171 protein-coding genes, 2 pseudogenes and 2 CRISPR repeat arrays are annotated in these 219,521 nt (G+C 72.2%); of the genes and pseudogenes, 88 read left to right on the top strand and 85 right to left on the bottom strand.

Annotation, left to right across the window (positions count from 1 at the left end):
• Positions 1-129: 129 nt before the first annotated feature.
• Positions 130-321 (bottom strand): antitoxin, encoded by a 192-nt coding sequence (locus ACZ4EF_RS14655; RefSeq protein WP_355339710.1) that lies wholly within the window; start codon positions 319-321, stop codon positions 130-132.
• Between the two features lie 209 nt (positions 322-530).
• On the bottom strand, positions 531-1,529 hold the full coding sequence (locus ACZ4EF_RS14650) for a MerR family transcriptional regulator (RefSeq protein WP_467504689.1): 999 nt from the start codon (positions 1,527-1,529) through the stop codon (positions 531-533).
• Positions 1,530-1,612: 83 nt separating this feature from the next.
• On the opposite strand from ACZ4EF_RS14650, the gene ACZ4EF_RS14645 reads away from it, so the two are divergent.
• Together ACZ4EF_RS14645 and rpmG are read left to right on the top strand one after the other, a co-directional pair.
• Positions 1,613-3,094 (top strand): alpha/beta hydrolase, encoded by a 1,482-nt coding sequence (locus ACZ4EF_RS14645; protein ID WP_467504687.1) that lies wholly within the window; start codon positions 1,613-1,615, stop codon positions 3,092-3,094.
• Between the two features lie 110 nt (positions 3,095-3,204).
• Complete coding sequence (rpmG, locus tag ACZ4EF_RS14640) at positions 3,205-3,369, top strand: 50S ribosomal protein L33 (protein ID WP_355339719.1); 165 nt, start codon at positions 3,205-3,207, stop codon at positions 3,367-3,369.
• Between the two features lie 60 nt (positions 3,370-3,429).
• On the opposite strand, the gene lysA is transcribed toward rpmG, so the two are convergent.
• The 4 genes from lysA to ACZ4EF_RS14620 form a co-directional block, all read right to left on the bottom strand.
• Entirely contained in the window at positions 3,430-4,782 is a 1,353-nt protein-coding gene (gene lysA / locus ACZ4EF_RS14635; RefSeq protein WP_467504685.1) for a diaminopimelate decarboxylase, read from the bottom strand.
• A 33-nt stretch (positions 4,783-4,815) separates the two neighbouring features.
• Complete coding sequence (locus ACZ4EF_RS14630) at positions 4,816-5,199, bottom strand: SAV_915 family protein (RefSeq protein WP_467504683.1); 384 nt, start codon at positions 5,197-5,199, stop codon at positions 4,816-4,818.
• 231 nt (positions 5,200-5,430) lie between these two features.
• On the bottom strand, positions 5,431-7,410 hold the full coding sequence (locus ACZ4EF_RS14625; RefSeq protein WP_355339728.1) for an APC family permease: 1,980 nt from the start codon (positions 7,408-7,410) through the stop codon (positions 5,431-5,433).
• Between the two features lie 335 nt (positions 7,411-7,745).
• The gene (locus tag ACZ4EF_RS14620; RefSeq protein WP_467504681.1) at positions 7,746-9,827 is read right to left on the bottom strand and encodes a glycosyl hydrolase family 28-related protein; all 2,082 of its coding nucleotides are present in this window, start codon (positions 9,825-9,827) and stop codon (positions 7,746-7,748) included.
• Positions 9,828-10,138: 311 nt separating this feature from the next.
• Here ACZ4EF_RS14620 and ACZ4EF_RS14615 point away from each other — a divergent pair, with 311 nt between their 5' ends.
• Positions 10,139-10,465 carry a hypothetical protein gene (locus ACZ4EF_RS14615; protein WP_467504679.1) on the top strand — a complete coding sequence of 109 codons (327 nt, stop codon included), beginning with the start codon at positions 10,139-10,141 and terminating at the stop codon, positions 10,463-10,465.
• A 27-nt stretch (positions 10,466-10,492) separates the two neighbouring features.
• Here the strand turns inward: ACZ4EF_RS14615 and ACZ4EF_RS14610 are convergent, their stop codons facing one another.
• Positions 10,493-11,191, bottom strand: a complete 699-nt coding sequence (locus ACZ4EF_RS14610; protein WP_467504677.1) for a hypothetical protein — start codon at positions 11,189-11,191, stop codon at positions 10,493-10,495.
• A 405-nt stretch (positions 11,192-11,596) separates the two neighbouring features.
• On the opposite strand from ACZ4EF_RS14610, the gene ACZ4EF_RS14605 reads away from it, so the two are divergent.
• Positions 11,597-11,800 carry a cold-shock protein gene (locus ACZ4EF_RS14605; RefSeq protein ID WP_161307368.1) on the top strand — a complete coding sequence of 68 codons (204 nt, stop codon included), beginning with the start codon at positions 11,597-11,599 and terminating at the stop codon, positions 11,798-11,800.
• A gap of 267 nt (positions 11,801-12,067) precedes the next feature.
• Entirely contained in the window at positions 12,068-13,570 is a 1,503-nt protein-coding gene (locus ACZ4EF_RS14600) for a DEAD/DEAH box helicase (RefSeq protein ID WP_391041817.1), read from the top strand.
• Positions 13,571-13,728: 158 nt separating this feature from the next.
• Here the strand turns inward: ACZ4EF_RS14600 and ACZ4EF_RS14595 are convergent, their stop codons facing one another.
• Complete coding sequence (locus tag ACZ4EF_RS14595; RefSeq protein WP_401718494.1) at positions 13,729-14,622, bottom strand: phosphatase PAP2 family protein; 894 nt, start codon at positions 14,620-14,622, stop codon at positions 13,729-13,731.
• Positions 14,623-14,998: 376 nt separating this feature from the next.
• Here ACZ4EF_RS14595 and ACZ4EF_RS14590 point away from each other — a divergent pair, with 376 nt between their 5' ends.
• The 3 genes from ACZ4EF_RS14590 (at position 14,999) to ACZ4EF_RS14580 (ending at position 19,185) form a co-directional block, all read left to right on the top strand.
• A complete protein-coding gene (locus ACZ4EF_RS14590; RefSeq protein WP_355339742.1) occupies positions 14,999-15,508 on the top strand; it encodes a MarR family winged helix-turn-helix transcriptional regulator in 510 nt (169 codons plus the stop codon).
• A 207-nt stretch (positions 15,509-15,715) separates the two neighbouring features.
• On the top strand, positions 15,716-17,023 hold the full coding sequence (locus ACZ4EF_RS14585; RefSeq protein WP_467504675.1) for a PP2C family protein-serine/threonine phosphatase: 1,308 nt from the start codon (positions 15,716-15,718) through the stop codon (positions 17,021-17,023).
• A gap of 227 nt (positions 17,024-17,250) precedes the next feature.
• Positions 17,251-19,185, top strand: a complete 1,935-nt coding sequence (locus ACZ4EF_RS14580; RefSeq protein WP_467504674.1) for a transglycosylase domain-containing protein — start codon at positions 17,251-17,253, stop codon at positions 19,183-19,185.
• 63 nt (positions 19,186-19,248) lie between these two features.
• Here the strand turns inward: ACZ4EF_RS14580 and ACZ4EF_RS14575 are convergent, their stop codons facing one another.
• From ACZ4EF_RS14575 to ACZ4EF_RS14540, 8 genes are all read right to left on the bottom strand, one after another.
• Positions 19,249-20,574 carry a polysaccharide deacetylase family protein gene (locus tag ACZ4EF_RS14575; protein WP_467504672.1) on the bottom strand — a complete coding sequence of 442 codons (1,326 nt, stop codon included), beginning with the start codon at positions 20,572-20,574 and terminating at the stop codon, positions 19,249-19,251.
• A 195-nt stretch (positions 20,575-20,769) separates the two neighbouring features.
• The gene (locus tag ACZ4EF_RS14570; RefSeq protein ID WP_467504670.1) at positions 20,770-22,785 is read right to left on the bottom strand and encodes a S53 family peptidase; all 2,016 of its coding nucleotides are present in this window, start codon (positions 22,783-22,785) and stop codon (positions 20,770-20,772) included.
• Between the two features lie 728 nt (positions 22,786-23,513).
• A complete protein-coding gene (locus ACZ4EF_RS14565) occupies positions 23,514-25,544 on the bottom strand; it encodes a beta-galactosidase (protein WP_467504668.1) in 2,031 nt (676 codons plus the stop codon).
• Positions 25,545-25,552: 8 nt separating this feature from the next.
• The gene (locus ACZ4EF_RS14560; protein ID WP_467504666.1) at positions 25,553-27,586 is read right to left on the bottom strand and encodes a glycoside hydrolase family 31 protein; all 2,034 of its coding nucleotides are present in this window, start codon (positions 27,584-27,586) and stop codon (positions 25,553-25,555) included.
• A gap of 169 nt (positions 27,587-27,755) precedes the next feature.
• The gene (locus ACZ4EF_RS14555) at positions 27,756-28,787 is read right to left on the bottom strand and encodes a LacI family DNA-binding transcriptional regulator (RefSeq protein ID WP_355339763.1); all 1,032 of its coding nucleotides are present in this window, start codon (positions 28,785-28,787) and stop codon (positions 27,756-27,758) included.
• A 128-nt stretch (positions 28,788-28,915) separates the two neighbouring features.
• On the bottom strand, positions 28,916-29,881 hold the full coding sequence (locus tag ACZ4EF_RS14550; RefSeq protein ID WP_355339766.1) for a carbohydrate ABC transporter permease: 966 nt from the start codon (positions 29,879-29,881) through the stop codon (positions 28,916-28,918).
• Complete coding sequence (locus tag ACZ4EF_RS14545) at positions 29,878-30,915, bottom strand: ABC transporter permease (RefSeq protein ID WP_467504663.1); 1,038 nt, start codon at positions 30,913-30,915, stop codon at positions 29,878-29,880. The genes ACZ4EF_RS14550 and ACZ4EF_RS14545 overlap by 4 nt, the downstream gene beginning before the upstream one ends.
• Positions 30,916-30,918: 3 nt before the next feature.
• Positions 30,919-32,598 (bottom strand): ABC transporter substrate-binding protein, encoded by a 1,680-nt coding sequence (locus ACZ4EF_RS14540; RefSeq protein WP_355339772.1) that lies wholly within the window; start codon positions 32,596-32,598, stop codon positions 30,919-30,921.
• Between the two features lie 387 nt (positions 32,599-32,985).
• Between ACZ4EF_RS14540 and ACZ4EF_RS14535 the strand changes: the two genes are divergently transcribed.
• From ACZ4EF_RS14535 to ACZ4EF_RS14525, 3 genes are all read left to right on the top strand, one after another.
• Entirely contained in the window at positions 32,986-35,949 is a 2,964-nt protein-coding gene (locus ACZ4EF_RS14535) for a glycoside hydrolase family 3 C-terminal domain-containing protein (protein WP_467504661.1), read from the top strand.
• 128 nt (positions 35,950-36,077) lie between these two features.
• A complete protein-coding gene (locus tag ACZ4EF_RS14530) occupies positions 36,078-36,941 on the top strand; it encodes an aldo/keto reductase (protein WP_355339778.1) in 864 nt (287 codons plus the stop codon).
• Between the two features lie 48 nt (positions 36,942-36,989).
• Positions 36,990-37,964, top strand: coding sequence for an aldo/keto reductase (locus ACZ4EF_RS14525; protein WP_391041793.1), 975 nt, complete (start codon positions 36,990-36,992; stop codon positions 37,962-37,964).
• A gap of 103 nt (positions 37,965-38,067) precedes the next feature.
• Here ACZ4EF_RS14525 and ACZ4EF_RS14520 read toward each other — a convergent pair whose 3' ends face one another.
• Positions 38,068-38,538 carry a winged helix-turn-helix transcriptional regulator gene (locus ACZ4EF_RS14520; RefSeq protein ID WP_467504659.1) on the bottom strand — a complete coding sequence of 157 codons (471 nt, stop codon included), beginning with the start codon at positions 38,536-38,538 and terminating at the stop codon, positions 38,068-38,070.
• 195 nt (positions 38,539-38,733) lie between these two features.
• Here ACZ4EF_RS14520 and ACZ4EF_RS14515 point away from each other — a divergent pair, with 195 nt between their 5' ends.
• Entirely contained in the window at positions 38,734-39,372 is a 639-nt protein-coding gene (locus ACZ4EF_RS14515; RefSeq protein ID WP_467504657.1) for an NADPH-dependent F420 reductase, read from the top strand.
• Between the two features lie 37 nt (positions 39,373-39,409).
• On the opposite strand, the gene ACZ4EF_RS14510 is transcribed toward ACZ4EF_RS14515, so the two are convergent.
• Entirely contained in the window at positions 39,410-40,552 is a 1,143-nt protein-coding gene (locus ACZ4EF_RS14510) for a mandelate racemase/muconate lactonizing enzyme family protein (RefSeq protein WP_355339789.1), read from the bottom strand.
• 293 nt (positions 40,553-40,845) lie between these two features.
• Here ACZ4EF_RS14510 and ACZ4EF_RS14505 point away from each other — a divergent pair, with 293 nt between their 5' ends.
• The 8 genes from ACZ4EF_RS14505 (at position 40,846) to ACZ4EF_RS14470 (ending at position 51,617) form a co-directional block, all read left to right on the top strand.
• The gene (locus tag ACZ4EF_RS14505; RefSeq protein WP_467504654.1) at positions 40,846-41,853 is read left to right on the top strand and encodes a LacI family DNA-binding transcriptional regulator; all 1,008 of its coding nucleotides are present in this window, start codon (positions 40,846-40,848) and stop codon (positions 41,851-41,853) included.
• A 129-nt stretch (positions 41,854-41,982) separates the two neighbouring features.
• Positions 41,983-43,386 carry an ABC transporter substrate-binding protein gene (locus tag ACZ4EF_RS14500; protein WP_467504652.1) on the top strand — a complete coding sequence of 468 codons (1,404 nt, stop codon included), beginning with the start codon at positions 41,983-41,985 and terminating at the stop codon, positions 43,384-43,386.
• Positions 43,387-43,392: 6 nt separating this feature from the next.
• Positions 43,393-44,343 (top strand): carbohydrate ABC transporter permease, encoded by a 951-nt coding sequence (locus tag ACZ4EF_RS14495; protein WP_401851537.1) that lies wholly within the window; start codon positions 43,393-43,395, stop codon positions 44,341-44,343.
• Positions 44,340-45,230, top strand: a complete 891-nt coding sequence (locus ACZ4EF_RS14490) for a carbohydrate ABC transporter permease (protein WP_391158551.1) — start codon at positions 44,340-44,342, stop codon at positions 45,228-45,230. The genes ACZ4EF_RS14495 and ACZ4EF_RS14490 overlap by 4 nt, the downstream gene beginning before the upstream one ends.
• Positions 45,231-45,294: 64 nt before the next feature.
• A complete protein-coding gene (locus ACZ4EF_RS14485; RefSeq protein ID WP_467504649.1) occupies positions 45,295-47,592 on the top strand; it encodes a hypothetical protein in 2,298 nt (765 codons plus the stop codon).
• A 38-nt stretch (positions 47,593-47,630) separates the two neighbouring features.
• Positions 47,631-49,856, top strand: a complete 2,226-nt coding sequence (locus ACZ4EF_RS14480; RefSeq protein ID WP_467504647.1) for an FAD-dependent oxidoreductase — start codon at positions 47,631-47,633, stop codon at positions 49,854-49,856.
• Positions 49,857-49,867: 11 nt separating this feature from the next.
• Positions 49,868-50,725 (top strand): NAD-dependent epimerase/dehydratase family protein, encoded by an 858-nt coding sequence (locus ACZ4EF_RS14475; protein WP_391121886.1) that lies wholly within the window; start codon positions 49,868-49,870, stop codon positions 50,723-50,725.
• 130 nt (positions 50,726-50,855) lie between these two features.
• On the top strand, positions 50,856-51,617 hold the full coding sequence (locus tag ACZ4EF_RS14470; RefSeq protein ID WP_355339813.1) for a polyamine aminopropyltransferase: 762 nt from the start codon (positions 50,856-50,858) through the stop codon (positions 51,615-51,617).
• Positions 51,618-51,736: 119 nt separating this feature from the next.
• Here ACZ4EF_RS14470 and ACZ4EF_RS14465 read toward each other — a convergent pair whose 3' ends face one another.
• A complete protein-coding gene (locus ACZ4EF_RS14465; protein ID WP_355339816.1) occupies positions 51,737-52,315 on the bottom strand; it encodes a TetR/AcrR family transcriptional regulator in 579 nt (192 codons plus the stop codon).
• 502 nt (positions 52,316-52,817) lie between these two features.
• On the opposite strand from ACZ4EF_RS14465, the gene ACZ4EF_RS14460 reads away from it, so the two are divergent.
• Positions 52,818-55,004: an MMPL family transporter gene (locus ACZ4EF_RS14460; protein ID WP_355339819.1), complete on the top strand. Its 2,187-nt coding sequence runs from the start codon at positions 52,818-52,820 to the stop codon at positions 55,002-55,004.
• A gap of 63 nt (positions 55,005-55,067) precedes the next feature.
• On the opposite strand, the gene ACZ4EF_RS14455 is transcribed toward ACZ4EF_RS14460, so the two are convergent.
• A complete protein-coding gene (locus ACZ4EF_RS14455) occupies positions 55,068-55,634 on the bottom strand; it encodes a Uma2 family endonuclease (RefSeq protein WP_467504646.1) in 567 nt (188 codons plus the stop codon).
• Positions 55,635-55,698: 64 nt separating this feature from the next.
• On the opposite strand from ACZ4EF_RS14455, the gene ACZ4EF_RS14450 reads away from it, so the two are divergent.
• The 3 genes from ACZ4EF_RS14450 to ACZ4EF_RS14440 all read left to right on the top strand — a co-directional run bounded on the left by ACZ4EF_RS14450 (position 55,699) and on the right by ACZ4EF_RS14440 (position 58,863).
• Positions 55,699-56,073 (top strand): hypothetical protein, encoded by a 375-nt coding sequence (locus tag ACZ4EF_RS14450; RefSeq protein ID WP_467504644.1) that lies wholly within the window; start codon positions 55,699-55,701, stop codon positions 56,071-56,073.
• Positions 56,074-56,138: 65 nt separating this feature from the next.
• Positions 56,139-57,998 carry a protein kinase domain-containing protein gene (locus ACZ4EF_RS14445; RefSeq protein WP_467504643.1) on the top strand — a complete coding sequence of 620 codons (1,860 nt, stop codon included), beginning with the start codon at positions 56,139-56,141 and terminating at the stop codon, positions 57,996-57,998.
• Between the two features lie 34 nt (positions 57,999-58,032).
• Positions 58,033-58,863 carry a hypothetical protein gene (locus tag ACZ4EF_RS14440; protein ID WP_467504641.1) on the top strand — a complete coding sequence of 277 codons (831 nt, stop codon included), beginning with the start codon at positions 58,033-58,035 and terminating at the stop codon, positions 58,861-58,863.
• An 18-nt stretch (positions 58,864-58,881) separates the two neighbouring features.
• On the opposite strand, the gene ACZ4EF_RS14435 is transcribed toward ACZ4EF_RS14440, so the two are convergent.
• Positions 58,882-61,953, bottom strand: a complete 3,072-nt coding sequence (locus ACZ4EF_RS14435; protein WP_467504639.1) for a glycosyl hydrolase — start codon at positions 61,951-61,953, stop codon at positions 58,882-58,884.
• Between the two features lie 386 nt (positions 61,954-62,339).
• Between ACZ4EF_RS14435 and ACZ4EF_RS14430 the strand changes: the two genes are divergently transcribed.
• Positions 62,340-63,089 carry a peptidoglycan recognition protein family protein gene (locus tag ACZ4EF_RS14430; protein WP_355339835.1) on the top strand — a complete coding sequence of 250 codons (750 nt, stop codon included), beginning with the start codon at positions 62,340-62,342 and terminating at the stop codon, positions 63,087-63,089.
• A gap of 175 nt (positions 63,090-63,264) precedes the next feature.
• Here the strand turns inward: ACZ4EF_RS14430 and ACZ4EF_RS14425 are convergent, their stop codons facing one another.
• Positions 63,265-64,386: an LLM class flavin-dependent oxidoreductase gene (locus ACZ4EF_RS14425; RefSeq protein WP_467504636.1), complete on the bottom strand. Its 1,122-nt coding sequence runs from the start codon at positions 64,384-64,386 to the stop codon at positions 63,265-63,267.
• Positions 64,387-64,544: 158 nt separating this feature from the next.
• On the opposite strand from ACZ4EF_RS14425, the gene ACZ4EF_RS14420 reads away from it, so the two are divergent.
• Positions 64,545-64,865: an SCO0607 family lipoprotein gene (locus ACZ4EF_RS14420; protein WP_391158514.1), complete on the top strand. Its 321-nt coding sequence runs from the start codon at positions 64,545-64,547 to the stop codon at positions 64,863-64,865.
• Positions 64,866-64,941: 76 nt separating this feature from the next.
• Here the strand turns inward: ACZ4EF_RS14420 and ACZ4EF_RS14415 are convergent, their stop codons facing one another.
• Positions 64,942-68,433, bottom strand: a complete 3,492-nt coding sequence (locus ACZ4EF_RS14415) for a phosphodiester glycosidase family protein (RefSeq protein ID WP_467504633.1) — start codon at positions 68,431-68,433, stop codon at positions 64,942-64,944.
• 339 nt (positions 68,434-68,772) lie between these two features.
• On the opposite strand from ACZ4EF_RS14415, the gene ACZ4EF_RS14410 reads away from it, so the two are divergent.
• Entirely contained in the window at positions 68,773-69,648 is an 876-nt protein-coding gene (locus ACZ4EF_RS14410; RefSeq protein ID WP_467504631.1) for an SCO2400 family protein, read from the top strand.
• Positions 69,649-69,748: 100 nt separating this feature from the next.
• Here ACZ4EF_RS14410 and ACZ4EF_RS14405 read toward each other — a convergent pair whose 3' ends face one another.
• Entirely contained in the window at positions 69,749-70,882 is a 1,134-nt protein-coding gene (locus ACZ4EF_RS14405) for a peptidoglycan recognition protein family protein (RefSeq protein ID WP_355339846.1), read from the bottom strand.
• A 54-nt stretch (positions 70,883-70,936) separates the two neighbouring features.
• On the bottom strand, positions 70,937-71,344 hold the full coding sequence (locus ACZ4EF_RS14400; protein WP_467504764.1) for a hypothetical protein: 408 nt from the start codon (positions 71,342-71,344) through the stop codon (positions 70,937-70,939).
• On the opposite strand from ACZ4EF_RS14400, the gene ACZ4EF_RS14395 reads away from it, so the two are divergent.
• Positions 71,283-73,838 (top strand): lamin tail domain-containing protein, encoded by a 2,556-nt coding sequence (locus tag ACZ4EF_RS14395; RefSeq protein ID WP_467504629.1) that lies wholly within the window; start codon positions 71,283-71,285, stop codon positions 73,836-73,838. The two genes, ACZ4EF_RS14400 and ACZ4EF_RS14395, sit on opposite strands and share 62 nt — an antisense overlap.
• A 195-nt stretch (positions 73,839-74,033) precedes the next feature.
• Positions 74,034-74,308: direct repeats of the CRISPR family, unit length 29 nt; unit sequence CCGCCCCCCGCGCGTGCGGGGATGACCCC.
• 151 nt (positions 74,309-74,459) lie between these two features.
• On the opposite strand, the gene ACZ4EF_RS14390 is transcribed toward ACZ4EF_RS14395, so the two are convergent.
• Positions 74,460-75,125 (bottom strand): peroxiredoxin-like family protein, encoded by a 666-nt coding sequence (locus tag ACZ4EF_RS14390; protein WP_467504627.1) that lies wholly within the window; start codon positions 75,123-75,125, stop codon positions 74,460-74,462.
• 122 nt (positions 75,126-75,247) lie between these two features.
• Here ACZ4EF_RS14390 and ACZ4EF_RS14385 point away from each other — a divergent pair, with 122 nt between their 5' ends.
• Positions 75,248-75,883: a TetR/AcrR family transcriptional regulator gene (locus tag ACZ4EF_RS14385; RefSeq protein ID WP_355339855.1), complete on the top strand. Its 636-nt coding sequence runs from the start codon at positions 75,248-75,250 to the stop codon at positions 75,881-75,883.
• A 277-nt stretch (positions 75,884-76,160) separates the two neighbouring features.
• Positions 76,161-76,490: direct repeats of the CRISPR family, unit length 28 nt; unit sequence CTGCTCCCCGCGCAAGCGGGGATGACCC.
• A gap of 99 nt (positions 76,491-76,589) precedes the next feature.
• Here ACZ4EF_RS14385 and ACZ4EF_RS14380 read toward each other — a convergent pair.
• Positions 76,590-77,258, bottom strand: a complete 669-nt coding sequence (locus ACZ4EF_RS14380) for a formylglycine-generating enzyme family protein (RefSeq protein WP_467504760.1) — start codon at positions 77,256-77,258, stop codon at positions 76,590-76,592.
• Positions 77,259-77,548: 290 nt separating this feature from the next.
• Between ACZ4EF_RS14380 and ACZ4EF_RS14375 the strand changes: the two genes are divergently transcribed.
• A complete protein-coding gene (locus ACZ4EF_RS14375; RefSeq protein ID WP_401717549.1) occupies positions 77,549-77,989 on the top strand; it encodes a VOC family protein in 441 nt (146 codons plus the stop codon).
• A gap of 44 nt (positions 77,990-78,033) precedes the next feature.
• On the top strand, positions 78,034-78,798 hold the full coding sequence (locus tag ACZ4EF_RS14370; protein ID WP_467504624.1) for a cytidylate kinase family protein: 765 nt from the start codon (positions 78,034-78,036) through the stop codon (positions 78,796-78,798).
• A gap of 15 nt (positions 78,799-78,813) precedes the next feature.
• Here the strand turns inward: ACZ4EF_RS14370 and ACZ4EF_RS14365 are convergent, their stop codons facing one another.
• Positions 78,814-79,665, bottom strand: a complete 852-nt coding sequence (locus tag ACZ4EF_RS14365; protein WP_467504621.1) for an SDR family oxidoreductase — start codon at positions 79,663-79,665, stop codon at positions 78,814-78,816.
• A gap of 105 nt (positions 79,666-79,770) precedes the next feature.
• On the opposite strand from ACZ4EF_RS14365, the gene ACZ4EF_RS14360 reads away from it, so the two are divergent.
• The gene (locus ACZ4EF_RS14360; RefSeq protein WP_391158496.1) at positions 79,771-80,181 is read left to right on the top strand and encodes a winged helix-turn-helix transcriptional regulator; all 411 of its coding nucleotides are present in this window, start codon (positions 79,771-79,773) and stop codon (positions 80,179-80,181) included.
• 338 nt (positions 80,182-80,519) lie between these two features.
• Here the strand turns inward: ACZ4EF_RS14360 and ACZ4EF_RS14355 are convergent, their stop codons facing one another.
• Positions 80,520-80,966 carry an anthrone oxygenase family protein gene (locus tag ACZ4EF_RS14355; protein ID WP_467347814.1) on the bottom strand — a complete coding sequence of 149 codons (447 nt, stop codon included), beginning with the start codon at positions 80,964-80,966 and terminating at the stop codon, positions 80,520-80,522.
• A 97-nt stretch (positions 80,967-81,063) separates the two neighbouring features.
• Here ACZ4EF_RS14355 and ACZ4EF_RS14350 point away from each other — a divergent pair, with 97 nt between their 5' ends.
• Complete coding sequence (locus tag ACZ4EF_RS14350; RefSeq protein WP_391041751.1) at positions 81,064-81,642, top strand: TetR/AcrR family transcriptional regulator; 579 nt, start codon at positions 81,064-81,066, stop codon at positions 81,640-81,642.
• 45 nt (positions 81,643-81,687) lie between these two features.
• On the opposite strand, the gene ACZ4EF_RS14345 is transcribed toward ACZ4EF_RS14350, so the two are convergent.
• From ACZ4EF_RS14345 to ACZ4EF_RS14335, 3 genes are read right to left on the bottom strand one after another with little or no spacing between them, the layout of a single operon-like run.
• Positions 81,688-81,909 (bottom strand): DUF397 domain-containing protein, encoded by a 222-nt coding sequence (locus ACZ4EF_RS14345; RefSeq protein ID WP_467504618.1) that lies wholly within the window; start codon positions 81,907-81,909, stop codon positions 81,688-81,690.
• A 20-nt stretch (positions 81,910-81,929) separates the two neighbouring features.
• On the bottom strand, positions 81,930-82,151 hold the full coding sequence (locus ACZ4EF_RS14340; RefSeq protein WP_401717535.1) for a DUF397 domain-containing protein: 222 nt from the start codon (positions 82,149-82,151) through the stop codon (positions 81,930-81,932).
• Between the two features lie 2 nt (positions 82,152-82,153).
• Positions 82,154-82,966 (bottom strand): helix-turn-helix domain-containing protein, encoded by an 813-nt coding sequence (locus tag ACZ4EF_RS14335; protein WP_391121966.1) that lies wholly within the window; start codon positions 82,964-82,966, stop codon positions 82,154-82,156.
• Positions 82,967-83,195: 229 nt separating this feature from the next.
• Between ACZ4EF_RS14335 and ACZ4EF_RS14330 the strand changes: the two genes are divergently transcribed.
• Both ACZ4EF_RS14330 and ACZ4EF_RS14325 read left to right on the top strand, forming a co-directional pair.
• A complete protein-coding gene (locus ACZ4EF_RS14330; RefSeq protein WP_467504615.1) occupies positions 83,196-83,714 on the top strand; it encodes an ATP-binding protein in 519 nt (172 codons plus the stop codon).
• Between the two features lie 785 nt (positions 83,715-84,499).
• The gene (locus ACZ4EF_RS14325; protein WP_391041744.1) at positions 84,500-85,009 is read left to right on the top strand and encodes a GNAT family N-acetyltransferase; all 510 of its coding nucleotides are present in this window, start codon (positions 84,500-84,502) and stop codon (positions 85,007-85,009) included.
• A gap of 961 nt (positions 85,010-85,970) precedes the next feature.
• On the opposite strand, the gene ACZ4EF_RS14320 is transcribed toward ACZ4EF_RS14325, so the two are convergent.
• Both ACZ4EF_RS14320 and ACZ4EF_RS14315 read right to left on the bottom strand, forming a co-directional pair.
• Positions 85,971-86,786: an ABC transporter permease gene (locus tag ACZ4EF_RS14320; RefSeq protein ID WP_355339888.1), complete on the bottom strand. Its 816-nt coding sequence runs from the start codon at positions 86,784-86,786 to the stop codon at positions 85,971-85,973.
• Positions 86,783-87,724 (bottom strand): ABC transporter ATP-binding protein, encoded by a 942-nt coding sequence (locus ACZ4EF_RS14315; protein WP_467504613.1) that lies wholly within the window; start codon positions 87,722-87,724, stop codon positions 86,783-86,785. The genes ACZ4EF_RS14320 and ACZ4EF_RS14315 overlap by 4 nt, the downstream gene beginning before the upstream one ends.
• A 154-nt stretch (positions 87,725-87,878) precedes the next feature.
• Here ACZ4EF_RS14315 and ACZ4EF_RS14310 point away from each other — a divergent pair, with 154 nt between their 5' ends.
• Positions 87,879-89,291 (top strand): sensor histidine kinase, encoded by a 1,413-nt coding sequence (locus tag ACZ4EF_RS14310; RefSeq protein ID WP_467504611.1) that lies wholly within the window; start codon positions 87,879-87,881, stop codon positions 89,289-89,291.
• A complete protein-coding gene (locus ACZ4EF_RS14305) occupies positions 89,288-89,995 on the top strand; it encodes a response regulator (RefSeq protein ID WP_401717513.1) in 708 nt (235 codons plus the stop codon). Before ACZ4EF_RS14310 ends, ACZ4EF_RS14305 begins: the two co-directional genes overlap by 4 nt.
• Positions 89,996-90,068: 73 nt before the next feature.
• On the opposite strand, the gene ACZ4EF_RS14300 is transcribed toward ACZ4EF_RS14305, so the two are convergent.
• From ACZ4EF_RS14300 to ACZ4EF_RS14275, 6 genes are all read right to left on the bottom strand, one after another.
• Positions 90,069-90,881, bottom strand: coding sequence for a maleylpyruvate isomerase family mycothiol-dependent enzyme (locus ACZ4EF_RS14300; RefSeq protein WP_467504608.1), 813 nt, complete (start codon positions 90,879-90,881; stop codon positions 90,069-90,071).
• Between the two features lie 115 nt (positions 90,882-90,996).
• Positions 90,997-92,352 (bottom strand): M1 family metallopeptidase, encoded by a 1,356-nt coding sequence (locus tag ACZ4EF_RS14295; protein ID WP_355339903.1) that lies wholly within the window; start codon positions 92,350-92,352, stop codon positions 90,997-90,999.
• Positions 92,353-92,485: 133 nt separating this feature from the next.
• The gene (locus ACZ4EF_RS14290) at positions 92,486-96,514 is read right to left on the bottom strand and encodes a Pls/PosA family non-ribosomal peptide synthetase (protein WP_467504606.1); all 4,029 of its coding nucleotides are present in this window, start codon (positions 96,512-96,514) and stop codon (positions 92,486-92,488) included.
• A gap of 318 nt (positions 96,515-96,832) precedes the next feature.
• Positions 96,833-97,525 (bottom strand): Fic family protein, encoded by a 693-nt coding sequence (locus tag ACZ4EF_RS14285; RefSeq protein WP_467504604.1) that lies wholly within the window; start codon positions 97,523-97,525, stop codon positions 96,833-96,835.
• Positions 97,522-98,142, bottom strand: a complete 621-nt coding sequence (locus ACZ4EF_RS14280) for a hypothetical protein (protein WP_467504602.1) — start codon at positions 98,140-98,142, stop codon at positions 97,522-97,524. Before ACZ4EF_RS14280 ends, ACZ4EF_RS14285 begins: the two co-directional genes overlap by 4 nt.
• Before the next feature lie 400 nt (positions 98,143-98,542).
• Entirely contained in the window at positions 98,543-99,592 is a 1,050-nt protein-coding gene (locus ACZ4EF_RS14275) for a helix-turn-helix transcriptional regulator (protein WP_467504600.1), read from the bottom strand.
• Between the two features lie 120 nt (positions 99,593-99,712).
• On the opposite strand from ACZ4EF_RS14275, the gene ACZ4EF_RS14270 reads away from it, so the two are divergent.
• The gene (locus ACZ4EF_RS14270) at positions 99,713-100,135 is read left to right on the top strand and encodes a VOC family protein (RefSeq protein WP_401851607.1); all 423 of its coding nucleotides are present in this window, start codon (positions 99,713-99,715) and stop codon (positions 100,133-100,135) included.
• A gap of 9 nt (positions 100,136-100,144) precedes the next feature.
• Complete coding sequence (locus ACZ4EF_RS14265) at positions 100,145-101,263, top strand: winged helix DNA-binding domain-containing protein (protein WP_467504598.1); 1,119 nt, start codon at positions 100,145-100,147, stop codon at positions 101,261-101,263.
• Between the two features lie 24 nt (positions 101,264-101,287).
• Here ACZ4EF_RS14265 and ACZ4EF_RS14260 read toward each other — a convergent pair whose 3' ends face one another.
• From ACZ4EF_RS14260 to ACZ4EF_RS14250, 3 genes are all read right to left on the bottom strand, one after another.
• Positions 101,288-101,878, bottom strand: coding sequence for a 3'-5' exonuclease (locus ACZ4EF_RS14260; protein ID WP_467504596.1), 591 nt, complete (start codon positions 101,876-101,878; stop codon positions 101,288-101,290).
• Positions 101,879-102,163: 285 nt separating this feature from the next.
• Positions 102,164-103,090 (bottom strand): cysteine/serine endopeptidase inhibitor, encoded by a 927-nt coding sequence (locus tag ACZ4EF_RS14255; RefSeq protein ID WP_467504594.1) that lies wholly within the window; start codon positions 103,088-103,090, stop codon positions 102,164-102,166.
• Between the two features lie 184 nt (positions 103,091-103,274).
• Positions 103,275-104,069 (bottom strand): TetR/AcrR family transcriptional regulator, encoded by a 795-nt coding sequence (locus ACZ4EF_RS14250; protein ID WP_401305719.1) that lies wholly within the window; start codon positions 104,067-104,069, stop codon positions 103,275-103,277.
• Positions 104,070-104,348: 279 nt separating this feature from the next.
• Here ACZ4EF_RS14250 and ACZ4EF_RS14245 point away from each other — a divergent pair, with 279 nt between their 5' ends.
• The 3 genes from ACZ4EF_RS14245 to ACZ4EF_RS14235 all read left to right on the top strand — a co-directional run bounded on the left by ACZ4EF_RS14245 (position 104,349) and on the right by ACZ4EF_RS14235 (position 107,889).
• A complete protein-coding gene (locus ACZ4EF_RS14245; RefSeq protein WP_467504591.1) occupies positions 104,349-105,902 on the top strand; it encodes an MFS transporter in 1,554 nt (517 codons plus the stop codon).
• A gap of 244 nt (positions 105,903-106,146) precedes the next feature.
• On the top strand, positions 106,147-107,127 hold the full coding sequence (locus ACZ4EF_RS14240; protein ID WP_467504589.1) for a hypothetical protein: 981 nt from the start codon (positions 106,147-106,149) through the stop codon (positions 107,125-107,127).
• 330 nt (positions 107,128-107,457) lie between these two features.
• The gene (locus tag ACZ4EF_RS14235) at positions 107,458-107,889 is read left to right on the top strand and encodes a VOC family protein (RefSeq protein WP_467504587.1); all 432 of its coding nucleotides are present in this window, start codon (positions 107,458-107,460) and stop codon (positions 107,887-107,889) included.
• 169 nt (positions 107,890-108,058) lie between these two features.
• Here ACZ4EF_RS14235 and ACZ4EF_RS14230 read toward each other — a convergent pair whose 3' ends face one another.
• Positions 108,059-109,024, bottom strand: a complete 966-nt coding sequence (locus ACZ4EF_RS14230; protein WP_467347845.1) for a DUF1152 domain-containing protein — start codon at positions 109,022-109,024, stop codon at positions 108,059-108,061.
• Between the two features lie 223 nt (positions 109,025-109,247).
• Here ACZ4EF_RS14230 and ACZ4EF_RS14225 point away from each other — a divergent pair, with 223 nt between their 5' ends.
• Both ACZ4EF_RS14225 and ACZ4EF_RS14220 read left to right on the top strand, forming a co-directional pair.
• The gene (locus ACZ4EF_RS14225; RefSeq protein WP_467504584.1) at positions 109,248-110,114 is read left to right on the top strand and encodes an alpha/beta fold hydrolase; all 867 of its coding nucleotides are present in this window, start codon (positions 109,248-109,250) and stop codon (positions 110,112-110,114) included.
• Positions 110,111-114,643 carry an AAA family ATPase gene (locus ACZ4EF_RS14220; protein ID WP_467504582.1) on the top strand — a complete coding sequence of 1,511 codons (4,533 nt, stop codon included), beginning with the start codon at positions 110,111-110,113 and terminating at the stop codon, positions 114,641-114,643. Before ACZ4EF_RS14225 ends, ACZ4EF_RS14220 begins: the two co-directional genes overlap by 4 nt.
• A 16-nt stretch (positions 114,644-114,659) precedes the next feature.
• On the opposite strand, the gene ACZ4EF_RS14215 is transcribed toward ACZ4EF_RS14220, so the two are convergent.
• Positions 114,660-115,511, bottom strand: coding sequence for an HD domain-containing protein (locus ACZ4EF_RS14215; RefSeq protein ID WP_467504580.1), 852 nt, complete (start codon positions 115,509-115,511; stop codon positions 114,660-114,662).
• Between the two features lie 150 nt (positions 115,512-115,661).
• On the opposite strand from ACZ4EF_RS14215, the gene ACZ4EF_RS14210 reads away from it, so the two are divergent.
• Genes ACZ4EF_RS14210 through cas6e form a run of 5 tightly spaced genes read left to right on the top strand, consistent with a single transcriptional unit; the run spans position 115,662 to position 120,769 of the window.
• Positions 115,662-117,173 carry a type I-E CRISPR-associated protein Cse1/CasA gene (locus ACZ4EF_RS14210; RefSeq protein ID WP_467504578.1) on the top strand — a complete coding sequence of 504 codons (1,512 nt, stop codon included), beginning with the start codon at positions 115,662-115,664 and terminating at the stop codon, positions 117,171-117,173.
• A complete protein-coding gene (gene casB, locus ACZ4EF_RS14205) occupies positions 117,170-117,781 on the top strand; it encodes a type I-E CRISPR-associated protein Cse2/CasB (RefSeq protein WP_467504576.1) in 612 nt (203 codons plus the stop codon). The genes ACZ4EF_RS14210 and casB overlap by 4 nt, the downstream gene beginning before the upstream one ends.
• Positions 117,778-119,208 carry a type I-E CRISPR-associated protein Cas7/Cse4/CasC gene (locus tag ACZ4EF_RS14200; protein WP_467504574.1) on the top strand — a complete coding sequence of 477 codons (1,431 nt, stop codon included), beginning with the start codon at positions 117,778-117,780 and terminating at the stop codon, positions 119,206-119,208. The genes casB and ACZ4EF_RS14200 overlap by 4 nt, the downstream gene beginning before the upstream one ends.
• Entirely contained in the window at positions 119,205-120,053 is an 849-nt protein-coding gene (gene cas5e, locus ACZ4EF_RS14195) for a type I-E CRISPR-associated protein Cas5/CasD (RefSeq protein WP_467504572.1), read from the top strand. The genes ACZ4EF_RS14200 and cas5e overlap by 4 nt, the downstream gene beginning before the upstream one ends.
• The gene (gene cas6e / locus ACZ4EF_RS14190; RefSeq protein ID WP_402712835.1) at positions 120,050-120,769 is read left to right on the top strand and encodes a type I-E CRISPR-associated protein Cas6/Cse3/CasE; all 720 of its coding nucleotides are present in this window, start codon (positions 120,050-120,052) and stop codon (positions 120,767-120,769) included. Before cas5e ends, cas6e begins: the two co-directional genes overlap by 4 nt.
• A 27-nt stretch (positions 120,770-120,796) precedes the next feature.
• Here the strand turns inward: cas6e and ACZ4EF_RS14185 are convergent, their stop codons facing one another.
• The 8 genes from ACZ4EF_RS14185 to ACZ4EF_RS14150 form a co-directional block, all read right to left on the bottom strand.
• On the bottom strand, positions 120,797-124,918 hold the full coding sequence (locus tag ACZ4EF_RS14185; protein ID WP_467504569.1) for an NACHT and WD repeat domain-containing protein: 4,122 nt from the start codon (positions 124,916-124,918) through the stop codon (positions 120,797-120,799).
• Positions 124,902-125,276 (bottom strand): hypothetical protein, encoded by a 375-nt coding sequence (locus ACZ4EF_RS14180; protein ID WP_467504567.1) that lies wholly within the window; start codon positions 125,274-125,276, stop codon positions 124,902-124,904. The genes ACZ4EF_RS14185 and ACZ4EF_RS14180 overlap by 17 nt, the downstream gene beginning before the upstream one ends.
• Positions 125,277-125,542: 266 nt before the next feature.
• Positions 125,543-127,225, bottom strand: a complete 1,683-nt coding sequence (locus ACZ4EF_RS14175; RefSeq protein ID WP_467504565.1) for an esterase-like activity of phytase family protein — start codon at positions 127,223-127,225, stop codon at positions 125,543-125,545.
• 250 nt (positions 127,226-127,475) lie between these two features.
• Positions 127,476-128,477, bottom strand: a complete 1,002-nt coding sequence (locus ACZ4EF_RS14170; protein WP_467504563.1) for a trypsin-like serine peptidase — start codon at positions 128,475-128,477, stop codon at positions 127,476-127,478.
• A gap of 488 nt (positions 128,478-128,965) precedes the next feature.
• Positions 128,966-129,166 (bottom strand): CsbD family protein, encoded by a 201-nt coding sequence (locus ACZ4EF_RS14165; RefSeq protein ID WP_355339978.1) that lies wholly within the window; start codon positions 129,164-129,166, stop codon positions 128,966-128,968.
• A gap of 79 nt (positions 129,167-129,245) precedes the next feature.
• On the bottom strand, positions 129,246-129,416 hold the full coding sequence (locus ACZ4EF_RS14160; protein WP_355339981.1) for a hydrophobic protein: 171 nt from the start codon (positions 129,414-129,416) through the stop codon (positions 129,246-129,248).
• A 73-nt stretch (positions 129,417-129,489) separates the two neighbouring features.
• A complete protein-coding gene (locus tag ACZ4EF_RS14155) occupies positions 129,490-129,756 on the bottom strand; it encodes a GlsB/YeaQ/YmgE family stress response membrane protein (protein WP_355339983.1) in 267 nt (88 codons plus the stop codon).
• Between the two features lie 68 nt (positions 129,757-129,824).
• Positions 129,825-130,277: a hypothetical protein gene (locus ACZ4EF_RS14150; RefSeq protein ID WP_467504561.1), complete on the bottom strand. Its 453-nt coding sequence runs from the start codon at positions 130,275-130,277 to the stop codon at positions 129,825-129,827.
• 157 nt (positions 130,278-130,434) lie between these two features.
• Between ACZ4EF_RS14150 and ACZ4EF_RS14145 the strand changes: the two genes are divergently transcribed.
• Complete coding sequence (locus tag ACZ4EF_RS14145) at positions 130,435-132,528, top strand: cellulose binding domain-containing protein (protein WP_401305746.1); 2,094 nt, start codon at positions 130,435-130,437, stop codon at positions 132,526-132,528.
• A 49-nt stretch (positions 132,529-132,577) separates the two neighbouring features.
• Here the strand turns inward: ACZ4EF_RS14145 and ACZ4EF_RS14140 are convergent, their stop codons facing one another.
• From ACZ4EF_RS14140 to ACZ4EF_RS14120, 5 genes are all read right to left on the bottom strand, one after another.
• Positions 132,578-133,876, bottom strand: a complete 1,299-nt coding sequence (locus tag ACZ4EF_RS14140; RefSeq protein WP_401717455.1) for an ArsB/NhaD family transporter — start codon at positions 133,874-133,876, stop codon at positions 132,578-132,580.
• Positions 133,877-134,126: 250 nt separating this feature from the next.
• Positions 134,127-134,483: an immunity 51 family protein gene (locus ACZ4EF_RS14135; protein WP_467504558.1), complete on the bottom strand. Its 357-nt coding sequence runs from the start codon at positions 134,481-134,483 to the stop codon at positions 134,127-134,129.
• A gap of 31 nt (positions 134,484-134,514) precedes the next feature.
• On the bottom strand, positions 134,515-135,327 hold the full coding sequence (locus ACZ4EF_RS14130; RefSeq protein ID WP_467504556.1) for an ABC transporter ATP-binding protein: 813 nt from the start codon (positions 135,325-135,327) through the stop codon (positions 134,515-134,517).
• Between the two features lie 6 nt (positions 135,328-135,333).
• Positions 135,334-136,710, bottom strand: a complete 1,377-nt coding sequence (locus ACZ4EF_RS14125; protein WP_467504554.1) for an ABC transporter permease — start codon at positions 136,708-136,710, stop codon at positions 135,334-135,336.
• Positions 136,711-136,814: 104 nt separating this feature from the next.
• Entirely contained in the window at positions 136,815-138,110 is a 1,296-nt protein-coding gene (locus ACZ4EF_RS14120; RefSeq protein WP_467504552.1) for an ABC transporter permease, read from the bottom strand.
• 458 nt (positions 138,111-138,568) lie between these two features.
• Between ACZ4EF_RS14120 and ACZ4EF_RS14115 the strand changes: the two genes are divergently transcribed.
• The 5 genes from ACZ4EF_RS14115 to ACZ4EF_RS14095 all read left to right on the top strand — a co-directional run bounded on the left by ACZ4EF_RS14115 (position 138,569) and on the right by ACZ4EF_RS14095 (position 142,837).
• Entirely contained in the window at positions 138,569-139,231 is a 663-nt protein-coding gene (locus tag ACZ4EF_RS14115) for a response regulator transcription factor (RefSeq protein WP_401851653.1), read from the top strand.
• The gene (locus ACZ4EF_RS14110; RefSeq protein ID WP_467504549.1) at positions 139,222-140,496 is read left to right on the top strand and encodes a sensor histidine kinase; all 1,275 of its coding nucleotides are present in this window, start codon (positions 139,222-139,224) and stop codon (positions 140,494-140,496) included. The genes ACZ4EF_RS14115 and ACZ4EF_RS14110 overlap by 10 nt, the downstream gene beginning before the upstream one ends.
• On the top strand, positions 140,493-140,888 hold the full coding sequence (locus ACZ4EF_RS14105) for a GNAT family N-acetyltransferase (RefSeq protein WP_355340012.1): 396 nt from the start codon (positions 140,493-140,495) through the stop codon (positions 140,886-140,888). The genes ACZ4EF_RS14110 and ACZ4EF_RS14105 overlap by 4 nt, the downstream gene beginning before the upstream one ends.
• A gap of 207 nt (positions 140,889-141,095) precedes the next feature.
• The gene (locus ACZ4EF_RS14100; protein ID WP_467504547.1) at positions 141,096-141,770 is read left to right on the top strand and encodes a hypothetical protein; all 675 of its coding nucleotides are present in this window, start codon (positions 141,096-141,098) and stop codon (positions 141,768-141,770) included.
• Positions 141,767-142,837 (top strand): hypothetical protein, encoded by a 1,071-nt coding sequence (locus ACZ4EF_RS14095; RefSeq protein WP_467504546.1) that lies wholly within the window; start codon positions 141,767-141,769, stop codon positions 142,835-142,837. Before ACZ4EF_RS14100 ends, ACZ4EF_RS14095 begins: the two co-directional genes overlap by 4 nt.
• A 101-nt stretch (positions 142,838-142,938) precedes the next feature.
• On the opposite strand, the gene ACZ4EF_RS14090 is transcribed toward ACZ4EF_RS14095, so the two are convergent.
• The gene (locus ACZ4EF_RS14090; protein ID WP_467504545.1) at positions 142,939-145,002 is read right to left on the bottom strand and encodes a phosphocholine-specific phospholipase C; all 2,064 of its coding nucleotides are present in this window, start codon (positions 145,000-145,002) and stop codon (positions 142,939-142,941) included.
• 442 nt (positions 145,003-145,444) lie between these two features.
• Between ACZ4EF_RS14090 and ACZ4EF_RS14085 the strand changes: the two genes are divergently transcribed.
• From ACZ4EF_RS14085 to ACZ4EF_RS14070, 4 genes are all read left to right on the top strand, one after another.
• Entirely contained in the window at positions 145,445-146,572 is a 1,128-nt protein-coding gene (locus ACZ4EF_RS14085) for a glycoside hydrolase family 43 protein (protein ID WP_467504543.1), read from the top strand.
• Positions 146,573-147,201: 629 nt separating this feature from the next.
• Complete coding sequence (locus ACZ4EF_RS14080) at positions 147,202-148,011, top strand: GAF and ANTAR domain-containing protein (RefSeq protein ID WP_467504541.1); 810 nt, start codon at positions 147,202-147,204, stop codon at positions 148,009-148,011.
• Positions 148,012-148,015: 4 nt separating this feature from the next.
• Complete coding sequence (locus ACZ4EF_RS14075; protein WP_467504539.1) at positions 148,016-148,804, top strand: ANTAR domain-containing protein; 789 nt, start codon at positions 148,016-148,018, stop codon at positions 148,802-148,804.
• Positions 148,804-149,649 (top strand): PIG-L deacetylase family protein, encoded by an 846-nt coding sequence (locus ACZ4EF_RS14070; RefSeq protein ID WP_467504537.1) that lies wholly within the window; start codon positions 148,804-148,806, stop codon positions 149,647-149,649. The genes ACZ4EF_RS14075 and ACZ4EF_RS14070 overlap by 1 nt, the downstream gene beginning before the upstream one ends.
• Positions 149,650-149,724: 75 nt before the next feature.
• Here the strand turns inward: ACZ4EF_RS14070 and ACZ4EF_RS14065 are convergent, their stop codons facing one another.
• The 4 genes from ACZ4EF_RS14065 to ACZ4EF_RS14050 all read right to left on the bottom strand — a co-directional run bounded on the left by ACZ4EF_RS14065 (position 149,725) and on the right by ACZ4EF_RS14050 (position 153,018).
• Positions 149,725-150,483 carry a GAF and ANTAR domain-containing protein gene (locus tag ACZ4EF_RS14065; protein WP_355340038.1) on the bottom strand — a complete coding sequence of 253 codons (759 nt, stop codon included), beginning with the start codon at positions 150,481-150,483 and terminating at the stop codon, positions 149,725-149,727.
• Positions 150,484-150,487: 4 nt separating this feature from the next.
• Positions 150,488-151,297, bottom strand: coding sequence for a GAF and ANTAR domain-containing protein (locus tag ACZ4EF_RS14060; RefSeq protein WP_467504535.1), 810 nt, complete (start codon positions 151,295-151,297; stop codon positions 150,488-150,490).
• On the bottom strand, positions 151,294-151,416 hold the full coding sequence (locus tag ACZ4EF_RS14055) for a hypothetical protein (protein WP_467504533.1): 123 nt from the start codon (positions 151,414-151,416) through the stop codon (positions 151,294-151,296). The genes ACZ4EF_RS14060 and ACZ4EF_RS14055 overlap by 4 nt, the downstream gene beginning before the upstream one ends.
• 255 nt (positions 151,417-151,671) lie before the next feature.
• A complete protein-coding gene (locus ACZ4EF_RS14050) occupies positions 151,672-153,018 on the bottom strand; it encodes a GAF domain-containing SpoIIE family protein phosphatase (RefSeq protein ID WP_467504531.1) in 1,347 nt (448 codons plus the stop codon).
• Between the two features lie 269 nt (positions 153,019-153,287).
• Between ACZ4EF_RS14050 and ACZ4EF_RS14045 the strand changes: the two genes are divergently transcribed.
• The gene (locus ACZ4EF_RS14045) at positions 153,288-153,911 is read left to right on the top strand and encodes a sigma factor (RefSeq protein ID WP_467504530.1); all 624 of its coding nucleotides are present in this window, start codon (positions 153,288-153,290) and stop codon (positions 153,909-153,911) included.
• Positions 153,912-154,028: 117 nt separating this feature from the next.
• Here the strand turns inward: ACZ4EF_RS14045 and ACZ4EF_RS14040 are convergent, their stop codons facing one another.
• The 3 genes from ACZ4EF_RS14040 to ACZ4EF_RS14030 all read right to left on the bottom strand — a co-directional run bounded on the left by ACZ4EF_RS14040 (position 154,029) and on the right by ACZ4EF_RS14030 (position 158,299).
• Positions 154,029-154,910: a SigB/SigF/SigG family RNA polymerase sigma factor gene (locus ACZ4EF_RS14040; protein WP_401851681.1), complete on the bottom strand. Its 882-nt coding sequence runs from the start codon at positions 154,908-154,910 to the stop codon at positions 154,029-154,031.
• 99 nt (positions 154,911-155,009) lie between these two features.
• Positions 155,010-155,441: an STAS domain-containing protein gene (locus ACZ4EF_RS14035; protein WP_467504528.1), complete on the bottom strand. Its 432-nt coding sequence runs from the start codon at positions 155,439-155,441 to the stop codon at positions 155,010-155,012.
• Between the two features lie 83 nt (positions 155,442-155,524).
• Positions 155,525-158,299 (bottom strand): AAA family ATPase, encoded by a 2,775-nt coding sequence (locus ACZ4EF_RS14030; protein WP_467504526.1) that lies wholly within the window; start codon positions 158,297-158,299, stop codon positions 155,525-155,527.
• A gap of 269 nt (positions 158,300-158,568) precedes the next feature.
• On the opposite strand from ACZ4EF_RS14030, the gene ACZ4EF_RS14025 reads away from it, so the two are divergent.
• Positions 158,569-160,797 carry a helix-turn-helix domain-containing protein gene (locus ACZ4EF_RS14025; RefSeq protein ID WP_467504524.1) on the top strand — a complete coding sequence of 743 codons (2,229 nt, stop codon included), beginning with the start codon at positions 158,569-158,571 and terminating at the stop codon, positions 160,795-160,797.
• A gap of 39 nt (positions 160,798-160,836) precedes the next feature.
• Here ACZ4EF_RS14025 and ACZ4EF_RS14020 read toward each other — a convergent pair whose 3' ends face one another.
• Positions 160,837-161,535, bottom strand: coding sequence for an alpha/beta fold hydrolase (locus ACZ4EF_RS14020; protein ID WP_355340061.1), 699 nt, complete (start codon positions 161,533-161,535; stop codon positions 160,837-160,839).
• A gap of 335 nt (positions 161,536-161,870) precedes the next feature.
• Here ACZ4EF_RS14020 and ACZ4EF_RS14015 point away from each other — a divergent pair, with 335 nt between their 5' ends.
• Positions 161,871-163,115 (top strand): acyltransferase family protein, encoded by a 1,245-nt coding sequence (locus tag ACZ4EF_RS14015; protein WP_467504521.1) that lies wholly within the window; start codon positions 161,871-161,873, stop codon positions 163,113-163,115.
• Positions 163,116-163,214: 99 nt separating this feature from the next.
• Positions 163,215-164,051 carry a helix-turn-helix transcriptional regulator gene (locus ACZ4EF_RS14010; RefSeq protein ID WP_467504519.1) on the top strand — a complete coding sequence of 279 codons (837 nt, stop codon included), beginning with the start codon at positions 163,215-163,217 and terminating at the stop codon, positions 164,049-164,051.
• A 22-nt stretch (positions 164,052-164,073) separates the two neighbouring features.
• Here the strand turns inward: ACZ4EF_RS14010 and ACZ4EF_RS14005 are convergent, their stop codons facing one another.
• Positions 164,074-165,294: an MFS transporter gene (locus ACZ4EF_RS14005; RefSeq protein ID WP_355340070.1), complete on the bottom strand. Its 1,221-nt coding sequence runs from the start codon at positions 165,292-165,294 to the stop codon at positions 164,074-164,076.
• A gap of 141 nt (positions 165,295-165,435) precedes the next feature.
• On the bottom strand, positions 165,436-166,842 hold the full coding sequence (locus tag ACZ4EF_RS14000) for an FAD-dependent oxidoreductase (RefSeq protein ID WP_467504517.1): 1,407 nt from the start codon (positions 166,840-166,842) through the stop codon (positions 165,436-165,438).
• A gap of 246 nt (positions 166,843-167,088) precedes the next feature.
• On the opposite strand from ACZ4EF_RS14000, the gene ACZ4EF_RS13995 reads away from it, so the two are divergent.
• Positions 167,089-167,457, top strand: a complete 369-nt coding sequence (locus ACZ4EF_RS13995; RefSeq protein WP_391041647.1) for an ArsR/SmtB family transcription factor — start codon at positions 167,089-167,091, stop codon at positions 167,455-167,457.
• A 38-nt stretch (positions 167,458-167,495) separates the two neighbouring features.
• Here ACZ4EF_RS13995 and ACZ4EF_RS13990 read toward each other — a convergent pair whose 3' ends face one another.
• Genes ACZ4EF_RS13990 through ACZ4EF_RS13980 form a run of 3 tightly spaced genes read right to left on the bottom strand, consistent with a single transcriptional unit; the run spans position 167,496 to position 173,416 of the window.
• Positions 167,496-170,561 (bottom strand): ATP-binding protein, encoded by a 3,066-nt coding sequence (locus ACZ4EF_RS13990; RefSeq protein WP_467504516.1) that lies wholly within the window; start codon positions 170,559-170,561, stop codon positions 167,496-167,498.
• A gap of 3 nt (positions 170,562-170,564) precedes the next feature.
• Complete coding sequence (locus ACZ4EF_RS13985) at positions 170,565-172,013, bottom strand: hypothetical protein (RefSeq protein WP_467504514.1); 1,449 nt, start codon at positions 172,011-172,013, stop codon at positions 170,565-170,567.
• Positions 172,013-173,416, bottom strand: a complete 1,404-nt coding sequence (locus ACZ4EF_RS13980; RefSeq protein WP_467504512.1) for a hypothetical protein — start codon at positions 173,414-173,416, stop codon at positions 172,013-172,015. Before ACZ4EF_RS13980 ends, ACZ4EF_RS13985 begins: the two co-directional genes overlap by 1 nt.
• Positions 173,417-173,614: 198 nt before the next feature.
• Here ACZ4EF_RS13980 and ACZ4EF_RS13975 point away from each other — a divergent pair, with 198 nt between their 5' ends.
• Together ACZ4EF_RS13975 and ACZ4EF_RS13970 are read left to right on the top strand one after the other, a co-directional pair.
• Positions 173,615-174,040: a hypothetical protein gene (locus ACZ4EF_RS13975; protein ID WP_402712807.1), complete on the top strand. Its 426-nt coding sequence runs from the start codon at positions 173,615-173,617 to the stop codon at positions 174,038-174,040.
• A 129-nt stretch (positions 174,041-174,169) separates the two neighbouring features.
• On the top strand, positions 174,170-175,633 hold the full coding sequence (locus ACZ4EF_RS13970) for a hypothetical protein (protein ID WP_467504510.1): 1,464 nt from the start codon (positions 174,170-174,172) through the stop codon (positions 175,631-175,633).
• 72 nt (positions 175,634-175,705) lie between these two features.
• On the opposite strand, the gene ACZ4EF_RS13965 is transcribed toward ACZ4EF_RS13970, so the two are convergent.
• Positions 175,706-176,335 carry a class I SAM-dependent methyltransferase gene (locus ACZ4EF_RS13965; RefSeq protein WP_355340094.1) on the bottom strand — a complete coding sequence of 210 codons (630 nt, stop codon included), beginning with the start codon at positions 176,333-176,335 and terminating at the stop codon, positions 175,706-175,708.
• A 265-nt stretch (positions 176,336-176,600) separates the two neighbouring features.
• On the opposite strand from ACZ4EF_RS13965, the gene ACZ4EF_RS13960 reads away from it, so the two are divergent.
• The 11 genes from ACZ4EF_RS13960 to ACZ4EF_RS13910 all read left to right on the top strand — a co-directional run bounded on the left by ACZ4EF_RS13960 (position 176,601) and on the right by ACZ4EF_RS13910 (position 190,438).
• Positions 176,601-177,758 (top strand): lactonase family protein, encoded by a 1,158-nt coding sequence (locus ACZ4EF_RS13960; protein ID WP_467504508.1) that lies wholly within the window; start codon positions 176,601-176,603, stop codon positions 177,756-177,758.
• 652 nt (positions 177,759-178,410) lie between these two features.
• A complete protein-coding gene (locus tag ACZ4EF_RS13955; RefSeq protein WP_401717380.1) occupies positions 178,411-179,700 on the top strand; it encodes an NtaA/DmoA family FMN-dependent monooxygenase in 1,290 nt (429 codons plus the stop codon).
• Between the two features lie 97 nt (positions 179,701-179,797).
• Positions 179,798-180,913, top strand: a complete 1,116-nt coding sequence (locus ACZ4EF_RS13950) for an LLM class flavin-dependent oxidoreductase (RefSeq protein ID WP_467504506.1) — start codon at positions 179,798-179,800, stop codon at positions 180,911-180,913.
• A gap of 183 nt (positions 180,914-181,096) precedes the next feature.
• Positions 181,097-182,461 (top strand): PLP-dependent cysteine synthase family protein, encoded by a 1,365-nt coding sequence (locus ACZ4EF_RS13945; RefSeq protein WP_467504504.1) that lies wholly within the window; start codon positions 181,097-181,099, stop codon positions 182,459-182,461.
• Positions 182,462-182,681: 220 nt separating this feature from the next.
• Positions 182,682-183,434 (top strand): Crp/Fnr family transcriptional regulator, encoded by a 753-nt coding sequence (locus ACZ4EF_RS13940; protein WP_467504502.1) that lies wholly within the window; start codon positions 182,682-182,684, stop codon positions 183,432-183,434.
• Positions 183,435-183,719: 285 nt separating this feature from the next.
• Entirely contained in the window at positions 183,720-184,346 is a 627-nt protein-coding gene (locus ACZ4EF_RS13935; RefSeq protein WP_467504500.1) for a Crp/Fnr family transcriptional regulator, read from the top strand.
• 80 nt (positions 184,347-184,426) lie between these two features.
• Entirely contained in the window at positions 184,427-185,200 is a 774-nt protein-coding gene (locus ACZ4EF_RS13930) for a hypothetical protein (protein ID WP_467504499.1), read from the top strand.
• A complete protein-coding gene (locus ACZ4EF_RS13925) occupies positions 185,193-187,322 on the top strand; it encodes a hypothetical protein (RefSeq protein ID WP_467504498.1) in 2,130 nt (709 codons plus the stop codon). Before ACZ4EF_RS13930 ends, ACZ4EF_RS13925 begins: the two co-directional genes overlap by 8 nt.
• Positions 187,323-187,460: 138 nt before the next feature.
• Complete coding sequence (locus ACZ4EF_RS13920; protein WP_401851722.1) at positions 187,461-188,522, top strand: hypothetical protein; 1,062 nt, start codon at positions 187,461-187,463, stop codon at positions 188,520-188,522.
• Position 188,523: 1 nt separating this feature from the next.
• Positions 188,524-189,855 carry a DUF4407 domain-containing protein gene (locus ACZ4EF_RS13915; protein ID WP_355340124.1) on the top strand — a complete coding sequence of 444 codons (1,332 nt, stop codon included), beginning with the start codon at positions 188,524-188,526 and terminating at the stop codon, positions 189,853-189,855.
• Positions 189,856-189,928: 73 nt separating this feature from the next.
• The gene (locus ACZ4EF_RS13910) at positions 189,929-190,438 is read left to right on the top strand and encodes a Pycsar system effector family protein (protein WP_467504495.1); all 510 of its coding nucleotides are present in this window, start codon (positions 189,929-189,931) and stop codon (positions 190,436-190,438) included.
• Positions 190,439-190,740: 302 nt separating this feature from the next.
• Here ACZ4EF_RS13910 and ACZ4EF_RS13905 read toward each other — a convergent pair whose 3' ends face one another.
• The 3 genes from ACZ4EF_RS13905 to ACZ4EF_RS13895 all read right to left on the bottom strand — a co-directional run bounded on the left by ACZ4EF_RS13905 (position 190,741) and on the right by ACZ4EF_RS13895 (position 193,363).
• Positions 190,741-192,654 carry a hypothetical protein gene (locus ACZ4EF_RS13905; protein WP_467504493.1) on the bottom strand — a complete coding sequence of 638 codons (1,914 nt, stop codon included), beginning with the start codon at positions 192,652-192,654 and terminating at the stop codon, positions 190,741-190,743.
• A 316-nt stretch (positions 192,655-192,970) separates the two neighbouring features.
• A complete protein-coding gene (locus tag ACZ4EF_RS13900; RefSeq protein WP_467504492.1) occupies positions 192,971-193,117 on the bottom strand; it encodes a hypothetical protein in 147 nt (48 codons plus the stop codon).
• A gap of 99 nt (positions 193,118-193,216) precedes the next feature.
• Entirely contained in the window at positions 193,217-193,363 is a 147-nt protein-coding gene (locus ACZ4EF_RS13895) for a hypothetical protein (protein ID WP_467504490.1), read from the bottom strand.
• A 126-nt stretch (positions 193,364-193,489) separates the two neighbouring features.
• On the opposite strand from ACZ4EF_RS13895, the gene ACZ4EF_RS13890 reads away from it, so the two are divergent.
• Positions 193,490-193,741 (top strand): hypothetical protein, encoded by a 252-nt coding sequence (locus ACZ4EF_RS13890; protein ID WP_467504488.1) that lies wholly within the window; start codon positions 193,490-193,492, stop codon positions 193,739-193,741.
• A 117-nt stretch (positions 193,742-193,858) separates the two neighbouring features.
• Here the strand turns inward: ACZ4EF_RS13890 and ACZ4EF_RS13885 are convergent, their stop codons facing one another.
• Entirely contained in the window at positions 193,859-194,623 is a 765-nt protein-coding gene (locus tag ACZ4EF_RS13885) for an MBL fold metallo-hydrolase (protein WP_467504486.1), read from the bottom strand.
• Positions 194,624-195,289: 666 nt separating this feature from the next.
• Positions 195,290-196,480 carry a spore photoproduct lyase family protein gene (locus ACZ4EF_RS13880; RefSeq protein WP_467504757.1) on the bottom strand — a complete coding sequence of 397 codons (1,191 nt, stop codon included), beginning with the start codon at positions 196,478-196,480 and terminating at the stop codon, positions 195,290-195,292.
• A gap of 592 nt (positions 196,481-197,072) precedes the next feature.
• On the opposite strand from ACZ4EF_RS13880, the gene ACZ4EF_RS13875 reads away from it, so the two are divergent.
• The 4 genes from ACZ4EF_RS13875 (at position 197,073) to ACZ4EF_RS13860 (ending at position 200,717) form a co-directional block, all read left to right on the top strand.
• Positions 197,073-198,587 carry a cryptochrome/photolyase family protein gene (locus ACZ4EF_RS13875; protein WP_467504484.1) on the top strand — a complete coding sequence of 505 codons (1,515 nt, stop codon included), beginning with the start codon at positions 197,073-197,075 and terminating at the stop codon, positions 198,585-198,587.
• Between the two features lie 347 nt (positions 198,588-198,934).
• On the top strand, positions 198,935-199,822 hold the full coding sequence (locus ACZ4EF_RS13870; protein ID WP_401305809.1) for a hypothetical protein: 888 nt from the start codon (positions 198,935-198,937) through the stop codon (positions 199,820-199,822).
• Positions 199,774-200,460: a polymorphic toxin-type HINT domain-containing protein gene (locus tag ACZ4EF_RS13865; protein ID WP_467504755.1), complete on the top strand. Its 687-nt coding sequence runs from the start codon at positions 199,774-199,776 to the stop codon at positions 200,458-200,460. Before ACZ4EF_RS13870 ends, ACZ4EF_RS13865 begins: the two co-directional genes overlap by 49 nt.
• Entirely contained in the window at positions 200,457-200,717 is a 261-nt protein-coding gene (locus tag ACZ4EF_RS13860; RefSeq protein WP_401309746.1) for a DUF7660 family protein, read from the top strand. The genes ACZ4EF_RS13865 and ACZ4EF_RS13860 overlap by 4 nt, the downstream gene beginning before the upstream one ends.
• 108 nt (positions 200,718-200,825) lie before the next feature.
• Here the strand turns inward: ACZ4EF_RS13860 and ACZ4EF_RS13855 are convergent.
• The 4 genes and pseudogenes from ACZ4EF_RS13855 to ACZ4EF_RS13840 all read right to left on the bottom strand — a co-directional run bounded on the left by ACZ4EF_RS13855 (position 200,826) and on the right by ACZ4EF_RS13840 (position 204,009).
• A pseudogene (locus tag ACZ4EF_RS13855) lies at positions 200,826-202,158 on the bottom strand (tyrosine-type recombinase/integrase).
• Positions 202,158-202,343, bottom strand: a complete 186-nt coding sequence (locus ACZ4EF_RS13850) for a helix-turn-helix domain-containing protein (RefSeq protein ID WP_391041612.1) — start codon at positions 202,341-202,343, stop codon at positions 202,158-202,160. The pseudogene ACZ4EF_RS13855 and the gene ACZ4EF_RS13850 overlap by 1 nt, the downstream one beginning before the upstream one ends.
• Positions 202,340-203,779, bottom strand: coding sequence for a replication initiator (locus ACZ4EF_RS13845; RefSeq protein WP_467504481.1), 1,440 nt, complete (start codon positions 203,777-203,779; stop codon positions 202,340-202,342). The genes ACZ4EF_RS13850 and ACZ4EF_RS13845 overlap by 4 nt, the downstream gene beginning before the upstream one ends.
• A complete protein-coding gene (locus ACZ4EF_RS13840) occupies positions 203,776-204,009 on the bottom strand; it encodes a hypothetical protein (protein ID WP_467347925.1) in 234 nt (77 codons plus the stop codon). The genes ACZ4EF_RS13845 and ACZ4EF_RS13840 overlap by 4 nt, the downstream gene beginning before the upstream one ends.
• A 351-nt stretch (positions 204,010-204,360) precedes the next feature.
• Between ACZ4EF_RS13840 and ACZ4EF_RS13835 the strand changes: the two genes are divergently transcribed.
• Together ACZ4EF_RS13835 and ACZ4EF_RS13830 are read left to right on the top strand one after the other, a co-directional pair.
• The gene (locus tag ACZ4EF_RS13835; RefSeq protein WP_391041609.1) at positions 204,361-204,747 is read left to right on the top strand and encodes a winged helix-turn-helix domain-containing protein; all 387 of its coding nucleotides are present in this window, start codon (positions 204,361-204,363) and stop codon (positions 204,745-204,747) included.
• A 1,073-nt stretch (positions 204,748-205,820) separates the two neighbouring features.
• Complete coding sequence (locus tag ACZ4EF_RS13830; RefSeq protein WP_467504478.1) at positions 205,821-206,573, top strand: hypothetical protein; 753 nt, start codon at positions 205,821-205,823, stop codon at positions 206,571-206,573.
• Here the strand turns inward: ACZ4EF_RS13830 and ACZ4EF_RS13825 are convergent.
• On the bottom strand, positions 206,564-206,836 hold the full coding sequence (locus tag ACZ4EF_RS13825) for a hypothetical protein (protein ID WP_401717340.1): 273 nt from the start codon (positions 206,834-206,836) through the stop codon (positions 206,564-206,566). The genes ACZ4EF_RS13830 and ACZ4EF_RS13825 overlap by 10 nt on opposite strands.
• A 588-nt stretch (positions 206,837-207,424) precedes the next feature.
• Here ACZ4EF_RS13825 and ACZ4EF_RS13820 point away from each other — a divergent pair.
• The 4 genes from ACZ4EF_RS13820 to ACZ4EF_RS13805 all read left to right on the top strand — a co-directional run bounded on the left by ACZ4EF_RS13820 (position 207,425) and on the right by ACZ4EF_RS13805 (position 218,282).
• Entirely contained in the window at positions 207,425-212,059 is a 4,635-nt protein-coding gene (locus ACZ4EF_RS13820) for a DUF6531 domain-containing protein (RefSeq protein ID WP_467504476.1), read from the top strand.
• Positions 212,060-212,136: 77 nt separating this feature from the next.
• Positions 212,137-212,544, top strand: a complete 408-nt coding sequence (locus ACZ4EF_RS13815; RefSeq protein ID WP_467504474.1) for a hypothetical protein — start codon at positions 212,137-212,139, stop codon at positions 212,542-212,544.
• Positions 212,545-213,075: 531 nt separating this feature from the next.
• Positions 213,076-217,722 (top strand): ricin-type beta-trefoil lectin domain protein, encoded by a 4,647-nt coding sequence (locus ACZ4EF_RS13810; protein ID WP_467504472.1) that lies wholly within the window; start codon positions 213,076-213,078, stop codon positions 217,720-217,722.
• A 92-nt stretch (positions 217,723-217,814) separates the two neighbouring features.
• A complete protein-coding gene (locus tag ACZ4EF_RS13805; protein WP_467347939.1) occupies positions 217,815-218,282 on the top strand; it encodes a hypothetical protein in 468 nt (155 codons plus the stop codon).
• Between the two features lie 298 nt (positions 218,283-218,580).
• Here the strand turns inward: ACZ4EF_RS13805 and ACZ4EF_RS13800 are convergent, their stop codons facing one another.
• Together ACZ4EF_RS13800 and ACZ4EF_RS13795 are read right to left on the bottom strand one after the other, a co-directional pair.
• Entirely contained in the window at positions 218,581-218,832 is a 252-nt protein-coding gene (locus ACZ4EF_RS13800; RefSeq protein ID WP_467504470.1) for an N-acetyltransferase, read from the bottom strand.
• A gap of 254 nt (positions 218,833-219,086) precedes the next feature.
• Positions 219,087-219,521, bottom strand: a pseudogene (locus tag ACZ4EF_RS13795) (hypothetical protein); the annotation flags it as partial.

Genomic DNA, 219,521 nt, shown 5'->3' with positions numbered 1-219,521 from the left:
ACACCCCTCCCCCCCCCCCCCCCCCCCCCCCCCCCCCCCCCCCCCCCCCCCCCCCCCCCCCCCCCCCCCCCTCCCCCCCTGCCCGTACGTCGACGCGTACGCCGTACGAATGCCGGCCGCGTCGTACGGTTACGGCTGCTCGTTCGACGGACGGGTGCCGCCGCCGAGCTGGTCGTTCAGCTTGTCCTGGACCTGGTCGACCTGGCCGCTGTACTTGTCGCCGGTCTTCTTGTCGACCATGTCACCGGCCTTTTCGACGCCTTGGTGCGCCTGGTCCTCGTGACCCTTCAGCAGGCCCTTGAGCTTGTCGAGCATGGACATGGCTGCCCTCCTTGGGGGAACGCCTTGCTCTCCCCGTTGCCCTCCCAGCATCGGGGCCCCCGAAGGTTTTCGCATTCCGGACAGGTCCGGACGAGTTCGTACGTTCTCCGGGGACGCCTTCCGGAGCGTTTCCGCGGCGTACGGTCCGGTGAACGTATCCGCGTACCGGCGTATTGGCGCATTGGCTTACCGACGTACCGGCGTACGGCTCAGGCGGCCTCGGCGGTCGCGCCGTCCAGCGCGGCCAGCAGCCAGTCGTGCGTGCTGCCCGGGGTCGGCTCCGCCGGGCCGAACAGCTCCCCGGCGAGCTGCCAGTAGCGGTCGATCCGGGGGTCCGCGCCGAGCACCCCGCCGAGGCGGCGGCGGAAGGCCGGGGTGTCACGGGCGCCGCGCGAGCGGGCGTACGCGGCGACGAAGCAGTCCAGCGCCTCGCCCTCGTGCGGACGCCGCCCGGCCCGCAGGTGCGGGGCGGCGAGCCCGTACGCCTCGATGAGGCCGTCGTACAGGACGGCCGGGCGGTAGCCCTCCTCGGGCCGGTGCGCGGCGGGCTGGGTGGGGTCGCGGCCGTCGCCGGGGCTAGCGCCGGAGGCTTTTCCGGAGATCTTTCCCGCACCGTCGCAGCTCCCCGACACCAGCGCGTGCAGGCGCGCGAAGGCCAGGGCCTGCGCCGGGGTCGGCGCCTCGGGGAGCTGCGGAATCGTCCCGTCGAGGATGGCCGAGACCAGCCGGGCGGGCATCCGCGGCGGCAGCCAGCGCCGCCAGAAGCGGGCCATGGCGGCGGTGCTGGGCGGGCTCGGGAGCGCGCCGACCAGCAGCAGCCGCTCGGCGCGCTCCCCGGGGCCGCAGTCCTGGAGCGCCTGGAGCGCGGCCTCGCGCCAGCGCAGGGCGGCCAGGCCCGCGCCGACCTCGCGCAGTTGCCCGGCGATCAGGCCGTCGAGCACGTCGGCCGCCGCGTCGGCCCCGGCCGCGCTCGCGCGGTCGTCCTCGTCGAGGACCCGGTGGACGTCGGGGACCGCGAGGCCGAGGCCGCGCAGCGAGCGGATCGTGCGGAGCCGGTCGAGCGCGGCGGGACCGTACCTGCGGTGGCCCCCGCTGCTGCGGCGCGCCTCGGGGAGCAGGCCGCGGTCGGAGTAGTAGCGGACGGTCTTGACGGTGACGCCCGCGCGCTCGGCGAGTTCCCCGATGGTCCACAAACGGTCAGGCGGCACGGCTTGAACCTCCCTCAGGGGGAGTTCCTACGGTACCCGCGGCCGGGATAGCGGCCGTTCCGCAGGGTGACCGAGGAGATCTCATGACGGCGTACGTACTGGTGGCAGGCGCTCACACCGGCGGCTGGATCTGGCAGGAGACCGCGCGGGCGCTGCGGGAAGCGGGCGCGCGGGCGTATCCGGTGACGCTCACCGGCATGGGCGACGGCGGCCGTCCGGCCGGGCCCGACACGGATCTGGAGACGCACATCCGGGACGTGCTGGAGGTGATCGACGCGGTGGCCGCCGCCGAGGGGCCGGTGGTGCTCGTCGGGCACGACTACGGCATCCACCCGGTGGTCGGCGCCGCCGACCGCCGCCCGGCGCGTACCGCCCGCGTCGTCCATCTGGACACCGGTATCCCGCGGGACGGCGATCCGCCGCTCGCGCTCTACCGCGACCAGGAGCTGCGGGACCGCGCGCAGGACGGTGACGGGCCGGTCCCGCCGCCGTCCGGCCCTGAGGAGTGGGCACGGCACGGCAGTACGGCCGGGGTCCCGGCGGACGCGCTGGCCCGGCTGACCGACCGCGCCGTACCGCAACCGCGCGCCACCCTCACCCGGCCGCTCCGCCTGACGGGCGCGGTCGCGGCGCTGCCGGTGACGGGCGTCTTCTGTACGGCGAACGGTTCGAGCATCGCGCTGGTCGAGACGCTGGTCGGGCTCGGCGACCCCCGGCTCGCCGTGCTCACCGAACCGCGGGTGACCTTCTTCGACCTCGGCACCGGGCACTGGCCGATGCTGTCCGCTCCGCGCGGGCTGGCGGACGTCCTGCTGCGGGCGGTCGCGGGGGAGGGGCGACGGCTCGCGCCCAGGGGTGAACAGGCCCCCCAGCAACGGCCGTTCCCCCTCCCCGTCGCCGAACTCCCCCGCGAGCGGCACGGCCGCGTCGACCTCCACCTCCCCCGTGCCGAACACCCGTCCCCCGCCGTCGTGTTCGTCCACGGCGGCCCCGTATCGCCGGACGTCCGCCCGACTCCGCGCGACTGGCCGGCCTTCCTGGGCTACGCCCAACTCCTGTCCTCCCAGGGCGTGGTGGCCGCCACCGTCGACCACCGCTTCCACGACCTCACCGACTTCGACCGCGCGGCCCACGACGTGGCCGAGGCCGTCGCCCTCGTCCGGGCCGACCCCCGCGTGGACCCCGACCGTGTCGCCCTCTGGTTCTTCTCGGCGGGCGGCCTGCTCTGCGCCGACTGGCTCGCGGCCCCGCCGCCGTGGCTGCGCTGCGTCGCCCTGACCTACCCCGTCCTCGCCCCCCTCCCCAACTGGGGCCTGTCCGCCACCCGCTTCCACCCCGCCCCCGCCGCCCTCCCCACCGTCCTCACCCGCGTGGCCCTCGAGGTCCCCGAAATCGCCGCCACGGTCGACCGGTTCATCGCCTCGGCCGCCTCCTCCGACGCCCCCCTGGAGGTCGTCGAAGCCCCCGAGGCCCACCACGCCTTCGAATCCCGCGACCCCGCCCGCGTCTCCACCCCGCCCCTGCGCGCCGCCGTCTCCGCCGTCCTCGGCCACCTCACGGCGTGAGCGCGGCTCGGAATCCCGGACGCCGGACGCAGGGCATCGCAGTGGCGGTCGCCGGGACGGCCCAGAGTCCGTCTATTGACAACGACAACCGTTTTCGTATAGTGGACGTCATGGCACGCAACGAAGTACGTCCCGTGATCAAGCTCCGGTCCACCGCCGGTACCGGATTCACCTACGTCACCCGCAAGAACCGTCGCAACGACCCCGACCGCATGGTGCTGCGCAAGTACGACCCGGCGGCGGGCCGGCACGTGGAGTTCCGCGAAGAGCGCTGAGCGCCGGGAACCGGGGGTGGAAAGGGGCGGGGACCTGTGATGTCTCCGCCCCTTCGGGGGTTATTCGCCGACGTCTCGCAGCCGCAGGTCGGAGAGGGATTCGCGGCGGACGAGGAGGCGCGCGGCGCCGTTGGCGGCGGCGATGACCGGGGGACGGCCGACGAGGTTGTAGGCGGACGCCATCGAGAGGTGGTAGGCGCCGGAGACGGGGACGGCGAGGAGGTCGCCGGGGCGGAGGTCGTCGGGGAGGGGGACGTCGGCGGCGAGGATGTCGCCCGCCTCGCAGTAGCGGCCGACGACGGTGACCTCGGCGGCGCGGCGGGAGGACGCACGGCCGATCAGCCGGGGCGCGTAGCGGACGCCGTACAGCGCGGGCCGCGGGTTGTCGCTCATGCCGCCGTCGACGGCGACGAGAGTACGGCCGCCGGCGCGCTTGACGGCCAGCACGCGGTAGAGGGCGACGCCCGCGGGGCCGATGATCGCGCGGCCGGGCTCGACCGTGAGGCGCGGCACGGGGAGCGCGGCGCGGGCGCACGCGGCGGTGAGTTCGGCCCTGACGCGGGCGGCGAGCGCGGTGATGTCGAGGGCGGGTTCGCCGGGCCGGTAGGCCACGCCGTGGCCGCCGCCGATGTCGAGTTCCGGCAGCACCACGCCGTGCTGGTCACGGATGCGGGCGAGCAGTCCGACGAGCCGGCGTACGGCGGCGACGTACGGCTTGACCTCGGTCACCTGCGAGCCGATGTGGCAGTGCAGGCCGGTCAGTTCGAGCCCCGGCTGGCCGAGGACGCGGTCGACGGCGTGCTGGGCGGAGCCGTCGGTGATCGACAGGCCGAACTTCTGGTCGTCGGTGCCGGTCCGCACCGCGCGGTGGCCGCCCGCGACGACGCCCGGCACCACGCGCAGCAGGACCTTCTGGCGTTCGGCGGGCAGCGTCATCGTCGCCAGCCGGGCGATCTCCGCGCCGTTGTCGATCACGATCCGTCCGGCGCCGAGCCGCACCGCCGCCCGCAGGTCCTGCGGGCTCTTGGCGTTGCCGTGCACGATGATCCGCTCCGGCGGGAAGCCGGTCGTGACGGCAAGTTCCAGCTCGCCGGCCGAGCACACGTCCAGACCGAGGCCCTCCTCGCGCACCCATCGGGCGACCGCCCCGCACAGGTAGGCCTTCGCCGCGTAGACGACGTCCGCCCCGGGGAAGGCCGCCCGGTACATCCGCGCCCGCGACCGTACTTCGGCCTCGTCCAGGACATAGAGCGGTGTCCCGAAGCGGTCCGCCGCCTCGGCCAGCGACACGCCCCCGACAGTCACATCCCCCTCCGGAGCGGTACGCGCCGAGGCGGGCCAGACGGACAGGTCGTCGTACGGGGCACGCGTACGCCGTCGCGCACCTGGCGGCGGGGTCAGTGAGATCGACATGCGGGGCTCCTTCCTGCGAGTTCCGGGGAGGTCCTACGAGGCCAGCGCGGGGGAGGCGGCCTGCCCGGGCCGCCCGCCGTCCGGGGCGGGGGCAGCGGCATGGACAGGTGCCGGAGCGGTGAGGCGCGGGTCGATCCGCAGCGCGGTGACGCCCAGCGGCGCGGCCAGAGCGCGCAGGGCCGCCTCCGACAGCCGGATCCACGGCTGCCGCGCGCCCAGCGTGCGTACCAGGCGCTCCTCGCTGGTGAAGGCGACCGCCGTGCGGGTGCCGAGGGGGGTACGGAAGAACCTGGTCGTGCGGCAGCACGCGGGGGAGCTGCCGGGTCCCGACCGGACCGGCACGAAGAGCGCTCCGGTCGGGGGACGATCAAGGGGGTCGGGGTCCTCCGACGACTTCCGGGACTTCTGGTACGACATCGCGCGCTCCTTACGTGGCGGCCGGTGGGCCGCGGGCTCGGTCAGGAACGCTATGCCCGCCGGGCGGCCCCTTCGCGGGGCCCTGACGTCGGCTTGACGCCGGGAGCCCGTTCCCCGACGGTCCCCATACGGCGTGGCCGCGAAGGGCCGTAAGCAGCCGCGAGAAACCGTGAAGACGGGGGCGGCCGACCCGGCTTCGCCACCGAAGCCGGGGCAGCCGTCGAAGGCGGGTCAGCCCACGTGGACGCGGGGGCGGCGGGAGCGGTCGGGCTCGGCTTCGCGCAGGACCTCGCGGGTGACCGGGGCGACCTCGCCGTGGCCGAAAAGGAAGAAGCGGAGGAAGTTGGTGAAGGGGCTGCCCTCGGTCCACTCGAAGTAGATGTGCGGCTTGGTGCCGGTGGTGTCGCGGACGTGGAGGAGGAGGGCGGCCAGCGCGTTGGGGACGGACGAGCTCTCCAGGGACAGCACGCGGTAACGGCCGTGCAGGACATGGCCTGTGACGCGCAGGGCGGACTCGAACTCGGAGGCGTCGAGGACGGTGACCTCGACGAAGACGAGGTCGTCCTCGGGCGGGATGTCGTTGTCGGCGCGGATCTGGTGCACCTTGTCGCGGTACTCGGCCGCGTCGCGCAGCCCCGGCTCGTTGGCGATGAAGCGAATGCGGCGGCTGGCGATGTCGCGGACGAACCGCGTGGCCATGTCGTCCAACTCCACGCTGGTGACGCGCAGTTCGAAGGCGCGGGCGAGCCGGGACAGCAGCGAGACGAGGATGATCCCGGCGATGAAGCAGGCGCCGATCTTGACGCCGTCGGGCCGCTCCACGACGTTGACGACCGTCGTGTAGAGGAAGACCACCGAGATCACGGCGAAGACGACCGTCCAGCGCCGCTGCCCGGCCTTGCGGGCGGCGATCGTGACGGCCAGCGCGGCCGAGCTCATCAGGACGAGGACGCCGGTCGCGTACGCGCCGCCCTGCTTGTCGACGCTGGCGTCGAAGATCCAGGTGACGAGGAAGGCGACGAGCGTGAAGACCAGCACCATCGGCCGCACCGCGCGCGCCCAGTGCGGGGCCATGCCGTACCGCGGAAGGTAGCGCGGCATCAGGTTGAGCAGGCCCGCCATCGCGGAGGCGCCCGCGAACCAGAGGATGGCGATGGTGGAGAAGTCGTAGACCGTGCCGAAGACCGACCCCAGGTACTCGTGGGCGAGATACGCCAGCGCGCGGCCGTTGGCCTTGCCGCCGGTCTCGAACTCCTTCTTCGGGATCAGCACGGTGGTGATGAAGCTGGTGCAGATCAGGAAGACGCTCATGATCAGCGCGGCCGTCGTGAGCAGCTTCTTCGTGTCGCGGATCCGGCCGACCGGCCGCTCCTCGGTGTCACCGGGGTCGCCCGCGACGTTCGGCATGACGGCGACGCCGGTCTCGAAGCCGGACATGCCGAGCGCGAGCTTGGGGAAGATCAGCAGGGACACGCCGATCATGACGAAGACGTTTCCGCGCTCGGCGGTCAGCGCGTGCGACCAGTCGGTGACGACGTGCCCGGCGGTCGCGACGTGCCAGAAGCCGGCGATGACGACCACCACGTTGAGCGCCAGATAGAGCCCGACCAGGACGACGGCGATCCCGATGGCCTCCAGGAAGCCCTTGAGGAACACCGCGCCCAGCAGCGCGACCAGGACCAGCGTGATCACCATCTGGTGGCTGTGCAGCGCCGTGGCGAAGTGCGGATTCTCCACCAGGTGGGTGGAGGCGTCGGCGGCCGAAAGGGTGATGGTGATCAGGAAGTCGGTGGCGGCGAAGCCCAGCAGCGTCAGGACGAAGAGCTTGCCCTTCCAGAACGACAGCAGCCGCTCCAGCATCGCGATGGAGCCCGCGCCGTGCGGGCTCTCCTCGGCGACCCGCCGGTAGACGGGCAGCGCGCCCGCCAGCGTGACCAGGACCAGTACGACCGTCGCGATCGGCGACAGCAGCCCGGCCGCGAGCGCCGCGATGCCGGGCTGGTAGCCGAGGGTGGAGAAGTAGTCCACGCCGGTCAGGCACATCACCCGCCACCAGCGCTGGCCCTTGTGGGCGGGCGCGGCTTCCCGCTCCGCCGCCCCGCCGCCGCCCGACTGGTGCTTGCCCATGTCGGAGAGACCTTCGAGCAGCCAGGCCCTGAAGCGGCTGCGCGGGGGCGTCGAGGACCGCTCGGGCGGGACGGTCGTGGTCATCCGGTGGGCTCCTGGGGTGCGGCGGATCGGTCGGGCCATCGCGGATGACGGCCCGGCCAGCGTACGCACCCCTGCCCCGCTGACACATGATCGGCCGCCCGGGGTGTTCCGGGCGGCCGACCAGGCATTTCATCGGGACGGTGGGGGCTTTGCCGGGGTCTGTCCCGGCGCGCCGGCCACCGCGGCCCGCGAGTCTTAACGCTTTCTTAGCGGCCCCGCGCGAAACCTGTACGGATCTCCGTATGGACTTCGCGCGAGGCGCTTGTCACGAGGTGTCGCTCAGCGCGCGCTTCTCACGGCGCGCTCCTCACCGCGCGCTCCTCGAAGGGCAGCCGTCACCACGCCGACGGAGCCGGCGGAGCCACGACCGGCGGGCGGTCGTCGCAGGTGATCGTGTTCGGCAGCTCCCACGACGCGAACCACGGCCCGGTCGTACCGCCGCCGGTGTTGCCGCCGAGGTCGGTCAGGGAGAACTCCGAGCCCGCGGGCGTGAAGTTGAAGGAACCGCAGTTGTTGACGCCGACGGCGCCGACATTGCGCGCTACCACGTTCTCGAAGGACGCGGAGCCCGCCACCCGGCCGCTGACCACCGAGGTACCGGTGCCGTCGACCTTGATGTCCTTGAAGTGGACGTTGGTGACCGAGTACAGGTCCTTCACCGGCCAGTCGGCGACGAGCATGATCGCGTTGTACGTGTTGTCGAGGAAGTTGTCCCCGGTCACCCGGATGTCCGCGTCGATGTTCTTCTCCAGCGCGTAGAACCAGATCGCGCCGAGCCCGATGTTCCAGTTCAGTTCGTACGTGCCCGCCCTGACCGTGGTGTTGTCCGTGATCCACAGGTGGCCGGTGAACGCCTCGGAGCCGAAGCGGGAGCCGACCTGGATGGCGCTGCCCTCGCGGATCGGGTCGGCGATCAGGTTGTTGGAGACGGTGTTGTCCGTGCCGCCGTAGAGCGCGATGCCGTTGGCGAGCACCGGCGTCTGCACGGTGTTGTGGTCGATGGTGTTGCGCGCGTCCTCGGTCTTCTCCGACCACAGCGCGAGCGCGTCGTCACCGGTGTTGCGCAGGAAGTTGTTGGAGACCGTCGAATTCGTCACGCCGGTGTGGAAGTTGATGCCGTCGGCGATCTGGTCGACGATCACGTTGTTGGTGATCCTCAGGTTGCTCATCGGCCCGTCGAACCACATGCCGACCTTGGTGTGCTGGATGTACAGGCCGTCGATGGTCGAGTTGCTCAGCGAGCCGCCGATGCCGTTGACCTGGTCGGTGTCGATGCGCTCCCGGACGTCGCCCTGGATCGCGAAGCCGGACAGGTGGACGTTCGAACTCCCGCCCTTCGAGGCGTCCTTGCCGTAGAAGCCGACACCGGTGTGGACGCTTCCGTCGGGCGCCGGGGTGGCGAGGTCGACCTGGCGGCCCTTGATGATCGTGTACCAGCTACCCGCGCCCTCGATCGTCACGTTGTCGACGACGATGTGCCGGTTCACCTGGTACGTGCCCGGCGGGATGTACACCTTCAGGTGCGTGAGCTTCGCGAAGGCGATGGCCTTGTCGATGGCGTTCGCCGAGTCGCGGCGGCCGGTCGGATCGGCGCCGAAGGCGAGGACGTTGGCCGCGATCAGGTCGATCTTCGGCGGCGCGACGAGCTGCGAGTCCAGCAGGTCGATCGTGGTGGTCGCGGCGGTGGCGCCCGCCGGGACCTGGAGCCGCACCTTGTCGCCCGCGCGGTACGTCTTCCCCAGCGACAGCCGCTGCTCGTCGTAGAAGTGGTTGGGGCGGAACGGCTTGGCGAACACCGGTGCGGGCGTGGTGTCCCGGGGCACGCAGGCGCACTCGGTCACCCAGTAGTCGGGGTGCAGGACGTCGGCGCCCGGGTCGTTCGAGAACGGGTACAGGTTGTAGAGCCACGCGTACTGCGAGGTGAGCGTCAGGGCCTTGCGGTCCTTGCCGTTCACCGTCACGTCGAGCGGCGAGGTGATGCCGCCGCCGGTCGGCGCGTCCGGGATGCTGTACCGCACGTTGATCGCGTTGGCGGCACTCGGAAGGGTGAACTCGACGTACTGGCCCGGCTTCAGCGACACCGCCTTGCGGCCCGACGCCTCGGCGGGCAGCGTGTACGCGTCCCGGCCGGGGCCGATGACCGTGCCGTTCGTCGCGGCGTTCTCCGCCTCCTGCTCCGCGAAGCCGACGTTCGCGCCGCGGCCGGCGACGAGCGAGGGGTCGAGCGCGGCCCGCGTCACCACCGGGGCCGTACCGCCGCCTGTTCCGCCCGATCCCGTACCCGCCAGGGCGGTCGTACCACCGGCCATGATGCTGAACCCGACGGCTACCGCGGTCGCCGTCGCGACCACGACCGCGGCTCTTCGCCGCGGTCTGCCCGACCACTCCACCACAGCACCTGTGCTGCTCCGTGACATCGAAAGCTCGTTTCTGTCGAGACCTGCCGAGAGGGTGAGGTGACATTAGGGCGCGCGCGTCCGGTTCCACAAGGCTCATGCGAAATGATTTCGTAACCCTGCTGTCGAACTACGTCCGTTGGTTGACTTCTTGCAATCACCTGCAACACCTGTTGCAGGCGTCCCCGCCTCCGCGCCGGAGCGATTGCCGGGAAGCGGCCCCGGCGGGGGTGCGAACAGGGGGAGAATCGGGGGGACTTCGGCGCCGCGCGGACGCGGAGGCGCGCGGGCGCGCAGGCACGAAGAGCGGTCCCCGGGGGAGGCGACGAGGCGTGGGGCGGCGACTTGCTCCGCTGATCGCTCCGTACGAGCACGAGCACGAGCACGAGCACGAGGACGCGGGGCTGCGGCAGTTGACCGCGCCGGGGCACGACGCGGAAGCCCCCGTCCTGCTCTACTTCACCGGCCACGGCCTCACGGACGACGCCGGACGGCTGCGCCTGGCGACGGTCGACATCCGCCGCGACCAGAGCCCTGCCGGTGGCGCGTCTCCGTCGGCACCTCGCTCAACGCGTCGCCCGCGGTGGCGTACGGCGCCGGGTACGTCGGCGGTATGCGGTGCCCCGCGCCGGAGGGTGAGAACCGGCGCCGGAAGGTGAGAACCGGCGCCGTCCACGACGGTACGGCTACGCCTCGGCGTCCTCGGTGGCCTTGGCCTTCTTCCCGTCGGCCTTCTCCGTGGCGTCGGCCGTGTCGGTCGTGTCGGTTGTGTCGGTCGTGTCGGCCTCTTCGGCCTCCTCGACCTCTTCCACGTCGTCCGTGGCGTCGGCCGCCTCCGGCTTGTCGTCCTCGAAGTACGTGTCCAGCACCGCGTCCAGTTCGGCCGCCCAGGTCTTGAGCAGCGGCTTGGAGGGCGCCTCGACGTCGGTGTCGAACCAGCGGCGGGTCGAGGTGTAGACGGTGACGGAGAAGCGGCGGCCGAAGCGCGGGGTGTCGATCTCGACGGCGCCGATCTCGTCCCAGCCGAAGTCGGCGGTCTCGCCGTCCAGTTTGAAGGTGATGCCGGTGCGGTCGGCGGTGATCGAGCCGCGGCGGTCGGAGACCGAGAACACCGGGCCGGTGTCCTCCTCCGTCGCGTCCTCGTCGTCCGCCGCGCCCGTGTCCTCGGCGACGGCCTCGACGGCGGCTTGGGGCACGGCCTCGGGCGCCGGTTCCGGCTCGGCCTCGGGCGCGGCCGGGGGCGCGTCCTCCGGGGCGTCGTCGTCCACCACGGGCGCGGGCGCCTCGGCGGCGGACCGCGCGGGGGGCGTCAGGCCGGGTATGTACGCCGGGTCGACTCCGGCGGGCGGTATCGGCGGGGTGTTCGGACCTGTTTTCTGCTCCACGGCGCGAAGTATGGCCGATGAACCTGTGCCCGCGACAGCCGTAACGGCCCCTGGGGCCGGGATACGGGCGCGATCGTGATGCGCGCGCGCCCGGCCGCCCCCTCGCCCGGGCGAGGGGCCGACGACACCCCGACGACACCCCCGTCGGCACCCCGACGACACCCCGTGGGGCGCGCCGGGGCGGGGTGTGACGCGTTTTACCCGGCGAAAATCTGGTTCCGTGGTACCGTTGTTTTCAGTTGCAGTTGTGGTTCCCAAAGACTTACAAGTGCTCCTTCATCGGCATACGTGCCGATAGGTGCACTTTTGTATTTCCGCTGTTCTTTCCTGAACGGGGCAATCATTGCGGCGACACGGGGTCCGTAATCCGCGGGCTTCGATGTACTGCCCCTGAAGGAGATTAATATGGCTTCCGGTACCGTGAAGTGGTTCAACGCTGAAAAGGGCTTCGGCTTCATCGAGCAGGACGGCGGCGGCGCCGACGTCTTCGCCCACTACTCGAACATCGCCGCCCAGGGCTTCCGTGAGCTCCAGGAAGGCCAGAAGGTGACCTTCGACGTCACCCAGGGCCAGAAGGGCCCGCAGGCCGAGAACATCGTTCCCGCCTGACGCGTCTGAATACGCCTGACACGTTCAGCGATATAGCTGGGGCCCGCGCCTTGGGGTGCGGGTCCCGGCTTGTTGCGTTGTACGGATTTCCACCGCGTTCCGCCGTTTTCCACGGCTTTTTCATGGCGCGGAAATGTCGAAGCCACGGGAGGAAATGTCCCGACCGGCTTCGTTTCGCTTTTTATCCGGCTCGTTCTTGCGATTGTCCCCGCCGCCTCACGGCCGCCGGGAAATCCTCGATACGTGTCGCATCGAGGAAGGGTTCCTTTGAACCGCACATCTCGCACGAACGACCGTTTCAGCCGCACCCGAACGGGTGGTTCCTCCCGTACGGGCGGCTCCGGCTCGGGCTCCGGCCGCTCCGGCGGCCAGTCCCGTAGCGGCGGCGGCTCCCGCTCCGGCGGCTACGGACGGCGGCCCTCCGCGCCGCAGGGCGAGTTCGCCCTGCCGGTGACGGTCACCCCGCCGCTGCCCGCCGTCGAGTCCTTCGCCGAACTCGACCTGCCCGACGCCGTGTTGAACGCGCTGACCGTACAGGGCGTCACCGTACCGTTCCCGATCCAGGCCGCCACGCTGCCCAACACCCTCGCGGGACGTGACGTGCTGGGCCGCGGGCGCACCGGCTCGGGCAAGACGCTCGCCTTCGGCCTGGCGATGCTGGCCCGTACCGCGGGGCAGCGCGCCGAGTCCCGGCAGCCGCTCGCGCTGGTCCTGGTCCCGACCAGGGAACTCGCCCAGCAGGTCACTGACGCCCTCACCCCGTACGCCCGCACGCTGCGGCTGCGGCTGGCCACCGTCGTGGGCGGCATGTCCATCGGCCGCCAGGCCAGCGCGCTGCGCGGCGGCGCGGAGATCGTCGTGGCGACGCCCGGACGGCTCAAGGACCTCATCGACCGCGGCGAGTGCCGGCTGGACCGGGTCGCGATCACCGTGCTGGACGAGGCCGACCAGATGGCCGACATGGGCTTCATGCCGCAGGTCACCGAGCTCCTCGACCAGGTGCGGCCCGGCGGCCAGCGGATGCTGTTCTCCGCCACGCTCGACCGGAACATCGACCAGCTCGTGCGGCGCTACCTCTCCGACCCGGTGGTCCACTCCGTCGACCCGTCGGCGGGCACGGTCACCGCGATGGAGCACCACGTGCTGCACGTCCACGACGCCGACAAGTACGCGACCGTCACCGAGATCGCGGCGCGCGACGGCCGGGTGCTGATGTTCCTCGACACCAAGCACGCCGTCGACAAGCTCACCCAGCACCTGCTCAAGAGCGGTGTACGGGCGGCGGCGCTGCACGGCGGCAAGTCGCAGCCGCAGCGCACCCGTACCCTCGCGCAGTTCAAGACCGGGCACGTCACGGTGCTGGTCGCCACGAACGTGGCGGCCCGCGGCATCCACGTCGACAACCTCGACCTCGTCGTGAACGTCGACCCGCCGAGCGACCACAAGGATTACCTGCACCGCGGCGGGCGTACCGCGCGGGCGGGCGAGTCCGGCCGGGTCGTCACGCTCGTGGTGCCCAGCCAGCGCCGTGAGATGACCCGTCTGATGGCCAACGCGGGGATCGCGCCGCAGGTGGCCCAGGTGCGGTCGGGCGAGGCCGAGCTGACCCGGATCACCGGCGCCCAGGCGCCGTCCGGCATCCCGGTCACCATCACCAACCCGGTCGCCGACCGCCCGCAGCGCTCCGGCGCGCCGTCCTCCCGCGCCCGCCGCGGCCGTCCGACGTCGCAGTCCCGCCGCCGCTCGTCCCCGATGCGCGGCGCGGCGTAACCCCTCAGGGCCGCGCGACCGGCGCGACCAGCACGACCGGCACCACACGCACGACGAGGGCCCGAGCCGTTCGACACGGCTCGGGCCCTCGTGCGTCCTGGCCGCGTTCGTCCTCGCGGCCCGCGGTGCGCGCGCGTTCGTCGGCGGCGCGCGGAGGACTACTGCCTGGTGCCTGTGCGGGCGCCCACCGGACCCAGGGGGCCCGGCGGGAGCGGGTCGGGGGCCGGGTAGAGGTAGGCGGGGCGGCCGAGCAGCAGGCGCTGGATGAGGAAGCCCAGGGCCAGGGTGAGGGCGCCCGCCACGGCGTCGGCGAGGAAGTGGTTGCCGGTGGCGAGGATGACGGTGAAGGTGAAGAAGGGGTACAGGAAGCCCAGGACCCTGACCCACGTTCTGCGGGCCAGCGCCGCGACCGTCAGACCGCTCCAGGCCGACCACACGATGTGGACGGACGGCATCGCCGCGTACTGGTTCGACAGCGACGACACGTCGTCGTTGTCCCACGAGCCCCAGGTGTGGTGCGTGACCACCGTGTCGATGAAGCCCTGGCCCTCCATCAGGCGCGGCGGCGCCAGCGCGAAGAAGGTGAAGCCGATCAGGGCCACGAAGGTCGCCGCGTACAGCGCGGTGCGCGCGCTGCGGTAGCTGGCGGGGTGGCGGGCGTAGAGCCAGATCAGGACGCCGAGGGTCACGATGAAGTGCAGCGTGGCGTAGTAGTAGTTCATGCCGACGATCAGCCAGTCGATCTTGTCGATCGCGTGGTTGATCGTCAGCTCGATGTTCACGTGCAGCTTGCGCTCGGCGTTGAGGATGTCCGTGGCGCGGTGCAGCGCGGCCTCGTGGTGCTCGGGCGCGGCGCGGCGGGTCAGCGAGTACGTCTTGTACAGCACCACGCTGAAGACCAGTTCGACCAGCAGGTGCGGGCGGCCGAGGCGGCGCAGCCGGGCGGGCAGGAGCGGGCCGAGGCGGCGGAATCTGCTCCTGGGGGCCTCGGCGGGCGCGGACCCGGACTCGGGTGCGGCCTCGGGCTCCGGGGCCGCGTCCTTGCGGAGCATGCCGGTGCGGGGCTCGTCGCCACGGGGTCCGTCCGCACGGGGTCCGTCCGTCCGCGCGCCGTCCGTACGCGGCGCGTTGCGCGTCGGGGACGTCATCGGCCGCCCTCCGGCGCGGCTGCGGGCAGGACCCGTCCCGGGTGCCGGGCACCTTGTGCGGGACTCGGGGGATACGCCAGCAGCATGAAGGTTTTCACTCTCGCCGTACGGTCCGGCCGTGGCCGGCGGACTCGGACGAGATTACATCGGACACCGAAGTTTCCGTCGTCCGGGTGGCGCCGAAGTGACGAGTCACCGCCCGCCGCGACGGGGTCCCGTCCCGCTCCTGAGAGGCCGCGGACAGGTGGTCCGTGACATGCCAGGGCCTACGCTCAAGGGCATGTCCCCGCACCACCCCGCGGTTTCCCCGCCGCGACCGCTCAGCAAGTCCGCCGACGCCCGGCTGCTCACCGAGGCCGTCACCCGGCTCCGCCGTGCCCTTCGGGTGTCCGTCGGCGGCGACGACCCGTGGGAGGCGCTGCCCATGGCCCAGGTGGAATTGTTGCAGGTCCTGGGCGAGCACTCGCCCGCCCGCATCGGTGATCTGGCCGTCCGGCGACGGCTCGCCGCCAGCACCGTCAGCGGGCTCATCGGGCCCATGATCGCCGCCGGGCTCGTCGCCCGGCAGACCGATCCCGCCGACCGGCGCGCCTCGGTCGTCACGCTCACCGCTGCCGGGCGGGAGCGGCTCGCCGCGTGGACGCTGGCGCACGAGCGGCGGATGGACGCCGCGCTTGAAGCTTTGCCCGATGCTGACCTTCGGGCGGTGCGCGCGGCCCTTCCCGCCCTCTTCCGGCTCGCCGAATTCCTCGACGGCCCCGCCCCCGCCCGGGACGGCTCGCCCCTGTAGGGCCCCGGGCCCGGTCCGTTCACCGTGCGCGGGCGGGCGCTTTTGAGGGCCGCCGGGCTCACCCCCCCCGCCTGGAGCCGACGCACAGGGGGCCCGGCCCCGAAAAGACCGGGGGACGGGCACGTGGGAACGGGGGCAGCGGCGGGGGCCCTGGAAGGATCAGGGGGTGCCCGCCAGGGCGAACGGTGGGAGAGGCGGCGTGGAGTGGTGAGCGGACCGGTCGAGGGGGAGGCGGAGGGCACGGACGGGGGCCGGTTCGGGGTGGCGGAGGGCACGGACGGGGGCCGGTTCGGGGTGGCGGAGGGCACGGACGGGGGCCGGTTCGGGGTGGCGGAGGAGGCGGTCGAGGCCATCGGAAGCACCCTGGACGAGCAGACGACCTGCGCGGAGCTGGTCGGCTTCCTGTGCCGCCGGGTGAGCGACGCGGCGGCCGTGGACCTGCTGCCCGAGGACGTACCGGCGGACCGGCGGCCGGAGGAGCCGGCGCTGACGCGGACGGCGGCGGCGGGCAGGTCGGAGCTGCTGGAGCCGAGGACGCCGCTGAGCGCGCAGTCGCTGTCGGTGCGGGCGCTGGACGAGGGGCATCCGATCACGGCGACGGCGGACGCGGACGGGAGTCTGCCGCGTACGGCGGTGTCGATGCCGCTGCTGGCGCACGGACGGCTGTACGGCGCGCTGTTGGCGGTACGGGCGGGCCGGCGGGGGTTCACGGCGGAGGAGACGGCGGCCGTGCACTACGCGGCGCGCCTGGCGGCCGTGCACCTGAGCCACGCGCGGCAGCACACGGCGGCGCACAGCACGGCGCTGAATCGCCAGCGGGCGCTGCTGGCCGAGCCCCGGCGCCCGCACCCGAACCTGGACATCGCGACCCGCTATCTCCCGGCGGGCGGCGGGAGCCTGGTGGGCGGCGACTGGTTCGAGACGGTACGGCTCAGCTTCGGCCGGACGCTGCTGGTGATCGGTGACGTGATGGGCCACGGCCTGGACGCGGCCGTGGACATGAACGCGTACCGCTCGATGCTGCGGTACGTGGCCTCGGCGGATCTGCCGCCGCACCGCGTGCTGCGCCAGCTCGACGCGGCCGTGGCCGAGGACGGCACCCGCCGCCCCGCGACATGCCTGCTGGTCCGGGTCGACCCGGCGCGGGGCAGCGTGGCACTGGTCAGCGCGGGACACCTGCCGCCGGTGCTGTTCTCGGCGGACGGCGCGGGCAGCCTGCTGCACCTGCCCGTGGGGCCGCCGCTGGGCACGGGCGTCGGCGGCTACGAGCTGACCACCCGTGACATCACCCCCGACCAGACGCTGGTGATGTTCACCGACGGCCTGGTCGAGCGGCGCAAGGAGGACATCGACGTCTCCCTGGCCCGCCTCGCCGATCTGCGGCTCCCGCCGGGCGCCGCGATCCAGACCGTCCTGGACGAAGTCCTCACCCGACTGGACGCCACCCGCGCCGAGGACGACGTCGCCGTGCTCGCCGCCCGCCTCCACCCCCGCGCGCGCCGCCTGCCCTCCTGATCCGGTGGCCCCCGGGCCCCGCCGCTGTTACAGAACTGTGGCGGTCCCGCCCTCGGGCGGTCCACAACCGGCCTTAGCTTCCGGGGGTGTTGGGGAAAAAGTGGCTGAAGTTAAGGCGGTTGGGCCGAGGCGCGGTACGCGCGGTACGCGTGACCCGTGCGAAACGCGTGGCCCGTGTGTTGCGGCCGCGCTATCCACGGCCGGGGCGGCGCGGCATACGGCGGTGGGTGCCGTCGCTGCGCCAGGCGTCGCTGCTGGCGCTGTGGGTGCTGGTGACGCTGACCGCCGTGGTGGGAGTGGCGTACGCGCGGACCCGGATACCCACCGACCTCAATGAATTCGCCACGCAGCAGGACAACGTCTACTACTGGGCCGACGGCACCGAGATGGCGCGGGTGGGCCCGGTGGACCGGCAGGCGATGCCGCTGGACCGGATACCCACGAGCGTGCAGTGGGCGGTGCTGGCCGCCGAGAACGCCTCCTTCTACTCCGACCACGGCGTCTCGCCGAAGGGCATCGGCCGGGCCGTCGCCACCATGGTGACCGGCGGCGACACCCAGGGCGGCTCCACCATCACCCAGCAGTACGTGAAGAACGTCTACCTCAACCAGAACCAGACGCTCTCCCGCAAGATCACCGAGATGTTCATCTCGGTGAAGCTGGACCAGAAGATGAGCAAGAGGCAGATCCTCGACGGCTACCTCAACACCGCCTGGTTCGGGCGCGGTACGTACGGCGTGCAGCGCGCCGCGAAGGCGTACTACGGCAAGGACGTCTCCCAGCTCAACGCCGGCGAGGGGGCCTTCCTGGCCACGCTGCTCAAGGGCGCCGCGCTCTACGACCCCGCGATCAGCCCGGCCAACCACCAACGGGCGGTGGCCCGTTGGAAGTGGGTGCTGGACCGGATGGTGAAGACCGGTCAGCTCTCGCGCGCCGAGCGCGCCGCGTACACCGTCTTCCCCGAGCCCAAGGCGCCGCCGAAACCCGTGGGGCTGAGCGGGCAGACCGGCTATCTCGTCGACACCGCGCGGGCGTACGTGTCCGCGCACAGCGACATCTCCGACGCGCGCTTCGACCTGGGCGGCTACCAGATCTACACGACCTTCGAGCGCCCGCGCGTCGACGCCCTGGCCGAGGCCGTGCGGCACGAGACCGCGGGCCTCGCACCGAAGGCGAGGACCGCCGACCGGAACGTCCGCGTCGGCGCCGCGTCCGTCGCCACCGACGGCCGGATCGTCGCGCTCTACGGCGGCCCCGACTACATCGAGCAGGGCTTCGACGACGCCAACATCACGATCGTGCCGGTCGGTACGGCCTACGCGCCGTTCGTCTACGCGGCCGGACTGCGGGACGGCGCGCTGCTCACCCGCGGCGCGCCGCGTACGCCCGTCACCCCCGACTCGGTCTACGACGGCGACGACAAGGTGCCGATACGGACGCCGGAGGGGCCGTACTGGAGCCGGGACGGCACGATCGTGAAGAGCCGCAACGACGGCGGGAAGTCCTGGGGGCGGATCAGCCTGCGGCAGGCGGTGGCGGACTCCGTCAACGGCCCGATCACCCAACTCGGCATGGACGTCGGCCTGGACCGGGTGCGGAAGGCGTCCGTCGACGCCGGGCTGCTGCCGCGCGGTTTCGGCGAGCAGGTGCCCGCCTTCGCCACCGGCACCGGCGTCACCCCGAGCCCGATCCGGGTGGCGAGCGCGTACGGCACCTTCGCCGCCGCGGGCGCGCACACCGATCCGTACTCCGTGCTCAAGGTCACCCGCGACGGGCAGCGCGTGGACATCGAACAGCCCGCTGTCACGCACCCGTTCACCCCGAAGGTCGCGGGCGAGGTGGACGAGGCGCTCAAGGACGCGGTGACCGGCGGGACCGCGCGCCGCGCGGTGAGGGCAGGCGGCGGGCTCGCGGGCAGGACGGAGCTGGCGGGCAAGACGGGCACGGCGGCCGGGGACCTGTCGGCCTGGTACGTCGGCTACCCGCCGAGGGGGGCGCGGGCCGCCGCGGTGGCGACGTCGGTCGCCGTCTTCCGACTCGACCCGAAGACGCAGGAGTTGCTGCCGCTGACCGGGACCGGCGGGCCGTCGAAGGCCACGAAGGAGTTCGGCAGCACGTATCCCGTCGACATCTGGACGCGGTACGTGGCGGTGGCCGGCTGAGCGGGCCGGGCCCCTCGGCGCGGGGCCCGGCCGCCGGTTCCCTGATCTCTCCGCCAGGCCCGGCTACTTGGCGGGAAACGTCGTCCAGTCCGGCGACTCGCTCGGGTCGAGGCCGCGCAATTCGGCCAGCACCGCCGGGTCCTGGACGTCCAGCCAGTCGGACAGCTCCTTGAACGACACGCAGCGCACCCCGTCCCGGTGGCAGACGTCCTTCACCACGTCCTCGACGGCCTGCATGTAGATGCCGCCGTTCCACGTCTCGAAGTGGTTGCCGATGAACAGCGGCGCCCGGTTGCCGTTGTAGACGCGCTCGAAGCCGTTCAGATAGCCCTGCCGGGTCTCGCGCTCCCAGGCCGGGAACTTCGCCGGGTCGCCCTGGGTCTGCTCGCCGCCCGACTGGTTGTAGAGGAAGTTGAAGTCCATCGACAGGACCTGGAAGTCCTTGCCGGGGTAGGGCATCAGCTCCAGCGGGAAGTTCCACACCCCGCCCGACTTGGCGGGCCAGAGCTGGAAGTCGCCGGGCGAACTGGCGTCGTACCGCCAGCCCAGCGCCTTGGCCGCGGGCAGCAGATTCTTCTGCCCCTCCAGGCACGGCGCGCGCCCGCCGACCAGCTCACGGCCGTAGTCGAAGGGCAGCGGCGGGAGGTCGGTGGAGCCGGTGTTCGTCTTCCAGTGCTCCACGAACGAGTACGCCTGGGCGATCTCCTTGCGCCAGTCCGCGGTGCTCCATGTGCCGCCGCCGCCCGCGTCGGGCGCGCAGAAGTGCCCGTTGAAGTGCGTCCCGATCTCGTCCCCGTCCTGCCAGGCCAGCCGCAGTTGCTCCAGCGTCTCCTTGATGTGCGCGTCGGTCGGGAAGTCGATCGCGGACGTCCCGGCCGCGTGCCGGGGCGGGTGGTAGAGCGACCGCTTCGCGTCCGGGACCAGGTAGATGCCGGACAGGAAGAACGTCATGTTCGCGTTGTTCTCCTTGGCCAACTCCCGGAAGCGCGAGAACAGATGGTCGTCGTTCTCCAGCGCGCCGTCCCAGGAGAACACCACGAACTGCGGCGGTTTCTCGCCCGGCTTGAGCTTCTCCGGCTTCGGCTGGTGCGGCTGCGGGCCGGTGTACGCGGTGGACCCGTCGCCGATCGGACCCTTCGTCTCGGTGACGGTCGGCGTCGGTGTCGGCGTCCCCGTCGATGGCCGTGCCGTCCTCGGGCTCGGCGCGCGGCTGGTCGGCGTCGCCCGCGACCGCGCCGCCGCGTCGTCCGCCTTGCCACCGCCGTCCCCGCCTGCGCCTGCGCCTCCGCCGGTCAGCGTCGCGACCAGCGCGACCGCCACTCCCGCGGCGCCCACCGCCGACGCCCCCGCCACCGCCGCCTTCGGCCGCTGCCCGACCCACGACCGCATCGCCGCTAATTTCACCGTCGCCCCTTGCTCCCCACCGGCACCGCACACGTCCGGCGCCAGTATTGACCGCCTTGCTGTGTATGCAGACGCGCGTTCGGGGCGTCCTGTCACAGCCGATACGGCGGAATCGGCGGCGGCGGGGAATGCCGAAGGGCCCGGCGGAGGGTCGCTCCGCCGGGCCCTTCGGGACATCGGTCAGCGGTGGCCGAAGGAGCGGAGGTAGGACAGGGTCGGGGAGCCGACACCGGTCGCGTTGTCGAAGCCGCGGACCGCGTTGAGCGAGGTGTCCTCGCCGAAGGCGGCGAGGCGCACGGCGAGGGTGCCGTTGACCAGGCCGAAGTCGGCGACGTTGCTCAGCGGGGCCTTGTGGTGGTGGGCGGCGTTCTGGTCCACGACGTCCTTGAACAGCCCGGCGCGGGCGTAGATCGCCGGGTTGGCGAAGCCGATGGCGTGGTGCCTGGCCTGGATGGCGTCGGCCTGGACCGCGGCGAATTCCGGCGCCGAGACGCTGGTGCCGCCGTAGCCGCCCTCGCTGTACGGGGCGCCGTCGGAGATGCCGACGAGGACCGAGGTGTACAGGTCACCGTTCATCGAGACGTCCGGCGTGACGCGCTGGGCCGTACGGCTCTTCGCGCCGGTCATCAGCGTGTGCGACAGCGAGCCGGGCACGACGCCGCGCTGGTACGCGGGCTGTGCGAAGTCCTCGCTGGTGCCGCCGCCGCCGCCGAAGTAGAACGGGGCCGGGGGAGCGGGGGTCCAGCTCTTGCCGTCGGCCGACAGGTTGGAGCGCAGCGTGCCCATGTCGGTCTCGAAGCCGTACGCGCCGCTCTTGTCCTTCAGACCGAGCGCGGTGCCGCCGACCGAGGTCACCCACGGGTCGGAGTCGGGCCAGTTGGCCTGCGCGCGCGAGGTGTCGGGCTGGCAGTTGACGCCGGTCGCAGCGGCCAGCGGGCTGCTGTCGCCGCAGTCGCCCGCGGAGAAGCCGATGGTGATGCCCTCGACGGCGGCCTGCTTGAAGACCTGCTCGTAGGCGGCGATCAGCGACGAGGTGACGTCGGCGTCGTCCGTGGTGTGCATGATCTCGCCCCACGAGTTGGAGACGACATCGGCCAGGTGGTTGTCGACGATGGTGCTGATGGCGCCCAGCAGGTCGTTGTCGTCGCAGGAGTTGGCGCCCACGTAGACGACCTTGGCGTCGGGCGCGAGGCCGTGCGCCATCTCGACGTCCAGCGCCTCTTCCGGCGCCCAGCCCTCGGGGCCGCCGCACAGGTCCTGGTTGGTCCACTGCGACGGGTCGACGACCTCGCTGTACTGGCCGGACCTGAACGCCTTGTCACCGTGCGCGGTCGCGTACTGGTTGGCGTCCGCCAGCATGGTGGAGCTGCCGTACGCGTCCACGATCGCGATCGTCGCGCCCTTGCCGGTCAGTCCCGAGGCGGTGATGCCGTACGCCTTGCGGAGCTGCGAGGGGTAGAACGAGCACTGGTCGAACGGCACGTCGGACGTGGTGTATCCGGCCGGCGCGCCCTTGGCGATCTTCTGGCCCCAGTAGTCGGAGCAGGTCGCGGTGGTCGGCAGTCCGGCGTCGGGCTTGCCGCTCCTTGCCGGGGTCGCGGCGGAGCGGGCCGCGGTGTCGTCGACGCGGTGCGAGTTCGGCTTGGCGACGTTGGCGCCGGGCGTGGTGAAGCCCGTCACGCCGAGGATCGCGGAGGAGACGGACGCGGGGACCACGACGTCACGGGCCGGGGCGTGCCGCAGCGTGCCCGAGACGCGGTACTGGTGGATGCCGGTGCCGAACGCCTTGGTGACCGCCGCGTTGGTGCCCTTGACCGTGATCGCGTGGTCGGAGGTGCTCACGACCTTCAGGCCGGAGTCGGCCGCCCACTTCCGGACCGCGGAGACCTGCGCCTTGGTGGCGCCGAAGCGCGCCTTGTACGCGGCCGGGCTCAGGAACTCGCCGTAGCTCGCGTTGCTCGGGTCGGACACGGCCGTCGCGTACTTCGTCAGGCCCGCGGCGTCCTGGCCCGCCAGGTACACGGTGCCGGTGATCTCGGTGTTCGCCGCGACCGAGCCCTGGTCGGCGGAGGCGGTGGCCCAGTCCGGGTGGCTCTGCGCGATGGTCTTGGCCGCGGGCGCGGGGCCGCTGGCCTGCGAGGGCATGGCGAGGATCAGGGACCCGGACACCATGGCCAGCGAGGCCGCCGCGACCACCGCTGCGCGGGCCCGTGCGACACGGGGTTTTTGTATGTCGTTGATGACGACTCCAACGTGAGGTCAGGAACAGGACAAGGACGAGACCTGGATCGTGGTGCGATAGCTGCGTGTTGCACGCTTTTGGCGGGCGACGGCTGTAGTGTGCACGCCACTTCCGGACGCTGGGAATGCCGAACAGCCGTCCTTAGCTGGACCTTTAACCACCGGGCGGGGATTTCGGCGGGCTTAGGTCATATGCCGGGTCTCGGGCCGCATAAGGGCTGGCGCGATCACGTCGGACGGCCGGGGTATACGCGCGTCCGGCCCGCGGCCCTGCGGGTCCCGGTGCGGCGCGGGTGCGTTCCGCCGTCCCTGTCATCTGTCAGGAGCGGGCCCGCCGGGCCGTGCCTACGGTGGTGGGTGTCCGGCCGGACCGGTCCGCACGGGGGAGCCCCCGCGCCCGAACTCGGCCGTCTCGCCGGGGCCGAGCCGCAGCAGCCTCGGGCGCCGCCCGGCCGGTTCCTCTCCCCACCGTGCGTCGGATTCCTCGGGCAACTGCACAATCACCGTGTCCACGCCCGACCCCCTTCCCACCCCAAGCGTCACACCTGTTGCGCAGGAGGGGACGCCCTTCGGGAAGAGCCGGTTGCGTGACCATCCCAGGATGACCGAGAAGCGTTCACTCGTTCGGGTGATGCCGGGGTCACGTTCCGTGCCCGTCCCCCGAGTCGGCAAGGGCGGTCCCCTCAGCCCTCCTCGCGGACGACCACGGCGCTCGCGGGCGGCAGGACGGCGCCCTCGGAAGGAAAGGCGCGGGACGCCAGGAGATCGTGGCCCCGCACGGGGACGCGGACCTCGGCCGGGGAGTGGTTGAGGAGGAAGAGGTACGCGCGGCCGTCGTCGCTGTGGCGGCGGACCGCCTCGACGCCCGCCGGAAGACCGGGGAGTTCGGGCTCCGCGCCGCAGGCCCGTATCAAGCCGCCGATCAGCGCGGTGTACGAGGCGGGGGACAGCCGGGTGGAGGCGTACCAGGCGGTGCCCCGGCCGTGGGCGTGCCGGGTGACGGCGGCCCGGCCGGTCAACGGCCCTTCCGCGTAACCGATTTCGGCCGTCGCGCCCTCCAGCAGCAGCGCCTCGGTCCAGGTGGTGCCGGCGCCGCCGTCGGTCAGGGGGACGGCGGCGCCGGACGGCAGGGGGCGGAACTCCTCGGCGCGCAGGCCGAGCAGTGGCCGCAACGGGCCCGGCGCCCCGCCGGGCCACGCGCGGTAGTGGGGGTCGACGGCGCCGCTGAAGCACTCGACCAACAGGGTGCCGCCGCCCTCGACGTAGGCGGTGAGCGCGGCGGCGGACTCCTCGGAGACCAGGTGCAGGCTGGGGGCGAGAACGAGCCGGTACGCGGACAGGTCGGCGGACGGGTGCGCGAAGTCGGTGGTGATCCCGGCGTCCCACAGGGCGCGGTGGGCGCGCTTGAGCGCGGGCAGGTACGGGAGTTCCGGCGTGGGCAGGACGGGGGTGTCCAGCGCCCACCACACGTCCGGGTCGTGCAGGACGGCCGCCCGCGCCCGTACGGTCGAGCCGGTCACCTCGGCCAGCGCGGCCACGGCGCGGCCGGTTTCGACGGTCTCGCGGAAGATCCGGGTGTCCGGCCCCGCGTGCGGGACCATCGCGGAGTGCCAGATCTCGGCCCCGGCCGGTGACTGCCGCCACTGGAAGAACAGCACGCCCTCCGAGCCGCGCGCGATGTGGCTCAGCGAGTGCCGCAGGATGTCGCCCGGCTCCTTGGGCAGGACGAGGTCGCCCGCGTAGACGGTGCTGGTGGCCTGCTCGATCAGCAGCCACGGCCTGCCGCCGCCGAAGGAGCGCGCCCGGTCCGCGCCGAAGGCGGTGTCTGCGGCGGCGTCCAGGCCCGGCGCGTCCGGGTAGTGGTCCACGCCCACCAGGTCGACCTCGCGGCCGAACGCCCACAGGTCGAGCACCTGGTAGCCGGGCAGCATCACGTTGGTGGTGACCGGCACCCGGCTGTGCGCCCGGATCGCGTCGCGCTGCTCGCGGTAGGCGGTCAGCGCGAGGTCCGACCAGAAGCGCCGGAAGTCCAGCACCTGGCCGGGGTTGGGCCGCCACTGCGTGGCGCGCGGCGGCTGGATCTGCTCCCACGCGCCGTAGCGCTGGCTCCAAAAGGCGGTGCCCCAGGCCCGGTTGACGGCCTCCAGGGTGCCGTACCGCTCGCGCAGCCAGTGCCGGAAGGCGTCGGCGGCGTGCTCGCAGTGGCAGACGGTCGCGTACTCGTTGTGCACGTGCCACAGCGCGACCGCCGGGTGCTCGCCGTACCGGGCCGCCAGCGCGTCGGCGACGGCGCGGGCGGCCTGCCGGTAGGCGGGCGCGGCCAGGCAGTACGTGTCGCGGCTGCCGTGGGTCAGCCGGGTGCCGTCGGGGGTGACGGGCAGCGCGTCGGGGTGCGCGAGGCCGAACCACGGCGGCGGCTGCGCGGTGGGCGTGGCCAGGTCCACGGCCACGCCCGCGGCGTGCAGCCGCTCCAGCCGGGCGTCCAGCGGCGCGAAGTCGTAGCGCCCCGGCTCCGGTTCGAGCTCCGCCCAGCCGAAGACGTTCAGCGTCACCAGATTCACCCCGGCCCGCCGCATCAGCTCCTCGTCCTCGCGCCGTACGGCCGGGTCGTCGGCGAACTGCTCGGGGTTGTAGTCGCCGCCGAAGGCGGGGCCGCCGAGCCGGGCGGTCAGCCAACCGGCCGGATCGGCGCGGGAGTCGGGGACGGTGTTCATGGAAGGGCTCACCTCGGCTCCGCGATCGGCAGCCGCGCGCCGTCCCGCAGGAACAGCGGAATGCGGTCGAGCGGCGCCGCGGCCGTCACCGTACGGCCGCCGTCGTGCTCCTCGCCCGTCCACGCGTCCGTCCACCGCGCGCCCGCCGGGAGGTAGACCTCCCGCGTGACCGCGCCCGCCTCGGTGACCGGCGCCACCAGCAGGTCGGGCCCGAGCAGGAAGGCGTCGCGGATGCCCCACGCGTCCTGGTCGTCGGGGAACTCCAGCAGCAGCGGCCGCATCGGCGGCACCCCGCTGCGGGCCGTCACCCGCATCTGCTCGGCGATGTACGGCCGCAGCCGCTCGCGCAGCCGCAGATACGACGCCAGGACCGCGTACGCCCGCCCGCCGTAGGACCAGACCTCGTTGGGCAGGCCGGTCATGCCCGGCTCCAGGACCTGTTCCGGGCCGCGGAAGCCGTGCAGGCGGAACAGCGGGCAGAAGGCGCCGTACTGGAACCAGCGGACCAGCACCTCGCGGTAGGCGGGGTCGTCGGGGTCGCCGCCGTGGAAGCCGCCGATGTCGGTGGTCCACCAGGGGATGCCGGAGAGCATCACATTGAGCCCGGCGGTGATCTGGGCGCACAGCGACGCGAAGTCGGTGCCGATGTCGCCCGACCACAGGGCGGCGCCGTAGCGCTGGGCGCCCGCCCACGACGAGCGGTTGAGGGTCAGCACCTCGCTGTGCCCGGCCGCGCGCAGCCCGTCGTGCACCATGCGGGCGTGCTCGCGCGGGTAGAGGTTGGCGACTTCGAGCCCGGGCCCCGCGTGGAAGCGCAGATTGGCGGGGTAGTTGGGCTTCAGCTCCGGTTCGTCGGCGTCCAGCCAGAACACCGAGACGCCGTGCGCCAGGTAGTTGGCGGCCAGCTTCTCCCACACGTACGCGCGGGCCTCGGGGTGCGTGGCGTCGTAGAAGGCGACCTGCGCCGCGTACGCGCCGAGGCCCTTGTCCGGCCAGTCGGCGTGCGCGAGCGGGCCGTACTCGGTGCCGATCAGCAGCCCGCGGTCCCACATCGGCGCGTGGTTCTCGCTGGCCGGGCTGACCGACGGCCACACCGAGACCATCAACTTCACGCCCATGGAGTCGAGTTCGCGGACCATCGCGGCCGGGTCCGGCCACTCCGCCGGGTCGAAGCGCCAGTCGCCCAGGTGCGTCCAGTGGAAGAAGTCGCAGACGATGACGGACAGCGGCAGCTCGCGGCGGCGGTACTCGCGGGCGACCTCCAGCAGCTCCTCCTGTGTGCGGTAGCGCAGCTTGCACTGCCAGAAACCCGTGGCCCAGTCCGGGAGTTCGGGACTGTGGCCGGTGGCGTCGGCGTACCGGCGCAGGATCGCGCCGGGGTCGCCCGCGGTGAACCAGTAGTCGATCTGCCGGGCGCTGTCGGCGACCCAGCGGGTGCCGGTGACGCCCAGCTCGACCCGGCCGACCGCCGGGGAGTTCCACAGCAGGCCGTAGCCGCGGCTGGAGATCAGCAGCGGCACGGTCACCTCGCCGTTGCGCTGCACGAGGTCGAGGACCGCGCCCTTCTGGTCGAAGAGTCCGTGTCCGTGCTGGCCCAGGCCGTAGCAGCGCTCGTCCGCGTAGGCGCGGAAGCGCTGCTCCAGGCGGTGGTAGCCGTTGCCGGTGGCCGTGTAGAGGCGCGGGCCCGGCCACCAGAAGTGCGGCGGCTCCTCGGCCAGCAGCTCTCCGCCGTCGTCGGTGCGCTCAAAGGTCAACCGGCCCGCCGCGGCGGGCAGTTCCGGGGTCAGCCGGCCCTCGGCGCAGGCGTCGATCCGTACGGTCAGCGCGCCGTTGACGAGGGTCGCCGAGTCGCCGTGCACGGTGATCGCGGTGGTGGCGCCGGGCGGCGGCGCGTCCAGCGCGCCGGGCAGATCCTCGACGATCTCCCCGGCGGGCGCGGACCGCACCCGGACCGCGTCCGGGCCCCACGCCTCGACCCGCAACGTCTCACCCCTGGCCCGCCATTCGAGGGCGTGCTCGCGGATGCGGAAGTGCTCTGCCATGCGGTGGCTCTCCTGACGTGTCTGTGCGAGGGCGGAAACGGGCGTGCGGGGGTAGGGAAGCGGCGCCACCGGGGGGAAGCGGCGCTATGGGGGGAAGCGGGGGTAGGGAAGCGGCGCTATTGGGGGGAAGCGCGGGGTCGGGAAGCGGCGCTATGGGGGGAAGCGGGGCTCAGTCGCGGTGCGGGGCCGGGCCTGTGCTCTCGCGTGTGGTCAACAGAGGTGTGAGCAGGGCGACTTCGTCGGCGTCCGCGCCCTCGATCCGCCGCATGACCAGCTCCACCGCGCGCCGCCCCAGATCCTGCGCGGGCCCGGTGACGGCGGTCAGCCGCGGCGAGTACTGGTCGGCCAGCGGCTCGGGGCACAGCGCCACCACCGAGGCGTCCTCGGGCACGATCCGCCCGGCCGCCCGCAGCAGGCTCAGCAGCGGCCCGATCGCGCCCTCGTTCTGCACGACGAAGCCGGTGGTCTCCGGCCGGTCGGCGAGGACGCGGGTGAAGGCGCCCGCCGTGCTCTCGTACGTCCCGTCGCACGGCCGGTGCACGATCCGCAGCCCGCGCTCGGCCGACCTCGTACGGAAGCCGGTCAGCGTCCGCTCCGCGTACCCCGCGTGCCGCCGGTAGACCGCCGGGCTGTAGCCGATGAAGGCCACGTCGCGGTGGCCGAGGTCGGCCAGGTGGTCGGCGCACAGCGCGCCCGCCGCCGCGAAGTCGTGGTCCACGCACGACAGTCCGGTGGCGTCGGCGGGCAGTCCGATCAGCGCGGCGTGCGTGTTCTGCGCCCGCAGGACGGGGATGCGGTCGTCGTCCAGCTCGACGTCCATCAGAATCACGCCGTCGGCCAGGCCGCTGGCCGCGACCCGCCGCACCCCGTCCGGGCCCTCGTCGTTGGTGATCAGCAGCACGTCGTAGCCGAAGCCGCGCGCGGCCATGGTCACCGCGATGGCGATCTCCATCATGATCGGCACGTAGACGTCGGTGTGCAGCGGCACCATCAGCGCGATGATGTGCGACCGCTTGCCCGCCAGCGCCCGCGCGCCCGCGTTGGGGTGGTAGCCCAACTCCCTGATGGCCGCCTCGACCCGGCGCCTGGTCGCCTCGGAGATCGAGCGCTTGCCGCTGATGACATAGCTGACCGTGCTCGACGACACCCCGGCGTGCTTGGCCACTTCGGCGATGGTCACGGCGGAGGTGCTTCCCATCATGCTGTGCTGCTCCTGTCGTGGTGGCGGCCCCGCGGTCCCCTGCGTACGTTCACCCGTGCCCCGACCGCTCATTCCGTGCCCGCTCATTCCGTGACCGCTCATCCCGTGACCGTCCGTCCCCTGACCGCTCATCCCTTGACCGCTCCGGTCAGCACGCCGGTCTTGAAGTGCTTCTGCATGAAGGGGTAGACCATCAGGATCGGTACGAGGGTGAGCACCACGACGGCCATCTGGAGCGACAGCGGCGCGGTCTGCGCGTGCGCGGTGCCGAAGCCGCTGTTCACCGAACCCGGCATGTTCATCCCGTAGTTGACGTACTCCAGCAGCACGTACTGCAACGGCCACTTGGGGCTGTCCGTGGGCATGTAGAGCATGACATTGAAGAAGGAGTTCCAGTATCCGACCGCGTAGAAGAGCGTGACGACGGCGGTCACGGCCCGCGAGGTGGGCAGCACGACCGACCACAGGATGCGCCAGTCGTTCGCGCCGTCCATCCGCGCCGCGTCGATGAGTTCCGCGGAGGTGCCGGAGTAGAAGGCGCGCAGCACGAGGATGTTGAACACGGAGATCGCGCTGGGCAGGATCAGCGCCCAGTACTGGCCGTAGCCGCCGAGGCCGGTGACGACGAGGTACGTCGGGATCAGGCCGCCGCTGACGAACATGGTGACGATCAGCACCATCAGGATCGCCCGGTGGCCGAGCGACCCGGAGCGCGACAGGCCGTACGCGCACAGCACGGAGACCACCATCGAGATCGCGGTGCCGACGCCCGTGACGCCGAGGCTGACCAGCAGGGCGCGGGTGACCGCGCCGTTCTCCAGCATCAACCGGTAGGCGTTGAGCGTCACCCCGTCCGGCCAGATCACCAGGCCGCCCGCGCGGCCGATCGCGCCCGGCGTGGACAGGCTGGTCAGCGCCACGATCCACAGCGGCACCAGGACGGCCGCCACGACCAGGGCCAAGGTGGCGCCCTTGAAGGTCTGCCCGGCGACGCCCGGCGCCTCCTCCCACGACGGGCGCTGCGGGCCCTTGCGCGCACGGGGGTTCCGCGTACGGCCGGCGCGGTCGCCGCCCACGGTCAGTGTGTCGGTCATCTGCGGTACAACCCGTCCTCGCCGAAGGAGTGCGCCAGCCGGTTCGCGCCCCAGATCAGCAGCAGCGAGATGACGCTCTTGAACAGACCGGCGGCGGCGCCGTAGCTGTAGTTGTTGGTGGCGATGCCGTAGTAGAAGGAGAAGGTGTCCAGGACGTCGGCCGCGTCGTGGCCGACCGCGCCGCGCTGGATCAGGAACTGCTCGAAGCCGACGGTCAGCGCGTTGCCGAGCCGCAGCACGAGCATCAGCACGATCACCCCGCGCATGCCGGGCAGCGTGATGTGCCACATCCGGCGCCACCGGCCCGCGCCGTCGACGGCCGCGGCCTCGTACTGGTTCTGGTCGATGGCCGCGAGCGCCGCGAGGAAGACGATGATGCCCCAGCCCGCCTCCTTCCACACCGCCTGCGAGGTGATGAGCAGCGCGAAGGTGTGCGGGTCGGTCATCACGTCCCAGGTGCCGATCGAGTGCCGGCGCAGGAACTGGTTGAGCACGCCCGCGCCGCCGAGCATCTGCTGGAAGACGGTGATCGTCAGCACCCAGGAGAAGAAGTGCGGCAGATAGACGATGGACTGCACGAAATTCCGCAGCCGTTCGCTGATCACGGTGTTGAGCATCAGGGCGAGCGCGATCGGCACCGGGAAGAAGAGGACGATCTGGACGGAGCTGAGGAAGAGCGTGTTGCGCAACGCGCCCCAGAACAGCGGGTCGTGGAAGAGCTGCCGGAACTGCTCCAGGCCCGCGAAGTCGCTGTTGCGGACGCCGACCAGCGGGTCGTAGTACTCGAAGGCGGTGACCAGGCCGAACAGCGGCGCGTAGTTGAAGACCAGCAGCAGCGCGACGGCCGGGAGGGTCATCAGCAGCAGCGACTTGTCGCGGCGCAGCCGCACGCGCCAGGTCAGGCCGCCGTGCGCCGTGCTCTCGGCGTCGCGTGAGCCCTTCTTGCCGTCGCGTGCGCCCTTGCCGGGGTCCCCGTCCGCGGCGTCCGGCTTCCCCGGTGTCCCGTCCGCCTTCCCGGTGATGATCGCGGCCACCGCCTACTGCCCCGAGCCGTACTTGTCGAGCACGTTCGTCTGCATCCACGTCGTCAACCGCGTGCCGCCGCTGCTCTTCCACGAGGAGATCGCGGCCTGCACGTCGGAGACCTTCTTCTTGCCGTGGTAGCAGTCCTTGATGGTGTCCTCGACGGCCTGGCCCGCGTCGGCGGTCGCGAAGCGCTGCGGCACGGTGATGTTCATGTTCCAGAACACCGGCTTGTACGCGGTCGCCGCCGCTGCCGCCTGCCAGGCCGCGTAGTCCTTGGTCACCTGCGGGGCACCCGGATTGCTGATCACCGCGGAGCAGGTGGCCAGGAACGGGTACGTCTGCTGCTGGACGTCCTTCTTGCCCTCGTCGGTGAAGGTGGGCGTGCCGTTGTCCATCGTGTAGTGGACGCCCTCGGCGCCGTAGTTGACCATCGTGTACTCGGCGGAACCGAAGGGCGCGGCCAGGTAGTTGGCGACCGCCAGCAGCTCCTTGATCCGGTCCTTCGACAGCTTGATGTTCAGATAGCTCATCAGGCTGGTGGAGTTGCCGAGGAAGATGCCGGGCTTCGACGTGCCGTCGGCGGCGAAGACCTTGAACGCGCCGCGCCGGTACTTCGGATCGGCCGCCGTGCCCGCCTGCGCGTCGGCGAGGTTCCACGCGCCGGTGCCGTCACCGGTGACGACGACCTTGCCCGCGTAGAACCGGTTCTTGCCGTCGTTGGTGTTGCCCGCGAGCGCGTCCGGGTGCATGTAGCCGGACTTGGCGAGCTTGTAGTGCCAGTCCAGCGCCTCCAGCAGCTCCTGGCCCTCGTACTTGTGGACCAGCTTGCCGTCCTTGACCGTCCACTTGTTGGGCACGCCCCAGAACGGGGAGAGATACGTCCACAGGTCGTCGAAGGCCCACACGCCGCCCTTGGCGTTCGTCAACTCCTTGCCGAGCGCGAGGAGATCGGCGGCCGAGGAGATCTCGTCCGGGTTGATGCCCTTGGCCTGGAGGATGTCGGCCCGGTGGTAGGTGGTGCCCGCGACGACGAAGCCGCTGGAGAAGGACGGGATGCCGTAGAGCTTGTCCTCCCACACCCCGGCCTGCCAGGCGCCGGTCGGGATCGCGGCGAGGTTCGGGTAGTCCTTGACCGCGTCGCCCGCCAGGTACGGCGTGAGGTCGGCCAGTTGGGTGCCGGCCAGCTTGCCGACGTTGAAGTTGGCGTTCCACCAGGTGGGGAGCTGGATCCAGTCCGGCAGCTTCTTGGCCGCCGTCATGGTGGGGATGGCGGTGTCGTAGTGGTTGCCGTCGGCGGGCTTCATCGTCAGCGTCACGCCGAGGGCCTTGCTCATGGCCTGGTAGAAGGAGTTGCCCGGCTCCGGGATGGTGCCCCACAGCGGGGTGACGGCGGTGTAGCTGCCGCCCTTGCCCGGCACGCCGTCGACCGTCTTCACCGGGCTCGCCGGGTAGGTCAGGAAGCCGGGGTCGGTGGCGGTGCCCGCGGCGCCCGGCACCGCCGGGATGTCCGCCGTGACCGAGCGGCTCGCGGTGAACTGCGGCAGCGCCGCCTTCAGTCCGCTCTTGCTGCTGGTGCCACCCTTGCTGCTCGACCCGCTTCCGCAGGCGGTCAGCAGCGGGGACAGCGCCGCGGCTCCGGCTGTCGCCGCCGCCGCGCTCACAAAGGTTCTGCGGTTCAACTGGCTGGTCATGGTGGGTCCTTCGCCGTGTGGGGTGGTCCGATCCGGGGGGACGCCGAGGGTGCGTGCCGTGGGTGCCGTTTTGCCGTGCCGGTGCCGCGTGGAGGGGGCGAGACGCCGGGGAGAGTGTCGAAGAGGACTGTCGAAGCGCTTCGATGTGTCGGCGACAGTAACCACGTGTTTCGGTTCCGACAAGAGTTCTGACGCGACTGTCCGGCGGGCGGATTCCGGCCCCGTACGGTCCTGCGGACATCATCGCCGCCCTGGTCAGGGCGTTCGATGAATTCGACAGCGGTGCGCCGGACGGAGGTTGTGTGCGACCCGTTGACACCCTCGTCGGCGGCGTGTCAGCTTCGGCGAAGCGCTTCACCACGTCACCGGCCCAAGGGGTTTGCCTCAGTGAGTACGACGCCCGTGCACGACCGGCCGCCCTTCCGCGACGCGGAACTGCCGCTGCGCGAACGGGTCGAGGACCTGCTCGGCAGGCTCACCCCCGACGAACGCGTGGCGCTGCTGCACCAGTACGCCCCGGCCGTGCCCCGGCTGGGCATCGCCGCCTTCCGCACCGGCACCGAGGCGCTGCACGGCGTCGCGTGGCTCGGCACCGCCACCACCTTTCCGCAGGCCGTGGGCCTGGGCGCCACCTGGGACGAGGAGCTGACGCACGCGGTCGCGACGGCCGTCTCCGTCGAGCAGCGCGCCTTCCACCACCACAGGGCCGCGCCCATCGGCGCCGGGCCGATCAGCCTCCAGGCGTGGGCGCCGGTGGTGAATCTGCTCCGCGACCCGCGCTGGGGGCGCAACGAGGAGGGCTACGCGGAGGACCCGCTGCTCACCGCGCGCCTGGGCGACGCCTACTGCCGGGGCATGGCGGGCGACGACCCCGAGCACCTGCGCACGGCGCCGATCCTCAAGCACTTCCTCGCCTACAACAACGAGGACGACCGCTGCGTCACCTCCTCGGGGCTGCGCCCGCGCGTGCTGCACGAGTACGACCTCGCCGCCTTCCGCCCGGCCGTCGCCTCGGGCGCCGCGACCGGCGCGATGCTCGCGTACAACCTGGTCAACGGCCGTCCCTGCCACGTCAGTCCGCTGATCGAGTCGGAGCTGCGGCGCTGGGCAGCGCCCACCGGGCACGAGCTGTTCGTGGTCAGCGACGCCGAGGCGCCGAGCAATCTGGTCGACCCCGAGCACTACTTCACCGACCACGCCGAGTCGCACGCGGCGGCGCTGCGCGCCGGGGTCGACAGCTTCACCGACCACGGCGAGGACTCCGCCGTCACCGTCGGCCGCCTCCAGGACGCGCTGCGGCGCGGGCTGATCGACGAGGACGACGTGACGCGCGCGGTACGGCGGCAGCTCGCGATCCGCTTCCGGCTCGGCGAGTTCGACCCGGAGCGCGACCCGTACGCGGCCATCGGCTGGGACGCCGTCGACTCGCCCGCGCACCGCGAACTCGCCCTGCGCGCCGCCACGGAGGCGGTGGTGCTGCTGAAGAACGACGGGACGCTGCCGCTGGAGCCGGTCGCGGGGGCATCGCACAAGGTCGCGGTGATCGGGCCGCTCGCGGACACCCTCTTCGAGGACTGGTACAGCGGCACGATGCCGTACCGGATCACGGCCGCCGACGGGCTGACGGCCGCGCTGGCCGCGCGCGGCGACGAGGTGACCGTCGTGGTCGAGGGCGTCGACCGGATCGCCCTGCACGCCACCTCGTCGGACGGCGCGCTGTCGGTGCCCGCCGCCGACCCGGCGGGCCCGCTGCTGCTCGCGGCCCCGGCGGCCGAAGTCCCGGCCGACGACTTCTGCTTCGACGTCTTCGACTGGGGCGGCGGTGTGCTGACCCTGCGCAGCGCCCGCACCGGCCGCTATCTGACCGCGCGCGACGGAGGTGTTCCCAGCGGCGGCGACGAAAACGCTTCCGGGCAATGGGTGCTGACGGCGGATCAGACGTTGCCCAACGGCTGGGACGTCCAGGAGACCTTCCGCCTTGAGGAGCGGGCGGACGGTACGGAGCTGCTGCGGCATGTGCACAGCGGCCGGTACGCGGCCGTGGACGGGGCGACCGGGCGCGTGACGGTGAGCGCCGACACCCCCGCGGAGGCCGAGAGTTGGCGCCGTACGGTCGTACGCGACGGGATCGCGCAGGCGCGGGCCGCCGCCGCCGCGGCCGACACCGCCGTCGTCGTCCTCGGCAACGACCCGCTGATCAACGGCCGTGAGACGCAGGACCGCCCCGACACCGACCTGCCGCCCGCGCAGGACGCGCTGCTGCGGGCGGTCGCCGCCGCGCAGCCGCGCACCGTCCTGGTCGTGACCAGCAGTTATCCGTACGCGCTCGACTGGGCGCAGGAGCGGGTGCCCGCGGTGCTGTGGACCGCGCACGGCGGGCAGGAGAGCGGCCGGGCGCTGGCGGCGGTGCTGCTCGGCGCGAGCGAGCCGACCGGGCGGCTGCCGCAGACCTGGTACCGCGGCGACGACCCGCTCCCGCCGCCGCTGGACTACGACATCATCACGGCGGGCTGGACGTACCAGTACCACCGCGCGCCCGCGCTCTACGGGTTCGGGCACGGCCTGTCGTACACCACGTTCGGCTACGAGGACCTGCGGCTGTCGGCGGCGCGGATCGCGCCGGGCGAGCCGGTGACGGCGACGGTGACCGTCGTCAATACCGGGGAGCGCGCGGGCACCGAGACCGTGCAGCTCTACACCCGTGCGGTGGACGCCCGTTACGACGCGCCGCTGCTGCGGCTCGCCGCCTTCCGTAAGGTGCGGCTCGCGCCGGGCGAGCGGCGCGAGGTGAGCGTCGAGGTGCCCGCCGACGCGCTCGCGCACTGGGATGTCGGGACCGGCGCCTTCACCGTGGACCCTGGCGCGTACGACGTCCTCGTGGCGCGCGGGGTCCAGGACGTCGCCGCGACCGCCCGGCTGGAGGTCACCGGCCCGACTCCCGCTCCCCGTAATGCGGTTGGAGTGCGCGTGGCGGCCGTGGACTTCGACGCCTGTACGGGGCTGCGGCTGCTGGACGCGGGCCCCGTCTCCGGTGACGCGGTCGGCCCCGCGGCGCCGGGGGAACCGGCCACCGCCGTCTTCCGGGACGTCGGCCTGACCGGGGCGCGTACGGTCGCGGTCGAGGTCAGCCGACCGGCGGCCGAGGGCGGGTCCTGCGCCGTACCGTCCCGGATCGAGCTGTGCTGCGACGGCGCGCCGCTGGCCGCCTTCACCCCGCCGCCGACCGCCGACCGGCACACCTGGACGGAGCTGACCGCGCCGCTGTCCGCCCCGCCCGGCCCCGGCCCGCACACGCTGAGCTGGACACTGACCGGAGACGCGCTGCTGGCCGGGTTCACCTTCGCGGAATGAGCCACGGCGCGCATTGAACGGCCGCGCTTCTTAATTCGTTCGCTTTCTTCTATTGGACGACTGCCCGCCCCACGGGTGAAGCTGGAGGTCCGTTGTCGTCGTAGGTGGAATGAGAGAGGCGCGAAACCATGCAGAGCCGTCGTATCGGTGCCGTCGAGGTCAGCGCGATCGGGCTGGGCGGGATGCCCATGTCGATCGAGGGGCGCCCGGAGGAGGCACGTTCCGTCGCGACGATCCACGCGGCGCTCGACGCCGGGGTGACCCTGATCGACACCGCGGACGCGTACCACTGGCACGCCGACGAGGTCGGGCACAACGAGTCGCTGATCGCGAAGGCGCTGGCCTCGTACGGCGGCGACAGCGACGGCGTGCTGGTCGCGACCAAGGGCGGCCACCTGCGGCCGGGCGACGGTTCGTGGACGCTGGACGGCAGGCCCGAGCACATCAAGGCGGCCTGCGAGGCGTCGCTGCGGCGGCTCGGGGTCGAGGCGATCGGCCTCTACCAGTTCCACCGGCCCGACCCCGCCGTGCCGTACGAGGAGTCGGTCGGCGCGCTCGCCGAGCTGCTGGACGCGGGCAAGATCCGGATGGCGGGCATCTCCAACGCGAGCCCGGACCGTATCCGGCTGTCCCAGGAGATCCTGGGCGGGCGCCTGGTGTCGGTGCAGAACCAGTTCTCGCCCGCGTATCGCTCCAGCGAGCCGGAGTTGACGCTCTGCGACGAGCTGGGCATCGCCTTCCTGCCGTGGAGCCCGCTCGGCGGTATCGCCCACGCCGGTGAACTCGGCTCCTCCTACGGGGAGTTCGCCAAGGTCGCCGCCGCGCACGGCGTCAGCCCGCAGCAGGTCTGCCTGGCCTGGCTGCTCGCGCTGTCCCCGGTCGTCGTCCCGATCCCCGGCTCCAGCCGCCCCGAGACCATCCGCGACTCGGTCGCCGCCGCCGAACTCACCCTGGACGCCGACGAGATCGCCCGGCTCAGCGCCGCCGGCTGACGGTCCGCCCGCGCCTTCGCATTCCGCAACCCCGAGAAGAGGAAGTCTGTGCGTTACCGCGAACTGGGCCGCAGCGGCCTGTCCGTGTCGGAGATCGGCTACGGCGCCTGGGGCATCGGCGAGGGGGCGTGGGTGGGCGCGACCGAGGACGAGTCGGTGCGCGCCCTGCACCGGGCCGTCGACCTCGGCGTGAACCTCATCGACACCGCCCGCGGCTACGGCGAGAGCGAGCGCATCGTCGGCCGGGTCGTCCGCGAGCGGGCGGCGGCCGGTGACGAGATCCTGGTCGCCACCAAGGTCCCGCCGGGCAACGGCACATGGCCCGCGCCCGCCGGGGTGACCGCGGAAGAGGCGTTCTCCGGCGAGCACATCCGCGCCAGCCTGGAGACCAGCCTGCGCGCCAGCGGCCTCGACCACTTCGACGTGCTCCAGTTCCACGTCTGGCGGGACGAGTGGGTCGGCAGGGGCGACTGGCTGGAGACCGTCGCCGACCTCAAGCAGCAGGGCAAGATCCGGCTGTTCGGCGTCTCGATCAACGACCACGAGACGGACAACTCGCTGGCGCTGGTCCGCAGCGGTGTCGTGGACACCGTCCAGGTCATCTACAACATCTTCGAGCAGACGCCCGCCGAGTCGCTGCTGCCCGCCTGCCAGGAGCACGGCGTCGGCGTGATCGTCCGCGTCGCGCTCGACGAGGGCGGTCTGACCGGCGCGGTCACGGCCGGTACGACCTTTCCCGAGGGCGACTTCCGCAACCGCTACTTCCGCGGCGACCGCCCGGCCCAGGTCGAGCAGCGCGTCCGGGCGATCGTGGACGACCTGGGCATCGCCCCCGACGCCATCGCCGAGACCGCCCTGCGCTACGTCCTCAGCGCGCCGGCCGTCTCCACCGTCATCCCCGGCATGCGGTCGGTGCGCAATGTCGAGCGCAACACCGCGGTCAGCGACGGGACGCCGCTGACCGACGAGCAGCTCGCGATCCTCGCCAAGCACCGCTGGCAGCGGAACTTCTACGCGTCGTAGCGGGCTGTCGCCTCACCACCGCGAGGCACGGCGAGGCACGGCGAGCCACCGTGAACCCCGGCGAGCCACCGCGACACACCGCTCATCACCGCTCACCGACTGCTCACCACTCCTCGGCGCCCCGCGCCGCTTCGCGCGCCGCCGTATGCGCCGCTGCATGCGCCGCTGCATGCGCCGCCGTTTGCGCCGCCTCCTGGGCGTCGAGGAGTTCGTCGCCGTGGTCGAGGGCCCAGCGGCCGAGCGCCCGCATCGGGCCGTCGACCAGGCTCTCGCCCAGCGCGGTCAGCCCGTACTCGACGCGCGGCGGCGCCTCCGCGTACGCCCGGCGGCCCACCAGGCCGTTCCCGAGCAGCCGGTGCAGCGTCTCGGTCAGGACCTTGTCGCTGATCCCGCCGATCGCGGCGCGCAGCGCGCGGCGGCGGCGCGGGCCCGTGCGCAGCGCCGCGAGCACGACCGGGTCCCAGGTGTGGGCGAACAGGTCGGTGGCCGCGCGCAGCCGGCAGTCGGCGACCCGTTCGTAGCAGTGCGCGCCGGGGCTCTCGCGCGTCTCGTCGGGGCTCTCGTGAGGGCTCATCGCGCCACCCATCATGGTCCGTCCCTCGCGCACCGGCCGGTGCGTATCGGCTTCCCTACCGTATCCGTCAGACGATCGCCGCTGGTCACGGCGCCGGGCGGGGACTGGTCGCAGCGCGGGTCAAGGCGCTGGTCACGGCACAGGCCACGGGCGCGGCGCGGGCCACGGCACAGGGCACGGGCGAGGGAGCGAAGGATGCGGATCGGGATTCTCGGTACGGGAACGCTGGCGCGGGCGCTGGGCGAGGGCTGGCTGCGCGCCGGGCACGAGGTGGTGGTCGCGGGGCGCTCGACGGCCAAGGCGGCGGCGCTCGCCGAGGCGCTGGGCCGCGGCACGCGGGCCGTCGCGCCGCGGACGGCCGTCAGCGGGCGGGACGCGGTGCTGCTCGCCGTCGCCTGGGACGGCGCGGAGGACATGCTGGGCGCGGCGGGCGCGACCGAGGGACTGCTGGCCGGGACGCCGCTGATCGACCCCACGAACGCGGTGGCGCACGGCGCCGGAGTCCTGCTGACGGGGCCCGCCGAGTCCATGGCCGGGCGCGTCGCCGCCCGCGCCCCCGGCGCCCATGTGGTCAAGGCGTTCCACCTCTTCCCTTCCACCCAGTGGACCGACCCCGTCGGGCCGGCCGTCACCGTCCCGATCTGCGGCGACGACCCGGCCGCGCTGGACGTGGTCGCCCGCCTCGTCCGGGACGTGGCCGCGACCCCGGCCGTCCTCGGCGGACTGGACCGCGCCCGCCAGGTCGAGGAGGTCGCGGGCTTCGTCATCACCCTGGCCTTCGCGGGCCACGACCCCAACGCGGCCGTCCCGGTCGTCCCGTCCCCGGTCGCGTAACGCCCGCCGAATCCGCGTCCGACGTGCCCTGATCCGGCTACCAGTTGGTGAAGGCGCCGTCCGGCGTGCGCAGATGGGGCCGTTCGGTCGTCGTGGCGCGGTGGGCGCGGGCGGCGTCGCGGTCGAGGGTGACGCCGAGGCCCGGCGCGTCGGTCGGCGTGACGCGGCCGGGGGAGATGGCCGGGCGGGTGGGGAAGAGCGCGGCGATGGCGGGCTCGGGGTCCGTCTGGTGCTCTTGGATCGCCACATTCGGGCAGGCCAGGTTGAGTTGGAGCGAGGACGCGGCGGTGACCGGGCCCAGCGGATTGTGGGTGGCGAGCTTGATGTGGTGGGTCTCCGCCATCGCGGCGATCTTCTTCGCCTCGGTCAGCCCGGCCGCCACCCCGATGTCGACGCGCGCGTAGTCGATCAGCTCCTCCTCGATCAGGGTCCTGAACTCCCATTTGGATCCGTACTGTTCGCCCGCCGCCAGCGGTACGCCGGTCCGCGCGCGCAGCATCCGGTAGCTCTCGGGGTTCTCGCTGCGCAGCGGGTCCTCGACGAAGTACGGGCGGGCCGCCTCGATCTCGCGGCACAGGGTGACCGCCTCCGGCGGGTCGAGCCGGGTGTGCACGTCCAGGATCAGCTCGATCTCGTCGCCGAGCGCGTCCCGCACCGCGTGGAACAGGCTCACCGAATCGCGCAGGCAGCGCCGGGCGTCGAGGACGTCGTCCACGTCGTGCGGCGCGGAGAAGCGCACATGCCGCCAGCCCTCGGCGACCAACTCCCGGCAGCGGTCGAGGAATCGCTCGCGGTCGTGGTAGTCGTCGCCGACGTGCACGTACGCCGGGACCCAGTCCCGTACGCGTCCGCCGAGCAGGTCGTGCACCGGCACGCCGAGCGCCTTGCCGCGGATGTCCCACAGGGCGACGTCCACGGCGGCGATGGCGGCGCCGATGATGCGGTCGGCGGGGAAGAAGCCGCGGCGGAACATCACCTGCCACAGGTGCTCTATGCGCCGCGGGTCCTCGCCGACGATCAGCTCCGCGAGGTGTTCGAGGCCGCCCGCGACCGCCCGCTGCCGGGATCTGATGCCGACCTCGCCCAGGCCGTGGATGCCCTCGTCGGTGTCGACCACCACCAGCATCATGCTGTCGCCGTGGTCGGGGAGGGTCAGCACTTCCAGGCCGGTGATCTTCATCCCGCTCCTCCGTGAGTGAGGCCCCCGTGAGTGAGGCACTGTGCGCGGCGCCGTCCGCGGCCGGTGAGCCGCTATGAAAACGTTCCCGCAACTTCATTATGCTTGCTGAGAACGCATCATCCGCAAGGACCGCCCTGATCCGCAAGACCCTGCTGCACTGGAGATTTTCATCGCGGTAACACTCTTGACACCTCCGGGAACGTTCGCAAGGATCCACGGCATCCGGCATCCGGCATCCGGCATCCGGCATCCGGCATCCGGCATCCGGCAGCAGCGACGCGAGGAGGCGGTCCGTGGCAATCACGATCCGGGAGGTGGCGAGCGCCGCGGGCGTATCGGTGTCGACGGTCTCCCGCGCCTTCACGGCGCCCGACCAGGTGCAGCCGAAGACCCGGCAGCGCATCCTGGAGGCCGCGGCGAAGCTCGGTTACGCGCCGAACCCGGCGGCGCGCAGCCTGCGCGGCGGCGGCACGGGCACGCTCGGGCTGATCATCCCCGACATCGCCAACCCGTTCTTCCCGCCCATCGTCAAGGCGATGCAGGCCCGCGCCCGGCGGCTCGGCTACACCGTGCTGGTCGCCGACAGCGACGAGCGCGAGGCCGACGAGCTGGAGACGATCGCGGCGGTCTCCAAGCGGGTCGACGGCCTGGTGCTGTGGGCGTCCACGCTCACCGAGGACCGGCTGGGCGAACTGGCCGACCAGATGCCGCTGGTGGTCGTCAACCGCCATGTGCCCGGCATCCCCGAGGTACGGATCTCGCTGTCGGCCGGGATCGCGCAGGCCGTGGAACACCTGCGCGCGTACGGCCACCGCCGGTGCGTGTTCATCAACGCCTCACGGGACGAGCTGAGCCGCGGCAAGTCCATCCACGAGTCCTTCGAGGCGCAGGACGTCTCCTTCGTCGAACTCGGGCCCTACGAGCCGCGGTTCGAGACGGGCGTGCTGGCCGCCACGCTGGTCGCCGCGCACGGCGCGACGGCCGTGCTCGCCCACAACGACCTCGTCGCCCTCGGCGTCCTGCACCAGATGGCGAGCCTCGGCGTGAGCGTGCCCGGTGACGTCAGCGTCATCGGCATCGACGACACCCTGCTCGCGTCCGTCTCCACCCCCAGCCTCACCACCATCAGGATCGACCCGGAGGAGGTCGCCACCCGGGCGGCCGACCTGCTCCTGGAGACCATCGCGGGCCACGGCGCGGCGCGTGCCGACGCGCCCGTCGACCCGCGGGCCACCCCCTTCGTGGAGATCGGCTCCCGGCTGGTCCCCCGCGCCTCCACCGGGCCCGCGCCGGGCCGCTGAGTCACCCGCCGTACCCGCGGCCACCGGCCGCCACGGCGCACATCGGCGCGACCCGCCCCGGGAACCGCGTCCCCCCATTCACAGCAAGGCACCCCGCACCGACCTCACCCTGCCCTCCGTGGAGACGAAATGTCCAGACAATCCCGCAATGCGGCCCTGCTCGGCTGCACCGCCATAGCCGTGTCCGTGGCCCTCACGGCCTGTTCCGCCGTCACCCCGAGCAAGTCCGGCGGCGTCGACGGCGGCGGCGACCTCACCCTCCGCGTCCAGGGCATGCCGCCCGCCACCGACAAGGCCGCGCTGACCCTCTTCAAGCAGCAGGTCGCAGACTTCGAGAAGGCCAACCCCGGTATCAAGGTCAAGGGCTCCACCACCGTCTTCGACCCGCTGACCTTCTCCGCCAAGCTCGCCGGCGGCAACGTCGAGGATGTCATCAAGGTCCCGCTCACCGAGCCGCAGCGGCTGATCCAGCAGAAGCAGGTGCAGTCGATCAGCGGCCAGCTCCAGTCCTGGGACCACTTCAAGGAGTTCAACCCGCAGGTCCTCAAGCCGCTGAGCGACAGCGCGGGCCAGGTCTACGGCGTCCCGCAGAATCCTTACGCCCAGGGCCTGGTCTACAACCGCGCGCTGTTCAAGGCCGCCGGGCTCGACCCCGACAAGCCGCCGACGACGTGGGACGAGGTCCGCGCCGACGCCAAGGCGATCGCCGCGAAGACCGGCAGGGCGGGCTTCGTCCAGGAGTCCAAGGACAACCAGGGCGGCTGGCAACTCGCCATGCTCTCCTACGCGTTCGGCGGCGACCTCGAACAGCGGCAGGGCGACACGTACACCGCGACCCTCACAGGCGAGGCCACGAAGAAGGCGCTCGGCCTGCTCAAGGACATGCGCTGGAGCGACAATTCGCTCGGCCGGAATCTGCTGAACAACCAGAACGACGTCATCAAGCAGTTCGCGGCCGGACAGGTCGGGATGTTCATGGGCAGCCCCGGCACCTACCGGCTGGCCAAGACGCAGTTCGGCATGGAGAACACCGACGACTTCGGCGTCGCCTCGATGCCGCAGTCCGGCGGCAACGCGACCCTGACCGGCGGCGACATCTACATGGTGCCCAAGTCCGCCGACACCAAGCACGCGGCGGCCGCCGTGAAGTGGCTGACCTTCGCCTACGCCGAGCCGCAGTACAGCACCGAAGCCGCCGCGGGCCAGGCCAAGGCGCTGGCGGCCGACCCCAAGTCGGCGGTCGGCGTACCGACGTTGCCGGTCTTCGACACCGCGCGGCAGACCGAGATCAACGCGGCGATCAAGCCGTACGTGAACGTCGAGCTCGACAACTTCGCGCCGTACACCCAGGGGCTGGGCACGCTCGACCTCAAGCCCGAGCCGCCGTACGAGGCGCAGACGCTGTACACCGCGCTAGACCCGGTCGTGCAGGCGGTGCTCACCGACCGCGGCGCGGACGTCGACGCGCTGCTCGCGAAGGCGGAGAAGGACGTCAACGCCAAGCTCGCCACCGACCAGTCCACCCAGAAGTAGCCGTTCATGAGCCTGCTCACCCACTCCCGGCGCGCCGCGCCCGCACCCGTCGCCCCCGCCCAGGGGAGCGCGGGCCGCCGCCGCGGCGGGACCGCCGCGCGCAAGCAGATCACGGCCTGGCTGTTCCTGCTCCCGGCCGTGCTGGTCTTCGGGCTGTTCGCCTGGTGGCCGATCGTCCGCAGCCTGCTGCTGAGCTTCCAGCGGACCAACCTCGTCGATCCCGCCGTCTGGGTCGGCTTCGACAACTTCCGCGCGGTCTTCGACGATCCGCTGCTCGGCACCGCCGTCGGCAACACCCTGTTCTTCGTCGGCCTCGGTCTGCTGATCGGGTTCCCCGCGCCGCTGATCCTGGCCGCGGTGATGTCGACGGTACGGCGCGGCGCGGGGGTGTACCGCTTCCTGGTCTATCTGCCGGTCGTCATCCCGCCCGTGGTCGCGATCCTGCTGTGGAAGTGGTTCTACGACCCGGGCAGCGGCCTGTTCAACACCGCGCTCGGCAAGGTCGGCCTCGGCCCGTACACCTGGCTGGAGTCCTCCGACACCGCGATGCTCTCGCTGGTCCTGGAGGCCACCTGGGCCGGGATGGGCGGCGCCGTGCTGATCTACCTGGCCGCGATGGTCGGCATCCCCGGCGAGCTGTACGAGGCCGCCGAGGTGGACGGCGCGGGCGTCTGGCGCCGGATCTGGCACATCATGCTGCCCCAACTGCGCTCGGTCATCGGCCTGTTGCTGCTGGTCCAGCTCATCAACACCGTGCAGGTCTTCACCGAGCCGTACGTCTTCACCGGCGGCGGCCCCGACAACGCGACGCTGACCGTACTGCTGCTGATCTTCCGCTACGCCTTCCAGGACGGCGAGTACGGCCAGGCCGCCGCGCTCTCCTTCCTGATGGTGCTCGCGCTGGGCCTGCTGTCCGGGGTGTATCTGCGCGCCACCCGCGGCTGGAGCACGTCATGACCCTGCTGAGCGAATCCCTCACCACCTTCGTCTCCGCCCACGACCGGCGGCGGCCCGGCGTACGGGCGGCCGTCCGCTCCGTCCAGGCGCTGACACTGATCCTGCTGCTGCTCATCGGCATCGGACCGCTGTACTGGATGGTCAAGGGCGCGGTGTCCGCGCCCACCGAACTCACCAACCACCCGCTGGCGTTGTGGCCCGACCGGCCGCGGCTGGGCAACTTCGCCACCGCGTACACCGACCTGAGCGTCGGCCGCTATCTGATGAACACCTTCCTGGTGGTCGGCGGATCGTGGTTCGTACAGCTCTTCGTCTCCGCGACGGCGGGCTTCGCGCTGTCGGTCCTCAAGCCGCGCTTCGGCAAGGCCGTCTACGGCGCGATCCTGGCCACGATGTTCGTGCCGTACACGGTGAACATGGTCAGCCTCTTCATGACCGTCATCGACCTGCCGCTGCTGCACCTCAACCTCGGCGACACGTACTGGGCGATCTGGCTGCCCGCCGGGACCAACGGCTTCACGGTGCTGCTCGCCAAGCAGTTCTTCGACGCGCTGCCGAAGGAACTCTTCGACGCGGCACGGGTCGACGGGGCGAACACCTGGCAACTGCTCACCAGGATCGTGCTGCCGATGAGCAGGCCGGTGCTCGCCGTGATCAGCCTCCTCGCGGTCATGCACAGTTGGAAGGACTTCATCTGGCCGCTGGTCGCGCTCACCGATCCGGAGAAGCAGCCGATCAGCGTCGCCCTCGCCCAACTTGCCACCCAGGCACCGCAGGACCAGCTCATCGCGGCCATGGTGCTCGCCGTCGCGCCGCCGATCCTGTTCTTCGCCGTCGGCCAGAAGTACATCGTGGCCGGGCTCGGCTTCACCGGCGTCAAGGGCTGAGTACGCCCGCACCCCCCCGCTTCATCCACGCACCTTCTCTTCGGGACAAGAGAGAGGCACCTCCATGCCAGTCGCACGCCGCACATTCCTCCAGGGCACGGCCGTCGCCACCGGGGCCGCGCTGCTCCCGGCCGTCGCCGCCCAGAACGCGCACGCCGCGGGCGCGGTCACCGTCTCCGCCGACGGCATCACGCTCGTCGGCCAGAGCGACGGCAGCGTCCTGATCAGCGACGGCTCGGGCACCGCCCGCGTCCTGATCAGCCACTTCATGATCAAGGACAGCGTCCTCGGCCAGCAGCGCACCTACGGCGGCACGCCGACGCAGGTCACGCTGCCCGACGGCCGCCCCGCCGTGCGGATCACGTACACCATGGGCAGCGGCGCGTCCGGCGTCACGGTGCGCGGCACCTTCGACGTCACCGCGCACAAGGCCCACATGTCCTGGGAGGTCGGCGGCTCCACCACCCTGACGCCCACCGGCTTCATGGTCGCCCGCACCGTCCAGACGCCGAGCGCGGCCGAGTCGTACGAGGCGCTGACCACCTGGACGAAGGACCCGCGCGGCGGCATCCCGTACGAGGTCAACGCGGGCGCCGCGTACACCGAGACCTGGTCCGACACCCGGGGCTCCTTCTGCCTGGCCGCCAGCAACTCCACCTATACGACGGCCACATGGCTGCACACCCCCGGCGCGTCTACGGGCACGGACACCGCCGCCACGACGGTGGACTTCGTCCTCGGCGGGCTGCGCCCGCGCGGCGCCGGGGTGCTGGCGGCGGGCAGGCCGCTGGGCGTGGAGGTGTGGACCGACCAGCCGTTCAACCTCTACAAGACCGCCGGGCAGACGATGACGCTCAAGGCGCAGGTGGTCAACGGCGGTCCGGCGGCCAAGCCGGTCACCGTGACCTGGTGGGCGCGGGACTTCGCGGGCACGCAGATCGCGGGCGGCACCGTCTCGCAGACCGTCGCCGCGGGCACCGCCTGGGACGCCTCCTTCCCGGTCGCCGCCCCCGCGCACGGCATCGTCTTCACCGAGGTCAGCGCCGTGAGCGGCGCCGACTCCGCGCTCGCCAGGACCAACCTGTCGGTGCTGCCCGACTTCGCCTATCAGGCGGGCGGCGAGTCGATGTTCGGCCTCGCCAACTACCCCTGGCTGCTCAAGCCGAGCCAGGCCGACGTGCTGGCGCTGCTGAAGCTGATCGGCGTGAAGCGGATCAGGATCGCCTACGCGGGCGCGCCCGGCATCGACACCGCGACCCTCGACGCCCACGGCATCCACCACAACGTGGAGCTGAGCGGCATCCCGATCGGCGGCAGCGCGGACCAGATCGTCGCCTGGGCCGACACCAACACCGCGAAGGCGACCGCCGCCGCCGCGGAGTACTTCGAGGTCGGCAACGAGGTGAACGCCCCCTGGATGGAGGGCCGGGGCGTCGAGGCGTACATCAGCGACGGGCTGAAGCAGGTCACCGACCGGCTGACGGCGGCCGGTTCCACGATGAAGGTCATGAACGCGGGCCTCGGCGGCATGGACTACGTGTGGACCGAGAAGTTCCAGCAGGCGGGCGGCTGGGACCTCATCGACGCCTTCGCCTTCCACCCGGGGCGCGGCAACTTCACCCCCGACTACGCCCCTTCGCCCGACGACTGGGTGGAGGGCACCACCGGCACCTACTGGAACTTCCTCGGCGCGCTGCGCAAGGCCAAGGAGATCATCGCCGAGTACGGGCCGAAGGAGCTGTGGATGTCCGAGGCGTACGCCCCCACCAAGCCCAACTCCTGGTGGCAGGACACCTACCGGCACGCCGCCGAGAACGTGCTGCTGAGCCTGGCGCTGGCCAAGTCCGAGGGCGTGCGCGGCGTCAACTGGTACCAGTTGCACGACTCGACGATCCACCACCCGCAGGAGGCCGACCCGGACAACGTCGAGTTCCACTGCGGCATGATGCACCGCGACACCAGCGCCAAGCCGTCGCTGCTGGCGTACGCGACGGCCGCGCGCGTCCTCGACCAGGCCACGTACGTAAGGCCGTTGGTCTTCGCCGACGCGGACGTGAAGGGGCTGCTGTTCACCACGCCCTCGGGCCCGGTGTCGATCCTGTGGACCCGCAAGGACGGCTACGTCCTCAACGCCGACCACGGCGCCGGCTCCTGGTACGCCTCGCCCGAGCCGTGGACCGACCCGTGGCCGACGAAGACGCAGGTCGTCGCGCACTCCGGGACCGTGGCCGGGACGGTGCGGGAACTCAACTGCGTCGGCGAGGAGCGGACGTTGAACGCGGCCGGCGGGAAGGTCACGCTCACCCTGGACGGAGCGCCGCGCGTCTACTACGGCCTCGCCGCCAACCCCGACTGGAAGTAAGCACGTCATGAGGGGCCGAGAAGAGTCATGAGGACGTCATGAGGAACGACACCGCACGGCACGACATCACCGTCGTCGGCGGCGGCCTGGCCGGGGTCTGCGCGGCCGTCGCCGCCGCCCGGCTGGGCCGGACCGTGGCGCTGGTCAACAACAGGCCGGTGCTCGGCGGCAATTCGAGCAGCGAGGTCCGCGTGTGGGTCTGCGGTGCCACCGGGCACGGCAAGAACCACCACGCCCGCGAGGGCGGCATCATGGGCGAGCTGTTCGTCGAGAACCAGTACCGCAACCCGGACGGGAACCCGTACTACTGGGACACCGTGGTGCTCGACGCCGTGCGCGCCGAGCCCAACATCACGCTGTACCTCAACACCGATGTGCGCGAGGTCGACGCCGAAGGTCCCGAGGACGCGCGCCGGATCACCGCGCTGACCGGCTGGACCATGGGCTCCGAGCGGCGCGTCCGCTTCGAGAGCGAGGTGTTCCTCGACTGCACCGGCGACGGCCTGATCGGCTACCTGGCCGGGGCCAGGCACCGCATCGGCCGCGAGGCGCGCGCGGAGTACGACGAGCCGTGGGCGCCCGAGACCGCCGACGACATCACGCTCGGCTCGACGCTGCTGTTCTACACCAAGGACGCCGGCCGCCCCGTCACGTACGTGCCGCCGGACTTCGCCAAGGACATCACCACGACGTCCATCCCGCAGCGCCGCATCATCAAGGCGGGCGACAACGGCTGCGCGTACTGGTGGATCGAGTTCGGCGGCGAACTGGACACCGTCCACGACAACGAGCGCATCCGCGACGAGCTGTGGTCGGTCATCTACGGCATCTGGGACCACATCAAGAACTCCGGCGAGTTCGACGCCGAGACCATGACGCTGGAGTGGGTCGGCTCGCTGCCCGGCAAGCGCGAATACCGGCGCTTCCTCGGCGACTACGTCCTCCACCAGGGCGACATCCTCGGCCAGACCGAATTCGCCGACCGCGTCGCCTTCGGCGGCTGGTCCATCGACCTGCACCCGCCGCAGGGCATGTACGCCACCGAGGCGGGCGCCAAACAGCGCTACGCGGACGGCATTTACCACATTCCGTACCGCAGCCTGTACTCGGTGAACACCGCCAATCTGCTCTTCGCCGGGCGGAACATCTCCGCCAGCCACGTGGCCTTCGGCTCGACGCGGGTGATGGCCACCTGCGCGACGATCGGGCAGGCGGCGGGCACGGCGGCGGCGCTGTGCGCGGACGCCGGGATCTCCCCGCGCGAGCTGGAAGTGGCGTCGCTGCACCGGGCGTTGCTCCGCGAGGACGCCTCGGTGATCGGGCTGGCCTCCGACGACCCGGACGACCTGGCGCTGCGGGCGACGGCGACGGCGTCCAGCACCCTGGCGGACCTGACCGTCGAGACCTCCGACGCCACCTGGCCGCTGACCGCCGACGCGGGCCTCGTCCTCCCGGCCGACCCCGCGCTCACCGGCCTCGAACTGCTGCTGGACGCCGCGCGCGACACCGTGCTGACCGTCGAGCTGTACGACCCGGAGCTGGGGCAGAACTATGTGCCGCGCCGCCTGGTCGGCTCGGTGTCGGTCCCGGTCGCCGCCGGGCGCGGGCAGTGGGTCAAGACCGGCCTGGAGTGGGCGCCGGACACCCCGCGCAACGCCTTCGTCGTCGTCCGCGCCGACCCGGCGCTCGCGCTGCGCGTCGCCGACCGGCCGACGCCCGGCGTGCTGTGCTTCACGCGGGTGCCGCTGCGACCGCAGGACGAGTCGCCGCAGCCGCTGCGCGAGTGGACGGACTCCGGCCTGCTGCGGCGGACCTTCTGCCTGCGGGCGGGGGAGACGGCCGCGTTCGCGCCCGCCAAGGCGGTCGACGGATACGTGCGGCCGTACGCGGGCCCGCACCTGTGGGTCTCGGAGCCGGTGCGCGAAGGCGCGCCGGAATGGCTGGAGTTGGCGTGGGACGAGCCGGTCGCGCTGCGCCGGATCGAGGTCGTCGCGGACGACGACGTCAACGAGGACCTGATCAATCTGCACCACCACAGGACCCCCTTCGACACGCTCCCGACGCTGGTACGGGACTATCGGGTGGAGGTGCGCGACGCGGCCGGGGCCGACTGGCGGGTGGTGGACCGCGTGACGGCCAACCGGCGCCGCCGTCGGGTCCACGTCCTGGAGGAGCCGGTCACCGCCCGCGCGGTACGGATCGTCGTCGAGGCGACCAACGGCGCCGCGTCCGCGCACGTCGTCGCCGTACGGGCCTACAGGTAAGGGAGTTGGCGGTGGTCACAAGGGTGCTGGTCACCGGGGCGGCCGGGCGGATCGGACGGGCGGTCCTCGCGCTGCTCGCCGAGCGCGGCGTCGAGGCGAACGCGCTGGTCCTCGACGACCCCGGCGACCTGGGCCGGCTCGGCGCACGGCTGGTCGTGACCGGCGACGCGGCCGACCCGGAGACCGTCCGCAGGTCCCTGGACGGCGCCGACGCGGTCGTCCACCTGGCGGCGATCCCGACGCCCGAACGCAACACGCCGCAGGAGGTGTTCAGCGGCAACACGCTCGCCACCTTCTCCGTACTGGAGGAGGCCGGGCGGGCCGGGGTGCGGCACGTGGCACTGGCCAGTTCGTGGGGGGTCACGGGACTGCCCTGGACCGGCGACCCGGCCCCGCACCCGCCGTACGTCCCCGTGGACGCCGCCATGCCCGGCCAGGTCGAGGACCCGTACGGGCTGTCCAAGCAGGTGGACGAGGTGACCGCCGCCATGATGGCGCGTCGGCACGCCATGAGCGTGGTCTGCCTGCGCTACCCGTACGTCGGCGGCTTCGAGGAGCGGCTGCGGGCGCACGCGGCGCTGGTCACCGAGCAACCGGCGTACGGCGCGCGGGACTTGTGGACGTATCTGGAGGTCGGCGACGCGGCGCGGGCCGCGCTGCTGGCCCTGCGGGTGACGGAACCCGGCGCGCATGTCGTGCACGTGTGCGCGCCCGAGATCCTGGTGCCCTTCCCCACCGAGGAGTTGATGCGCCGCTTCCACCCGACGACCCGCGTACTGCGTCCGCTGCCCGGCCGTACGGCACCGGTCGACACGGCGGCGGCGCGGCGGCTGTTCGGGTTCACGGCGGAACGCCTGATCGACGGGTGAGGTGACACCGGCCGGACGGCGCACGGTCGGCCGCGCGGTCGGGCTGGCGGTTGACGGCTGGTGAGGCGGAGGCCGCGCGGGCCGCTACCTTGGCCCGTACAACGCTGCCGTCGGGCCGGAGGAAAAGCACGTGAGCCGTCGCTTCGAGGAGATCGACTGGCGTCCGACGCCGATGGGCGAGATCAGCCTGCGGCGACGGCGGGACGTGGCGACCGGCGAGGACGTGCACGAGGTCAAACTCGGCGACGAGTTCCTGATGTCGAGCCTGTTCACCGCCGGTGAGATCGCGCTGTCCCGGCTCGGCCTGGCCGAACTCCCGGACGGGGACGGGGACGGGGATGGGGATGGGGACGATGGAGGGGACTCGTACGCGGATGTCGCCGTCGGCGGGCTCGGCCTCGGCTACACCGCGCGCGCGGCGCTGGAGGACGCGCGCGTACGGTCGCTGGTCGTCATCGACGCGCTCGCCGAGGTGATCGGCTGGCACCGGGAGCATCTGGTGCCGCTGGGCGCGGAGTTGACGGCCGACCCGCGCTGCCGCTTCGTGCACGGCGACTTCTTCGCCCTGGCCGCCGACGCCGACGGGCTCGACCCCGAGACGCCCGGCCGCCGCTTCCACGCCGTGCTCCTGGACGTCGACCACTCGCCCGCCCACGTCCTCCACCCCCGGCACGCCGCCCTCTACCGCCCGGACGGCCTGCGGCGGCTGGCCGCCCACCTCCACCCCGGCGGCGTGTTCGCCCTGTGGTCCAACGACCCGCCGGACGACCCCTTCACCGCCACCCTCCGCGAGACCTTCGCCACGGCCGAGGCCCACGTCGTCACCTTCCCCAACCCGCTCCAGGACGGCGAGGCGACCAACACGATCTACGTGGCGCGCACGGCGTCCTGACGTCGGTGCCGCGATGACGGACCGTCAGGCGGGCGCCGTGGGCAGGAAGGCGCGGGTCTCGGCGACCACACGGTCCTGGAACTCCGGCTCGCGCACCCGCGCGGACCGACGTGCGGGCGCTACGCCCTCGGCACCCGCAGAATCCGCAGCATCGTCGTCCGTAGCGCTTCCCCCAGCTCCTCGTCGGAGAGGTCGGCGAGGAGCGGCAGGGTCTCCGGGGCGAGGAGGGCGGTGCTGTAGGCGATGCGTTCGGCGGGTGTCGGCTGCTCGCCGTAGAAGAGGGTGAGGCCGCGCCGGTGCAGTGCGGCCACCTCTTCGTGGTTCTTGGTGGTGTGCCGCGCGTCCGGATCGGTGGAGGCCATCACGGCGTAGTGCCGGTTGGTGACGAGGAATTCGGCGAAGCCGTTGACCACGTGCTCGATGCGCGCCCGCCGGCCGCGCATCGCGTCGGCGTCGTCCAGCAGCGTCTCCATCCGGCGCATGCCGGGCTGCATCGCCGCGTGCAGGATGTCGCCCTTCGCGCGGAAGTGGTAGTAGACGGCGGCCTTCGTCAGGCCCAGCTCGTCGGCGATCATCTGGAGCGAGGTGGCGTTGTAGCCGAGTTCGAGGAAGAGCCGCTGGGCGGTGTCCAGGATCTGCTGCCTGGTCTGCTCGGCCTGCGCCGCACGGGTGGACATGCCCTTGGCAGGCGTCGGCATGGTTCTTGCTCCTCCTTCGTGGGCCGCGAGGACCGCACCGCAGCATACAAGCCGCCGGGGGCCCGGAAGCCGGTCGTCCGGCGGGTCACGGCCCCCTCGCGGGCCCGTCGCGGGCCGGTCGCGGGCGGCCCGTCTCACCGGCCGGGGGCTGGTCGCGGGCGTGCCGGATCACCGGCCGGGGGCTGGTCGCGGGCGTGCCGGATCACCGGCCGGGGACCGTTGCGGGCGGCCCGTCTCACCGGCCGGGGACCGTTGCGGGCGGCCCGTCTCACCGGCCGGGGACCGTTGCGGGCGGCCCGTCTCACCGGCCGGGGGCTGGTCGAGGGCGTGCCGGATCACCGGCCGAGGCCCGGTCACTCGCCAGCCAAAGACTAGTGACTCACCTGCCGATGTCCAGCGACTCACCATACGTTGGCAAGCGATTTACTTGACCTGCGGCTAGTGAATGCTTAACGTCAGGCTCGGCGTGCGCTACCCGAACCGGCCGTGGAGATATGTACCCATGTCAAGCTATTTGTACCGACTCGCCCGGCTCGCCTTCCGGCGCCGACGGCTGGTCCTGGCGTTGTGGCTGGTGGCGGCCGTGGTCGCCATCGCCGCCGCCCAGATCAGCGGCGGGAAGACCAACGACAACTTCACGATCCCCGGCACCGAGGCGCAGAACGCGTCCGACGTCCTGTCCGCCAAGCTGCCCGCCTTCAGCGGCGGCCAGAGCACGATCGTCTTCGCGACGACCCAGGGCAGCAGGAAGGTCACCGACCCGGCCACCATGAAGGTGATCGAGTCGGCCATGACCAAGCTGCGGACGGTCCCTCAGGTCTCCAACGTCGTCGACCCGTTCCAGGGCAAGCTCGTCTCGCAGGACGACAAGATCGCGCTCGGCCAGGTGCAGTGGTCGGCGGCGGCCACCGACGTCAAGGACGCCAACCTCGACCTGTTCAACGACGCGATGAAGCCCGTACGGGCGGACGGCGTCCAGGTCGAGTACAACGGCAGCGTCTATCCGGGCTGGCGGCAGGTGATCTCCGAGCTGCCCGAACTCATCGGCCTGATCGTCGCCTTCTTCATCCTGATGATCACCTTCGGGGCGTTCGCCGCGGCGGGCATGCCGATCCTGGGCGCGATCATCGGCGTCGTCACCACGCTGATGGCCATCACGGCCGTCGCGTCCGTGGTCACCATCGCCTCGGCCTCCACCACCGTCGCGCTGATGCTCGGGCTCTCCTGCGGCATCGACTACGGCCTGTTCATCCTGTCCCGGCACCGTACGAACCTGCTCAACGGCATGACGCCCGAGGAGTCCGTGCCGCTGGCCATGGGCACGGCGGGCAGCTCCGTCGTCTTCGCCGCGCTCACCGTGATCATCGCGCTGTGCGGGCTCACCGTCGTCGGCATCCCGTTCCTCACCGTCATGGGTCTGGCCGCCGCGGCCTCGGTCGCCGTCGCGCTGCTCATCGCGCTGACCCTGCTGCCCGCGATGCTCGGCTTCGCCGGGACCAAGGTTGCCACATTCACCCGGCTGCCCTGGCTCGGCGCCCGCGCGGAGCGGGTCGCCCGCCGTTCGGCCGCCGACCCGGACAGCCCCAACGGCGCCCGCTGGGCCCGCTTCGTCGTACGCCACCGCATCCTCGTACTCATCGGCGGCGTCGCCCTGCTCGGCGTGCTGGCCATCCCCGCCCTCGACATCCGGCTCGGCCTGCCCAGCAGCGCCTCCCAGCCGAAGAGCACCACCCAGCGCAAGGCGTACGACCTCACCACCGAGGGCTTCGGCGCCGGTTTCAACGGCGCGCTGCTGATCGTCGCGCAGAACACCAGCAGCCCGGCGGACACCGCGGCCATCGCGGCGCGGCTCACCAAGGTGCCGGGCGTCGTCAAGGTGACGCCGCTGGCCTCCAAGAACGGGGTCTCGCTGATCCGCGTGATCCCCAAGACCGGGCCGAACGACCCCGCCACCGCCGACCTCGTGCACACCCTGCGCGACGACCGGCAGCAGCTCGAAGGTCAGACCGGCACCGACATCCTCGTCGGTGGCACCACGGCCTCCAACATCGACGTCTCGGCCAAACTGTCCAGCGCGCTGCCGGTCTTCCTGATCGTCGTGGTCGGCCTGGCCTTCATCCTGCTGACCTTCGCCTTCCGCACCATCCTGGTGCCGATCAAGTCCATCCTCGGCTTCCTGCTGTCGATGGCCGCGGCCCTCGGCGCCCAGGTGGCGACCTTCCAATGGGGCTGGGGCCAGCGGATCTTCGGCATCACGCCGACCGAGACGATCAGCTTCCTGCCGATCATCATGCTGGCCATCATCTTCGGCCTGTCCAGCGACTACGAGGTCTTCGTCGTCTCCCGCATCAAGGAGGAGTACACGAAGAACGGCGACGCCCGCCGGGCCGTCCAGCGCGGCACCGGCCTGTCCGCCCGCGTCGTCACCGCCGCGGCCCTCATCATGTTCTTCATCTTCGTCGCCTTCATGTTCACCGACGACCCCACCATCAAGGCCATCGGCTTCAGCTTCGCCGCCGGCGTCTTCCTCGACGCCTTCGTCGTCCGCCTCACCCTCGTCCCCGCCGTCCTCGCCATCGTCCGCTCCAAGGTCTGGTACCACCCCCAGTGGTTCTCCACATACATCCCCGACCCCGACATCGAGGGCCAACGCCTCGAACACGAACTGAAATCCGGCCGCCTGACCTGACCCGCCCTGCCCTGACCCGCCCTGCCCTGACCTGACCCGCCCTGACCCCGGCCGCTCCGCGGTTCAGACCGAGCCGAGGTCGATCTCCGCGGCGAAGGGGACCACGGCCTTCACGGTGCCGGTGAACACGTCACCGTCGCGGTAGGCCGTGCCCGCGGGGTCGAGGACGTACGTGTAGACCAACGGGACGCCCGTGGCGGTCTGTTCGACGCGCCAGTAGAAGGGGATGCCGGCCTTCGCGTACTGGTCGACCTTCACGATGCGGTCGGTGGTCTCGGAGCCCGGCGAGACCACCTCGACCACCAGCAGTACGTGCTCGGGCCGGGTCGGCGTGACGTCGATGGTGTCCGCGCGGTAGACGACGACGTCCGGGCGGCGGTTGCTCAGCGGCACGTCCTGGAGCCGCACGTCGAAGTCCGTGTCCGCGTTCCAGTCCGCCCCGGAGGCGGCGTCCAGCCCGTTCGCCAGAATCCTCGCCAGGCGGTTGTGCCGCTTGGACGCGCTGGGGCTCACGACGACCATCCCGTCCACGATCTCGATCCCGGCGCACTGCTCCTCCGACCAGGAGGCGTACTGCTCGGCAGTGATCGGAGCGTGCATCCATGCGGGCGCGACCATCTCCGCGCTCATGGCGTACCTCCCCTGCACCTGCTCGACGGGCCTGACGCTGTTCGGCCCAGCCTACTGTCCCGATATGCCCCCCGCCGCCCTCATGGGCGTACGGCCGGGGAAGGGGCGCGCGGCGGGTCGCCGTATCGGCGGCGGCCGGTCCGCTGCCGGTCCGCAGCCGCAACGTCTCGTCGTAGACGCCGAGCCGCCCGTCGCACTGCCCCGGCGGCGGTTCCACCGGATCGCCCGTCGCGAACTGCGGCCCGACCCGCATCGCCGCCGCCGGCGCCTCCAGCAGGCCGCCGCGACCGCCCCCACCGTCCCCCGCATGCCCACTGTCACCACCCTGCGCGGCCACGGCTACCGTCTCGACCCGCCGCCGCCCTTCCGCCGTCCTTCCGCCGTCCGCCAGGGGGTGCCGGGGAACCCCGGTCGCAGTAATCTGCGTCGACGCCTATGAGCGCGCGTGAGCGCGGCGACGGCCGCCGGGGGGCGGGCAGGGGCGGATGAGGGGGACGGCACACGATGGACGGAAACGACGGCTCCGGCAGACCGGCGTACGACCCGGCCACGGGCTACGGCGGCACGCCCGCGAGCGGCGGCGGCACGGGCCACAGCGGTGCGGGCTACGGCGGCGCGGGCGGGGACGGGCCGTGGAGCGTGCCCGGGTACAGACACGAACGTGACCTCGGGGCGGGCGCGTCCGGCCGGGTCGTGCTGGCCACGCACATCGCCACGGGAACGGCGGTGGCGGTCAAGTACCTCGCGGGCCCCCTCGGCGGCGACCCGCGCTTTCGCACCGCCTTCCGCGCCGAGGCGGAACTCCTCGGCGGCCTGCACTCGCCGTACATCGCGCGCTTCTACGAGTACGTGGAGGACGGCGGGAACGCCGCGATCGTGATGGAGCTGGTCGACGGCATCGCGCTGCACGCGCTGCTGCGGCAGGAGGGCGCGACCGATCCGGAACCGGCGCTCGCGGTGCTGAAGGGCTCGCTGCTCGGCCTGGCCGCCGCGCACGCGGCGGGGGTGGTGCACCGCGACTACAAGCCCGCGAACGTGCTGGTCACCACGGACGGCGTGTCCAAGCTGGTGGACTTCGGCGTCGCGGTGCGCAGCGGCGAGACGGGCGCGGTCGCGGGCACGCCGTCGTACATGGCGCCCGAGCAGTGGGCAGGCGGCCCCGCCACCCCGGCGACCGACGTGTACGCGGCCACCGCGACCTTCTACGAGTGCCTGACCGGCAGCAAGCCGTACTCCGGCTCGACGATGTTCGAACTGGCCGTGCAGCACGCCGAAGCGCCCATCCCCGACGAGCGGGTGCCGGAGCCGGTGCGCGGTCTGGTCACCCGCGGCCTGGGCAAGACCCCGCAGGAACGCCCGCAGAGCGCGGCCGAATTCGTCGCGGAACTCCAGGCGGTGGCGGGCGCCGCGTACGGCGAGGACTGGGAGGAGCGCGGGCAGCGCAAACTCGCCGCGCTCGTGGCCCTGTTGCCGCTGCTGCTGCCGTTCGGCGGCGGCAGCGCCGCCTCGGGGACGACGGCCTTCGCGCACACGCAGCTCGGGCAGGGGGCGGGCGTCGCCTCCGGCGCGGCCCCCGCGCCGACTCCGGGCGCGGCGGCACCGGGCGACGCCCTGGTCGCGCTGGAGCGGCACCGCCCGGTACGCCCGGCCCGCTTCGGGCGGCGCGCCAAACTGGTGGCGGGCGCGGTCGCGGCCGTCCTGATATCCACCGGGCTCGTCGTGACCGCGGTGGCCACCGGCGGCGACGGTCCCTCCGACGAGGTCACCGCCGCCTCGACCCCCTCGGCCCTGACCTCCCTGGTCTCCGGCCAGCCCGTCGCCCCCGCGACCGGCACCCCGACGTCCGGTTCCCCGTCCGCGTCCCCCTCGGCATCGGGGTCCGCGTCCCCGTCCCCGTCCGCCTCGGACAGCGCCTCACCGAGCGGTACGACGACGACGGCGCCGGTCGATCCCCCGACGACATCGGCGCCGACATCGACGCCCCCCACCACGGCGCCCACGACGCCGCCGACGACACCGCCGACCACGACGACGCCACCCGCGCTGGTCGTGGACTCGGTCGCCATCGTGCGGTTCATCTGTAGCGCGGGCGCCGGACACACGGCGGTCGCGGCGGTCACCGTGCAGGGCAACGGAGCCGACGACGGCACCTTGGTCCTCACCTGGGCGCACACCACGGCGTCGGGACTCGTGTCGGGAGCGGTCACCGAGTCGTACCCGATCCCCAAGGGCGAGACGTCCTCCACCCAGTCCTACACTCACGCGTTCGGCGTCAGCCGCTTCCCCGGCTGGACGCTCACCGTCTCCTCGACGCCCGCCGCGGGCAAGGGGAACGGCTCCTCACAGACGATCGACGCCTGCTGACCCGCACTTCGGCCCTCCGCCAAGGAACCCGCCCATGCCGCACGACCGTGACCGCGACCAGAGCCGTGACCCACGCCTGCACTTCAGCACCCGGCCGCAGGCCGCCCCCGCCCCCGCCCCCGCCCCCGCCGCGCCGGACGACGGCACCTTCCGGCTCAGCGACCTCGGCTTCGGCGGCGCGAGCGATACGGACGGCGCGAAGGATACGGGCGGCGCGAGCGATACGGGCGGCGCGCGCGTCGGGGGCGGTGCGGGCGGCACCGAGGAGCCGGACGGCGCGACCGTACTCGACCCCGACTCCTGGTCCAGCGAGGTCCCGGAGGCGGAGACCTTCGCGTCCGGGCTGCGCCGCTTCGGGCCCGGGGTGCCCGAAGGGCCCGAGCCGTCGGTCGGTACGGAGCGGACCGCCGCCGTGTGGCACGGCACCGTGCGGCCGGGGGAGCCGGTGCTGCCGCCCGAAGAGCCGCGCCGGAAACGGGCGTTGGGCGGCTGGCTGCTCGCGCTGCTGGTACTGCTCGGGGTGGTGGCGTATCTGCTGTGGCAGCACTGGCCGGGCTCGGTGAAGGTCGACGGCGTCAGCGTCCGCAACGACACCGCCGTCCAGGGCTGCCACAGTACGGCGAAGGTGGTGGGCACGCTGCGGACCAGCGGGGACGCGGGAACGGTGCGCTACCGGTGGCGGCGCAGCGACGGCACGCTGTCCGACGAGTTGCGGCAGCGGGTGGCGAAGGGGCGGCGCAGCACCGACGTCGTGCTGCTGTGGTCCTTCGACGGCCGCGGCACGCTCCAGGCGACCGCGACCCTCGAAGTGCTCTCCCCGCAGCGGCAGTCGGGGTCGTACACCTTCACCTACCGCTGCTCCTGAGGCCGTTGACGCGCGCGGTCAGCCGATCCGCGCCTCCCCGTACGGGAGCAGCCGCACCGGACCGACCAGGCCGTACGGCTGGCGCGGCGATCCGCCGTAGACGCCCGGATCGCTGACGCGCAGCCGGTTGCCGAGGGTGGTGGCCACCTCGACCTCGATGGTGTTGTCGCCCTGGCGCAGCCAACCGCCCAGGTCCACCACGGGGTTGATGTGGTCGACGGGGTCGAGGCGGTGGCCGTTGACCGTCACGCGGCAGGTGTCGTAGACCGTGCCGAGGTCGAGCAGCGCGCCGTGGCCGCCGGTCCAGGCGCGGCCGAGGCGGACGGTGGTGCGGTAGCGGCCGATGCCGGAGACGTCGGCGAGCGCGGGGATGTCGGGCCAGGCGGCGAGCGCGTCGAGGGTGAGCGCGCGGCGCACGACCCTCGTCTCGGTGGCGGTGGCGCCCGGCTGCCAGTCCTCGACGTCCAGCCGCCAGCCCGTGAGCTGGGTGGGCTGCGGCACGCCGGAGATCCGGCTGCGCACCGTGCGGCGGCCTTGGGACAGTTCGGTGACGTACTCGCCGTCGGCGGAGCCGCGTACGGTCAGCCGCCCGTCGGCGAAGAGCACGGTGTCCGCGGTGGTGGACACCGCGTGCGGGCCGCTGCCCGTGCGGTCGCCGAACAGGCCGGGCACGCCGAGCGCGACGACCATGGTCTCGCCGGGCTGGAGCGCGACGCGCAGCGTGACCGTGTCGCCGGTCTCGGTGTACGTGCCGATCCGCCGCACGCGTCCGGTCCACAGGTCCAGCAGGTACGGGACGTGGCGGGTGCTGCCCCGGCGCAGGGTCACCTCGTGGTCGACGGCGGCGACCGGCGGCTTGACCGTCTCGGCGTGCTTGCCGTTGCAGAAGTAGAAGTAGTCGACGCCGTCCGCGTACCGGTGGGCGTTGAGCAGCGTGGAACTGGTCGCGTACGAGACGAGCGGTGTCACGCCGAGGTCGGCGAGCGCGGCGCCCACCGCGGTCTTGTCGGTGATCTGCCGGACGCGCGGCTGGGCCAGCAACTGGGCCAGCACCGCGCGCAGTCGGGCGTCCTGCCCGCCGGTGTCCAGGCCGGGGACGGTCGCGGTGCTCCAGTCGCCGAGCAGCACGATCGGCAGCCCGGCCTTGGTGAACGCCAGGAATTTCTCGGCGACTTCGACCGGCAGCGTGCAGGTGGACCCGGCGAAGAAGTCGGCCTCCACGAACAGGGCGCGGTACGCGGGTCCGCCCGCCGCCAGCACCCCGTTGGTCACCCGCGCCGACGGCAGGCTCAGCAGCGGCTCGCTGATGAACTGGTGGTTCCAGCCCAGCGGTATGCCGGTCGAGGTGAACCAGGACGCGCCGATGCCGGTCGCGGTGTAGCCGGTCTGCCGGAAGATCGCCACGTCCTGGCGCGGCTTCCCCGCTTGCAGGACCTGGTGCACACGGGCCAAATAGCCCGACATATCGGCGATGTGACGCCACGTCGGATGCCGCGGCCCCCACGACTCCCCGTAGCCGACACCGCCGTGGTACGGGGTGAAGGCCGCGTATCCCGGCCAGGCCACACCGGGCAGGGCCGCGTACGAGAAGCCGTGGATCACCGTCTGGTTGACCCCGGCCGCGTACGCGCCGCCCATCGTGCGCAGGAACTTCTGCCAGGTGGTGCTGTACGCGCCGCCGGTGTACGCGCCCGACTCGCAGGACAGAATGGTGCTGCCCGCCATGTCCCGCCCGCCGGCCAGGCACCGGTAGTCGTCCAGGTTCTTGAAGCCCAGCGACTCGCCCTCGGGGATGTCCAGGAGCGCGGCGGTCGCGATGGCGTCGGTCTGGAGCCCGTACGGCTGCGCGCGCAGCTTCAGTCCGAAGGTGCTCGCCCACTTCTTGATCGCGGTGACGTGGTGGGTGTTGTACAGCTCCGAGACCGTCTGCCAGAAGTCGTGGCGTACGCGGACGGTCAGCGCGGCGCCGTACGCGTAGACCTGGTTGCTCTTGTTGAGCAGCAGCGCGGGCAGGTACGGCAGCAGGTCGTAGCCGCGGCGGCGGGCGAATTCGGCGGGCAGCGCCGGGGTCCACAGCAGGGCGCGCGACTCCAGCTCGATGGAGTCCTCGAAGAGGGCGCCGCCCGCGCGGGCGATCAGCCGGCGCACCGGCCGGGTCAGCAGGTCCGACTCCCAGAAGTCGGTGATCGCGCGGGTGCCGGCGGGGCTGAAGTGGTCCACGACGTACGCGGTCGGCGCGGTGTGCGGCCCCGCCTCGGGGGTCTGGCCGGTGCCGCGCAGCCAGTGGGCGAAGAGCAGCCAGGACCCGCCGTCGTCGGGCGCGGTCCAGGTGACGGCGCCGTTGGTGACCGTGCGCGTGAGGTCCACCAGGGTGGCCGGGTCGAGGCCGGTCTCCTTGCGGGTGCTGTTGGCGGTGTCGACGCGGACCGCCTGCACGGCGAGCAGCGTGGCCTTCGCGGCGGCCGGGTCGGCGGCGACGACGGGGGCGGGGACGGGTCCCTCGTAACGGGCCCCGGCGGCCAACGCGACGACACCGTAGGCGAGTTCCTGTACGGCGGCCGGGCTGTCCGGGGTGATCGTGGGGACGGCGGTCGGCCAGGCGGGGCCCGCGGTGAGGTCGACGGTCAGGCCGCGGCGGTCGGCCTGCTCCAGCGCGGCCTCCATCCCGGCGACCCAGCTCGCGCTGCCCCAGCCGTGGTGCGCGGTGTCCAGGACGGCCGGGTCGTCCACGCTGTGGTGGACCGCGGCGATCTCGACGCCGCCGAAACCGGCGTCCGCGATCTGGTCGATCTCGCGGCGGATCTCGGCGGGCTCGACCAGCCCGTCCGGCCACCACCAGCGGAATTTGGGCCGGACGGGGGCGGGCGGGGCGCTGAACCAGGAGGCGGAGCCGGGGGCGCCGGGTCGGCACGGGGCCGGGTGCGCGGAGGCGCTGCCCGCCGCTCTCGCCCCTTCGGTCGCGTGCGCGGTGCCGGTGGCCGCGCCCCACGTGAGGGCCGCGCCCGCGGCGGCTCCGGCCTGGAGGACGCGGCGGCGGGCGACACCGGTGTCCGGGCGGCTGTCGTCGGCGTGGCTGGCGTCGTCGGTCATGGTGCGCGTCTCCTCGTATGAAACGTTTTAAGTTCCGGGCGGACGCTATGGCCGAGAATCGTCAGACGTCAAGGGGGTGGACTTGTCGGATTCATTGAACAGATTCAATCGAGCGGGGAAATGCATGCCGCAGGGCCGAGGGCGGCACCCGTGGCGCGCGCCCGTCCGCCGCGCGCCCCGCCCCGTGTCCGCCCCGCGCCCGGCGCCGTGTCCGCCGCGCGCCCCGCCCCGTGTCCGCCCCGCGCCCGGCGCCGCGTCACGCTCCGCCGTATGGAGGAAAGTTTCATCCGCACTCTGTTCTGCGGTGGTTACTTGGCATTAAGTTCCAACGGCAGCTGCCCGCACGGAATTTGACGCTCTCCCTCACCCCCACCACGGGAGCACACATGTCGGTCCCTGAGCACTTCGCCATGCCCCGCGCCGCCCAGTCCCGCACCGCCCAGTCCCCCGCCGCCGAGTCCGGCACGGACGAGTCCCGCGCCGCCCTGTCCCGCCGCCGCTTCCTCGCCTCGGCCGCCGTGCTCGGCGCGAGCGCGGGAGCCGTGATCGTCGGCGCCGCGCCCGCCTCCGCCTCCGCCGCGCGGATCGTCCCCGAGCCCAACATGTTCGACACCACGGCGTGGGGCGCCCGCCCGCCGTCCTCCCCGGTCAGCCTGGCCGGGAACAACCCCAACAAGATCGTCGTGCACCACACCGCGTTCGCGAACACCGCCGACTCCGGCACGTCCGGCTCGTTCGCCATCGCGCACGAGATCCAGGACCTGCACATGGACACCAACGGCTGGATCGACACCGGCAACCACTTCACCATCAGCCGGACCGGCATCATCATGGAGGGCCGCCACCGCAGCCTGGAACGGCTGCTCGCGGGCAGCAACATGGTCGTCGGCGCCCACACCGTCGGCCAGAACACGCAGGGCATCGGCATCGAGAACAACGGCACGTACACCTCGGTCGCGCCGCCGTCGATCCTCTACGCCAGCCTCGTCAGCCTCTGCTCGTACATCTGCTACAAGTACGGCCTCGCGCCGACGCAGATCTTCGGGCACCGGGACTTCAACGTCACCGAGTGCCCCGGCGACAAGCTCTACGCGATGCTGCCGCAGCTCCGGTCGGACGTGGCGTCCCGGATGTAGCGGCGGGTCCGCCCGGTGCGGCGCCGGGCCCGCGCGGGTTCGGCGATCCGCCGTGCGGACCTCCGGGTTCGGCGCCGCGCCGGGCCCGCGCGGACGCCCAGGAGGCCGCCGAGTCCCTCGACACCTGGCAGTCCGCCCACGCGTCCCGTACCGCGGCCCCGCTGTCGAGGCACGGCTACGAGGACTGAGCCGGGCGCCAGCCCAGGGCCGGGCCCAGGGCGCCGGCGAGGTCGGTGAGGATCTGGACGTAGTCCTCGTGGGCGAAGGTGAAAGGCAGGGCGAAGGCGACCTCGTCGATCTCGCGGAAGGCGGCGTGGGCGTGGAGGCGTTCGGCGAGCTGGGCCGAGGGGCCGACGAAGTCGGGGGAGAAGAGCATGCGCGCCGGGCCCTGCGGAGCCGTGGTGCGCGGGAGGCGCTTGCGGGCGTACTCCTCGTAGCGGGCGCGCTGCGCGGGCGTGGCGCTGTCGGTCGGGATGACGACGAGGCCCTGTGAGACGCGGGCGCGGTCGCCGTCGGGGTGGTGGGCGCGGAAGGTCCTGATGTGGGAGAGCTGGATGTCGGCGAAGTCCGGCGCCGGGCCCGTCACCGCCGCCTCGGCCGCCTCGGCCTCTGCCGGATTCTCCGACTCCGCCGCCTTCGCAGCCTTCGCAGCCTTCTCCCGATACTCCGGCTCCTCCGCCTTGACGACGCTGCTCGTCAGGAAATTCATGCCGTTCTCGCCCGCCCACCGCGCCGACCGCAGGCTCGCGCCGCCGTACCAGAGACGGCCGCCGAGGCCGGGGGAGTGCGGCTGGACGCGGTCGGAGAAGACCTCGATGCCCTCGACGCCGCTGAAGTCGGTGGCGCGCTCGCCGCGTACGAAGTCCAGCAGCCGCCGGACGCGCGGGTAGCCGAAGTCCTCGGCGTCGGCGGTGTCCGGGTAGAGCGCGGGCCCGACCTGCTCGAAGTGCGTGGGCGGGCCGACGCTGACGCCGGGGTTGAGCCGTCCGCCGGACAGGATGTCGACCGTCGCCAGATCCTCGGCCAGCCGCAGCGGATTCTCCCAGCCCAGCGGGATGACGGCGGTGCCCAGCTCGATCCTGCGGGTGCGCTGGCTCGCCGCCGCCAGCACGGCGACCGGCGAGGAGATCCCGTACTGGAGGTGCCGGTGCCGCACCCACGCGCTGTCGAAGCCGAGCCGTTCGCCCAGCTCGATGATCTCCAGCGTCGACTCGTGCCCCCGCCGGGGATCGGCCTCGTCGAACAGCCCGATGGTCAGGAAGCCCAGCTTCCGCAACGGCTCGGATTCCAGCGGCACAGCACGCCTCCCACGTTTCCGTCCATACTCACGCCCGCCCGCCGCCCCCGCACCCCGTACCCACCGCGACCTGAGTACGAGCACGGATGATTCGGACACATCCGCGCGGCCACACTGGTCCAGGAGCGAAGATCACCTACGCGAGAGGCGGCAGCGCCGTGCAGACCAACCATCCCCGTCGGCCCCGGATTCCCGCCGGCCCCCGGCTCACCCTGATCGGACTGTCCCTCGCGGGCGTCGCCTTCATGGGGCTCGGCTCGGCGTGCAGCATGCAGGACGCGATGTGCTCGGGCGGGGAGTACCCGGTGGCGTCGGTCGGGCCCCCGGCGGGCGGCGGGGCCTGCGTGTCGGACAAGGAGGAGCCGCCGAAGGGCTTCGTGCGCTACCCGAAGGGCAAGGTCCCCCGGCACGTGGACGACAAGTGGGACAAGTACTGGCAGGAGCACTCCCTGGACGCCGACGGCAACGAGGTGAAGTGAGGCCCCGCCGCGGGGGCGGGACCTCACAAGGCGTGCCGGGCCCGCGTACGGATCGGCGTACGCGGGTACGTAGCGGCTACTTCAGCGTCACCGTCGCCGACGCCGTCAGGCCGCCCGAGGCGACCGTCACCGTGACCGTGCCGCGCCGCAGCGCGGTGAGCGTGGCGGTCGTCGGGTCCAGGACCGCGAGGGTCCCGGGACGGCGCTTGGCGGCCTTGGCCTCGGAGGGCGAGTCGGTGACCAGGACGCCCGCGGACCCCGACCAGACCACCGTGGCGGGGTAGCGCAGCGGAAAGCGCAGTCCGAACTCGCTGGTGATGCCGGTGGCCGCCAGAGCGGCCGACGTGCCGACGGGCACGGGACCGTCCGCCGTCAGCTCGATCCCGTCGATGACCGGGCGGCTCTCGGCCCGCAGCCACTCGCGGGTCCGCGGGCTCGGCTGCCCGGCCCGGACGCGCGCGGGCCTGGGGTCGACGCCGACGTGCATCCAGCCGAAGAAGCCGCCCTGGTCGGGCGAGCTGTAGGGCGTCTTGCCCACGGCCGGGGTGGTGACCTCCAGGACGCCGTCGGTCCGCGTGACCGACGCGGTGTGCGCGTGGCCGGTGAAGAGCGCGACCGGCTTGCCGGAGGTCTCCCGGAAGTCGGCCAGCCACTTCTGGAGGAGCCCGGCCTCCAGCTGGTCGGCGAGCTGTGAGGCGCCCGCGCCCGAGGGGTCCCGCAAGGGGTGGTGGAAGGACAGCACGACACCGGTCACCGACCGGTCCCTGGCCGCCTTCGCCAACTCGGCCTGGAGCAGAGGCACTTGGTCCCAGTCCGAGGTCCGCATGTCGCCGGTGTGCGAGTCCAGCAGGATGAAACGGGTCCCCTTGTGGTCGAAGACCTGCCGGTTGGGGCGGCCGGTCACGGCGAGGAACGCGTCGAGGCCGCCGGTCGCGGACAGCCCCGCCTCGTGGTTGCCGGGCGTCCAGTACACCGGCAGCCCGGCCGGTACGTGGTCGCGCAGCAGCCCGTTGGCGAGTGCGAAGTCCTCGGGGTTGTTGTTGTCCACGAAGTCGCCGTTGATCAGCAGGAAGTCCGGCCGGGTCGCGACGGCCTGGCCGAGCGCGGTCACCGCCTGCCGCCCGGAGAAGGAGTCGAGCCCGGCCGCCGCGCTGACGTGCAGGTCGGACAGGACCGCGAAGGTCCACCGCCGGTCCGGCAGTCCGCCCTGCTCGACCACGTACGGGTCGGGCTGCGGGGCCTGCGAGGTGTCCGGCTGCTGCCCGACCTGCGCGGCGAGCCCGTCGAAGTCGAGCCGCCCCGCGTTCTTGTTGGTCTGCGACGTCTCCGCGATGTAGATCCGCAGCAGCGTGACCGGCTCCGAGTACCCGGCGGGGAGGTCCCCGACGACCCGCCGCCACCCCGTCCAGTCCACGGTCAGCGCGAGCGTGAACGGCACATTGGTGGTGCCCTGCGAGTACATCATGCAGCGCAGCCAGTGGTTGTTGCCGTCGCCGTTGACCCACAGCGCGATCCGCTTCGTGCCCGTGGGCAGCGTGATCGGACCGCCGCCGGCCACCGCGTACGCCGCCGACGTACTCGTCTGCCCGGTGAAGTCGTACGTGAGCCGCAGCGCGTGGTTGTCGGCCGCCGCGCCCGGCCGGTCGGGGGCGGCGACGAAGGCGACCGACGCCGTGCCCCGCGCGGCCAGCGCCGTCCAGTTCTCGGCCGGCTCGAACTCGGCCAGCGACACGTCGACCAGGCCGACCGTCACCGGCAGCCGTGCCGTCACGCCCCCCACGGTCGCCGTCAGGACGGTGGCCTTGCCGACCGCGCCCGCGTCACCGGTGATCCGGAGGCTGCCGTCGGGCTGCGCGGCCACCGTGATCAGGGCCTTGTCGTAGACGAGTCGGACGTCACGCGGCGCGACGGGCGCGTCGAAACCGTCCGCGTCGTACCCGGTCAGGCTGACCGACGCGGTCGCGCCGGGGTCGATGGTGACGGCCCGCTCGGTGAACGCCAGCCGGTGCAGGTCGCCGAGGACCCGCAGTTCGTGCGCGCCGTCCGCGTCCCCGGACCGGGCGCGCAGCGTTCCCGCGCCGGGCTTCCTGGCGCGGAAGACGCCGTCGCGCGCGGTGCCGAGGGAGCCGGGGGAGGCCGACCACCGTACGGGGTCGCGGTGTTCGTCGATCGGCACCGGCGCCCACGTCTCGTCGTAGCCCGCCGCCGCGACGTCCACGGTCAGCCCCGGCACGACGCGGTCGGCGCGCGGGCGTACGTCGAGGCCGCGCAGCCGCCCCGAGCCCTTGCGGGCGGCGAAGAGGCCGACGCCGTTGGGCACGGGCCGCTCGCCGCCGTCCGAGGGGGTGTTGACGACTCCGGCCCCGGTGTCGCCGGGCCTGCGGGCGACGATCTCGGTGGAGCCGCCGCCGTCGAGCATGAACGCCTCGGTGGCGCCGAGCCGCACCAGCAGCTTGGCGGTGTCGTCGAAGCTGAGCCCGGCGGAGAAGTTGGCCGAGCCGTCGATCGCGACAAGCAGCAGGCGGTGGCCGCCGTCCAGCCACGCGATGGCGGTGCGCGGCTTGGCCGCGTCGTTGCCGGTGCTCGGCGGGAAGTCGATCGCCGTGCCGCCGCGCACCAGCACCTCACCGCTGCCGAGCGCGGTGCGCAGCGCGACGGGCGCGTTCGTCCGCGGCGCGAAGTCGACGGTGACGGCGTCACCGGGCTTGGCGGCGGCCAGTTGGGCCGTCGCCGCGCCCCGGCCGAGCACGACGAGACCGCCCTCCGGCACCGCGGTGTCGGTGAGTTGGGCGTTGACGGCGGTGATCTTCCCGCCCGCGACGACGAGTTCGGTGTACGGGCCCGCGTCCTGGATGAGCGTGCGGCGCCCGGCGCCCCACTTCGGGGTGTATGCGGCGACGCCGTCGGCGGGGACCGAGGGCGAGTTGAGGGCGGTGAGCGGCCGTCGCGTCCCGGCGACCGTGACCGTACCGGTGAGCACCAGGTCGGCCAGCCGGGCCACCCGGTCGGCGCCGATCGCCGCGACGGTCGCCGTCTTGTTCGTGCCCTTGCGGAGCGTGCCGTCCTGGATTTCCGGGCCCTCGGCCGCGAAGGTCTCGGTGATGTCGAAATAGTCGCCGTTGACGGCGGCCACGGCGTGCTGCGCGTTCGCCGCCTGGGCGAGCGGACGCGGATCGCTCACCTTGTCCGCGACGAGGTCCACGCCGACCGACGCGTTGCCGAGATCGGCGTTGAGCACATGGACCCGCGTCCAGCCGGTGCGGCCGAATGTGTCGAAGGAGGTGAGGACGATACCCGGCGCGACCGGGTAGTCCGCGCGGCCCGCCACGAGGGATTCCCCCGGAACGGCCAACTGGTAATTCGGCGGCTTGTATTCGGCGTAACCGGGGTATTTCGCCGATTCCGGCGGAGTGAACGCCGGTGTGCTCCCGGACTGTCCCGATGTGCCCTGTCGGCTCGTTTGCGCGCTCGCGGTTCCGGCGGTCGCGGTGAGTCCGGCGGCGACGGCGCCGACGATGAGGCCGCGTCGCGTTATCCCCGAGGCGGCGCTGGTTTGCTGATTCTCCATGGCGCATCACGCTATGGGTTTTTACCGTCGATGAGATGAACGAAAACGTAGGTGAGGACATCGGGTTGCCGGTGCGCGGGCGGATTGCGCCCGAACGGCACCGTGGGCGGCGCCGCCTGCCGCACTTCACGTCGTTGACGCGGGTGCGGAACGTCCGCATTTGGCGGGCACGTCGGGATATTGCCGCCCAGGAGGCGGCGCGGCTTTTCAAAAAGCACACAGGTCGCTTGCAACCCCTCCCGTTACAGCTGTTAGTTTCGGTCGGCTGCCCCTTCGCGGGGGACGTGGACATCCCTGCGGCCCACCCTCGGCCGCGAAGCCAGCGGAGAAAGACCACGAATGGATTACTGCTACACGTGCCGCCGCTCCGTCAACGGGGCGCTGGTGTGCCCGGGTTGCGGCGCCTACGCGCCGGAGACGGACGCGGCACCGGTCTCGTACGCGGACCCGGCGTCGTACGCGGACCCGGCTCCGGTCTCGTACGCGGACCCGGCTCCGTACGAGCCCGCCGCGTACATACCGGAGCCCTCCGTCTTCCCGGCCGCCCCTGCGGCTTCGGCTGGCGCCGCGGCTTCGGCTGCGGCTGACGAGGAGAGGACGGCGTCCGTCGTCGGGCCCTCCTCGCTCGTGCCCCGCTTGCAGGGCGGACGCGCCGCCCGGCGGCGGCAGTTGGAGCGGTGGAAGAAGAACCGGCGCCGTGCGGGCGTCGCCACGGCGGTGGCCCTCTTCGGCGGCGGCGTGACCGTCGCGTCCATGCAGAACCACGGCTCCGGCCGGGGCACGACGGCGTCCTCGTCGTACGACACCGTGACGCCGGTGACGCTGCGCACCGACAACGCGCAGGCCACGGAACCGACTTCGGGCTCGCACGCCGCCGCGCCCGCCACCCAGCGGCACACCCGTACCCCGGCGCTCCCCACGGCCGAGGCGACCCACCCGGCCGCCACCAACGCCGGTACGGCCCCGCTGCCCGCCACTTCCCCGGCCACCGGCCCGGCCCCGTCCGCCTCGACGGCTCCTTCGACGCCCCCGTCGACCGGCACGCAAGCCGTGAACACCGGCACCGGCACCGCCGCCGACACCCCCGCGGACCCCGGCACGACGACGACGGCGCCCCCGGCCACCACCCCCGCCGACCCCGCGTCGCCGAGCACGTCCCCGACGACGCCGCCCGCGCACCAGGGCCTGTGCATCCTGATCCTCTGCCTGCCGTAAGACCCCGGCCGGGACGTGCCCCGTAGGGGCGTTGGCTCCGCCCCAACGGCGGCCCCAACGCCCCTAAAAGTTCAGGTGCACCGCACCCGTATGGCGCGGGTTAACAGAAGGCCTCGCGGACGGACCCGCCGACCGCGGCACACCACGTGCTCAGGTCGACCTTGCCGTTGGGGCGCAGGCCGTGCAGCCGCTGGAGGTCCTGGACGGCCTTCTGGGTGGCGTGGTCGAAGGTGCCGTTGACCGTGACACCGGCGAAGCCCTTGAGGGCCAGGATCGACTGGAGGCCGCTCACCGGCAGCCCGGTGGCGTGCTTGTCGAGTACGGGCGCCAGCGCTTCCCACGTGGCGGTGTCGAAAGTGGCGTCGGGCGTGACCGGAATGCCGTGCGTGGTCTGGAAGTCGGCGACCACGGCGTTCATGTCGGTGCCGAAGACGCCGTTGGGCGTCAGCGCGGTGTACCCGGCGTTGTTGAGCAGGTACTGCGCGACCCCGACGACCTGGCTGTCCACGAACCGCCAGATGTCCGGCCAGCGGCGCGCGGGGATGTCCCGCCGGGGCGTGCGCATCTGGGTCAGGACGCGCGAGCGGATCGTCGGGAACTGCGCGTAGAAGGCGGCGCCGGGACACTCGGTGCCGAGCCGGAAGTCCCAGTGCCCGAAGATGTCCCAGGCGTGCAGGTCGAACTGCCGGCACACGGCGACGCACAGCTCCACCAGGGAGTCGAGCAGCGCGCGCGGCGGCGTCTCCGTGATGTACGTGCCCTCGTTCTCGATGCCGATCGCGTTGCCGTTCTCACCGGGGCAGTGCGCGGCCGTGACCTGGTGTTCCCCGGTGACCAGCGTCTCCAGGCTGCGGTGCCTGCCCTCCATGACGTAGCCGCCGCGGCTGACGGTGAAGTGCTGGCCGGTGTCGGCCCAGCCGTTGGTGTCCATGTGCAGGTCCTGGCAGTCCTTGGCGAGCTGGACCGCGTGGGCGCGCGAGTAGTCCGTGACGTTGGGGAACGCCATGTGGTGCAGGATGATCTTGTTCGTGGTGTTGCCCGTGATCTGGATCGGGCTGGACGGCGGCCGGGCGCCCCACGTGTCGCAGTCGATGATCCACGGGAATTGCGGCGACGGCGCGGCGACGGCCGCTCCGGGCAAGGCCAGTTCGGTACCGACGACGGCGGCGACCGCTCCGCCCAGGCCGACTCTGAACAACGTGCGACGGTCGACCTCGTGCTCGTGTATGGCCAATGCATGCTCCCCGAGGAACGTGGCAGTCACTGTTAACTGCCGTGCACCCGGAGACTATTGAGCCTTCTGATGTCTGACCAGAATTGTTTCAAGATCGTGATGCTCGGTGTGGAACCGAAGGCTCACCTGGCGTTCGCCCGCGGTTCGCCCGCCATTCGCCGGGCTGTCGGAGGCTTCGCGGGACCCCTGCTCATTTCCCGCCGTGCCGACCGAAGAGGGACCCACAGCCTTGCAAACCTTGCATAAGAGATGGCGTGCGTCAATCACTCTGGGCGTCGCGTTCCTGACCGCGATTCCCTTTTTCCTCGCGTCCTCGCCCGCCGCCTCGGCGGTTTCGCCGGCCGGTTCGCCGGCCGTTTCACCGACTGTTTCGCCGACGGCCGACGCGGCGCCTTCCGCCGTGAAAATCAATGAGGTCGAGTCCAATGGCGGAACGCCGGGCGACTGGGTCGAGTTGGTCAATTCGGGTGCGATTGCTGTTGATGTGTCGGGTTGGCTCGTCAAGGACAATGACGACTCCCATGTGTTCACGATCGCCGCCGGTACGTCGATCGCGCCCGGCGGTTTTCTCGCGCTCGACGTCGACCCCGTCTTCGGGCTGGGAAGCGCGGATTCCGCGCGGCTTTTCCTGCCCGACGGCGTGACCTTGGTGGACGCGTACTCCTGGACCGCCCACGCGGCGACCACGTACGGCCGTTGCCCCGACGGCACCGGCGCTTTCGTCACCACGACCGCCTCCACCAAGGGCGCCGCGAACGACTGCGGAGCGCCCTCGTCGGCCGTGAGAATCAATGAGGTCGAGTCCAATGGCGGAACGCCCGGCGACTGGGTCGAGTTGACCAACACAAGTCCCGTGTCCGTGGACATATCGGGCTGGCTCGTCAAGGACAACGACGACTCCCACGTCTTCACGGTCCCCGCCGGTACGTCGGTCGCGCCGGGCGGTTTCCTCGCCCTCGACGTCGAGTCGGCCTTCGGTCTCGGCGGCGCCGACTCCGCCCGCCTCTTCCTGCCGGACGGCACGACGCTGATCGACGCGTACTCCTGGACCGCCCACGCGGCGACCACGTACGGGCGTTGCCCCGACGGCACGGGCGACTTCGCGACGACGGCCGCCTCCACGAAGGGCGCGGCCAACGCGTGCGCCGGTCAGGTCGCGGCCTCCCCGTGGCCGGGCGGCTCCTCGGTGACCACGGTCGACGACGCGAACGTCTTCGGTACGAACCTGAGCGGTCTGGCGTACGAGGGCTCCGGCGGGCCGACTCCCGGTGTGCTGTGGGCGGTCAGGAACGGCCCCTCCACGCTGTACCGGCTGGAGTGGGACGGCGCCAAGTGGGCGCCGGACACCGCCGACGGGTGGAGCGCGGGCAAGGCGCTGCGCTACCCGGACGGGACCGGTGACCCCGACGCCGAGGGGGTCGCCCTGACGGGCGCGGGCCCTTCCGGCGGCGTCTTCGTCTCGACCGAGCGCGACAACGCGGTCAGCGGCGTGAGCCGTCCCGAGGTGCTGCGCTTCGACACGCCCGGCACGGGGTCCGGCGCGCTGCGCGCCACCCGCGAGTGGAATCTGACCGCGGACCTGCCGCCGGTCGGCGCCAACAGCGGCCTTGAGGGCATCACTTGGGTCCCCGACACCTACCTGACCTCGCACGGCTTCCGCGACCAGCACACGGGCGCCGCGTACTCCCCGGCCGCCTACCCCGACCACGGCGACGGCCTCTTCTTCGTCGGCCTCGAAGGCAACGGCAGCGTCTACGCGTACGCCCTCGACCAGTCCGGCGGCGGCTTCACCCGCGTCGCCGCCTTCGCCAGCGGCTTCCCGAGCGTCATGGAGCTCCAGTTCGACGCCGAGGCCGACCAGTTGTGGGCCGTGTGCGACGACACCTGCAACGGCCGTACGGCGACCTTCGCCGTGGGCGCCAACGGTGACTTCGCCGCCACCGGCCTCTACGAGCGCCCGGCCGCGATGCCCAACCTCAACAACGAGGGCTTCGCCTTCGCCCCGCGCTCCGAGTGCGTCGACGGCCGCAAGCCGGTCTTCTGGTCCGACGACAGCGACGACGGCGGGCACGCGTTGCGCGGCGGCACGATCGCCTGCGCGGCGGGCGGCGCCTTCCTGCCCCTGAACGGCTTCTCCGACGTGGCCCTCGGCGGCACCACCTCCGGCCGTGTCGTCGCCACCGGCGGCCGTACGGTCCTGGTCTCCGACGCCCGCGACCCCGCGGGCGTGCTGGTGTACGTCGGCCCCGGATCCGCCCCCGCCCAGGTCCAGTTGACCGGCGGCGCGGCCACGCTCTCCCTCGGGCGCGGCTCCTACGAGATCACCGGCTCCGGCCGCACGACCACCGTGCGTACGGTCGACGGCGAGCCCGCCGTCCTCGCCCCGGTCCCCGCGACCGTCGCCCGCGGCGCCTCCCTCACCTACACCGAGACCCCCACCGGCCTCACCGGCATCCGCCACACCGGCTCCGTCACCTTCGGCCCCTGCACCGGCATCGACATCCAGAACGTCATCCTCGGCACCACCGGCAACGACCGCCTCACGGGCACCCCCGGCAACGACCTCATCCTCGGCCGCGGCGGCAACGACACCGTCGACGGCGGCGGCGGAAGCGACTGCGTCCTGACCGGCGCGGGCAACGACCGCATCTCCCTGCCAGGCACCGGCCCTTCGTACACCGACGCGGGCGGCGGCAACAACGTCGTCTCCACGGGCGACGGCGCCAATGTGGTCCTCGCGGGCAGCGGCAACGACCAGATCACGACGGGTGGGGGCGACGACCGCGTGGACGCGGGCGGCGGCAACAACGTCGTCTCGGCGGGCGACGGTTCCGACACCGTCCGGTCCACCACCGGCAACGACACCCTCGACTGCGGCCCCGGCCTCGACACCGCCCACCCCGGCACCGGCAACAACACCAACGTCGGTGGCCGTTGCGAGACCTTCCTGTCCTGACCCCCGCCAAGAGAGGCCGGGCCCCCGCCCGGCCTCTCCCGTCCCCCCACACGCGGCGCCACCCCGCCGTACCCTGTACCCTGTACCCGGCCCCGGCACGCACTCCCACCGCGTGGCGGTTCGCCCCATCTGCCCGATCCTTGACAGCTGGTTCCATCCGCCTCCCCCCACTGCTAAACGTGCACGTCAGCGAGACCGCCCCCCGCGCGTGCGGGGATGACCCCGTCTCCCAGTGCCGGCGGGCCGTCGTCACGTACCGCCCCCCGCGCGTGCGGGGATGACCCCGCGGGCGTCACTCTGGGCCGGTTCGGCGGGATCCGCCCCCCGCGCGTGCGGGGATGACCCCCCAGCCCGTGCCAGCTACGCGGGCCACAGCATCTGCCCCCCCGCGCGTGCGGGGATGACCCCCGGTCCAGCAGTTCGCCGATGCTGTCACCGAACTGCCCCCCCGCGCGTGCGGGGATGAGCCCATGTGCTTGGTGACGGTCTTCTCCAGGGCGTCGTGCACCCCGCGGCGTGCGGGGATGGCCCCGGGGGCTACTTGGCGCTGTGCCCCGCGCATGGCGGCCCCCCGCGCGTGCGGGGATGACGTGTTTGCTCAGTGCGCGGCTCCGTCGAGGGCTATTCGAGGGCCGCGACGGCGGCAAGGATCTCGGCGGGTTCCGACCGCGTCGTGTAATCGGGGTGGACGTCGATCCAGCGGATGGAGCCGTCGGCGCCGACGAGGACGGTCGTGGCGAGCGGGAGAGCGGCGGACCCGTCGGCGTTGACGTCGGTGAGGCGGACGCCGAGGGACGCCTGAGCGTCCTGCGCGCTGTCGGCGAGGGTGAAGACGATGCCGAGCCGCGCGGCGATCTGGTTCCCCGGGTCCGACAGCACGGCGTACGACAGGCCGAGCTTCTCGGTCATCGTCAGCGAGCCGTCCGGCTTCTGCGGGCTGAGCGCGATCAGGGCGACGCCCTGCGCTCGGAGTCGGTCGACCAGGGCCTCCTGGTAGGTGCGCAAGGTCAGGTTGCAGTACGGGCACCAGGCGCCCCGGTAGAAGACGACGACGGCCGGGCGCCCCGCCCGTACGGCCGAAAGGCTCGTCGGCCGACCGGTCGCGTCCAGAAGGTCGCCGTCGGGCATGGCGGTGCCCGGACCGGCGACGCCGTCCGGGACACCGGCCGCCATCAGCCGCCGCCTCTCGTTCTCGAAGGCGGTTCCGACCTCGGCGGGCAGCCGCCCGGCGGCCTGCGCCTGGACCTCGGCGGCCCGGTCGGCGACCGGGGTTGAGATGTCGTTCATGAGAGCGCCCCTTGCGTGCTGCGATTCGTGCTGCGATGGGCCCAGTGATTTCTGGGTCGCAGATTCCACTCTCGCGTCCAAAAAATGGGTTCTCAAGTCCAAAACGGTGTTAGCGTGGCGTCATGGCTACCGATACGCGCCCGACGGCCAAGCTGACGCCCAAGGGGCTGCGGACCCGGGCCCGTATCGTCGACGCCGCCGCCGAACTCGTTCACGAACGCGGCGTCGCGGGCGCCACCCTCGAAGACGTCAAGGCCGCGGCCCAGGTCAGCGGCTCGCAGCTCTACCACTACTTCGCCGACAAGGAAGCGCTCGTGCAGGCGGTGATCGACCGCCAGGCCGACGCCATCGTCACCACCACCGAGCAGGCGGGGCTCGACACGGTCGAGGGGCTGCGCGCCTGGCGCGACCTGGTCGTCGCCGAGGCCGGACGCCTCGACGGCCGGGGCGGCTGCCCGCTCGGGTCCCTCGGCGGTCAGCTCGCCGAGAGCGACGCGCGGGCCCGCGCTCGGGTCTCGGTCGGGTTCGGCCGCTGGTCCACCGTCATCGGCCAAGGGCTGGCCGCCCTGCACGCCGCCGGGCGCCTCCGGCCCGGCATCGATCCGGACGACCTGGCCGTCACCCTCCTCTGCGCCTTGCAGGGCGCACTCCTGCTCGCCCAGATCCAGCGGGACAGCCTTCCGCTGGAGACCGCACTCGACACTGTCCTGGCCCTGAGCCTCAGCCCTGGCGTCACCTTCGGCCAGCGCGCCGGATGACGTACGACGGAACTCCGGGCGCCCCCCGCCCACTCGGTGCGGCGGAACGAACTGCGGCTCACCGCACGCTGATTGTTTGGACCCAGCCCCCGTGAGTCGCCCGCACCACCGTCTTGACGCTCGGTCCAGCCTTGGCCCCTGCGGCCGCCGGCCGTGGCCATATCCTGTGCTCGGGGCCGTGCGGCCCGCCTTCAGGAGCCGCTTGCCCTATTCGCCCGATCCTCGACAGTTGGTTCAATCGGCCCCTGCCCCCTGATAACCCCGCACGTCAGCGAGCCTGCTCCCCGCGCAAGCGGGGATGACCCCGTCGTCGTGCACCGCGGCCGGCGGCGGTGCGGCTGCTCCCCGCGCAAGCGGGGATGACCCCGACCCGAGATAGCCGACGGTCTCGTCGCGGTCCTGCTCCCCGCGCAAGCGGGGATGACCCTCCGGAGTTCATGGCGAACTGCACGGTGCTGATCTGCTCCCCGCGCAAGCGGGGATGACCCCCTGAGTCACCTGCACGGCTACGCCGAGCGCTGCTCCCCGCGCGAGCGGGGATGACCCCTCGGCGACCTCTTCGACGATCCGCATGACCGGCTGCTCCCCGCGCGTGCGGGGATAACCCCGGCCCCAAGGCCCTGCGTTGGGGGAACGGCGATGCGTGTCCGGACGTGGGCGACCGTGGAGGTCGATAGTCCTGCGACCCTTACGGTCCTTACGGTGCTTACGGCCGGGGCGGCGACGGCGGCAGCGTAGAACGTGCGACGCGGAACCCCACGTCGTCGATTCCGAACGTCGGATGGCTGCGGCGCCGCACGGACGCGCGGCAGCTCCAGTGCTCGTCGGCCCAGCCGCCGCCGCGCAGCACCCGGTAGGTCCCGTACACCTCGGCGTCGTAGACGTCCCAGCACCAGTTCCACACGTTGCCCAACATGTCGTACAGGCCGAAGGCGTTGGGCTCCTTGCCGCCGACGGGGTGCGTACGCCCGTCCGAGTTCCCCTGGTGCCAGGCGACGGCGTCGAGCTGCCCGTACCTCGGCCCCGTCGTCCCCGCCCGGCAGGCGTACTCCCACTCGGCCTCGGTGGGCAGCCGGTAACCGTCCGCCGCCGCGTCCCACTCCGCCCGCTCGGCCTCACGGTCCAACGCGTACGCGGGCGTCAGCCCCTCCCGCCGCGACAGGGCGTCGCAGAACTCCGCCGCGTCCCACCACGAAACCCCCTCCACCGGCAGCCGCTCGCCCTCCACACTGCTCGGCCTCCGGCCGGTGACCTCCGCGTACGCCTCCTGCGTCACCGGCACCGCCGCCATCTCGAACGCCGCGACCTCGACCTGCCAGCTCTTCTGCGTCCGCCGGTCCGACACCGTCACCCGTCCCGCCGGGACGCCCACCATGTCCTCCACAGCCGGTCACCCTACCGACCACCCCGGACCGCGCGGACGCGTGCGGCACGTGCTCACGGTCACCCGCCGGCACCGTCCCCCACCAGGCGGCCACCTGCCCCATTCGCCCGCCCCCGCGACCTTGCCGAACCCACCCCCACCCGCCGACAATCCCCCAGGTCAGCCCCTCCGCCGCCCCCGCGTAATGCGGGGAAGACACCCTCCGCGGAAGTCGAGGTATTCGCGGTCGGCCCTCGTCCGCGTCGGCCGCGATTGTCCGAGGTGCGCGTTACGGTCCTGTCATGGCAGCAAGAATCGATCTGACCCTTGATTGCGCGGACGCGAAACTCCTCGCCACGTTCTGGAAGACGGCCCTGGGGTATGTGGACGAGCCGCCGCCCGCTCCCTTCACGACCCGTGAGGAGTGGCTGGCGCAGTTCGACCTTCCGGAGGACGACTCCGCGGACGACGGCGCGTGGCTCTGCGATCCCGACGGCGTCGGCCCCCGGCTCTGCATCCTCAAGGTCCCCGAGCCGAAGACCGCCAAGAACCGGCTCCACATCGACGTCCGGGTGCCGGGACACGGCAGCCCCGACGAGCGGTGGGCACGGATCGAGGCGGAGTCCGAGCGGCTGGTGAAGGCGGGCGGGGTCGTCCTGGAGGAGTTCGAGGGGCACCATGTGGTGATGGCCGACCCCGAGGGCAATGAGTTCTGCGTTGCCGCGGCCTCGGCGGGAGGCTGACCGGGGACGGCATCCGCCCGCCCCTCACGTGGGGAGGGGCGGCGATGGAACGAGGCACCCGTCAGGAGCTCATCGATCGGCTGGCGGAGGCGGTCGGGGCGGCCGGTGCGGTCACGGCCGGGGCAGCCGGGGCGGCCGGGGCGGTCACGGCTGGGGCGGTCACGACAAGGCACCCGGTGCGGGTCGCGGTCGACGGGCCGCCGGCCGCGGGGAAGACGACGCTGGCCGACGAACTCGCCGTCGTGCTGCGGGCGCGGGGTCGCGAGGTCATCCGGGCGACGGTGGACGACTTCCTCGTCCCGCGCGCACAGCGCTACCGGCGCGGCCGGTACACCGCCGAAGGCTGCTACTTCGACGCCCACGACCGCGCCGCGCTGTGCCGGTTCCTGCTCGACCCGCTGGGACCTGGCGGAGACCGGAGGTTCCGAACGACGGCCTACGACGCGCAGACCGACACCGCGCTGTCGCCACCGGCCGCGACCGCCCCGGCGGACGCCGTACTCCTCTTCGACGGCGTCTTCCTCCTCCGTCCCGAACTCCTCGACCGGTGGGACCTGCGCGTCCTCGTGTCCGTCCCCTTCGAGCAGACGGTGGACCGGGCCCGGAGCCGAGACGCGGCGCTGACGGCCGCCGCCCGGAGCCGAGACGCGGCGCTGACGGCCGCCGCCGAGATCGAACGGTCCTGGCGCGACCGCTACCTCCCCGCCCAGCGGCTCTACGCCGCCACGGCCCACCCCGCCGACCACGCCGACATCACCGTCCACAACACCCGCCTCCAGAACCCGAGTTGGGAGGTCAGGCCGGGCTGACCGGGACGCGGCGCCTCAGCGGAAGGCGGCGATGTTACGGGTGACCCAGTCGCGGAAGGGGCGCGGGGCGCGGCCGAGGACGCGCTGGACGTCCGGGCTGATGGCCAACTCGGCCGGACGCGGGGCGGAGAGGATGTCGAGGGTGTCGTCGGCGAGTTCGGCCGGTACGAAGCGGGTCATCGCCAACCGGGCCTCGTCGCGGGTGAGTTCGTGGAACCGTACGGGCGAGTCGAGCGCGGCGGCGAGGGCAGCGGCCTGCTGACGTGGCGTGATGACCTCGGGCCCGGTCAGTTCGTACACCCCGCCGTTGTGCCGGTCGTCCAGGAGGCAGGCCGCCGCGACCTCGGCGATGTCGGCCGGGTCGACGACCGGAACCCCCACGTCGCCGAAGGGCGCGGCGACCGTCCGCTCCGTACGCACGGACTCCGCCCAGGCCAGGGCGTTGGACGCGAAGCCGCCCGGTCGTACGATCGCCCAGTCCAGGCCGGAGCCGCGCAACGCGTCCTCCACCGCGCGCATCGCGACCCGCGACGGGTCGAGCGGCCTGGTCGACACGCCCTGCGAGGACAGCAGGACGACCCGGCGTACGCCGTGGGCAGCGGCGAGGCCGATGAGGTCGGCGGGCCTGGCTTCGGGGGCGTGCAAGTCGCCGGACAGGAGCAGGAACAGCGCCTTCGCTCCGTCCAACGCCGCTTCCAGGCTCGCCGGTTCGGCCAGGTCGGCCGACAAGTGGCGTACGCCGTCCGGCAGTTGCGCCGAGCCGGTCGGGGGGCGCCGCGACACCGCCGTCACCTGCTCGCCCGCCTCCGCCAGTGCCTGCGTCAAAGGCCGGCCCACGTTTCCGGTCGCACCGGTCACCACGATCATGTTCGGCTCCTCGTTCCTGCTGCGTTATCCGTTGTGGCTACGGGGATTGACGCTAGGAGCCGGGCTTACTTTCCGTAAGGACATACCCCGAGGTAAGCTCCGGGCATGGAGGAAGGCGTGCAGCTGAAGCCGGTCGCGGCGGACCCTCGGTATGAGGTGTTTCACACCGACTGCCCCGCGCGCGACATGGTCGACCACGTGACCAGCCGGTGGGGCATCTGGGTGCTGATCTCCTTGCGGACCAACGACCTGCGGTTCTACGAGCTGCGCGACAGCATCCGGGGCATCAGCGAGAAGATGCTGGCGCAGACCTTGCGCGCCCTGGTCCAGGACGGCCTGATCTGGCGTGCGGTCGAGCCGACGACTCCTCCCCAAGTCACCTACGGCCTCACCGACTTCGGCCGCGACATCGGCGAGCCCCTCACCGACCTCTTCGACCGCATCACCCGCCGCCTCCCGCCGCCCTCGCCCGTCCCCGAAGGCGGTTCCACCCCGTCCTGGTCCCCTCGCCGCTGACCGCCGACACCTCTGCGAGCAGCCCCCCCACGACGCCCTACGGCCCCCCACGACGCCCTACGGCCCCCCACGGCGCCCACGGCGCGCTCCCGCGTGTGCGGGATGACCCTGCGGCACACACGGTGCGGCAGGCGCTTTTGAACCGCTCCCCGCACGTGCGGGGATGACCCCGTGGGACGCTTCGGCTTCGACGCGGCGATCTACCGCCCCCCCGCGCCTGCGGGGATGTCCCCAAGGGCCTGTCGTACGCCAACGGCGGCATCCGCTGCTCCCCGCGCGTGCGGGGACGGGCGGGATTCGGCGCGCGCAAGCGCCCGGGCGGGGGCGGGGCGGCCCGGTCAGAGGAGGGCGGCGGCCAGGAAGGCGAAGGCGGCGATGATGACGGCGACGCGGACGTAGTGAAAGCGGTCCCAGCGATTCATCTGCTGCTTCCAGTCGGCGGGCCGATTCTCGGGGGTCCAGGTCTTGCTCTGGTTGTTGATGGGGACGAGCAGCAGGATCGACATGATCACGCTGACGATCAGCAGCGCGGCACCGGTGATGACGAGGCCGACGCCGTCGTGGTGCCGTCCGGCGACGGTCCAGACGGCGGCGAGGACGAGCGAGCCGATGTACCAGAACGGCATCACGGCGCCGAGCATGCGACCCCCGTGGGCGCGGGCGAGCTGGCCGCTGTCGTCGGGCAGCGCGTTGAAGATCGGGTTCATGACGAAGGCGACGGAGAACTCCACCCCCACCATCACGCCGACGACCACGGTGGTGATGACCTCAAGTGCGTTGAGCATGGTGACCCTCCCGGAGATCAGGATCTAGCGTTGCTAGCCGTTGGTTCAACGCTAGACCTGCTACCGCTCGATTGTCTAGCGGTGCTAGAATCGAGTCATGTCGGTACAGGAACGCAAGGAGCGCGAACGGGCGGGCCGCGAACGCCTCATCGTGGCCACGGCCCGCGAACTCGCCGAGCGCCAGGGCTGGGACGCGGTCACCACGCGCCGCCTCGCCGAGCGCATCGAGTACAGCCAGCCCGTCCTCTACAGCCACTTCCGGGGGAAGCGCGAGATCATCGGCGCCGTCGCCCTCCAGGGCGCCGCCGAGATGGCCGTGGCGATACGGGCCGCGACCTCCGCCGTGGACGACCCGCGCGCCCGGGTCACCACCCTCGCCCGCACCTACCTGGACTTCGCCGAACGCAACCCGGCGGTCTACGACGCCATGTTCAACCTCGACGGCGGCCTCGCCTTCGCGCACGAGGACACGCCGGAGCCCCTGAAGGACGCCTTCGCCGCCCTGCTGGAGACCCTTGGCGAGGTGGCCGGGGACGGCGTCCACCCGGGGCTGTTCACCGAGCTGTTCTGGGCGTCCCTGCACGGACTCGCCACCCTGACCCGTGCCGGGCGGCTCCCGCCGGGGGACACCGAACGCAGAACCGAGCTGCTGGTCGACCGCCTCGCCGTCCTCTGACGCCCCGCCCCGGCCCCGCCCCCGGCCTCGCGCCGGGGCGGACCGCTAGACGGTGGGGAGTTGGCCGGACTTCACGGCGTCGATGAAGGCGGACCAGGAGGCGGTGGGGAAGGTGAGGGCGGGGCCGTGAGGGTCTTTGCTGTCGCGTACGGGGACGGTGCCGGGGAAGTTGTCGGCGACCTCGACGCAACTGTCCGGCTCCGCCCCGCCGCTGTAGGACGACTTGCGCCACGCGGCGGCGCTGAGATTCAGTCCGGTGCTTGGCATGATCACTGGTCCTCGGACGTTCAGACGGTGGGGAGTTGGCCGGACTTCACGGCGTCGATGAAGGCGGACCAGGAGGCGGTGGGGAAGGTGAGGGCGGGGCCGTGGGGGTCTTTGGAGTCGCGTACGGGGACGGTGCCGGGGAAGTTGTCGGCGACCTCGACGCAACTGTCCGGGTCCGCCCCGCCGCTGTAGGACGACTTGCGCCACTTGGCGGCGTTCAGGTTCAGTGCGGTGCTCTGCATGACTAGTGGTCCTCCAGCGCGGATCGCAGTAGGTCGAGGGACTCGGTGGGCGACAGTGCGGAGTCCCGAAGACGATCGTAGGACAAGCGAAAGTGCTCCACCTCCTCCGTTTCCTCGACGAGGTGGCCGCTCCAACTGCTCTCGAAATAGGCGACCGTTCGCCCGCTGGGGAGCCACAGCAGTTGCAGCGAACTGCTGAGGAGGTTGTGCATCCCGACGCCGAACGGCACCACTTGCAGGGTGATGTTCGGCTGGTCGGCGGCTTCCGCCAGGCGCTCCAACTGCTCGCTCCAGACGCTCGCGTCACGGGCTGGTCGACGGAGGACCGACTCGTCCAGCAAGCCTCGGTAGTTCAGCGGTTTCGCGCTGGTGAGCCGGTCCTGCCGGGCGATACGGTCACTGACCCGTTTCGCCAGCAGCTCCTCGCTCTCCGGGCCGTGCGTCCGCAACAGCCCCTCGGCGTAACCCGGTGTCTGCAAAAGCCCTGGGACGGTGCTGACGGCGAACTCCTGGATGCTCGTCGCCTCGGCCTCCAGGTCCTTGAAGCCCTGGTAACGGCTCTGCCCCGCCTCGCGCTTGGCGGCACGCCACAACTTGCTGAGGAGTTCGCCGGTTCCGTACAGCCGGTCGAGCGCGTCGATGGCGTCGAGGGAGCCGAGCCGGACGCCCTTCTCCAGGCGTTGGAGATACGACGGGTCGTACTTGGAACGATCGGCGAGTTCGGCCAGCGTCCAACCGGCGCGCTCCCGCTGTCTGGTGAGTTCGGCCGCGAGCATCGCGCGTGGGCTGAGTTCGTCCTCGGCTCCGTCGATCATCCGAGCGCCCGTTCCTTTCGCCTTGCCTCCGCCGTGGGCAACGAGCCTGTGGCCAGCGCCGATTGGCGGCTCCGCCTGCGGGTTTCGCGGCGGCGGCCACGTACCCGGGCCCGTACCCCTTGCTGTTCGCGGGGTCAACGGCCGACCCCTGGCGATCGTATGGCTCCCGCCTCACGCTTGTGTACGGAAAGTGAGAATTCGATCACGCACGGAGAGACGGTAAGGCGCTATGTCGGGAGTTGCCGTAGAGGCGAAGGGCGGTGGCGCGCCGCCGCCCCCGCAGCCGTACACCGATCCACAAGAGCTGTGGCCCCCAACGGCGTTGGGAGTACGGCGCGCCCGTCACTCGCTGATGCGAACCCTTGCCGCGTGGCGGGCCGAACGCGACGTGGCCGAGGCCGCCTGCCTCGTCCTCGCCGAACTCGCCGCCAACGCACAGCGCCACGGGCACGTTCCCGGCAAGCAGTTCGGCGTCAGCGCCCATCGGCTCGCCGACGGCCTGCTCCTCGAAGTCCACGACGCCGCCGGCGGTTCCTTACCCGTCCTCCTCGACGCCCCCACCCCTGATGTTGCCGCCGAACGCGGGCGCGGGCTCCTCCTCGTGGACGCCGTCACCCACGGCCGCTGGGGTGTCGCCCCGCGCGCGGGCGTCCCCGGCAAGGTCGTCTGGGCCCTCGTCCCTGCCCCTGCGTCTGCGCCTGCGCCTGCGCCGTGGGGCGACTCTGCGGTGCCGGGTCCCGCCCGCTGAGTCCCCGCCGCATCCTCGGCCCTACCCTGTACGCGGGCGGCCTCGTCGCGACGCGGTTCGCCGCCTCTGCCTGACCCTTTGCACCTGGCTCAACCCGGGCTCTGCTCCCGGCAACTCCGCACGTCAGCAAGCCAGTTCCCCGCGTACGCGGGGATGACCCCTTGCAGCACACGGCGTAGACCGCGAAAGCCTCCAGTTCCCCGCGTACGCGGGGATGACCCCCGCACGCGGGCCAGCGGCCGGGGCGCGTCCTGCCGCTCCCCGCACACGCGGGGATGACCCCAGGTCCGGGGCCACGCCGGAGCTGCGCGAGTCCTGCTCCCCGCCCGCGCGGGGATGACCCCATCGGCCGCTTCGGCTTCGATGCGGCGATCTTCCGCTCCCCGCCCGCGCGGGGATGACCCCTTGACATTCTTCGCGAGGCCGTACGGCCACTTCTGCTCCTCGCCTGCGCGGGGATGACCCCGCGCAGGGGTACGGCCTCGGCGCGCAAGCTGTCTGCTCTCCGCCCGCGCGGGGATGATCCCGGGGTGGTCGTCCACCACACCGTGACCCAGGGGTGGTCCCCGCGCCTGCGGGGATGACCGCTCGTCGGGACTCACCGACGCTGGACGGGGCGTAGGGCCTCCCGATTCTCCGACCGGGCGGTGCGGGGCGTACGGCGGGAGCTGCGGTCGCGGAGGGAGCGGGGGCACGTCGGAAGGCTCGACTGCGTGCGTTGAGGTCGCTGACGTTCGATACGGGGTGGGCGCGGACGAAAGGGCGCCCCGTGTGATGCTGGCGGCATGAGTGATCAACCTGAGGTCGCCGTCGTCCGGTGGCCGGACCAGGCACCTTCGGCCGGGGACGGGCTGGCCGGGCTGGCCGGGCTGCTGGCGGCCTACCACCTGCGGACCGAGGCCGAGAAGGGGGAGGCGGTCGCGGGGGTGGACGGGCTGCCGGATCGATACCGGGCGGAGATCACCGACCCTCGGAGCGCGTTCGCCGACGATGTCGTGCTGGTGGCGCTCGTGCGGGACGCCGCCGTGGGCTGCGTGGTGGTGACGCGTCCGGACCACGGGCACTCCGAGGTCAAGAGGCTCTGGACCGAAGCCGGGTTCCGTGGCCGGGGCGTCGCGTCCGCTCTGCTCGGCGCGGCGTTCGAGCAGGCGGCGGAGAACGGCGCGGATACGGTCCGGCTCTCGGTGTGGAAGTGGCGGACCGGGGCCATCGCGCTGTACGAACGGCTCGGCTTCACCGTCACCGACTCGTGGGACGAGCGGGAGCAACTGGTTTGCATGCGGCGCGCCTTGTGAACGGCCGCTGACGGCCGCGCCATCGCGTATCGCGCGGCGACGGCACGGCGCGTCGTGACCCCGCGTCAGCCGGGACGGCGGCTGCCGAGGCGCGCGTCGCCCAGGGCCCCCGCCCGCTCCACGAACCTCGTGACGACCTCAGCCGCTCCCCGCCCACGCCGTAGGGGCTGGTCACTCGCCTCAGCTCTACGCTGTACGCGGACCGTCTCCACGCGCGCCGGGTTCGCCGCATTTGCCCGATCCCCGCCACCTGATGAATTCCGCCCCCACCCGCCAACAAACCCCCACGCCCCCCGCGCACGCGGGGATGACCCCGACTTCCGCCACGGCCACCGGTCCGGCCCGTACCGCCCCCCGCGCACGCGGGGATGACCCCGGGCCCCGGAGGTCCAGCGCGAACGGGATCACCTGCCCCCCCGCGCACGCGGGGATGACCCCTGGCGGCCGGGGAACGGTGGGGCAGTAGGCCCCTGCCCCCCGCGCTCGGGGGGATGACCCTCGGTCGTCGTGCTCGGCCTCTTCGGTTACGGGCTGCCCCGCGCGCACGCAGGGATGACCCCAGACGCTCGACTAGAGCCCACGGGGGGATTTCTGCCCCCCCCCCCCGCACGCGGGGATGACTCCAACGTCGCGGTGCCGCAGATGCAGCGACTGGGCTGCTCCCGCGCACGCGGGGATGCCCCCGGAGCGGCGGCAAAGGCCGCTTCGCCGAAGAGTTGCCCCCGCGCATGCGGGGATGACCCCGGGGCCACGCAGATGCAGGGGATTCTCACCACCTGCCCCCCCGCACGCGGAGATGCCCCCCGGACGCCGCCGCGACGGCCCACCGTCGCCGACCTCGCCCCGCCGCCCCGGCGCGCCCGCCGTCCCGGCCCCCCTCCGCCCCGGGCACGCCCCCGCCCGGGCCCGCCGCCCCCCGACTGCGAGGGCAAGGCGAAGCGCAGCCCCCGCCGGGGCGGCGTTATTGGTCGCGGCGGGGGACCGTCAGGAGGACGAGGAGGGCGGGGGCGGCGGCCCAGGCGGCGAAGGTGAGCCAGGCGCCGGGGATGGTGGAGGGGTAGGGGGCGTGGAGGATGGCGATGGGGAGGGTGAGGCGATACCAGGCGTTGAAGGGGAGCGCATGGGTGAGAGTGGCGCTGAGGTGGGTGCGGTCGGTGATGGAGACGGGGAGGATGAAGGCGAGAAGGAACAGCGTGACCATGGTGGCGACGCTGTGGCGGATGACGGCGCCGAGGCCGAGGCCGATGAGGGCGCCGAGCGGGGCGAGCACGGCGGAGGCGGCGGTGATGCGGAGGGCGACGGGGTCGGCGAGGGGGACGCCGGTGTAACGGCCGTACAAAATGGCCGCGTCGCACCAGACGGAGGCGGCGACGGTGAGGACGCCGAAGACGGCGGCGACCGCCGTGACGACCAGGACCTTGGCGGTCATGACCTCCCGGCGGGCGGGGACGGCGCAGAACGTCGTACGGAGCAGGCCCGTGGTCTGTTCGCTGAGGATCGCGATGGCGCCCACCGCGCCCATGGCCAGCAGGACCCAGGCGGCGGCGGGACGGCTGAACGCCTCTTGCAGGGCGCCGTGCGCGGTGAACGGGGGCGGCCCTGAGTGCCAGTGCGCGCGGGCGGCGCGCGCGGCGTTGGCGTTCACGCCGACCGCGGCCAGGGCGCTGAGCAGCACGAACCACGGGATGGACCGCAGCGACCACAGTTTGATCCACTCCGCCGCCAGCAAGTCCCAGAAGCGGGGCGCGGGTTCGAGAAGGCCGGATTCCGTACTCATGACCGCTCTCCCGACTCCGCCGCGTACTCCACGCTCGTACCTGTCAGTTCCATGAACGCCTGCTCCAACGAGCCGTTGCGCGTCGTCAGTTGGTGGACGAGGATGCCGCGCTCCACGGCGATCCCCGCGATCCGTACGGCGTCCATCCCGGAGCCTTCGGCAGCCGTCACCGTGAGCAGGCCGTCCGGCGCCTGCGTCACCCGGGCGCCCGCTCGCGTGAGCGCGATCACCAGCCCCGCCGGGTCGTCGGCGCGGACCTCGACGACCTGCCCGCGCTGCCGCGCGCCGCGCGCGGCGAAGGCGGAAACGCTCTCGTCGGCGAGGAGTCGACCCCGGCCGAGGACGACGAGCCGGTCGGCGGTGTGCTCCATCTCCGTCATGAGGTGGCTGCTGACGAAGACGGTGCGCCCCTCGGCGGCCAGCCGTCTGAACAGCGCACGGACGAAGAGCACGCCCTCGGGGTCGAGCCCGTTCAGCGGCTCGTCGAAGAGCAGCACCGGCGGATCGCCGAGCAACGCGCCCGCGATACCGAGCCGTTGCCGCATGCCGAGCGAGAAACCGCCGATGCGCCGGCCGGCGGCGTCGCCGAGCCCGACCTCGCGCAGGACGGTGTCGATCCGGCCGCGCGGAACGGCGTTACTGCGGGCCAGGAAGCGGAGATGGTCGTACGCGGTGCGCCCGCCGTGCGCGTCGCCCGCGTCGAGCAGCGCGCCGACGTGGCGCAGGCCCCGGCGGCGGGTCCGGAAGTCGTGGCCGTTGATCGTCGCGGTGCCGCCAGTGGGGGCGTGCAGGCCGACGAGCATCCGCAAAGTGGTGCTCTTGCCCGAGCCGTTGGGGCCGAGGAAGCCGGTGACGTGGCCGGGGCGGACGGTGAAGGACAGGTCGTTGACGGCGGTGGTCCGGCCGTAGCGTTTGGTGAGATGGCTGACTTCGATCACGGGACCACGCTGCCGTCCGGAGCGGCGCGGGTCATCGGCCGCCGGAGGACGTCCCCCTGTCCGCCGGTCGCGGAACGGTCCGCCCCGCCGTACGCCCACGGGCTTACGTCCCCGGGTGAATGCCCAGGTGGGGGACGGTCGTTACGCTCGGAGCATGGACCTGGGCAGGGAGCTGAGCATGGACTTCACCCACTCACCGCTCAAACGCCTCTCCCGCGTACGGCCGGGTACGTGGATGGCGCTGATCTGGTTCGCGGTCACCGCGTACACCGTCTTCGAGCAGACGCAGACCCGCGGCCTCAGCGTGCTCGACCTGAGCCTCGGCAACCAGTTGGACGAAGTCCTCGCGGCCGTCCTCGTCCTGGCCGCCGCGCGCCGCGAGCGCCGCCCGCTCCCCGCCCTGTGCCTGCTGCTCACCGGGACCGTCTGCTCGGTGTTGGCCATGGCGGTGGGGGACATCCCGCTGTTGCAGTTCCTCGCGGTGGACGTGGCGGTCTGCTATCTGGCGGCGACGCAGCCGCTGCGCACGTCGGCGACGGCGGGCGTGCTGGCGCTGGCCACGCTGGTCGGCTACTCGGGCGGTCGCGCGCTGCTCGGCTACGAGACCGACGCGACGACGACGCTGACGGCCGCGCTCACGACGGCGATCGTGTGGCTGGTCGGCAACGCGGTGTGGCAGCGCCACGCGCACGCGGAGGCGTTGCGCGCGGAGGCGACGGAACGGGCGATCACCTCCGAACGCCTGCGGATCGCACGGGAGTTGCACGACATGGTCGCGCACACCATCGGGATCGTCGCGCTCCAGGCCGGTGCGGCGCGGCAGGTCTTCGACACCCAGCCGGATCGCGCCCGCGCCGCGCTCGGCGAGATCGAGACGGCGGGACGGGAGACGCTGACCGGGCTGCGCCACATGCTCGGCGCCCTGCGCGAGGCGGACGGCAACGGCGCGGACGGGAACGGCTCGGACGCGAACAGCGCGCAGGGGAACGGCTCTGCCGGGACGGGCGCGACCGGGCGCGGCGCGCACGCGAGCGGCGCCCACGCGGGCGGAGACGGTACGCGCGAGGCCGTACGGCCCGCCCCCGCGCCGGGAATCGCCGACGTGCCCCGGCTCGCCGAGACCACGACGGCCGCGGGCGTACGCGTGGACGTGACCTGGTCCGGCGTACGGCGCCAACTCCCGCCGGAGATCGAGCTGTCGGCGTACCGCATCGTCCAGGAGGCGGTGACGAACGTCGTACGGCACGCGGGCGCGCGGTCCTGCGCGGTGACCATCGACTTCCGCGCGGCGGAGCTGGCCGTCGAGGTCAGCAACCCGGGCGCGGACCCGGAGCCGCACCCGGCGCGTACGACGACGCACGGCGTACGGGCCCCGGCCCGCGGCGGCTACGGCATCGTCGGCATGCGCGAGCGCGTCGGACTGCTGCACGGCGACTTCTCGGCGCAGCCGCGCCCGGACGGCGGCTTCCGCGTGACGGCCCGGCTGCCGGTGCCGCCCCAGGAAGCTCAACCAGCCCCCGACGCGGGGACGTTCACGTGTATGCCGGTCGCGGAGCCCGTCCGATGACCGCCGACGCCGCCGGACCTGCGGTCCCCGTGCGCGTCCTCCTCGTCGACGACCAGCCCCTCGTCCGCGCCTCCCTCGACATGATCATCACCGACGCGCCGGACCTCGCGGTGGTCGGCGAGGCGGGTACGGGCGCGGACGCCGTACGGCTGAGCGCCGAACTGCGGCCGGACGTCGTCGTCATGGACATCCGCATGCCCGGCATGGACGGCATCGAGGCGACGCGCCGGATCACCGAGGACCCGGTGTACGCGACCGCGGTCCCGCGCGTCCTCGTGCTGACGACCTTCGACCAGGACGACCACGTCTACGGGGCGTTGCGCGCGGGCGCGTCCGGGTTCCTGGTCAAGGACATGGCGCTGGACGACATCCTGGCCGCGATCCGCGTCGTGGCGGCGGGCGACGGCCTCATCGCCCCGGCCGTCACGCGCCGCCTGATCGCGCACTTCGCCCAACAGCCGCCGCCCGCGGGGCCGGTGGACGCACACGCTCCCGCGCGGCTGGCCGCCGTCACCGACCGCGAACGCCAGATCCTCACCCTCGTGGGCCTCGGCCGCGCCAACGCCGAGATCGCCGCCGAGCTCTTCATCAGCGGCGCGACCGTCAAGACGTACATCTCCCGCCTGCTCACGAAGCTGGACGCCCGCGACCGGGTCCAGCTGGTCATCATCGCGTACGAGTCGGGCCTCGTCGGCACGGCCTGAGCGCTGCCTGAGCACGGAGTCGGCCCCCCGGCTCAAAGACCCCGGTTCAAGGCCCCGGCTCAGCGCCCCCGGCTCAGGGCGCCGTGAACAGCGTCGGGAAGCGCGGCGCGAGCCAGGGCCTGCGGCCCCAGGCCAGGATCGCGCCGCGCGCGAGCGCGCTCGTGGCGGTGCGGCGGCCGAGGGCGATGAGGAGGAAGGTGACGGGCTCGGTGACGATCGTGCAGTCGGGGCGGCGCGGCGGGGCGTCGGTCACGGAGAGGGCCCCGTCGGTGAAGGTGGCCGTGAAGCGGGGGCCGCCGCGCAGGCGGAGGTCGTAGCAGGCGGTGTGCCCGGCGGCGGTGCGGGGTTCGACGACGCGGGGCATGGCCGTCATGAGGAACGGGACGGTGAGCAGGGCCCGTTGGGGGCTGACCATGTGGGGGCGGCGGAGGGCCACGGCGATGTCGTAGCCGTGTCCGAGCATGTGGGCGAGCAGATACGCGCCGAGGTGGCCGAGGTCCATGGGGCCCATCGGGGTGGCCAGTTGGGCGCCCGGCTCCCTGGACGGCGCCGTGTCCGTGAACGCCCGCGCGTGCCGGACGATCCCGGCCGCCAGGATCGCCGGGTCGCGCTCGGTAAAGGCTTCCAGGGACGCGGTGTTGGCAGCGGCCAGGCCGCCCGGCGTCCCGTCGCCGTACGACCGCTCGCGCCCCGCGGCGAGGTCCGCCATCAGGGCGTTGGCCAGCATCAGATGCGCCGCCGCCTCCCCAACCGTCCACCGCGCGCCGGGAATCGGCACGGCCATGTCCGAGGGCGACCGCAGCAGCGCCGCGATCCGCTCGGCGACGGCCGGGACGGCCACGGACAGCGGCGAGTCCGCGCTGACCAGGGGGCTGGGTACCGTCATGGTGCAGAAGAGTGACCGAGCCCGCCGCTTCTGTCCAGGGTGCGCGTCGCGCGACGCGGGCCACGACCGCCGCTCCCTGCTCCCCGCCCGCCCCCGGCCCTCCGGCGGACACGCCCTAGAGCCGGGGCAGCGGTGTGCGGTGGACCCAGGCGGTGAAGAGCGGGTCGAGCGAGTCGGCGCTGTAGCGCGCCGCGTGCGCGGCGAGGTCGGCCGTGACCACCGTCGAGTGGCGGTTTATGGTCGTCCACGCCTTGAGCATCCGGAAGAACGCGCCCTCGCCGAGGGCCAGTCGCAGGGCGTGGACGGTGAGGCCGCCGCGCTGGTAGAGGCGGTCATCGAACATCAGACGGCGTCCCGGGTCGCCCAGGCGCAGATCCTGCGGGAGCCGGGAGAGGCGGTCGTGGGCGGTGGCGGCGTGCGCGGCGGCGAGCGGGCCGCCGGTGTGCTCCGACCACAGCCACTCGGCGTATTTGGCGAAGCCCTCATTGAGCCAGATGTGCCGCCAGTCGCCGATGGACAGGCTGTTGCCGAACCACTGGTGGGCCAGCTCGTGGGCGACCAGCCGTTCCCAATGCCGCCTGCCCCCCAGGTGGTTGGTGCCGAAGGTGGCCATGCCCTGCGCCTCCACCGGCACGTCCAGCTCCTCGTCGGCGACGACCACCGCGTACTCGCCGAACGGATACGGACCGAAGACGTCCTCGAAGAAGTCCATCATGCGGGTCTGCCGCTCGAAGTCGACGGCGAATTCGCCGCGCAGCCCCGCCGGTACGTAACCGGTCTGCGGTACCGGGCGGCGCGGTGCGAACAGCGAGGCGCCGCCGGTGAGCTGGACCGTCTCGTAGCGGCCGATCGACACCGTCACCAGATAGCTGGACGTGGGCGCCGCCTGCTCGTAGACCCACGTGGTGCTGCTGGCCTTGGTGGTCCTGGACAGCAGCCGCCCGCCGACGACCACGGTGTACGCGGACGGCGCGGTGACCGCGATCTGGTACGACGCCTTGTCCGCGGGCCGGTCGTTGCACGGGTACCAGGACGGCGCGCCGACCGGCTGGCTCGCCACCAGCGCGCCGTCGGTCAGCTCCTCCCAGCCCAGGCCGCCCCACTGGCTGTTGATGGGCTGCGGGTTGCCGGTGTAGGCCACCTCGACGGTGAAGGCCGCGCCCGCCTCGACCGGCTTCGCGGGCCGTACGCGCAGCCGTCCCGCCCGGTGCGTGTAGTGCGCGGGCCGCCCGTCGACCACGACCCGCTGGAGCCTGAAGTCGGCCAGGTCCAGGGCGAATTCACGCAGCGGCGCGCCGCCCGCGACCGCGCTGAGCCGCGCCGTGCCGCGCAGCCGGTTGGACGCGGGCCGGTAGTCCAGGGCCAGTTCGTACCTGTGGACGCCGTAACGGCTGTCGCCGTGCGCGGGGAAGTACGGGTCCGCCGCCCCCGGCCCGGCTGCTCGCTTCTGGCTCAACGGTTCCTCGCTCATCGTTCCCACCGGGCCGCACCCCCGTACGGCCTGGTCGTTCCCCCGGACGGGCCGGGCACACGTGCCGGCGCGCCGGCACGTGGCGCGCCGCCCGACGGACCGCGTCCGCCCCCGCCCGGCCGCGGGCGACCTCTCACGCCTCGCCCCGCCGCGCGGGCGGCTCCTCCTCGAACCACACCTCGGCCGGATTCCCCAGCCAGCGGCTGTCCGCGGGGATGGACTCGGCGCGCATCACCAGGGACGCGGGCCCCAGGGTGCTGCGGGCGCCGATCTCGCTGCCGGGCAGCACGATGCCACCGGGACCGAGGGTCGCGCCCGTGCGGAGCACCACCGTATCCATGCGCATGATCCGGTCGTGGAAGAGGTGGGTCTGAAGGACGCAGCCGCGGTTGACGCTGACGCCGTCCTCCAGGGTGACGAGGTCGGCCTCGGGCAGCCAGTAGCTCTCGCACCACACGCCCCGGCCGATGTGCGCGCCGAGGCCGCGCAGCCACAGGCTCATCACGGCGGTGCCGGGCACCGCGCCGACCAGCCACGGCACGGCCAGCACCTCCACGAAGGTGTCGGCCAGCTCGTTGCGCCACACGAAACCGCTCCACAGCGGGCGCTCGACCGCCCGGAAGCGGCCCACGAGCAGCCACTTCGCGGCGATCGACACCAGCGCGGCGGCGCCGCCCGCGGCCAGCAGCACCGGCCCCGACAGCAGCGCCACCGCCAGGACGCCCGCGTCGCGGGCCAGCCGGGCCAGCACGGCCAGGACGAGTACGGCCAGCGCGGCGGAGGCCAGCACCGGCACCAGGCGGCAGACCTCGACCAGCCCGCGCGCCCACACCAGCCGTACCGGCGGCGCGTACGTCAGGCTCTGGTCGGCGTCGTCAGCCGTGCGCGGCAGCCGTACCGGCGGCATGCCCAGGTACGAGCGGCCCTCCTTGGCCTTCTTCGGCGTCGCCGACAGCACCCCGACCAGGCCGCGGTCCGGGACGGCGCGCCCCGGCGCCGTCATCCCCGAATTGCCGAGGAACGCGCGCTCGCCGATCTCGGCCGCGCCGATCCGCAGCCAGCCGCCGCCGAGCTGGTACGGGGCGACGAGGACGTCGTCGGCGAGGAACGCGCCGTCGCCGACGGTGGTGAGGCTCGGCATCGCCAGCACCGTGGAGACCTCGGCGCCGCTGCCGACCTTCATGCCGAGCGCCCGCAGCCACACGGGCGTGATCAGGCCCGCGTACAGCGGGAAGAGCTTGTCGCGGGCGGCGTCCATGAGCTGGATGACCGTCCAGGACTGCCAGCCGACGCGGCTGTGCAGCGGGTGCCAGCCGGGCCGCAGGCCCAGGCTCAGCAGCCGGACGGCGGCGATCAGCAGCGCCGCGTACACCAGCGCGAAGGCGAGGGTGGCGGGGACGAGCGCGATGAGCGCGCCCCGCGCGGCGGCGCCGAGACCGCTGTGGGCGGGCACCAGGCAGGCCGCGACGGCCAGCGCCGCGAGCCCGGCGATCAGCGGCAGCAGCGTCACGCCGACGCCGCTCGCGCCGTACGCCGCCGCCCAGCGGGCCCGGCGCGCGGGCCGCTGCTTGGGCCAGCGCCGCTCGGCCTTGCCGACCTTGACGGCGGGCGCGCCCGCCCAGCTCTGCCCGGTCGGCACCTGCCCGGTGACGCTGGACCCGGCCGTGATCTGCGCGCGCTTGCCGATCCTGGCGCCCGGCAGGAGTGTGCTGCGGGTGCCGACGACGGCGCCGGAGCCGACCTTCACCGGGCCGACCTCGAGCCGGTCGCCGTCCAGCCAGTACCCGGCGAGGTCGACCTCGGCCTCGACCGCGCAGCCCCGGCCGAGCTTGAGCATGCCGGTGACCGGCGGCAGCGAGTGCAGGTCCACGTCCGGGCCGATCCGCGCGCCGAGCGCCCGGCCGTACCGGATCAGCCAGGCCCCGGACAGCGAGGTCGCGCCGGTCGCCTCGGCCAGCCGCTCGGCCGCCCACAGCCGCAGGTGGACGCCGCCGCCGCGCGGATAGCTGCCGGGGGTCAGCCCGCGCAGCAGCAGCCGGGCACCGGCCGCGGCCAGCGCGAGGCGGCCGGGCGGGCTGAAGAGCAGGACGGCCCCGGCGGCGACCAGCCACCAGGACGCGGTGGGCGCCCACGGGTAGTGGCCGGTCCAGGCCAGCGTGTTGCCCAGCGCCAGCAGCCCGGTCGTCCAGCGCAGCCCGGTCAGCGCGAACAGCGGCAGCAGCGCGAGCAGTTGGACGGCCTTGGCGCGGCCCGGCACCGGCGCGATCTCGCGGGCCGGGCGGTCGTCCCGTACGGAACGGTCCAGCATCCTGGCCAGCTTCCGCACGGTCGGCGCCTGGTAGATGTCGACGACGGCCACCGACGGGAAGCGGGTCCGCAGCAGCGTCGTGAGCTGGGCCGCGGCCAGACTGCCGCCGCCGATCGCGAAGAAGTCGTCGCGCGCCTCGACCACCGGCACACCGAGGACTTCGGTCCACTGCTCGGCCACCCACGCCTCGGTGCCGCGCAGCGGCTCGGCGGCCTCCTCGCCGGGCGCGGGGCCCGCCGACTCCGGCAGCGGCCAGGGCAGCGCGGCCCTGTCCACCTTCCCCGAGGTGCGGGTCGGCAGGCCGGGGACGGTCGCCAGCAGCGGTACGAGGGCGGCGGGCAGCTTCGTGGACAGCTCCGCGACGGCCGCGGCCCGGTCCCAGCCCTCGCCCGCCACCACGTAACCGACCAGCAGCTGATTGCCGCGCCTGGTCGTGCGTACGGCGGCGGCTGCCCCCGCCACGCCCGGCAGCGCCTGGAGTGCCGCGTCCACCTCGCCCAGCTCGATCCGGCGCCCGCCGAGCTTGACCTGCTCGTCGGCGCGGCCCAGGAACAGCAGCCCCTCGGGCTCGGCGCGCACGAGGTCCCCGCTGCGGTACGCGCGCGCCCAGCCCATCGACTCCAGCGGCGCGTACTTCTCCGCGTCCTTCTCGGCGTCGAGATACCGGGCCAGGCCGACGCCGCCGATGATGAGCTGGCCGCTGCCGCCCATCGGCACCGGCTCGCCCGCCTCGTCCACCACGGCCAGCTCCCAGCCGTCCAGCGGCAGCCCGATCCGTACCGGGCCCTCGCCGGTCAGCAGCGCCGCACAGGCGACGACGGTGGCCTCGGTCGGGCCGTAGGTGTTCCAGACCTCGCGCCCCTCGGTGACCAGCCGCTCGACCAGCTCCGGCGGGCACGCCTCGCCGCCGAAGATCAGCAGCCGCACCTCGTTCAGCGCCTCGGCGGGCCACAGCGCGGCCAGCGTCGGCACCGTCGAGACCACCGTGATCTCCTGCTCGGCCAGCCACGGCCCGAGGTCGCTGCCGCCGCGCACCTGCGAGCGGGGGACCGGGACCAGGCAGGCGCCGTTGCGCCAGGCCAGCCACATCTCCTCGCACGAGGCGTCGAAGGCCACCGACAGGCTCGCCATCACGCGGTCGCCGGGACCGATCGGCTCGTCCTGGAGGAACAGCGCGGCCTCGGCGTCCACGAACGCCGCCGCGTTGCGGTGCGTGACCGCGACGCCCTTGGGGCGGCCGGTCGAGCCCGAGGTGAAGATGATCCAGGCGTCGTCGTCGGGGGAGGGGCGGCGCGGGGCTTTCGACGCGGGCGGGTCGTTCGGCGCGTGACGGGTGCCGGTCAGGGTGGTGGCGTGAAGTGTGCCGGTCCGGGCGGTGGCGTGAGTGGTGCCGGTCAGGGTGAGGGCGCGGTCCGCGCCCAGTACGGCGGCCACCCGCGCCTCGCCGAAGACCAGCTCGGCCCGCTCGTCCGGGTCCTCGGCGTCCACCGGGACGTAGGCGGCGCCCGCCGCGAGCACGGCCAGGATGCTGACGTACAGGTCGTTGCTGCCCGAGGGCACCCGCACGCCGACCCGGTCGCCCCGCCCGATCCCGGCCGCCGCGAGCCCGCGCCGCAGCGTGTCGACCTCGGCGGCCAGCGCGCGGTACGTCAGCGCGGTGCGCCCGTCGTCCAGCGCGGGCTCCTGCGGGTGCGCGCGGACGGTCGCGTCGAGCACGTCCAGCAGCGTCCGCGCCCCGGCGGCCGTGCCTCCCGCGAAGTGGGCGTGCGGAACGCTCGGCCGTTCGGCCGCGTCCAGCACTCCCAGCAGCAGGTCCACATCCCGCAGCGGGTCGCTCTCCACGCTCAGATCCATGCGCTCCTCGTCCCTCGTCCCCCGTCCGGGGGCCCGGCACCCTGCTCAGGCGTACAAAGCAAGACAAGCCGACCAATCTTACGGGCGGCCTTTCCGCGCCGCCTCCCGAGCGACCCCGCGCCCACCCGCGTTTCGAACGCGTTTCCGCCCCCTCTCGCGCCCCCTCTGACCTGCGCGGCGACCGTCCCTTCCGCCCCGCCCGCCGACGCCCGGCCGACGCGGCCGAACGTGCCGCAACACACACGAGGAGCCGCGAAGAGATGGCCGCGCGATGTCATCGCGGCGAACGTGCGGTGTACGGGAGATGTACGGCTGGGGTCAGACCGTTCTCCGGCTCGCCGACGGTCGCGCGAGGACCGCGACGAGCACGGCGAGATCGGCCGCTCCCGCCGCGTCGTCCGCGTAACGCGCGACCGTGAGCGGACCCACCTCGCGCAGGACGACGCCTTCGCGGGCGAGCACATACGTCAACGCCAGCAGCGCGGAACGGGCGTTGCCGTCGGCGAAGGGGTGGAAGAAGGCCACGTCCAGATACGTCCGGGCGGCGCGCGCGGCCAACGGCACGGCGGTGTCCGCGCTTTGGGCCAGGCACTCCGCGAAGTCCGCCGGGGTGCGCGAGTTCAGCCCGTACCGTTCCCGGCCGCCCTTCGCGTACGCGTCCCCGGTCCTGAACGCCGCCTCGTCCGCACCGAGCACGGTCCGCTGCCACCCGGCCAACAGGCCGAACGTCAGGGGCACTTCGCGTACGGCGTCGGCGCGGGCCGCCTCGTACGCGGCCAGCAGGCGGCGGGCGCGGGCGGGGTCGCGGCGCCGGACGGGACCCGCGCACCAGGCGGCGAAGCCGTCGACGGCCGCGGTGGTCCGGCCTGCCGTCACGTCGTCGGCGCCGGTGGCCGTCCAGTCGACCCGCCGCCGTACGCGGCACCAGGCCGCCAGCGCGTCGGGGCCGGTCCCGTACGCGCTCGCGGGAACGGCCGAGTCCCCGGGCGGCTGCGGCGCGGTGGACGTCATCCGCCGTCGTGCCGCTCTTCGAGGTGGCTGTACTCGCGGTGGTCGCGGTAGGGGAGGCGGCCGGTCAGGGCGACGGCCAGATCCTCGCCGACCGAATCGACGAGTGCGGACGGCGGGGCGACCCAGCTCGTGAAGCGTCCGCCGATGGCGCTGTCGACCACGGCCGTGGCCTCGGCGTCACCCATTCCGCAGGAGGTGAGGTACCACCCCAGCACCAGTCGGCAGGTTCCGTACCAGCCGCTCTCCGCCTGCGTACGGTCCACGACGCGCGTGACCAGCCGGACCGCCGCGCGTTCCAGGTGCCAACTGCGCTGCTCGGGGGAGGCGTCCGGCGCCGGGGCCAACTCCCGGAAGCGCTCAGCCAGTTCCTCCAGCCAGTCCCGCCACTCGGTCAGCGCGGCGACGGCCTTGGCCGCGGTCGCGTCCGGTGTCGTCACCGAGTGCGCCCCGCAGCACCAACTGCCGACCACACCGCCGTCGTTGTCGCCCTCGCCGACGCTCCAGTTCCACTCCCGCGCCCAGGAGCCGTACCGCTCGACGAAGAGCGCGGTGATCCGCGGCACGCAGCGGCGCTCCCGCGCCCACTTGCCCGCCATGCCGGACCGCACCTGCGGCACCAACTCCCTGACCAGCGCCTCGACTCGCGCCTTCTCGGCGTCGTCCCAGGCGAACGGGTGGCGCTCCGGGTCGAGTTCTGGCCAGGTGGGGACGCGGTACGGGGGCGGTGGCGCGGGCTGCTCGGCCGGTGTGGCGGGTTGCTCGGCGGGCGTGGCGGGTTGCTCGGCCGGTGTGGCGGGTTGCTCGGCGGGTGTGGGGGGTTGCTCGGCGGGTGTGGGGGGTTGCTCGGCGGGTGTGGCGGGTTGCTCGGCCGGTGTGGGGGGTTGCTCGGCCGGTGTGGCGGGTTGCTCGGCTGACGTGGCGGGCTCCGGGGGTGCGGGTGCGGGCGGGGATGCGGACAGCCGTCCAGTGTCGCGGCCCGCGCCCGTGTCCGCCTCCGGTTTTCCGGCCGCCGGGGGCCTACTGACCGGCGGTGGCGGCGAAGCGCCGGGCGAGGGTCGCGAAGGCGTCCTTGAGCGCGGGCGGGCCGATGACCTCGACGGCGGTGTCGAACTGGGCGAGGGCGGCGGCGAGCGCGGGCCAGGACCAGGAGCCGAGGGTGAGGCGGCAGCGGTCGGCGGTGAGGGGTTCGACGAGGCCGTCGCGGGCGTAGGGGGCGACGGCGGAGGCGGGCAGGTCGAGCACGACGACACCGCGGCAGGGCCAGTCGGCCGCGCCCCGCGCGGGGGCCTCGGCGCCGCGGAAACGGGCGGTGACGAAGGCGGCCACGTCGCCGCCGGGCAGGTCGCGGGGGGTGAAGCGGGGTCCCGTGGGGGTGCGGGGGCGAATCCGGTCGGCGCGGAAGGTGCGCCAGTCGGCGCGGTCGAGGTCCCAGGCCAGGAGGTACCAGCGCCCGCCGCGCGCGACGAGGTGGTGCGGCTCGACGCGGCGGGGTGCAGCGGGGGAATCGGGCTCGACGCGGCGGGGCTCCGCGACGGAATCGGGCTCCTGCGCGGCGGGAGCCGCAGGGGCCCCGGCCTCGGGCTCCGGCGGGCCCGCGTAGTCGAAGCGCAGCACCTCGCGGGCGTGGACGGCGGCGCCCAGCGCGGTCAGGACGTCGCTGTCGGCGGTCGCGGCGCCGGGCGGCGGGACGGCCGTCACCTCCAGGGCGTCGATCCGGTGCCGCAGCCGCGCCGGCATCACCTGCCGTACGGTCGCCAGCGCGCGGGCGGCTGCCTCCTCGATGCCCGCGCCCGCCCCCGTGGCCATCCGCAGGGCGATAGCGAGGGCCACGGCCTGGTCGTCGTCGAAGAGCAGCGGCGGCAGCCGCGCCCCGGAGTCGAGCCGGTACCCGCCGTCGGGGCCCTTGGAGGCCGCGATGGGATAGCCCAGCTCGCGCAGCCGGTCCACGTCCCGGCGGACCGTACGGGCGCTGACGTCCAGGCGTTCCGCCAGCTCGCCGCCCGGCCAGTCCCTGCGGGTCTGGAGCAGGGACAGGAGGGAGAGCAGCCGGGCCGACGTTTTCTGCATACGTCCGATTCTCTCCCGAGTACAGGACAGAAACTGTCCTGTACGGGTGCGAGGGTGGGTCACAGACCGGGAAAAACGCAGGTCACGAAGGTTCGAACCCGACAGCGCAAGGAGCCACCCATGTCCGTCACGACCGCCACCCACCTGAATTTCCGGGGCGAGGCCCGCGCGGCGCTCGACTTCTACGCGTCCGTCTTCGGCGGGCGCCTCGCCGCCGTCACGTACAAGGACGCCGGCGCCGTACAGGCCGAGAGCGAGGCCGACTGGATCATGTGGGGCGAGGTCGTGTCCGACGACGGCTTCCACGTCATGGCGTACGACGTCCCGTCGCATCTGCCCTGGGACCAGGGCCGTAACGCCTTCTTCGTCTCGGTGCGCGGCGACAGCGCCGAGGAGATCACCGCGCTCTGGGAGAAGCTGGCGGACGGCTCGACGGTCGCGCAGCCGCTCGCGCCCGCGCAGTGGGCGCCGCTGTACGGCATGCTCACCGACCGCTTCGGGGTCGTGTGGGTCCTGGACGTCACTGCCCCGTACGGCGGCTGACGCCTCGTCATGTCGCACGTGACGTCGTACGTGACGCCGCCGCTCGACAGCCGCGCCCTGAACCGGGCGACCCTGGCCCGCCAACTCCTGCTGGAGCGCTCGGACCTGCCGGTCCTGGACGCCGTCGCGCACCTCGGCGGCGTCCAGGCGCAGGAACCGCAGGAGCCGTTCACCGGGCTCTGGTCACGGCTGCGCGGCTTCCAACCCGCCGCGCTGGACGGCCTGTTGACCGGGCGCGAGGTGGTGCGCACCCATCTGATGCGCCGTACCGTCCATCTCGTCACCGCCGAGGACGCGCTCGCCTGGCGGGCCCGCCACGATCCGATGCTGCGGCAGCGCGTCCTGGGCACGTACCGCAAGGAGTTGGCCGGGATCGACCTGGCCGCGCTGGCGGCGGCGGCCCGCGCCGTCGTGGCCGACGGCGAGGCCCGCACGATGGCCGAGATCGTCGCGGCGCTCGCGGACCGCTGGCCGGGGCCGCCCCGGCGCGTCCTCGGCGAACTCGTCGTCGCCGCCCTGCTCCCCATGGCGCAGCGGCCCCCGCGCGGCCTGTGGCGTACGAAGGCGGGCGTCCGCAACGTCCTGCTCTCGTCCTGGCTCGGCCGCGACATCGACCCGCCGCCCGCCGACGACGCGGCGGAGGACCTCGTCGGACAGGCGCTCGTACGCCGCTACCTCGCCGCGTACGGGCCCGCCGCCACCGCCGACCTGCGCGCCTGGTCCGGCCTTGCGGGGCTCCCCGCCGCGGTCGCCGCCGTACGCCCCGAACTCGTCGCCTTCCGCGACACCCAGGGCCGTGAACTGCTCGACCTCCCCGACGCCCCGCGCCCCGACCCCGGCACCCCCGCGCCCGTACGCTTTTTGCCCGCCTTCGACAACGCCCTTCTCGGCTACGCCGACCGGACCAGGATCGTGGACGACGCCCACCGCGGCCTGTCCGTCGCCGGTCAGCGCGTCGTCCTGGTCGACGGCCGCGTCGCCGCCACGTGGACGGCGGAGGCGCGGGGCGTCGCCGTCACCCCGCTCCGGCCGCTGCGGCGGGCGGAGCGCGACGCGGTCATGGACGAGGGCCGGGCCCTGGCGGCCTTCCTCACGGACGGGGAGAGCGACCTGGTCCGCACCGCGTAGGCGCGGCTTGAACGCGTCCTTTGTCTACGGCTGTTGGGGTCCGTACGTCTCCTCGCGCGTCGGCCACGCGTCGGCGCGCGCGAGGTCGAGGACGAGGGCGGCGATGTTCCAGGCGTCGTCCTCGCCCCGGTGGTGCCGCCCTTCGAGCGGCAGCCCGGCCACGCGCAGCGCCTCCGCCATCCCCGGCCGCTTGCGCAGCCCGTACCCTTGCGTGAACACCGCCTTCGCGTTCACATGCGACCTGCCGAAGGGGTACGTGACCTGCGTCGCCCGGCACTGCCGCGTGAACTGGTGCCGGTCGTAGTCCCCCCAACTCGCCCACACCCGGGCCCCCGCCAGGTGCTCCCGCGCCAACTCCCCGCAGGCGTCGGCGAACGACACCCCGCGGTCCACCCCCGCCTGCGTCAGCCCCGTCAACTCCGTGCAGAACGCGCTCACCCGCGACCGCACCGGCCGCACCACCCACCGGTGCCGCCCCACCCGCTCCCCGGCCGCCAGGTCCACCACGGTCAGCCCGATCTCGATGATCTCGCTCACCGCCCCCGGCGGCGGCTGTCCGTCCCAGCACGTCGCCTCGACATCCACGACATTCAGCAACTCCCCGCCCCAATTCATCCGTCGAGCATAGGAAGCCAGCCGCCGGACGCCGAACCATTTCCCGACCAGCCTTCGGCCGGGAGGTACGGGGACGCATCGGCGTCTTCTACCGCGTCGGCGTCTTCTACCGCGTCCGCGTCACCGGCGGCCGCCTCCGCCCCCAACAGGCCACGTGCCCCCGGTCCTGACCGGGGGCCTGATCCAGGACTGACCCCAAGGCGGACGTTCCCGGGAGGGTGCTTCGGGCGGCGGATCTAGTGGAGTTGGCCGGGCGTCTGGCGTAGGGGCCGGGCAACTGGGGTGTCAGCAGGGGCCGTTGTCGGTCCAGACGGCCCAGGAGGAGGGGTCGGTGGGGACGGCGTTGGTGGAGTAGTAAGTCGCCGTGAATTTGTGGCTGTTGTAGGAGACGGCGTTGCCGGGGACGTAGGAGGTGGACGGGCTCCAGGGGGCGGGGCAGGCGGGGGTGCCGCTGCCGCCGCCGGTGGTGGTGGCGGACAGGGGGGCCGAGGCGGGGCTGACGGTGCCGGAGGCGGTGGCGGCGGCGACCGTGTAGGTGTAGGCGGTGCCCGCGGTGAGGCCGGTGTCGGTGAAGGACGTGCCGCCGGTGGTGCCGACCTGGGCGCCGCCGCGGTAGACGGTGTACGAGGCCGCGCCGGAGACGCCGGTCCAGGACAGGGCGACCGAGGTGTCGGTGGTGGCGGTCGCGTGCAGGCCGGTGGGCGCGGCGAGCGGCGGGGGAGTGCCGTTCGAGGAGACGAACTGCCAGGTGATGCCGGTGACGACACCCGTCCCGAGCGGCGCGAACTCCGCGAACGCGGGCTGGCTCAGGTCGATGTGCGTCGCGTCGCACGTCGGGCACTTGTCGGCCACCGGCACCGTGAGCGTCTTGCCGTTGTACGTGACCTGGACCGAAATCCCGCCGCACAGAGGGTCGTTGTTGGGGTTGGCCGAGGTCCACCACTGGTACGACACCGCGACCAGATACTGCGTGGACGCGTCGATCCGCGTCCCGCACGCGCCGTAACCGACGTCGTTGTAGTACGTCATCGACCCGCTCATCGGCTGCCCGACCGGCACGGCGGCCACGGCCGGTCCGCCGGCGAGCAGCACGAGCGCCGAGGCACCCGCCAGGGCGCCGAGCCAGGGCGTGACGCGGCGCGTGACCCGTCGGCCGATCCGTCGCCTGACGCTTCGCCTGATACCTCGCCTGACACCTCGCGGAGCGCGCAATGTACCTCTCCTCTACGTCTGTTCAGAGTGGGGGGAGCCTGAGCAAGGCGTTGAGCACGGGGCGTACTTGGCGTACGGGGCGTACGGGTCTGACTGTACGCGAACAAGCCGCCGTACGGTGGCGAGGCGGCGGCACACCGAACGGTTCAGGACGTCGTTGTCATGCCCTCCCACCGGGCACGGGTCACGCGCCCCCGCCCGGCCCCCGAGCCCCCGGCCCCCGAGCCCCCGGCGCGCCCGCCGCGAGCAACCCGTCCACGAACGTCCGCAGCCCGTCGCGATACGTGTCCCGTAGGGCCAGTTCGTGCCACCGGCCGCTGACGGCCGCCAGGTGCGGCACCTTCTCCGCGTCGAACGTCTCGCGGAACACGGGCGGTTCGCCGCCGCTCGGCCACCGTACGGAGTGCGCGCGCACCAGGATCTCGCCGACCGTGTAGTACCAGATGCTGCGGAAGACGTGCACGGACTGCTCCTGCGTACAGCCGTGTTCGTCCGCCCCGGACACGATGCCCTCGACCATCCACAGCGCCGATTCGTCGAGCAGCCCGACGAAACCGTCCGTGGTCAGCACCTCCGCCGCCCACGGCCACGCGGCGAGCGCGTCGTGCAGCGCGGTGGCGGACGCGATGACGCGGTCGCGCGGATCGGCGGGGAGTTCGGGGCGTTCGAGCTGGCTGATGTGGTGTTCGAGCAACTGGACGAGCAGGTCTTCCTTGTCCCGGATGTGGTGGTAGAGCGTCGTCGGCCCGATGCCCAGCTCGGCGGCCAGCCGCCGGATCGTCAGCTTCTCCCAGCCGTCGCGGTCGATGAGCCGACGGGTCGCCGTGAGGATCTCCGCGCGGGAGGTCACGGGCGGGCGGCCGGTGCGGCCGTTCGGCGCGGGGGCGGCGCTTGCGCGCTTGGACGGCTTGGACGCCTTGGACGGCGCGGGCTGCTCGGACGGCTGGGGCGACGCGGGCTGTGTGGGCGGTCGGGGCATGGGCCCATCATGCCGCGCCGCCGCGCGCGGGCCGTACGACGTAGGCCGTGACCTGCGCGAGGGTCCGTCCGTACCCCTGAAACGCGCCCCGGCCGCGTACGGCCGCCGTGCCCGCCCCGCGTACCCCCGTCCGCCTCCGTCCACCCCCCGTCCGCCCCCCTCCCGATTCCCATCCGGTCCATCCGGTGCTACTTTCGGAACACGTTCCTAAAGTCGGGACGGCAGAGAGCGGCGGCGCGCGACGGCGCCGAGAACGGGGAGTCCGCGATGCGGAAGAGGATGAGGAAGAGTCCGAGCAGCAGCCCGATCGAACCGGGGGGTCCGGGCCGGGGTCCCGGCGGGGGTCCCGGCGGAGGCACCGGCATCCCGGTGCCCCCGACAGCCCCGCCGAGCGGGGCCCCGGCGGCCGTCCGCCCGGGGCTGACCCTCGCGGTCGTCGCCGTCGTCCAGTTCATGGTGTCGCTCGACGTGTCCGTCGTGAACGTCGGACTGCCTCAGATCGCGTCCGGCCTCGGCTTCGGCCCGGTCGGCCTGACCTGGGTGATCCACGCGTACGCCCTCACGTACGGCGGCCTGCTCCTGCTCGGCGGCAAGGCGGCCGACCGCTATGGCCGCAAGCGGGTGCTGCTGCTCGGGCTCGCCCTGTTCGGCCTGGCCTCCCTCGGCGGCGGCCTCGCCCAGAACCCCGCCCAACTCGTCGCCGCCCGCACGGTCCAGGGCATCGGCGCCGCAGCCCTCGCCCCCGCCGCGCTGGCGCTGCTGACCGGGACGTTCCCCGAAGGCCGGGCGCGCGTCAGGGCGTTCGGCATCTGGAGCGCGGTCAACGCGGCGGGCGGCGCCTTCGGCGTCGTGATCGGCGGTGTCCTCACGCAGTACGCGAGCTGGCGCTGGGTCATGCTGGTCAACGTGCCAATGGCCGCGTGCGCGCTGGCACTTGCCTGGCGCGGAGTCACCGCGACCGCGCCGAACGCGCGCGCCGGCCGCCCCGACGTCCTCGGCGCCGTACTCGCCACCACGGGCATGACGCTCCTGGTCTTCGGCGTCGTCCGCACCGACCGGCACGGCTGGACCTCGGGCGCCACCCTCTCGACGCTCGCCGTCGCCGTCGTCCTGCTGGCCGCCTTCCTCTCCGTCGAGCGGACCACGGCCCGCGAACCCCTCATCCGGCTCGGCTTGTTCGCCAACCGCTCGGTCTCCGGCGCGAACGCGTTCAACCTCCTGGTCGGTGCCGCCATGACCCCGTCCTTCTACTTCGTCTCCCTCTACCTTCAGGACATCCTCGGCAAGGGGCCCGCGCTGACCGGCGCGATGTTCCTGCCCTTCACCTTCGGCCTGATCGGCGGCTCCGTGCTCGCCATCAAGTTGGGCTACCGCTTCCCGCCGCGCACCCTGCTCGTCACCGGCGGCATCCTGACGGCCGTCGGGCTCGCCTGGTTCGGCATGATCAGCGCCGACGGGTCCTTCGCCGCCGACATCCTCGGCCCCTCGATCGTCGCCAGCGTCGGCTTCGGCCTCTGCCTCGGCCCGGTCGTCTCCACCGCCACGGCGGGCGTCGCGCCCCACGAGACCGGCACCGCCTCCGGCCTGCTCAACAGCTCCCGCCAGATCGGCGCCTCCCTCGGCCTCGCCGCCCTGGGCACCGCCGCGCAGCACCGCACGGGCGGACGCGCGACGCTCGGTGCGCTCTCCGACGGGTACGGGTTCGGCCTGACGCTGGGCGCGGCGCTGCTGGTCGTGGCCGTGGCCGTCGCCCTGACGGTGCTGCGGCGGACCGGGGCGCCGGGGCGTGAATCCCCGTCCGTGGAGCGGGACTTGGTGCCGACGGGGGACTGAGGGGGCGGTACGGCCGGACGGGGGCGGGTCGTACGGCGGCCGGTTGTACGGGTACGGCCACGCGGTGGCTCGGCTGTACGGGGGCGGGCTCTTTCCCGCCACCGTACGGTCAACTACCGGCCGAAGACGGCTCTTTCGGGTCGGGTCAGGTTGTCATGGGCATGACCTCATGCGTAACGCGAGCCCCATGCACCACCCGGCCCTCCGAGAGGATCGCATCAGCGTGAGAAGTCCGAGAAGCCTCGTGAGCAGTCTGAAGCCGAAATCGACGGCGACCGTTTTCGTGACCGCGGCGGCGCTGGCCCTGGGCTGCGGCCTGGGCACGGCCGCGGCGGCCCCTTCGTCCCCCGCGCCGTCCCCCGTGGCCGCCGCCGCCCCCGCGTGCGGCTCGGCGACGGTCTCCGGCCGTACCGTCAGCGGGGCGCTGCCCGCGGCCGAGGTCCACCGCCAGCTCAACTCACTGACGCGGCAGCACCGTTCGCAGTACGGGACGCCGTCCGGGATCGCGGCCAAGGGCCCGCTCGGTACGGCCTCCCAGGCCACGGGCACCGTCGTACGGCCGCTGCTCGACATCCACCCGGCGCAGGGCACGGCGTTCAAGTCGCTGTCCGGCTCGGACGGTTCGTGCGCCACCCAGTCCGTCTCGACCCAGCTCACGGTGCACGACAGCGGCACCACCATCTACACCCCGACGATGTACCCGGCGGGCGGCTCCTGCGTCGAACTCGTCACCGTCTACACGCGGACCGTCCGCTCGGTCTCCGCCTGGGACTGGTGCCGCAGCGTCAACTTCGCCGCCTCCGTCACCATCAACAGCTCCTTCCTCACCACCTACACCGGCGGCACCGGCTCCTACACCGGCCGCGTCGTCAAGACCTCCGCCGCCTCCAACACCTGGTCCGCGGACCTCTACAACTACTCGACCGGCCAGTGGGACACCCTCTTCGCCCAGTCCGGCACCAACCAGTCCGGCCGCACCGACGGCTGGGACATCGAAGAGCTCTACTCCACGGTCGGCACCTCCGGACAGGCGTCCTCCTGCGCCGACATGGCCAACCTCACCTTCGAGTCCGCCAACATCGCCGTCCGCACCAACGGCACGTGGTCCCCCGCCTCCACCGCCAACGCCGACACCCACTACGACTCCCCCGCCGGCTCCTTCTACTGCCCCACCCGCACCTTCCAGATGCTCACCCCCTACACCCACTGGAAAGCCACCGGCTGACCCTCGCCGCCCCGGCCCGACCCCGGCGCGGCCCACCCCCGCCCGGCCGGGCCCCGGCCCCCGTACCCTCTCCCCCGTCAGCCCCTGGCCGCCCGCCGGGACCGTTCAACCCGCTCTGACTGTTCCCCCACTCTCGCCAAACCCCGCCACCGCCCGGAACACCCCCGCAGGCCGATCAACTGTGCCCCGCACACGCGGGGATGACCCCGTCATCCGGCCAGTGCCGCAGGCGGGTATCTGCCGCGCCCCGCACACGCGGGGACGGTGGCCCCCCGCTGTGGCCAACTCCCCGTCCAGCGGGGCCGGGCGGGGCCCGGCTAGGGTGGGGTGATGGCGGCGATTCAGCAGATCCAGGTGACCTTCGACTGCGCGGAGCCCGAGCGGGTCGCGCGGTTCTGGTGCGAGGTGTTGGGGTACGTGGTGCCGGCGCCGCCGGAGGGATTCGGGACGTGGGGGGAGTACGACGCCGCGCAGCCTCCGGAGGAGCGGGGGTCGTGGTTCGCGTGCGTGGACCCCTCGGGGGCGGGGCCCCGGCTGTACTTCCAGCGCGTCCCCGAAGGGAAGGCCGTCAAGAACCGGGTGCACCTCGACGTACGGGTGGGCACCGGCCTGGCGGGGGAGGAGCGGCTGGCCGCCCTGGAGGCCGAGTGCGCGCGGCTGATCCCGCTCGGCGCGGTGCGCGTACGGCTGCTGTACGACGGCGGCAGCGACTCGTGCATCGTGATGCAGGACATCGAGGGCAACGAGTTCTGCCTCGACTGACGCGCTCGCGGGGACCCGCGCCGACGACCTCGGCCCGGAGATCGACTACCCGGCGCGCAGGGACGCGGTGCTCGTCCGGCTCGATGATCGAGGACGAGAGGCACCCTCGGAGGGTGGCAGGACCCGGGTGCGGGCGGACGGTCTGGGTCTTGATCCGGCGGGATGCCGGTCAGTGGGGGTACGTGCGGGGCGGGCGTTGACGGGGGAGGGTGTCGCGGAACTGCTCGATGGCGGAGCTGATCTGGCGGGTGAGGTGGGTGTCCTCGATGCGGTCGAGGTAGAGGTTGCGGCGGGCGAGGCCGACGGCGTCGACGCAGAAGTAGAGGGACATGAGGGGGTTGATGAAGAGTTCGCTGCGCTTGGTGCGGGCGGTGAACTGGACGTCGCCGAAGTCGCCGCGGGTGGCGGCGGCGATGGAGCCGTGGACGATGCTCGGGTACTCGGGCGTGGACGCCTGGGCGTGGGCGACGGCGTCGAGGTACAGGGCGCCCTCGCGGCTGGCGGGGGAGAGGGAGAAGGCCCCGAGGTAGGCGCCGTCGCGCTCCAGAGCGGCCAGATTCTCCAGTACGAGGGCGTGGTTGACCCCGTGGTACGCGTCCACGCCGAAGCCGAGGCAGGCGACGAGCCGTTGGGGGACCTCGTCCAGCGCGCTGACGGCGGCGAGGCTGGCCATGTCCTCCTCGGGGGTGCCGAGTCCGCTCTCGTCGCCGCGCATGAGGATGTCGGTGCCGCCGTCGACGAGGACGATCGCGTCGACGCCGCCGAGGTGGGCGATCAGCGCGCGGTACGCGGCTCGCAGCGGCTGGACTCCCGTCCGGTCGAAGGCGTGGACGGTGGACGGGAGGCCCTGCCCCTCCAGCCAGCGCGCCAGCGTCCGCTCGGGGAAGTAGTCACCCCTGGCCACGGTGTCGGGCCTGATGACGGCCACGTCGTGGTCCAGCCACACGCCCAGGTCCAGGCCGTGCAGATCGGCGAACGACAGATTCGCCAGGTGCACTTCCTTGCCCTCGGCGCGCAGCGCGAGCGCCAGCGGCAGTCCGGCGTAGACGTCGAAGCCGCCGCCCGCGCCGGCGACGAGCACGCGCCGCGCGTCGCGCAGCCGCGTGAACAGGGCGGGCTCATGAAGGGAGTACACCCAGGGACGGTAACAGGAGCGCGGAGCACGGCCGTTGAGGACATCCGCAGGTCATGAACCGACACCGCGCCCCGCACCGCGCGACGGGCCGAATCCCCGACGCGTCAGGTCAGTTGCCGCTGGCGCAGCATCGCGTGGTGCGACAGCGACGGCCCTCCCCGAGGGCGCTCCCCGCACTACGCTCGTCGCCTGACCGAGAGGCACTGGGGTGGGGGTCACGGGCGTGAAGCGCATCGTCGGGGTGCACGGGATCGGGCAGTCCAGGACGTCCAAGGAGCAGTTGACGCGCGACTGGTCGGGGGCGCTCGACCGTGGCCTCGGCGCGGCGGGCGCGCCCACACTGTCGCCCGGCACCCTCGAACTGCCGCACTGGACACGGCTCCTGGCCCGTCCGGGCAAGCACCTCGGCCCGGACGACGATCCCTTCGACAGCGAAGTCCCCCTGGGCGACGGCGAGGCCGACTTCGTCACCCGGGCGCTGGAGGACGTCGTTCCCCGCGAAGACCTCGACCGGATCGGGGAGTCGGAGTCGCAGACGCTCGGGCCGCCGCAGCTCTGGCCCGCGCGCCTCACCCGCCTGGTGATGGCGTACGACCTGCGCTTCCCCCGAGGCGGCGGCAGGCTCTTCGTGAGCGCGATGCGCGAGGTGCGCTTCTACCTGTACGAGCCCGGTCTCGCGGCCCGGGTCCGGGCCCTGGTCGCGGAAGCGTTCGACGCGGACACCGCCGTGGTCGTGGGGCATTCGCTGGGCAGCGTGATCGCCTACGACCTGCTGCGCCGGGAGGAGATCGCACCCGACCGCGTGTCCGGGGTGCGTACGCTCCTGACGTGCGGCTCCCCCTTGGCCGTTCCCTCGGTACGGCGCGGACTGGGCATCGCCGACGGTGAGCCCATGGGGCTGCCCGCCGGTACGGGGTGGGTCAATGTCTTCGACCCGGGGGACGTGGTCACCGGCGGCGGCGGACTCGGTGGTCTGGGGCCCGGGATCACCGACGAAAGGGTGAACAACGGCATCGGAGACCCGCACAGCGCCGCCCGCTACCTCCAATCCGGCCCCGTGGCGCGCGTGATCGCGGACGGCTGCCGGTGAACCGGGGCGCGGCTCCGCGAACGGCCCGGCGATCGCTGATCGAGATCGCCGAATCGGAGCGGGACGACGACCACGAATTCCGTGAAGGGATCGCCGCCCAAGTCGCCGTCGTACGGGAGTGGTGGGCCGAGAGACCGCCGAGTGAGAGCCGCTTCGAACGGCACGGCCCGAAGCGGCTCGACACGGTTTACGACCTGCGCGAATTCCTGGACGACGCGCGGCCGGAGGAGGCCGCCCACGATCACGCGCTCGTGGTCTACGTCACCGGCCACGGGGTCACCCGACCGTCGCACGACCACTTCCTCCTGCTGCGCGACTCCGACGAGAGACGTCTCCCGGCGACCGCGTTCCAGACCGGCGACCTGATCGCGCGCGTCCTGGACTCCGACTCCGACCACATCCTGGTGATGGTCGACTCCTGCTACTCCGGTGTCCTCCGCAAAGACCTGCAACGCCGGCTCGAAGCCTTGAACAGCGCACGGAGGAAGCTGAACTCCCTCGTGGTCATCTCGTCCGCCAACGAGACGGGGACCCCGCGTCCGCAGCAGTTCACGCGCCTCCTGCAAGCCGTCTCCGCGTACTTCAAGGAAAAAGAGGCGGGGTTCGCGAACGCGCACCTGAGCTTCGCGGAGTTCTTCGAAGCGATGCGCGTTCTGCGCAAGCGGGATGTCTCGCTCGATGTGCAGTTCCTCTGGCCCAACTACGCGCTGATCAGCAGCGACGACCATCAGGACCTCAGCCCCTGCCTCCCGAACCCCGGTTACGCGCCCGAACGCGTCGTCGTCGGCCCCGCGCGCGGCGCCGTCGCCTGGAGCGCCGCCGACCTCGACGCGTACTGGCTCTCCCGCGCCTCCGGCCGGCCGTCGGACGGCGGCCCCGGCTGGCACTTCACGGGCAGAAGCGGGCTCGTACGGCGCTTGAACCGGTTCCTGACGGGAGACGCGAGCACGCTCGTCGTCACCGGAGAGGCCGGATCGGGGAAGTCCGCGCTGCTCGCCCGGGCCGTGACGCTCAGCGACCCGGGGTTCCGGGCGGACCCGGCGTACGCGCCTCTCATCGAGGACATTCCGCCCGGTCTCCTGGTGCCCGTGGGGGCGGTCGACGCGGCGGTGCTCGCGCGGAACGCGGACGCCGACGAGGTGGCGGCGGCGCTCTACGCGGCGCTCACCGGCACGGTGCCGACCGGGGGTTCGGGGGTCGGCGTCCTGGACGACCTGCTGGATCACGTACTGGTCACCGCCCGTCGGGAGGGCCGTCCGCTGACGATCGTCATCGACGGCATCGACGAGGCCAAGCACCCCGCGAGGATCGTCACCGACCTCGTCCGCCGCCTGGCGCATCAGTGGACCGACGACGAACTGCCAGCGGTACGACTGCTCTTGGGCGTGCGCAGCGCGCGCCCCGACACGGGCGGCGACGGCCCCCGGCCGCAGGTGGACCGGTCGGCGGATCTGCTGAGTCTGCTCGTTCGGTCCACGGACGCCGGGGAACCGCTGCGGACGGACACCGACGCCGACACCGTCGAGGACATCGCGGCGTACGTGGGCGCGCTGTTGAAGGCCCGGTTCACCACAGGTCCCGGCCCCTCGGCGCCCCCGGCCCCCCGTGCTCCGGTCCCCCGTGCTCCGGACCCCCGTGCTCCGGTCCCCCGTGCTCCGGACCCCCGCGCCCTGGAACGGCTCGCCCTCGCGGTCGCGGAGGAAGTGACGCCCTCCTTCCTGGACGCGCGCCTCGCCGCCGAAGCCCTGCTCGCGGCGCCGGACCGGCTGCCCCGCCCCGACGACGCCGACTGGCGGCGCGGTCTGCGCCGGGGCACCCAGGAGCTGCTGCGACAGGATCTCAGGGCGGTCGAGCGCGCCACGGGCGTACCGGCCCGGTCCGCCGTGCACGTCCTGCGCGCGACCGCGTTCGCCCAAGGGGACGGCCTTCCGTGGGGCGAGGTGTGGCCGTGCGCCGTACAGGCGTTGGCGCGAGGCGAGGTCGCGGCGCCCGAGGCGCTGGTCAGGCGGGTGCAGGAAGGTCCGCTCCAGGGATATCTGGCCAAGGGGGTGGAGGACGGCAAGTACGTCTACCGGCCGGTCCACGAGCGCATCAGCGAGGTGCTGCGCGGGGACCCGCGCCTGCTGCTCTCCGGGGAAGCGGAACCCGGCACGTCCGAGGAGGCGGAGGCGGGCGTCAGGGCGGCCCACCGCCAACTGGCCACCGCCTTCAGCGCACTTCACGCGCGGAAGACCGGGCTGCCGTACCCGTACGTGTGCCGCCACCTGGTGCAACACGCGGCGGCCGGAGGCGTACTGAACGACCGGGTCGTCACCGACGGCTTTCTCCCGCACGAGACGAGCGGGAACGTACGGGGCGCTCTCGGGCTGCTCGCGGAGCACGCCCCGGACACCGAGCGGCTGTTCGCGTGGGCACGGATCGAGCCGTTCCTGGCCGACGCGCCTCCGCTCGCGCGCGCGGACAGCCTGCGCTTCTCCCTGCTGGAGGGCAGGGAACCGGCGGCGGTACGGGACAGCGGCGGCCCGGCCGCCGGCCGTCTCGTGCCAGTGTGGAACCACCTCGCGGTGCCGGGCAACGTCTTGGCGAGGCAGGACGCGGACCTCTGCTCCCTGGTGTCCTTCACCCTCCGGGACGGGACACCGCTGATCGCCGTGGGCGACGCCGACGGGGCCATACGGGTCTGGGACCCGGCCACGGTGACCCCGGTCGGTCCGCCGATCCCGGGACACGGCCGCTTCGCGCGGGCGCTGACCGTCGTGAGCGATGCCGAAGAGCCATCAGCCGAGCCGCAATTGGCGGTCGGCTGCGATGAAGGCGTCTGGATCTGCGACCCGTTGAGCGGCAGCACGCGACAACTTCCGGTCACCTCGGCCGTCCAGGCCATGGTGTCCTTCAGCGACGTGTACGGGTCGCCCCGACTGGCGATCGGTACGGCCAGGGGGCTCGTGCTGTGCGATCCGCTCACCGGAGGGCCGCGCGGCGGCGAATGGGCGTACGGGGACGACTCGTTGACCTCGGTGCTCGGGCTCGCGGCCTTGGCGCTCACCGATGGCACCACACTCCTGGCCGTTCAACGGGCGGGCCGCGTCGAGATCGTCCAGGCCGCCGCGCAAGGCTTCCCCACCCGCCCGGTGTGCACCGTGAGGGTGGATGACGACGAGATCGCCGCGCTGGCCCTGATCGGGGACCGGACGGGCGAGAGCCCCTTCCTGGCACTGGCCTCCCGGACGCGCGGGACGGTCGGCTTGTGGGACGCGCTGACCGGCGCCGGATTCGTGGACCGCACGGTCAGGCGCTCCGCGACCGTGCTCGCGCCGTACCTCCGCGCCGGCTCGGAGCCGCTGCTCGCGCTCGGCACCGACGACGGCGCCGTCCACCTGTGGAATCCCGAGACGGGGGAGGAGGCACGCCGGTTCCCCGCCGACCACACGGACGGGGTGACGGGCCTGGCCGTCGTGCCCGGTCGGGACGGCGTGCCGCTTCTGGTCTCCGCCTCCGGTGACCGGACCGTGCGCGTGTGGAACCCCGAGGCGTGGGCGCGGCACCCGGAGCGGTTCGCGCGGTCCGTCCGGCGCGCCGACGGGACACTGCTCGCGGTACTGCCCGGCCCCGGCGACGCTTCCGAGACCGTCGAGGTCGGCCCGGACCGGAACCTGACCGTGAGATCGGCGGCCACGGGGGCGGTCATCCGGTCGATCGACCTTCCCCGAACGGGACTTGACGGTCCGGTGACAGCCTTGGCCGTCCACGTGCCGCCCGGCGGTTCCCCGATGGTCTTCGCCGGACTGCCGGACGGTGCCATCGGCGTCTGGAGCGAGGGCCGTTGGCGCATGATGAACGCGTGGATCTTCGGGGACGACCACGCCACCGCCTTCGCCGCCTTCGCCGACAGCGGGCGGACCGTGCTGGCCGTGGGCACGCGCCATGGGTCGGTCGTGTACTGCGACCCGGCGAACGGACAGGTGCTGGGGTGGCTCCACATCGGCGAAGACACCGGGTCCGTCCACGCGTTGACGTACGTGCCGCTGCTGTCGGGCGGCGTCCTCGCCCTGGCCTCCGAGGACGGCGGCGTGCGCCTGTGCCGCCCGTTCAGCGAACCGCACGCCGAATGGCCGGGAGACATCGGCACCGTGGAGTGCCTGGCGGTCCTTCCGGCATACGGGGAAGGGGAGTTGCTGCTGGCGGCCGGTGGTTCCGACGGCTGCGTACGGCTGTGGACGGGTGATCCGGAGCGGGAACCGTTCACGCTGCCGACCCGGCACGACGGTCCCGTATCCGCCCTCCACGCCGTACGGTCGCCCGGCTCCCGCCGCCTGCTGGTGAGCACCGGCCGCACGGACACGACCGTGCGGTTCTGGGACCCGGCCGCCGGGGAAGAGGTCACGCGCCTGGTCACCGCGGCGGCCCTGACGTCCCTCGGCGTCGTGCCGTCCACCGACAGCCCGGCCCCTCGCCAGCCCGTGATCGTCTTCGGCGGCCCGGCCGGAATCGGCGCGGTGACGCCGAGCGCGGCGCGGCCCGAGGGGTAGTCGCAGCACGTGCCGTTCAGGCCACCCGCATACGGGCGACCGCCTCGCGCGCGCGGCGCCGGGCCCGCTCCGACAGCACCTCCCGACTGTCGTGGGGCGACCCGAAGCCGCCGCAAGTGTCGCTGAGGGCAAGGGCGTTGCTCTGCGAGACCAGGCGGCCGAAAGCCGTCAGGCGCACGGGATCGGCCGGCCGGATCAGCCGCGCCAGCTCCGTCCGCGCGCCGAGGCCCACATGGCGGGCGACGTCGTCCGCCAGCGCGCACCTGACCGTGTCCCAGGCGGGTCCGCCGGTCGCCCGGTACGCCTTGGCGACGGTGTCGGAGTGCAGGACGTCGGCGCCGTGCCGGTTCAGCGCGTACGCGGCCACGTACAGGCCCTGGTGGTCGCGGTCGCGGCACTGCTCGCCGTCGACGTGATCGGCGCAGTCGCAGCCGGTCAGCCGGGGCAGCACCGCCGCCGTGACGTGCTCCGGATCGGCCCGGCGGCTCGGGGCCCCGGGCGGCGGCAGGGGAAGTCCCGCCTCCAGGGCCCGGGTCCGCCAGGCCGCGCGCGCCGCGTCGAGGGCCGCCGAGGGCCGCTGCCCCGCGCCGAACGAGGTCATCCGTGAAGGGTTGGCGTGACCGAGGCGGCTCACCCCCGCCAGGAAGGCGGCGGCCGTACGGGCGCTCCGCGCGTCGTCGGCCGCGAACGCGTCCGTGAGCTGGGCCCGTTGGCGCTCGCTCAGTACCCGGTCCCAGAGTTCGAACATCACGCAGGCCGCGGTGGCCAGTTCGGCGACGAGCGGATTCCACCCGTGCGGCTCCGAGATATCGACCGTGCCCCAACACCATTGATGTGCAATGTTGTTGAGTTCTCCTGGTTGGCCCACGTTGCCCTCATTCAGCGTGCTAGCGTCCTGCCGCATCTCATCAGACACAGCGGAGAGCGGAGCACGGATCAGGTGTCGTTGGCCGAATTACGACCGTCCCCGGGGCCGTCACGTCCCCGCTGGGACCCCAGAAGGCAGGCGTGCGTACCGGTGCTGACCGCCCGGGGGCACGGCACTCGCGTCACCCTCGTCCACGCACTGCGGCACGCGGACGGTCTGCGCGCCGTCTCGGCGAAGACCGCAGGGGAGACCGTCGCCCTGCTGGAGTACCTCCTCGCCGTCTGCTACGCCTCCACCCGCTGCCCGACGACCCGTGACGAGTGGCTCGGCTGGGTCCGCGACGGCACGCCGCTGACCGGGGCCGCCGACTGGCTGGACGGCCGCCCCGACGAGCACTGGGACCTCTTCCACCCGACAGAACCGCTGGGGCAGAACGCCCTCCTCGCCCCGTACCTCGACGAACACGGCGCGGGACCGGCCCAGTTGGTGATCGAGCACGCGGGGGACTACAACCAGTTCTTCGACCACCACCACCTCGAACACCCCACTCCGCTCCCCGCCGACGCCGCCTTCCGCGCGATGCTCACCCAGCACGCGTACGGACCCGGCGGCCGGGCCCGTATGCCCGGCAAGGAAACCCTCGGTCCCACGCTCACCAACCTGGCCGCAGGACGCCTCAGCACCCGTATCCGGGTCGTCGCGTTGGGGACGACGCTCGGCGACACCCTGCGGCTCAATCTCGTGCCGACCGCCGAGGGCCCCGGCCGCTTCAACCGGACCTGGACGGTGGCGCCGGAGCCCCGGCGAGGCTTCCTGACCAAGCCGTCGGGGCGGCGGGTCGACGGACCGGCCGACCTGAACACCGTTCTGGGACGCTCGATCCTCCTGCGGCCGACCGTCACCGAGGACGGGACTCCCGCTGTCGACCGCGTCCTGATGGCGGCCGGTGAACTCCTCGAACCACTGGCCCACCACCGCACGCAGGACGCGGTCTACGACGGGGAGGGCGCGGGGAGCGCCGACGCCAAGCCGCTGCGGCCCTCCGCGACCAAGGCGTTGTGGCGCGAGGCGCACGCCCTGTACGCGGCCGTCGCCGACCGGACGCACGGACCCGACCTCTACGACCGCCTCGCCCTGCTGCGGGGCCGTCGACTCAGCCTCTGGGCCGTCGGGTTGATAGCGAAGCAGACCACGGTCATCACCTGGGTGTCGGACACGTTCCCCTTCGTGCCGGGCCGCGAGCGGGACATGAGGTACGCGGCCGAGCGGGGTTCGCTCATCGCCGACCATGTGGCGGCCTGGCTCTACAAAGCGGCCTACGTCGCCTGGACGGTGACGTACCCCAACCCGAAGCCGGGCGACAAGGACCGTCAGATCGCCCGGTTCGACGCGCGGCCGGAGCACTGGGCCCACACGGCCGAGCCCTTCCACACGCTGCTGGACGAGACGACGGCGGCCGGGACCGAGGAGCGGGTCGACGCGGCGCTCGTCGCCTACGCGGCCGAACTCGCGGACTGCGCACGGCGGTTCCTGGGCAACCGGCTCCACTCGCTGCCCGCCAACTCGCGCGGGATGCGGGCACGGGCGCAAGCGGTCCGGTGCCTGGAGAGCGGCCTGACCGGACGCACCGCCCCCGACGAACTGAAGGAGGACCGCGAGTGACCGCCGACATACCGGGCACTGCGTACCGCGACGGCGCCGAGCGCGCCGCCGGTACGGAGGCGCGCGACCGCGCGCGGAGCGAACAGCTCACCCGCTGGCTGGTCGGCCTGGTGCGGAGCCGCGACAACGGCACGCTCGCCGAACTGCGCCGTCCCACGGTCAGCCAGAACGCCCACATCGAGGCGGGCTGGTTCGACCCGTCGCGCCGCGCGGTGTTCGAGCAGGTGGCCTTCCTCTTCGCCGTCTACCACCGGGGCGCCGTCGAACCGTCGTGGGGATACGGGAGCCTGGGCGCCGCGGCCCGCAGGATCGGCACCAGCCTCGGGTACGGGCCGGACGACGCGGGCGCCGGCAGGCTGATGGACCGCGTCGTCTCCAGCCGCCGGCCCCCTCTGCGGCACCTTCAGCACACCGTCGCCCGGCTGCGTTCGTGCGGCAAGCCGCCGCCGTCCTGGGCACAGCTCGCGGACGACCTCGCCCGCTGGTCCGACCGGCAGGCCCGTATCCGGTACCACTGGGCCGTCGACTTCCACGCGCCGTCGCCCGGCACCGCCGCCAGGAGCAGCAGAACCACCAGGACCGTCACGACGAAGGAACTGCCCACGTGAGTAACCCCGTCGCCCTCACCGGGCGCCAATTCCTCTCCCTGCACCTGCTGGAGACGCTGGTCGCGGTCCTCCCCGTCAGGGACGAGAACGGCGCGCCCAAGTCGATCGTCTACGGCGGTGTGGAACGGCACATGATCACCAGTCAGGCGCGCCGCCGCGCCGAGCGGGTGTACTCCCGCGACCGGGCGAACGCCCAGGAAGGGCCGCTCGCCGGGCACGCCATGGGCGTCCGTACCCGCGAATGGGCCCTGGTGACCGCCCGAGCCCTGGAGTCCCGGCACGGCTGGACGAGGGAGGAGGCGCTGCCCACGGCGCGGGCCGTCCTCCAGGCCGTCGGCCTCAACTTCGGCGATCCCGCCAAGCCCACGGTCGCCGACCTGACCAAGGTGCTGCTCTTCGCGCCCGCTGACGCGGGTGACCGGATCGCCGACCACATCCACACCGACCGGGCGGCGGTCGGCGCGTGGGCGGAGCGGTACCTCGCCCAGTCTCAGGCGGCAGCGGCCAAGAAGCCCAAGGGACGGCGCGGGAGCGGTCAGCCGGAGGAGGCGGGCGCGGACGAAGCGGGCACGGACGGGACGGCTCCTGACGAGGCGGGCGCCGCCGGAGGCAAGCTGCCCGCGCTTCCCAAGGCCACCAGGACCGCGGTCCTGACCGCGCTGGCCCCCCGCGACGCGATCGACATCGCGCTCTACGGCCGCTTCCTGGCCGAGATCCCGGACTCGCCGAACGTCGACGGCGCGATCCAGAGCGGCCACGCCTTCACCGTCCACGAAGCCGAGTTGACCGACGACTTCTACGCCGCTGCCGACGACGCCAAGCTCGCCCGCAAGAGCAACGCGCTCGACTTCCTCGACTCGGCGGACGACTCGGGGGCGGGCATGACCGGCTACCAGTCGCTGATCTCGGGCACGTTCTACCGGCACGCCGTCCTCGACCGGCGCAGACTGCGGCAGAACCTGCGCGCGGCGGGCATGTCGGAGCAGGACGCGGAGACCGCGTCCGTCGCCGCGGAAGCGGAGTTCGTCAGCGCCTTCGTCAACGCCTTCCCGCAGGCCAAGAAGAACTCGACCGCGTCCACCGGGTCGTTGCCCGCCCTGGTGCTCGCCTTCGACGGCGACCGGCCGTTCAACTACGCGTCGGCCTTCCAGCGGCCCGTCGACGAACTCGCCGAGGGCGGGCCCGCCGGGGAACTGGCCGTACGCCGCCTCCTCGCCCACCACGCGTTCGTCCTCCGGCGGCGCGACGACATCACGGCGGGCCGCGTCCTGACGTACGACCCGGCCGTCCACGCCGTGCTCCAGGAGCTGGGCGTCACGGATGTCGACTCCGTCGAGAAGCTGACGGAGCTGACGGAGCTGACGGAGCTGACGGAGTCGTCGGCGAAGTCGTCGGCGCAGTCGCAGTCGGCGGAGCTGCCGGGGTGAGCGGCCACGTCCTGCTCATCCGCCTCGCGGCTCCGCTCCAGTCCTGGGGAGTGGTCTCCTGGTTCTCCCGGCGTGACACCCACAGCCGCCCCACGAAGTCCGGCGTGATCGGTCTGTGCGCCGCGGCCCTCGGCCACGAACGCGCCGACGACCTGGGCGAGTTCCACGCCGTCCGGTTCGGCGTCCGCGCCGATCACCCCGGCACCCCGGTACGCGACTACCACGTCGTCGGATCCGGCCGGTATCCCGTCCGCCCGCGGGACGTCATCACCGACCACCGCAGGGCCGCCGCGCTGTCGCCCTCCATGGCGGAGGCCGGGGGCACCGCCTTCGGCCACCACGAACTCGCCGACTGGTACGGGGCGCCGAAATACGTCACCACCGATCCGTCATCGGGTGCCCTGGTCTCCCGGCAGCTCTCCCGGGGCGCGCTCGTCACCGAGCGCTGGTACGTGTCGGACGCCGCTTTCGTGGCCGCGCTCCAGCATCAGGACCGGGCCTTCCTCGCGACGGTCGCGACGGCGCTGGAGAGCCCGGAACGCCTGCTGTGGCTGGGCCGCAAGTCGTGCCCGCCGTCCGGCACACTGGCCGGGCCGCTGCTCGCCGGGACCGTCGAGGAGGCCTTCGCGTCCGTCGCGCTGCTGCCTTCGCAGGGCGTCGGGGCGCCGCCGTCGCCGCGGCCCTGGGCATGGATCGAGGCGGTGGACCCGGACGGTACGGCGACTCCCGTACAGGATCAGCCGGTCACCTTCGACGCGGACCGTCGCGCGCACACCACGCGGTGGGAGACCCGTACCCGCGTCACCATCGACGAGAACGCCACCGAATGGGACGTCATCCCGTGACCAATCCGCCCGCCGCCGCCCGATTCGTCGCCACGCACAGCGTCCTGACCATGGACGCCCGGCACCCGTACACCGCCAAGTCGCTGGTGGACGCCCAGGACATGCACCGCACCGTGATGAGCGGCTTCCGCGGCTGGGTCGCGGACGGCGACCCCGACGCCCGCGCCCAGACAGGGGTGTTGTCGACCTGGTCCGTCGATCTCAAGGCAGCGGCGCTCGTGCTGGTGGTGCAGTCCAGGGTCCCGGGGGACTGGGCGGGCGTGCCCCGCGACGCGCTCACCGGGACACCGCGGGTGATCACCGTCGACCGCACCATCCGCGCCGGGGACTCCCTGACCTTCCGCACCGTCGTCAACCCCACTCAGAGTCGTCCGGCCGGGCCGCCCACCCCCGAGCGCCGCCGAGGTCAACGCACCGCCCACACCCGGCCCGACCACGTACGGCACTGGTTCGCCCGGCGGTTCCAGCAGCCGGGCGAACCCCGCAGGGCCCCCGACGGCGTCGCCCGGATCGGCGCCACCGCCGAGGAGGAGTCCCTGGCCGTCCGCATGCTTCCCACGGTCACAAGTCCCGCACCTCACAAGGGCCTTCGCATCGCCCGCGCGGAGATCCGCGGCACCCTGACCGTCACCGACCCGGCCGCCCTGGTCGACGCGATGACCCAAGGCATCGGCCACGCGCGCGCGTACGGCTGCGGGCTGCTGCTGACGCGGTGAGCGCACCGAAGTTCGGGCCAACGGACCTTACGAGCACGGCCGTTGGTAGGGAATGCCGGGGAAGTGGGCGGTCCACACCGCGTCGGTGAGGACGTTGGCGGTGGCGGCGCAGACGCGGGCGGCGGCGGTGTCGGGGGCGAGGGGCCAGCGGCGGAGGGTGCCCGCGACGGAGGAGGTGATGAGGGTGCGGCCGTCGTGGGTGGGGGCGAGGGGGCCCGCGCCGGGGGCGGGCAGGGGGCGGCCCTTGGGCGCGGGGTGGTGGAGGTCGGAGACGTCCCAGAGGCGGACGGTGTTGTCGGCGCTCGCGCTGGCCAGCAGCGAGGTGTGGGGGACGAAGGCCAGGGACTCGATCCGGTCGCCGTGTCCGGTCATCGGGCCGCCGAGGGCGGCGGGCCTGTGCGGGTCGGAGACGTCCCACAGGCGCAGGGTGCGGTCGTGGGAGAGGGCGAGCGTGCGGCCGTCGGCGGAGAAGGCGGCGGCCGACGCGCCGTAGCGGGAGTCCCCGTAGGCGCTGGTGGGGATGGCGGCGAGCGCGGCCGGGCGGGTGGCGTCGCGGGTGTCCCAGAGCTGGTACGGCTCGGGGGTGTTCTCGGTCAGGGTGAGGCGCCCGTCGGCGCCGAGGGCCAGCAGGTTCCCCCGGAGCGGTGAGTCGGCGACCAGGGGGCGGGGGCCGGCCGGGCCCGAGATGTCCCAGAGGCTGCTGTGGAGCGCGGTGGTGGACCACAGGCGCTTGCCGTCCGCCGTGAACGACAGCTTGCGGATCGACGCTCCGGAGGGCTCGCCGAAGGGCTCGCCCAGCGGCGCGGGGCGGGCCGGGTCGGCGAGGCTCCACAGCGCGATCGTGGTCCCGTCCGCGGCGACGTCCATGTCGCCCACGGCCGTCGCCAGGGTGCGCCCGTCGGGGCTGACGGCGAAGACCGAGGTCCGGCCGTCGGGTCCGGGCGTCGGCCGGCCGGTCGGCGTCGGACCGCGGGCGTTCGTCAGATTCCACATCCCGACGGCGGAGTGCGGGACGGAGGAGTTGTCGTCGACTCCGGCGACCAGCGTCCTGTCGCCGGGCAGGACGGTGATCGAGTCGACGGCGCCGCCCGGGGTCGCGACCGCGGGCGGAAGGTCCCAGACCCGGACGGTGGAGCCGTCGCCGCTGGCCAGGGCGGACCCGTCCGGGGAGAACGCCAAGGCGTCCACGGTCTCGGTGTGTCCGCCCAGCGGCGCGTACATCGCGACGAGCGGATGCGGGAACTCCTCCTCCAGCGAGGACGACGCCAGGCCGGTGTCGGCGACGCGCCAGAGCGTGACCGTACGGTCGTCCCCTGCGGTCGCGAGCACCTGGCCGTCCGGCCGCATGGCCATGGACAGAGCCGCCCCGCGCGGGAGTTGGTGCTCGTTGTGCAGGGCGGGCCGGGTCCGGACGGTCAGGTCCCAGACGCGCAGCGTCTCCGGGGACAGGGTGCTCGGCTCCCCGTTGCCGCCGGGGTCGCCCGCGGTGGCCAGCCACCGGCCGTCCGCGGAGAAGGCGACGTCGGGCGTCAGTGTGGCGCCCACTTGCAGGCCCTGCGGCAGCAGCTCCTCGAAGCGGCCGGGCGCGGAGACGTCGACGAGTTGCAGGGTGTTGCCGTCCTCCCACACCGCGAGGGTGCGTCCGTCGTGGCTCAACGCGACGGCCGCGCCAGGCCGTTCGGCGCCGGGCTTCGGGTGAGCGGGGTCGGTGAGGCTCCACAGCGTCGTGGTCCCGCCGTCGACGCCCACGTCGGCGGTGATGAACTCCCGTCCGTCCGGGGTGAACGCGACCATGCGGGTGTCCTCGGTGCCCGTCATGCTGCCGGTGCGGCGGAAGTGCGCCGGGTCGGACACGTCCCACAGGTCGAGTACGGGGTGCGGGGCGGAGCTGTCGGCCGTCGTCCCGTCCGAGCCCTCGGTCGCGTCGCGGGCGAGCGGCGCGTACACCGCCAGCCGTCGCCCGTCCCGGCTCAACCGTACGTCGGCGGCGCTCTTCAGGCCCGGTACGGCCCGCCCGACGCGGCGCGGGTGCGACGGGTCGCGGCTGTCCCACACCGTCACCGAGCCGTCCGCGGCCCTGGTCGCCATCCGCCTGCCGTCCCCGCTGAAGGCCGGCGCGCCCGTCGCCCCCGGCACCAGGGCCGCCAGCGGGCCGTTCGCCCAGGACAGGAGGTTGGTGTACTTGTCGTCGTCCGGCCGCATCCGGTACGAGGCCAGGTCGAGCAGGGCGGCGAGCGACGGGTCGCTGACGCGGACGCGGTCGGCCTCGATCGCGACCTGGCCCGCGATGGCGGTGTCCCGCTCCTTGCGCGCGGTGTCCCGCTGCGTCTGCGCGGTCGCGCGCTGCTGGAAGGCGAAGACGGCGGTGCCGGAGGCGATCAGCACCAGGGCGGTGAGTACGGCGATGACATTGCGCCGTAATCGCGCCGCCCGCGCGGCCTGTTGGGTCGAGGCGGCGAGGAAGTTCCGTGCCGCCGGGCTCAGATGGTCGGGGGCGGAGGTCGCAGCGGTGGTCGCGCGCTCCAGCCGACTGCCCCGGAACAGCAGGGCGTGGTCGGAGCCGCCGTGCTCGCTCCACGCCCGTGCCGCCTCCTCCAGCTCCTGGCGCACCAGGATGTCCGCCCGGCCGCGGTCGATCCAGCGGCGCAGGCGGGGCCACGCGCGGATCAGCGCCTCGTGGGTGATCTGGACGGTGACGCGGGCCGCGGCGCGGCTCTCGTCCTCGGGCCCGTCGCCGTGCGGCCCGTCGCCGTGCGGTTCGCCGCCTTCCGGGGCGCCGTCCAGGGTGAGCAGCCGGGCCCGGCTGAACGCGGTCAGCGCGGCGGCCGTCGCCGAGGCCGCGGAGCCGTCGGTGGCCAACTCGCCCAGTGACGCGCGCCGCCGGGTGTCCTCGGCGCCGTGCCCGATGCGTACGAGCCGCAGGAACAGTGCCTCCGCCGCCTGTCGGGCGGCCATGTCCAGTCCGGCGTAGGCGCGTTCGGCCGACGTGGAGATCGCCTGCCGGATTCCGCCGGTGGCCTGGTAGTCCGCCACGGTCAGCGCACTGCGGCTGCGCCGTATCCACGTCATGTGCAACGCGTGGGCCAGCAGCGGCAGTCGGCCCGCGGTGAACCACGCGTCGGGGTCGGGGTCGCCGACCGTCGGGTCGTCGGGGAAGACGCCGAGGTCCCGCAACAGCAGCTCTTCCAGGCCCGGTTCCATCGTCAGCCCGGTCGCCTCGGCGGGCGCGACGATCGCGGCGCGCAACTCGTCCTCGGTCATCGGCCCGACCAGGACCTGGCGGCCCCTGAGCACCGCGCGCAGTCGCGGGTGGGCGATGGCGTGGCCGTAGAAGTCGGCGCGGAGGCCGAGGACGAGCAGGACCGGGGGCGGGGTCCCGTGGGGCACGGGGCCAGGCGCGGGGCCCGACACGTGGCTCGGCGCGGGCTCCTGCGCCATACGGCTGACGGCGTCGATGAAGGCGCGGCGCTCGGTGTCGTCGGTGCAGAGGGTGAACAGCTCTTCGAGCTGGTCCACGATCACGACGAGGCGGGGCGCCGGTGCGCCGCTCGCCCCGGCCCGCGCGGCCAGGGCGACGCTGAGCCGGTCGGTGTAGCCGCCGGGGTCGGTCCGTAACGCCTGCTGTACGGCGGCGGCCTCTTCGCCGGTCGCGGCGGCCAGCTGCCCGGCCAGTGCCGCGAGCGGGTGCGCCGTGGGCGTCAGGACGAGCTGCGGCCAGTCCCGCGAACCCTCCACCGGAAAGCGGTTGCCGCTCAGCGCGGGCCGTAGACCCGCCATGAGCAGCGACGACTTGCCCGACCCCGAAGGGCCGACCACCGCCAGCGGTCCGCCCGCCTCCAGTTGCGCGACGACCTCGGTGATCAGGGGATCGCGCCCGAAGTACCACTGCGCCTGGTCGACGCCGAAGGGGGCCAGGCCGGGGTACGGGCACCGGTCGTCGTCACCCGCGGGCCCGTCGGCGCGCCGGTCGGTCCGGCCGCGGGCGCCGTACATGAACAAGTCGCGGGCGGCGTAGTAGATATCGCCGCCCGCCTGGTTGATCCGGCTGTCGCCGGACGCCGTCGCGGTCTGCTCCAGCGAACGGGCGTCCGCTCGGCCGTCGGTGGCGGGAGTGCCGGCCGGTCCGGCCGGGTCAGGCGTCGGGGGCATCGGTGAGGTGGATGCTGCCGCCCGCCTGGAAGACGCGGTTGCCTCGGCCGGAGACGGTGGCGCGCTGGGTGACCGTCGTCCCGGGAGTCGTCGGGGCCGCGGCCGGGCTCAACTCGTCCAGCACGCGGCGCAGTTCGGCGGCCAGCGCCGGGTCCGCGTCCAGCATGCGCTGCAATCTGCGTTGCCAGTCCGCGGCGAGCTGCGTCTCCGTCTCGGCGTCCCCGCTGTCCCGCGCGGCCAGCACATCCATCCGGACCTCGGCCAACTCGGCCTCTACGGTGGCCACTCGCTCGGGATGCACGCGCCGCCACAGCGCCAGCGCGGTCGCCCGCGCGTCCTCCCAGGCGTCACTGGCCATCGCACTCACCAGCGTCGTTCCCGCCGCCAACACCAACGGATCCACCCCGCCCGCCCCCCACCGACCCCGGCCGCCTCACGGACCGTCATCGTATCGGCACATCCCGTTCGGCCAAGGGAGAACGCCGGGCTCCGCTTGGCCCGTTCGTCCGCCCGCCGACCGCCGACCGCCAGCCGTTCGTCCGACCGCCGGGCCGCCGGGCCGCCCGCTCTGCCCGAGCGGGCGGCCCGAGGGCGTACGGGCGTATGGGCGTATGCCGGTGCGGGTCAGCGCACGCGGACGGTCACCGTCACGGTCTTGAGGACCGCGGGGAGCTTGGTGGTGTCGACCTTCAGGATCTCGCCGTTGTCGGGCTTGGACGTGGGCGGGAGGACCTTCTGGTGGACGGTCCACGTGCCGTCCGGGTCCACGGCGATGGTGTCGATGCCGAAGTCGTCGTCGTTGGAGAGGTAGAGGGTCCGGCCGGCGTCGGCGGTGGCGACGCCCTCGACCTTGTCGTGGGCGAAGAAGGCACCGGTGGGGTCGAGTTGGCTGACCAGGGTGCCGACGTTGAGATAGGGCTGCTTCTGGGCGACGTTGACGCCCGCGGCCGTGAGCGCGGTGAGGGCCGCGTTGGTGCCGCCCGTACCGACCAGCGCCTCGGGGGACTTGCCGCCGAGGGTCAGGCCGCTGACGTCGGTGGCCCCGTTGATGTCGACCTGGAAGAGCGTCTTGGAGGCGAACGGCTCGTAGTTCCCGTCCCGTTCGTCGACGAGGAACGTAGTGTTCGACAGCGCGGTGATCTCGCTGTTCGCGGCGCCGGTCGTCGCCGGGTTGTCGAGCAGGTAGAGGTACTGCTTGGCCTTGTAGTTACGGAGGTCGACGGTGATGATCCGGGTCGCCGCCACATTCCCGGCCTTGGTACCGCCGAGGTCGGGCTGCTGGAGCGCGGACTGCATGACGCCCACCAGCTTCGAGCCGTCCGGCGTGACCGTCAGCCCCTCCATGCCCTTGTTCTTGACGCGGTACGCGAGTTCGGCCGGCAGGTAGCCGACGATCTTGTGGAAGGCGTTGTCGGCGCTGTCGCGGTACGGGGTCAGCCGCCCCAACTCGTAGCCGTCGGCGTCGAAGTGGGTGATGTACGGGCCGTACTCGTCGGAGACCCAGAAGGTGCCGTCGCGCAGCGCGACCAGGCCCTCGGAGTCGTAGCCGTACGGGTCCCTGGCGACGGGAACGGGCTTGCCGCCGTTGGCGTTCGTCGCGTTGACGTCGTCGATCGTCTCGCTCGTGTCGTGCGGCGGACGGCCGCTGTAGGGGACGCCGCCCCGGCTCTTCGGGCCCTTCAGCGTGACCCGCTTGAGGAGCTTCGCCTTGCCGTCCACGAGCTGGAACTCGCCGATCTGCGGCGTGAAGTCGAGCAGCATCTCGGACTTGTTGCCGTCGGGAGCGTCGGCGTTCGGACCGCGGTCGGTCAGGCCGTAGAAGTGCCCGGGCCTGCCCGGCACCGGCGCGAGCGAGGAGCCGTAGCCCTCACCGGAGATGCGCGTGGTCGTGCCGCCGGGCCCCGCTACCGTGGCGAGCGGCGGCAGCGCCGACCCGTCGCGCCGCGTGTCCTTGAAGAGCCGCACGGCGTCGGTCGTCGTGTACGTGAAGGTGTCCGTGCCCGTGAAGCCGGGGCGCGGGGTGTACGTGAACGAGCCGTCCGCGTCGACCGTCGCCGTACCGTCCTTCGGGTCCGTGTGCCGTACGACCGCGGTCGCGCCGACGTCGTTCCGCAGCACATTGCCGGTGACCTGGCCGTGGCCGGAGAAGGTGTCGGCGGTCGCGCCGAAGTCGTGCGAGGGGGCCGAGATCCAGCCCGCGGTGTGGGCGGCGGCCGTGCCCGTACCCACCACGACGAGCGTGGCGCCGATCGCGACGACGATCCGGGTGCGCTTGCGGGAGAAGCGTCCTGAAGTGCGTGATGTCATGGTCCTGAACCTGTCGGTCACCGGTGAACTGCGCGCCGACGTCAGGTGAATGCCGGGTTCACGCCTCGGTGCGCGCTCGCGCCGGACGGGAGGTCCCCGCCCGGCGCGAACGCCCGCACATCAGGAGCCACTTCCGTGCCGGGCCGCGCCCGCGTCAGGCGGTACCAGAGACAGGCCGCCCCGGCATCAGATCGCCCCGGCGTCAGGCCGCGCCGGCGTCAGACCGCGCGGGGACCATGCCGCGGCAGCGTCACGCCGCGCCCGCCGCCTGATACGTCGTCAGGGCCGCGTCGCCCAGGTACGGGTGGTACTCGTTGTTGCCCGAGCTGACGCTGATGTTGCCGACCAGGTACCCCGTGCCCGCGCCCGTGTCGAAGTTGGACAGGAAGCCGCCGCCGCTGGAGCCGCCGGTCTGCACGCAGTCGATGCCCCACATCGTGGAGTCGCCGCGCCCGGCGTCCGGATACTCGGTGCCCTCGCAGTGGTTGAGCTGCTCGCCGTTGCCCTCGGCGTCCGAGCCGCCGTAGCCGAAGGAGTGCACGTGCTGGCCGGTCGGCGAGTTGAAGGCGATGCCCTCGGCGCCCACGGTGTCCACCAGCGAACGGCCGTTGACGGTGTTCACCACCGCGTAGGCGAAGTCCCAGTTGGCGTTGCCCGCCGTCGAGACATAGCCGGACCACCAGTACAGGACGCGGGCGGAGAAGGTGCCGAACGGGCGGTTGCCGTGGTTGTAGCCGGGGATGAAGACCCAGTTCTGGTAGGACTCGCCGGTGCCCGCGTTGACGATGCAGTGGCCCGCGGTGAGGACCACCGACTTGTTGTCGGCGTTGGCGACGGTCGCGGAACAGGCGAAGGTGCCGCCCGAGGAGTTCTGGAAGAAGACCTTGCCCGCGGTCGTGCTGATCAGGCCGCCGCCGTTCCACGCGGTGGGCGAGGACATCGGGGTGACCCGGCCGCCCGCCGTCGTGCGCGGCCCCGCGACCGGCGGGACCGCCACGCGGGAACCCGAGGCGGCGGGCGCCGCCGTCGTACGGGCGGCGGCCGTGCCCGTGGCGGCGGGCAGATCGGTCACGTCCTTCGCGCCGCGCAGGCGCTCGGGTGTCCAGAAACGCTCCGCCGCGCTCTGCTGCGCGGCGGAGACGGACGTCTGACGGACGCCCGCGGGCGAGGCCGGCGCGGCGTGCGCCGTGCCCGCCGTCCAGGCGGTCGCGGCGAGTGCTAACGCGCCGAGGAGAGCAGCCGATCGCTTCATAGCGACAACTCCAAGTCCTTTTGGGGGAAGGGGGGAGTGCGTGGTGGGGCCGGTGGTGCCGGAATCGACCCGAATCCCGCCTCGACAACGTTGTCCAGCTGCGCCTGCGTAACGTCGCCGAAACGTGAGCGGGTGCCACGCTAACTCCGCTGGAGTGTCGTGTCCATGGCATCTTCAGCCGAATGTGAGTGGCTGGTGGTGCGCGTGGGGCGACGGGCCGTGACCGTGCGCCGTGCGCCGTGCGAAGGAGCGTGCGCGGGGCCAATCGAGGGAGTGCGCGCGGAAGGTGCGCGGGGGAGCCGCGAGGGGGATGTGCGCCGACCCGCCCGCGCGCGTACGGAGACCACCCGGGTGGGTGTACACGGACGGGTGTACGTGGACGGGTGCACGCGGACGGGTGCACGCGGACGGGCGTACGCGGACACACGCGCGCCCCCCGGGAGGTGATCCTCCTGGGGGCGCGAGGGGCGAGGCGGGGGCTTCAGCCCTCAGTCGTCGCTCTTGTTGCTGTGGAAGACGTCCTTGGCGGCGTCCTTGACCTTCTCGCCGGCCTGACGGACATCGCCCTTGGCCTGGTCGGCACGGCCCTCGGCCTCAAGGCTCTCGTTGCCGACGGCGTGACCGACGGTCTCCTTGGCCTTGCCCTTCACCTGGTCGACCTTGGCCTTCGCCTTGTCGCTGTCGCTCATGATGAATTCCTCTTTCCTGGCTCTGTGCCGTGCCGTTTTTTCTGGGTGCTTTTCCTGATTCGCTTGGCTTCCTGGCCGTTTACCAGCGGTACCAGCGGCCACGAGTGCCGCTCGGGCCGGTCGAGCGCAGCAGGAATCCCAGCGCCCACAGGACCAGTACCACGATACCGATCCACAAAAGCAGTTTCACGGCGAAGCCTGCGCCGATGAGAACCAGCGCCAGTAGAAGAACGATGAGCAACGCTGCCATGACGATCAACCTCCTGAAGTGTCTTCTGCCCCCGGATTCAGCGGCCAATCAGCGGGCCGCGAGCGCCTGGGGCTCAGGCGCGGCGTCGATCCGTCACGACGCGGTAGATCACCAGCAGGATCAGCGAGCCGACGATGGCCGCGATCCACGTGGACAGATGGAAGAAGCCCTTGATCGAGTGGACGTGGAAGATGACCTTGCCCAGCCAGCCGCCGAGCAGTCCTCCGAGAATGCCGATGACCATCGTCACGATGACACCGCCCGGGTCGCGCCCCGGCATCAGTGCCTTGGCGATAGCCCCGGCCAGCAATCCGATGATGATCCATGCGAGAATTCCCACGACGCCCTCTTCCCCTTCTGTCCCCCGGAAAGTCCCTGTCGACAACCGCCTTTACCGGCCCGCGCCTTTCAAACATGCGTACCCACGGGAGATCTCGCGCGCGGACGCGAGAGCGGGGCCGACCGGCCGGTCGGCCCCGCCGAATACGCGTTGTCCGCGCGGGCCGGTCCCCGGGAATCAGGGCGTGAGGGAGAGCCGTGATGGAGAGCCGTGACGGAGAGCCGTGATGGAGAGCCGTGACGGAGAGCCGTGATGGAGAGCGCCGCGCGGTTGCCGCCCGACGCGCCGGGGTCGGCGGTGGCGGTGAAGCGGAAGAGCTCGGTGCCGGTGTCGTAGCCGACGGCGCTGACGTAGCCGACGGAGCCGGTGGTGGCGGCCACGGCGGGCTTGCGGGGGGCGTAGCCGTGGAGGGTGACGGGCGCCTCGCCCGGCGCGAAGGCGACCGTGGCGCGGACGGTGCCGTCGTCGCTGAGGTGCTCGACGCGCCGGTCGCCGTGCGAGACGAAATTCCCCGCGTGCATGAACCGCCGCGCGACCCGCGTCGCGCCCGGCCACCGCCCCGGACGGGGTGGGGCGTGCGAACCATTGACAGTGGAGGCGGTCGCCCGCATTGTGGGAGCGCTCCCACGCGTACGCGGCACGACCCCCCACATCCCGCCTCCCGAAGGTGAGTACGCCGTGCGTCTTGTCATGCCCCCCGGCCCCCAGCCCTTACGCGGGCGCCGCCGCCCGCTCGTGGCCGCGGCCTCCGCCGCCGCGCTCCTCGGCACGCTGCTGCTCGGCGGCGCCACCGCGCGGGCCGACGACCCGCCCGCGGCGCCCGCGGACGTCACCGTCAACGCCAACGAGGGCCTGGGGACGATCCCCGGCACGGCGTACGGCCTCAACAGCGCCGTGTGGGACGCGCAGATGAACGAGCCGCAGGTCCAGGACCTGCTCCAGGCCGCCGACGTCGGAATGCTGCGCTACCCCGGCGGCTCGTACGGCGACATCTACCACTGGCGGACGAACACCGCGCCCGGCGGATACGTGGCGCCCGGCACGGACTTCGACGCGTTCATGGGCACGGTCAAGAAGATCGGCGCCCAGCCGATGCTCATCGCCAACTACGGCTCCGGCACACCGCAGGAGGCCGCGGACTGGGTGCGGTACGCCAACGTCACCAAGGGGTACGGCGCGAAGTTCTGGGAGGTGGGCAACGAGCTGTACGGGAACGGGCATTACGGCTCCGGCTGGGAGCAGGACGACCACGCCGACAAGTCGCCCGCCGCGTACGCGAACAACGTGCTCCAGTACGTGTCGGCGATGAAGGCCGTGGACCCGACGGTGAAGGTCGGGGCGGTGCTGACCATGCCGGGCAACTGGCCGGACGGCGTGATGGCCGACGGCGAGAGCGCCGACTGGAACCACACGGTCATCCCGCTGATCGCGGGCAAGGCCGACTTCGTGATCGTGCACTGGTACCCGAGCACGTCGGACACCGCGCAGATGCTCAACACGCCCTCGCAGCTCGCCGGTGAACTCGGCCAGTTGAAGGACCAGTTGACCGCGGCGGGCGCGGGCGACACCCCGATCGCGCTCACCGAGGTCAACGGCGGCCGGGACGTGGACACGCAGCCGAACGCGCTGTTCGGCGCCGACGCGTATCTGACCGCCCTTCAGAACGGGGTGTTCACCGTCGACTGGTGGGACACGCACAACGGCGCCCAGCAGATCTCGACGTCGCCCAACGGCGCCACCGATTACGGCGATTGGGGAGTGCTGTCCAGCGCCAACTGCGTCGGCACGGTCTGCGAGCCCGCGCTCAACACGCCGTTCCCGCCGTACTACGCGATCCAGATGCTGAGCCGGCTCGGGCGGCCGGGGGACCGGATGGTCGGCGCGGGCAGCGGTGCCGCGACGGTCGCGGCGCACGCCGTGCGCCGTGCCAACGGCGACCTGAGCGTGCTGCTGATCAACAAGGACCCGTCGGCGGCGCGGACCGTGGCCCTGCACTACACCGGCTTCACCCCCGACACGTCGGCAGGGGTGACCGTGGACACCTACCGCGACCAGGCCGCCGCGATCGACACCGTCACGTCGGCCTACAGCGCCCAACAGACGCTGCCGCCCTACTCGTTGACCACCGTCACCCTGCACCCCAAGGCCGGTACGGGCTCGGCCCTGACCGCGCCCGGCGCGCCGAAGGTGACCGCGGCCGGGGACACCACCGCCACCGTGAGCTGGACGCCGTCGACCGGCGGCGCGGTGACCCGTTACGAGGTCTACCGGCAGGTCGGCACGGTCAGCGAGCTGCTGGCCGACAGCACGGGCACCTCCGCGACCGTCCACAACCTCACGCCCGGTACGACCTTCACCTGGAACGTCCTGGCGCGGGATGCCAACGGCCGCCTGTCGCCGCCGTCCGACCCGGTGACCGTACGCACCGGCACCCCCGCGCACTCGACCTGCCAGGTCGGCTACCGCACCACCGCGGGCTGGGGCAACGGCTTCAACGCCGAGGTGACCGTCACCAACACCGGCCCGAGCCCGATCACCGGCTGGACGCTCGCCTTCGCCTTCCCCAGCGCGGGCGAGTCCGTGTCCGGCTTCTGGAACTCCAAGGTCACGCAGACCGGCAGGCAGGTCGTGGCCACTCCGGTCGACTGGAACGCGACGCTCGCCGCCAACGGCGGCAACTCCGCCTCCTTCGGCTTCACCGGGGCCAACGACGGCGCGGCGCCCCCGCCGACCGTCTTCACCCTCAACGGCACGGTCTGCACGACGACGTGAGCTCCCGGTCCCGTACGGCTTCCGCTACGGCTTCCGGTACGGCTTGCGGTCACGCCAGCGCGAAGTAGCGCAGCCACAGATACAGGGCCGATACGGCGACGGTGGCGGCGGTGACGACGAGGCCGTAGCGGGTGAACTGCCAGAAGGAGATGGGCTGTCGGGCGCGTTCGGCGATGCCGAGCACGACGACGTTGGCCGAGGCGCCGATCGCGGTGGCATTGCCGCCGAGGTCGGCGCCGAGGGTCAGCGCCCACCACATGACGTGGTCGGGGTCGCCGCCCAGGTGACGGACGAGGTCGGCGGCGACGGGCGCCATCGTGGCGACGTACGGGATGTTGTCGACGACGCCGGACAGGACGGCGGACGCGCCGAGCATCAGCATGGAGCCGCCGAGTTCCCGGTCGCCGACGGCGTTGGCGAGGGCGTCGGAGACCTGGCCGATGACGCCGGTGTCGATCAGGCCGCCGATCATGACGAACAGCCCGGCGAAGAAGGCGAGGGTGGGCCACTCGACCTCGGTCAGCACCTCGCCGGTGTTCGCCCGGGACACCGCGACGAGCAGTCCCGCGCCGAGCAGGGCCACGACGCTCGGTTCGAGGTGCAGCACCGGGTGCAGGACGAAACCGGCGATGACGAGGGCGAGTACGGCCAGGCCCTGCCGGAGCATCCGCGGGTCGCGTATCGCCTCGCGCTCGTCCAGCGCCATGACCGCCAGCGCGCGGTCGGCGTCCCCGTCGAACGCCGAGCGGAACATCACGCGTGACAGGCCGATCAGCACGAGCACCAACACCACGGCCAGCGGCGCCAGATGGACGAGGAAGTCGTTGAAGGTCAGTCCCGCGCGGCTGGCGATGATGATGTTGGGCGGGTCGCCGACGAGCGTCGCGACCCCGCCGATGTTCGCGGCGAAGACCTCCGCGATCAGGAACGGCGCGGACGGCAGGGCGAGGCGTTCGCAGACCAGCAGGGTGACGGGCGCGACGAGCAGCACCGTCGTCACGTTGTCCAGCAGCGCGGAGGCGGTGGCGGTGACGACGATGAGCATCACCATCACGCGGAACGGTTTGGCCCGCGCCCGCTTCACCGACCAGATCGCCAGGTACTCGAAGAGGCCGGTGCGCTTGAGCACGCCGACGATCATCATCATGCCCAGCAGCAGGAAGATGACGTTCCAGTCGATGCCGGAGTCTTCGGAGTAGAAGGCGGAGACGTCGTCGGTCGCGCCGATCGCGAGCATCAGTCCGGCGCCGCCGAGCGCCGCAGCGACCCGGTGGACGCGTTCGCTGATGATGAGCGCGTAGGTCCCGAAGAAGACGGCGACGGCCGCCCACGCGTGCCAGTCACTCATCCGGCACCGCGTGTTTCGCCCGCGTCCACGTCACGATTACCACGGACGGTGCCCCCGATCAGCGAAGAGAGTTCTCTCGTATTCGCCGACCAGACTTCCCGGCACACCAGCGACCAATTTACACGTCTCATACGACTTCTTGACGCGGATGCGGTGATTCCGGGGGTCCGGGGGTTCGGGGGTCCGTCACGGGCGGTGGTCGGTGGGCGTGGGCGGTCGGCGGGGGAACGGGGCCCCGCGGCGGCCTAGTTCAGTCGAACCAGGCCGGATCGCCGGTCTCTATCAGGTGCTTGAGGACCGCCTTGTCGGTCAGGGCCTCCTTGAGCAGGGTGCCCAGGGCCTGGAGCGCTTCGGGGTCCGTGCCGTAGGCGACGAACATGCCCGCTTCGGGGTCGAAGGAGACGCGGTCGAGGAGTTCGGGCGCGCGGGAGCGGATGGCCGAGCGGGCGACGCCCGTCCAGCCGTAGCCGCTGCCGTACTGCTCGCACTCCTCGAAGACGTCCATGAAGGGGACCATGTCGGTGTCGCTGAGCAGCAGGCAGTAGTTGCCCGGGTCGTGGTCGTACTCGAAGAACGTGAGCGGGTCCAGCGTCGAGGTTTCGGTCATGGGCTGACGCTATAGGGAGCCACTGACAGGCTCAGGCGGCCCGCGTCGTGGTGACTTTGCCCTTGCGGAGGGTGAGGGTGCGGTCGGAGCGGGCGGCGAGGGTCTGGCTGTGGGTCACGACGATGACGCACTTGTGCTGGATGTGCGCCAGGTCGCGGAAGATGTCGATGATGCTGTCGGCGGTGTCCTCGTCGAGGTTGCCCGTGGGTTCGTCGGCGAAGAGGATGTCGACGTCGCAGGCCAGGGCCCGGGCGATGGCGACGCGCTGCTGCTGCCCGCCGGAGAGCTTGAGCACATTGCGGTGCGCGGCGTCGGGGTCGAGGCCGACGCCGGCCAGGATGTCGAGCGCGCGGGCTTTGCGCCGCCCGGTGGCGGGCCTGGCGCCGGTGATCTCCATCGCGGTGACGACGTTCTGAAGGGCCGTCATGTACGGCAGCAGGTTGTACTGCTGGAAGACCGTGGCGGCGTGCTTGTTGCGGTAGCGGCCGAGGCCGATGGACGCGATGTCCCGCCCGTCGAAGCGGACGGTGCCCGTGGTGGGGCTGTCCAGGCCGCTGGCCAGGCTGAGCAGGGTGGTCTTGCCGCTGCCCGAGGGGCCGAGGATGGTGGAGAACGTGCCCCGCTCGAAGGACACGTCGATCTGCCGGAGCACGGTGGTCTTGCGCCGCTGGCCCTGGTAGGTGTGGCTGACGGCGGAGAGTTGGAGGACGGGGGGAGCGGCGGGGACGGCGTCGGAGGTGGCGTCGGAGGCGGCCTCGGGGGCGGCGTCGGGGGTCGCGCCTGCCGCCGCAGCGGTGTCCCGGGACTCGCGCGGAGTCCGTGAGGTGCCCGAATTCCGTTTCATAGGAGGTCACTTGCCCTTCGTGAGGATCGTGCGCGGGGTGAGCCGGAGTACGGCGGCGCCGGGGACGGCGGTGGCGAGCAGGCCGATGCCGAGGCCGACGCCCGCGACGGTGGCGAGGTCGGACGGCGACAGCCGTACCGTGATCGAGTCGATGGGGACGGCGCCCTCGACCGGCTTGTCGTTCATGTCGATGCCTTCCTTGAGGCCGGTGGAGCCGGGGGGCGGCGGCTGCCAGGCGTCGATCTTCCGCTGGGCGGAGGCCGCTTCGCCGCTGAGCAGCGAGTCGCCCGCCTTCTGCGTCAGGCTCTGGGCGAACAGCGCGCTGAGCCCGACGGCGAGCGCGGCGGCCACGGTGATCTCCACGGCCTGCTGGGCGACGAGCTTCCACTTCCTCTCGCCCATCGCGAGCAGCACGCCGAACTCCCGTCGCCGCTGCCGGACCGCGAGGGTGGCGAGCAGGCCGAGGACGAGCGCCCCGGCCACCCCGATCAGCCACATCGCCGCCGTCGCGGAGGACGTGATGCTCCGCAGCGGGCCGGTCATCTGCCGCAGCGCCTTGTCGTTGAGGTCGAAGGCGAGGCCGTGCAGCGCGTCGCCCGCCGTCCGCTCCGCCTGCGCGCGGAAGGCGTCGTACGTCGCCGGGTCCTTCAACCGGAAGGTGGCGCCCTGGAGTTGCGGCGCTCCGCCGCTGCCGTCGGAGTTGAGCCTGCTCAGCGCGGCGGCCGGGACGATCAGCCGGTCGCCGGGCGCGATGCCGTACTCGCTGTCGATGGTGTCGGACGGGTCGCGGTAGACGCCCTTCACGGTGAAGACGGCCTTGCGCTTGCCCTTCGGGTCGTTCTCGCCGAGCGTGAGCGTGCCGCCGGGCGCGAGGCCGTTCTTCTTCGCCAGCCGCTCCTCGACGAGGACGCTGTCGTGCTCGCGGTCGGCCGCCGTGATCGGCTGCCCCGACAGCAACGTCCAGGTGCCGTCGCTGAAGTGCGGCATCAGCGTCGAGTCCAGGACACCGAAGGCGAGTGTCGAGTTCGCGGGGTAGTCCGGGGCGAGGGGCTTGCCGGTGGCGGTTCTCGCGCCGTTCAACAGCCGTGTGCCGTCGAAGGAGTTGTACGTGTACTTCTCCACCAGCGGGGACGCGCCGATCCGGTCCACGACGTCCGCGCCGATGGTCGGTGCCTGTCCGGTGAACGGCGCGTCCATGTCCGCCCCGAGCGTGACCTCGGCGCCGAGCCGCTGCCTGGCGGCTTCTGTCGCCCGCGCGGTGCCGGACTTGATGAGGACGCCGCCGAGCACCATGGCGGAGACGACGAGGAAAGTGCCCAGGGTGATCAGGGTCTTGCCTTTGCGGGACCACAGGCTCAGGCCCGCGCGTTTGACGAAGTTCATGACAGTCGGCCTCTTGGGGGGTCGGTGGTGGTGCGCATGGGTGAGGGCGTGCGCATGGGCGGGGGCGTGGGTGTGGGCGTGGGCGTCGGGATTTCGCGGTGCGGCTATTCGGTGTCGGTGAGGATCGAGCGGGGGTGCAGGCGCAGGATTCCGACGCCGGGCACGACCGTGGAGACGAGCGCGATGCCGAGGCCGATTCCGGCGACCTTGGCGAGGTCGCCCGCGCTCACGCGGATGTCGGGTACGGCGGGGGTGTCGTCGGGGGCGGCGGCTTCGTGGGGCGCGGTGCCGGGGCGGGACGGGGTGCCGGGGCGGGGCGCGGCGCCGCCGTACTGCTCGCGGGCCAGCAGCGTCTCGCCCGCCCGGTGCGCGAGGGACTGCCCGGCCAGCGCGGCCACCCCGAGCGCGGGCACCAGCAGCACGGTCACCTCGACAGTGTGCTGGCCGATGAGCTTCCACTTCCGCTCGCCCAGCGCCAGCAGCATGCCCAGTTCGGCCCGCCGCTCCTTGACCGTCAGCAGGACGACCAGCCCGAGGATCGCCGCGCCGCACAGCGCGATCAGCCAGACCAGCGCCCCCGCGAACGCCCCGACCCGCCGCAGCGGCAGCACCTGGTCGCGGTACGCCTTGTCGTTGACGTCGAAGCGGAAGCCCTTCGGGCCCAGCAGCCGTACCGCCTCCGCGTGCAGCCGTTCCGCCAGGTCGGGCGAACCGATCGTGAAGACCGCTTCCGTGGGCTTCACCCCGAGCCCCAGCGCGGTGACGGCGGCGACCGGCACGTACACCTGGTTCGCGCCCAGGTCGGCGGCGGACGTCCACTGCGGCGGGTCCTGGCGCGTGTCCCGGTAGAGCCCCACGACCTCGAACGGCTCCCGCCGCCCGCCCGCGCCGCCCAGCTCGACGGTGTCGCCCACCGCGAGCCCGTGCTTCGCGGCCAGCCGCCGTTCGAGGAGGATCACCTTGCGGCGGGCGTCCGCCACGGTGATGCCCCGGCCCGCCACGACACGGACCCGGCCGGTGGCGAAGTCGAGGAGCGTGTCCGACGCGCGGACGCCGTTCAGCGTGAGCCCGTCCTTGCCGCCGCCGCCCGGGGTCCCCTCCGGCACCACGGCCGCCAGGCCCGGCGGCGGGACCGTCACCGCGCGCAGCAGCTCGTTGTACCGCTCGACCAGCGGATACGTCCCCAGCCGCCCGACCACCGCCGAGGTCAGCCCGTCCCCGCGCACGGTGACGTCCACCCCCACCCGCCGCTGCGTCTCCGCCTCCCGTCGCTGCGTCGCCCCCCTGAGCAGGAACCCCCCGAGCAGCAGCGTGCAGATCACCCCGAACACGCCCAGCAACAGCGCGGCCTTCCCCGCCCGTGCCACCAGACTGAACGCTGCCCGCTTGACGAAGTTCATGCGCCGAGCACACCAGCCGCCCCCGCGCAGCGGCATAAACCCGGTTACGTTCCCATAAGCCCCCGGCCAGCAACGCTCCCGCCCACGCCCCACGTCGGCGGCCGTCTGCCGACGTCCGGCAGGCGGCGGACCTGGCCCCGTATCGCCTTCGGTCCTGCGTCGCCGACCGCCGCGCGCACGGCGTACCGCAGGGGTTCCGCGGGCCCTCGTCCGGCAGGCGGCCACCGCCCGCGTGTACCGCGTAGCGCCTACGGCTCCCGCGCCCGGCGGGCCGCCGTCGGCCACGTACCGGCACCGGCTGCCACGTACCGGCGCCGCCGGCCACGTACCGGCGCCGCCGGCCACGTACCGGCGTCGCCGGTCGAGCCCCGGCTCCGGCGCCTGCCGGTTCTTCGGCGACCCGTCCGGAGGACGCACGCTTATCTCCGCGTACGGCCCCCCGTGTTTCCCTGGCCCGCATGAGAGTTCTGGTGGCCGAGGATCATCACGTGTTGGGGCGGACGATCGTGATCGGGCTGCGGCGGCAGTCGATGGCGGTGGACCTGGCGGTGTCGGGGGACGCGGCCGAGCGGATGTGCGGGGTCACGGAGTACGACGTGCTCGTGCTCGACCGGGATCTGCCGGTGCTGAGCGGGGACGAGGTGTGCCGGAGGGTGCGGGGGATGGCGGCGCCGCCGCGGATCTTGATGCTGACGGCGGCGGGCGGGGTCGAGGACAGGGTGTACGGGCTGGAGCGGCTGGGGGCGGACGACTACCTGGCCAAGCCGTTCGACTTCGCCGAACTGGTCGCGCGGATCAGGGCGTTGAGCCGCCGGGCGCTGAAGGCGCCGCCGGTCGTGGTGGCGTACGAGGGCATCACGGTGGACGCCGCCAGGCGCGAGGCGCGGATCGACGGGCGGGCGGTCGAGCTGACGCCGAAGGAGTTCGCGGTGCTGCACGCGCTGGTCGGCGCGGGCGGCGAGGCCGTCACGCAGGAGGAGTTGGTGCGGTCCGTGTGGGACGAGCACCTGGACCCGCGGACCAGCGCCGTGCGCGCCACCGTCAGCCGCCTGCGCGGCAAGCTCGGCCCGCCCGACGTGATCGTGGCGGACGCCGGAGAGGGGTACCGGCTGTGCCGCTGATCAGGCCCCCGCGCCCGCACCTGACGTTCCGGGCCCGGCTGGCCGCCGCCTTCGCCGGGCTCTTCCTCCTCTCGGGGACGGCGCTGCTGGCGTTCGTCGTGGTGCTGGCGCGCTACGGGACGACACGGCAGGTGCAGGGCATCGGGGTCAGCCGCGCCACCGGGAGACCGACGGACGCGGCGACGTACGCCCCCACCGGCCGCACCGGCCCCGTCGTACCCCACGGCGGCTCCGGCGGCACGGGCGCCATCGATGGCGCGGGCGGCGCGGGCGGCACGGGCGGCACCGGCGACGGCATCTCGATCCGCGCGCTGCACTGGACCGTGGGCGCCGTGCAGGACGCGGCGCTGCACCAGATGATCCTGTGGTCGGCGATCGGCCTGGTGCTCATGATGGTGCTGGCCGCCGCCACCGGCTGGTGGCTCGCGGGGCGGGCGCTGCGCCCGGTCGCGGCCGTGACGGACGCCGCCCGCCGGATCAGCGAGCAGAACCTGCACGAACGGCTCGCGTTGAGCGGCCCGGCCGACGAACTCCAGCGCCTGGCCGACACGTTCGACACGATGCTCGACCGGCTGGAGAAGTCCTTCGAGGGCCAGCGCCGCTTCGTGGCCAACGCCTCCCACGAACTGCGCACCCCGCTGGCCGTCCAGCGCGCCTGCCTCGAAGTCGGCCTCGCCGACCCGCTTCCCGACGGCCTCGCGGACGTGCGCGACGACCTCCTCACCGTCAACCGCGACGCCGAGCGGCTGATCGACGCGCTGCTGCTGCTCGCCCGCAGCGACCGCGGCCTCGAACGTACCGAGCAGGTCGACCTCGTACCGCTGGCGCGTCAACTGACCGTCGAGCTGTGCCACTTGGCGCAGGAGAAGGACGTCCGGCTCACCGTGACCGCCGACCGGCCGTTGCGCGTCGAGGGCGACCCGGTCCTGCTGCGGCACCTCCTGTTCAACCTGATCCGCAACGCCGTCCAGTACAACCACCCCGGCGGCGCCGTCTCCCTCGACCTCGCCGACGACACCCTCACGGTCACCAACACCGGCGATCCGGTGCCCGCCGACCGCGTGCCCGACCTCTTCGAGCCCTTCCGCCGTCTCGCCCCCGACCGCACCAGCGCCTCACCCGCGTCCGGCCACGGACTCGGCCTCGCGATCGTCCGCTCCATCGCCACCGCCCACCACGCCACGCTCACCGCTTGCCCCACCCACCCCGGCGGCCTGGCCGTCACCGTCACCTTCGCCCGCGCCGACCGTACGATCGCGGCGTGACGATCACCTACGAGTGGCGCGGCCACGTCGACAACGAAGCCCTCAACTCCCTTCACGCCGACGGTTTCGGCGGCCCGCCCGCCCGCACCGACTGGCGCGCCCGCCTCGAACGCCACAGCCTAGGCTGGGTCTGCGCCCACGACGACACCCGCCTCATCGGCTTCGTCAACGTCATCTGGGACGGCGGCGCCCACGCCTTCCTCCTGGACACCGTCGTCTCCCGGCCCCACCGCTCGAAGGGCGTCGGCGCCCACCTCGTCGCCACCGCCGCCCACCACGCCCGCGCCGCCCACTGCGAATGGCTCCACGTCGACTTCGAGCCCCACCTCCGCCCCTTCTACCTCGACACCTGCGGCTTCCGCCCCACCCCAGCGGGCCTGATCGCCCTGTGACTCCGGATGCCGGCACCGCAGCCGTCGTGTTCCCCGCGCAGTGACGCGATCGTGACGCGCTGAGCGCGGGAGCACTCTCGAACCTCACGCGTTCTCTTCGCTACCGTGGGTGGCGGATACGGGGGGTCAGGCGTGCGGGGTCCGAGGGGGCCTTTTCGCCGACGCCCCGAACGGTGCCCACGGACGACCGATCGGGAGACTTCGACCATGCGAGCCCGCTCAGCATTTCCCGTCGCGGCTCTCGCGGCGACCGCCGCGTTGACGCTCTCCGCCTGCGGCGGCGGCTCAGGTGGCGGCGACAGCAAGATTTCCCCGACCACGGCGCCCCCGGCCACAGCGACGGCGACCGCGACATCGGCGCAACCGACGGCGAAGGGTGGGGTGTTGACCGTCGACCCGGCGCTCGCGCTCCCCGCGGACCTGAAGCTCGACTTCGACTGGCGGCTTCCGGCGGACGACGCCGAGGCCGGGGTCCTGACCGCGTCGGCCGACTTCATGCAGTCGATGACGCACGGCGTGGTCGAGCAGAGCGTGAAGGGCGGGGCCCTGAACACGTACGCGGAGGGCGACGCGTACAGCTACGCGAAGCAGTACGTCCAGATGCACATCGACGCGAAGAAGACGGTGACCGGTACCGACCGCTTCTTCCGGCCCGCCGTCAAGCTCCTCGCCAAGAACTCGGCGGCCGAAGTCACCTTCTGCGAGGACCAGTCGAAGCTGTTCAGCAAGGAGATCGGGACCGGGAAGGTGCACGTCACCGGCGCTGACGACCGCAACTACGTGTCGTACCAACTGGTGCTCAGCCTGTTCCGGCCCGGCACGCAGCTCTGGCGAGCACAGTCGATCACCACCAAGGAAAGGGCGTTGGAGTGCAAGCAATGACGGGTACGGGGTCACTCCGCCGCGCGCTGCCCCTCGCGGCGCTCATCGTGTTACTCGCGGCGGCACCGGGTTACGCCTTCGACGACACCGGTTTGCCGCCGTCGGGTGGAAAGGGTTCGGGTGACAGCGGCGGAAACCTGGAGGCCATCGCCCAGGGGTACCGGCTGACGTATCCCACGGGCAGGCCGAGCGGCGCGAGCCGACCGTTGGCGTCGGTCAACGTCAACTGGGCGCCGCCGCCTTGCTGGTTCGGGCCGAAGTACACCCCCGAGCAGTTCAAGGCGGAGTACACGAAGAACTTCAACGACGAACTGCCCCAGGTGCACGGCACTTTCCGTACCGCCATGGGGATGGACCGGGACCACTACCAGAACGGGCTGGACTACCCCGGCGGGGACAAGGGCTACAAGGACTTCAACAGCGCCGAGGCCGGCAAGGGAATGTGGTGGCTGGTGACTGTCAATCCGGACGCCGACCCGTCGGCGCAGATGGGCTGCAACGACCAGACGCCGAGGTGGGTGCCCAACGGCCAGATGCCGCCTGCCGGGACCGGGCATGTGATCACCCCGGAAATGCTCTCCAAGCTCGCCTTCGCCCACACCCACGTACCCGGCGTGAGGATCGTGACCAATCCCGCGGGCCCGCAGACGGTCAACATCCCCACCTGGGTGACCCTGCGACAGGCGTACACGCCGGTGAAGGTGCGGGCGTCGGTGGACCTGGGCGGCGGCCGGGAGATCTGGGCCGAGACCACCGCGGAGCCGTCCGCCGTGCACATCACCCCCGGCACCTCCGACGCCACCGTCTTCCCGTCCTCCGGCGACTGCCCGATCGGACCCGACGGCAAGGTCGGCGCCGCCTACAACGGCGACCCGAAGGCAGCCCCTCCCTGCGGCGTGACGTACCTGCGCTCGACGCAGAACACCCCGCCGTACCAGCTCGATGTCTCCGTCAACTGGCATGTGAGCTGGACGGGTTCGAGCGGCGGCCCCTACGCCCTGCCCGACGGCAGGGTCGGCGACCCGCGAGAGGTGACGGTCCGGGAGATCCAGACCATCAACAACTGACCGTCCGCGGCGGGCGGTTCAGCCGGGCGGACCAGATCCATGGCTCGTCCGGCGGACCGGGATGCGCGGGATCCGGACGGACTCGCGCCGCCGCGGGGTCCTCAGGTTGTTGATGTTGCCGGGTCGCTGGTGCTGGGGGTGCCGGTTTCTACGTGGGCGGCGAAGCGGCGGAGGTAGGCGGGGTCGGTGGTGGTGGTGACGGTGATGTCGTACCAGTGGTTGCCGGCGGGGACTACCCAGGCGGGGACGGTGCGGGAGGCGCCGGCGGCCACGGTGTAGGTGTAGTGGGCGGTGGGGGCGTAGGCGTCGGTGGCGTTGAAGGTGACGGGGGCGCCGGTGGGGTTGCTGAAGACGAGGGTGACCTGGCCGGTGGCGGGGGTGTGGCGGGCGGTCACCTCGGGGCCGACCGAGCCCGCGGTGCCGGCCATGCGGCGCAGGAAGCCGTTGGGGCCGTGGACGGAGAAGTCGTAGCGGTCGGAGGCGGCGGGCATCAGCCAGGTGTCGACCAGGGATTTGCCCGCCTCGACGGTGTACGGCCACGGGCCGTCGGAGCGGACCGCGGAGGTGACGAGGAAGGCGGCGCCCGCCGTGCCGAAGTTGCGGAAGGTGAACTGGAAGCGTCCGCCCGCGGGTTGGGTGTCGGCGGCCAGGTCGTACGGCAGCGGGCGGGCATTGCGCAGGCCCGGTTCCTGGCGCGGGACGGCGCCGGTGGCGGGCGGGGTGGGGACGTAGTCGCCGGGGTTGTTGTGGTTCGGCGGTACGTAGCCGCCGGTGCCGGGGAGCGCGGGCGCGGCGGCGTTGCTGCGGGTGAAGTCGAAGGCGGCGGTGAGGTCGCCGCAGACCGCGCGGCGCCAGGGCGAGACGTTCGGGTTGCGCACACCGAAGCGCCTCTCGATGAACTGCACGATCGAGGTGTGGTCGAAGGTCTGCGAGCAGACCCAGCCGCCCGTGCTCCAGGGCGAGAGCACCAGCATCGGCACGCGCGGCCCGAGCCCGTACGGCCCGGCCGCGTAACCGGAGAGCCCGCCGGTGTAGAGGTCCTGGGTGACGTCGGCGGTGGACAGCCCGCGCGCGGCGGAGGCGGGCGGGAAGGGCGGCACGACGTGGTCGAAGAAGCCGTCGTTCTCGTCGTACGTGAGGAAGACGGCGGTACGGCTCCACACGTCGGGGTCGGCGGTGAGCGCGTCCAGCACCTGGGAGATGTACCAAGCGCCGTAATTGGCGGGCCAGTTGGGGTGTTCGCAGAACGCCTCGGGGGCGGCGATCCAGGACACCTGGGGGAGTTTGCCGCCCACGACGTCGGCCCTGAGCCGGTCGAAGTAGCCGTCGCCGGTGCGGGCCGAGGTGCCGGTGCGGGCCTTGTCGTACAGGGCGCTGCCGGACTGGGCGTTGCGGTACTGGTTGAAGTACAGCAGGGAGTTGTCGCCGTAGTTGCCGATGAAGGGGTCGCTCGTCCAGCCCCAGCCGCCGCCGGAGTTCAGGCCGGTGCCGGTGTCCTGGTAGACCTTCCAGGAGACGCCCGCCCGCTCCAGGATCTCGGGGAAGGTGGTCCAGCCGTACCCGGCCTCCTCGTTGCCCAGCACCGGGCCGCCGCCCTTGCCGTCGTTGCCCGAGTAACCCGTGTACATGTAGTACCGGTTGGGGTCGGTGGAGCTGAGCATCGAGCAGTGGTAGGCGTCGCAGATGGTGAACGCGTCGGCGAGCGCGTAGTGGTACGGGATGTCCTGGCGGGTGAGGTGCGCCATCGTCGTGGTGGTCTTGGCCGGGATCCAGCGGTCGTAGTTGCCGCCGTTCCACGCCTGGTGGGTGCCGTACCAACTGTGGTCGAGGTCGCGGAGGAACTGGAGGCCGAGGTTGTCGATGTTCGGCCGGAAGGGGAGTGTCTCGTGCCCGGCGGCGTCCGCCTGGTGGAAGACGGACTTGCCGCTGGGGAGGGTGGCCGGGCGGGGGTCGCCGAAGCCGCGCACGCCGCGAAGGGTGCCGAAGTAGTGGTCGAAGGAGCGGTTCTCCTGCATCAGGACGACGATGTGCTCGACGTCCTGGAGGGTGCCGGTTCCCGCGGCGGCCGGGATCGAGGCGGCCTTGGCGATGCCGCCGGTGAGGACGGACGCGGCGGCGGTGGCTCCGGCGAGTTGCAGGAACCTTCGGCGGTCGACGTTGGGCACGGGGCTTCTCCTGACGGTCCGGTGGGGGCGGGCCGTGCTGCCGGTGGCGCTCTGAGCGTGCTCTGGCGGTGCCCCGACAGGGCGGGTCCGGCTGCGCGGTGGTGCGTGCGGAGGGGGCATTTGCGGCATACGCGAACACGTGTGGCGTGCACATGATGGTGATCCGGGGCGGATGGTGTCAATGGGGCGCGGGGGAGTACGGGTTGACCGGCCGAGTCGTACCGCCTTGGGTGATTGACATGCCCACGGTCACTCGCGATGCTGTTGGAACGTGCTACCACCGGTGTTGACCCTTGTGCGGGAGCGGTGGAAACGGTGGGATTCAAGCGGTCAGAGCGCCAAGTTCCCCCCTCCGATGCGGTTCTGACCGGACGTCGTCCCTCGGCGGGCGCTCCACCGCCCGCCCGGCGTCGAAGCGGAGGCCCGACCATGGAACGGGACTATGAAGCTTCTGCGAAGTCTCCACAGTGCCTTGGCAGGCGGCGGCCGGGGCGGTTCGTCCGGCACCGGCCGGGGTGCCCTGGCCGGCACAGTGTGCGCAGCCCTCGTGGCCGTACTCGCCCTGCTGGCCGTGCTGTGTTCCGCGCCCGCCCAGGCGTCCCAGACCACCATCCACAACGCCGACCCGAGCGTGATCCGGGTCGGCAGCACGTACATCTCGGCCGAGACGTCGGGCGGCGGCATCGCCGTACGGAAGGCGTCGTCGCCCGACGCCCTCGGCGCGGCGGCCTCCCGCAAGGTCTGGTCGGACACCAAGGGCCGCGGTGAGGTGTGGGCCCCGGAGATCGTGGTGGACGGCGGCCGGTACTACATCTACTTCACCTCGGGCGCCGGAGCCGCGCACCGGATGTACGTCATCAGCTCGGCGACGGCCGACAGCGGCTACGGCGCCGAGACCCAACTGGCCCTGCCCAACGACAAATGGGCCATCGACGGGAACCTCTTCACCTTCAACGGGCAGCGCTGGTTCGTCTGGTCGGGCTGGGCGGGCGATACGAACGTCGAACAGAACCTGTACATCGTCCGGATGAGCAGCCCCACCGCGCCGACCGGCGCGCGCTACATCATCTCCCAGCCGCGCGAGAGCTGGGAGCGCGTCGTCGGCAACCCGTACATCAACGAGGCGCCCGCCGCCGTCAAGGACCCCAACGGGCAGCTCCACATCGTCTATTCGGCCAACGGGAGCTGGAGCGACCAGTACTGCATGGCCGATCTGCGGCTGCGCTCCGGCGGTGACCCGACGTACGTCTGGGACTGGTACAAGTCCAACGGCTGCCTGTTCGGCGCGCACGCCGCCACCATGATGTCCGGCTGGGACCCCACCCTCTACGTCAACGGCCCCGGCTCCCACAGCTTCGTCCTCCTCAACGGCGACATCGGCACCAGCCCGCCCGCCGGCCCCCGCTTCCCCCTCATGTTCACCGCCGTCCCCAAGGGCACCCCCTACTCCTGGTCCAACCGCTACTGGTTCACCGGCACCTTCTGCTGGTGGGGCAACACCACCTACTCCCGCGCCAACGTCCCCGGCCCCACCTCCAACACCGGCTTCAGCCTGAAGTTCTTCGAATAACCCCCACCGGTCCCGGTTCGGGGTGCTGGCGGGGGCGTGGGGAGGGGGATGGCGTACGGGGTGCGCCCCTGCCCCCGGCGGTTGTCCGAACGCACGGTTTGAGCAGGTGAGGGCTTTGACGCAGCACCCCCATGGGCGGAATCCGGCGAGCGGCGCGCTGGGCGCGTACGAGCTGGGCGGGTACGAACGGCACGCGGACGCGCTGTTCTCGCTGGCGCTGTCGCTGTGCCGCGATCCGGAGCGGGCGGTCGACGCGGTGGCGGCGGCGGTGGCGCTGTCGTATCGGGGGGCCGGCGCCCGTGGCGGACAGGGAACTGCGGTCGGTACTGCGCCGTGCCGCCGACCTCCCGGCCGGGCGCACGGTGTGACGTCAGGGGGCCCGCGGACGCCCGGGAGGTAGGGTGGAAGGAGCGTCCCTGCCCCTGGCGCAGTCGGTTGAGTGCGATGCCGCCACCGGGGCCGCGGATCTCCCGCGGATCACCTCGCCGTGACGGGCGGAACCCACAACCGCTGAACGGATGACCGTTCACCCTTACGCGAACGCGATGACCGCGTGACCGGTCTCCGTCCGTCGTTCCTTCCGCGCTCGGGGAATCGAGGCCATGTGAGGCCGTATGCGGTGGTGCCCGATGGCGGCTGAGCGCCTGGCGGAGGCACTGCGTCTGCTCCAGGACGGCCAGGGGTCGCCCGCGGTGGCCGTGGCGGGCGCCGCGGCCCTCGAGGTGGACGGCGTCGCCGTCTCGCTGGGGAACGAGCCGGGCAGGACCGAGGTGCTGTGGTGTTCCGACGACGTGTCGCGCGGCTTCGAAGACCTCCAGCTCACACTGGGGCAGGGCCCGGGACCCGACTGCATGGTGGGCGGTACGACGGTACGGGTGCCGGATCTGGCCCGCGTCCGCCACGACCGCTGGCCCGAGCTGGTCATGGAGGCGCCCGGCCTGGCGGCGCGCGCGGTCTTCTGCTTCCCGCTGCGCATGGGCGGGATCGGACTCGGGGTGCTGACCGCGGTACGGCGCGCGCCGGGGCCGTTGACCAGCGGGCAGAGCGCCGACGCGGCGATTCTGGCCGCCGCCCTGACCAGGTACTTCCTGGAGGGTGCCGGTCGGGCACGCCAAGAGGCGGATCGTGTGCGGCCTCAGGACCCTGTGATCCCGCAGGGCCAAATGAACCCGCCGGACCCGATGAACCCGCCGGACCCCGCGGACCCGCCGGACCCCGCGGACCCCCTCCCCTTCCTCCATCACGCCGTGGTCCACCAGGCGACCGGCATGGTCAGCGTCCAGCTCGCCGTCTCCCTCGCCGACGCCCTGCTGCGGCTGCGGGCCCACGCGTACGGCAGCGGGCGCACCGTGACGGACGTGTCCCACGACGTCGTGGCCAGGCGACTGCGGCTGGCCCCCGACGCCGAACCCCTCCCGCCCGCCGCAGACAAGGACTGACGCCATGCCCACCCGAGAACAGCAGGTCATCGAGGTCTTCGTCGAGGCGGCCGACTCCCTGACCGCCGACTTCGACGTCATCGACTTCCTCCAGAAGCTCTCCGTACGCTGCCTGGATCTGCTCGACGTGTCCGCGGTCGGCGTCCTGCTCGCCGACCAGTACGACGCCCTGCACCTGCTGGCCGCCTCCGACGAACGCACCCGGCTGCTGGAGCTGTTCGCCCTCCAGTACGACCAGGGCCCGTGCGTCGACTGCTACCGCGACGGGCGGCCCCGTACGAACGTCGACCTCACCGGGGACGAGGCCGTCGAGCGCTGGCCGCTGTTCGGCCGGGGCGCCCACGAGAGCGGGTTCGCCGCCACCAGCGCGCTGCCGCTGCGGCTGCGCGGGCGGGTGATCGGCGCGCTGAGCCTGTTCAGGACCGACCCCGCGCCCCTGGGACCGGAGGACATCGTCCTCGGCCAGGCCCTCGCCGACGTGGCCACCATCGCGATCCTCCAGCAGCGGACCCTCGCGCACGCCGAGGCGGAACGCGACCAGCTCCAGTACGCGCTCAACAGCCGGATCATCGTCGAACAGGCCAAGGGCATCCTCGCCGAGCGCTGGAACATGTCCCTCGACCAGGCCTTCGCCACCTTGCGCTCCTTCGCCCGAGCGCGTCAGCACAAGATCTCGCGCCTGGCCCGCCTGATCACCGAGGGCGGCTTCGACACCGACGTCATCGCGCACGGCGTCAAGGAAACCAATCGCGCGGAACCGGGCGGCCCCGTGGCCGGTAGGGAGACATCCTGATGGACCAGCACGACACCCCGCACAACCCCGAGCAGCACACCGATGACCCGCACACCGACGAGCAGCACACCGACATCCCGCACACCGAGAGTCCCGAGCACGCCGATCCGCTCCAGGCGCCCGGCACCGACGAGGAGCACTGGCGCGCCTGGGACGGCTGGGCGCACCTGGCCGACACCGAACTGCCCACCGCCGGACGAGTGGTGGTCGTGGCCGCGCACCCCGACGACGAGGTGCTGGGGGTGGGCGGCAGCATCGCGCTGCTCGCCGCGGCCGGTGTGGCGGTCACCGTCGTGTCGGTGACCGACGGCGAACTGTCCCACGCCGACAGCACGGCCATCACGTCCCATCAGCTCGTCGGCATCCGGGCCGCGGAATTGCGCGAGGCCCTGGCCGAACTCGGCGCCGACGCACAGGACATCGTCCGGCTGAGAGTGGCGGACACCGAGGTGGCGGGCCATGAGGACGAGGTCGCCGCGGCCCTGGTGCCGCTGCTGTCCGACGCCGACCTGTGCCTGGCGCCGTGGACCGGTGACGTCCACAGCGACCACGAGGCCGCGGGCCGCGCCGCGCTGACCGCCGCCCGTAAGGCGTCGGTGCCCTGCCTGCTCTATCCCGTGTGGATGTGGCACTGGGCCCGCCCAGACGACCCCCGCGTGCCGTGGGCGTCGGCGTCCCTCGTCCGGCTGCCGGAAGAGGTGGCCACCCGTAAGCGGGCCGCTGTCCAGCGGTTCGTCAGCCAGGCCAGGTCCCTCGGCAGCTCGCCGGATGACGCGGCGGTCCTGCCGCCCGGCGAAATCGCCCACCACGTCCGGGACTTCGAGGTCGTGTTCACACCGGCCTGAGCACCCCAGGGCCTGGGCGTCCCGGTGCCTGAGCGCCCCAGTGCCCGGGCGTCCCGGCGCCTGAGTGCCCCGCTCCTACGCGCCCGTCCGCGGCGCGCGCGTCGGAAAGGTGCGGATGGTCTCCGTGGCCTGCGTGCCGTCGGCGATCTCGCGGGCCAGGTCGGAGAGTTTGCGGCCGTGGGCGTGGGCGTAGGAGCGGAAGACGCTGAACGCCTCGTCGACGCCCAGGTGCCAGCGCTCGGCGAGGATGCCCTTGACCTGTTCGATGGTGATGCGGGCGTTGAGGGCGTACTGGAGCTGGTCGCGTTCGGCCTCGGCGTGGGCGAGCGTGCGCTGTTGGAGGATCGCGATGGTGGCGACGTCGGCGAGGGCCTGGGCGAGGGTCACGTCCTGGTCCGTCAGCGGCTCCGGGTCGGTCTGGAAGAGGCTCAGCGCGCCGATCACCCGGCCGCGCAGCCGCAGCGGCAGCGCGTTGGTGGCGACGAATCCGGTGGCCTCGGCCCCGGCGGTGAACTGGGGCCAGGCGGCGGCCACTTCGGGAGCGCCGAGGTCGACGTTGGTCCGCGGCTCACCGTCGTGGTAGCAGTCGACGCAGGGACCCTGGTCGTGCTGGAGCGCGAACAGCTCCAGCAGCCTGGTGTGTTCGTCGGAGGCCGCAAGTACGTGCAGGACACCGTTCTCGTCGGCGAGCAGGACGCCGACGGCGGCGACGTCCAGCAACTCCATGCAGCGCACCGACAGCTTCTGGAGGAAGTCGATCACGTCGAAGTCGTCGATCAGGAAGTCGGCCACCTCGACGAAGACCTCGGTGACTTGCTGTTCGCGGGTCGTCATGGCGTCAGTCCTTGTCTGCTGCAAGTGAAGGCGGGTTCGGATCGGGGCTCGGGCCGCGGCCCGGTTCGGTGCTCGTACCGGGGCTCTGACCGGGGCTCGGGTCGGGGACCATCCTCAGCCGTCTGGCCACGACGTCCTGGGCCACGTCGGTCAGGGGACGCTCGTTGCCGTACGCGTAGGCGCGCAGCCGCAGCAGCGCTTCCGCCAGCGGCACGGCGAGCTGGACGCTGACCATGCCGGTCGCCTGGTGCAGCACGGCCTGGTGCAGGGCGGGGGCTGGCAGAGCGGGGCCGGGCATACCGGGAGCGGACAGAGCGGGACGGCCGCTGGACGGCGTCCACGCGTCCCCGGGGTCGAGGAAACGCCGGGTCAGCAGGCCCGCGAGGACACCCGCGTCACCGTCCTGTTCGGGGGTCAGGCGGCCGGGCGCGTCCCTGACCAGCGTCAGCACGCCCAGCGTGATCGCGCCGACGCGCAACGCGAAACAGAACACCGCCCGTACGCTGAGCGCGGGCGTCTCCCGCAGCAGGGCGGGCCAGCGGCCGGCCGGCGTGAGCCCCAGGTCGGGGACGCGTACCGCGGTGCCGCCGGCCAGGCAGTCGGGTCCCGGGCCCTGACCGACCGTGAGCTGGAGATCCTCGAAGGCGCGCGCTCCGGCACCGGAGGACCACAGGACCTCCGACGCGCCGGGCCGGCTGCCCGCGCTGATCGCGATGCCGTCCACGCCGAGCGTCTCGGCGACCTCACCGGCGACGTCCGGCCAGTCCGAGGTCTGGAGCGCCCGCAGGATCTCCGCCATCCGGTCGCTGATCACGCGGCACCGCTCGACGGCCGTCGTACGACCGGCGCCGCACGGGCAGGGGGAACCGCGTAGAGGTCGATCTCGCCCTCCCAGCAGACGGCCGCCCGGATGTCGCACCGGAACAGCATCATCGTACGCACACCCCCCACGCCTGCCCCGCGCTTCCCCGTACGCACGCCGCACACCCCGCCCCGCGCCCCGCGCTTCCCCGAACCCCGCCGCGGCCGGTCCACAGGCTGTGGACACCGCTGGGGAACGCCCGGCACGTCACCGCACGGGAACGTCACCACGGCGGCACGTCACCGCTCCGGCACGTCACCGCACGGGCACGTCACCGCACCGGAACGCGTACGCGTACGCGTACGCGGAACGAGAACCCGGCCGGGTCAGACGCGCGGCGGGACCCGCAGCGCGAGCAGCGCGGTGTCGTCGCTGGCCCAGCCGCCGTGGTAGTCGCTGAGCGTGTCGGCGATGTACTCGATGGTGTCGGCGGCGCCCATGGTGTGGGTGTCGCCGAGGGTACGGGCGAGGGCGGCCTCGTCGAACATCGGCCGGCGCGGCTCCGCGCCGCGCGGGTCGGGCCGCGCCTCGCAGGCGCCGTCGGTGTAGAGCAGCAGCAGGTCGCCGGGGGTCAGCCGGAAGCGGACGTCGGAGAGGTGTACCGGGTCGACCACGCCGAGGAGGGTGCCGGGGGTGCCCGCCTGCCGGACGCGGCCGTCGGCGCGGCGGATCAGGGCGGGGGGGTGTCCGGCCAGGCACAGCCGCCCCGACACCCCGGACCCGCTGGCGCGGAAGGTGGTCTGGACGGCGGTCAGGAAACGGGGGGCGCCCTGCGCGAGCATGGCGGTGTTCAGCCGGTCGAGCACCGCCGCGGGCGACAGGTGCTCACCGGCGTCCGCGCGCAGGGTGTAGCGGGCCAGCGCGGTCACCTTGGCCGCCTCGGTCCCCTTGCCGCACACATCGCCCATGACCGCGGTCCACCAGGCCCCGCGGGCCTGGAACAGGTCGTAGAAGTCGCCCACCACGCTGATGTCGCCGCTCGCCGGGATGTACAGGGCGGCGGCGTCCACACCCGGCACGGGGCGCAGGGCCGGGGGCAGCAGGCTGTCCTGGAGGCTGCGGGCCAGTTCGCGGGAGGCGGCCAGCGCGCCCTGCGCGGTCGACAGCGCGTTCTCGGCGGTCTGGAGGGCGGTGTGCACACGGTCGAGCGACATCCGCACGTTGATCTCGTTGGACACCGCCCGCGCCAGGACCGACATCGTCTCCAGTTCCTGCGGTGTCCACACCCGAGGGTTGGCGTCGATCACGCACATGGTGCCGATCGGCTGCCCGTCCGTGGTCACGATCGGGAATCCGGCCCACGCGCCCACGCCCCACGGTCCGATCGCCGGATGCCCCGCCGTCCGCGGGTCCTTCTCCGCGTCCTCCACCACGAACGGCCCGTTCTCACCGACGGCGAAGTAGCAGAAGCTGTCGCCCACCGCGTTCTGCCAGCTCTCCACGTCCCCGTAGGGCAGGTGCGGTACCGACTTCCAGTACGTACGCGTCTCGCCGACGAAGGTGATCGCGGAGATCGCGGCGCCGGTCACCGACACCGCCAGCCTGGTCAGATCGTCGAAGACCCGCTCCGGAGCGGAGCCGACCATGCCGCTGGCGTCGAGCGCCGCCAGCCGGCCGGGGTCGGACAGCACGGCCGGCAACCCGTCCGCCCGTACGCCGCCCGGGTACTCCATCGCTCCCGCCACAACCCTTGCCCGTTCCGTCAGACGGCGTTTTTCGCGCGCCAGCCAACCACGCGTTCCGGACCCCTGCCAGCTTCCCGCCGCAACGATCCGAACACCTGTCCCTGATCCAGTATGAGGGCCTGCCCCCCGGGTCGCGCGGGCGAACGGCCGGTTCGGCGCCGACGACCGGGTCCCGGCGGCTTTCGTGGGTGCGGTCTGCGGTGGCGTGGGAGCCTTGGCCGCGTATGGGAACGGTCTGCGAGGGAAGCTCACCATTTATGAACGGTACGAGCGGCGGTACGGGTGGCAGCGCGGTCAGCGGTACGAGCGGCGGTACGGGTGGCAGCGATACGAGCGGTGACCCGGGTCAAGGCGCGGACGTGCGGGAACTCCTCATCCGCGCGGGCAAGGGCGACCGCGACGCCTTCGACCGGCTCTATCCGCTGCTGGCCCCCGCCGCCTACGGCCTCGCGCACTGCATGACGGGCGACGCGGCGCGGGCCGAGGAGCTGTCCCGCGAGGCGCTGGTCGACGTCTGGCGCACGGCGCCCCGCTTCGACCCCGCCCACGCCGACGCCCTGACCTGGGCGGTCACCCGCGTCCACCGAAGCCTGGTCGGCCTGCTCAGGTCCGGGCGGGACACGGAGGCCGTACGGACCGACGTCGGCCCGACCCTGGACGCGATCCTCGGGCGGCTGCGGGAGATCCGCGCCGACCCGCGGGTACGGACGGACCTCAAGCGGCTGACGCCCCGGCAGCGCGAGGCGGTGGTCCTGGCGGGCCTCGGCGGACACGCCTGTCCCGCGACGGCCGTCGACCACGCCGGTCCGGCGGCCACGAGACGGCCGGTCGATCTGCGCGACGGCCTGATCCGGCTCCGGGACTGGCTGCCCGGGCGCTGAGCCGGGCTGAGCCGGGCTGAGCCGAGCCGCGCACAGCTCGGCCGCCGAGCGGATCGCTGTCCGGTCGGCGGCCGTGGTGCTCTGAGTCGCGGGGCTGTCCTGCTGGCCGGTTGGCGGCTACTTGTCGGTGAGCATCCCGGCCCGCAGCTTGGCCAGGGTCCGGCTGAGCAGCCGGGACACGTGCATCTGGGAGTAGCCGAGCTCCGCGCCGATGTCGGCCTGGGTCAGCTCCTGGCCGAAGCGCATCCGCAGGATGCTGCGCTCGCGGTCGTCCAGCTTCGCCAGCAGCGGTGCCAGCGCCTGGAAGTCCTCGACGAGTTCCATCGCCGGGTCGGCCGCGCCGATGGTGTCGGCGTACGAGCGTCCGGCGTCCTCGCCGTCGTCACCGGCGGGCAGGTCGATGGAGCCCGCGGTGTAGCCGTTGGCGGCCACCAGGCCCTCGACGACCTCGTCCTCGGTGATCTCCAGGTAGGCGGCCAGCTCGGCGAGGGTCGGCGGTGCGTCCAGGACGGCGGTCAGGTGGTCGCGGGCCTTGGCCAGCTCGACCCGCAGCTCCTGGAGGCGGCGCGGTACGTGGACGGCCCAGGAGGTGTCGCGGAAGAACCGCTTCATCTCGCCGACGATGTACGGGATGGCGAAGGTGGTGAACTCCGTCTCCCGCGACAGGTCGAACCGGTCTATCGCCTTGATCAGGCCGATCGTGCCGACCTGGACGATGTCCTCCCACTCCTGCGGGCCGCGGCTGCGGAACCTGCGGGCGGAGAAGCGGACGAGGGACATGTTCATCTCGATCAGCGTGCCGCGCGCGCGGCTGTACTCCTCGGTGCCCTCCTCCAGCGACTGGAGGCGGTCGAAGTACAGCTTCGACAGCTCGCGGGCGTCCTTCGGCGAGACCTTCGCCGGGTCCGCGACCTGCGGCACCTCACCCACGGCCGGAACGCTCCGGCCGACTCCGGTCGGCAGTGCGGTGGTTCCCGGGTCGTGCGTGATCGCCGTCATGTGTTCGCCCAACGTCGTCGGCTGTGACCCCAGGCACGTACCCCCTCTCACGCGTCGCACGCACGAAAACTCAGGAATTTCTTTTCCGTCCCCCACCCGTCACCCACCGTGCCCCCGGTCCGCCGCCCACCCGTCACCCGCGGTCCCGCGCTCCGCCGCCCGCCCGTCACCCGCGGTCCCGCGCTCCGCCGTCCACGCCTCGACCGCCGCGTCCGCGCTCGGCGCCGCGGCGAAGACTTGGTCGAGTCCCGTGACGCGGAACACCCGGTCGAACCGCTCGGGGACCGCGGCCAGGACGGTGTGGGCGTGGGCCTCTTCCGCCCGGTGGTGGGCGGCGAGCAGCGTGCTGAGGCCGCTGGAGTCGATGAAGTCCAGCCCGCCCATGTCCACGACGAGCTGTCGGCCGGGCGCGAGGGCGAGGCGTTCGACGGCCTCGCGGACCTGCGGCGCGGTGGAGTAGTCAAGCGCTCCGGCGAGTGCGACGACCGCGCCCGCGGGGGTGGCGCGGACGTCGACGGTCAGGAGTCCCATGGCACTCCTCTCGCGGACTGGCCTCATACGTGAGGTAGTTCGGAGCCGAGGTGCCCGCGGATTGGTGTTCGTACGATAAAAGTTCAGGCTCGCCGCTCTTCCGTCCGGTCCAGCGCGTCCCGCAGCGCCGCCCGCGAGGTGATGCCCAACTTCGGGAAGAGCTGGTGGAGATGGGTCGAGACGGTCCGCGGCGACAGCAGCAGCCGCTCCCCGATCTGCTTGTTGGTCAGGCCGGTGGCGGCCAGCCGGGCGACCTCCCACTGCTGCGGTGTCAGGGCGGGGCCCTCGGGCGGGATGCGGGCGGCGACCGGGATGCCGCAGGCGCGCAGCTCCTTGTTGGCCCGGTCGGCCCAGGGGCGGGCGCCGAGCCGTTCGAAGCCGGCCGCGGCGGCGCCGAGCAGGTGCCCGGCCCGGCCGGGTGCCTTGCTCCGGCGCAGGCGTTCACCCAGGTAGAGCTGGACGCGGGCGTGGTCGAAGGGCCAGCGCTCGGCGCCCTCGACGGCCAGCGCCTGGCCGAAACCCCGTACGGCCTCGTCGTCGCGGTCCGCCGTCAGCGCGGCCGACGCGAGCAGCACCATCGCCAACCGCGGTGACACCGCGTCCAGTCCGGCCTCGCGCGCGGCCCGTACGTGCGCGGCGGCCTCGTCCCGCCGCCCGGTCCGTACCGTCGCCTCGACCTGGTCGAGGACCGCCCACACCGCGTGCCCGGCGAACGGCGCGAAGGTCCCGGGCGGCGTGATCCGGGAGGCGTGGCGGTACGCCTCGTCGAAGTCGCCGAGCGACAGGGCGGTCAGCGTCCGCGCGTGGGCGGCGTAGCAGCCGACGGCGTAGCCCCTGCGGGAACCCGCCCACTGGTCCATCCGGTCCGCGAGCCGCCGGGCCCGCGCGTACTCGCCGCAGGCCGCGTGCAGGCAGGCGAGGACGAATGTGCCGGTCCAGGAGCGCAGCGGATAGGCCATCTCCTCGCACCACCGCAGACCCTGCTCCGCGACCTGCCGCGCCTCGGCCCACTGGCCGGTGAACCAGGCGTGGCTGCTCCACAGGAACGACGCCTGGATGGCGGGGAAGACGTTCTGCCCGTCCAGGCCGCCGCGGGCGGTGAGCCGCAGCGGCGCCTCCATCGCGTGCAGGCGGTCGCCGTACGCGGCGGCGGTGGCGATCCGGACGATCCGCACCGGGTCCGCCGTGCCGGGCAGGGTCCGGATCGCGGTGTCGAGCCGCGCCCAGTCGGCCGGGCGGGCGCGGGCCGGGTCGCCGAAGGTGGTCCGCAGCAGGTACAGGGTGTCGGGGACGGCGGCGCACTTCGCCAGCGCCGCGTCGAGCTCCGACCACAGCTCGCGCCGGCCGCCGTGCACGCACACCATCAGCAGCGTGGTCAGGGCCTCCACGAGCGTGGCGTCCGTGAGGTCGTACGGCTCGGGCTGGAGCGCGACGGCGCCGGACAGCAGGCGGTGCGCGGTGTCGATGTCCCCGTAGCTGTTGAGCAGGTACAGCGCGGCGGCCACCGCGACGGCCGGGGAGTCCGCGTCCGGCGACGCCTGCCGCGCGTCGTGCAGGAGGCGCGGTACGTCGCGTACGTCGCCGGTGAGATTCGCGCCGACGTACGCCGCCTTGGCCAGCCGCCGGGCGTACGCGTCGCCCGCGGGGCTCAGCTCGGCCGAACGGACCAGCGCGGCAACGGCGTTGGGCCCGTCGCCGCGGCGTGTGCCGACGTCGGCGGCCTCCTCCAGGAGCGCGGCGATCGACTCGTCCGGCTCGTCGGCGGCCTGGGCCAGGTGCCAGGCGCGCCGCTCGGGGACCGCGGCCCACGCCGCCGCGAGCGCGCGGTGGACGCCCCGGCGCTGGTCGCTGGTCGACAGCTCCACGACGGCGGAGCGGATGAGGGAGTGCCGGAAGTGCACGCGCCCCATGTCGTCGTCCACGCGCACGAGTCGCAGGCGCTCCGCCGGGGCCAGGTGCTTCGGATCGCACCGGCCGGCCACCGCGCGGCGCACGATCATCATGGTGCCGCTGCCCTCCAGCGCGGCGACGAGCAGCAGGTGCCGGGTGGCCGGTGGCAGCGTCCTGATGCGCGAGGCGAAGGTCGACTGGAGCCGCTGCGGCAGCGGCAGCCGCTTGGGCAGGGCCTGGGACGCGCGTCGCTGGGGCTCGGTGAGGGCGGCGGGCAGCTCCAGCAGCGCCAGGGGGTTGCCCTCGGCCTCGGCGATCACGCGCCGCCGCACCCGCGAGGCGAGCGTCGGGAAGCGGCGGCGCAGCAGCTCGTCGGCGGCGGCCTCCGGGAGCGGCCCCAACTCGTGCAGGGGAAGGCCGTTGTGGTCGAAGAAGCTCTCCTCGCCGAGCCTGACCGCGCACACCAGACCGGTGGCCGTGCCCGGCAGGCGACGGGCGACGTGCCCCAGGACGACGGCACTCGACCGGTCAAGCCACTGCGCGTCGTCCAGCACCAGCAGGGCGGGGCGGTCGCGGGACAGCGCGGCGGCCAGCGCCGCCGCGGCCTCCACGACCGTCCGGTGGCCGGGCGCCGCGTCGTGCTCCAGGCCCAGGACACCGGCCAGGGGCGGCAGTTCGGCCGCGCGGGCGCGGACCTCGGGCACCGACGTCAGCAACTGCCGCAGCGCGCCGTAACTCAACTGCGCCCGGTACTGCACACCGTCCGCGCGCAGCACCCGCATCCCGGCGGCCTCGGCGCTCCCGGCGACGGCGGCGAGCAGCGCCGACTTGCCGACGCCCGGCTCGCCCACCAGCGCCAACGACCCTCCGCGGCGCGGGACTTCGGCCAGGAACGCGCCGAGCCTGCCGAGGTCGGCGTCCCTGCCGACCAGCAGCCCGTCCCTCGCGTCGCCGGCTCCGTCGCTCATCACTGCCCCCTGCCGCGCCCCGGCCGACCGCCGTCACCCGACTACGTCATATGACGGAATCGGGCAGGCCCGCCAGGCTCCTAGTGTGCATCCCACGACCTCGTCCGTCCGAGGGAACCGGCAGGTGGCGGGGGAAACCCGCCGGGTGACGGGGAGCACGCGGAACGCCGCACCCTCGGACGACGCCGGCCGGCGGCCGGGGAGGGACACCTCGGCTCCGCAGCTGAGGGGAGTGGTGCGCCATCACCGGACGTACGGGTTTCGGCGAGGTGCTGCGCGGCCATCGCCGCGCGGCGCGGCTGACCCTCGAGGGACTGGCGGAGGCGTCCGGTGTCAGTGCCCGGACGCTGTCGGACATGGAGCGCGGCCGGAGCCGCGGACCCCAGCAGCGGACCGTGACCGCGCTGGCCGACGCGCTCGCCCTGGAAGGCGCCGCGCGCGCGGAGTTGCTCGACCTGGCGCGGGACGGCCGCCTGCGCGGCCACTGGACGCGTCCGAGCGGCCTGTGCGAACTGCCGGGCGCCGTACCGGACTTCACCGGCCGCGCCGCCGAACTGGTCTGGATGAGCGAGCTGGTGTACGCCGAGAGCGCGCCGGGCGTCGGGGTGGTCGGTCTCGTCACCGGCGCCGCGGGTCTGGGCAAGACCACCTTCGCCGTCCGGGCCGCCCACGCCGTACGGCCGAGCTTCCCCGAAGGGGTGTACTTCCTGGACCTGCTCGGCATGTCGCAGCGGCCCGTGACCGCGGACGAGGCGCTGCGGCACGTCCTGCGCGCGCTGGGCGTCGGCGACCAGGACATCCCGGCCGCCACCGAGGGCCGCGCCTCCCTGTACCGGTCGGTCCTGCGCGACCGGCGCGTCCTGGTCGTCCTCGACGACGCCGCGTCGGAGGAGCAGGTGCGCCCGCTGCTCCCGGCCGGGGGAGCGGGCCGGGCCATGATCACCACCCGGCGGCTGCTGGCAGGACTCGAAGGCGTCCGCAGGCTGGTGCTCGGCCCGCTGCCGCTCCCGGAGGCCACGCACCTGCTGACCGGGATCATCGGCGAACGCGCGGCCACCGACGAGGAGTCCGACCTGACCAGGCTCGCCGAGCTGTGCGGCGGTCTCCCGCTCGCGCTGCGGATTATCGGGAACCGGCTGGCCAGCAGGCCCGGTTGGGCGGCCGGTGAACTCGCCGCCCGGCTCGCGGACGAGGAGCGGCGGCTGGACCAGCTCACGGCCGGTGACCTCAAGATCGCCAACGCCTTCGGGATGTCGTACGAACAACTCGCCGCGCCCGCACGGGCGTTGTTCCGGCGGCTGGCCGCCGTGCCGGGGCCGGACGTCGACGCGGACCTGGCGGCCGTCGCGGGCCGGATGCCGGTCAAGGAGACCTGGGACGCGCTCGACGATCTCGTCGACCTCGGCCTGCTCCAGGACAGCACCGCCGGGCGCTACCGCTTCCACGACCTGGTCCGCCTCTTCGCGCGCGAGCGGCTGCGGGAGGAGGAGAGCCCGGCGCGGCGCGCGGAGTTGGCGGACCGGGTGACGGCCTGGCTGCTGCGGACGGCCACCCTGGCCGGGCGGTGGTTCGAACCCGGCTACGGCCGTCCCGACCGGCCCGACCCCGAACTGCCGAGCCTGGCCTCGGAAGAAGAGGCCGAACGCTGGCTGCGGGCGAACGTGGACAACTGGCTCGGCGCGATGCGGGCCGCCGCGGCCCGCGGCCGGTACGCGCCCGTGCTGGACTGCGCCGAGTCCATGCACTGGTTCTCCGACCGGTGGGCGCACGGCCCGCACTGGCGCGAGGTGTTCACGCTCGGCGCCGAGGCCGCCGCGGCCCTCGGCGACCTGGCCCAGCAGGCGGCCCAGCTCAACTATCTGGCCTGGGTCCACTGGGTGCCGTCCCGCGACCCGCGGGCGGTGCTGCGGTACGCGCGTGAGGCGCTGGAGCTGGCCGAACGCGGCGGCGCCACCGCGCAGATCGCCTGGTCCCACCAGTACGCCGCCGGGGCCGCGCGCCTGCTCGGCCGCCCCGGCGAGGCGATCGCGTCCGCGTCCCGGGCGGCGGAGACGTTCCGGGCCCTCGGCGACATGGACTCCTATGTGCAGTCCCTCGCCTCGATCGGCAACTCGCTGCGGGAGGAGGGCCGTTACACCGAGGCGCTGCGGCAGTTCCGTACCGCTCTCGCCGTCATCGACGACGAGGAGCCGCGGATGGCGCCGACCGTCGTGGCGCACTGCCGCCCGCTGGGCCTGATCCGCATCGGCCAGTGCCTGGGGCACCTCGGCCGCCGTCCTGAGGCGATCGCCGCGCTCACCGCGGCGATCGCCTCCCTGGACGCGCAGCGCCTGACCGGCTTCCGGCTCGCCGAGGGACTGGAGACGCTGGGCGCCCTGCTGGCCGACGAGGGCAGGACCGACGGGAGCCGGCGCGCCTACGCACGGGCCGCCGAGGTGTTCGCGGAGGTCGGGGACACGGAGGCGGCCGACCGGTGCCGCCCGTTGTCCGCGCCCTGACCCGCCTCACGGCGGGCCGGGCGGCGGGGCGGGCCGGGGTCAGAAGCCGCCGTTGGCGCCCTGGGCGGCCTGCGCGATGACGGCGGCCACGACGGCGGGCCGGGACACGTACACGGCGTGGCTGCCGGGCGTCTCGGAGACGGTGGCCTTGGCCCGCTCGGACATGGCGCGCTGCGCGGGCGGCGGGATCATCCGGTCGTCGGTCGCGACCAGGTACCACGACGGCTTCGTCCGCCACGCGGGCTCGGAGACCGTACCGGCCAGGGCCTCCACGCCCCACGGGACCTGCGCGTCGGCCATGAAGGCGGCCACGTTCGCGGGCACGTCGGCCGCGAAGGACGCCGCGAACTTCTCCCGGTCGAGGAAGAGGAACCCGTCCTGCGGCGGCAGGATCGGCGGCACCGGCGCACCGGGCGGCGGGTCGGCGATCAGCGTGTTGACGGACTCACCCGCGTCCGGCGCGAAGGCCGTGATGTACGCGAGCGCGGCCACGTTGGGGTGGTTGCCCGCCTCGGTGATGACGGCGCCACCGTACGAGTGCCCCACGAGCACCGCGGGACCGTCCAGACCGTCCAGCACCCGCCGCGTGACCGCCACGTCGTCGGCGAGCGACAGCGTCGGATTCTGCACGACCGCCACCCGGTAGCCGTCGGCCGTCAGATGGTCGTACACCCCCTGCCAGCCCGCCCCGTCCACGAATCCGCCGTGCACCAGCACGACATTCCCGATCGCCGTCATGACCTCTCCTGACCTGGTGGTCCGCGGCCCCGACGGCCGCCGCCCCACCGCCGAGTCAAGTCCTCGGCACCGGCCGGGACCACGCAGAACAGCACGCAGAAGTACGGCGGCGCGGGTGTCGGCCGAGGGGCCCTGATGCAGCCGGGGTGAATTTCGTACGGTCATCTCCTTGCGGGCTGCCCAGCGCTGGATGACAACCTGCTGAACCGTTCCCGATCCCGGCCCGCGGGCCTGGTTTCGCGCCGAGCGACCGCCCTACGTTGAAGTGCTCCGGAGCGCGCGGGAGAGCGCGGACGGAAGCCCTGACCACGGACCCGAACTGGCGGAATCAGCACATGAGGCATGCGGGCGGCGGCTCCGGCGAGGACTGGCCGGGGGGCCGCGGCGGCCCGGCGGGCGGCGGCGGCCCGGCGGCCGGCGGGGTGCTGCGGACCGAGGAACGCCCCGCCGCCGAGGCGCTGCCCGCGCCGGGACCCCTGGCCGTACCGGCCCCGCCCGCGCGCCGCCCGCGGCTGTACGTGATCGACGCGCTGCGGCTGTGCGCCGCGCTGATGGTCGCGCTCCACCACTACGTGGGCACCAACCGCGTGAACCAGCCGAACAATCCGGTCTGGGACCGCCCGGCCTCCCACGTCTTCCCGGCCGTCTTCCGCGTGTCGTCCTACGGCTGGATCGGCGTCGAGATCTTCTTCGTCATCAGCGGATTCGTGATCTGCATGTCGTGCTGGGGGCGCGGACCGCGGGACTTCTTCGTCTCCCGGGTGATCCGGCTCTACCCCGCGTACTGGTTCGGCGTGCTGTTCACCGCCGCCGTGCTCACGCTGTGGCCCGCGGTCTTCAAGGCGCCCGCCTCCGCGCGCGACACGCTCTTCAACCTCTCGATGCTGCAACAGGGTTCGCGCATCGCCGACGTCGACGGCGTCTACTGGACCCTCTGGTCGGAGCTGCGCTTCTACCTGATCTTCCTGCTCGTCGTGGCCACCGGTCTGACCTACCGCAAGGTCGTCGTCTTCTGCTGCGTGTGGGGCGTCGCCGCCGCCCTCGCCCCCGTCGCCGGGACGCCCGCGCTGACGCTGCTCGCCAACCCGGACGCCGCCTGGTACTTCATCGCGGGCCTCGCCCTGTACCTGATGCACCGCTTCGGCCAGGACCTGCTGCTGTGGGGCATCCTCGGGATGTCCTGGCTGATGGCCCAGAGCGAGATCGCCCAGCGCGTCGACACCGTCGAGCACGTCTCCAGTTGGCGCGGCGCGCTCCTGCTCTACACCGTCTTCCTGCTCCTCATGGTCGGCGTCGCCGTCGGTCTCACCGACCGCCTCCAGTGGAAGTGGCTCGCCACCGCGGGCTCCCTGACCTACCCCTTCTACCTGGTCCACTACGCCGCGGGCACCACCGCCATCCACTACCTGCGCGACCGCGCCGACCCGCGCCTGCTGGTCGCCGCGCTCATCGGCGCGATGCTGCTGCTGAGCTACCTCGTGCACCGGCTGGTGGAACGCCCGCTGTCCGCGCTCCTCAAGCGCGGCCTCACCCGCTCCTTCGCCCGCCTCGGACCGCCGCCGGTCCGCCGGACCCCGTAGCCGTACCGGGCCGCCGGACCCCGTAGCCGTACCGGGCCGCCGAGGAACAGGGCGGGCGGCCCGAGGAATAGGGCGGGCGGCCCGAGCGCTTGCCGGTGCATGACGCTGGTGGATGGGTCGGCCGCGCCCCTCGGCGGTGTGCGCGGTGTGCCGACGTGGGACATGGTGGCCGTGACGGTCCGCCGACTGGGCCAGGGAGAGCGGCTGGACGGCGGCGACGGCGCGATCTGGGCGCTGGTCCTGGACGGCGACGCGCGGCTGGAGACGGCGGCGGGCGCCGAGGCGCTGTGTGCCGGGGACGCCTTCCACGTGGACGCCAGGACCACGTACCGGCTCGTCGCGCCGACCCGCGCGGAGGTGGCCGTCGGCACTCTGCGGGCGGTGCCGCCGATGCCGAGTCCGCTGGTGGCGCGGGACTTCGCGGGGCGCAACCGCGGCATCGTGGAGCTGGTGCGGATGTGCCCGCTGGACCCGAGGCACGGGCATCCGCTCTTCGCCGCGAGCTACGGCGGGCTGATCCAGGCCGCCATGGTGCAGGCCGTCGAGGAGAGCGCGCGGCAGCGCTCGGACCCGCGCCTGACCGCGCTGGTGTCGGCGCTCGACGCGCATCCCGGGCGGGCCTGGACGGTGGACAGCATGGCGCGCTTCGCGCACCTGTCCCGCTCGTCCCTGAGCGAGCGCTTCCGCCGCGAGCTGGGCCGCAGCCCCGCGCAGGTGCTCCGCGAGGTACGCATGCGGCACGCCCGCGAACTCCTCGCCGGTACGGACAAGCCGGTCGAACGGATCGCCCTCACCGTGGGCTACGGCTCTGCCGCCGCCTTCAGCCGCGCCTTCTCCGCCGACCACGGCCGACCGCCCCAGTCCTGGCGCTCCCACCCGGGGTCCGCGCGGCCCCCCGAAGCCGATGCCGCCTGCGGCGGCGGCTCCGTGGAGTAGCGGGGGGTCGCGTACCGGCCGTTCAGGCCCGGGGCCTGGCGAGGAGGCCGAAGCCGATGCTGCCCGCGAGTGCGGCGGCGGCTCCGACCAGGAGGGCACCGCGTACGCCGCCGTTGTCGACCACGGCGCCGCCGATCGCGGAGCCGGCCGTGATGGCCACCTGGAAGGCGGTCACCTGCAAGGAGAGGGCGGATTCGACGCGCTTCGGCTCGGCGCGGGTGACCCACAACTGGGTGGCGACCGGGACCATGTTGAAGCCGAAGCCCCAGACGACGATCGCCACGACCGCGACGGGGAGCCCGGAGGTCGTGCCCAGCACGAGCAGGCTCGCGCCGAGCAGGACGGGCGCGACGACGACGGCGAGCCCGAGGCGCCGGGAGAGCGCTCCGGCGGCGAGGTTGCCCGCGAGGCCGCCCACACCCCAGCCGAGCAGCAGCCAGACCGTCGTACCCGAGGTGACCCGTTCGATCGCGAGCCGGATGTACGGGTAGGCGGCGAAGTTGCCGAAGGCCAGCAGCACGATGCAGCCCACCCCGGCCATCAGCCGCCGGTTGGCCAGCGCCTGCCGGAGCATGCCGAGCCCCGCCCCCGGCTGGGCGGGCACCGGCGGCAGCGTCGCCACCACGGCGGCCAGCGCCAGCAGGCTCAGGCCCGCGGCGGCCCAGAACACCGGCCGCCAGCCCACCGCGTCGCCGAGGACCGAGGAGAGCGGTACGCCGACGATGGTGGCCGCGCTCACGCCCAGCGCCAGGCTGGTGGACACGACGTGGTCGCGCCCCGGCGCCGCGCTCGTCCCCGCCCCGAGCGCGAACGACCAGAAGCCCGCGATGGCCACGCCCAGCAGCAGGCGGCCCGCGAGCAGCAGCGGGAAGTTCGGCGTCACCGCCACCACCGCGTTGGACAGCACGGCGGCGGCGAGCAGGCCGATCAGTACGGTCCTGCGGTCGGTGCGCGGCAGCAGCACGGCGATGGTGGGCGCGGTGAGCGCGCCCGCGATCGCCGTGGCCGCGACGGCCAGCCCCGCCGTGCCCTCGCTGACGCCGACGTCCGACGCCATGGCGGGCAACACGCTCGCGGGCAGGAATTCGCTGCCCACCAGGGCCCCGATCCCCAGCGTGAGCGCCGCGACCGGGGCCCAGGAGGCCGCGCCGGGTCCGCCGCCCGCGGCGGCCTCCACGGACGGGTCGTCCGTGCCGCGGACCGCCGCCGGCTCGGTACTGGTCGCATAGCTCTCTGAGGTCATGCGCCCAGTCTCACGGGCGCGGCCCGCCGCGGCTTGACCGTTCGGCCGCACTCCTTGATGGCGCGGCCGGACCCCCGCGACCGGACCTGTGGCTGGACCCGCGACCGGACCCCGCGCCCGGACCCCCGTGGCGCGGCCCGCTCAGCAGCAGCCCGCCGGGCCCTCCTGCGCCACTGCCGCCGGTGCCCCGACGCCGAGCTGGACGAGTCGCGGCGTCGGGGCGCAACAGCCGCCGCCCTGACCGGCGTTGGCGTTGGCGTCGGCTTCGGCACCGGCCTCGTCGTAGAGGCCCGCGCCGCCGCAGACTCCGGTGCCGGGGAGGGTGAGTTCGACGCGGTCGGCGGCTTCGAGGTCTCCGGCGACGGCGGCGGCCACCGAGCGGACCTGCTCGTAACCGGTCATGGCGAGGAAGGTGGGCGCGCGGCCGTAGGACTTCATGCCGACGAGGTAGACGCCGCTCTCGGGGTGGGCCAGTTCGCGGTGCCCGTGGGGGTAGATCGTGCCGCAGGAGTGCTGGTTGGGGTCGATGAGCGGGGCGAGCGCGACCGGGGCCTGGAGGCGTTCGTCCAGGCCGAGGCGGAGTTCGGACAGGAACGACAGGTCGGGGCGCAGGCCGGTGAGCACGACGACCTCGTCCACCGGGTCCAGGCGGCGGCCGTCGTCGCCGACCAGGACGACGCGGCCGTCGGCGGCGCGCTCGACGGCCTCGGTGCGGAAACCGGTGACGGCGTCCGCGTGCCCGTCGTCCACGGCGGCCTTCGCGGCGAGGCCGAGGGCGCCGCGCGCGGGGAGCTGGTCGGCGGTCCCGCCGCCGAAGGTCGAGCCGGACAGGCCGCGGCGCAGCACCCACACCGCGTGCGTCCCCGTACCGCCGTCGGCCTCGGCCAGGTCGGCCAGGGTGGCGAGCGCGGTGAAGGCGGAGGCGCCGGAGCCGATGACGGCGGTGCGTTTCCCCGAGTAACGGGCCCGTACGGAAGGGTCGTTGAGGTCCGGGACACGGTAGGCGATACGGTCGGCCGCCGCGCGCTCGCCGAGGGCCGGGAGCCCGTTGGCGCCCGCGGGGGAGGGCAGGGTCCAGGTGCCGGAGGCGTCGATGACGGCGGAGGCGAGGACGCGCTCCTCACGTCCGTCGGCGAGGACGTAGTCGACGGTGAAGGGCTGCCGCTCGCGGTCGGCGTCCACGATCCGGTCCCGGCCGACGCGGGACACGCCGGTCACCGTGGCGCCGTAGCGGACGGCGTCGCCGAGGACGTCGGCGAGCGGCTGGAGGTAGCGCTCGGCCCAGTCGCCGCCGGTCGGGTACGCCGCCGGGTCGGGCCTGGTCCAGCCGGTGGGGGCGAGCAGCTCCTCGGCGGCGGGGTCGGTCAGCTCGGCCCAGGTGGAGAAGAGCCGTACGTGCGCCCAGCCGCGTACGGCGTGGGCGGCGCGGGGCCCGGCCTCCAGTACCAGGACGGCCTGACCGCGCGCGGTCAGGTGGGCGGCGGCGGCGAGGCCGGTCGGACCGGCTCCGATCACGACGGCGGGCGGTGCGGTGGTGGACGCGCTCACGGTGCTTCCCCTCTGAGGTCTCTGGCTCTCGGAGTCCCGGAGTCCCGGAGTCCCGGAGTCCCGGAGTCCCGGAGTCCCGGAGTCCCGGACGCTCGGACGCCCGGACTCTCTGATTCGACATCTGTCGATGTCCTGTGCCGCCAGAGTGGCACCTGAATCGATAACCGTCAAATTAGATGTCCGTCGAATCCGTCGCTCCCGACGTCCGGGCCGCCGCCCTGATTCGACATGTGTCAACATAGATGCATGTCGAAAACCGAGCCGCTCCCCGCGCCTGCGGCGGACACCGCGCCCTGCTGCCCGCCGCTGAGCGAGCGCGCCCTGACGGCCGAGGAGGCCGAGCGGACCGCGGCGATGTTCAAGGCGCTCGGCGACCCCGTACGGCTGCGGCTCTTCTCGCTCATCGCCTCGCACGACGGCGGCGAGGCGTGCGTGTGCGACATCTCCGACGTCGGCGTCTCCCAGCCCACGGTCTCCCACCACCTCAAGAAGCTCCGCGAGGCCGGACTGCTCACCTCCGAGCGGCGCGGGACCTGGGTCTACTACAAGGTCGCGCCGTCCGTCGTGGCGGGCATGGGCAGTCTCCTCGGCCCGCCCGGTGCCGCGCGCCGGTAAGGGCTACGGCCGAGGCCCGCGCCGGGCCGCAGCGGCGGTCAGACGACGATGGAGGTCAGGGCGGCCCACAGCAGGGGCGAGTGCTCGACACGGCCGGTGGCACGCCAGCGGCTGAGCCGTTCGCGCTGCCAGCCGGTGAAGTGGCGTACAGGGTCCGGGTCTTCGTGGGCGGCGTCCACGGCGAGGACCGCGTCGGTCAGGGGGCGTACGGCCTCCGGCAGGCCGCCGAGGCGGTGGAAGGCGAAGCTGGTCGGGAGCGGCCAGCGCGCGGCGGTGACCAGCTCCGCGCCGTTGTGGAGCATCGCGGTCGCCAGCCCGAACGACTCGGCGAAGCGCAGGTCGCCGCCGCTCTCGCAGCCGATGAGGGCGACGCGCGGCGGCGCGGGCCAGATGCGGGCGCCCGGCTCGCCGTCCGCGCGCAGGGGGAGCGTGCCGAGCAGCAGGTCCTTGGCGGACAGCGGCCGGTGGGTGCGGACCGGCTCGGCGAGGCCGTCGGTGCCGGGCCCGCAGCACAGATGCAGGGTGCCGTCCTCGCTCTGCCCGCCCTCGACCGGCGCGCCGCTCACGTGCCCGACGTACATCAGCCGCCGTGGCCGCTTCCGCAGCGCCCCGCTCAGCCAGTCCCGGTCGAGGTCGGTACGGCGGAACGCCTCGGCGGGCGCGGCCACGGACGGTACGACCGCGCCCGCGTCGAGGCGGCGCCGGACGAGGGACAGCAACTCCGGGTCGGAGCCGGGCGGTCCGAGGACCGAGCCGAGCGGGGAGTCGGCCCGGAAGCCGGGCACGCGGGGGTCGAGGACGAGGACGACGGCGTCGGTTTCGCCGTGGGGCACGGCGACGGGGGCGTCGGCTTCCCGAGTGTCGGCGCCCGCGTCGGCGCCCGCGCCGGTGACCCGCGTCCGCCGCAACGACGCCGGTGCGGTCGTCACGACGTCCGCCAGCTCGATGAGCCGTACGTCGCCGGTGTCGTCGACGGCCAGCAGTTCCCAGGGGACCTGCGCCACCCTCGGCGACGGCTGGATACGGATCAGCGGACGGCCCGCCCGCGCCGCGACCTGCCGGATCTGCTCCGTCAGCCCCTCGGGCCACAGCGCCCGGGCCAGCTCCCGCGCGAGCCGGTGCTCGGCCTCGCGGTCGGTCAGCGCGCCCGTGGCGAAGGCGCGCCGCATTCCCTCCGCCCCGTCGCCCGCCCCCGGCAGCGCGGCGGCCAACGCGCCCACCGCGCGGTCGACTTCGTCGGCGGGCCCGTGGCCCGTGCCGAAACCGCGCACTCCGCCGGCCCACGTCCAGGCCATGAACAGGTCGTCGGCGTCGGCCAGCCGGATCTGGACCACCGGGCGGGCCGTGAGGTCGTTGGTGACCCAGAACGGCACCTCCTCCTCGTCCACGATCCGCCGCTGATAGCGGAACTCGGCCGCGGCGACGTACTCCTGGAGCGCGACGCGGCCGGACTCCGCCGACATCCGCACCTTCGGCGGCGGCGCGACGCGCAGTCCCGCGGAGGCGGCGGCGTCCGCCGCCACACCGCCGAGCGTGGGCGCGGAGCCGTCGCGCCCGCCGGGCCCGTAGACCTTCACGGCCGCGCCGGGGAAGACGGCGGGCCCGGCGGCCCCGGTGCGCGTGGCCGACGCCGTCGTACGGTCCAGGGCCAGGGAGGCGCCCGCGCAGCGGTGCTCCACCAGCTCGAACAGGAGCCCCTGGTCCTGGCGTCGTACGGCGAGCCGGAAGGCCAACGCCATGGCGTCGTCGGCGAGTTGGAGCCATTGGCTGCGGGCGTGGGCGGTGGCGAAGTCGTAGCGCGCGGCCTCCAGGGCGAGTGCGGCGGGAAGCGCGAGGGAGAGCGCGGTGCCGACGGACTCCGGCTCGCGGGCGCCGTGGTCCGTGACGTTCAGATTGTGCTCCAGGGTCTTCGCGAGCAGGAGATCGACCTGCGCGCACCGCTCGTACACCTCCCGCGCCTGGTACGCGTCGCGGGCCTGCTGGGCCAGCCGCTTCATCTCGGTGATGTCGCCCCGGTCGTACGCCTGTTGGGCGCCCAGCAGCATGGTGTCGGCGGCGGCGATGACGGCGCCGAGGCGTTCGAAGCGGGCCAGGCTCGACTCCAGCAGGCCGGCGGCGCGGGTGGCGTCGCCCCGCAGACCGGCGAGGTACCCGCGGGCCTGTTCGCAGACCGCCAGGTCACCGAAGCGCTCCTGTTGGGCGAAGACCGCCGCCGCCTCGGCGAACAGCCGTTCCGCGAGGTCCGGTTCGCCCCGGTGCATCGCGGTGTACGCGCGGTGGACGACCAGCGTCCGCTGCTCCCCGACGTCCCCCAGCGCGCGGAAACCGTCCTCCGCGCGGGTGAAGTAGTCCTCGGCCAGGTCGTACCGCCCGGTCGAGGAGCAGATCAGACCGAGGGCGGTCAGGAGGCGGGGCACGGTTTCCAGTACGGGACGTGCGGCGGCCTGCGCTCCGGGTTCCGTCGCGGCCTCCGTTCCGGGTTCCGTTCCGGCTTCCGTCGCGGCCTCCTTAGCGGTCTCCGCCCCGGCCTCCGGCATCGTGGACAGCAGGGCCGAGGCGTGCTCCTCGGCTCTTCCCCACTCGCCGCGTTCCATCAGCAAGTGGACCCGGTTCAGGCCGAGTTCGGACGCGCGCAGCCCCTCGACGTCCTCGAATTCGGGCAGCCGGAGCGCCGCTTCGTCCAGAGACGCCAGCGCCTCGTCCAGGCGCCCGGACCTGCGCAGCAGGTCGGCCCCGCAGAGCAGCGTCTTCAGCAGCACCTCCAGCCACAGTTGACGGCCGCGCGGTCCCATCGGCTCGGACGCGATGCCGTCCAGGAGGCGGCGGGACCGTTCGACGGCGTCCTCGGCACCGGTCAGGTCGGTGGCGGTGAGCCGGACGCTCGCGAGGTCGGAGAGCAGATGGGCCCGGAGGAACCGCACGTCGGGCGAGTCCTCGACCGACTCGGCCAGCGCGAGCAGTTGCTCGTACACGGCGGACGCGGCCCCGTGATCCGCCGCCAGTTGGTGCTCCTGCGCCAGCGCGAAGCCGGAGTCGAACGGCTCCCCGTAGAGCTGTATCACCTCCGCGTCCGGCCCGGCGCTCCCCTCGTCACCCGTCGTCATGCGTCAGTAGTCCTCACCCGTGGTGGTGGCGGCGACGATCTCGGCGAGGAAGGGGGCCGAGGGCGTGACGCGGGCCGACGCGTCGTACGGCGCCATGCCCTCGGCCGGTCGGGCCGCCGCGCTCACGAGGCGGTCCCGGACCAGCGCGCGGACCGCCTCACGGTCGGCGTGGCCTTCCGGGCCCGGACCGGGGTCGAAGCCCGGCAGCAGTACGGCGACCTCGAAGCGCGGCGTCAACTCCCCTGTGGACAGGCCCGGTTCCAGATCCGCGCGGCCGGTCCACACGTCGTCCCGCCGGGTGAGGGGCGCGCGGACCGGGAGCCCGCCGTTGACCCGTACCTCCGCGACGAGGGGCGCGCCGCCGACGGGCGCCGCGATGTGCGCGACGACCTCGACCTCGATCCGGCGCCGCCCGCCGAGCGCGCGCGCCGTCCAGGACACCGCCGACTCGGCGGCGTCCACGAACCCGGGCGGGTAGCGGCGCCAGTCGTTGGTCCCGGTGCCCCGGGCGATCACCCGGCCGCCGACGGGGAGGGGTTCGCCCGCCGCGAGCGTGTAGCCGAGGCGGGAGGCGAAGAGCGCGCCAGGGGTGAGGGGCGCGGGTGCCGTACGGTCCGCGTCCAGGTCCGCAACCTGGTCCGCAACCTGGTCCTGGTCCTGGTCCGCATCCAGCTCCGCGCGGAGGCGGCGCAGCTCCGGTCCGTCGAGACCGGCGGCGTCGGCCGCGCCGTCGATCAGCCGCAGCACGCTCTCCAGGTGACGCGCGGTGTGCCCGGACCGCGGCTCCGCGCGCCACCACCGCACGAGCGGGTCGAGAGCGGCCTGATGGTCCTCGATCAGTTCCGCCACGCAGTCGTCCGGCTGGTCCCCGCGGTCGTCGAACAGCTCCTGGCACCGGTGGGTGAGCGCGGCCAACTCCAGCCCGAGAACGTCCGGTTCGAGCGCCGGAATCCCGTCCGCGTACGACGCCGGCCACCACCGGGAGGCCCAGTGCCCGAAGGCGAGGCGGGCGGCGGCGTCCGCCAGAGCGGTTCCGTCGCCGGTCACCCGCGCTGGTGCCGGGCCCGCGACCGTGTCCCCGGCCGCCTCTCCTGTCGTGTCTCCGGCCCCCTGTCCGCCCGCGCAGGACCGCACGGCAGCGGCGGCGCGCTCGCCGTACACCGCCCACAGCCACTGCTGCGCACGCTCCACGTCGTGCACCTCGGCCACCGGCAGGACCGGGTCCCCGAGGACGGGCCAGACCAGGACCGCGCCCGCGACGTCGAGGACGGCTTCGGTGAAGCCGGGGCCGGGGCCGGGGCCGGGGCCAGGGCTGGGGTCCGGGCCGAGCGGGTCGCCGCCGTTATCGGCAGGGGAGCCGTCGGGAGGGCCGGGGGAAGGGCCGGGACCGGCGGTGATCCGTACCGCCCCGTCCTCGCCCCGCGTGACGTAGAGGTCCGCGCCCGCCGCCATCACGCGCTCCTCGGCTCGGCCGCTTCCGCGGCGGCGCCCGCCGACAGGCTCCGCAGCGCCGACCTCACCCTCGCGCGGTGGTCCATCATCACCGAGCGCGCGACCCCGTCGAGCACCGCCCAGGCCGCCCCGGCGTCCGCCAGCGGCGCCCCGTGGACGTCCCGGCCGTGCAGCCGTACCCACAGCCTCCGCATGTACGCGGCCCACGGCGCGCGGAGGTCGTGCGCGAGGGCGTCCAGGACCCCGCCGTCCGGGTCGGGCCGAGGGGAGACCGTCATCCTGCGGGCGCGCAGGACCGAAGCCTCGCGCCGCCAGCGGCTGTTGACGGCCCGGTGCGCGGCCGTCCGCCCCAGCGCGGATTCGCCGCTGCCCAGCGGGTCGAGGCCGACAGCGAGCCGCCCGCCGAGGACCGCGGCGACCCGCAGGCTCTCGTCGTACAGACCGAGCGGGGCGCAACCGCGGCCGACCTCCCGGTCCACGAGGTCCGGCACAGCGGGCAGTTCGTCGCGCCGGGCCGACGACTGGAGGACGACGAAGAGCCGTTCGAAGAGCGTACGGTCCAGGGGCGCGGGAAGCGTGGCCGTCGAAGCGCCCCGTCCGACCTCGGGACACGGCGGCGACTGCCGTGCGGTGAGCCCGAGATGAGGCGGCAGATCGGCCCGGCCCCACACCCCGCCGCCCGCGTCCGCCGCCCACAGCGCCCGGCCGAAGGACGCGCCGTGGCCCGCCTCGACCATGGCCGCGTACCGAACCGAATTCCGCGACCGGTCAGGGGCGTTGCTGCCGCCGTTGCCGCCTCCGCAGGACTCCAGCACCTCGGCCGCCGCGACGGCCGCCGTGAACGCGTCGGCAGCGGGGGCCGGTTGACGGCTTTTCCAGCGGGCGGCCAACTCCCTTTCGAGGTGGGCGCGTCGGACGCCGTCCGCCAGGTGCTCCTTCAGCGCCTCCACCGTGCGTCCGCCGGCCGTGTCGGCCACGTCCTCCACGACGTCCCTGGCCACTGCGTCCGCACCGGCCGCGGGCGGCCCGTGTTCCGTGGCCAGTTCGAAGCAGCGCTGGAAGTACAGGTCCTGGGGGTTGCCGGCCACGACGCCCAGCGCCCTGCGGGTCCTCTTGAGCAGCGTGAACCACCGCGCCGTCGCCTCCAGCCGCCCGCCGGACTCCCGGATCAGCGCCTCCAGCCGCGCGGCCTGCTCCGGCAGGAGGAAGTCCGCCGCGAATTCGGGGTGCAGCGCCGGCCGGACGATCAGCGGCAGCACGATCAGCTTGACGGTCCTGGTCAACGGCGCCCCGCCGGGGCCGCTCAGCGATTCCAGCCCGGGCCCGAGGGCACGCCACGCCCGGTCGATGACCATGGCGCGCGCTCGGGCCGGGGCGCCGGTCGGCTGGCTGGCAGGCGGCATGTGAGGAGCGTACGTCGTACGGAATCGGGCTGGCGAACCTGGGATCGGTAGGTGTTCCCGGCCCCCTAGCGTCCCTGTCGTCAGCCCGTCGACCCCCGTCTCCGTACCGCACCGGGTGCGCGTCGGGCGTGCACAGGCCGTGCACAGGGCGTGCGCCGGGCGGCACGGGACCGGGCATCACCAGAAGGAGCAGCCGTCATGGGAATCTTCAGGAAGCGCCGTCAGAGCCGCGAGGAGCGGGCGGCCGAGATCGCCGGCAAGGTGGCCAGCGGCAAGGGCTTCTACGGCCGTACCACCCGCGCGTTCCTCGGCGAGGAGGACTTCAGCCGGGTCCAGCAGTCCATCGGGGCGTACAACTCCGGCCTCGACGTACAGCAGTTGCTCGCGGCCGGGGCGCCGACCACCCCCGCCGTGGTCGTGTCGATCAGCGACACCGGCAGGCTCGTCAACTTCGACCCGGTGGTCGACCTGGTCCTCCAGCCGAACGGGACCGCCGACCGGATCGCGCTCCAGACCATCGTCTCCAAGCTGCGGATTCCGCGCGCCGGGGACCAGGTGCTGCTGGTGGCGGACCCCGCCCGGCCCGGCGGCTACCTGTACGCCGGGGACGGGGTCACGCCGTGAGGGCCGCCCGTACTCCGGCGCGGGTCCCGGTCCCGACGCCGACGCCGATGCCGACGCGCCCGCCGACGCCGTCGCGCCCGCCGACGTCCGCGTTCGTGTCCGCGTAGGAAACTCTCCGGGGAGGGTCACATGCGGAGCTACGCCGGTGCGTTCATCGGCAATCTCCTCTTCACCGCGATCTGCTGCATCGCGGGCCCGTTCTTCCTGCTGATGGGGCTCCAGATATGGCACGGCGGGACCGACCGGGGCGCCGCGCTGGCCTGCCTCGGCGTCGGCCTGGCCGGCACGGTCACGATTCCCGTCGCGGCCTACACGTCCACGCGGCAGGGGTTCCCCCGGATCACGCGCCGGGACCGGGCGAAGGACGCGAGTGTCCGCTACGACGACGACACTCTCGTGATGCTGACGCCGGAGTCCCCCAAGGGCCCGGCGCGGGCGTGGCTGGCGCGGGCCGACGTCCTGGAGGCGTCATTGGTGCGCTACAGCCCCGACGGCGAGGCCACCTTCACGAAGCACTTCGGCAACTACACGCCCGACGAGTTCACGCCGCTGATCCGGCTGAGGCTGCGGGTGCACGGCGTCGAGGGCGCCGACCCGTTCGAGGTCACGCGGGAGTGGCGGGTGCCGTCCATGTGCCTGTCCGCCGTGACGGCCGGGCGCCTGGTCGTCCTCGTCCACCCGGCCTCTGCCGCCGGACCTGCCGCCGGACCTGCCGCCTGGCCTCCCGGCTCCTCGGACGCCGTCCCCGGCACAGCCTCGGACGCCGCCCCGGCCACCCCCGGTGAGGTCACCGCCCAATGGCCGCGCAGCCTGCTGCTCGCGGGGACGAGGACCAGTCGGCTGCTCGACCTCGACGGCCACCGCACCGACGTCACCCGGCGCCCCGGCCGCCTCCTGGAGCAGATGCGGATCTCACGGGCGGCCGGAGGAGTCGTGATGACCGGCGACACCATCGACCTGCGACGACTGGACCCGCACACGGCCGGGCGCTACGCCGCCCTGGCCGAGCGAATCCGCGCCCACCCCGAGGACCGCGCACCGGTCACGGAACCGGGGGAGGAGGCCCGCTGGATCGTGGACGAACTGCCCGGCGCCACGGGCGAGTTCGGCTCCTCGGGCCGCCGCTGGTCCCGCCGTGGCGGCCACCTGATCCGCGCCCGCTTCGTCGAACTGCGCGGCACGACCACCTTCCAGGACCACGGCCCGGTCCTCGACACCGTCGTCCGCGTCCAACCGGAGGACGGCACGCCGCCGTTCGACGCCGCCCGCCGCCTGACCCTCCCGATGAACTACCTCGCCGTCCTCCACCGCACCCGGGACGTCGTCCTGTGCGTCGCCCCGCGCGGCACGTCCTACGTCGTCGACTGGCCCCGCACCAACCTCCTCGCGGGCGTCACCCCCGCCAAAGTCATCACCCCCGACTCGGCCGAACTCCCCCTCACCGGCCGCCCCGACCTCATCTGGCCCCTGATGACCCTCCTCGCCGCCCACGGCCTGTCCGCCCCGGCCCCCACTCTCGACCTCCGCCGCCGCCGTATGGCCCCCATCGCGCCGTTCGCCCTGCGGATACTGGACTCGGCGCCTCCCCGCTGACCCGGCGAAGTCGGCGCGGGCCTCCCACCGCGCCGCCTCCGCCGGGGCAACCGCCCTTGCCGGAAACAGCCGTTAGAGGCGGCGGCCCAGCAAGTGGGCGTCGAGGAAGCCCCGTTCGGAGGCCGGGTCGTGGACCAGGCGGGCGAGGTTGAACAGCCCCGCCCCGGCGAGGAGTTCGGCGAAGCGGTCCACCGGCCAGCTGTAGGCGGGCGTGACCTTGTGGTCGAAGCGGACCGGCTCCGGCCCTTCGGTGGCGAAGAAGGAGGCCATGAGCAGGCCGCCCGGGGCCAGGACGCGTACCTGTTCCGCGAGGAGCGCGGGCACTTCCTCCGGCGGGGTGTGGATCATCGAGTAGTGCGCCAGCACGCCGCCCAGTGCCCCGTCCTCGACCGGCAGCGCCTCCATCCGCGCCTCGTCGAACCGCAGCGCCGGATGAGCGCGCCGGGCGTGGCCGACCATGCCGGGCGAGAGGTCGAGCCCGAAGGCGTCCAGCCCCAGGTCGTGCAGCATGGCCGTCATGTGCCCCGGCCCGCACCCGAGGTCGGCCGTCCGCACGTTCCCCGTCCCGCGCACCAACTCGGCGAAAGTGCCGAGCATGCCCCGCGCGAACGGCTGCGTCTCCAGCCGGTCGGCGAACAGCGACGCGTACAGCTCGACGACCCCGTCGTAGGCCGCCCTGGTCCCGTCCTGGTGTTCCGCCACGCGAAGGAAGCTAACACCTCCGCCACCGCCGCCGCCCCCGTGTGACAGGCCCCGCCCGGCGCTCAGGGACGGCCCCGCCCCACCCCGTCCACCTGGACTTTTACGGGCCTGGGGCCGTTCGACTGGGCCGCTCACCACAACGGCCGAACCTGGCCCCGTCGGTCACGGTTCGTGTCCGCCGCCGGCCCGATCCTGGCGGCGGACCGCATCTGCCCAGGCCGTGGGCAGGGGGCCATCTCGCCGACCCATCTCCCGAAGGGGAACGATGAAGCGCATTCTCTCGCTCACTCACGCCGCCTGGACCGCCGCAGCAGTGGCGGGCTCCATGGCGGTGTTCGCCCTCCCGTCCGCGTCGGCGGCGGCGTCGCCCGCCCCGTATCCCAGCGGTTCCGAGGGTCCGGTGTTCGTCCAGACGGACAACACCGCCCACAACGAGATCGTCGCCTACCACCGCGCCCCCGACGGCTCCCTCAGCCGACGCGGCACCTTCGCCACCGGCGGCAAGGGCGGTGTCCTCGACGGCTCGGTCGTCGACCACCTCGCCTCGCAGGGCTCGCTCGTCCACGACTGCGCGCACCACCTGCTCTTCGCCGTCAACGCGGGCAGCGACACCGTCACCGTCTTCTCGGTCGACGGCGAGAGGCTCCACCGCGAGCAGGTCATCACCTCCGGCGGACGTTTCCCCGTCAGCCTCACCGTCCACGACGATCGGGTCTACGTCCTCAACGCCCGCGACGGCGGCTCCGTCCAGGGCTACCGGATCGCCGGGGGCAAGAGGCTGGAGCGCGTCGGCGGGTGGAGGCGGGAGCTCCGCCTCGACACCACGACGGCGCCGGAGTTCACCCACACCCCCGGCCAGGTGTCCTTCACCCCCGACGGGTCCCGACTGATCGTCACCACGAAGGCCGGCGGCAGCAGCGTCGACGTCTTCCGCGTGAGCCCGTCCGGCGCCCCGTCCGCCCGTCCCGTCGTGAACGTGGAGAACGGGGCGGTCCCCTTCGGCTTCACCTTCGACAGCGGTGGCCGCCTGGTCGTCACCGACGCGGGGACCAACGCCGTGCTGACCTTCGCGGTCCGCGAGGACGGCCACGTCGTCCGGCTCGACAAGGTGCTCACCGGCGAGCAGGCCACCTGCTGGATCTCCCGCGCCGGGGACCGCTTCTACGCCTCCAACGCCGGCAGCAACGCGGTCTCCGGCTTCCGGCAGACCCGCCGGGCGACGCTCGAACCGCTCGGCACCACCGCTACCGGCGCGGGTTCCACGGACTCCGCCGTCACCCCCGACGAGCACTTCCTGTACGTCCAGACCGGCGGTACGGGCGGTGTCGACGCCTTCCGCGTCGAGCGGGACGGCTCGCTCCACAAGGTCGGCACCGTCATCGTCCCGGACGCCGTCGGCGGCGAGGGAATCGTCGCCCTGTAGAGCCCGGGACCGCTCGTAGAGCCCGGGACCGGCTGTAAAACCTGGCACCGGCTGTAGAGCCTGGGACCGGCTGTAAAGCCTGGCACCGGCTGTAAAGCCCGGGACCGCCCGGAGAGTCACCGCCGCGCGCCGCGCGGCACGGGCCCGTCGAAGCGGCTTTTCGGCGGGCCCCACGGCGTTCTCGGCGGTGACGACCGCCCGCCGCCGCCCGGGGGGGTCTTGACAAGGCCCGCCACCTGGCACGTACGTTCATTCCGCACCGTCAACCCGCATCACGCGGCCGAAGCGTTCTCCCGGCCGCGTCGCTGTGCCCGGCTTTCGCCGCCGGGCCGATCGGAGTCGTCGTGAAGGGATCGCGCGCCGTATCGGTCGGGGCCGCCCTTCTGCGGCCCGGCCGGACGAAGCGTCGGCACGTCGATCTGTGCCGGATCCACACCACGCTCTGTCGCTGACGATCCGCCGTCCACGACGGCTTTCTCCCCCTCTTCTCCGGGTACCGCCGCGCGTTTTCGCGCGCCTCCGCACCTCGCGGCAGCACGTCCGCGCACAGGGGCGGGCACCCGCGCGGCCCGTCGGCCCGCGCCGGAGAAGACCCCGATCCTCAGCCACATGACGCACCGGTGCCGTCGCCGCCGGTGAGAAGGGACGACCTGTGAGCGCGCAGCCTCCGAGGACGCTGAAGACCGTGACCGGGGCCGGCGGTGTATCGGAGACGTACGACCTGGCCGTCGATCCGGAGCGGTCCACCCTGGACACCGCCGTGCGGGTCGCGGCGCTCGCCGAGGCGGCGCGGATCGACGCGCTGTTCACCGCCGACCTGCTGAGCTTCGGCGCGCAGGGCGCGATCGGCTCGCAGGAGCCGCTGGTGTTCGTGTCGGCCCTGAGCCAGGTCACGTCGCGGATCGGCCTGATCGCGACCGTGTCGAGCACCTTCCACCACCCGTACAACCTGGCGCGCCTGTTCGGCACGCTCGACCACGTCAGCAACGGGCGGGCCGCGTGGAATCTGGTGACCTCCTCGCTCGGCGAGGAGAACTTCGGCCCCGGCGCGCTGCCCAGCCCCGAGGAGCGTTACGCGCGCGCCGCGGAGACGCTCGAGGTCGTCAACGCGCTGTGGGACAGCTGGAAACCGGGCGCGCTGACCCGCGGGCCGGACGGCGCGGCGGTGCTGGACCCCGCCAAGGTCCGGCCCGTCGACCACCGCGGCCCGTACTTCTCGGTGGCCGGTCCGCTGAACATCCCGCCGCTGCCGCAGCGCCGCCCGGTGCAGTTCCAGGCCGGGCAGTCCGAAGCGGGCCGGGCACTGGGCGCGCGGTACGCCGAGGTGGTGTTCACCTCGCTGCCCACGCTGGACGTCGCGCTGGACTTCACCCGCCGCATCCGGGCTCAGGCGGCGGAGTTCGGCCGCCCCGGCGGACTGCCGCTGATCTTCAGCTCCTTCCACGCCACCTACGGCGCGACGGAGGAGGAGGCGCGCCGACTGGTGCGCGAGCGGCGCGAGTCGATCGACTTCGAGCGCGGCCGGGCGCAGGTGGCCGACATGCTCGGCGGCGGCGTCGACCTCTCGGAGCTGCCCCTGGACGCGAAGCTGCCGGACAGCCTGCTGCCGGACGTCACGTCGGTGAACCGGCGGCGCGGCCGGGTCGACATCTTCGTCGGATACGCCCGACAGGGCTACACGCTGCGGGAGTTGATCGTCGCCGCGCAGGACACCGGCCACTGGGCCGCCGCGGGCACGCCGGAGCAACTGGCCGACGCGGTCGAGGAGCGCTTCCGGGCCGGAGTGCTGGACGTCATCACGCTCGGCGGCCTCGCCGACCCGCGCGAGCACGACTTCGTCGTCAACGGCCTGCTGCACGAGCTGCGCAAGCGGAAGGTCGTCGCCGAGGACTACGCCGGGAGGACGCTGCGCGAGAACTTGGGGCTCGAACTGCCCTCGTGAGAAGCCCGGTTCGCCTTCCGCTCCCACCGACTGTCACCGCTTGTCACCGAATTTGACCATCTGCCACCGCCCGTCCACCCCGACGAAAGGCCCTGCCGTGCCCGTCGAATTCCTCGGTATCGCCGCCACGAACGACGGCTCCGAGACCACACCGCGCAGCGGCGCGTCCTTCGACAAGGACTACACGCTGCGACTCGCCCGCGCCCACGAGGACCACGGCTGGGACCGGGTGCTGTTCGCGTACAGCTCCGCCTCGCCGGAGCCCGGTACGGCCGCGGCGTACATCGCCGCGCGCACCGAACGCCTGGAGATCCTGCTCGCGCACCGCCCCAACGTGTCGTATCCGACCTTCGCCGCACGGGAGTTCGCGACCCTCGACGCGATCAGCGACGGCCGGCTCGCCGTGCACTTCATCACCGGGGGCAGCGACCACGAGCAGCAGCGCGAGGGCGACGTCCTGAGCAAGGACGAGCGGTACGCGCGCACTCGTGAGTACATCGAGATCGTCAAACGCGTGTGGACCGAGCACGAGGCGTTCGACCACGAGGGCGCGCACTACCGCTTCCGCGACTACGTCTCCGACGTGTTCCCGGTGCGGCAGCCGCACCCGGACGTCTCCTTCGGCGGTTCGTCGCCCGCCGCGTACGCCGCCGGTGGCGCCGTCGCCGACATCTACGCGCTGTGGGGCGAGCCGCTGGCCGAGACCGCCCAGCAGATCGAGGCGGTGAAGGCCGCCGCGCTGGCCGCGGGGCGCGGCACCCCGCCGCGTATCCAGGTCGCCTTCCGGCCGATCATCGCGCCTACCGAGGAACTGGCCTGGGAGAAGGCGCACCGCACGGTCGCCGCCATCGAGCAGCGCCGGGCGGCGGGCGCGTGGCGGCGGCGCGGCGGCGACGCCCCGCAGAACACCGGTTCGCAGCGGCTGATCGGCATCGCGGAGCAGGGCGAGCGCTACGACCGCGCGCTGTGGACCCGCACCGCGGCGGTCACCGGGGGAGCGGGCAACTCCAACGCCCTGGTCGGCACGCCGGAGACCGTCGCGCGGGCGCTGCTCGACTACATCGACCTCGGCGTCGATATCATCTCCGCGCGCGGCTACGACCTGCTGGGCGACGCCATCGACTTCGGCCGCCACGTCATTCCGCTGGTACGGGCGGAGGTCGCCCGGCGCGACGCCGAGCGGGCGGCGGGGCCGGTGCCGGCACGGCGGTGACGGCACGGCGGTGACGGCAGGCACCGGGCGGATCGGCGGATTGGCGTACGAGCGGATCGGCGTACGAGCGGATCGGCGTACGGGTGCGCGGGCCGTGCCGCTGACCCCGCTCCCGGGGTGCGCGGTCCGTGCCGCCGACCCCGCTCCCGCCACCTCCCGGCGCCCACCACTCAAGGAGATCGCATGGCCAGATACGAGTCGGTGCTCGACGCCATCGGCGGGACACCGTTGATCCGCCTCACCCGCGCCGCTGAAGGACTGCGCCCGCGCGTGTACGTCAAACCGGAGTGGCACAACCCCGGCGGCAGCGTGAAGGACCGGGCGGCGCTGTCGATGCTCCGCAGGGCGGAGGCGGACGGCTCGTTGCGTCCGGGAGGCACCGTGGTGGAGGTGACCAGCGGCAACACCGGCATCGGCCTGGCGCTGGCCGCCGCCCACCTCGGCTACCGGACGGTGGTCTTCACCGGCTCCGCGACCTCGCGCGAGAAGCGGGACCAACTCGCCGCCTACGGAGCCGAGGTGCGGCTGGTCGACGCCTTCGTCCCGCGCGACCACCCGGACAGCATGCGCTCGCAGGGCACGCGGTTCGCCGCCGAGACGCCGGGCGCCTGGTTCGTCGACCAGTACGACAACCCGGCCAATCCGGCCGCCCATTACGCCACCACCGGCCCCGAGATCTGGACGGACACCGAGGGCGCGGTCACCCACTTCGTCGCCACCGTCGGCACCGGCGGCACGATCTCCGGGACCGGCCGTTACCTCAGGGAGGTGAGCGGAGGCCGGGTCCGGGTGGTCGGCGCGGACCCCGTCACCTCGATGTACGCGGGCGGCGACGGCAGCCAGAAGTACATCGAGGGCGCGGGCCACTTCCTGCACCCCGAGGCCACGGCCGACGTCTGGCCGCTCGCCCTCGACTCCGCCGTGATCGACCGCTACCTCGCCGTCGGGGACCAGGACGCGATCGACGCCGTGCGGCGGCTGGCCCGTACCGAGGGCATCCTCGCGGGCGGCTCGTCGGGCGTCGCGCTCGCGGCGGCCCTGCGGGTGGCCGAACACCTCACCGAGGACGACATCGTGGTGGCCCTGCTGCCGGACTCGGGCCGGGCCTACCTGTCGACGTACTTCAACGACGACTGGCTCACCGCCAACGGCTTCCGAGGCCCGGCCCCGGCCGACGGCCCGACCGTCGGCGACCACGCCACCCCGGCGCCGGTGGTGGAGCGGGACGAGGACCCGGCCGACGCCGTACGGCGGCTCACCGCCGACGGCCTCGGCGACGACGACGTGGTGCTGGTCGCGTACCGCCGTGACCGCCGCCTGCTCGCCCCCCACCCCACCGACCTCCTCGGCTGGACCACCCCCGCCCGCCTCCGCACCGCCCCGACCGTCGCCGAATCCGCCCAACCCCTCGCCCCCCGCCTCGGCGCCGCCCTCCCCCTCACCGCCCCCGCCGTCACCGACTGGCCTTCCTCCGCCGCCCCCATCGCCCCCGTCCTCACCCAAGGCCGCGCCACCCACACCGTCCCCCGGTCGGCCCTCCACCCCTGACCCCGGTCCCTCTTCCGCCGCAGTTCCCCGTCGCGTCAGGTCCGTACCGTCCCGGCGTTCCGCACCCCGTTTCGCACCGTCCCCGGCGAGCGCCGTCGCACTTGGCCGCCGCTACACCGGATGTCGTAGGTTGAGCGATTTCACCGCATGCCAGCGTGGTGGGAGGTGACGATGGTGGGCGATGTGCACAGGAACTTCCGCGTGGTCGATGGGGGAGAGCGTGAGCTCTGCACGGGATGCCGGCACAGGTGACAGGGCGAAGCGCAAGAGCAAGGTCTGGTCGTTGCGTTCCCGATGGCCGCAGACCAGCTTCCTGGCAGGGCTTGAGGAGGACATTCTCGCCGCGTTGGTGGACTCCTCCGAACCCGTGCGTTTCGACCGCGACGACGTGCTGGTGGCCGAAGGCGCCGTCGGGTCCGATGTGTTCCTCCTGCTCACTTCATACGTCAAGGTCACCACGCTGCTCCCGAACGGGTCACGGGCGCTGCTCGCGGTGCGCGTCGGCGGTGACCTCGTCGGGGAGTTAGCGGCCTTGGACAACGGGCGGCGGACCGGGACGGTCATCGCCTGTGGCGTCGAGCCGGTGGACACTCTGCGTATCGACGCCGAACTCTTCCTGCGCGCGCTCTCCACGTCGCCGAAGGCGATGCTCGGTCTGTCCGAGTCCGTGGCCCGCAAGCTGCGCAGCGCGACGCAGCGGCGCATTGACCACCAAGGGGGGCACGCGTCGGTTCGGCTTGCCCGCGTGCTGGTGGAAATGGCTGACGACCATGGCGCCACGACGTACCGCGACAACGTGGTGATCGGCATCGATGTCACCCGCCTCGAGTGGGGCAGCCTCATCGGGGTGAGCAAGCGGACCGCCGAGCGGGCGATCGCGACCCTGCGGGACAACAAGCTCATAGGGTCGGGAATGAAGCGCATCACCATCCATGACATGGAGGGACTGCGAGCTCTCGCGAACTCTGAGTGAGCGATCCCGCCAATTGGCGGGAGTCTGTGGGCGATTACCGGCGGCTGGACATACTGCTCGCCCCAACCCTCACGATGCCGGGCCTCATGTGCCGGTTCGCAGCACTTCATGGAGCATCGCGTGGTCACGCAGTCCAGCCCGTCCGGTCGTTCCGGAGACCTAGCCGCCCCTCCCGTCCCCCCTGTCCGTGCGAGCGCGCCTGCTCCGCGTGACTGGCCGGCGTCGACCCTTCTGGGCAGGCTGCCCGGGACCACCCGGGACCTCCTCCTGGAGGAGGGCACACCGATGCTGTATCCCAAGCACCGGATGCTCCTGAGGCAGGGAGACGGCGGGAAGCACCTCTTGCTGCTCACCCGCGGGGTCGTGAAAGTCCTCGCCTCTTCGGAGAACGGGATGGACGTACTGCTCGGGATTCGCGTGGCAGGTGAACTGGTCGGTGAGATGGCCGTGTTCGAGGAGAAGCCGCGGTCCGGGTCTGTCTTCGCGTGCGGCGAGGTCTCGGCGCGGATCATCCCTCTGGAGGTCCTGGAGGGCTTCCTCACCCGCCACCCCGAGGCGATCAAGGCGTTGGTCGCCTCGTTGAGCGCCCGTCTGCGCTGGGCGAACCAGCGGCGTATCGACTCCCGTTCCTACGACGCGCCGGTCCGTCTGGCGCGGGTACTGGTGGAACTCGGCCGCGCACACGGCCGTACGCCGCCCGAGGGCATCGCGGCGCGCAAGGTTCTCGGCGTGACGATAAGCCAGTCCGAGTTGGCGTCGCTGTGCGGATTGGCCCTCCCGACGACGGAGAAAGCCCTCGCCTCCCTTTCTCGAAAGGGGCTGGTCGAGCGTAGTTACCGCCGCATAACGCTCTGCGATATGCCGAGTCTGGTCGAGTTCGCGAAAGTCGGCGACGAGATCCCGTACTGGTAGGGAGTCCGTCCGCCGGAGTCCGCCTACTGTCCAGGAAAACGCAGCACCTACTCCGTTCCAGGCCAGAGAGGAATGGTCACATGGCCGCATGGTCCGGGTTCCATCCCTGTACGTGTATTGCCGTCGATGCCCAGGCGTACAGCCGCAATGACGACCGCAGACAGTCCGAGATTCAGCACGACCTTCCACGACTTCTCTCCCGCGCGGCCGACGGTGCGGGATTGAACCGTTCCCAGTGGCACCTCCAGCCCAAAGGCGACGAGGAACTGGCCGTCTACCCGATGGACGGGACGGAGCCACGCCTGGTCGACGATTTTGTACGCCATCTGGTCTGGGAACTAGGGGAATACAACCGGAGCAGGATCTCCGCGTCCCGGCTACGGCTGAGGCTCGCCGTCGACCACGGGCCCGTGGAGGTGGCGCCCAACGGCTTCGCGGGCGCGACCGTGGTGTCGGTCTCCCGGCTGCTCAACTCGGCGCATCTCTATGAGGCACTGCGTCAGCACGAGCCGGCGGAGCTCGCCGTCCTGCTGTCCGACCACGTGTACCGCTCGACGGTGGGAAGCGGTCACACCACCTTGTCGCGGGAGGACTTCCGGGAAGTCGCCGTACAGGTCAAGGAATACGAGTCCGTCGCCTGGCTGCGGATACCCGGCGGAAACGGTTTCGGCCCCTGGCCGCGTCCCGCTGATACGGCGACGGCTTCGTCCGCGTCGCCGAGCCGATCCCACGGTTCGGCCGCCGAGAGCGCTTCCGGCCATCATTACCGGGCCGATCGCCTGAATGTGAACAACTTCGCGGGTCCGGTTGATCTGCGAGGAGGCACCGTGGGCTTCGGCGGCTCGAATGGCTGACGACGGTGAGACTCCGACCGACGAGGCCGAAGCGGCGCCGCCTGAGGGAGTTCCGCAAGAACCGCTCGCCGCGGGCGGATCACCGGAGGCGCACGCCGTATCCGACTCCGCGGAGAAGGAGGGCGACGCCCAGGGATTCGCGGAGCTCCACCGTGCTTTCGGCCAACAGGTGCACAATCACTTCCACTCGACCGTCGAGGCTTCTGGGGCCACGTTCGGATTCGGCGCTCCACGGGCGCCCGGACTCGCCCCGGGCAATGTGCGTCCGGAGGAGGTCGACCACGCGCTGCGGCACTACTTGCGCCCTCAGCCGTGCTTCAGCGAGGCGCTCGCCAAGCTCCGCCGTGATCACCTGGTGGTGCTCTCCGGCCACGAGGACACCGGCCGCCGCGCCGGGGCCTTCGCGCTGCTGCGGGAACTGACCGAGCCGGGTATCGGCCTCAGAAGCCTTTCGCCCGCGAACTCCCTGGCAGGGCTGACGGCGCCGAACGCCCTCAAGGAGCGCCAGGCGTTCGTCATCCTGGACTACGTCGGAGAGACGAACGCCGATCCCGTGCAGTCGTACGACATCGGACGGCTGGCGGAGGAACTGCGCCGCAAGGACAGCTATCTGGTGATCACCGCGACCGAGAGCAGCCTGCGGAGACTGGCCTTCGACGGCTACCGCGTGCCATGGCGGGCTCCCGACCCGAAGGAGCTGTTCCGGGCTTGCCTGGATCCGCTCCCAGCGGCCGGACTGCCCTCGGCACTCATGGAACGGGTCGGCGAACAGCGCCGGCCCGCCGATGTGGTCGCCGCCGCGACCGGGTTCTCCGCCGGGGGGACGCCTACGGCGATGAAGACGATGAGCGGCAGCGACGCGGATGCCGTCCGGACGTGGTTCCGCAAGGTGCCGCTGCTGGAGGACCTGTTGCCGCTGGCCGCCCTGGCCTTCTTGGAGGGCATCCCGGAACGCAGCTTCGAGGAGCACCTGGCCACGCTGGAGGGACTCGTACGTGACTGGGAGCTCAGCGGTGAGTCCGCTCCCGGTGAGCGCGACGCGGTGCCGGTACCCGGCACCGGCACGACGGTGCTCCGCCAGAGCCGGGCCCTGTGGCGCAAGCGGGCGACCGGACTCGTCCGTGTCGATCGACGTCCCGAGCCGGGGCTGGGGGCGGACCGGAGCGAACGCCGGATGGTCTTCATCTCACCGGGCATCCGCGAGCTGGTCATCGGGGAGCTCCACACCCTCTACGGATACGAACTGTGGTACCCGCTGCGGCGTTGGCTGCACGATCTGGCGCAGCACCCGGACCTCGCGGTCCGCACCGAAGTCGCCCGGGGCACCGCCCTGTTCGCCGGCCACTCCCTGGCAGAGGTCGATGACCTGCTCCTCCAGGAGTGGGCGGACGGCCTGACCAACCAGCGAGTGACCGCGGCCCTCACGCTTCAGCACATGGCCGAGACGGACCGGTTGGCCCCGGCGGCCCTGAGCATCGCCCTGGGCTGGGCCAGCAACAGGGGGCAGGCCCGGGCGATCACGATGGCGATGGCGCTGTCGGGAACGCTCGGCTCCGTCTACCGCCTTGAGGTGCTCAACTGGTTGTGGCGCCTCACCGGTCGGGGAGAGCGCATGGCGGCCGCCGCACGTCGCTCTGTCGTGCTTCTGTTGCAGACGGCCGAGCAGGAACCCGAGCGGGCGCTGTTCACACTGCGCTACATCCGTACGCGGATGGCCAACGCCCGTGCGGGTACCTGGGATCACCGTCGAACGACGCTGATCGCCGCCCAGGTGCTCGTGGCGCCCAGGCTCGGGAACCAGCCGGGCACCCTGCCCGGAGCCCTGCTCCGGCAGCGCCGGGAGAACGCCCGGCAATTGGGGAAGCTCTGGGCCGGGCTGCTGCTCAGCCGGAGTCGCCGTACCGCGTTCGAGGCGCTCTGCGACACCCTCGTCGACGTCCGCGACGAACCGTCCGTCGCCGACGCCGTACGGACCCTGGGCGAGGCGATGCGCGAGGAGATGACGCCGGCCCAATGGCAGGCGCTGAGCTCCCGGTTGCTCGCGGTGCTCCGCCACCCCGACCTCGCCATGCCGAGCACCCGTCAGATGGCCCACGTGCTCCTCGGGACGCTGGGGGTCTAGCCGTTCCTCGGGACAGGCCGCTGTTCCGCTCGCAGGCCGAGGCGCACCTCAAGGCGCGGATCAAGCCGCGCCTCAATTCGTACATCACGTCGCACCTCAATTCGTACCCCAAGCCGTACATCAAGGAGATCGAGGCAAGTGAATTATCCCGTTGTGTCCGAGCACGTCCTTGGCGTGGTCAGCAGCCGCTTGTGGTCCCGCCGCCGACGTGAGGACGTGCCGCCGCTTCTTCCCGGCACCGTCCATGTCTTCCGCGTCGGCGGAGAGTACCGCCAGTACCCGGAAGGTCTGGTCTTCGACCCGGGTCACGCGGATGTGCTCGACGCCTCGTCCGTCAGCCTGATCGACACCAGAGTGCGCGTCGTCGATGTCCGTCGGACAGTGCCCTCGGTGAGCGAGGCGGACCAGTTCACCGTCAGCGTGTCCTTCTCGTGCCAGGTAACCGACCCGGCCCTGATCGCCCGCCAGGGCGTGGTCGATGTGACGGTGCCGCTCCGCGCCTACCTGGCGGGGGAGGACGACCTGCCCCGAGTGAGCGCCGGCTATCGCGTCGAAGAGGTCAACGCCGTCCGAGCGGAGGCGGCTCGCTGGATGACCGCGTACAGCACCGTCGTACCTCCCCGTGTCTCGGGCATGAGCGTGGAGTTCGTCGGCGTCGAGGTATACGTGGCCGACGAGCTCCGTGCGTGGGAGGAGAAACTGCGCGAGCAGCGCCGCTCACACGAACTGCTGCGCGGCCAGAACGACTTCGAGTCCTACGACGCCCAGCGAATAGCCGAGTTGCTGGCCCAGGGGTCCGACTACGCCGACGCGATCGGCATCGTGCGCGAACGCGTCGATGTCGCCGACGCGGCCGCGCGTATCCACGGCCTCGCCGCCGCCCGGGAGGCGCGTGCGGCCAGGATCGACGAGGAGAAGCGCGCACACGCCGAGGCCAGGGAGATGCTCTCGGCGCAGACCCAGCGGGACCTGATCCTCGAACTGGTGCGGCAAATGGGTGCGGAGGGCACTCTGTCCGATCCCCAGCCGCTGCTTGAGGAGCTCGTGCGCCAGGGCGCTTCGCGGTCCGGTGCCAACCCCGCACTCGACGTCGGCGGCACCCGGCCGTCGCAGGAGCCGCCCCCGGCGCCCCGTACTCTGCGGTCCGCGCGGACGCCGGAGGACGACTTCGTCAAGGACGAGGACGATTTCGTTGACTGACATGCCACAGAACCCGATCGCCCGGACGTTGTCCCGGCCCGTCGGCGCGGACGGGTCCCCGCACGCCGTGCCCGACCTGGGACGGTTCCTGCGCTCGCTCACCGGCGTCGACGAGGAACTGCTCGCAGAGGTCCGGCACGAACGCAGCAAGTACACCGCGCTCGGCGGTGTGGTACTCGGTACAGCCGTGATCGCGGCGTTCTCCATGTGGAACTTCGCCACGGAGGCACTGGGCCGGGTCTCGATCGTGGCCCTGCTGCCCACGGTCATCTGGCTGCTGCTCATCCTCAATCTGGACCGCTGGCTGGTCACGCCCGTACCGAACGCCCGGCGCAGATTCGGCCCCGTCGTGCTGCGGCTGGTGATGGCCCTGCTGCTCGGAGTCGTGATCGCCGAGCCCCTCGTGCTGCGGATCTTCTCCACCGCCATTGAGGAGCACATCGCCGACGGCCGGACGACCGCGCTGGACGACCTGCGCGGCAAGCTGCTGGCCTGCAACCCGGTGCCGTCCGACACCGCCGCCGCGCCGCCCGCGAACTGCGGCCACTACACGCTGGTCTTCGGCGCGAACCCCGGCAACCAGGCCGACGAGCTGGCGACTCTGCGCGAGGACGCCACAGCCCTGCAGAAGCGGGTCGACCAGGACAACACGGAGCTGACCGCGCTCGACACGCAGGTACGCGACGAATGCCGGCAGCTCATCCGTGACGCCGCCAGCGGCTTGCTGGAAAGGACGTCCGAGTGCCAACGGCTGCGCGCCAAGGCACGCGACTTCCGGGCGACGCACGCACTGGACACCGAACAGCGACAGCTCAGCGGGATGAACGTCCGCATCGCCACGCTGGAGCGCGGGGTCGCCAGTTCGCGCGGCGACTTCGTGAAGGCCCGCGCGGCGGCGGTCGACAAGCGGATGGCCGAGGAGCAGGCGAAGCAGCGGGAGATCGGTGTCCTGGAGCGCATGCAGGCGCTGGACGAACTGGCCGCGGGCAAGCCCGTGCTGTTCGTCGGGATCTGGCTGGTCAGGGCCCTGTTCGTGTTCCTGGACGTGCTCCCTGTCATGGCGAAGTCGCTGGGGGGCGAGAGCACCTACGAGCGGATGCTCAGCTACGAGAGCACCAGCGCGGTCAAAGTGCACAGTTCCCGGGTCCGGCTGGCCGAACTGCGGGCACTGGCGGACACCGAAATCGCCCAGCACGCCATCGAGCAGGACGTCCGGCGCAGTCGTGCCGAGTCCGAGGCCGCGCACCGTGAGGTCGTCGCGACGACCAACATCCGTACGCGGCAAGCGATCAGCGCACTGGAGGAAGAGCTGCGCCGTACGTCGGCGCACTGACCGTCATCGTTGTCGATGTCGTCGGGCGGGCTCCGAGAGGCCGCCCGACGACCGGCGAGACAGGGAGGGTCCGATGCCTGACCGCAACAGAGCGACGAACCGTCAGAAGGACTTGCTCCGGATCCTGACCGCCGAGACCCGGGAGGAGCTGGTGAAGGCGGACGGAAAGGCGGGACTCGTCCTGTCCTGTCTCGGCGCGGCACTCGCCACTCTCCTCGGCGCGCTCACCACGGGCAACCTCGCGCCGCAGCACTATTCACCACTGCCGCAGGCGCTGTTCTGGGCCGGTTGTGCCACCTGGATACCGGCCTTTCTCTTCCTCGGCATGGTCATCGCTCCGCGCCTCGGCCCGTCCCGGGCGATGCGTGCCCACTACTTCGGAGACGTGAACGCCACCCGCTCCACGACGTTTCTCGCCGACGCCGTCCGGCGCACCGACATCAGCGACCGTGACCTCCAGCAACTGGAGCGGCTCTCGCACATCGTCTCGGTCAAGTACCGCTGCGTGCGGTACGGGATGCTGTGGTCGGCGGCGTTCGTGATTCTGACGACGGCGGGTTTCCTCCTCGGCACATCGACCTGACGCCCTCTCGGCCGTGGGCCCGGGAACCGCGGCCCGTACGCGCCCCCAGCAGTTCCGCGAGGTCCTGACGGTTCAGCACCCCACACGACCGCGCCCCCTGCCGGGTGCACGTAACCCGTGATCATCACCCGCACAAGCGGCGGACGGCGACAACTCCGCGGGTGGAAGCCCGGCTCCGACCCGGCCGCACCTCGCTCCGGTGTCCGACCCGAGGGTGAGGCCCCGCCCATGACGTGGGGCGGGGCCTCTGGTGGTCTGGCGGCCGGGCGGGTCCGGTGCTCGGGGAAGCGGCGCGGAGCCGCCTACTTCACGCGGACGTAGGTCTCCGGGCCGTTGGAGTCGATGTGGCGGCTGTCGGAGGTGAACCACACGACGACCCAGGTGCCGCTGCGAGTCGACTTGCCGCGCAGGTGGTAGGCGCCTTTGGAGTCGGTCTTCACGCGGGTGACGTAGTGCCAGGTCTTGCTGCCCGCGGGCCGGAATTCCAGGTACGCGTAACTGCGGGAGATTCCGGACCACTTGCCGGAGGTGCTCCGCTGCTGGAGGTGGCCGCCGAAGGTGACGTAGGTGTTCTTGCGCACCGTGGTGCGGCTGGGCTTGCCGCCGGTGACGCGGGTGGGGGTGCGGTAGATCTTGACGGCCGCGCTGTAGGAGGGCGAGAAGTCCGGGGTGCCGGGGAAGTACGCCCGCCAGTAGCCGTTCGCCTGGCCGCCGTAGGTCGCGTAGGTCATGAACTCGTCGCCGGGGAGGCCCTGGCGGCCGATCCGGGTGGTGCCGACGGTGTGCCAGGACTTGCCGTTGGACGAGTACTGGATCGTCATGGAGTGCGTGTTGTTCGCGAACTCCGATCCGTACAGGTCGAGATGGCCGTCGATCACCGCCTCGCCGTACTCGTCCTCGCTGACGCGGAACGGGGTGACGCGGCTGGGCGTCGGGATGTGCACGTGGACCGGCGTCGTGCTGTTGTCGGTGGGCAGGAGGAAGGGGTCGTAGTTCCAGTAGTTGCAGAAGTAGTACGAGCCCGCGGTGCCGGTCGTGACGGTGAAGGTGCCGTCGGCCCTGGTTCTGGCCGTGGCGTCGAAGTACGCCGGTCCCTGGGTGTAGATCTTCTGGCCCGGCGTGCCCACCCACGCGGACCCGGCCTTCCGCTCGTACACGCCCGTGATCGTGGTCCGGCCGCCCCGGGGGACGTTGACGTCGGTCTTGCTCAGGACGCGGATCCGGGTGGTCTCCGCCTTCGCCCGCACGGTGAGCGGGGTCTGGTCGCTGCCGTCGAGGAAGTACGGGTAGCCCGCGGTGGCGGTGCCGTCGGCGCCCGCCGTCCGGTAGGTGACGTCGCCCTTCACCGTGACCGGCGCGCTGACCCGCCCGTCCGCCCGCGCGGTGGCGACGGCGACCGTATCCACACCGCCCCCGAGGTCCGGGTTGGTCAGGTCGACTGACACACCGGCCGGGTCGAGCGCCGCGCCCGTGCTGGGGTCGGTGACGGTGACCGGGGCCGAGACGGCGTACGAGCGGTGCTCGTAGTCCACCGAGCCGCGGTCGGCCGAGAGCTTCCCGACGGACACTTGCGCCGCGTACGTGAACTGGCCCGCGTCCGGGAAGTGTTCGACCTCTCCCCGGCTGTCCGTGATGTCCACGGAGATGTCGTAGACGCCCATCGCGGGAAGGGCGATGCGCTGCGCCGCCGTCCGGTCGGTGTAGAGGTACGGACTGGTCACGAAGGCCGATGTCGTACCGGCGTCCGGCGCGTCCGCGGGCGCACCGTGCGGACGGTAGTGCGCGGTGATGCCCGCGACCGCCGAGGTGTCGCTGTACACGGACACCGAGAGTTTCCAGTGGTCGGACCAGGAGTTGCCGACTCTGTACACCTGGAAGCGGTGCGGGGGCGGGGTGGTCTCGGCCGGGTCGGGCGTCCCGCTCCCTGACGGCTCCGGACTCGCGGTGTCCGTGGGCGTGGGTGTGGGCGCGTCCGTGGGCGTGTCCGTAGGCGCAGGCGGGTCCGTGGGCGTGTCGCCGACGGTGCCGGTGGGCGTGGCGGTGCCGGTGGGCGTGCCGGTCGCGGTGGCGGTCGGCGTGTCCGTCGGACCGGGGCTCGCCGCGCCGGACGGGCTCGCGGTGGCACCCGGCACCGCGTCGTACGGCGCCGCCGTCCCGGAGTCGGCGGCGGTCGCCGGAAGCGCGAGCGCGGCCGTCAGCAGTGCGCCGGCCGTCACGGCAGGCAGAAGAGCGCGAAGTCTCACTCGGTGTATCCCCCCAAGGAAAACAAGTACCCCTGCCGCCCGCGCCATCCCGGCGCCGATAGCGGACATGTACGGGTCAGCCAATCCTAGAGCCGGCCCCCGGCACCGCCGCGCACTGGGGCCGGGGCACGCCGATGACGGCGGGCACGACGCATCTGCACATCAGCGCCGCGTACCCGGTGTACGGACAGATCATGGGGCAGGCGCAGTTGGTGGACGGTGCGACCGGCAAGGACATCGCGGACTCCTCCACCAACCGCTCGACGAGCGGCCTGATCGTGACTCAGCCCTATTTCACGTCCAGTTGGACCGACGGGGGCGTCACCTCGTACAGCGCGAGCCCGCAGATCGCCACCGGGGCGCCGCACGCCGTGACCGAGCGGCTGAACATCCGGATCGTCTGGTTGAGCCCGGCGTCCGGGCATACGACGAGCACTCAAGTGGTCTTTACGGCAGCCCAGATCGCCGCAGCCGGATACATGCCCGAGCAGCTCGAGAGCGCCGTTGCGGTCCGGTTCAGCGCCGACGGACAGAACTACGCGGTCAAGCCCTGGATGCCGGGTGCCGACGGGTCGTTGAGCATCGACCTTCCGCCGGTCGACTGGCGCGCCGACGTCACCCAGTCGCAGTACCTGAGCTTCAAGGCGGCCTGGGGCCTGCCCGCGGGCAGGCTCGTCGGCACGATCGAGGTCCGCGACCCGCAAGGGTGGCAGTGCGTCGGCGCCACGCAGACCCTGCGCCCCACTGCCGACGTGCGACCCGCGGAACTCGTCCCCAGCATCTTCGGGCGGGACGCCAAAGGCGATCTGTGGCTCATCCCCGGTGCCAGGGGGCCCGTTCGTCCGCGTACTACGACGCCCGCAGTCTGGTCGGCGGCGGCTGGAACGCCTACACCCACCTCCTGGGCACCGGCGACCTCCGCCTCGACGGCCACGACGACCTCATCGCCACCGGTCCCACCGGCCTCTGGTGCTACGAAGGCACCGGCAACCCCGCCGCCCCCTTCAAGCCCCGCCTCAAGATCAGCGGCGGGTGGCAGGCGTACAGCACCCTCCTCTGACCCGCCCTTTAACCGCTGCGCGGGGTACGGACGGGGCGATGGCGACGTCGGCGGGGAGTTCCGCGCCGAGCGTCTGGCCAGGGTGCCGATCCGGTCGGCCCGCCGGGGGTTCGGGTTCTACCGGCCTCGGGCCTGTTCCATGTTGGCCCGGTGAGGACGGGCGAGCCAGTCCGCGTGCGGGCCCAGGCGCGCGTCGACCGGGTCGTCTCCTCGCCGGAGCGCGTCGATGTAGGCACGCTCGGCGGCGAAGCGGGCCGCCACCTCGCGGCCTTCGGCAACGGAGCCGTGGCCCGGGACCACGACGTCGGCCTGCCCGGCAGCCTCGGCCAGCCGGTCGAGAGCGCTTTCGTATGCTCCCACCTGATCGTCCTGGCGAGCGTCGAAGAGCGGGATCAGGACGTCGGAGAGCATGTCGCCGACGAGCAGGACGCCGCGGTCCGCCAGCAGGACCGAGGCGTGGCCGACAGCGTGCGCCTGGTGCTCGATGACCTGGCCCGGCACCGCTCCGCCGTCGGCGGGCAGCGGGGTGACGAGTGCGACGAGGTCGAGGGGTACGCCGGACGCGCTCTCCGCCGCCATCGCCTGCGCCCGCTCCCGGGCCTGACCGGCAACGTCGGCGGCGGCGGTGGTCGCGTAGCGCGGCACATCGCCGAACCGGGAGTGCCACAGCAGATGGTCCCAGTGCGGATGGGTGCAGAACCCGGCCACCACCGGAATGCCGAGCCCGTCCACATCATCGGCGAGCTGGTCCAACTCGGAACCGTCGATGCCGGGATCGATCAGGACCAGCCCGTCCTCGCCGCGCACCACGATCGAATTGGACCAGACCCAGTCGCTCTGCCGCACCCAGACACCGTCGGCCACCTGCTTCAGCTTGCCCATCTCTGCTCCCATCGCTTGCCTGCACCACTGAGACTGCTGCCCGCGGCCGAACTCATCGCTCCCATCGCCGCCCGCCGCGACGGATTCAGCGCGGATGGCCCCAGCTCCTCGACCTCGCGCTTATCAAAGGAGCGGACTGCTCCTCGTCCTGGCCGACCGCCGCGCCGGTCATGCGCCGTACGGCGAAGCTCGGGATCGGCGAGGACGGCACGGTCGTCAGCAGGACGGACTTCGTCTGGGACGGTACGTACGCGACTGGCCGAGCAGATCGTCTCCACCGGCTACGGCTACGGCTACGGCGATGGCTCCGGCGACGGGACGGTCGCCGTCACGACCTGGGACGCCCTGCCCGGCAGTCATCGACCGGTCGGCCAGACCGAGCGTGTTCAGGGACTCGACGGCGCGGCGCGGCTGCGCGGCACCGGTGAGCCCTGGCCGCTGGAAATGCGTCGCGCTCACGCACGCCGGGTCACCGATCACGTATGGCTGCACGTCCTCGACGACGCGGCCACCGAAGAGGCACGCTCGACTACATGCCGACTGACTACCAGCGGGAGGCCGCCGCTGCGGCCGTCGCCGAATGGAGCGCCCGCGAATGCGGCTTTCCGCCCCCAACCGTCGAAGTGACCTTCCACCGGGAGGGACCGGCGGCGGAGGGGTCGGCCTTCAGAACGCGTATCTGACCCGTAGCCAAGGGGCGTGCGTCGCGATCAGCTCCCGGAGCCGGACGACGGCGCCATGCTTGACGTCGCGCGCGTAGCGGACATTGAGCGCGCCGTTCTCCGAGCGTTTGACCTCCTGGGCGTCCGGCTGCCACAGGAGGTCCTCCGCGCGCGGGTGCCAGCCGAGGTTGACCTCGTGCAACTGCTGGTTGTGGGTCAGCAGGATGACCTCGGCGGCAGCCTGCCGCTTCACCCGGACGGGCAGGACATCGTCGAGGTTGGCGAGCAGATCGGCCCAGTCCCGCTGCCAGCCGGGCCGCAGTACGACCGGTGAGAGGTTGAAGTGGACCTCGTAGCCCGCGTCGAGGAAGTCCGCGGCCGCGGCGACGCGTTCCGCGACCGGGCTGGTGCGGATGTCCAACAGGCGCGAGTCGCGTTCGGGCATCAGCGAGAAACGCACCCGGGTACGGCCCCGCGGGTCCAGCGCCAGGAGGTCGGGGTTGACGAACTTCGTGGCGAATGACGCCTTGGCGGTGGGCAGGGCGCGGAAAGCGGCGATGAAGTCGGCGGTGTTGTCGCAGACCAGGGCATCGACCGAGCAGTCGCCGTTCTCGCCGATGTCGTAGACCCACGAGTGGGCGTCGCACTGGTTCGGCTCCCGCTTGGGGCCCTGCGTCCGCACATGTCGCCGGACGTGGGCGATGATCGCCTCGACGTTGGTGAACAGCGTGATCGGGTTGGAGTATCCCTTGCGGCGCGGTACGTAGCAGTAGGCGCAGGCCATCGCGCACCCGTTGGAGGCGCCGGGGGCGATCCAGTCGGCCGATCTGCCGTTGGGGCGCGTCTCCAGGGTGCGCTTCACGCCCAGGACGAGTGTCTCTGTCTTGACGCGCACCCAGCGGGAGACGTTTCCCTCGTTGCCGTGCAGGGCGGGGATGCGCCAGTGGCCCGCCACCTCGGTGACGGGGACGCCGGGGAGCCGCGCCATGATCTGCCGGCCACGCGGGGAGGCGAGCGCGGCCGGCTCGGCGTACACCTGCCGTACGTCCAGCATTCGTCGGGCCTGCGGGCTGTCCCGGAATCCGCCGTCGTCGGGCGGGGCGGCGGACGGTGTGTCCTCCCACCCGAAGAGGGTCTGCTGCTCGGGAGCGCCGGGAGCGCCGGGAGCGTCGGCCGTATCGGGCCGGTGCGGCAGGTCCGGCCGGTGGTGGGACGAGTCGGCCGGGGGCTGTGGCACGGCGCTCCTCCTGCCCTCGGCCTGATCCGTATCCGTGTCCGTATCCGCGTCGGCCGTTCGAACGGTACGCGCGGGGGCCCGCGCCGCATGTGGTCGGCGGCGCGTCCGGCGGACATCGCGGCGGACATCGCGGCGGACGGACACGTCCGAGCCTACGGGCCCGAGTCCAGGGGCGGTCGTCAGGGCCGAGCCCGGCGGGGCGGTGAGGAGCGACCCGGTGGCGTACGTCTTGGCCCTCCGGAGTCCGGTCGCGCCGGAGTGTCGGCGCGCAGGACCCGCGCGGAGGCTGGCAGCATCGGCCGAAGGGACGGTCCGTGCGTAGGCGCGGCCCCATTGACCCGAGCTCGCTGTCGTAGGAACCGGCCGGGCGTACGAAGGTTCCGCGCCCGTCGGCTCGGCGTCGGTCCGGCGTGGAGCATCGACCCGCCGCGGGAAGCGCAGACCCGTGGAGCACCGACCTGTGGAGCACCGACCCGCCGCGGGAAGCGCAGCCCCCGTGGAGCACCGACCCGCCGCGCGGAGCACCCGGGCGCCGCGAGAGGAGACCCCCATGGAACCGCGACCGCACTGGCTGTTCGGCGACCAGCTCGGCCCCCACTTCCTCGATCCCCGGCACGGCGGCCCCGACGCACAGGCGCCGGTGATCATGATCGAGGCCCGTTCGGTGCTGCGCCGCCGCCGGTTCCACCGCGCCAAGGCGCATCTGGTGCTGTCCGCGATGCGGCACCGCGCGGCCGAACTGGGCGACCGGGTGACGTACGTACGCGCCGAGACGTATACGGAGGCGCTGGCCGAGGTGCCGGGCGGCGGCGGGGACCGGCTCACGGTCTGCCACCCCACCTCGCGCGCCGCGCTGGCCCTGGTCACGTCGCTGGAGCGGGTGGACGTGCTGCCCGCGAAGGGCTTCCTGGTGCCTCGGGCCGAATTCGCGGAGTGGGCCGGACGCCGAGACGGTCGCAGCCTGCGGATGGAGGGCTTCTACCGCTGGGTGCGCGAGCGGCACGACCTCCTCATGGACGGGGACGGGCCGGCGGGCGGCCGGTGGAATCTCGACCACGACAACCGTGAGCCGCCGCCGCGCGGCCGGGACACCCTGACGGTGGCCGGTCCCTCGCGGCCGGAGGAGGACGAGATCGATGACGAGGTCCGCCACGACCTCGACCGGTGGGAGCGCGACGGCCAGGTGTCCTTCGTCGGACGCGACAGCCCCCGGCTCTTCCCCGCCACCCGCCGCGAAGCCCTGTCGGCGCTGCGCCGCTTTCTCACGCACCGGCTGCCGGACTTCGGACGGTACGAGGACGCCATGCTGGCCGCCGATCCGGTGATGAGCCACAGCCTGCTGTCCGCACCGCTCAACCTCGGACTCCTCGACCCGGCCGAGTGCGTCGAGCGGGCCGAGGCCGCGTACCGCGCGGGTGACGCGCCGCTCAACAGCGTCGAGGGCTTCGTCCGGCAGATCGCCGGCTGGCGGGAGTACGTATGGCAGCTGTACTGGCACTTCGGCGAGGACTACCGGCACCGCAACGCGCTGCGCCACCACGCCCCGCTCCCCGACTGGTTCCTCGAACTGGACGCCGACGCCGTCACCGCCAACTGCCTGTCCACCGTCCTCGCCCAGGTCCGGGACACCGGCTGGACCCACCACATCCCCCGGCTCATGGTGCTCGGCAGCCGCGCCCTCCAGGACGGCTGGGATCCGGCGGCCGTCACCGACTGGTTCCACCGCTGCTTCGTCGACGGCTACGACTGGGTCATGCTGCCCAATGTCGTCGGCATGTCGCAGTACGCCGACGGCGGCCTGATGACCACCAAGCCGTACACCTCCGGCGGCGCGTACCTCCACAAGATGAGCGACCTGTGCGGGCCGTGCGCCTACCGTCCCACCGACCGCGTGGGCGACCACGCCTGCCCCTACAGCACCGGCTACTGGGCCTTCCTCCACCGCCACCGGGCCCGGCTGTCCGCCAATCACCGCACGGCCCGCGCCGTCCAGGGCCTCGACCGCCTCAAAGACCTTCCCGAACTCCTGGACCAAGCCGCCGCCCGCGGCCCCCAGGCGCCGTGACTCCTCCGCCCCCCTCCGACTCCTCCACCCCCTCCGGCGGCTCGACGGACCCGACACCTCACGTGCGGCAGGTCCGCCCCGGACAGCCAGGACCGCGGTGATGCCGATGAGAGCGGCGCCCGGTCCGGCGAGCACGGTGGAGAGGGCACCGCCGACGGACCGTACCGTCTGGCCGCCACGCGCGAGGTGCGCGGTTTCCCAGGCCCGTCGCCAAGCGCGCCGGCCCCCTTCCGCTGTGGATCGGCCCCGGCGGACACGACAGCCGAAACGGCAAGCGAGCGGCGACCGGCACCTGCTCCGCGGCCGACCGAGCGGACTCCGCGGCACCGGTCTCTGTCGGTGTACGGGTGCTGCCCCGCAGCGACGCCGAGGCCGCGGGCGTCAACGGCGTTCTGCTCTCCCTGACCTGGTATTACGACGACGGACCGCTGACGCTCGCCAACGAGCGGACCTGGAACCAGTTCCGCGGCTTCCAGGGCATGAAGGTCACCACCGGCAACGCGCCCGACCCGGTGACCGAGAGCGACTACACGTACTTCCGCGGCATGGACGGTGACACCCTGCCGAACAAGGGCACCCGCTCGGCCACGATCACCGACTCGCGCGGCGACCCCGCGGTCACCGATCTCGACCAGTACGCCGGCATGGCGTACGAAACCGTCCAGTATGACGGCGCCGGCAGCGGCAAGGTGATCACCGACACCGTCACCGACCCGTGGACCTCGGCCTCCCGGGCGACCCACAGCCTGGGCGACACGCTGCCCGCCCAGAACTCCTATCTCACCGGTCAGAGCAGGGAACGCGTCTACACCCCCTACTCCGACGGCCGAACCGGCGAGACCGAGACCGACTACACCCACGACTCGTACGGCCGGGTCACCAGGACCGACGACCTCGGTGACGTGACCACGGCGGCCGACGACCAGTGCGCCACCACGACATACGCCGACAGCACCAGTGCCTGGATCCTCGACGCCCCGGACGAGAACACCACCGTCGCCGTCAAGTGCGCCACGACGCCCGTCCTCCCACGCGACGCCGTCTCCGACACCCGTACCTACTACGACGGTTCAACCGCCTTCGGCACGGCGCCGACGGCGGGCTCCGTGACGATGAAGCAGAACGCCGCCTCGTACAGCGGCTCCACGCCGTCGTTCGTCACCATGTCCAGCAGCACCGTCGACGAATACGGCCGGACGCTGAAACGACCACGGACCACGACTTCACGGCCCTGACGATCGCGCCGTCGAAGCCGGCGGCCGCGGCGAAGTCGGCATCGGGGGCGGCCCGGAAGACCGCGGCGGTTGCCGTCCTCACCACCACCTGGCACCACCCCTTCTGGAACGTCACCACCTCCCAGTGGACCGACGCCTCCCACCTCACCCCCGGCACCCACCTCCGCCAGTCGGACGGCACCACCGCCGTCGTCACCGCGGTCCGCAATTACCACACGACGGCAGTGACGTACGACCTCACGGTCGCGAACCTGCACTCGTACTATGTACTCGCCGGTAGCACGCCGGTGCTGGTGCACAATTGCAACGGGACAATCGACCCGAGCTTGGTGAGGTTTTCGCAGGATACTGTCAGCCCACGTTTCGGCAGTGGAGAGACGATTGAGCAGACGGCGGCCGGTCTGCGATCTGGATATATCAAGCCAGAAGATCTTCCCACGGTGAGACTTCAGTACAAGGATGGAAATCTCTTCTCGTTGGACAATCGGCGGCTCGTTGCATTTCAGAAGGCTGGGATTCAGATGCCGTTCCGGATGGCGACTCCCGAAGAAATCGCAGGGGAGGCGTGGAAGTTCACCACTAAAAATGACGGGGCGTCGATCTTGATTCAGCACTTCGACCCAGTGGAGTGGCCGTGAACTGGCCGGACCCAGCATTGAACGTAATCAACACGCGCGAGGATCTCGCCAAATACCTGCAAGGGCTGGCAATCCTTCTGCGCGATGGAAAATTGGAACTGCAGAATCCATCCACCTCGGACTTTGTGGACGCCTCCGCGCGTTGGACTAAATCGATGGACGGATTCTTTAAGAATGTCATCGGCGAGCCGGTTCCTGAGGTGCCCGACTGGGCGTTGATTGCAGCAATCTTTCGTGCGGCAGTCGTGTACGAGTAGAACGCGTTCGAGACTGTCAAGATAGTACTGAGCGGAATTGCAGCGGCCCCACTGGTTTTTTCCAGTGGGGCCGCTGAGGGTCTCTGACGGCAGTAGTTGACGGCAACGTCAGCGGACGGGTGCTGCACAAGTGGGTGGTTCGTCGCTGTCGTCGCATCCAGCGGCGGGCTGGGCGGGGTGGCGGAGGGCGTTGCCGAGGAGGTCGATGGCGTCGCGCTGGAGGCGGAGCCGGACGTGGGCGTATACCGTGGCGGTCACCCCGATGTGGGCATGACCGAGGAGCTCCTTGATCACGACGAGTTCGACGCCCTGCTCCAGGAGGAGGGTGGCTGCTGAGTGTCGGAGGTCGTGGAACCTGATGCGTCGCAGGGCGGCTCGGCGAAGGAGGGCGTTGAAGTGGCGGGTGAGGGTGGTGCCCTCGATCGGGCTGCCGTCGGGCCGGGTGAAGACGTAGCCGCTCGCCTTCCAGCCCGCCCCTGCCGCTTCGCGCTCCTGGCGCTGCCGGTCGCGGTGCTATTCGAGGGAGTGCAGGCATTCGGTGGGTAGGGCGATGCGCCGTTCCGAGCTCTGGGTCTTGGTCGGCAGTGCGGTCAGGCCGCCGGAGTTGGTGCGCTGCAAGGTGCGGCGGATGCTGGCGGTTCCGCCAGCAAGGTCGAGGTCTTCCCAGCGCAGGCCGAGGAGTTCGCCCTTGCGCAGTCCGGTGCGCAGGGCGAGTTCGAACAGTGCGCTGAGTCGGTGTCCGTCGACGGCGGCGAGGAACGCTCGGGCTTCCTCTGTGGTGAGGGGTTCGAAGCGGCGGGGTCGGGGTGTGCCCATGCGGACGTTGCGGGCGACGTTGCGGGGGATCTCCTCTTCGCGGACGGCGTGCTCCAGGGCGGACTTGAGCACGGAGTGCAGGTAGGCCAGCGTCAGCGGGGAGAGCCGCTTGCGGCAGCAGGTCCCGGCCGCGCAGCACTGGGGCTGGTCGCGGGCGGTGTCCAGGCCGCGTGTGCAGCACTGGCAGGTGGTGCGGAGGTGGTCGAGCCAGGTGCGGACGTCCTTGGCGGTGAGCTTGGCGAGCTTCCTCCTGCCGATACCGGGGATGACGTACAGGCGCACGCAGGCGGTGTAGCGGGTGTGGGTGTTTCTCCCGGAGCCGGTGGACCGCGACGGTCTCCAGCCAGTAGGTGAGGAACGCCGCTACGCTGCCCTGCGCCGAGGGGGCGGCGATGCCGCGGTTGCTGGTGGCGACCTTCTCCGTCAGCAGAGCCAGCGCCTCCTTCCTCGTGCTCCCGTAGACGTGGATGCGCTTGCGGGTGTCGCCTGCGGCGAGGACGTATCCGGCGGCTTCCCAGCGGCCGTCCTTGCGCTGGTAGACGGTGCCGTCGCCGTTAGCGCGGACCCTGCGCGAGCCGGTGCCGGTGCCGGTGCTGCTGGTGGTGTTGGTGTTGGGGTTGGTCATCAGGCTGCCTGTTCGAGTTGGTGGTGGACGAGGGCGTCAAGGGCGTGGGTGGGGATGCGGCGGGCGCGGCCGATGGTGAGGGAGGCGAGCTGGCGGGTGCGGATGAGGTCGTAGACGGTGGAGCGGCTGATCTTCAGGCGCGCCATGACCTCGGGCACAGTGAGGAGCTCGGCGTCGGCGGTCACCCGGTCACCGCACTCCGGACAGGGGCGGTCAGCGGGGCGCCGGAGTGACCGGCCCGGTCACCGGGGCGTCGCGCCTGCCGGGGGCGGGCAGCTTGCTCAGGTGGGGGCTTCGGGGCAGCGCCCAGGAGGTCGGCGAGGTGGGCGAGTTCGGGCAGGAGGCCGCTGCCGGTGTACTGCCAGTGCGAGATCACCAGGGTGGTGTCCGTGCCGGCGCGTCGCCCGCTCTGCGCGTGGTGACCGCTGGGGTGACCGGCGTCGGGGTCGGTGTGACCGGCGGTCAGGTCAGCGCGGTCACTGCGCTGGTCAGTGACCGGCCCGCCCTCACCTGCCCGCTCCTGGGCATCGTTTTGGCGGGTGCGCCAGGCGCTGCGATCGGCTCGGAGCTGGGTGAGAGTGGTGGAGTAGTGGCGGGTGCGGGTGGAGAAGTGGCCTCGGAATCCGAGCATGTGGGCCCACTGCCGCAGGCGCAGGTGGGCATGCCGGAGCTGGGCTCCGAGGTGCCAGGCGGTGTGGATCATGCGGCGCGCATGGTCGGTGAGGTCGTGCTGGGCGAGTTCGGCCAGGAACCGCAGTTGGCGGTCGAGGGTGCCGGTGGTGGTCTCGGCTCCCTTGGTCGCGTACTTGGCGATATAGGCGGCGACGTGCCGGTCGGTGGGGGTTCCGTCGCCGGTGAAGTCGGTACTGCGGATCGCCCGGACGTCGATCTGCTGCCCGAATCGGAACACCGAAGGCTCCGAACCCTGTGCCAGGTCGGCCCTCCCTGCCTGGGAGGGCCGTTGAGGCTGAACGCGGCTGCGCTTTGCGGCGGCGCGGACGGCGTGGTCGAGGAGCCCGGTGGTGGCCCAGGCGGGTGGGGTGCTGGTGGGGCCGGTGGGTCCGTCGATGCGGATGACGGTGTGGAAGTGGATCTGGCCGCGCTTCTGGTACTCGGCGACCTTGGCGTAGGACAGGGTCGCGTGGTGGCGCAGGGTGCGCTGGGTGAGTCCGGCGGCGTGGGCGATCTCGCGCCGGAGGTGGGTGGTGAAGCGGGCCCACAGGGCGGGGGCGTGGGCGTTCCACAGCACCGCCCCGGTGTAGTCGTACCGCTGCGGGTCTAGCGGCGTGCCGAGCAGCGGGTCGCCGTCGGTGTGCCGGGTGCCGCAGGTGCACGGGGACGCGCCGGGTTGGTTGTGGACGGGGCCGAAGCCGGGGGCGGTGAGGGTGGCGAAGACGCGTGGGTGGGTGGAGACGGTGGCCGGGACGGCCTTGCCGCCGCGTAGTCCGGCGGCGATGAGCTGGTAGGTGTCGTAGCGGTAGACGTGCGAACAGGAGGGGCAGCGGGTGGCGCGGCGGTTGCCGCAGCGCAGCAGGAGTTCCCCGGCTGGGAGGCGGCGAGTGTCGAGGTGGTCGAGGATCTGGCCGGTGGCGGTGTCCATGCGGGTGCGGTGACCGGTCATCCGGATCGGGCGTGCGCAGCCGCCCAGTGAGCCGATCTGCCGGGCCAGGGTGCGAGGTGTCCGGCGGCGGCGAGCTTGGCCAGCCTGGCGGTCAGCCGCGCCCGGCGTTCCAGCGCCGAGTTCCTGTTCGCTGACGTGTCGGGGCTGGTGGTGCGCGCCGGTGCGGCGAACGCCGTGCTGGCGGGAGTGAAGGTGGTTGCGGGGGTGGGGAGTTGGAGCTGTGCGGGCATGGGGACAGACCTCCGGCAGGAGTCGGGAGAAGAGGAGAGGCGATTGAGGGGCGACCCGGGTGGTCGGCGCACGTGGGCGCGGTGCGCGTTATGGCGGGCGCGGATGGTGGGCCGGGGACGTCTGGCCTGGTCAGCGGTGCTGTTCTGCGGCGGTGCGTGAAGGTAGCATCGCTTCACGCGCGCATTCAAGTACATCCCTCCTCATCTGTTTCGGTGGTCGGTGGGGACGCGGGTACTGTGGCCCCGATCTTCCGTTTTGGACGGGCCGGATTTCGGTGGTAGTGGCGCAGAGAGGGCGGGTGACCTGCGGTGACAGTGGGGCGGCGCGGGCGTAGACCGGCTGGCGGCACGGTGTTGCTGACGTTCGAGGTCATCGCCGAGGCCCTGCGGGAGCGGATCCGCTCCGGGGAGCTGAAGCCCGGGGACGCGCTGCCGACGCAGGCCGTGTTGATGGCGGAGTACGGGGCCTCCAGCCTGTCCGTGCAGAAGGCCATGGCCCTGCTGAAGCAGGACGGCTACGCGATCTCCCGCCCTGGCAAGGGAGCCTTCGTCGCCCACCCCGACGACGGCATCGACGGCGACTCAGGTGACGGGGAGGCGGGGAGCACGCCCGTCGGCGGGACGGCGGCGCGCGTCGAGGCACTGGAGCTGGCACTGGCCGAGACGATTGATCAGCTCACCGCCCTGCGTGCCCGCGTCGAAGCCCTTGAAGCGGGCGGCACCGAGCGAGGCTGCTGATCTGTCGGCCGCAGGACGTGCCAGGGGCCGGGGTGCGTCCAGATTTTCTCTACGAGGTTCAAGGCGGGCCCTGTCCGCCGGAGCTCGCCGACCGTCGCCGACCGACTCGTCACTGGGCAAGCACCCGACGCCCGACGCGGGGTGTCGGCGGAGACCGGGCCCGCGCCGAGGGTGTGGTCCCGACCGATGCCCGCAGGCAGCAAGTTGTGGCGTAAGGACTCCTTGCCCCGTGGCGGAGCAAGTTGTCGCCTGCGACCGTCCTACGGCCGGATCGCAGACAGAGGGCCAGCCAGGGGGCCGACCCTCACGTCCGTCGCCGCGGTCACCGAGGGCGGTGGCCGAGGCTGCCTCCAGCGGGGAGCGAAGCCCCCGACAACCCGCCGTCGCCCGACCCCTCCGCCCCGGGTTGCCCGACCATCGGGGCGCGAGGCAAGCCGTTCGCCCAACGGGGGCCTCGACGGCCAAGCCGCCGAGGCCCCCGGATCACGTGACTGGTCTACACCGCCGACGGCAGGAGTGACGGCAACAACCACGAACAACCCCGGCCGACCCCGTACCCCAGCGAGACACCGAAAGTCGCTCTACCTGCGAAAACGCAGGTAGAGAGGGGTCGCATAGCACTCGTACTATGTGCTGGCGGGGGCCACACCAGTCCTGGTCCACAACTGCGACGTAGAGATCACTCAGGAGCAATCGGATACCCTTTCCGTCGGACCCCATGCGAGCGTCGAAGGAATTTCTACGACGGAACCGGACCCCTTGCCCCAAGAAATTCGAGACGCAGTTCAAGATGATGTCTGCCACACCTGCGGCGATACGCAGCCCGGTGCCGGTCCGGTGAAGATTGGCGATCACCAGCCGCCTGTCAGTGTCAGTCCCGTCGGCTTCAGCTACCGCGTTTTCAGTCATTGCTCTGTGTGCAGCGGAATCCAGAGCAGGGCGGTGCAAGTTCTGGCTCGCATCGGAAGAAACCACCAGATCTACGAACCGAAGGGGAACTACGAAGAGTTGATGGAGCTTGCGCGTTCACGCGTTTCGGGTGGATAGGCGGAGGAATTGACTGGGAGAAGAATATGAAAATCGGCGAAATCGAGGTGGTCCTGAATCATGGCCTTCTGGTGATTGGGTCAGGCGAGGATCCGGAGTTCGACCTATTGGTGGACTCTCCTCCGGTGAGTGATCAAAGGCATGTCATGGTCGCTACTCGTGCTCAGATCGCACCGGTGAGGGTAGGAGTGTGGCGTGGGACTTCACCAGTCGCACCCCGACCGGTCTTCACCGGTCGGCTGCTCCTCGCTACCGGATATCTGACGTTCAGAGAGAGCTCGGAACAGCCGTTTTTCGCATGGCCGGCCGTGAGTTCGGGGTCCTCGACCCTGGTGTCGGTCGGTACCGACGCGTGGGACGCGGCAACGGACGTGACGGTCGTCATCGATCCGAGCCAGGAGAGCTGGCCGGACCTGAGAAGTCGAGAGGGATTCGTGGCTTCATCAGCCGAGGTTTCCTCCATTTCGCAGATCGACCGGGTACTTGACGGGCATAATTACCCGGAGGAGCGCCTCGCGGCGGCGTTGAGGATTCTGTCCATGGCATCTTCGGAAGACGTCTCGGCGGCGCGTATTCGATATGGAGTTGAATCCGTCAAAGAATGGATGAAGTGGCTGCACCCGGCCATTTCCGCGAACTCCTTCGGCGGGGTTCCGGAGATCATTGAAGACACCGTCACCGGGACGAAAAGCGTGGAGGCGGGCGCGCGAGCTGTCATGATGAGTATTTCGACCGCCATCGGTATTACCATTGATGAGCTGGTTTTGGCTCACCGGTAGGGGCAACTCGCCGATTTGAAGTCGGCCGCTGCGTGGTCGATTGGAGAACGTCCCGTTTGGCGCTCTCGAAGAGCGGGATCGAAGACTATGCTGCCGTTCCAATCGATGACCCCAAGCGAGCCTCCCGCGTTGACCTGGTGCTCGACGGAGGCGGCGACGAAATCGAGATCGGCACCGTGGCGGAGTTGCCGATTCCTCGGATCGGCGGTGTCACGGGTACCGTCGATCCCGATGCTGCGCTTCATCTGATGTTGAGCGAGCACGACCTCCCCCTTCACCGACTGGCCAACGCTCTCGATCTCATGCTCAGAGAGTCGGTGAGCAGTTTGAGCGGTGCGTCACCTCGAGCGGGAGCGCTGAGGTCCGCACGCCTTACCCGACTCGTCCAATGGCTGCATGGGCAAGCTCCATGGGCTTCGCCCAGCACCCTTCTTAATGTCAGGACTTCGACAGAAGAACGGATCGTACGGGCCGGCCGGAGAAGCCTTGGAGATTTCGATGCCGCCGACACCGCGACCGAGATCATCCGGTTTCTCCAACAAGACCGCTTCCGACCCATCGTGCCAGAATTTGGACCTGGGGCCCTATCAATGGAACGGATGACGGGAATCGAACCCGCGCTCTGAGGGAGCGATCTCGAACATGGCCCAGTTCGGTGCGAAGGGGATGTGTGGCGATCGCTGTTCGCGAGAACGGTTGAGATGTTGCGGGTCCGGTCCGCATGGGACCAGATCGTAGGCGGGTTGCTCACGTACCTCTGCTGTCACAGACATCGGGTGGAACAATGGCTGTTCGCCGAGGCTGACGATGGGGGTGCTGGCGGGGTGACGGGGCGTCCGACGGATTGGGATGTGCTGGATCTGGACCGGGATCCGGTGCCGGGTGATCCGTTCGAGGTGAGGGAACTCGCGCGGAAGCTGGGGGATTTCGCCGATGATGTCGCCTCGGCGCTGCGGTCGGTGCGGGGTCTGAGCGGTGACACCGTCGTCCAGGAGTGGGCGGGGCTTTCGGGTGACGCGTACCGGCAGCAGTTCGGGGATCTGCCGGGTGAGCTGGACAAGCTGGAGCGGTCCTACCGCCTGGCGTCGGGGGCTCTGGATGATTACTGGCCGAAGCTGGAGACGGCGCAGGGTGACGCGGACCGGGCGCTGGCGCAGGGGCGCACCGCCCGCCAGGAGCTGGACACTGCGCAAAGCCAGTTGACGAACGCTGATGCGTGGGTGAAGCGGGCGCAGGACAAGTCGAAGTCCTACCAGGAGGATCCGAAGCCGGACGTGCCGCCGCCGTCGGCGGAGGAGGTGCGTGCGGCGGCCCGTAATGCCACGGACGCTAACAGCGCCCACACCACCGCCTCCACCGCCGTCCACAGCGCGCAGGCGAAGCTCGACGCGGCCAAGCAGCTGGCCGCCGACGCGGCCCAGTTGCGGGACGATGCCGCCTCGACGGCGCAGCACGCGCTGCACGAAGCGAGCGACGCGGGGATCAGGAACAAGCACTGGTGGGAGAAGGCGGTCGACTGGGTCGCGGACCACTGGGACGACATCATCGCGGTCTGCAAGGTGATCGTCGCGGTGCTGGGCATTGTCGTGCTGATCATCGGCGGCCCGCTGGCGTGGCTGGTCCTGGCCGCCGCTGTCCTGGTCCTGGCCGATACCGTCATGAAGTACCTACAAGGCAAAGCCAGCCTCTGGGATGTCCTGTTCGCGGCCCTGGACTGCATCCCGATGTTCAAGGGCCTCACCACCGCCGGCGGCCTCCTCAAAATGGCCCGCGAACTCCCCGCCCTCCTCAAATCCGGCAAGGCCCTGGAGAACATCGCCAACAGCATCCGCAAAGGCGGCGCCGCCCTGCGGGACATGCGCGAGACCGCAGTCCGCATGTTCAGGCGCTTCAGGTGCGGCGATCCGATCGACATCGCGACCGGCGAAATGGTCATGTCCGCGGTGGACATGCAGTTGCCCGGAGTTCTTCCGCTGGTGCTGGAACGGCACCATGTGTCGTCCTATCGTGCGGGCCGTTGGTTCGGCACGTCGTGGGCTTCCGGCCTGGATCAGCGTCTCGTCCTGGACGATCAGGGAGCGCAGTACACATCCGAGGACGGAATGGTCCTCTATTACCCGATTCCGAACCCGGATTGGGACGTCTTCCCGGCCGAGGGGCCTCGCTGGCCTCTGCGTTGGGACGGTGTTCCGGGCGGGGAGATGCGCATCACGCGCCCGGGTCAGGGCCAGATCCTTGGCTTCCGGGCGCTGCCGGGCGGCCCCCCGGCGGAACTCGCGCTCACGTCCGTCGCGGACCGCAATGGGAACGTCATCGATGTCCTCCACACGGCGGAAGGCGTCCCCCACGAGATCCGGCACAGCGCTGGCTATCGCGTCGGTCTGACGACGCAGGACCGGCGAATAACCGAGCTCAGGCTGCTGAGCGACGCCGACCGGCCGGTTGTGCTCCGCTATGGATACGACGAGCGTGGCGACCTCACCGAGATCATCGACTCCTCCACTCTGCCGTTCCGCCTGAGCTACGACGACCATCATCGTGTCACCGGCTGGGAGGACCGCGGCGGCACGCGGTACCGGTACGAGTACGACACGGAAGGCCGCTGTGTCCGTACGGCCGGCTCGGAAAACGTCCTCGCCTACGACTACGCCTACGACACCGCGAACCGCACCACACGCGTCACCGATTCGCTCGGGCACACCACGACGTACGAGTTCAACGAGCTGGGCCAGCTCGTCCGTACGACCGATCCCCTCGGCAACGCCACCGTCCGGACGTGGGACCGCCGGGACAATCTGCTGTCCCGCACCGACGCTCTGGGCCGCAGCACCGGCTACGCCCACGACGAGGCCGGCCGCCTGACCCGCTTCACCCGCCCCGACGGCGCCGTCACCACGGTCAGGTACAGCCCGCTGGGGCTGCCGGAGACGGTCACGCTGCCTGACGGCGCCGAGTGGCGCCACGAATACGACGAGCGCGGCAATCTGATCCGTACGGTCGACCCGCTGGGCGCTGTCACCGGACGCGACTACGACACGCGCGGTCGGCTCGTCCGGATCACCGACGCCCTGGGGGGCGTTCGCGAGATGACGCCGAACGGCGCGGGCCTGCCGACGGCCACCACCGACGTCGACGGCGCGGTGACAGGCTACAGCTACGACGCGTTCGGCCGGATCATCGGGATCGTCGACGCCCTCGGCGCGGAATCGACGCTCAACTGGACGCCGGAAGGCAAGCTTCGCGGCCGGACCCGTCCCGACGGGACGACGGAAGAGTGGATTCACGACGCCGACGGCAATCTCGTCCGGCACACCGATCCGCAGGGGACTGTGACGCGCTTCGACGTCGGGTCCTTCGACCGTCTGATGACGAAGACCCTCGCCGACGGCACGACCCTGCGTTTCGCCTACGACACCGAACTGCGGCTGACCTCGGTCACAAACGCCACCGGCCGGCAGTGGACCTACGACTACGATCCGCGCGGTGTACTCCGCGGCGAAACGGACTTCAACGGCCGGACGGTCCGGTACGTCCACGATGCCGCGGGCCAGCTCGTCGAGCGGATCAACGGCGCCGGTGAGGCTACGCGTTACGTCAGGGATGCCGCCGGACGCGCCGTCGAGTGGCACGACGGCGACAGCGTCACGTACATGGAGTACGACCCGATCGACCGGCTCACTCGCGCCGTCAACGCGGACACGGAACTGCTGCTCGAACACGACGCCCTTGGACGGGCGGTTCGGCAGACCGTCAACGGCCGCACGCTGACCAACACGTACGACCGGCTCGGCCGTCGGACCGAGCGCCGCACCCCGAGCGGCGCGGTGAGCACGTGGGAGTGGGACACGGGGATGCGTCCCACGGCCCTGCGCGCCTCCGGCCGGCACATAACGTTCGGATACGACGTGGGCGGCGTGGAGACCGAACGGGTCCTCGACGGCGGCCTGGTGAGGATCCGGCAGGAGTGGGACAGCAACCGTCGCCTCGCCTCCCTGACTGTGAGCCGCGGGGGCTCGTCGGACGGGCCGGGGACGCCGGCCGCCCGGCGTACGTACGCATACGGGGCGGACGACCACGTCATCGGCGTCACGGACGCGGCGGGCGGACGCGGATTCACCCTCGACGCGATGGGCCGGGTCACCGCGGTGTCCGCCGAGAGCTGGACCGAGCGATACGCGTACGACGCGCTGGGCAACGTCGTGGTCGGTCAGTGGGACACCGGGCGGCTCGGGGACAGCAGCCCGAACGGTGCCGCGGAAGCCTCCGCCGTGACCGGCGACCGTGTGTACGACGGCACGCTGATCAGGCGCGCGGGCCGGACCTCGTACGCGCACGACGCGCAGGGCCGGGTGATCCGCCGCGTGCGCAGGACGCTCTCGGGGACCACGACCGCCTGGCGGTTCCTCTGGAACGCCGAGGACCGGCTCGTCGAGGTGCGCACGCCCGACGGGATCCGCTGGAGGTATCTGTACGACCCCCTGGGGCGCCGTACGGCGAAGCTCGGGATCGGCGAGGACGGCACGGTCGTCAGCAGGACTGACTTCGTCTGGGACGGTATGCAGCTGGCCGAGCAGATCGTCTCCACCGCCACCGCCTCCGGCTCTGGCTCTGGCTCCGGCTCTGGCTCTGGCTCCGGCGATCGTGACGCCGACGGCACGGTCGCCGTCACGACCTGGGACGCCCTGCCCGGCAGTCATCAACCGGTCTGCCAGACCGAGCGGGTTCTGACCGCCGACTCGCCGCAGAGCGACATCGACGCACGTTTCTACGCGATCATCACCGATCTGGTCGGTTCACCGACCGAATTGGTCGACCCGGACGGCGATGTGGTCTGGCGGGCCCGCGGCACGCTCTACGGCGTCCGCCCGCCCGACGCCGCCGACGGTGTCCAGTGCCCGTTGCGCTTCCCCGGCCAGTACTTCGACGCGGAGACGGGCCTCCATTACAACGTCTTCCGCTACTACGACCCGGAAGTCGGCGGTTACTTCAGCCCGGATCCGCTCGGGCTCGATCCCGGACCCAACCATTACGCGTACGTGCCGAATCCCCTGTCATGGTGCGATCCCCTGGGGCTGAAATGCCTGGAGTTCTTCTCCGTCCAGGGACTCGACGACGCGGCGCGGCTGCGCGGCACGGGTGAGCCCTGGCCGCTGGAAATGCATCGCGCTCACTTCGGTCCGGGCGTCTACTCCTGGGGGTCGCGTGCCGAAGCGGAGAAGTACCTGGCGCTCAAACTCCGGAGGTCGGAGAACGCCGATCTCGAACTCATGCGGTTTACCATCCACGAGAAGGACTTCGCCAAGCTCAAGAAGGTCGACATCTCACAGATGACCGACGACGAGGCGCAGGCGTTCCTCGACCGCTACAGCCTGATGTCCGACACCGGGAAAACGGACCACGGGCTGGAGTACATCACCCGGCCGACCGGCATGGGCCCCGAGCACTTCTTCGACAAATCCGTCTTCGGCCACCTCACATTCGACTAGGGGCCGACCGCCTTGACGAGCTGCGACCAGCCGTGTGACCAGTCATGACCAGCACATCCGACAAGCCTGGAGTTCCGTTGAGTCCCAGCCCCTTCGTCTACCGCAAGATCCTCGGTCCCTGGGCGCTGTACGCCGAACTCTCCGCCGCCGTCTCGACGCCGCCGACGCCGCCCGACGGCGCACGCCGGGTCACCGATCACGTGTGGCTGCACGTCCTCGACGACGCGGCCACCGAAGAGGACGTGACCCAGCTTGAGTTCGGCCTCCGTCAGGTGGCCGCGCAAATCGAGGGCTCACACCAGAGCGACCTCGCCGTCATCGAGGTCAACACGCTCGACTACATGCCGACCGACTACCAGCCGGAGGCCGCCGCCGCGGCCGTCGCCGAATGGAGCGCCCGCGAATTCGGCTTTCCGCCCCCGGCCGTCGAAGTGACCTTCGACCGCGCCACCGGCTACACCCTCACCTGGCCGCCCGCCCACTGAAAACACCCTGCGGATCACTTCGGCGCCCCCCGCCATGACGTCGCCTCCGGACACGCTTCTGGGGCGCAATTGACGCAGTGGCCGACGACGGAGCGCGTCGCGGTCGAGCGCGCTCACGAGGCGTTGCTGGCATTCGGAGTGAGCGATGGTCGGCCCATGTGGGAGGTCGCCGACCTCATCGAGGGAATCGCACATGCAATGGGCGGCCTGGGACAGCGGCTTGTTCATCAGGGCGCGCTACGCGGTCCGGGGTCGGACGTGGAATGAAGGACAACGAGAAAAAGCCCCGGGCGGTAAACCCGGGGCTTTGGTAATGGAGCGGATGACGGGAATCGAACCCGCGCTCTGAGCTTGGGAATCACAGGGGCGCGGTCGGCGAAGCTGCAGGTCGCGACCTATCGGCGGGCGGGCGGTTGCTTGTCGGGTGTGCGGAGCCTGACCGTGGTTGGCCGAGCCGTACCTGTGCGTCTGGCGCGATGTGGTGCGCGGCTCGACCAGAGCGGCACCTCGGCTGTCGGCCGGATCTCGGCCGTGCGTAGTTCCACCGGATACAACGGCAGTACCGAGAACTGGCAGACGGACATGGCGACGGTGTACGACGGCGCCGGCCGCGCCGTCGATGCGCTCGACATCACCGGCCAGGACACTCATACCGACTTCACACCGGCCTGGACCTCCGCAGGCGGAAACACCAACGCCGTCGGCATCACCACCTACAACGCGCAACGGTGGAAGGAGGTCTCCACACTCGATCCGCTGCGCGGTGTGCCGACCGAGGACATCGACGCCAACAACCGCGTCACGGACATCAGTTACGACGCACTTGGCCGACGCACTGCGGTCTGGCTACCAGGCCGTGACAAGGACGGCGGACAGAGCGCGGACATGACGTTCGCCTACTCGATCAACCCGGGCGCGGTGGCCGCCCCGGGGGGCACGATCACCTCTCCGGGTGCCCCGTCCACGGTGACCACGAAAACGCTGCGCGAGGACGGCACCTACGCAACGTCCATCGCGATCTACGACGGGATGCTCCAGTCCCGCCAGACGCAGAGCACCGCTGCCGGAGACAGCAACTCCGGCCGGATCATCTCCGACACCTTCTACGACTCCCACGGCTGGCCGACGGTGTCGTACGCCCCGTACTCCGAACCCACCGCGGTCCCCGGCACCACACTGTGGGCCGCCAACGAGAACGAAGTCCCTTCGGAGACCACCACCGAATACGACGGCGAAGGCCGCGCGGTCACCAGCACGCTGTGGCACCAGGCCGTCCAGCAGTGGCACACCACCACCACCTATCGCGGTGCTGACGAGACCGACACCACCGCACCCGTGGGCGGCCGCACCGCAGCCAGCTTCACCAACGCGCTGGGGCAGATCACCAGCAACGTGGTGAAGAACACCGGTGCGACCGTCACTCTCGCCCCCGGCCAGACCATCCCGTCCGGCACCTCGCTCACCTCCGACAGCGTACGGCTGACGATGCAAGCGGACGGAAACCTGGTCCTCAGCGCATTGGCCACCGGGACGACCATCTGGTCCAGCGGCACGAGCGGCAACCCCGGCGCCTTCGCTCAGTTCGGCACTGACGGAAACCTCGTCGTCCGCACCACGGCGGGCACGTCCAAGTGGTCCACCGGTCTCACCGCCACCACTGGCGCAACTTTCCAGGTGCGCAACGACTCCACTGCGGCCGTCGTCTCCAGCGCAGGCGGCACGCTCTGGCACCAGGGAACCGCGGACGCCGTCCGGGCTGCCGACGCCACCACCCGCTACACCTACACACCCGACGGCCAGGTCGAGTCCGTCAAGGACACCGCCGGCAACACCTGGTCCTACGGATACGACTTCCTTGGCCGCCCGACGACCCAGACCGACCCCAACATCGGGCAGAGCAGTCTCGACAAATACGACATCGCCGGAAATCTGTTGCAAAGCACGGATTCCCGCGGCCAGGTCATGTCGTACAGCTACGACTGGGACAACCGCGTCACAGCCGAGTACAGCGGCGCCTGGTCGGCCACGCCCGACGCCACGAAGGAACAGGCGTCCTGGGTCTACGACACGCTGGCCAAGGGGTACCCGACCTCCGCTACCCGCTACCTCAACGGTGCCACGGGGACGACGAGCAAGGCGTACACCCAGGCTGTGACCGGCTACAACGCCGCCTATCAGCCGTCAGGTTCCACGGTGACCGTGCCCGCCGCGGACGGGTTTGCCGCCGCCGGGCAGAGCCAGCCTCCCGCGAGCGGCACTGTCACGTACAGCACCACCAACGCGTACACGCCGACCGTCGGTCTGCTGTCGACCGTTAAATACCAGGCAGACGGCAAGCTCCCGGCCGAGGACATCGACTTCGGATATACGCAGCAGGGAAACCTCGACGGCATCGGCGGGTTCATCAGCAGTTCCAACACGCCGTCCTACCTCGACACCGCGGTCCACGACCCGTTCGGGCGAGTGCTGCAGACCAACTACGGCCCCACCGGCAAGGAATTGGCGACCTTTGCCCAGTACGACGTCACCACCGGCCGCACCACACAGACATCAACGATGGTGCAGACCTCAGTCACCGCCCTTGACGTCGTCGACTACCGCTACGACCAGTCGGGTCAGCTCACCGCTGCCGACGACCTGCAGAACAACACCACGCACGACACCCAGTGCTTCAGCTACGACTCGTTCCAGCGGCTGACCGCTGCTTGGACCGACACCGCGGGAATCACGAACCCGAGCAGCGCCCCGGTCGGCAGCGTCGGCCGCTGCAACACCGCTTCCGTGGAGACGAGTACCACCACACCCGTCAAGACGACGACCGTCGGCGGCCCGGCACCGTACTGGCAGAGCTACAGCTACGACCTGCTCGGCGACCGTACGGGCATGGTCGACCACGACTCCACCGGCAACGCAGCCGGCGACTCCACTCAAGCCACCTCCTACACCGGCGCCAACGGCACGACCAGCGTGGCATTGCCCGACCAGGCGGGCGCCACCACTACGACAAACCCGACCACCGGCACCGCGACCTCGACGCCCGCGTACACCGACCCGACGCACGGCGGTGTCAACGCGGGCGACACGACCAATCGCAAGGTGGCCTCGACCGGACCGCTGATCAGCGGATTCGCCCTGAGCGGCGGCGGCAGGAAATGCGTCGAGGACGCCGCGTCCTCCACCACGCCCGGCGCCAAGGTACAGATCAACACCTGCGGTACCACCAACGCCCAGAAGTTGTCGGTCGGCACCGACGGCACCATCCGGGTGATGGGTCTGTGCCTGGACACCACCGGTAACGCCACCACGTCGGGCACAAAGATCGTCATCGACACCTGCTCTACAGATGTCACCCAGAAGTGGAAGATCACCAGTGCCAACACGGTTGTCAGCGCAGCTGCCACCACGATGTGCCTCACCGACCCGGCGGCCAGTGCCACCAACGCCACCCAGCTGACGCTGGCGGCCTGCGGAAGCAGTGGACAGACCTGGACCAACGCCGCGGTCGGAGCCGTGTCCGCCGGCCAGACGCAGACCTTCACCTATGACGCCGAGGGTCGTACGGCGAGCGTAGCCACCGGTAACGGAGCACACACCAACACGAGCAAGTACCTCTACGACGCTGACGGCAGCCTGCTGGAGCAGACCGCGGCAGTCGACAGCACCGACACCACCCGGGTCCTCTACCTCTTCGGTGGCACCGAGCAGATCACCCTGAACGTCGCCAACAGCACACTGACCGGCCTGCGCAACATCACCGGACCTGACGGCACCACCGTCACCCGTTCCAGCACCGGCACGGTCACCTACCAGGTCGCCACCGTTCAGGGCACCGCCACCACCGCCGTCGACGCCACCACACTGGCGGTCACCCGCCGTTTCTACGACCCCTACGGCAATCCGCGCGGCGCCAAGCCGACGACGTGGGTGGCTCCGGACGAGAATCGCGGCTTCCTGGGACAACCCACGGACGCGGCCACCGGACTCGACCTGCTCGGCGCCCGCAACTACGACTCCGCTCAGGGCCGTTTCCTGACAGCGGACCCGCTCTTCCAGGCGGGCGACCCCAACCAGATGGGCGGCTACGCCTACGCCGCCGACAACCCGGCCAGTGGTTCCGACCCCACCGGATACGACGACTGGTACAACGACCCGTCGATGAACACGTGCGCCATCGATTGCGGCCCGCCCCCCGGCAATCCTGACGCGGGTAGCACCTCCACCTCCTCCACCACCTCCAGCGGGAGCACTTCGAGTACTGGCAAGAAGAGCGGTGGTGGCGGTTGCCACAGCTTCTGGAGCTGTGCAGGCCACGTCGTTGAGAAGGCCGCACCATACGTGGCCGTGGCCACGGTCGCAGTTGTCGCAGTGACGGCTGTCGGGGTTTGTACCGGGGAGTCTCTCGGTGTTGCTGGACCAGCTTGTGCTGAGGCCGGAACCGCAGCGGTCGTTTCCTCATGTGCCGCCCTCATGGGCGACTGCGGCCCCGGTGTGGGAGGCGACCCCACCAGCGAGGACTCCGGCGAGGATTCAGGCGCGGCCAAGTCCGCGGAGACCGACGGCGGCAAGGCCAAAACGCCCACGGCCGGCACGAAGGCCTTCGAGGACGCAGCTGGTGATGGCCACCCGGCCCCCGCCGACAACTGGGAAGCGGACCCCGCCCAGAACAGGGCCGTAGCCGAGCCGAGCGATCCGGCTACGGGCACTGAAAAGCCCAGCCCACGGGGAACCACCTCACGCGGACCGCGCGGCGCGAAGTCTCGTCCCGCGTACCTGCACAAGGAAGCAGCCCCCGCAGACTGGTCACCGGCCGAGCGAACCGACCGAGGTGATAATCTCGCCCGTTCCGCGGCCGTCGACAACCGCGTCTCGAAACTCGCCACTCGATCGTATGTCTCGGGTTATCACACCGAGACTGACGAGATGGCAGTTGCCTCGTCCGGTCCGGATGTCTTGGGCTGCGAAGCCACCTATTGCGCAGAAGGGAATGTGGTCCGCGCACTGGGCGGGGACTGGACGAAGGTGCGTCTTGGCATCGCCTACACAACGAAGGCTGTGACAGGGTCGGATCCCAGAGAATATGAGCCGGCTGCGAAGAGCGTCTGCATAAAGTGTCAACTTGATTATCCACCCAGTGCCTTCGGTCCGGGTGTCGAGGGCGAGCCGGGTGGAGTATGGTGATGTGGCCTTGAGTAAATAGTAAAGTAAACAGGAAAGTGAGTCGGGTGCTCCAGTACGGCTTGCTCCCATCCTAGTTCGAGGAGCTGAATTAATTGAGTCTTGCGCGAAGAGAACTAGGTCGGCAGGACTGGGATGCGGTGGAGTGTGGTTGCGGAGAATCGGCGGTACATCTGATCGCGCTGCTGGAATCCGCGATCGACGGGAACCCGGGTGTGCTGCGCGCTTTGGACGGGCATGTATTCATCCAGTCGATCCTGATGCCCCCTGCGCCTGCGGTGTGCACGGTTGTCATGGCGATGTTCGCCGACGGGCTGCCGCCGGCCCAGGTGGAAGAAGCCACATGGGCTGTTCTCGGGTTTGCTGCCGGAGAGGAAGATGGCGATTCGATCGAGTCGGGCTACTATTGGCGCTGCTTTGAGACTATTCGCGATGGTCTTTTGTTGCTGTATCAGGAGTTTTTGAGGGAGCACAGTTACGAAACCAGTGGATATCTCGATGACATTCTTGAGATTATGGAATGGGACGCCTCGCGTCTAGCGCACTATCGAAGCCGGCCTTGAATATCTACCATCGGTCGTCCTTGACCGCGCGTTCCCAGAATCGGTCTTGACAAAAAAAGCCCCGGGTCTTCGACCCGGGGCTTTGGTAATGGAGCGGATGACGGGAATCGAACCCGCGCTCTGAGCTTGGGAATCACAGGGGCCTTGTTGGGGTTGGTGCTGGTCAGGGGCCTGGTGGGTCATTGGGGGTCCCTTGAGCGCTGTCTGTACTGACCGTGGCAGTCCGCGTCTTACCGCTGCACGTGGTGCGGATGTGGTGCGCGGGGCCGTATGGAGCTGTTCCTGGACGGGCTGTTCGCTACGGGATTCGTTCGAGGTGGGGTTTCGGCATTCCTCGACGCCCATCCCGGATGTGCTGACAGGTTGGCGCGAGGACCGTGAAGGCCGCACCGGTTTCGCGGGTCATCACGGGGAAGAACTGCTGGGCCATGGGTGATTGCCCCGATGTTGTCCAGCGATAGCTTTCGCAGCCGCGCATCGCCCTGCGGATCAGGCGTCGACCGATCCCCTGGCGCTGTCTGTCGTCCGCTATGGAGATCTTGGCGATCACGCCTCGACGGCACTCATGGCACGTGCGCCAGTACAGGACCGCGAAATCGTTTCCGCCTCGCGTGCAGACCCGCAGGATTTGGTGATCACCGTTGCCGTCGTTCGGGTAGTACAACCAGAGGTCAGTTGTGAGCGGGTGCCGTCGCTTGAGCCATGCCCATTTGCCGGTCGCTGAGACCCTCGGGTGACATCTGCCTGTCCTCCTACGTGGTCCGCTTCCGGTGCACGATGAGGCCCGATCGTGTTCCCTGGACGTTATCTACCCCGCGGGGGAGGAGTGTGTCCGGGCGGCTGCGAAGGCTGTTGGCCCAGTGCCTCCGGGGAAGTCTGAACTGCGCCGCGGGCAGCGTTCGGTGAGCGGAGGTTGGCGGCCCTCGTGCGGGCGTCGGAGCGGTCCTCCGCGTCGGTGAGCGCACTCTGCCACGTGGCGAATACCTGGCGGATCGCGGCGGCCTGCGCGCCGTCGAGTCCGTAGGCGGCGAATTGCTTGTCGGTGTAGCGCTGGACGCGCGCGAGGGAGTCGGCGAACATACGCCGGTCGAATCCGGCGTCGTTCTGCGCGGCGAGTTCCATCAGCCGGTCGGGGGTGTAGCCGGTACTACAGGGGGCTTCGAGAGCCCGCTGTCGTCGCTGCCGGTAGTGGATGCGCTTTGCGATGGTTTGGTAGGTTCTGCGCCATAGCGACTGGGC

This window comes from Streptomyces sp. NPDC025721 (genome assembly GCF_055558595.1).
The sequence above is the reverse complement of the archived record's forward strand: the minus strand, read 5'-3'. Positions and strand labels throughout refer to the sequence as shown.

Bases quoted from the DNA above. Each gene is read 5' to 3' on its own strand.
- ACZ4EF_RS14300 (WP_467504608.1), bottom strand. From the start codon at position 90,881: ATGACGGTACCCAGCCCCCTGGTCAGCGCGGACTCGCCGCTGTCCGTG.
- ACZ4EF_RS13925 (WP_467504498.1), top strand. From the start codon at position 185,193: ATGGCTGACGACGGTGAGACTCCGACCGACGAGGCCGAAGCGGCGCCG.
- ACZ4EF_RS13945 (WP_467504504.1), top strand. From the start codon at position 181,097: ATGGCCAGATACGAGTCGGTGCTCGACGCCATCGGCGGGACACCGTTG.
- ACZ4EF_RS14135 (WP_467504558.1), bottom strand. From the start codon at position 134,483: ATGACCGAAACCTCGACGCTGGACCCGCTCACGTTCTTCGAGTACGAC.
- ACZ4EF_RS14080 (WP_467504541.1), top strand. From the start codon at position 147,202: ATGGCGGCTGAGCGCCTGGCGGAGGCACTGCGTCTGCTCCAGGACGGC.
- ACZ4EF_RS14035 (WP_467504528.1), bottom strand. From the start codon at position 155,441: ATGGGACTCCTGACCGTCGACGTCCGCGCCACCCCCGCGGGCGCGGTC.
- ACZ4EF_RS14620 (WP_467504681.1), bottom strand. From the start codon at position 9,827: ATGTCACGGAGCAGCACAGGTGCTGTGGTGGAGTGGTCGGGCAGACCG.
- ACZ4EF_RS14435 (WP_467504639.1), bottom strand. From the start codon at position 61,953: ATGACCGACGACGCCAGCCACGCCGACGACAGCCGCCCGGACACCGGT.
- ACZ4EF_RS14260 (WP_467504596.1), bottom strand. From the start codon at position 101,878: ATGAATTGGGGCGGGGAGTTGCTGAATGTCGTGGATGTCGAGGCGACG.
- ACZ4EF_RS14560 (WP_467504666.1), bottom strand. From the start codon at position 27,586: ATGGCAGAGCACTTCCGCATCCGCGAGCACGCCCTCGAATGGCGGGCC.
- ACZ4EF_RS14250 (WP_401305719.1), bottom strand. From the start codon at position 104,069: ATGCCCCGACCGCCCACACAGCCCGCGTCGCCCCAGCCGTCCGAGCAG.
- ACZ4EF_RS14430 (WP_355339835.1), top strand. From the start codon at position 62,340: ATGTCGGTCCCTGAGCACTTCGCCATGCCCCGCGCCGCCCAGTCCCGC.
- ACZ4EF_RS14520 (WP_467504659.1), bottom strand. From the start codon at position 38,538: ATGAGCCCTCACGAGAGCCCCGACGAGACGCGCGAGAGCCCCGGCGCG.
- ACZ4EF_RS14365 (WP_467504621.1), bottom strand. From the start codon at position 79,665: ATGATCGTGGTGACCGGTGCGACCGGAAACGTGGGCCGGCCTTTGACG.
- ACZ4EF_RS14355 (WP_467347814.1), bottom strand. From the start codon at position 80,966: ATGCTCAACGCACTTGAGGTCATCACCACCGTGGTCGTCGGCGTGATG.
- ACZ4EF_RS13985 (WP_467504514.1), bottom strand. From the start codon at position 172,013: ATGGCGGCGGGCGCGGACCTCTACGTCACGCGGGGCGAGGACGGGGCG.
- ACZ4EF_RS14480 (WP_467504647.1), top strand. From the start codon at position 47,631: ATGAGGAACGACACCGCACGGCACGACATCACCGTCGTCGGCGGCGGC.
- ACZ4EF_RS14075 (WP_467504539.1), top strand. From the start codon at position 148,016: ATGCCCACCCGAGAACAGCAGGTCATCGAGGTCTTCGTCGAGGCGGCC.
- ACZ4EF_RS14460 (WP_355339819.1), top strand. From the start codon at position 52,818: ATGTCAAGCTATTTGTACCGACTCGCCCGGCTCGCCTTCCGGCGCCGA.
- ACZ4EF_RS14415 (WP_467504633.1), bottom strand. From the start codon at position 68,433: ATGGAGAATCAGCAAACCAGCGCCGCCTCGGGGATAACGCGACGCGGC.
- ACZ4EF_RS14565 (WP_467504668.1), bottom strand. From the start codon at position 25,544: ATGAACACCGTCCCCGACTCCCGCGCCGATCCGGCCGGTTGGCTGACC.
- ACZ4EF_RS14385 (WP_355339855.1), top strand. From the start codon at position 75,248: ATGGCTACCGATACGCGCCCGACGGCCAAGCTGACGCCCAAGGGGCTG.
- ACZ4EF_RS14120 (WP_467504552.1), bottom strand. From the start codon at position 138,110: ATGAACTTCGTCAAGCGGGCAGCGTTCAGTCTGGTGGCACGGGCGGGG.
- ACZ4EF_RS14015 (WP_467504521.1), top strand. From the start codon at position 161,871: ATGAGGCATGCGGGCGGCGGCTCCGGCGAGGACTGGCCGGGGGGCCGC.
- ACZ4EF_RS13875 (WP_467504484.1), top strand. From the start codon at position 197,073: ATGGAACCGCGACCGCACTGGCTGTTCGGCGACCAGCTCGGCCCCCAC.
- ACZ4EF_RS14175 (WP_467504565.1), bottom strand. From the start codon at position 127,225: ATGACATCACGCACTTCAGGACGCTTCTCCCGCAAGCGCACCCGGATC.
- ACZ4EF_RS14350 (WP_391041751.1), top strand. From the start codon at position 81,064: ATGTCGGTACAGGAACGCAAGGAGCGCGAACGGGCGGGCCGCGAACGC.
- ACZ4EF_RS14605 (WP_161307368.1), top strand. From the start codon at position 11,597: ATGGCTTCCGGTACCGTGAAGTGGTTCAACGCTGAAAAGGGCTTCGGC.
- ACZ4EF_RS14515 (WP_467504657.1), top strand. From the start codon at position 38,734: ATGCGGATCGGGATTCTCGGTACGGGAACGCTGGCGCGGGCGCTGGGC.
- ACZ4EF_RS14165 (WP_355339978.1), bottom strand. From the start codon at position 129,166: ATGAGCGACAGCGACAAGGCGAAGGCCAAGGTCGACCAGGTGAAGGGC.
- ACZ4EF_RS13995 (WP_391041647.1), top strand. From the start codon at position 167,089: ATGTCGAAAACCGAGCCGCTCCCCGCGCCTGCGGCGGACACCGCGCCC.
- ACZ4EF_RS14445 (WP_467504643.1), top strand. From the start codon at position 56,139: ATGGACGGAAACGACGGCTCCGGCAGACCGGCGTACGACCCGGCCACG.
- ACZ4EF_RS14440 (WP_467504641.1), top strand. From the start codon at position 58,033: ATGCCGCACGACCGTGACCGCGACCAGAGCCGTGACCCACGCCTGCAC.
- ACZ4EF_RS14330 (WP_467504615.1), top strand. From the start codon at position 83,196: ATGTCGGGAGTTGCCGTAGAGGCGAAGGGCGGTGGCGCGCCGCCGCCC.
- ACZ4EF_RS14270 (WP_401851607.1), top strand. From the start codon at position 99,713: ATGTCCGTCACGACCGCCACCCACCTGAATTTCCGGGGCGAGGCCCGC.
- ACZ4EF_RS14390 (WP_467504627.1), bottom strand. From the start codon at position 75,125: ATGAACGACATCTCAACCCCGGTCGCCGACCGGGCCGCCGAGGTCCAG.
- ACZ4EF_RS14320 (WP_355339888.1), bottom strand. From the start codon at position 86,786: ATGAGTACGGAATCCGGCCTTCTCGAACCCGCGCCCCGCTTCTGGGAC.
- ACZ4EF_RS14095 (WP_467504546.1), top strand. From the start codon at position 141,767: ATGACGGGTACGGGGTCACTCCGCCGCGCGCTGCCCCTCGCGGCGCTC.
- ACZ4EF_RS14265 (WP_467504598.1), top strand. From the start codon at position 100,145: ATGTCGCACGTGACGTCGTACGTGACGCCGCCGCTCGACAGCCGCGCC.
- ACZ4EF_RS14150 (WP_467504561.1), bottom strand. From the start codon at position 130,277: ATGCACGCGGGGAATTTCGTCTCGCACGGCGACCGGCGCGTCGAGCAC.
- ACZ4EF_RS14595 (WP_401718494.1), bottom strand. From the start codon at position 14,622: ATGCTCCGCAAGGACGCGGCCCCGGAGCCCGAGGCCGCACCCGAGTCC.
- ACZ4EF_RS13830 (WP_467504478.1), top strand. From the start codon at position 205,821: ATGAAAATCGGCGAAATCGAGGTGGTCCTGAATCATGGCCTTCTGGTG.
- ACZ4EF_RS14170 (WP_467504563.1), bottom strand. From the start codon at position 128,477: ATGAAGCGATCGGCTGCTCTCCTCGGCGCGTTAGCACTCGCCGCGACC.
- ACZ4EF_RS14490 (WP_391158551.1), top strand. From the start codon at position 44,340: ATGACCCTGCTGAGCGAATCCCTCACCACCTTCGTCTCCGCCCACGAC.
- ACZ4EF_RS13980 (WP_467504512.1), bottom strand. From the start codon at position 173,416: ATGCCGCCTGCCAGCCAGCCGACCGGCGCCCCGGCCCGAGCGCGCGCC.
- ACZ4EF_RS14290 (WP_467504606.1), bottom strand. From the start codon at position 96,514: ATGGATCTGAGCGTGGAGAGCGACCCGCTGCGGGATGTGGACCTGCTG.
- ACZ4EF_RS14370 (WP_467504624.1), top strand. From the start codon at position 78,034: ATGGAACGAGGCACCCGTCAGGAGCTCATCGATCGGCTGGCGGAGGCG.
- ACZ4EF_RS13885 (WP_467504486.1), bottom strand. From the start codon at position 194,623: ATGGGCAAGCTGAAGCAGGTGGCCGACGGTGTCTGGGTGCGGCAGAGC.
- ACZ4EF_RS14590 (WP_355339742.1), top strand. From the start codon at position 14,999: ATGTCCCCGCACCACCCCGCGGTTTCCCCGCCGCGACCGCTCAGCAAG.
- ACZ4EF_RS14085 (WP_467504543.1), top strand. From the start codon at position 145,445: ATGAAGCTTCTGCGAAGTCTCCACAGTGCCTTGGCAGGCGGCGGCCGG.
- ACZ4EF_RS14450 (WP_467504644.1), top strand. From the start codon at position 55,699: ATGCCCCCCGCCGCCCTCATGGGCGTACGGCCGGGGAAGGGGCGCGCG.
- ACZ4EF_RS13975 (WP_402712807.1), top strand. From the start codon at position 173,615: ATGGGAATCTTCAGGAAGCGCCGTCAGAGCCGCGAGGAGCGGGCGGCC.
- ACZ4EF_RS13970 (WP_467504510.1), top strand. From the start codon at position 174,170: ATGCGGAGCTACGCCGGTGCGTTCATCGGCAATCTCCTCTTCACCGCG.
- ACZ4EF_RS14295 (WP_355339903.1), bottom strand. From the start codon at position 92,352: ATGAGCGAGGAACCGTTGAGCCAGAAGCGAGCAGCCGGGCCGGGGGCG.
- ACZ4EF_RS14540 (WP_355339772.1), bottom strand. From the start codon at position 32,598: ATGACCAGCCAGTTGAACCGCAGAACCTTTGTGAGCGCGGCGGCGGCG.
- ACZ4EF_RS14630 (WP_467504683.1), bottom strand. From the start codon at position 5,199: ATGTCGTACCAGAAGTCCCGGAAGTCGTCGGAGGACCCCGACCCCCTT.
- ACZ4EF_RS14050 (WP_467504531.1), bottom strand. From the start codon at position 153,018: ATGGAGTACCCGGGCGGCGTACGGGCGGACGGGTTGCCGGCCGTGCTG.
- ACZ4EF_RS14625 (WP_355339728.1), bottom strand. From the start codon at position 7,410: ATGACCACGACCGTCCCGCCCGAGCGGTCCTCGACGCCCCCGCGCAGC.
- ACZ4EF_RS14285 (WP_467504604.1), bottom strand. From the start codon at position 97,525: ATGACGTCCACCGCGCCGCAGCCGCCCGGGGACTCGGCCGTTCCCGCG.
- ACZ4EF_RS14550 (WP_355339766.1), bottom strand. From the start codon at position 29,881: ATGACCGACACACTGACCGTGGGCGGCGACCGCGCCGGCCGTACGCGG.
- ACZ4EF_RS14185 (WP_467504569.1), bottom strand. From the start codon at position 124,918: ATGCCCCCGACGCCTGACCCGGCCGGACCGGCCGGCACTCCCGCCACC.
- ACZ4EF_RS14655 (WP_355339710.1), bottom strand. From the start codon at position 321: ATGTCCATGCTCGACAAGCTCAAGGGCCTGCTGAAGGGTCACGAGGAC.
- ACZ4EF_RS14045 (WP_467504530.1), top strand. From the start codon at position 153,288: ATGAACGGTACGAGCGGCGGTACGGGTGGCAGCGCGGTCAGCGGTACG.
- ACZ4EF_RS14360 (WP_391158496.1), top strand. From the start codon at position 79,771: ATGGAGGAAGGCGTGCAGCTGAAGCCGGTCGCGGCGGACCCTCGGTAT.
- ACZ4EF_RS14335 (WP_391121966.1), bottom strand. From the start codon at position 82,966: ATGATCGACGGAGCCGAGGACGAACTCAGCCCACGCGCGATGCTCGCG.
- ACZ4EF_RS13915 (WP_355340124.1), top strand. From the start codon at position 188,524: ATGCCACAGAACCCGATCGCCCGGACGTTGTCCCGGCCCGTCGGCGCG.
- ACZ4EF_RS14275 (WP_467504600.1), bottom strand. From the start codon at position 99,592: ATGCAGAAAACGTCGGCCCGGCTGCTCTCCCTCCTGTCCCTGCTCCAG.
- lysA (WP_467504685.1), bottom strand. From the start codon at position 4,782: ATGTCGATCTCACTGACCCCGCCGCCAGGTGCGCGACGGCGTACGCGT.
- ACZ4EF_RS14005 (WP_355340070.1), bottom strand. From the start codon at position 165,294: ATGACCTCAGAGAGCTATGCGACCAGTACCGAGCCGGCGGCGGTCCGC.
- ACZ4EF_RS14100 (WP_467504547.1), top strand. From the start codon at position 141,096: ATGCGAGCCCGCTCAGCATTTCCCGTCGCGGCTCTCGCGGCGACCGCC.
- ACZ4EF_RS14030 (WP_467504526.1), bottom strand. From the start codon at position 158,299: ATGAGCGACGGAGCCGGCGACGCGAGGGACGGGCTGCTGGTCGGCAGG.
- ACZ4EF_RS13960 (WP_467504508.1), top strand. From the start codon at position 176,601: ATGAAGCGCATTCTCTCGCTCACTCACGCCGCCTGGACCGCCGCAGCA.
- ACZ4EF_RS13845 (WP_467504481.1), bottom strand. From the start codon at position 203,779: ATGACCGGTCACCGCACCCGCATGGACACCGCCACCGGCCAGATCCTC.
- ACZ4EF_RS14375 (WP_401717549.1), top strand. From the start codon at position 77,549: ATGGCAGCAAGAATCGATCTGACCCTTGATTGCGCGGACGCGAAACTC.
- ACZ4EF_RS14070 (WP_467504537.1), top strand. From the start codon at position 148,804: ATGGACCAGCACGACACCCCGCACAACCCCGAGCAGCACACCGATGAC.
- ACZ4EF_RS13930 (WP_467504499.1), top strand. From the start codon at position 184,427: ATGGCCGCATGGTCCGGGTTCCATCCCTGTACGTGTATTGCCGTCGAT.
- ACZ4EF_RS14645 (WP_467504687.1), top strand. From the start codon at position 1,613: ATGACGGCGTACGTACTGGTGGCAGGCGCTCACACCGGCGGCTGGATC.
- ACZ4EF_RS14325 (WP_391041744.1), top strand. From the start codon at position 84,500: ATGAGTGATCAACCTGAGGTCGCCGTCGTCCGGTGGCCGGACCAGGCA.
- ACZ4EF_RS14310 (WP_467504611.1), top strand. From the start codon at position 87,879: ATGGACCTGGGCAGGGAGCTGAGCATGGACTTCACCCACTCACCGCTC.
- ACZ4EF_RS14115 (WP_401851653.1), top strand. From the start codon at position 138,569: ATGAGAGTTCTGGTGGCCGAGGATCATCACGTGTTGGGGCGGACGATC.
- ACZ4EF_RS14160 (WP_355339981.1), bottom strand. From the start codon at position 129,416: ATGGCAGCGTTGCTCATCGTTCTTCTACTGGCGCTGGTTCTCATCGGC.
- ACZ4EF_RS14485 (WP_467504649.1), top strand. From the start codon at position 45,295: ATGCCAGTCGCACGCCGCACATTCCTCCAGGGCACGGCCGTCGCCACC.
- ACZ4EF_RS14040 (WP_401851681.1), bottom strand. From the start codon at position 154,910: ATGACGGCGATCACGCACGACCCGGGAACCACCGCACTGCCGACCGGA.
- ACZ4EF_RS14455 (WP_467504646.1), bottom strand. From the start codon at position 55,634: ATGAGCGCGGAGATGGTCGCGCCCGCATGGATGCACGCTCCGATCACT.
- ACZ4EF_RS14020 (WP_355340061.1), bottom strand. From the start codon at position 161,535: ATGACGGCGATCGGGAATGTCGTGCTGGTGCACGGCGGATTCGTGGAC.
- ACZ4EF_RS14530 (WP_355339778.1), top strand. From the start codon at position 36,078: ATGCAGAGCCGTCGTATCGGTGCCGTCGAGGTCAGCGCGATCGGGCTG.
- ACZ4EF_RS14380 (WP_467504760.1), bottom strand. From the start codon at position 77,258: ATGGTGGGCGTCCCGGCGGGACGGGTGACGGTGTCGGACCGGCGGACG.
- ACZ4EF_RS14130 (WP_467504556.1), bottom strand. From the start codon at position 135,327: ATGAAACGGAATTCGGGCACCTCACGGACTCCGCGCGAGTCCCGGGAC.
- ACZ4EF_RS14410 (WP_467504631.1), top strand. From the start codon at position 68,773: ATGGATTACTGCTACACGTGCCGCCGCTCCGTCAACGGGGCGCTGGTG.
- rpmG (WP_355339719.1), top strand. From the start codon at position 3,205: ATGGCACGCAACGAAGTACGTCCCGTGATCAAGCTCCGGTCCACCGCC.
- ACZ4EF_RS14245 (WP_467504591.1), top strand. From the start codon at position 104,349: ATGAGGAAGAGTCCGAGCAGCAGCCCGATCGAACCGGGGGGTCCGGGC.
- ACZ4EF_RS13840 (WP_467347925.1), bottom strand. From the start codon at position 204,009: ATGCCCGCACAGCTCCAACTCCCCACCCCCGCAACCACCTTCACTCCC.
- ACZ4EF_RS14140 (WP_401717455.1), bottom strand. From the start codon at position 133,876: ATGAGTGACTGGCACGCGTGGGCGGCCGTCGCCGTCTTCTTCGGGACC.
- ACZ4EF_RS14340 (WP_401717535.1), bottom strand. From the start codon at position 82,151: ATGCAGAGCACCGCACTGAACCTGAACGCCGCCAAGTGGCGCAAGTCG.
- ACZ4EF_RS14125 (WP_467504554.1), bottom strand. From the start codon at position 136,710: ATGAACTTCGTCAAACGCGCGGGCCTGAGCCTGTGGTCCCGCAAAGGC.
- ACZ4EF_RS14065 (WP_355340038.1), bottom strand. From the start codon at position 150,483: ATGACGACCCGCGAACAGCAAGTCACCGAGGTCTTCGTCGAGGTGGCC.
- ACZ4EF_RS14180 (WP_467504567.1), bottom strand. From the start codon at position 125,276: ATGGCCAGTGACGCCTGGGAGGACGCGCGGGCGACCGCGCTGGCGCTG.
- ACZ4EF_RS14235 (WP_467504587.1), top strand. From the start codon at position 107,458: ATGGCGGCGATTCAGCAGATCCAGGTGACCTTCGACTGCGCGGAGCCC.
- ACZ4EF_RS13935 (WP_467504500.1), top strand. From the start codon at position 183,720: ATGCTGTATCCCAAGCACCGGATGCTCCTGAGGCAGGGAGACGGCGGG.
- ACZ4EF_RS14510 (WP_355339789.1), bottom strand. From the start codon at position 40,552: ATGAAGATCACCGGCCTGGAAGTGCTGACCCTCCCCGACCACGGCGAC.
- ACZ4EF_RS14345 (WP_467504618.1), bottom strand. From the start codon at position 81,909: ATGCCAAGCACCGGACTGAATCTCAGCGCCGCCGCGTGGCGCAAGTCG.
- ACZ4EF_RS14055 (WP_467504533.1), bottom strand. From the start codon at position 151,416: ATGATGCTGTTCCGGTGCGACATCCGGGCGGCCGTCTGCTGGGAGGGC.
- ACZ4EF_RS13990 (WP_467504516.1), bottom strand. From the start codon at position 170,561: ATGACGACGGGTGACGAGGGGAGCGCCGGGCCGGACGCGGAGGTGATA.
- ACZ4EF_RS13910 (WP_467504495.1), top strand. From the start codon at position 189,929: ATGCCTGACCGCAACAGAGCGACGAACCGTCAGAAGGACTTGCTCCGG.
- ACZ4EF_RS14305 (WP_401717513.1), top strand. From the start codon at position 89,288: ATGACCGCCGACGCCGCCGGACCTGCGGTCCCCGTGCGCGTCCTCCTC.
- ACZ4EF_RS14495 (WP_401851537.1), top strand. From the start codon at position 43,393: ATGAGCCTGCTCACCCACTCCCGGCGCGCCGCGCCCGCACCCGTCGCC.
- ACZ4EF_RS14465 (WP_355339816.1), bottom strand. From the start codon at position 52,315: ATGCCGACGCCTGCCAAGGGCATGTCCACCCGTGCGGCGCAGGCCGAG.
- ACZ4EF_RS14010 (WP_467504519.1), top strand. From the start codon at position 163,215: ATGACGCTGGTGGATGGGTCGGCCGCGCCCCTCGGCGGTGTGCGCGGT.
- ACZ4EF_RS14500 (WP_467504652.1), top strand. From the start codon at position 41,983: ATGTCCAGACAATCCCGCAATGCGGCCCTGCTCGGCTGCACCGCCATA.
- ACZ4EF_RS14555 (WP_355339763.1), bottom strand. From the start codon at position 28,787: ATGATGGGAAGCACCTCCGCCGTGACCATCGCCGAAGTGGCCAAGCAC.
- ACZ4EF_RS14575 (WP_467504672.1), bottom strand. From the start codon at position 20,574: ATGCGGTCGTGGGTCGGGCAGCGGCCGAAGGCGGCGGTGGCGGGGGCG.